The 200,000-nt window shown below is 57.8% G+C and carries 162 protein-coding genes, 7 tRNA genes, 1 rRNA gene, 1 other RNA gene and 3 pseudogenes (2 of these 174 cut by a window edge); 40 read left to right on the top strand and 134 right to left on the bottom strand.

Annotated features, from left to right (window positions below):
- The 5 genes from ACFSKT_RS31855 to ACFSKT_RS31835 all read left to right on the top strand — a co-directional run.
- A protein-coding gene (locus tag ACFSKT_RS31855) for an MFS transporter (RefSeq protein WP_377717162.1) crosses the window boundary here: on the top strand, window positions 1-1,096 show its 3' portion. The gene continues 95 nt to the left of window position 1, outside the view; 1,096 of the gene's 1,191 nt are visible here — the last part of the coding sequence; its start codon lies beyond the left edge, outside the window; it ends in the stop codon at window positions 1,094-1,096.
- Between the two features lie 171 nt (window positions 1,097-1,267).
- Window positions 1,268-1,579 (top strand): hypothetical protein, encoded by a 312-nt coding sequence (locus ACFSKT_RS31850; protein WP_377717161.1) that lies wholly within the window; start codon window positions 1,268-1,270, stop codon window positions 1,577-1,579.
- On the top strand, window positions 1,572-2,069 hold the full coding sequence (locus tag ACFSKT_RS31845; protein ID WP_377717160.1) for a hypothetical protein: 498 nt from the start codon (window positions 1,572-1,574) through the stop codon (window positions 2,067-2,069). The genes ACFSKT_RS31850 and ACFSKT_RS31845 overlap by 8 nt, the downstream gene beginning before the upstream one ends.
- Window positions 2,070-2,343: 274 nt before the next feature.
- Window positions 2,344-2,880 (top strand): TetR/AcrR family transcriptional regulator, encoded by a 537-nt coding sequence (locus tag ACFSKT_RS31840; RefSeq protein WP_377717159.1) that lies wholly within the window; start codon window positions 2,344-2,346, stop codon window positions 2,878-2,880.
- A 108-nt stretch (window positions 2,881-2,988) separates the two neighbouring features.
- Entirely contained in the window at window positions 2,989-4,410 is a 1,422-nt protein-coding gene (locus ACFSKT_RS31835; RefSeq protein WP_377717158.1) for an MFS transporter, read from the top strand.
- Between the two features lie 146 nt (window positions 4,411-4,556).
- Here ACFSKT_RS31835 and ACFSKT_RS31830 read toward each other — a convergent pair whose 3' ends face one another.
- From ACFSKT_RS31830 to ACFSKT_RS31790, 9 genes are all read right to left on the bottom strand, one after another.
- Window positions 4,557-5,537: an ABC transporter ATP-binding protein gene (locus ACFSKT_RS31830; RefSeq protein WP_377717156.1), complete on the bottom strand. Its 981-nt coding sequence runs from the start codon at window positions 5,535-5,537 to the stop codon at window positions 4,557-4,559.
- Window positions 5,538-5,540: 3 nt separating this feature from the next.
- Window positions 5,541-6,530, bottom strand: a complete 990-nt coding sequence (locus ACFSKT_RS31825; RefSeq protein ID WP_377717155.1) for an ABC transporter ATP-binding protein — start codon at window positions 6,528-6,530, stop codon at window positions 5,541-5,543.
- Window positions 6,527-7,459: an ABC transporter permease gene (locus tag ACFSKT_RS31820; RefSeq protein WP_377717154.1), complete on the bottom strand. Its 933-nt coding sequence runs from the start codon at window positions 7,457-7,459 to the stop codon at window positions 6,527-6,529. Before ACFSKT_RS31820 ends, ACFSKT_RS31825 begins: the two co-directional genes overlap by 4 nt.
- Window positions 7,456-8,427, bottom strand: coding sequence for an ABC transporter permease (locus tag ACFSKT_RS31815; RefSeq protein ID WP_377717153.1), 972 nt, complete (start codon window positions 8,425-8,427; stop codon window positions 7,456-7,458). Before ACFSKT_RS31815 ends, ACFSKT_RS31820 begins: the two co-directional genes overlap by 4 nt.
- An 88-nt stretch (window positions 8,428-8,515) precedes the next feature.
- Window positions 8,516-10,273 carry a peptide-binding protein gene (locus ACFSKT_RS31810; protein WP_377717152.1) on the bottom strand — a complete coding sequence of 586 codons (1,758 nt, stop codon included), beginning with the start codon at window positions 10,271-10,273 and terminating at the stop codon, window positions 8,516-8,518.
- 590 nt (window positions 10,274-10,863) lie between these two features.
- The gene (locus ACFSKT_RS31805; RefSeq protein WP_377717150.1) at window positions 10,864-16,269 is read right to left on the bottom strand and encodes a diguanylate cyclase; all 5,406 of its coding nucleotides are present in this window, start codon (window positions 16,267-16,269) and stop codon (window positions 10,864-10,866) included.
- A gap of 379 nt (window positions 16,270-16,648) precedes the next feature.
- Complete coding sequence (locus ACFSKT_RS31800) at window positions 16,649-16,867, bottom strand: cold-shock protein (RefSeq protein WP_377717149.1); 219 nt, start codon at window positions 16,865-16,867, stop codon at window positions 16,649-16,651.
- Window positions 16,868-17,022: 155 nt separating this feature from the next.
- Window positions 17,023-17,226: a cold-shock protein gene (locus ACFSKT_RS31795; protein ID WP_377490316.1), complete on the bottom strand. Its 204-nt coding sequence runs from the start codon at window positions 17,224-17,226 to the stop codon at window positions 17,023-17,025.
- Between the two features lie 237 nt (window positions 17,227-17,463).
- Window positions 17,464-18,474 carry an HD-GYP domain-containing protein gene (locus tag ACFSKT_RS31790; RefSeq protein ID WP_377717148.1) on the bottom strand — a complete coding sequence of 337 codons (1,011 nt, stop codon included), beginning with the start codon at window positions 18,472-18,474 and terminating at the stop codon, window positions 17,464-17,466.
- Window positions 18,475-18,886: 412 nt separating this feature from the next.
- On the opposite strand from ACFSKT_RS31790, the gene ACFSKT_RS31785 reads away from it, so the two are divergent.
- A complete protein-coding gene (locus ACFSKT_RS31785) occupies window positions 18,887-19,504 on the top strand; it encodes a chromate transporter (protein ID WP_377717147.1) in 618 nt (205 codons plus the stop codon).
- Window positions 19,501-20,046: a chromate transporter gene (locus tag ACFSKT_RS31780; protein WP_377717145.1), complete on the top strand. Its 546-nt coding sequence runs from the start codon at window positions 19,501-19,503 to the stop codon at window positions 20,044-20,046. Before ACFSKT_RS31785 ends, ACFSKT_RS31780 begins: the two co-directional genes overlap by 4 nt.
- An 85-nt stretch (window positions 20,047-20,131) precedes the next feature.
- On the opposite strand, the gene ACFSKT_RS31775 is transcribed toward ACFSKT_RS31780, so the two are convergent.
- Window positions 20,132-20,374, bottom strand: coding sequence for a DUF6953 family protein (locus ACFSKT_RS31775; protein WP_377717144.1), 243 nt, complete (start codon window positions 20,372-20,374; stop codon window positions 20,132-20,134).
- A 92-nt stretch (window positions 20,375-20,466) separates the two neighbouring features.
- Window positions 20,467-21,396, bottom strand: coding sequence for a S8 family peptidase (locus ACFSKT_RS31770; RefSeq protein ID WP_377717173.1), 930 nt, complete (start codon window positions 21,394-21,396; stop codon window positions 20,467-20,469).
- A gap of 194 nt (window positions 21,397-21,590) precedes the next feature.
- Between ACFSKT_RS31770 and ACFSKT_RS31765 the strand changes: the two genes are divergently transcribed.
- From ACFSKT_RS31765 to ACFSKT_RS31745, 5 genes are all read left to right on the top strand, one after another.
- The gene (locus ACFSKT_RS31765; RefSeq protein ID WP_377717143.1) at window positions 21,591-22,676 is read left to right on the top strand and encodes a LysM peptidoglycan-binding domain-containing protein; all 1,086 of its coding nucleotides are present in this window, start codon (window positions 21,591-21,593) and stop codon (window positions 22,674-22,676) included.
- A 249-nt stretch (window positions 22,677-22,925) separates the two neighbouring features.
- On the top strand, window positions 22,926-24,284 hold the full coding sequence (locus tag ACFSKT_RS31760; RefSeq protein WP_377717141.1) for an ABC transporter substrate-binding protein: 1,359 nt from the start codon (window positions 22,926-22,928) through the stop codon (window positions 24,282-24,284).
- A gap of 173 nt (window positions 24,285-24,457) precedes the next feature.
- Entirely contained in the window at window positions 24,458-25,261 is an 804-nt protein-coding gene (locus ACFSKT_RS31755; RefSeq protein ID WP_377717140.1) for a carbohydrate ABC transporter permease, read from the top strand.
- A 22-nt stretch (window positions 25,262-25,283) separates the two neighbouring features.
- Window positions 25,284-26,159 carry a carbohydrate ABC transporter permease gene (locus ACFSKT_RS31750; protein WP_377717139.1) on the top strand — a complete coding sequence of 292 codons (876 nt, stop codon included), beginning with the start codon at window positions 25,284-25,286 and terminating at the stop codon, window positions 26,157-26,159.
- Between the two features lie 234 nt (window positions 26,160-26,393).
- The gene (locus ACFSKT_RS31745) at window positions 26,394-26,690 is read left to right on the top strand and encodes a hypothetical protein (protein ID WP_377717137.1); all 297 of its coding nucleotides are present in this window, start codon (window positions 26,394-26,396) and stop codon (window positions 26,688-26,690) included.
- Between the two features lie 115 nt (window positions 26,691-26,805).
- On the opposite strand, the gene ACFSKT_RS31740 is transcribed toward ACFSKT_RS31745, so the two are convergent.
- From ACFSKT_RS31740 to ACFSKT_RS31700, 9 genes are all read right to left on the bottom strand, one after another.
- Window positions 26,806-28,341 (bottom strand): solute symporter family protein, encoded by a 1,536-nt coding sequence (locus tag ACFSKT_RS31740; RefSeq protein ID WP_377717136.1) that lies wholly within the window; start codon window positions 28,339-28,341, stop codon window positions 26,806-26,808.
- On the bottom strand, window positions 28,338-28,688 hold the full coding sequence (locus tag ACFSKT_RS31735) for a DUF485 domain-containing protein (protein ID WP_377717135.1): 351 nt from the start codon (window positions 28,686-28,688) through the stop codon (window positions 28,338-28,340). The genes ACFSKT_RS31740 and ACFSKT_RS31735 overlap by 4 nt, the downstream gene beginning before the upstream one ends.
- 182 nt (window positions 28,689-28,870) lie before the next feature.
- Window positions 28,871-29,659, bottom strand: coding sequence for a LytR/AlgR family response regulator transcription factor (locus ACFSKT_RS31730; RefSeq protein ID WP_377717134.1), 789 nt, complete (start codon window positions 29,657-29,659; stop codon window positions 28,871-28,873).
- Complete coding sequence (locus ACFSKT_RS31725) at window positions 29,616-31,406, bottom strand: LytS/YhcK type 5TM receptor domain-containing protein (RefSeq protein ID WP_377717132.1); 1,791 nt, start codon at window positions 31,404-31,406, stop codon at window positions 29,616-29,618. The genes ACFSKT_RS31730 and ACFSKT_RS31725 overlap by 44 nt, the downstream gene beginning before the upstream one ends.
- A gap of 386 nt (window positions 31,407-31,792) precedes the next feature.
- On the bottom strand, window positions 31,793-32,140 hold the full coding sequence (locus ACFSKT_RS31720; protein ID WP_377717131.1) for an MmcQ/YjbR family DNA-binding protein: 348 nt from the start codon (window positions 32,138-32,140) through the stop codon (window positions 31,793-31,795).
- A 186-nt stretch (window positions 32,141-32,326) separates the two neighbouring features.
- Window positions 32,327-33,469 (bottom strand): zinc-dependent alcohol dehydrogenase, encoded by a 1,143-nt coding sequence (locus ACFSKT_RS31715; protein WP_377717130.1) that lies wholly within the window; start codon window positions 33,467-33,469, stop codon window positions 32,327-32,329.
- A 75-nt stretch (window positions 33,470-33,544) separates the two neighbouring features.
- Window positions 33,545-33,820, bottom strand: coding sequence for a GNAT family N-acetyltransferase (locus ACFSKT_RS31710; protein WP_377717129.1), 276 nt, complete (start codon window positions 33,818-33,820; stop codon window positions 33,545-33,547).
- Between the two features lie 76 nt (window positions 33,821-33,896).
- The gene (locus ACFSKT_RS31705; protein WP_377717128.1) at window positions 33,897-35,411 is read right to left on the bottom strand and encodes an ATP-binding protein; all 1,515 of its coding nucleotides are present in this window, start codon (window positions 35,409-35,411) and stop codon (window positions 33,897-33,899) included.
- Between the two features lie 103 nt (window positions 35,412-35,514).
- Window positions 35,515-36,615: a polysaccharide deacetylase family protein gene (locus tag ACFSKT_RS31700; protein WP_377717126.1), complete on the bottom strand. Its 1,101-nt coding sequence runs from the start codon at window positions 36,613-36,615 to the stop codon at window positions 35,515-35,517.
- A gap of 118 nt (window positions 36,616-36,733) precedes the next feature.
- On the opposite strand from ACFSKT_RS31700, the gene ACFSKT_RS31695 reads away from it, so the two are divergent.
- Window positions 36,734-36,895: an ATP-binding protein gene (locus ACFSKT_RS31695; protein ID WP_377717125.1), complete on the top strand. Its 162-nt coding sequence runs from the start codon at window positions 36,734-36,736 to the stop codon at window positions 36,893-36,895.
- 159 nt (window positions 36,896-37,054) lie between these two features.
- Here the strand turns inward: ACFSKT_RS31695 and ACFSKT_RS31690 are convergent, their stop codons facing one another.
- The gene (locus ACFSKT_RS31690) at window positions 37,055-37,252 is read right to left on the bottom strand and encodes a uracil-DNA glycosylase (protein ID WP_377717123.1); all 198 of its coding nucleotides are present in this window, start codon (window positions 37,250-37,252) and stop codon (window positions 37,055-37,057) included.
- A gap of 181 nt (window positions 37,253-37,433) precedes the next feature.
- Here ACFSKT_RS31690 and ACFSKT_RS31685 point away from each other — a divergent pair, with 181 nt between their 5' ends.
- Entirely contained in the window at window positions 37,434-37,865 is a 432-nt protein-coding gene (locus ACFSKT_RS31685) for a carboxymuconolactone decarboxylase family protein (protein ID WP_377717122.1), read from the top strand.
- Window positions 37,866-38,067: 202 nt separating this feature from the next.
- On the opposite strand, the gene ACFSKT_RS31680 is transcribed toward ACFSKT_RS31685, so the two are convergent.
- The gene (locus tag ACFSKT_RS31680) at window positions 38,068-39,657 is read right to left on the bottom strand and encodes an ATP-binding protein (protein ID WP_377717121.1); all 1,590 of its coding nucleotides are present in this window, start codon (window positions 39,655-39,657) and stop codon (window positions 38,068-38,070) included.
- Between the two features lie 173 nt (window positions 39,658-39,830).
- Window positions 39,831-40,286 carry an SRPBCC family protein gene (locus tag ACFSKT_RS31675; protein WP_377717119.1) on the bottom strand — a complete coding sequence of 152 codons (456 nt, stop codon included), beginning with the start codon at window positions 40,284-40,286 and terminating at the stop codon, window positions 39,831-39,833.
- A 122-nt stretch (window positions 40,287-40,408) separates the two neighbouring features.
- On the opposite strand from ACFSKT_RS31675, the gene ACFSKT_RS31670 reads away from it, so the two are divergent.
- The 5 genes from ACFSKT_RS31670 (at window position 40,409) to ACFSKT_RS31650 (ending at window position 44,848) form a co-directional block, all read left to right on the top strand.
- The gene (locus tag ACFSKT_RS31670) at window positions 40,409-41,215 is read left to right on the top strand and encodes a DUF6597 domain-containing transcriptional factor (protein ID WP_377717118.1); all 807 of its coding nucleotides are present in this window, start codon (window positions 40,409-40,411) and stop codon (window positions 41,213-41,215) included.
- A gap of 109 nt (window positions 41,216-41,324) precedes the next feature.
- Window positions 41,325-42,884: an MDR family MFS transporter gene (locus ACFSKT_RS31665; protein WP_377717117.1), complete on the top strand. Its 1,560-nt coding sequence runs from the start codon at window positions 41,325-41,327 to the stop codon at window positions 42,882-42,884.
- Window positions 42,885-42,889: 5 nt separating this feature from the next.
- Entirely contained in the window at window positions 42,890-43,495 is a 606-nt protein-coding gene (locus tag ACFSKT_RS31660; RefSeq protein ID WP_377717116.1) for a PadR family transcriptional regulator, read from the top strand.
- A 132-nt stretch (window positions 43,496-43,627) separates the two neighbouring features.
- Window positions 43,628-44,038: a VOC family protein gene (locus ACFSKT_RS31655; RefSeq protein ID WP_377717115.1), complete on the top strand. Its 411-nt coding sequence runs from the start codon at window positions 43,628-43,630 to the stop codon at window positions 44,036-44,038.
- Window positions 44,039-44,227: 189 nt separating this feature from the next.
- The gene (locus tag ACFSKT_RS31650; RefSeq protein ID WP_377717113.1) at window positions 44,228-44,848 is read left to right on the top strand and encodes a CBO0543 family protein; all 621 of its coding nucleotides are present in this window, start codon (window positions 44,228-44,230) and stop codon (window positions 44,846-44,848) included.
- A 271-nt stretch (window positions 44,849-45,119) separates the two neighbouring features.
- On the opposite strand, the gene ACFSKT_RS31645 is transcribed toward ACFSKT_RS31650, so the two are convergent.
- A complete protein-coding gene (locus ACFSKT_RS31645) occupies window positions 45,120-46,199 on the bottom strand; it encodes a GGDEF domain-containing protein (protein ID WP_377717112.1) in 1,080 nt (359 codons plus the stop codon).
- Window positions 46,200-46,478: 279 nt separating this feature from the next.
- The gene (locus ACFSKT_RS31640) at window positions 46,479-46,853 is read right to left on the bottom strand and encodes a GNAT family N-acetyltransferase (RefSeq protein WP_377717110.1); all 375 of its coding nucleotides are present in this window, start codon (window positions 46,851-46,853) and stop codon (window positions 46,479-46,481) included.
- A 513-nt stretch (window positions 46,854-47,366) separates the two neighbouring features.
- Here ACFSKT_RS31640 and ACFSKT_RS31635 point away from each other — a divergent pair.
- From ACFSKT_RS31635 to ACFSKT_RS31620, 4 genes and pseudogenes are all read left to right on the top strand, one after another.
- Complete coding sequence (locus tag ACFSKT_RS31635) at window positions 47,367-49,001, top strand: SWIM zinc finger family protein (RefSeq protein WP_377717109.1); 1,635 nt, start codon at window positions 47,367-47,369, stop codon at window positions 48,999-49,001.
- Entirely contained in the window at window positions 48,998-51,955 is a 2,958-nt protein-coding gene (locus ACFSKT_RS31630; protein ID WP_377717108.1) for a DEAD/DEAH box helicase, read from the top strand. Before ACFSKT_RS31635 ends, ACFSKT_RS31630 begins: the two co-directional genes overlap by 4 nt.
- A 72-nt stretch (window positions 51,956-52,027) precedes the next feature.
- Window positions 52,028-52,135 (top strand): annotated as a pseudogene (locus ACFSKT_RS31625) (pentapeptide repeat-containing protein); the annotation flags it as partial.
- A 98-nt stretch (window positions 52,136-52,233) separates the two neighbouring features.
- A pseudogene (locus ACFSKT_RS31620) lies at window positions 52,234-52,347 on the top strand (pentapeptide repeat-containing protein); the annotation flags it as partial.
- 116 nt (window positions 52,348-52,463) lie between these two features.
- Here ACFSKT_RS31620 and ACFSKT_RS31615 read toward each other — a convergent pair.
- The 7 genes from ACFSKT_RS31615 to ACFSKT_RS31585 all read right to left on the bottom strand — a co-directional run bounded on the left by ACFSKT_RS31615 (window position 52,464) and on the right by ACFSKT_RS31585 (window position 61,213).
- On the bottom strand, window positions 52,464-53,339 hold the full coding sequence (locus tag ACFSKT_RS31615; RefSeq protein ID WP_377717107.1) for a carbohydrate ABC transporter permease: 876 nt from the start codon (window positions 53,337-53,339) through the stop codon (window positions 52,464-52,466).
- Between the two features lie 2 nt (window positions 53,340-53,341).
- Entirely contained in the window at window positions 53,342-54,220 is an 879-nt protein-coding gene (locus ACFSKT_RS31610) for a carbohydrate ABC transporter permease (RefSeq protein WP_377717171.1), read from the bottom strand.
- A gap of 18 nt (window positions 54,221-54,238) precedes the next feature.
- Window positions 54,239-55,606, bottom strand: coding sequence for an extracellular solute-binding protein (locus tag ACFSKT_RS31605; RefSeq protein ID WP_377717105.1), 1,368 nt, complete (start codon window positions 55,604-55,606; stop codon window positions 54,239-54,241).
- Between the two features lie 94 nt (window positions 55,607-55,700).
- Window positions 55,701-57,248 (bottom strand): response regulator, encoded by a 1,548-nt coding sequence (locus tag ACFSKT_RS31600; protein WP_377717104.1) that lies wholly within the window; start codon window positions 57,246-57,248, stop codon window positions 55,701-55,703.
- 160 nt (window positions 57,249-57,408) lie between these two features.
- A complete protein-coding gene (locus ACFSKT_RS31595; RefSeq protein WP_377717102.1) occupies window positions 57,409-59,235 on the bottom strand; it encodes a cache domain-containing sensor histidine kinase in 1,827 nt (608 codons plus the stop codon).
- A 368-nt stretch (window positions 59,236-59,603) separates the two neighbouring features.
- Window positions 59,604-60,257, bottom strand: coding sequence for a peptide-methionine (S)-S-oxide reductase MsrA (locus ACFSKT_RS31590; protein WP_377717101.1), 654 nt, complete (start codon window positions 60,255-60,257; stop codon window positions 59,604-59,606).
- A gap of 638 nt (window positions 60,258-60,895) precedes the next feature.
- Window positions 60,896-61,213, bottom strand: a complete 318-nt coding sequence (locus tag ACFSKT_RS31585; protein ID WP_377717100.1) for a thioredoxin family protein — start codon at window positions 61,211-61,213, stop codon at window positions 60,896-60,898.
- 223 nt (window positions 61,214-61,436) lie between these two features.
- On the opposite strand from ACFSKT_RS31585, the gene ACFSKT_RS31580 reads away from it, so the two are divergent.
- Both ACFSKT_RS31580 and udk read left to right on the top strand, forming a co-directional pair.
- Entirely contained in the window at window positions 61,437-61,838 is a 402-nt protein-coding gene (locus ACFSKT_RS31580; protein WP_377717099.1) for a hypothetical protein, read from the top strand.
- 150 nt (window positions 61,839-61,988) lie between these two features.
- Complete coding sequence (gene udk / locus ACFSKT_RS31575) at window positions 61,989-62,609, top strand: uridine kinase (RefSeq protein WP_377717097.1); 621 nt, start codon at window positions 61,989-61,991, stop codon at window positions 62,607-62,609.
- Between the two features lie 117 nt (window positions 62,610-62,726).
- On the opposite strand, the pseudogene ACFSKT_RS31570 reads toward udk, so the two are convergent.
- The 9 genes and pseudogenes from ACFSKT_RS31570 to ACFSKT_RS31530 all read right to left on the bottom strand — a co-directional run.
- Window positions 62,727-63,485: pseudogene (locus ACFSKT_RS31570) on the bottom strand (DegT/DnrJ/EryC1/StrS family aminotransferase); the annotation flags it as partial.
- A 133-nt stretch (window positions 63,486-63,618) separates the two neighbouring features.
- Complete coding sequence (locus ACFSKT_RS31565) at window positions 63,619-63,960, bottom strand: helix-turn-helix domain-containing protein (protein WP_377717096.1); 342 nt, start codon at window positions 63,958-63,960, stop codon at window positions 63,619-63,621.
- Between the two features lie 200 nt (window positions 63,961-64,160).
- Window positions 64,161-69,512, bottom strand: coding sequence for a M4 family metallopeptidase (locus tag ACFSKT_RS31560; protein ID WP_377717095.1), 5,352 nt, complete (start codon window positions 69,510-69,512; stop codon window positions 64,161-64,163).
- 166 nt (window positions 69,513-69,678) lie between these two features.
- Window positions 69,679-70,566, bottom strand: a complete 888-nt coding sequence (locus tag ACFSKT_RS31555; RefSeq protein WP_377717093.1) for a helix-turn-helix domain-containing protein — start codon at window positions 70,564-70,566, stop codon at window positions 69,679-69,681.
- Between the two features lie 236 nt (window positions 70,567-70,802).
- Window positions 70,803-72,242 carry a TIGR02679 domain-containing protein gene (locus ACFSKT_RS31550; protein ID WP_377717092.1) on the bottom strand — a complete coding sequence of 480 codons (1,440 nt, stop codon included), beginning with the start codon at window positions 72,240-72,242 and terminating at the stop codon, window positions 70,803-70,805.
- A gap of 5 nt (window positions 72,243-72,247) precedes the next feature.
- Window positions 72,248-76,459, bottom strand: coding sequence for a TIGR02680 family protein (locus ACFSKT_RS31545; RefSeq protein ID WP_377717090.1), 4,212 nt, complete (start codon window positions 76,457-76,459; stop codon window positions 72,248-72,250).
- Complete coding sequence (locus tag ACFSKT_RS31540; protein ID WP_377717089.1) at window positions 76,456-77,700, bottom strand: TIGR02678 family protein; 1,245 nt, start codon at window positions 77,698-77,700, stop codon at window positions 76,456-76,458. The genes ACFSKT_RS31545 and ACFSKT_RS31540 overlap by 4 nt, the downstream gene beginning before the upstream one ends.
- Entirely contained in the window at window positions 77,693-79,198 is a 1,506-nt protein-coding gene (locus ACFSKT_RS31535; RefSeq protein WP_377717088.1) for a TIGR02677 family protein, read from the bottom strand. Before ACFSKT_RS31535 ends, ACFSKT_RS31540 begins: the two co-directional genes overlap by 8 nt.
- Before the next feature lie 97 nt (window positions 79,199-79,295).
- A complete protein-coding gene (locus ACFSKT_RS31530; RefSeq protein WP_377717086.1) occupies window positions 79,296-79,904 on the bottom strand; it encodes a hypothetical protein in 609 nt (202 codons plus the stop codon).
- 201 nt (window positions 79,905-80,105) lie between these two features.
- On the opposite strand from ACFSKT_RS31530, the gene ACFSKT_RS31525 reads away from it, so the two are divergent.
- A complete protein-coding gene (locus ACFSKT_RS31525) occupies window positions 80,106-80,987 on the top strand; it encodes a hypothetical protein (protein ID WP_377717085.1) in 882 nt (293 codons plus the stop codon).
- Between the two features lie 102 nt (window positions 80,988-81,089).
- Here ACFSKT_RS31525 and ACFSKT_RS31520 read toward each other — a convergent pair whose 3' ends face one another.
- From ACFSKT_RS31520 to dapD, 4 genes are all read right to left on the bottom strand, one after another.
- A complete protein-coding gene (locus ACFSKT_RS31520) occupies window positions 81,090-83,480 on the bottom strand; it encodes a polyprenyl synthetase family protein (RefSeq protein WP_377717083.1) in 2,391 nt (796 codons plus the stop codon).
- Between the two features lie 615 nt (window positions 83,481-84,095).
- Complete coding sequence (locus ACFSKT_RS31515) at window positions 84,096-85,253, bottom strand: aminotransferase class I/II-fold pyridoxal phosphate-dependent enzyme (protein ID WP_377717082.1); 1,158 nt, start codon at window positions 85,251-85,253, stop codon at window positions 84,096-84,098.
- A gap of 74 nt (window positions 85,254-85,327) precedes the next feature.
- The gene (locus ACFSKT_RS31510; protein WP_377717081.1) at window positions 85,328-86,455 is read right to left on the bottom strand and encodes an N-acetyldiaminopimelate deacetylase; all 1,128 of its coding nucleotides are present in this window, start codon (window positions 86,453-86,455) and stop codon (window positions 85,328-85,330) included.
- Between the two features lie 19 nt (window positions 86,456-86,474).
- A complete protein-coding gene (dapD, locus tag ACFSKT_RS31505; protein WP_377717079.1) occupies window positions 86,475-87,161 on the bottom strand; it encodes a 2,3,4,5-tetrahydropyridine-2,6-dicarboxylate N-acetyltransferase in 687 nt (228 codons plus the stop codon).
- Window positions 87,162-87,561: 400 nt separating this feature from the next.
- On the opposite strand from dapD, the gene ACFSKT_RS31500 reads away from it, so the two are divergent.
- Both ACFSKT_RS31500 and ACFSKT_RS31495 read left to right on the top strand, forming a co-directional pair.
- A complete protein-coding gene (locus ACFSKT_RS31500) occupies window positions 87,562-88,290 on the top strand; it encodes a glycosyltransferase (protein WP_377717078.1) in 729 nt (242 codons plus the stop codon).
- Between the two features lie 25 nt (window positions 88,291-88,315).
- A complete protein-coding gene (locus ACFSKT_RS31495) occupies window positions 88,316-89,521 on the top strand; it encodes a glycosyltransferase family 2 protein (protein ID WP_377717076.1) in 1,206 nt (401 codons plus the stop codon).
- 61 nt (window positions 89,522-89,582) lie between these two features.
- Here ACFSKT_RS31495 and ACFSKT_RS31490 read toward each other — a convergent pair whose 3' ends face one another.
- From ACFSKT_RS31490 to ACFSKT_RS31360, 27 genes are all read right to left on the bottom strand, one after another.
- Window positions 89,583-90,242 carry a response regulator gene (locus tag ACFSKT_RS31490; protein WP_377717075.1) on the bottom strand — a complete coding sequence of 220 codons (660 nt, stop codon included), beginning with the start codon at window positions 90,240-90,242 and terminating at the stop codon, window positions 89,583-89,585.
- Entirely contained in the window at window positions 90,220-92,607 is a 2,388-nt protein-coding gene (locus ACFSKT_RS31485) for a sensor histidine kinase (protein WP_377717074.1), read from the bottom strand. Before ACFSKT_RS31485 ends, ACFSKT_RS31490 begins: the two co-directional genes overlap by 23 nt.
- A 30-nt stretch (window positions 92,608-92,637) precedes the next feature.
- The gene (gene comX / locus ACFSKT_RS31480) at window positions 92,638-92,811 is read right to left on the bottom strand and encodes a competence pheromone ComX (RefSeq protein WP_377717072.1); all 174 of its coding nucleotides are present in this window, start codon (window positions 92,809-92,811) and stop codon (window positions 92,638-92,640) included.
- Between the two features lie 291 nt (window positions 92,812-93,102).
- Window positions 93,103-94,020, bottom strand: a complete 918-nt coding sequence (locus tag ACFSKT_RS31475; protein WP_377717071.1) for a polyprenyl synthetase family protein — start codon at window positions 94,018-94,020, stop codon at window positions 93,103-93,105.
- Window positions 94,021-94,194: 174 nt separating this feature from the next.
- Window positions 94,195-94,608 carry a GntR family transcriptional regulator gene (locus ACFSKT_RS31470; RefSeq protein WP_377717070.1) on the bottom strand — a complete coding sequence of 138 codons (414 nt, stop codon included), beginning with the start codon at window positions 94,606-94,608 and terminating at the stop codon, window positions 94,195-94,197.
- 19 nt (window positions 94,609-94,627) lie between these two features.
- The gene (locus tag ACFSKT_RS31465; RefSeq protein WP_377717068.1) at window positions 94,628-94,816 is read right to left on the bottom strand and encodes a DUF4177 domain-containing protein; all 189 of its coding nucleotides are present in this window, start codon (window positions 94,814-94,816) and stop codon (window positions 94,628-94,630) included.
- Between the two features lie 3 nt (window positions 94,817-94,819).
- Window positions 94,820-95,554, bottom strand: a complete 735-nt coding sequence (locus ACFSKT_RS31460; protein ID WP_377717067.1) for a nitroreductase family protein — start codon at window positions 95,552-95,554, stop codon at window positions 94,820-94,822.
- Window positions 95,555-95,593: 39 nt separating this feature from the next.
- Window positions 95,594-96,946: a YcaO-like family protein gene (locus ACFSKT_RS31455; RefSeq protein WP_377717066.1), complete on the bottom strand. Its 1,353-nt coding sequence runs from the start codon at window positions 96,944-96,946 to the stop codon at window positions 95,594-95,596.
- Window positions 96,943-97,530 (bottom strand): TOMM precursor leader peptide-binding protein, encoded by a 588-nt coding sequence (locus ACFSKT_RS31450; protein WP_377717065.1) that lies wholly within the window; start codon window positions 97,528-97,530, stop codon window positions 96,943-96,945. Before ACFSKT_RS31450 ends, ACFSKT_RS31455 begins: the two co-directional genes overlap by 4 nt.
- Window positions 97,527-98,351, bottom strand: coding sequence for a daptide-type RiPP biosynthesis methyltransferase (gene mpaM / locus ACFSKT_RS31445; RefSeq protein ID WP_377717063.1), 825 nt, complete (start codon window positions 98,349-98,351; stop codon window positions 97,527-97,529). The genes ACFSKT_RS31450 and mpaM overlap by 4 nt, the downstream gene beginning before the upstream one ends.
- A gap of 96 nt (window positions 98,352-98,447) precedes the next feature.
- Window positions 98,448-99,284, bottom strand: a complete 837-nt coding sequence (locus ACFSKT_RS31440) for an SDR family NAD(P)-dependent oxidoreductase (RefSeq protein ID WP_377717062.1) — start codon at window positions 99,282-99,284, stop codon at window positions 98,448-98,450.
- A 14-nt stretch (window positions 99,285-99,298) separates the two neighbouring features.
- Window positions 99,299-100,534, bottom strand: coding sequence for an ABC transporter permease (locus ACFSKT_RS31435; RefSeq protein WP_377717061.1), 1,236 nt, complete (start codon window positions 100,532-100,534; stop codon window positions 99,299-99,301).
- Window positions 100,531-101,427 carry an ABC transporter ATP-binding protein gene (locus ACFSKT_RS31430; protein ID WP_377717170.1) on the bottom strand — a complete coding sequence of 299 codons (897 nt, stop codon included), beginning with the start codon at window positions 101,425-101,427 and terminating at the stop codon, window positions 100,531-100,533. The genes ACFSKT_RS31435 and ACFSKT_RS31430 overlap by 4 nt, the downstream gene beginning before the upstream one ends.
- A gap of 37 nt (window positions 101,428-101,464) precedes the next feature.
- The gene (gene mpaP / locus ACFSKT_RS31425; protein ID WP_377717060.1) at window positions 101,465-102,646 is read right to left on the bottom strand and encodes a daptide biosynthesis intramembrane metalloprotease; all 1,182 of its coding nucleotides are present in this window, start codon (window positions 102,644-102,646) and stop codon (window positions 101,465-101,467) included.
- A gap of 201 nt (window positions 102,647-102,847) precedes the next feature.
- A complete protein-coding gene (locus ACFSKT_RS31420; RefSeq protein WP_377717059.1) occupies window positions 102,848-102,985 on the bottom strand; it encodes a daptide-type RiPP in 138 nt (45 codons plus the stop codon).
- Window positions 102,986-103,041: 56 nt separating this feature from the next.
- Window positions 103,042-103,170, bottom strand: a complete 129-nt coding sequence (locus ACFSKT_RS31415; RefSeq protein ID WP_377717057.1) for a daptide-type RiPP — start codon at window positions 103,168-103,170, stop codon at window positions 103,042-103,044.
- A gap of 51 nt (window positions 103,171-103,221) precedes the next feature.
- On the bottom strand, window positions 103,222-103,359 hold the full coding sequence (locus ACFSKT_RS31410) for a daptide-type RiPP (RefSeq protein ID WP_377717058.1): 138 nt from the start codon (window positions 103,357-103,359) through the stop codon (window positions 103,222-103,224).
- Between the two features lie 56 nt (window positions 103,360-103,415).
- Entirely contained in the window at window positions 103,416-103,544 is a 129-nt protein-coding gene (locus tag ACFSKT_RS31405) for a daptide-type RiPP (RefSeq protein ID WP_377717057.1), read from the bottom strand.
- Between the two features lie 51 nt (window positions 103,545-103,595).
- Window positions 103,596-103,733: a daptide-type RiPP gene (locus ACFSKT_RS31400; RefSeq protein ID WP_377717058.1), complete on the bottom strand. Its 138-nt coding sequence runs from the start codon at window positions 103,731-103,733 to the stop codon at window positions 103,596-103,598.
- Window positions 103,734-103,843: 110 nt separating this feature from the next.
- Window positions 103,844-103,972 (bottom strand): daptide-type RiPP, encoded by a 129-nt coding sequence (locus ACFSKT_RS31395; RefSeq protein WP_377717057.1) that lies wholly within the window; start codon window positions 103,970-103,972, stop codon window positions 103,844-103,846.
- 77 nt (window positions 103,973-104,049) lie between these two features.
- A complete protein-coding gene (locus ACFSKT_RS31390) occupies window positions 104,050-104,166 on the bottom strand; it encodes a daptide-type RiPP (protein WP_377717056.1) in 117 nt (38 codons plus the stop codon).
- Window positions 104,167-104,691: 525 nt separating this feature from the next.
- Window positions 104,692-104,808 (bottom strand): daptide-type RiPP, encoded by a 117-nt coding sequence (locus ACFSKT_RS31385; RefSeq protein ID WP_377717055.1) that lies wholly within the window; start codon window positions 104,806-104,808, stop codon window positions 104,692-104,694.
- Between the two features lie 181 nt (window positions 104,809-104,989).
- Window positions 104,990-105,106: a daptide-type RiPP gene (locus ACFSKT_RS31380; RefSeq protein WP_377717055.1), complete on the bottom strand. Its 117-nt coding sequence runs from the start codon at window positions 105,104-105,106 to the stop codon at window positions 104,990-104,992.
- A 306-nt stretch (window positions 105,107-105,412) separates the two neighbouring features.
- Window positions 105,413-106,738 carry a daptide-type RiPP biosynthesis aminotransferase gene (gene mpaD, locus ACFSKT_RS31375; protein ID WP_377717054.1) on the bottom strand — a complete coding sequence of 442 codons (1,326 nt, stop codon included), beginning with the start codon at window positions 106,736-106,738 and terminating at the stop codon, window positions 105,413-105,415.
- Between the two features lie 17 nt (window positions 106,739-106,755).
- Complete coding sequence (locus ACFSKT_RS31370; protein WP_377717053.1) at window positions 106,756-109,284, bottom strand: hypothetical protein; 2,529 nt, start codon at window positions 109,282-109,284, stop codon at window positions 106,756-106,758.
- Between the two features lie 527 nt (window positions 109,285-109,811).
- Complete coding sequence (locus ACFSKT_RS31365) at window positions 109,812-110,420, bottom strand: NAD(P)H oxidoreductase (protein WP_377717052.1); 609 nt, start codon at window positions 110,418-110,420, stop codon at window positions 109,812-109,814.
- Between the two features lie 56 nt (window positions 110,421-110,476).
- Window positions 110,477-111,466, bottom strand: coding sequence for a Rossmann-fold NAD(P)-binding domain-containing protein (locus ACFSKT_RS31360; protein WP_377717050.1), 990 nt, complete (start codon window positions 111,464-111,466; stop codon window positions 110,477-110,479).
- 172 nt (window positions 111,467-111,638) lie between these two features.
- Here ACFSKT_RS31360 and ACFSKT_RS31355 point away from each other — a divergent pair, with 172 nt between their 5' ends.
- Window positions 111,639-111,977 carry a winged helix-turn-helix transcriptional regulator gene (locus ACFSKT_RS31355; protein ID WP_377717049.1) on the top strand — a complete coding sequence of 113 codons (339 nt, stop codon included), beginning with the start codon at window positions 111,639-111,641 and terminating at the stop codon, window positions 111,975-111,977.
- Between the two features lie 136 nt (window positions 111,978-112,113).
- Here ACFSKT_RS31355 and ACFSKT_RS31350 read toward each other — a convergent pair whose 3' ends face one another.
- The 6 genes from ACFSKT_RS31350 to ACFSKT_RS31325 form a co-directional block, all read right to left on the bottom strand.
- Window positions 112,114-112,632: a hypothetical protein gene (locus ACFSKT_RS31350; RefSeq protein WP_377717048.1), complete on the bottom strand. Its 519-nt coding sequence runs from the start codon at window positions 112,630-112,632 to the stop codon at window positions 112,114-112,116.
- A 6-nt stretch (window positions 112,633-112,638) separates the two neighbouring features.
- On the bottom strand, window positions 112,639-113,100 hold the full coding sequence (locus tag ACFSKT_RS31345) for a hypothetical protein (RefSeq protein ID WP_377717047.1): 462 nt from the start codon (window positions 113,098-113,100) through the stop codon (window positions 112,639-112,641).
- A gap of 169 nt (window positions 113,101-113,269) precedes the next feature.
- A complete protein-coding gene (locus ACFSKT_RS31340) occupies window positions 113,270-113,815 on the bottom strand; it encodes a phosphatase PAP2 family protein (RefSeq protein WP_377717046.1) in 546 nt (181 codons plus the stop codon).
- A 195-nt stretch (window positions 113,816-114,010) separates the two neighbouring features.
- Complete coding sequence (locus tag ACFSKT_RS31335) at window positions 114,011-114,253, bottom strand: cold-shock protein (RefSeq protein WP_377717045.1); 243 nt, start codon at window positions 114,251-114,253, stop codon at window positions 114,011-114,013.
- 108 nt (window positions 114,254-114,361) lie between these two features.
- Window positions 114,362-114,562: a cold-shock protein CspD gene (gene cspD, locus ACFSKT_RS31330; RefSeq protein WP_377717044.1), complete on the bottom strand. Its 201-nt coding sequence runs from the start codon at window positions 114,560-114,562 to the stop codon at window positions 114,362-114,364.
- 260 nt (window positions 114,563-114,822) lie between these two features.
- Window positions 114,823-115,056 (bottom strand): DNA-binding protein, encoded by a 234-nt coding sequence (locus ACFSKT_RS31325; RefSeq protein ID WP_377717043.1) that lies wholly within the window; start codon window positions 115,054-115,056, stop codon window positions 114,823-114,825.
- A 235-nt stretch (window positions 115,057-115,291) separates the two neighbouring features.
- Here ACFSKT_RS31325 and ACFSKT_RS31320 point away from each other — a divergent pair, with 235 nt between their 5' ends.
- The 4 genes from ACFSKT_RS31320 to ACFSKT_RS31305 all read left to right on the top strand — a co-directional run bounded on the left by ACFSKT_RS31320 (window position 115,292) and on the right by ACFSKT_RS31305 (window position 119,077).
- The gene (locus ACFSKT_RS31320) at window positions 115,292-117,016 is read left to right on the top strand and encodes a HAMP domain-containing methyl-accepting chemotaxis protein (protein ID WP_377717042.1); all 1,725 of its coding nucleotides are present in this window, start codon (window positions 115,292-115,294) and stop codon (window positions 117,014-117,016) included.
- Between the two features lie 52 nt (window positions 117,017-117,068).
- On the top strand, window positions 117,069-118,199 hold the full coding sequence (locus tag ACFSKT_RS31315) for a SpoIIE family protein phosphatase (RefSeq protein WP_377717041.1): 1,131 nt from the start codon (window positions 117,069-117,071) through the stop codon (window positions 118,197-118,199).
- A 115-nt stretch (window positions 118,200-118,314) separates the two neighbouring features.
- On the top strand, window positions 118,315-118,764 hold the full coding sequence (locus tag ACFSKT_RS31310; protein ID WP_377717040.1) for an ATP-binding protein: 450 nt from the start codon (window positions 118,315-118,317) through the stop codon (window positions 118,762-118,764).
- Window positions 118,765-118,780: 16 nt separating this feature from the next.
- Entirely contained in the window at window positions 118,781-119,077 is a 297-nt protein-coding gene (locus ACFSKT_RS31305) for an STAS domain-containing protein (RefSeq protein ID WP_377717169.1), read from the top strand.
- A 53-nt stretch (window positions 119,078-119,130) separates the two neighbouring features.
- On the opposite strand, the gene ACFSKT_RS31300 is transcribed toward ACFSKT_RS31305, so the two are convergent.
- The 7 genes from ACFSKT_RS31300 to ACFSKT_RS31270 form a co-directional block, all read right to left on the bottom strand.
- The gene (locus ACFSKT_RS31300; RefSeq protein ID WP_377717039.1) at window positions 119,131-120,741 is read right to left on the bottom strand and encodes a response regulator transcription factor; all 1,611 of its coding nucleotides are present in this window, start codon (window positions 120,739-120,741) and stop codon (window positions 119,131-119,133) included.
- A 25-nt stretch (window positions 120,742-120,766) separates the two neighbouring features.
- Window positions 120,767-122,479, bottom strand: coding sequence for a sensor histidine kinase (locus ACFSKT_RS31295; protein ID WP_377717038.1), 1,713 nt, complete (start codon window positions 122,477-122,479; stop codon window positions 120,767-120,769).
- Window positions 122,480-122,504: 25 nt separating this feature from the next.
- The gene (locus tag ACFSKT_RS31290; RefSeq protein ID WP_377717036.1) at window positions 122,505-124,034 is read right to left on the bottom strand and encodes an ABC transporter substrate-binding protein; all 1,530 of its coding nucleotides are present in this window, start codon (window positions 124,032-124,034) and stop codon (window positions 122,505-122,507) included.
- Window positions 124,035-124,308: 274 nt separating this feature from the next.
- A complete protein-coding gene (locus ACFSKT_RS31285) occupies window positions 124,309-130,692 on the bottom strand; it encodes an S-layer homology domain-containing protein (RefSeq protein ID WP_377717034.1) in 6,384 nt (2,127 codons plus the stop codon).
- 129 nt (window positions 130,693-130,821) lie between these two features.
- Window positions 130,822-131,652, bottom strand: a complete 831-nt coding sequence (locus ACFSKT_RS31280; RefSeq protein WP_377717032.1) for a carbohydrate ABC transporter permease — start codon at window positions 131,650-131,652, stop codon at window positions 130,822-130,824.
- A 15-nt stretch (window positions 131,653-131,667) separates the two neighbouring features.
- Entirely contained in the window at window positions 131,668-132,546 is an 879-nt protein-coding gene (locus ACFSKT_RS31275) for a carbohydrate ABC transporter permease (RefSeq protein WP_377717030.1), read from the bottom strand.
- Window positions 132,547-132,986: 440 nt separating this feature from the next.
- A complete protein-coding gene (locus ACFSKT_RS31270) occupies window positions 132,987-134,300 on the bottom strand; it encodes an ABC transporter substrate-binding protein (protein ID WP_377717029.1) in 1,314 nt (437 codons plus the stop codon).
- Between the two features lie 240 nt (window positions 134,301-134,540).
- Here ACFSKT_RS31270 and ACFSKT_RS31265 point away from each other — a divergent pair, with 240 nt between their 5' ends.
- Complete coding sequence (locus ACFSKT_RS31265) at window positions 134,541-136,079, top strand: glycoside hydrolase family 31 protein (RefSeq protein WP_377717027.1); 1,539 nt, start codon at window positions 134,541-134,543, stop codon at window positions 136,077-136,079.
- 24 nt (window positions 136,080-136,103) lie between these two features.
- The gene (locus ACFSKT_RS31260) at window positions 136,104-137,417 is read left to right on the top strand and encodes a Gfo/Idh/MocA family protein (RefSeq protein ID WP_377717025.1); all 1,314 of its coding nucleotides are present in this window, start codon (window positions 136,104-136,106) and stop codon (window positions 137,415-137,417) included.
- Window positions 137,418-137,462: 45 nt separating this feature from the next.
- On the opposite strand, the gene ACFSKT_RS31255 is transcribed toward ACFSKT_RS31260, so the two are convergent.
- The 5 genes from ACFSKT_RS31255 to ACFSKT_RS31235 all read right to left on the bottom strand — a co-directional run bounded on the left by ACFSKT_RS31255 (window position 137,463) and on the right by ACFSKT_RS31235 (window position 146,955).
- Complete coding sequence (locus ACFSKT_RS31255) at window positions 137,463-140,036, bottom strand: DUF4832 domain-containing protein (RefSeq protein ID WP_377717023.1); 2,574 nt, start codon at window positions 140,034-140,036, stop codon at window positions 137,463-137,465.
- A gap of 370 nt (window positions 140,037-140,406) precedes the next feature.
- Window positions 140,407-141,453, bottom strand: coding sequence for a LacI family DNA-binding transcriptional regulator (locus tag ACFSKT_RS31250; protein WP_377717021.1), 1,047 nt, complete (start codon window positions 141,451-141,453; stop codon window positions 140,407-140,409).
- A gap of 295 nt (window positions 141,454-141,748) precedes the next feature.
- Entirely contained in the window at window positions 141,749-143,941 is a 2,193-nt protein-coding gene (locus ACFSKT_RS31245; protein WP_377717019.1) for a DNA topoisomerase III, read from the bottom strand.
- Between the two features lie 165 nt (window positions 143,942-144,106).
- Entirely contained in the window at window positions 144,107-146,176 is a 2,070-nt protein-coding gene (locus ACFSKT_RS31240; protein ID WP_377717167.1) for a pectate lyase family protein, read from the bottom strand.
- A gap of 362 nt (window positions 146,177-146,538) precedes the next feature.
- The gene (locus ACFSKT_RS31235) at window positions 146,539-146,955 is read right to left on the bottom strand and encodes an HNH endonuclease (protein WP_377717018.1); all 417 of its coding nucleotides are present in this window, start codon (window positions 146,953-146,955) and stop codon (window positions 146,539-146,541) included.
- 177 nt (window positions 146,956-147,132) lie between these two features.
- Between ACFSKT_RS31235 and ACFSKT_RS31230 the strand changes: the two genes are divergently transcribed.
- A complete protein-coding gene (locus tag ACFSKT_RS31230) occupies window positions 147,133-147,537 on the top strand; it encodes a CHRD domain-containing protein (protein ID WP_377717016.1) in 405 nt (134 codons plus the stop codon).
- A gap of 149 nt (window positions 147,538-147,686) precedes the next feature.
- Here the strand turns inward: ACFSKT_RS31230 and galU are convergent, their stop codons facing one another.
- Complete coding sequence (gene galU, locus ACFSKT_RS31225; protein WP_377717014.1) at window positions 147,687-148,649, bottom strand: UTP--glucose-1-phosphate uridylyltransferase GalU; 963 nt, start codon at window positions 148,647-148,649, stop codon at window positions 147,687-147,689.
- Window positions 148,650-148,807: 158 nt separating this feature from the next.
- Here galU and ACFSKT_RS31220 point away from each other — a divergent pair, with 158 nt between their 5' ends.
- Window positions 148,808-156,982, top strand: coding sequence for a glycoside hydrolase family 94 protein (locus ACFSKT_RS31220; RefSeq protein WP_377717012.1), 8,175 nt, complete (start codon window positions 148,808-148,810; stop codon window positions 156,980-156,982).
- A gap of 236 nt (window positions 156,983-157,218) precedes the next feature.
- On the opposite strand, the gene ssrA is transcribed toward ACFSKT_RS31220, so the two are convergent.
- From ssrA to ACFSKT_RS31160, 12 genes are all read right to left on the bottom strand, one after another.
- Window positions 157,219-157,582: a transfer-messenger RNA gene (gene ssrA / locus ACFSKT_RS31215) on the bottom strand.
- 228 nt (window positions 157,583-157,810) lie between these two features.
- Window positions 157,811-158,293, bottom strand: coding sequence for an SsrA-binding protein SmpB (gene smpB / locus ACFSKT_RS31210; RefSeq protein WP_377717010.1), 483 nt, complete (start codon window positions 158,291-158,293; stop codon window positions 157,811-157,813).
- Window positions 158,294-158,447: 154 nt separating this feature from the next.
- A complete protein-coding gene (gene rnr, locus ACFSKT_RS31205) occupies window positions 158,448-161,558 on the bottom strand; it encodes a ribonuclease R (RefSeq protein ID WP_377717009.1) in 3,111 nt (1,036 codons plus the stop codon).
- Window positions 161,559-161,827: 269 nt separating this feature from the next.
- Window positions 161,828-163,039: an extracellular solute-binding protein gene (locus ACFSKT_RS31200; protein WP_377717007.1), complete on the bottom strand. Its 1,212-nt coding sequence runs from the start codon at window positions 163,037-163,039 to the stop codon at window positions 161,828-161,830.
- A 286-nt stretch (window positions 163,040-163,325) separates the two neighbouring features.
- Window positions 163,326-163,559, bottom strand: a complete 234-nt coding sequence (gene secG, locus ACFSKT_RS31195) for a preprotein translocase subunit SecG (protein ID WP_377717005.1) — start codon at window positions 163,557-163,559, stop codon at window positions 163,326-163,328.
- Between the two features lie 137 nt (window positions 163,560-163,696).
- Entirely contained in the window at window positions 163,697-164,431 is a 735-nt protein-coding gene (locus ACFSKT_RS31190) for a sugar phosphate isomerase/epimerase family protein (protein WP_377717004.1), read from the bottom strand.
- A 205-nt stretch (window positions 164,432-164,636) separates the two neighbouring features.
- Entirely contained in the window at window positions 164,637-165,929 is a 1,293-nt protein-coding gene (eno, locus tag ACFSKT_RS31185) for a phosphopyruvate hydratase (RefSeq protein WP_377717003.1), read from the bottom strand.
- A 95-nt stretch (window positions 165,930-166,024) separates the two neighbouring features.
- Window positions 166,025-167,563 (bottom strand): 2,3-bisphosphoglycerate-independent phosphoglycerate mutase, encoded by a 1,539-nt coding sequence (gene gpmI / locus ACFSKT_RS31180; RefSeq protein ID WP_377717002.1) that lies wholly within the window; start codon window positions 167,561-167,563, stop codon window positions 166,025-166,027.
- A gap of 1 nt (window position 167,564) precedes the next feature.
- On the bottom strand, window positions 167,565-168,317 hold the full coding sequence (gene tpiA, locus ACFSKT_RS31175) for a triose-phosphate isomerase (protein WP_377717000.1): 753 nt from the start codon (window positions 168,315-168,317) through the stop codon (window positions 167,565-167,567).
- A gap of 58 nt (window positions 168,318-168,375) precedes the next feature.
- A complete protein-coding gene (locus ACFSKT_RS31170) occupies window positions 168,376-169,557 on the bottom strand; it encodes a phosphoglycerate kinase (RefSeq protein ID WP_377716998.1) in 1,182 nt (393 codons plus the stop codon).
- A gap of 196 nt (window positions 169,558-169,753) precedes the next feature.
- Window positions 169,754-170,758 (bottom strand): type I glyceraldehyde-3-phosphate dehydrogenase, encoded by a 1,005-nt coding sequence (gap, locus tag ACFSKT_RS31165; protein ID WP_377716997.1) that lies wholly within the window; start codon window positions 170,756-170,758, stop codon window positions 169,754-169,756.
- 94 nt (window positions 170,759-170,852) lie between these two features.
- Window positions 170,853-171,890 carry a sugar-binding transcriptional regulator gene (locus tag ACFSKT_RS31160; protein ID WP_377716996.1) on the bottom strand — a complete coding sequence of 346 codons (1,038 nt, stop codon included), beginning with the start codon at window positions 171,888-171,890 and terminating at the stop codon, window positions 170,853-170,855.
- 241 nt (window positions 171,891-172,131) lie between these two features.
- Here ACFSKT_RS31160 and ACFSKT_RS31155 point away from each other — a divergent pair.
- From ACFSKT_RS31155 to sda, 3 genes are all read left to right on the top strand, one after another.
- Window positions 172,132-172,206, top strand: a tRNA-Arg gene (locus ACFSKT_RS31155).
- Between the two features lie 194 nt (window positions 172,207-172,400).
- Entirely contained in the window at window positions 172,401-172,982 is a 582-nt protein-coding gene (clpP, locus tag ACFSKT_RS31150; RefSeq protein WP_377716995.1) for an ATP-dependent Clp endopeptidase proteolytic subunit ClpP, read from the top strand.
- Window positions 172,983-173,193: 211 nt separating this feature from the next.
- Window positions 173,194-173,499, top strand: a complete 306-nt coding sequence (gene sda / locus ACFSKT_RS31145) for a sporulation histidine kinase inhibitor Sda (RefSeq protein ID WP_377716994.1) — start codon at window positions 173,194-173,196, stop codon at window positions 173,497-173,499.
- Window positions 173,500-173,579: 80 nt separating this feature from the next.
- Here the strand turns inward: sda and ACFSKT_RS31140 are convergent, their stop codons facing one another.
- The 31 genes from ACFSKT_RS31140 to ACFSKT_RS30990 all read right to left on the bottom strand — a co-directional run.
- Complete coding sequence (locus ACFSKT_RS31140) at window positions 173,580-174,389, bottom strand: SIMPL domain-containing protein (RefSeq protein WP_377716992.1); 810 nt, start codon at window positions 174,387-174,389, stop codon at window positions 173,580-173,582.
- 231 nt (window positions 174,390-174,620) lie between these two features.
- Window positions 174,621-174,890, bottom strand: a complete 270-nt coding sequence (locus ACFSKT_RS31135) for an HPr family phosphocarrier protein (protein WP_090583454.1) — start codon at window positions 174,888-174,890, stop codon at window positions 174,621-174,623.
- Between the two features lie 106 nt (window positions 174,891-174,996).
- Window positions 174,997-175,926 carry a DNA-binding protein WhiA gene (whiA, locus tag ACFSKT_RS31130; protein ID WP_377716991.1) on the bottom strand — a complete coding sequence of 310 codons (930 nt, stop codon included), beginning with the start codon at window positions 175,924-175,926 and terminating at the stop codon, window positions 174,997-174,999.
- A gap of 7 nt (window positions 175,927-175,933) precedes the next feature.
- A complete protein-coding gene (locus ACFSKT_RS31125) occupies window positions 175,934-176,926 on the bottom strand; it encodes a gluconeogenesis factor YvcK family protein (RefSeq protein ID WP_377716989.1) in 993 nt (330 codons plus the stop codon).
- A 10-nt stretch (window positions 176,927-176,936) separates the two neighbouring features.
- Window positions 176,937-177,824, bottom strand: a complete 888-nt coding sequence (rapZ, locus tag ACFSKT_RS31120) for an RNase adapter RapZ (protein WP_377716988.1) — start codon at window positions 177,822-177,824, stop codon at window positions 176,937-176,939.
- A 117-nt stretch (window positions 177,825-177,941) separates the two neighbouring features.
- Window positions 177,942-178,892, bottom strand: coding sequence for an ROK family glucokinase (locus tag ACFSKT_RS31115; RefSeq protein ID WP_377716986.1), 951 nt, complete (start codon window positions 178,890-178,892; stop codon window positions 177,942-177,944).
- Between the two features lie 185 nt (window positions 178,893-179,077).
- Window positions 179,078-180,025 carry a thioredoxin-disulfide reductase gene (gene trxB, locus ACFSKT_RS31110; RefSeq protein ID WP_377716984.1) on the bottom strand — a complete coding sequence of 316 codons (948 nt, stop codon included), beginning with the start codon at window positions 180,023-180,025 and terminating at the stop codon, window positions 179,078-179,080.
- Between the two features lie 98 nt (window positions 180,026-180,123).
- Window positions 180,124-181,872, bottom strand: a complete 1,749-nt coding sequence (locus ACFSKT_RS31105; protein WP_377716982.1) for a tetratricopeptide repeat protein — start codon at window positions 181,870-181,872, stop codon at window positions 180,124-180,126.
- A 245-nt stretch (window positions 181,873-182,117) separates the two neighbouring features.
- Window positions 182,118-183,068 carry a ribose-phosphate diphosphokinase gene (locus ACFSKT_RS31100; RefSeq protein ID WP_148933208.1) on the bottom strand — a complete coding sequence of 317 codons (951 nt, stop codon included), beginning with the start codon at window positions 183,066-183,068 and terminating at the stop codon, window positions 182,118-182,120.
- 86 nt (window positions 183,069-183,154) lie between these two features.
- On the bottom strand, window positions 183,155-183,961 hold the full coding sequence (gene hisJ / locus ACFSKT_RS31095) for a histidinol-phosphatase HisJ (RefSeq protein ID WP_377717166.1): 807 nt from the start codon (window positions 183,959-183,961) through the stop codon (window positions 183,155-183,157).
- A gap of 123 nt (window positions 183,962-184,084) precedes the next feature.
- Complete coding sequence (gene hisIE / locus ACFSKT_RS31090; protein WP_377716980.1) at window positions 184,085-184,783, bottom strand: bifunctional phosphoribosyl-AMP cyclohydrolase/phosphoribosyl-ATP diphosphatase HisIE; 699 nt, start codon at window positions 184,781-184,783, stop codon at window positions 184,085-184,087.
- The gene (hisF, locus tag ACFSKT_RS31085) at window positions 184,780-185,538 is read right to left on the bottom strand and encodes an imidazole glycerol phosphate synthase subunit HisF (RefSeq protein ID WP_377716978.1); all 759 of its coding nucleotides are present in this window, start codon (window positions 185,536-185,538) and stop codon (window positions 184,780-184,782) included. Before hisF ends, hisIE begins: the two co-directional genes overlap by 4 nt.
- A gap of 62 nt (window positions 185,539-185,600) precedes the next feature.
- Window positions 185,601-186,230 carry an imidazole glycerol phosphate synthase subunit HisH gene (hisH, locus tag ACFSKT_RS31080; protein ID WP_377716976.1) on the bottom strand — a complete coding sequence of 210 codons (630 nt, stop codon included), beginning with the start codon at window positions 186,228-186,230 and terminating at the stop codon, window positions 185,601-185,603.
- A gap of 1 nt (window position 186,231) precedes the next feature.
- Window positions 186,232-186,831, bottom strand: coding sequence for an imidazoleglycerol-phosphate dehydratase HisB (gene hisB, locus ACFSKT_RS31075; protein ID WP_148933213.1), 600 nt, complete (start codon window positions 186,829-186,831; stop codon window positions 186,232-186,234).
- 25 nt (window positions 186,832-186,856) lie between these two features.
- The gene (gene hisD / locus ACFSKT_RS31070; protein WP_377716973.1) at window positions 186,857-188,146 is read right to left on the bottom strand and encodes a histidinol dehydrogenase; all 1,290 of its coding nucleotides are present in this window, start codon (window positions 188,144-188,146) and stop codon (window positions 186,857-186,859) included.
- A 210-nt stretch (window positions 188,147-188,356) separates the two neighbouring features.
- Window positions 188,357-189,016 (bottom strand): ATP phosphoribosyltransferase, encoded by a 660-nt coding sequence (gene hisG / locus ACFSKT_RS31065; protein WP_377716971.1) that lies wholly within the window; start codon window positions 189,014-189,016, stop codon window positions 188,357-188,359.
- Window positions 189,013-190,221 (bottom strand): ATP phosphoribosyltransferase regulatory subunit, encoded by a 1,209-nt coding sequence (locus tag ACFSKT_RS31060; protein WP_377716969.1) that lies wholly within the window; start codon window positions 190,219-190,221, stop codon window positions 189,013-189,015. Before ACFSKT_RS31060 ends, hisG begins: the two co-directional genes overlap by 4 nt.
- 213 nt (window positions 190,222-190,434) lie before the next feature.
- The gene (locus ACFSKT_RS31055; protein ID WP_377716967.1) at window positions 190,435-191,679 is read right to left on the bottom strand and encodes an acyltransferase; all 1,245 of its coding nucleotides are present in this window, start codon (window positions 191,677-191,679) and stop codon (window positions 190,435-190,437) included.
- A 151-nt stretch (window positions 191,680-191,830) separates the two neighbouring features.
- Window positions 191,831-192,322 (bottom strand): acyltransferase, encoded by a 492-nt coding sequence (locus tag ACFSKT_RS31050; RefSeq protein WP_377716965.1) that lies wholly within the window; start codon window positions 192,320-192,322, stop codon window positions 191,831-191,833.
- On the bottom strand, window positions 192,315-192,986 hold the full coding sequence (ppaX, locus tag ACFSKT_RS31045) for a pyrophosphatase PpaX (protein ID WP_377716963.1): 672 nt from the start codon (window positions 192,984-192,986) through the stop codon (window positions 192,315-192,317). Before ppaX ends, ACFSKT_RS31050 begins: the two co-directional genes overlap by 8 nt.
- A 4-nt stretch (window positions 192,987-192,990) precedes the next feature.
- On the bottom strand, window positions 192,991-193,998 hold the full coding sequence (gene lgt / locus ACFSKT_RS31040; protein ID WP_377716961.1) for a prolipoprotein diacylglyceryl transferase: 1,008 nt from the start codon (window positions 193,996-193,998) through the stop codon (window positions 192,991-192,993).
- A gap of 18 nt (window positions 193,999-194,016) precedes the next feature.
- On the bottom strand, window positions 194,017-194,955 hold the full coding sequence (hprK, locus tag ACFSKT_RS31035; RefSeq protein ID WP_148933221.1) for an HPr(Ser) kinase/phosphatase: 939 nt from the start codon (window positions 194,953-194,955) through the stop codon (window positions 194,017-194,019).
- A 395-nt stretch (window positions 194,956-195,350) separates the two neighbouring features.
- Window positions 195,351-196,472 (bottom strand): ABC transporter ATP-binding protein, encoded by a 1,122-nt coding sequence (locus tag ACFSKT_RS31030; protein ID WP_377716959.1) that lies wholly within the window; start codon window positions 196,470-196,472, stop codon window positions 195,351-195,353.
- 91 nt (window positions 196,473-196,563) lie between these two features.
- A complete protein-coding gene (locus ACFSKT_RS31025) occupies window positions 196,564-197,706 on the bottom strand; it encodes a PucR family transcriptional regulator (protein WP_377716957.1) in 1,143 nt (380 codons plus the stop codon).
- Window positions 197,707-197,854: 148 nt separating this feature from the next.
- A tRNA-Lys gene (locus tag ACFSKT_RS31020) sits at window positions 197,855-197,930 on the bottom strand.
- A gap of 16 nt (window positions 197,931-197,946) precedes the next feature.
- Window positions 197,947-198,032, bottom strand: a tRNA-Tyr gene (locus ACFSKT_RS31015).
- A gap of 25 nt (window positions 198,033-198,057) precedes the next feature.
- A tRNA-Phe gene (locus ACFSKT_RS31010) sits at window positions 198,058-198,133 on the bottom strand.
- A 24-nt stretch (window positions 198,134-198,157) separates the two neighbouring features.
- Window positions 198,158-198,234: transfer RNA gene (locus ACFSKT_RS31005), tRNA-Asp, on the bottom strand.
- Window positions 198,235-198,244: 10 nt separating this feature from the next.
- Window positions 198,245-198,320: transfer RNA gene (locus ACFSKT_RS31000), tRNA-Val, on the bottom strand.
- A 6-nt stretch (window positions 198,321-198,326) separates the two neighbouring features.
- A tRNA-Met gene (locus ACFSKT_RS30995) sits at window positions 198,327-198,403 on the bottom strand.
- A gap of 195 nt (window positions 198,404-198,598) precedes the next feature.
- Window positions 198,599-200,000, bottom strand: a 23S ribosomal RNA gene (locus tag ACFSKT_RS30990) (it continues 1,528 nt past the right edge of the window).

Genomic DNA, 200,000 nt, shown 5'->3' with positions numbered 1-200,000 from the left:
TACCGACATAGGCGTATCGGTCAGCGCCGCAGGGCAGTTGATCACCGTATTCTCGCTCGCCTATGCGTTTGGCACGCCGGTCTTGATGGCCGTCACGGCTAAGGTCGAACGCCGAAAGCTGCTGCTCTACGCGCTGGCGGTATTCGTCATCGGCAATGCGATGGCCGTCATGCTGCCCGGATTCGGGTTCCTCGTCGCTTCACGCGTCATCCTGGCCGCCAGCACCGGCGTCTTCGTCGTCACGGCGCTGACCGTCGCGGCTAAACTCGCCCCGCCCGACCGTCAAGGGAGCGCCATCGCTACGCTGGTCATGGGCTTTAGCACCTCGCTCATCATCGGTGTCCCCGTGGGCAGGCTTATTGCCGCCAGCTATGATTGGCGTATGATTTTCGGCGGCATCGGTCTTCTCGGCTTGCTCGCGATCCTCGCCATTGCGAACGCCATTCCGAAGACGGAGGGCGATACCCCGATCCCGCTTCGGGATCAACTGAAGTTGCTCAAGCAGCCCCGAATCGTGGTCGCGCTCTCGATCACGTTCTTCTGGATTGCCGGATACGCGATCGCCTACACGTATATCTCGCCATTCCTGCTCGATGTGACGGGCATGAGCGAAAATTGGGTGAGCGCCGGCCTGTTCGCTTTCGGCATCGCCAGCCTCATCGGTTCGAAGCTCGGCGGCTGGAGCACCGACCGTCTGGGCGTCCCGCCTACGCTGATCGGCGGCATGCTGCTGCACGCGATCATCCTTGTCGCCCTCTCGCTCGCGGCTCATTCGCCGGCGCTCGTATTTCCGCTTCTTATGCTATGGTCGTTCTCGGCATGGTCTTCGGGTCCGACGCAGCAATACTATCTTCTGACGCTTGCTCCAGAGGCTTCGGGCATCATGCTTAGTCTGAACACCTCGGTGCTTCAGCTCGCCATGGCGGCAGGCGCGGGCATCGGCGGAATCGTCACGCAGGATGCTTCCCTGCTGTCCGTGACCTGGATCGGAGCCGCCTTGGTCACGATCGCCGCCGGGACGGCCGCTCTATCGCTCGGCTACGCCCGCAGTCGTAAAGTCGCCGCTGCCGACAAGCTTCGTAGAAATAGCGCTTGATATCATTTTGGCGATGAAAAAGCGACTCACAAGCAACGCGAATACGCGAAGCTTGTGAGTTTTTTCGTTGGATGACGCGGAATTGTCCAAGAAACTCGCTTCCCTCAGCTTGCGGCAGGTATACTCAGGTGTATGACAGTAAAACAGGTAAAGTCATAAGGAGGCTCGCCCTTGATTGAATCCTACGAACCAGCACTGACCGAGATGCTCCGCAATTGGCAGTCGATGTCCGCGGCGGGCGAAGCGGAAGCCGAGGAAACGGCGGAACGATTCGAAGCGTCCTTTTACCGATTTATTGCAGCCTTCCGGGAATGGATCGAAGAACTGCCTTGGCGGCCGGGGACGATTGACGAGCTCCTGGAACTGCCTGCCGTCCAATCGTTGACGGAGCGCCTCCCCGTCCCGCTTCTGCTGAATTTCGAGACGGAAGCCGAGCTAATCGTGGAGCGCCGAATCCGCGAGGAAGAGGAGAAATATGATTAACGCCATCGAACTAAAGAATGCGATGACCCCGTATGCCGAGGATGAGTTGGCCGATGTGGAGTCGCTCGAGCGTTTTCTGCGATCGTTACTTGTCCTATTACAGCAGCTCCGCGACAGCCATCCTTCGTTCGACGATCTCGCAACCTGCGTTCGCCGCTGCCTGGGAACGGAGCCTGCCTCTTATGAATCCCAATGGGAGCTCGTCAAACCTCCAACTAAAGAAGACGCGCGCGGCGATTACGAAGATGTCGAACGAATCCTGCATTTTCAAATCGCGGATTTGCGTAAAATGGAGCTGGCCGAGCGGCGTCACCGCGAGCATTTTCTCGGCACCACTTCCCGCATGGCGCATCTATGGAATAACCTTGATCCCGCTTCCTATATCGAAGGGGCCGCAGCAGGTCTGGCCGCCGAATATGGGGACGAACCGAATTGCGGATGGGCCGGCGTAGCCCGCTTCCTTGAGCTGGGCAGAGTTTACGAAGCATAGGCCGGTATGCACGACCGAGAGTTCGGGCGCCATTGAAAGCCATCATCTTCTGCATGCCGTGCCACGAGAAGATTCCGATCGACGGTCGACAAACATCATCGCGCTATCTGGAAGTCGTGCGCGGGGCGAACACCGGTCTCATGCGCCTCGTGCGGCGAAATACTCGCCCATGGGAAAGCTGCGCATGAAGCAACTGGATATTTTTGTTGACAACGTCGAAGCCGCGTTTTATATTTTATTTATTAGTCAATAAATAATTGGAAGGACCGCACCCATGACATCCAAGGAAGAAGTTTCGCAGAACCGAAAACAACAGATCCTGGAGGCCGCCGCCGCGCTGTTCGCCGAATTGGGTTACTACAAAACAACCACGGCGGAAGTCGCCCGCCGCGTCGGGGTCACGCAGCCCTATGTCTTTCACTTCTTCAAAACGAAAGAAGAGCTGTATTTGGCCGTGCTGGATCAGGCTTCGCGCCGCGTTCTTGAAACGTTCTCCACGGCCGAAGCCCCGCCGGAACAGCTGGAGGAGGCTATGGGCAAAGCGTTCGCCCGCCTGCTGGAGAGCCATCGCAACGAAATTTTGCTCGTCATGACGTCCTTCGCGGCGCCTGAACCGACGATCCGGGATTACACCAGAGGGGGCTTCGATGCGGTATACGAACGCCTTAAAGCCCGTTTCGAGGAGGCCGGTCTGCCGGAGCCCAGCCGGAAGGCAAGCGAATTCATCGGGCAAGGCATGGTTATCGCGCTGGCCGAAACGCTGCAGCTGCCGAAGCTGCTCTTCTATCACGAAGATGGAACGCACTGTTAGATCGCTGGATTCCCGACACAAAGGCAATGAATCAGTCTCACGACTGTGATTGCCTTTTTTCTCGGACATTCACTTATTTATCAATAAATAAAGAGGAGTGATGCAGCAATGTTTACGGGTGCAAGAATTCGCCTACTGGCCGTGACATGCGCAGCCTTGTTCATGGCCATGTTGGATAATTTGGTGCTGGGCGTCGCGCTGCCTTCCATTCAACAGTCATTCGAGGCCAGCCTAAGCGATCTGCAATGGTTCATGAACGCCTATACGCTGGCGTTCGCCGTGCTTCTAATTCCCTTCAGCATGGTTGGCGAACGTTTCGGCCGGAAGAAGATGTTTCTGATCGGCGTCGTGCTCTTCACGCTCGGATCCGCCCTCTCCGGGCTTAGCGAAAACGCTACTTCGCTCATCCTCTCCCGAGCGCTCCAAGGGATCGGCGGCGCCGCGATCGTGCCGCTTAGCTTAACGCTCGTGAACGCCGCCTTCCCCCAGAATATGCGGGCCGCCGCGCTCGGCATCTGGTCCGGCATCTCCGGACTTGGGCTATCCGTCGGACCGCTCGTCGGCGGCTTGATCGTGGAGGGCGCTCCTTGGCAGCTCATCTTCTGGATCAATGTGCCGGTCGGCGTGCTTGCCTTCACGCTCGGGATATTCTGGCTGCGAGAATCGAAAGGCGAACGCAAGCCGGTCGACGTGCCGGGCATTCTACTCCTCGGAGCCGGGCTATTCGGCATCATATTCGGTCTCGAGAAAGGCAACGAAGAAGGCTGGGCCTCCGCGCTGGTCGTCGGCTCCATCGCTGGCGGACTGCTGCTTCTCATTCTTTTCTATGTTTCGCAGCGCAATAAACCCCATCCCTTCGTCCGCTTCAGCTTGTTCCGCAGCCACCGCTATGCCGCGTACATCTTCACCGGTTTCTGGATGAACGCGGGGATCTTCGGCGCGATCTTCCTGCTGACGCTGTTCCTCCAGCAAGGGCAGCAGTATTCCGCGCTCGAAGCCGGCGTCCGCACGATGGCTTGGACCGGCTGCACGATGCTGACCGCCCCGCTCGCCGGCTTCGCGGTTGGCCGATTCGGCACCCGTACGCTGCTTGCCACGGGATTGGTTCTGCAAGGACTTGCGCTTGGCGGCTTCAGCGCGCTGATTCTAACCTTCGGCGTCGATTTCCCGTTCGGCTACCAAGCGCCGTTCATGATGCTCGGCGGAATTGGCATGGGCCTGAGCTTCACGCCGCTCGCCCACGGCGTGCTCTCCTCCGTGCCGGAAACCTCATCGGGCGAAGCCAGCGGCGTCAGCAATGCGACCCGCGAGCTGGGCGGCGTCTTCGGCATCGCGATCGGCGGCCTGATCTTCCAAAGCGGCGGCGCGATCCGCTCCGCCTCCGATTTCGGCGACCATATCGTGCCCGCCCTCCTAACGAGCGCCGGCATGATCGCCCTTGGCTTGATCAGCGTGCTGCTGTTCGCCCGAGCGCGTGCCACGATGACGACGAGCGTCGCGCCGGCGCAGCCTGCGGGGGAAGCTTCCTGAATAGGCGCGAACGAGCGGGAACTTTGGCCGAATCGGCTTAACTCCGCGCGGATCGCCGCATCGGGGATGCGGCGTCGCAATAGACTTCAACACGAACAGGCTGGCGGAGATAGCTCCGCCAGCCTGTTTCTTCATCGCCAACCCGATTAAATTAAAGGAAAATGGCAAGCCACTTGCCGGTCGCCTTCGACCGTGCGGAGCAGCGGCTCCTCCGAGCGGCAGCGGTCCTGCACGTACGGGCATCGCGTATGGAAGCGGCAGCCCGACGGCGGATTCGCCGGCGATGGCACGTCGCCTTCCAGGATAATTCGCTCCTTTTTGACGCCCGGCGTCGGAATTGCGGATAGCAGTACCTTCGTGTACGGATGCAGCGGCTTGGCGAACAGGTCGTCCGTCGGCGAGACCTCGACCATTTTGCCCAAGTACATGACGCCGACCCGCGTGGAGATATGGCGGACGACGTTCAAGCCGTGCGCGATGAAGAGGTACGTCAATCCGAGCTCCTTCTGCAGCTTCATCATCAGATTCAGCACCTGCGACTGCACGGAGACGTCCAGCGCGGATACCGCCTCGTCGGCGACGATGAACTTCGGTTCGAGCGCGAGCGCCCGGGCGATGCCGATCCGCTGCCGCTGGCCGCCGGAGAATTCATGCGGATACCGGTTGCGCCGGCTGGCGTCGAGACCAACGAGCTCCATCAGCTGCACGACGCGCGCGTCGATCTCGGCCGAGCTCATCCGCCGGTGCAGCTTGAGCGGCTCGCCGATCAGATCGCTGACGAGAAAGCGCGGATTGAGCGAACCCATCGGGTCTTGGAAGATGATTTGCATCTCCTGACGCAGCCGCTGCATCTCCCTCGCGTTCGTCGCGTGGATGTTCTGTCCTTGAAAAAGCACCTCGCCGTCCGTCGCGCTCTTCAGGTTCAGCATGACCCGGCCGAGCGTCGACTTGCCGCACCCCGACTCGCCGACAAGCCCGAACGTCTCACCCTCGCGGATGCCGAATGAGATGTCGTCCACCGCTTTGACGTTGCCCACGACCCGGCTGAGCAAGCCGCTGCGGATCGGGAAGTATTTCTTCACGTGGCGCGCTTCCACCAAATACGTATCTGTCGCTGTCGCGCTCATCGGTCAGGCCCCCTCTTTCGGAAGTTCTTCCAGCCAGCACGCTGCGCGCTGCCCGTTCTTACCCGGGATGAGCGGCGGCTCTTCCCGGAGGCAGCGATCCATGACATGCGGGCAGCGGGGATTGAATCTGCAGCCGGTCGGCAGGTCGTTGATGCTCGGGATGCTGCCTTTGATCGTATACAGTTCGCCGCCCCGCTCGCCGTCCAGACCCGGGATCGAACGGAGCAAGCCCACGGTATACGGATGGCTCGGGTTATTGAAGACCTGGTCGACCGTACCTTCCTCAACGATCGCCCCCGCGTACATGACCGCGATGCGGTCGGCGATCTCCGCCGCTACGCCCATGTCGTGCGTAATGAGCAATATCGACGTCTTCAGTTCGCGCTTCAGCTTCGCCAGCAGATCGAGGATTTGCGCCTGTACCGTCACGTCGAGCGCGGTCGTCGGCTCGTCGGCGATGATGAGCTCCGGATCGCAGGCGAGCGCCATCGCGATGACGACGCGCTGGCACATGCCGCCCGACATCTCGTGCGGATATTGGTGTGCGCGCATCTCCGGACTCGGGATGCCGACCAGCCGCAGCATGTCGACGGCTTTCGCCCATGCCTGCCTGTCGCTCAGCCCCTTATGGGTGCGCAGACTTTCCGCGATCTGCTCGCCTACCTTGAACACCGGATTCAATGCGGACATCGGGTCTTGAAAAATCATGGACATTTTGCTGCCGCGGATGCGCATCATATCCTGCTGCTTCTTGCTTGCGAGGTTGTCGCCCTTGAACAGCACTTCGCCGCTCTCGATAAACCCGCCCGCGTAATCGATCAGCCGCATGATCGCCAGCGACGTGACGCTCTTCCCGCTGCCGGACTCCCCGACGATGCAGAGCGTCTGTCCCTGGGCAAGCGACAAGGACACGCGGTCGGTCGCCTTCACGAACCCGTTCTCGGTCTCAAAGCCGGCCGTCAGGTTGCGGACTTCCAGTAGGTTTTGGGTCATTTGCCGAGCCTCCTCCGGGGTTTGACGGTCTTCTTGCGCGGATCGAGCGCATCCCGCAAGCCGTCGCCGATAAAGTTGACGGACAGGACGACGATCAAAATGCACATGCCGGGATAGACCGCCTGAAGCGGATCGACCAGCATGAACTCCTGCGCATTCGAGAGCATGAGTCCCCAGCTCGTATCCGGCATCTGCACGCCGAGTCCCAGATAGGACAAGGCCGATTCGCTCAGGATCGCGCCCCCGACCATGAGCGTCGCGTTGACGATGATCGGCGCGGTCGCGTTGCGCAGCAGATGGCGGATAATGATGCCCCCATTCGAGACGCCGATCGCCCGCGCCGCCTCCACGTACTGCATCTCGCGCAGCTGCAGGAACGTGCCGCGCACGAGACGGGCGACGCCCATCCAGCCGGTAAGGGCGAGAATGAGGATCATATAATAGAACTCGGCCTTGAAAATCGCGAGCACGAGAATGTTCAGAAACAGCAGCGGGATCGCGTTCATCACGTCGACGAAACGCATGAAGACGGTGTCGATCCATCCGCCGAAATAACCGGACACGGCGCCGATGACCGTGCCGATGATAACCGTGCCGATCGCGACGCTGAAGCCGACGAGCAGCGAGATCCGGCCGCTGTACAGCAATCGGGACAAAATGTCGCGTCCTAGTTCGTCCGTGCCGAGCCAATACCCCTCGCTGCCGGCGGGCAGGTTGGGCAGCATCATATCGCCTCTCGCCGGGTCATGCGGCGCAATCAAAGGCGCCAGAAGCGAGATGACGACGAAAAACAGCAAAATGACCAAGCCCGTCATCGCGAACGGATTGCGGGAAAACTTCTTCCAGCCCGTCGCCCAAAGCCCGGGGGGCCGCTTGGAAGGCGCAGCCGGGCGGTTCGGGGCGGTAACCGGTGCAGCGGTCTCGCTCATGCGCCGACGCCTCCTTTCCGTCCGAGCTTCACCCTCGGGTCGACGATCGCATACAGCAGATCCGCGATCAGGTTACCGATGATGACGAATACCGCGATAATGAGCGTAATGGCCATCAGCACGGAATACTCGCGCTGCGTCGCCATTTGAAGGAACAGCCGTCCCATGCCCGGCCAGTTGAAGACGCTCTCGGTCAGCGCCGCGCCGGCGACGAGGATCGGCAGGTCCAGACCGAGAATCGTGATAATCGGAATGAGCGCATTGCGGAGCGCATGGCGGAATACAACCTTCCGTTCGCCGAGACCTTTGGCCCGAGCGGTACGGATATAATCCTGGTCCAGCACCTCAAGCATGCTGGAGCGCGAATATTTGACGTAGCCGGCCAAAAAGCCGAGCGTCAGCACCGTGACCGGAAGAACCAAGTGCAGCAGCAGATCGCCGAGGTCGCCTTCCTTGCCCATCGAATACATATCCGAGAGCGGCAGCAGGTCCCATTTCAGCGCGAACAGTTCCTGCAAGATGATCCCGAACCAGAAGGTCGGCATCGCGAATCCGATGTATGCGATAAAAGAGGCCAATTGATCCGAGAAGCCGTATTCCCGCGTACTGTTGTAAATCCCCCATGGGATCGCAATGACAAGCGCCAGAAACCAAGCCGAACCCATCAAAATCATCGTGTTGCCGAGCGTCGGCCACACCAATTCGCCCACCGGCAGGTTATTTTTGAACGTATAGCCGAAATCGCCCTGCGCCAAATCGCCAAGCCAGCGGAAATATTGCACCGGCAGCGGATCGTTCAGCCCCAGATTCTCGGCCTGCTGCTCCATCACTTCGGGCGACAGGTTGGGGCTTAAGTAAATTTGTTTCGGTCCGCCGGGTGCCGCATGAATAAGAAGGAATGTCACTACCGTGATGAGCAGCAGGACAAGAACCGACTGGAGCGTACGGCGAATCAGATACTCGGTCATAATGCTTTCCCCCTTGTCAAATACAAAGGGGAAGGGCCTACTGGACCTTCCCCCCGGTCAAATCATGCTGATGGAAATATGGCTTGCGTTATGGCGCGACCCACCATTTGTTCACGTGGAAGAAGTATCCGTAGCCAAGCGTCGACTCCGGCTTATCTTCCTCGGCGTATTTGATCTTTTTGTTCTGCGCTTCAGGCAGACCGTATTGGTACAGGAAGACGTACGGCAGGTCCGTGGAGATTTCTTTGCCGACTTCGCCGTAAATTTCCTTACGCTTGTTCTGGTCGGCCGTCAACGTGCCGTCGATCCACAGCTGATCGATCTTCTCGTTCTTGTACCAGCCCGTGTTCTGTCCCGTCGGCGGGAAGTACTTGGACGAGAAGATGCTCTCGTTGCTGGCCGGATCCGGATTGGAGAGCGACCAGGACAGGAGAATCGCTTCGTATTTGCCCGGCGTGACGTTCTGGTCGATCCAGGCCGCGAAGTCGATGCCTTTCGGCTTCACTTCGATACCGACATCCGCCAGGTTCTGCTGAATAACGGCCGCCACTTGCTCACGCCGGCTGTTGCCCGCGTTGTACTGCAGTTCGAAGGAGAAGCGCTGGCCATCCTTCTCGAGGATGCCGTCTTTGCCCGCAACCCAGCCGTCTTCGGCCAAGAGCGCTTTCGCCTTCTCGACGTCGTACGCATACGCCGTCGCCTTGTCGCCCGGATCCGACCACGAGCCCGGCAGGAATGGCGCGTTCAGCGGCGTGCCCGTGCCTTTGAGGATGTTGTCGACCATGCCTTGGCGGTTCAGCGCGGTGGCGATCGCTTGACGGGTCTTCATACCTTTGAACGGCGATACTTTGCCCGGGAAATTGTCGTCCTTGAAGTTGAAGCCCAAGTATTCATACTGCGGCCCCGGCGCGAGAATGACGTTGATGTTCTCATTCGCCTTCACGGTATCCAGCAGCGGCAGCGGAATCGCGGAGGTCATATCCACATCGCCTTTGATGAGCGCTTGGACTTCCGTATTCTGATCCGCGTAAATTTTGTACGTAATCTTCTGAATGTGCGGCTTCGGCCCCCAATAGTTCGGGTTCGCTTCCATCGTCAGGTACTGGCCGTTCTTCCATTCCGTCCAGTTCCAAGGACCGCTCGTGACCGTCTTCGCCGGATCAGAGCCGTACGGATGCTTCGCCAGTTCCTTGACCGGCACGTCTTTCAGCACGTGCGCCGGCACGATCGAGGTCGTCAGCGAGTACAGGAACGGCGAGTACACCTGTTTCAGCTTGATCGTGACCGTCTGCGCGTCCACCTTCGTGATCGATTCGATCTTGTCGAAGTTGCTGATCGCCGGGGAAGCGGCTTCCGGATTGCGGATCGTATCGAACGTGTAGACGATATCGTCGGCCGTCAGCGGCTGGCCGTCGCCCCACTTCGCTTCCGGCTTCAGCTTGATCGTATAAGTGAGTCCGTCTTCGCTTACCTGCGGCAGCTCCGCGGCGAGCGACCATTCCTCGGCGACCACGTTGCCCGCGCGATCCAGATCGAGCAGTCTGGCGTTGACCAAGTAGTCGATATCGCCGGATGCCGTGTCGCCTACATAGATCGGATTGATGGATACGATATCGGAGAAGGAGCTTACGACGAGCTCGCCGCCGTCCACGGGCGTATTCGCATCAGGGGTTGCCGGTTCTTCGGCCGGCGCATTGTTCGCCGGCGCGTTCGCCGCCTTGTTGTTGCCTGCATTATCGGCCGGCGCGTTGTTGCCGCCCCCGTTGTTGCCGCTGCAGCCAGCCAATACAGAACCCGCAAGCGCCATAATCGAGAGGCAAAGCATCAATTTGTTCGGTTTTTTCATGAGTCCACTCCTTCTGTTATCTGACTAATTTGAATAGAATGAAAACTTTGTCGATAATTGTCCGCAACGACAGGTGTTAGATGCTTACCTCATGTCTGTGTTATGTAAGTATATCTAACACATTAAACCCCTTGCACCTCCGAGATTCATTATATTTATGAATAATACAATAAAAATTATAATTAGTAAGTGAATATTTTACAATATCCCCAATAAAAAATGTTATTTTTAAACGACAACGTTAATTATATTAACGTTTTACCGTTTAACTTTTCAGTAAAATCCGAACATTCCAAATGGTTTGCGAAGGAAGAATATACTTTTATCTCAAAATATGATTCAAGCCCTTCTCTTTATGCAAGTTGTCCTCGAAAAATCCGAAACATCCATTCAGCCCTTTTGAATGCGTTTACATCATTGAAAATAGAGGTTTCCGGTGTATTCGAGAGGTCAGCGGATATCTTTACCCAATCACTGCCTCCTTGAACCTTGCCTATTCATTCTCAGCCGAACCAAACAAAAAGACGCTCTCCCAAGAGAGCGTCTTCGCCGCAATTTCGTTCGCCGTCATCGGCCGCGTCAGGTATTGGTCACGCTTGGCGGTTATCGCCGCCGAGGACTGCCGCGAACAATTCTGCTAGTTTGTGTAAGTAATTAAAATCATTGTAACCGTATTCCTTCTTGCCGATCGGCGACGAAAGCTGAACAACGCCTTTCACCCGGCCGCGTCGGATTAACGGGACAAGCATAACAGAATGCCAAACCGGCTCTCCGAACCTCAGGTCTTCGGAGTGATCCCAATCGATCAAGTACGCGCCGGACTTGGCCTGAATGACTTGCTCCACCAGTTGGGCATTAAAGGAAGGCCGCCCCGCCCAACCGTCCTCGTACCGCTTTCGGGCATATATGCGTCCTTCCACCGGTCTCTCTTCGGAGCGCACCTCTTCCGTCGCCAGGACGAATCCTTCCGCCGCCTCCAAAATCTCCATGACGCGTCCGAGCATCAGGTAGAGCGTCTCTTCCTCGCTCTTGCCCTCGTTCAACAGCTGGAGCAGCTCGACGAGCACCAGCACGTTGCGCTGATCCTGTACGAGACTGCCCGCCACGATCCCCGCCAGCTTGTCGATGCGCTTGGCGGTCTTTCCCATGGCGGCCTCCCACACGCTGACCCGGTTGCGGCCGGTCTCCTTGGCATGATACAACGCCTGGTCCGCCCGTTCCTTGAGCTCCTCCCACTGCCCGCCTTGCCCGGGGCATGCCGCCACGCCCAGGCTCACGGTCAGCGGCGTCGATTGCCCGAGCAGCTTGGCATCCTCCACGCGGCTGCGAAGACGCTCCGCCATGGCTTGCGCTTGTTCGTGATCGGCGTCCGGCAGCAGGAAAATAAACTCTTCCCCACCGTAACGGCAGCATAGGTCGCCATCCCGCAGCCCTTCCCGGAATAAGCGTCCGACCTCGCGCAAAATTTCGTCTCCCCGTTTATGTCCATAGCTATCGTTCACGTTCTTGAAGCGGTCGATATCCGAAAACATCACCGCGTATTTCCCGCTCCGCCGCAGGCTGGCGGCGATGATCTCGCCATGAATGGTTTCGAAATATTTGCGGGTCAACGCCCCCGTAAGCTTGTCGATAGCCGACAGGATTTGCAGCCGGTAATTATCGATGGACAACAACCCGGTCTGAGCCAGCCAGCCGCACCGCTCCATAGTGGTCTCGTCAAAACGGTGCAATGGCGTCCTCGCCTCTAGATATAAATACCCGGCCGGCTCCTCCTCACGTCCCGCGTCTCGTCGGGGCAGCGCGGGATGCTCTCCCGCCGAAGAAGCACCGGCGTAGATCGGCAGGCACATGACGGCCCGCGCGCCGGGCGGAAGCCGTACTTCCGCGCAGCCGCGCGTTTCGCCCAGCAGCTCGGAGACATAAAATCCGCCATGGTTCGATTTGGCAAAGCCGAGCACGTAATCCTGTACGCCCGGCTCCGGTGACGTGCCGACGACTTGGTATCGCCGCTCCTCTTCGCCCGGAATTACAAAGCAGAAGCGGTCCGCCCGCGTCAGTTTGCCGGCCGTCTCGGCGAGCAGCTGTAAGTTGCGTTCATACTGGCCGGTCTGACCGGCCAGCGCGGCGCCGATCCAAGCGGCATCCCGCTCGCTTTGCACCGCCTCGCCCTCTCCGATAATGTTCTTCAGCTCGTCCGCCAACTCCCGAAAGCCACCCTCACCGAAGCTCGCGTCGCCCTTCGCGCCTCGTGCTTCGCCCACGTTCACTTCATCCGACGCTCGGCAGGCCAATTGCCGAATCCCCTCCGGCAGCCGGTCGCGGCCGCCCGACTGCAGATATGACGCCTTGAACGGCTCGGGCACCCGCTGCGACAGCGCATACAGCGCATCCAACGCCAGCAGGTAGCTGTCGCGCGCCTGTTCGATCTCGCCCCTGTCCGCAAAAATAACGCCGAGCGCCGTGTGGGCTTTCCACACGAGATATTCGGCATACCCGGCTTCGCTGCGCGCAAGCGCTTCGCGGAGCTTCGCGAGGCCGATGTCCCCGCCTTCGTCGCAGCCTTCCAGCCACAGCAGCTCCACCGCCAGCCGCTCCGAATCGGCGCGAGATGCAAGCGCCGCGCTCTCCGCAAGCAGCGGCCGCGCTTCCGCGCCCGCCCCTTCAAGCAGCAGCAGCTTGGCGCACTCGTGCAGCAGCTGGCGGAAGGTGCGGACATGCTTCGTCCGGCGAACCTCCTCCAGCACCTCCCGCAGTTCATCGTGGTCCACCTGTTTGGCCAGCTGAAATCCGGCGAGCAAGCACGTACCTTTGCAATGCGTCCGCTCCGCATCGTGGTAGTCTTGGCTGTGCCGGATGCCCTCCTCCGCATGCCAGAGCGCCTTCTCGAACATCCCCATCCGATAATAGAAGAAAGCCGCCCGTTGATGGTATTCCGGCATGACCCAATACGAATCAGGCCCTTGCTCCTTCAGCAGCTCTTCCGCTTGCAGCAAATACTTGTACGCCTTCTGATAATCGCTCAGCTGCGTATATAAATGGATCCCGCTTATCGCCAGTCCCAGTATGCGCAGCGTGAAATCGTATTCGATCGCAAGCGACTCCGCCCGCTTGAAGTAGTCGAGCGCCTCTGCGTATTGATCGACCGTCACGCTGATCTCCAATAGGTTGCAGTAATGGGTGACCGCATGCGGAGAACCGGATTTCAACGCCGCCCACAAGGCCTGCTCGAAATAATTGCGGCCCGCCTCCAGGTTGTCGTAATGGAGCACCTGGATCACGCCCAGGCTCGTCAGCGTATTCGACATGTCTTCCATCCGTCCGGCCCGCCGGCTTAGCTCCATGCTGATCCGGAACGCGTCCTCCGCCTCGAGATGCTTGGCTAAGGTGAGCAAATAAATACCCTTGGCCTTGTACAGCTTGGCCATCTGATCCGGATAGTCGGCCTCGTCCTCCGGGGTCAGCACCGCCTCTACCTGGGCCAGCTGCTCCCCGTACTGCTTGTAATCCGCGATCCGGCTGAACGATGCGGTCGCTTCAAGTAAGCCCTTCTTATAGCCCATCGCCCGCGACTGCTCGATCGCCCCGTTCAGCATCGCTTCCGCTTGCAGCCGCTCGTTCTTGCGGATATGGAGCTCCGCGAGCTGACACTTCACGTCGACTTCCAGCGCATGGTCGGCTAGTTCCCCCGCCTGAGTCAGCGCGGCCTCGAATAAGGCCAACGCCTGCTCGTGATTGCCTTGCCCCGAGTAGACCTCGCCCATGAGCACGTGCACGCGAAGCCGCGCCTGGGAATCGCCAAGCTCGTCCGACAGCCAGAGCGCCGTCCGTAAGTATTGCAGCGCCTGTTCCCGCATCGAGTAGTTCATGAAGCGATGAACAGCCTTCAGGATTAGCGCAAGCGCCCCGGCATGCTCTCCGAGCTGGATCAAATGATGAATGCGTTCAAGCTGGATCGCGTTGCTGACTTGATAGCATTCGCGTCCCAGTTCGTCGGCCAGACGGCGGTGGAGCTCTGCGCGCCGATCCGCTCCAATCCGGTTATAGATCGCGATCTTGACGATATTGGACTGGAAGCCGCAGCCGCCGAATTCCCCTTCGTGCATCTCCAGCAGCTGCTCGCTCATGAGTTCCTCCAGCGCCTCGGCGGTGCCCGAATGCATCGTCAACCGCTCTAATGCCGCGGCCGGCAATTCCCCCTGACAAACCGCCATCAGCTCGAGCACCTTATACGCGGCGCCGCTGAGCGAATCCAGCTGCTTGGCGATCGCATCCTCGATGCTGACCGGGAGCGGCAGCACGGCGTAATCCCCGCGCGCATCGAACTCGGTCGACCATCTGCCGCGCTCGCTGACGTACAGCTTCTTCTCCATCCTAAGGGCAAGCAAAATGTGGGTGATAAATCCCGGGTTGCCCTGGCTCTCTTCATGAATCCGCTTGGAGAACTGAGTCGGTACCCGGTTCATACCGAGCAGCGACTTGACCATCTGACCGGTCTGCGCTTCCGTGAACCGGCCGAGCGGGTAATCCTCGGTCCAGCCCAACTCCCGCCATCGTCTCAGGAAAGGCCTGACCGCTTCTTCCGTCTCGTGCTCGTTGTAGGCCAACACCAGACAGAGCGGCAAATCCGCCAACTCTCTGAAGATGTAATCCAGCCACTCCAACGCGCCCGCGTCCAGCCGGTGCGCATCGTCGACGAGGAAGAGCACCGGCTTGCCTCCAAGCACGTCCCGAACAAATTGCGCGAGCCGGATGCGCAGCCGCAGGCGTTCCTTGTCTTCCGACAGCGCCGCGGTGGGCTGAATGTCGCGCAGCCGAGGTTCGTCCGCCGCCAGCTTGACGAGCTCGGGGCCGTATTGTTCCAGTTGACCGGCCGAGGCCCGCGCGATCAGCTTCTTGACGATCGGAATGAGGGCCGAGAAGGGGACCGCGCCTTGAGGAGCGGATTTGCCCGCGTAGACGCCGATCCGTCCGAACACGGCCCGAACGGCCAGCTCGTCCAGCATCCGGCTCTTCCCGATTCCCGTCTCCCCCGTCACCAGCGCGATCCGCTTCGTCGATTCCGCGCGCCACGCGCGATCGAACTGGCGAAACAACCGTTGCTCCGCATCGGACCGGCCGATAATCGGGAAATCGGCCACCATCCGCTCGGTAAACTCCGTTCGTACCAGCGGATACGCCGTCCCCATAATGTCGTTCACGGCATGGACGATCTCATAGAGGTGCTCGTAGCGTTCTTCCGGATCGTCCTGGGTCAGCTTCTCCACGATTCGCAGCAATTCGCCCAGCTGCCGATCCGCTCCCGCGCCACCTTCCGCACAGGCACGCTGCGCCCTCTCGAGCGGGCGCGCGATCTTCGCGCCCTCTTCGTCGCCGCCGAGCAGCTTGAAGAGCAGCACCCCCAGCGCGAATTGGTCACTCTTGGCGGTCTCTTCCCGATTCGCGTACCATTCCGGCGACTTGTACGGGGTGCCCACGCCCCATTTGGGATGCAGCAGACGTTCGTGCGCCGCCGATATGACGAGACGCCGAAATTTGATGCCGGCTTCCGGCCCCTCCCCCTGCACGAGGATGTGCTCGCCGTTCACGTGCCGGTGAACCAAGCCCCGGTCATGCAAGTACGTTACGGCATGACAAACCTGAACGAACCAGTCGATGATACGGCTCCGGTCGCAATGACGCGCCGCCTCGAGCAGCGGCACGCCGCTCACGTATTCATAGGCGCAGTAAAGCGTCGGCTCCGCCGACTGACCGCCGTCTATTGTCTCGACCAGCCCGAACTGATAAACTTCCGGGATCGCGGGGTACGACAGCGAGCGAAGCGTCACCATCTCCTCATACAGCATCGTCCCCGTCTCTTCCCCGGAATCGGACCGCGGCATGACGCGCAGATAGACGACACGCCCGGCCTGCAACAAATCCCGTGCCGTATACAGCGTCCCGGATGGATCTCCCTTCACCTGCTGGACAATCTCATATTGGTCATTTATTCGATGCATCCGGACTCACCTCATTCGTCGTGCCGCTCTCTTCCTTCATCGCAAGGTGAAACGCCTGTCGCCGTCATTGGCGGCGCAGCAAGTTTCATTCCGGAGAAATACAAGCTGATTTATAGGCATGAAACCTATGCATGGTTGGATTTCAATGAAAAACGCCCCGCGCGGTGAGCGGGGTGCGAAAGGTTCGACCGTAAGTTACTGCCATTATATCACTTCACGCGCTGCACGAAAAATGAAACCGCTCTCCGCTCCCATCCAATTAAAGGGAACTAAACCGCAAATCAACAACAAAAAAGAGCTCAACCGATTTATTCGCCCAGGTTGAGCCCCCACTTGGAAGCGTTGATTCTATTATGTACGTGCAGCTTATGGGGTAGTCCTAAATGGTGGTCGATTTTTTCCCGGGGCTCGTGTTGACGAGAACCGGAAGACTTTTTACGGCGCTAATCATGGCCGATTGGCACTGCGGACAGCATGGCTGTTCTGCGAACGCGAAGTCGTCCCGCATCCAGCCGTTGCAATCGTCATTCGAACACGTCCACACCGCCGTATCCTGCACCGGCACTTCTTCAACAGGTCTTTTCCGCGAATAATACATCGTCGAACCCCTCCTTGGACAAATCTGGGCAAAGCCAGCCAGCTGGCTAATCCTCTCTAAACAGGGCCAATCTTCCTTCAAAAGCCGAAAAAGAAACTGCCCTCAACTTAAGTTAAGGGCAGTGTTCGGTTGTTGTGCGTGCAAGAATCGAATTCTTACAGTTTTACAACGTTTTCAGCTTGTGGACCACGGTTGCCTTGTACCACGTTGAACTCAACGCGTTGGCCTTCGTCGAGGGTTTTGAAGCCTTCGCCTTGGATCGCGCTGAAGTGAACGAATACATCGTTGCCGCCTTCAACTTCGATGAAGCCGAAACCTTTCTCTGCGTTAAACCATTTTACTGTACCTTGTTGGGACATTGTTCATTACCTCCGCTTGTTAAATGTATACATGACCTTCTATTTTTTGGAGAAAAATAAAATTCACATATTGGACAAGGTTATTATGTGACACAAAATAATAACCCTCTACAATATGTGAATCAGGTCAAAATTTCGATTACGTTTATCGTAGCACATTCATAGTCATTTAGCAATTCTTTTGGCCTTTTCGGCGACAAGAATTTCGCTGACGACTCGTGTCCGAACGTACCGCGATTACACCCATTCCCTGATCGTTATGTGTTGCTCCCGGCTGAGATCCACGATCTTGCCTTGCCGGTTCACAAGAGGTTTTAAAGGAGCGCTTGAACTGACATAAATAATATTACCCGGAACCCCATCATTTAATACAACCGATTTTCCAATATTCAATTCCATGATTTGCTTAATGAATACGTAGAGGATATGCGAGTGGAATGTCCCCAGCTTCCCCTCCCACATGAGGGATAGCACCTCGTAGAATGGCATCGCGCTTTTGTACACCCGGTTGGAGGTCATTGCATGGAACACGTCGGCCACCGCGACAATTTTACTGAAAAAGTGGATTTGATCCGCCTGCAGACCGTTCGGATAGCCCGTCCCGTCCTCCCGCTCGTGATGCTGCAGCGCCACCAGCGCGGTCCGTTCGTCAAATCCGCTGGCAAGCAGCAGCTCGTAACCTTGGCGGGTGTGACGTTTCATCAGGTCGAACTCCGCCTCCGTCAAGCGCCCAGGTTTGAGCAGCACCTCGCTCGGGATGCCGGATTTGCCGATATCGTGGACGGACGCGGCCATCGTCAGCCGAACCAACTCCTGTCCGCGGACGCCCAGCCACCTGCCTATAATAGAGGATATGATCCCTACGGCGAAAGTATGCTTGTACGTATACTCATCCTTGTCTTGCAGCAAATGAAGCAGATCGATGAGCCGGGTGTACCTGGAAGCCAGGCTCAGCACCTTCGGCAAAATACGGTCTTTCACGTAATCGACGACGGGCAGCTTTCCTCCGGTCGCCGCGGATTGGAACACATGACGAATGTCGGTTAGGGCCTCCTTAATAGAAGCCTCCTCTTCATAACTGAACGCCGTGACGTCTTGGCTGCGCAAGATCACCCGGTTCGCTTGCAGCAAACGGACATGGCGGCGTTCCAGCCGCGTGCCGGCGGAGAGTATATGCGCCCCGCTCGCCGCGAACACGTCGGCGCGCAAGCGATAGCCGATGTAAGGCTCAAGATCTCGGTCATCCATGACGCATTTCCCCTCCTAGCAAATAAGTGTGGTCCATTCTCTGCTTATGATCACACATACGTCCGAATTAAATTAAACATCTCCACGGAAGGCTTCGACAGCTTATCGCTCTCCGTCTCCGGCCTCACGATTTTTCTTCTACTGCAGTTGCCGAAAGTCAGACTTATTATGAACCAACCCGGGCCAGCCGCTACCGGTAATCCCTGCGCGACCTGGCATGGCTTGCATGTCCGTGTCTCTTCGTGCACGATGCACAGCTGGATGCTCCGGTTTGGTGAAAATGGCGCAAGGTGAACGGAAACAGCATTGATATCCCGGCGCGCGGCCATGTATAGTATTCCATTATGAGATGGGGAAGCTCCGGCCCGGTCCCGCAGGCGGCCGGTAACTTTCCCGAAAGGGGACGGCTTGGATGGAACAGAGGCAAGAGCGCGACTATGCCCGGCTGTCCTGGGCGATGTTCAAGACGGGCGTGCTCGGCTACGGGGGCGGACCGTCCGTCATCCCGCTCATCCGGTACGAGGTCGTCACTCGCTACCGGTGGCTGGGCGACGATGAATTCGCGGAAATCCTTGCGCTGGCGAACGCACTTCCGGGGCCGATCGCGACGAAGATGGCCGCGTATCTCGGCTATCGCCGCAAAGGAACATTAGGCGCCGTGGTCTCGGTGCTTGCGCATATCATGCCTTCGGCGATCGCCATGATCGCCCTACTGTCGGCCGTCGAATTATTGAGCGGCTCCGCGGTCGTGCAGGGGATGATCGCGGCGGTCATCCCCGTCATCTCGGTTATGCTCGGGGTCATGGCCTACGAATTCGCGGAGCGGGCGGTCAAAGGACTCGGCAAGCCGCTCGGCTTCTCGTTCTTCCTGATCGCCTTCGTGCTGCTGCAGGTGGTTGACGTGCAGGATGCGATCGTTATCGCACTCTTCCTCGCTTACGGCGCCTTTCACTTCAAGGGCCTTGCCTGGTGGAAGAAGCGTCGGGCGGCGCGGACGCAAGCACGCGAAACGGACGGTGACGCCTCATGATGGAATGGCTGCGCATCGTGATCGGCTTCTTCGTCGCCAACGTCCTCGGCTACGGGGGCGGTCCGGCTTCGATTCCGCTGATGTATCATGAGATCGTCGACCGTTACCACTGGACGACGGATAAGGAGTTCTCGAATATCCTGGCGCTCGGCAACGCGCTACCCGGCCCGATCGCAACCAAGATCGCGGCGTTCGTCGGCTATGACCAGATCGGGATCGTCGGCATGGCGCTCGCGCTTGCCGCGACGGTCGTCCCTTCGGCCGTGGCGCTCATCATCCTGCTGAACCTGCTGCAGAAGCATCGTCAATCGCCCGTCGTCAAAGGCATGACGCTGCTCGTCCAGCCGGTCGTGGCGATCATGATGGTGCTGCTGACGTGGCAGATGGGCCGCACGTCGATCGAATCGGCCGGTCTCTGGCAATCGCTCGGCATTGCGGCCGTTGCGTATTGGGCGATGGAGCGGAAGAAGATCCACCCGGCGATCGTCATCTGCCTCGCGTTCGTGTACGGGGCTATCGTGTTGTCCGGGGTGCTGTTCTAGCGTTAGACGAAAAAAGCCGCTTCTCCATGCGAGAAGCGGCTTTTTTCGTCGTTGTGATTCCCTATGCGTTCCGTTGACGGGATTCTTATGTCCAAGCCCAAAAGAAACCGTCCCGGTCCCAGGCGATTCGTCCCCGGTGCAGCTTGCGGAACGCCATCTTCACTTCCTTCGCGAGCGAGGCGTTGCCGCTCTCGTTCACGAAGACGAATTGCGCCCCGAACTTCTCCTTCACCTGCGCGATCGCGTCGCTCTGGGCCAGCGTTCCATGGAAACGGATCGTCTCCACCATCCAGGCCGCCACATCCTGCGCGGTCGATGTCTCCGGCATTTCGCATCCCCTCCTGCCGCTTATGTCATGGCGCGTATTTGTTATTATAGCACCTTCGCGCAAGAGAAACCGTCTCGATCGAGAGCACCTCGTTAGGGCGCGACCAAATTCAAATCCCCGCTGCCCTGCGCCTGCGGCGGCGCGCCGATGCTGACCGTGTGGCCGATCAGCAGCTCGAAGAGCGCCGGTTCGCCGATCTCCGCGCCGCTCTGCGCCTCATGCCGCTGAATTAACAACGCCGCCGCGGCCGAGACATGCGGCGTCGCCATGCTCGTGCCGGACATGTACGCGTACTGCGCTCTCGGATACGCGGAGAGAATCATCACGCCCGGCGCGATGAGATCGATCTGGCCGTTCGTGTTCGAGAATGCGGCCACGGCGCCTGCGCTCATATCATAGGCGCCTACCTCGACGACTTCCGGATACGCGCCCGGGTAAGCGATCTCGGACGTCGCAGCATTCCCGTCGCCGTCGTTGCCCGACGCGCAGACGACCAGCACGCCGCAATTATTCACCGCGTTGATGATCGCCGCCTGCAGCGCGGGATCGTTGTACGGGCCCCCAAGCGACATCGAGATGACGCGCACCCGTTCCCCGTTCGGACCGCGCCAGCCGACAGCGCTGTTGATCGCGTTGACCAGGTGGGCCGACTCCCCGTCCCCTGCCCCGTTCAGCACTTTGATCACGAGCAGCTTCGCCTGCGGCGCGGCGCCGGCGACGCCCCTGCCGTTCAAGAGCGCCGCGATCGTGCCGCACACGTGCGTGCCGTGCCCATTCAGATCCGTCAGGTCATTCGGTCCGCCCTCCAGCGTATAGTTCCAGCCTGCGATTACTTGTCCGGCCAGATCGGGGTGCGCAATATCGCAGCCCGTATCCAGCACGGCGATCACGACCCCCGCGCCTTGATACCCCTGCGTCCAAATTTCCGGGGCATGGATATGGAAGACCCCCGGCGGGATCTCGCTCGCCGCGACCGCTTCCGTCGACACGACCGATGCCAAATCGAACGGAATCAAGCTCATTTTCACCGTCATCGCCTCCTAGTAAACTCGCATATCGCAATATATGGAAGTTGTTAGAACGGCGTTTGGGCCTTTGATGGCTATCCGCGAGAGACGCTCGGCGTCCCCCCCTTCGAGCGACTTCATTCGACTGCCGGATAATCGGCCGCCTACTTTGGCAGATTAAGACGAAAGACCTGCCAAGAGGTGACACTATGAAGAAAACGGCTTCCGCCTTATGCATCGCGGCCGTCCTCTGCGGTGCCTGCGCTTCGGTCGCCTCCGCTTCCTCGCCGACCGTCAGCCTGCGCAACGTATTCCGGACGATGGACGCGAGCGTCAACTGGAACGCGTCAACCAAACAGATCGAAGTGAACCGGGAGGGCGTCCATCTCGTCTTCCGCTCCGGCTCGAGCATTGCCTATAAGAACGGCGTCCCCGTCAGGATGGATACGCCGATCCGGACAGACCCCAAGACGAATCTGGCGATGATCTCGGTGTACGCCATCTACCCGCTGGCCAGAGACTATCATGCCGAACGTCATTACATCGTACAAGCCGGCGACACGCTGTCGGGAATCGCCAAAAAATACGGGGTCACCGTCGCAAATCTGAAGGCGTGGAGCGGTCTATCCAGCGATCTAATCGTGCCGGGCGAGCATATCTTCACGATGGATCCGAACTACGTCGTGCAGGCCGGCGACACGCTGTATAGCATCGCCGCCAAGTACGAAACGACCGTCGCCGCCATCAAACAAGCGAACAAGCTAACGAGCAATCTGCTCGCGCTCGGCCAACTGCTCTACATTCCGCCCGAGCAATCCGTCCCGCAGCCGGCGCTGTTCGCCGACGGGCAGTTCCCGCTGCTAGACGACACGTACACGCCGTTCGGCAATACTTACGGCGACGCGCGAAGCTTCTCGCTGAACCAGAGCGCCCGCGTCCACGAGGGCAACGATATCGAAGCGCCGGAATCGACGCCGATCTTCTCGGCCTACGACGGCAAGGTCGTACGCAAAGGGTGGAGCACGCTCGGCGGCTGGCGGCTGTCGATTCAAACGCCCGACAAAAAGCACGTGTTCTACTATGCGCATCTTTCGGCCTACGCCGCCGGCATTACGAACGGCAGCATCGTCAAGAAATCGCAGCTGATCGGCTACGTCGGTTCGACCGGCTACGGCCCCGCCGGCACGCGCGGCAAATTCGTTCCCCATCTCCACTTCGGCTTCTACGATTCCGCGACGGCAAGCTGGAAAGCGATGAATCCCTACACGTACCTGAAATGGTGGGAGAAGCATTAATCTCGGATAAGTCCCTAGTGAGCGGAGGATTTCGCACCTCGAATGAGGCAAAAGACCCCCTCTCCCATAGGGACTTCTCCCCCTTAACATCGAATTATCCCCCCGCCTGGTATTTGCTAGATTTTTATCCCTTCCGTTAGAGATTTTTCCCCCTTATCAGGGATATGGGAGTTCCATACAATTGGGGTGTACAGCAAGCTTCACCACGAATAGTAGTCGCTACACTATTATCTAAGGGGGATTTGCAACGTGTCTAAAAGATCTAGAATGTTACTCGCCGTCTCCATGGCCAGCATGATGCTGCTGTCCGCTTGCGGCGGCAGCAATGGCAATTCCGGCAATGCTGAAAGCGGTACCAACGCACCGGCGAACAACGCGCCTGCGAACAACGCAGAGAAAGAAGCCGAAAAGCCGGCCGAAGCCGAGCCAGTCTCGCTCCGCGTCTTCTCGACGTTCGGCGGCACGGACGCCGCTCGCGAATCGTTCCAAGCCCTCATCGACGAATTTACGGCGAAATACCCGAACGTTACGGTTAACAACGACACGATGTCCGCGAACGACGACAGCTTCCGGACGAAAGTCAACACGGACATGAACAGCGGCAACGAGCCGGATTTGCTCTTCTACTTCGTCGGCAAAGACGCCGAAGGCTTCGTGAACGCCGGCAAAGTCGTGCCGCTCGACGAACTGCTCGAAGCGGACGCGACTTGGAAGAACGGCTACCTGCCGACGGCGCTTGAAGCGGTCCGCCAGCCGGACGGCAAAATCTACGCCGCTCCGCTGACCGGCTTCTACGAAGGCCTGTTCGTCAACAAGAAGATTTTCGCCGACAACGGCCTCGAGCTTCCGACCGACTGGACGAAGCTGACGACGGCGGTGAAGACGCTCTCGGCGAAAGGCATCATCCCGCTCTCCGGTCCGTTCGATCAATCTCACTACCTGATCGAGCACGCGATTCTGTCCGGCGCAGGCGCAGAAGGACAGAAGTCCGGTCTGGCCGGCGGCGTCAACCCAGATTGGGAGACGGGCCTTGGCGCGCTGAAAGAACTGTATGACCTGGGCGCGTTCCCGAAAGACGCGGCTACGATCGACCTCGGCATGGCGGCGAACTACTATTCCCAAGGTCTCGCGGCTATGATCATCGAAGGCTCGTGGGCACTTGGCGGCTTCGAAGAAAGCGTGCGCAACGAGACGACGGTTCTTCCGTTCCCGACGGTTCCAGGCGGTAAAGGCACGGGCAAAGACATCGTCGGCGGCTTCGGCACGGGCTTCTACCTGTCGAAGAAAACGTTCGACGACGCGAAGAAGAAAGATATGGCCATCGCGCTGATGAAACATCTGACGTCCCCGGATGCGATCAAGAAAGTCTCCGAGGCGAACGGCGGTACGCCGGCAGCCGACGTCCAACCGGAAGGCCTTGGCCAAGCGACGCTCGACGGCTTCAAAATGGCGGCCGAAGCGACGTCCATCAACGCGCCGGTCGACAGCCAAATCGATCCAGAGACGTTCACGACGATCCGCGCCGGCATCCAGCCGATCGTGAAAGGCGAGAAAACGCCGAAAGCGGCGCTGGAAGAAGCGCAAAAGATCGAAGCCTCCAAGCAATAATCGAATCGCATCAGGCAGCACGCAGCACCAATAGGTAAGCATTCCGCCGCCCCTCTGGCTCCATGGGCGGCGGAGTCGTTTCTAAGCACGCATGCCAAACTAATACCGAAGGTGATGGAATGAAGGGCGATCGCAAATATATCTTTATGTTTTTGCTTCCGGCGGCACTGTTGATGTCCGCTTTCGTGTACTACCCGTTCTTAAAAAGCCTTTACCTCAGCTTCTTCCGGACCAACGGCTTCTTCGACAAGAAGTTCGTCGGCTTTGAGAACTACACGCGGCTGTTTACCGACAGCCAGCTCGGCGCCGCGACGCTCCATACGCTCGAAATTATGCTCTACGTTATCATTTTTCAAGTCGGCATCGCGCTCGTCCTGGCCGTCATGGTCGACAACATCAGCAAGGGCAAAGGGTTCTTCCGCACCGTCTTCTTCTTCCCGATCGTCATCTCCGGCGCGGCGATCTCCCTGCTGTTCGTCCTGATCTACAACTACCAGTTCGGCCTGCTGAACGGCTTCCTCGCGAAGCTCGGCATCGAGAAAATTCTATGGATGAGCGAGACCGGTTCCCTCAAGGCCATCGCCGTCCCGACCGTCTGGCACTACGTCGGCTTCTACTTCGTCCTGTTCCTGACGGCCATGTCCAAAATCCCGTCCGACTTCTACGAAGCGGCCAAGCTCGAAGGCATTACCGGCTTCAAGAAAACGATTCATATTACGATTCCGCTCATCCTGAGCGATATTAAAGTCGTCCTGATCCTGGCCATTACAGGGACGCTCAAAGTATTCGATTTCATCTGGATTTTGGCGCGCGGCCAGAACGGCACCGAAGTACTCGGCACGTATATGTACAAGAAAGCGATGGTCGACCTGAACTTTGGCTATGGCTCCACGATCGCGGTCTACATCGTCGTCTTCGGCGTTGTGCTCTCCTTGATCACCAACCGGCTGCTGAAAAAGGAAGATATCACATACTAAGCTCTTATAGGGGTGTAAGGTCATGCAGCAAACTCATGCAGGGACGCTAAAGCACGAACAACCGGCCGCCAGAAGATCCATTTCCTTTGGCTCCATATTCACCTACGCATGCTTGATTCTCTGGTCACTGACGACGATATACCCGCTTTTCTGGATCGTGAACAACTCGTTTAAACTGTCCAGGGACGTTATGAATAACTCCTTCGCCATCGCATTCAAGCCGGTGTGGGACAATTACACGAACGCGTTCGACCGGATCGACATCGGCAAGAGCTACGTGAACAGCTTGATCATGTCCTTCAGCGTCGTGACGCTCGTGCTCGTACTGGGCGGCTTGGCCGCCTATATCATGGCCCGCTTCCACTTCCGCGGCAAGACGATCGTGCAGTCCATTCTCGTGGCCACGCTGCTCATTCCGGCCTTCGCGACGGTCGTGCCGGTCTACGAGCTGCTGATCAAATGGAAGCTGGTCAACACGTATTGGGGACTCATCCTCCCGCAGACGGCCGGTAACCTGACGTTCGCGATTCTCGTTATCGCGGCCTACATGGCGACGATCCCGAAGGATCTCGAGGAAGCGGCCTTCATCGACGGCTGCAACCGGTTCTCGATGTTCACCAAGGTATTCCTCCCGATTTCCAGACCTGTCTTCGCGTCGGCCAGCATCTTCGTCTTCCTGTGGTCGTACAACGATTTGTTCTCCGCCTTGATCTTCGTCAACAAAGAGAACGTGCGGCCGATCGTCGCCCTGCTGAACGAGATCAGCTCGCAGTACGGCACCGACTTCGGTCTGATGGCTTCCGCCGTCTCGCTGACGGTCATTCCGGTCCTGATCGTGTACCTGTTCATTCAACGCTTCATCGAGAAAGGCATGACGGAAGGCGCAATTAAAGGCTAAGACGACACCGTGTTCATTCACCGCGCAGGCCGCGAAGAGCAGCCTGCGGCCTGCATCGCAATTGTGCACGAGGGCAGCCCCACAGGTCGAGAGACCGGCGGGGCTGCCCTTTTAATAGGGGACGGTCGGGGGGAGGCGCGGCGTTGGCCATTCACCAATAGGCCCTCCTGGGCATTAACTAGCAATAAGCCTATGTTGGACGGCGTTAGCCCCGTCCCTAAGGAGGCGGCATGCATGAGCAGACGAAAGCCGACGACGCGCCAGGTCGACGCGTCCGCCGTTGCCGCCGCGCCCGCCTCAACGCCCGTGGGCACGCCTAGCGCGTCAGCGAAGCTCGCCTTGATCGCGGGGGCAATCTCGACATTCGCCGATGCGCTCGGGACGCTTGCGGCCGCGCTTGCCATCGAGGAGGAGGCGGCCGCCGAGGCGGAAGAGCGGCTCGCCGCGCGGGAGCAAGAGGAGAAGCTGGCCCGCATGCAGCGGCAAATCGACGAGTTGACGCAAGCGGTGGAACGATTGGCGAAGAAATGAACGACCCGATATGGCTCGCGGCGCGGGTTCGTTAGGCGCATCGGACGTGACAAGGCCGCCGGTTGACCGGCGGCCTTGTCTGTAGTTAAGCGCGTAAATGGCTGCGTGTTCGATCTTAATTCAAATCGCGAATGCCCGTATGGGCAGTCACGACGATCTGTTCGAAACGCTTGTCGTCCCGCTTGGAGGAGAAGAACGTGCCGACGATCGCCCCGAGGAAGCCGAGCGGAATCGAGATGATGCCCGGGTTGGTCAGCGTGATCCATGGCGTCCCGACGAATATCGCCTTGCCCTCGACCGGGTTCCATACGTTCGGACTGACGGCCACCAACACGAGCGCGCTAAGGAGTCCGACGAGCATGCCCGTGACCGCGCCCGCGGTGTTGAATCGCTTCCAGAAGACGGTGAAGACGATGACCGGCAGGTTCGCGCTCGCCGCGACGGCGAACGCCAGCGCGACGAGGAACGCGACATTCAGCTTCTGCGCGAACAGCGCCAGCAGGATGGAGATGACCGCCACGCCGACGGAAGCCAGCTTGGCCGCGCGGACCTGCTCCTTCTCCTTGGCCTGGCCTTTGCGCAGAATGTGGCTGTAGAAGTCATGGGCGAAAGCCGAGGCGGCCGAGAGGACGAGCCCCGCGACGACGGCTAGAATCGTGGCGAAGGCCACCGCCGAGATGAAGGCAAAAAGGAATTCTCCGCCTAGCGCCTTGGCGAGCAGCGGCGCCGCCATGTTGCCCGCCGCATTCGCCTCGATAATCGCCGCTTCGCCGACGAAGGCGGCCGCGCCGAAGCCGAGGAAGAGCGTCAGCACGTAGAAGATGCCGATGACCCACGTCGCCACGACGACCGATTTGCGCGCGGTCGGCGCGTCTTTGACGGTGAAGAAGCGAATGAGAATATGCGGCAAGCCCGCCGTGCCGAGCACGAGCGCCAAGTTGAGCGAGAGCGTATCCAGCCCATTGGCAAACTTATTGCCCGGGTTCAGGAAATTCTCCTTCAGCGACGTGGCCGTGCTCATCTCGTGGAACATATGCCCGATGTTGAAATCGAACTTGGCGAAGACGATGAGCGAGATGATGAGCGTGCCCGCGATGAGCAGCACGCACTTGATGATCTGCACCCAGCTCGTCGCGGTCATGCCCCCGAAGACGACATAGACGGTCATCAGGACGCCGACGATGAGCACCGACGTCGTGTAGTCCAAGCTCGGGATGAGCAGCGAGATCAAGGCGCCCGCGCCGACGAGCTGGGCGATCATGTAGAAGATCGAGATGACGATCGAGTTGAGCGCGGCCACGCCGCGGATCTTCTTGTTATCGAAACGGGCGGCGATCATGTCCGCCATCGTATACTTGCCCAAGTTGCGCAGCGGTTCGGCAACCAGGTAGAGGACGACCAGGTAGGCGACGAGGAAGCCGAGGCTGTAGAAGAATCCGTCGAAGCCGAACAGCGCGATCATCCCGGCGATGCCGAGGAACGAGGCGGCGGACATGTAGTCGCCCGCGATGGCCAGCCCGTTCTGCCAGCCGGTCAGCTCGCCGCCGGCCGTGTAGAATTCGCTGGCGGTCTTCGTCTTCTTGGATGCGTAATAGGTAATGACCAGCGTGCCGAGCACGATAACGAGGAAGAGCAGGAAGGCCGTGCTCATCGGCTGCCACGTCCTTTCTCCTGACCTTGCGACCGCAGCTTGATCTGCTCGCACAGCGCGTCGAATTCGGCGGATTTGCGGGAATATAGGAAGCAGAGCGCCCAGGTCATGATGAACTGCGCGAAGGCGAACACCCATGCCCAGGAGATCGAGCCGACCGCCTTATTGTTCAGCACGTCGGAGTAGGAGGTCAGAAGCGGAAGCGTGAAATAGAAGGCCAGAAAAAACAGCGTGAGCGGGATGATAAATCGTTTCTTCTTGGCCATCAGCTCGCGAAACAGCTCCGAGCGGACGACCTCGCCGTAGGTTGGACGGTTGTTATTCAAGCTTTGATCCCTCCGATACATATAGTGCGCGCTACCTCGCCTGACCACATATAATGTAAGCGCTTTACCATATTATACAGCGGTCCTCCGCGCCTGAATCATTCCCGGTGCGAAACGTCGGATTCGGCGTCTCACCGACCGAAATCACGTCCTGAACGGGCGTATATGCGGTCATGGCCGCCGGACGGAGCGGAGCGGCACGGTCACTCTTCGCCCGATAGCCGCCGGATCATCTCCTTCGCCGCCACGCGGGACACCGGGATGCACGTCCGCCCCGGTCCCTTGAGCAGCGCGTTGTAGGCGCCGTTGAACCACGGCTCGATCGCTTCGATGCCGTCGAGGTTGATCAGATAGCTGCGATGCGGGCGGAAAAACCCCGCGCCCAGCCGCTCTTCCAGCTCCTGCAGCGTCTGCTTGGTCACGAACGTCCGGCCGTCGGCGAGATGAAGGCGGGTGCTCTTCTCCTCCTTCACCGCATACAGGCACTGCCTCGCTTCTATGACGACCATTCGGCTGCCGTCTTCGATCAGCAGCTTATCGCGCTTGGGCGGCGTGAAGGAAGCGACGGGCTTGGTCATGCCGGCGCCAGACGCCGCTGCTTGGCGCTCCGCGCGGCGCAGCGCCGCCCGGCTGCGAATGCGCGCCAGCGTCTGGCCCAGCCGCTCCTCCCCGTATGGCTTCAACAGATAGTCGACGGCACCTAGACGGAACGCTTCGATCGCGTGCCGGTCGTACGCGGTCGTGAAGACGAGCAGCGGCATCTCCGTGTCGGCGTCGGCGGCAAGCCGCTGCGCCGCCTGGATGCCATCCATCTCCGGCATCTCGATATCCATGAAGACGACGTCGGGCTTGTGCTTGGCCGCGAGCGCAAGCGCCGCCGTGCCGCTTGCCGCCGCCTCGAGCAGCTCGATATCCGGTTCTTTGGCAAGCATATACGCCAGCTCTTCCCTAGCCAGCCGTTCGTCTTCCGCGATGAGAATCGTCAGTTTCATCTGCCCGGTATCCTCCTTTATCGTCCGGCAGCGTAAAGCTTACCCGCGTTCCGCCGCCCGGGACATCCTCGAATCGGAGCGCCGCGTCCGCGCCGAGCAGCGCCTTAAGCCGCTGGTTCACGTTGTGGACGCCAAGCCCCGTGCTGCCGCTGCCGCTGATCGGGATCTCGCCCAGCAGGCGCAGCAGATCGGGCGGAATTCCGCTTCCGTTATCCTCGACGGTCGCCCGTACCCGATCGCCCGCCCGCTTCAGCTCGACGCGGACGACGCCGCCGCTGCCCTTGCTGCGCAGGCCGTGCTGAACGCCGTTCTCTACGAGCGGCTGCAGCGTCGAAGGCGGAACCATCACCTGCTCCAGCCCCGGCTCGACCGAGCACTCCACGACCAGACGGTCGTCGAAACGGGCGCGGATAATCGTCAGGTAAGCGTTCAAATGCTCCATCTCCCGGTAGAGCGGAATAAGCGGATATTGCGTCATCGTCAAGCTGCTGCGCATGAACTGCGCCAGCTGCACCGTCAATTGCCTGGCGTTCTCCGGGTCGATCCGGATTAGCGTCACGATCGAGTTGAGCGTGTTGAACAGAAAGTGGGGGTGAATCTGCGCCTGCATCGCGCGCAGCTCCGCATCGCGCCCCATCTTCTCCAGCTTCTCCGCCTGCATCATCGTAAGTTGGCTCGCGATGAGCCGACTGAAGCCGCTCGCGAATTCGAGCTCGATCTTGCGAATCTGCTTCGGGCTGCGAAAGTAAAGCGCAAGCACGCCGGACGGCTGTCCGGGACCGCCGAGCGGTACGAAGACGGCCGCGCCCAGATCGTTGAACATCCGCGGCTGCTGCCCCTTGCGCGCCAGCGTCCGGATCCGGTTCGTCCGCAGCGCGTCTTGGACAGACGCCTCGGCCATGAAGGCTTCCGAATCCGGCCGCCCCGGGCCCCGATAAGCCAACAGCCGATCCCGGTCCGTCACCCCGACCGCGTCGGCCTCCAGCTCGCGCATCAGCGCAGCCGCCGTCGCCCGCGCCGCCGACTCGTTCATCCCTTCCTTCAGATGCGGCAGCACCCGCTCCGCGATGGCGAACGCGCGCTGCATCTGCAGCGCCCCGGCCCGCTCCTCCTCGCGGAAGGCCGCCCGCACGAGCGCCACGAACAGGCACACCCCCACGCTGCTGGCCAGCACCATCGGGATGCCTACTTTGTTCACCAGCACGATCGATACGGGCGAGGAGGTCGTAAAGACGAGCACGAGCCCGGTCTGGAGAATCGGCGCGAACACCCCGATGAACAGCGCCTTCGGCGGCGCGATAATCCGTTCCTCATGGAAGAAGCGCGCGATCAGCCCGGCCAGCAGGCCGAGCAGCGGCATCGAGACGCCGAGCGACTCGCCGGCGATTCCGCCCATGTACATCGCGTGAAGACCCGTGATAGCGCCCGCTCCCGCCCCGATGAACGCGCCGCCAAGCAATCCCCCGAGCACGACGCCGATCAGCGCGGAGTGGGCCATCATCTCTTCGGGGCCGAGCGGCGCGGCCAGGAAGGAGGCCTTCGCCGTATCCGGGCCGACGACGACGCCCGCATAGGTGCCGGCAATGCCGAGCAATCCGAACAGAACGGCGAGCAGCCCTCCGTTCCACCCTCTCGCCGGACGATCCAGCACGCGCCGAACGAACGGAATATGCGTTAAGCCGAACATGAGCACGAGCAGCATGCCCATCCGCTCGAATAGAAGCAGCGTCAGCTGTTCGATGACCATTCCCCCTTCCTGACCGCGGCGGATGATTGCCTTTGCGTCCCGCAAACCGACGAATCCTTTGCGATTCACCTAATATGTAAGCGCATTATTTCCCTTATCTGCAAGCATACCCGCTTCTCGCCGTCGCGGCAATCGGTCGCTCGGGCGAATAGAGCGCCTCCGAACCAGACAACGCAAAGAAACCAGCCGGGATGTTCGATCGAACGTCCCGGCCGGCGGCAGCTTACCGTCGACAAAACTTGGCGCCGCGGCGTAACCGCTCGGATTCGCCTCCTGTCTCGCCTCCTGTCAGCCATCTCAGCTATAGCACGTGCACACCATCAGAATATTGCCATCCGGATTTTTGAAGGAGAATTCGGCCATGTCCGGGTGCACGATTGGCTTCCTCATGCATTCGCACCTCCACAAAAATAAGCTTTAACCGTCTTCTTCGGCGCCACCAAGCCCCAAGCGGCTTCGATCAAATTCCGAACCTGCTCGTCCTCCGCCGTCTTGAGCTGAATATGCATGTAGCTCAGATGCGCGAATCCTTCCGGCACGCCGTAAGTCTGAGGTTCCGCGCTCGCGAGCAGCGCCCGCTCCTCCTTCGTCGTCTTGACGGTTAACGTGCGCCCGTCCGCCTGGATGATGACGAAAATCTTCCCGTTCACGCGGAACGACGGCTTGCCCCCATGATCCGCTTCCTCCGCCCCAGGCAAGGCCAGCGCGATCGTCCGCGCTTCGGCGTGGTTCATCCCGATCGTCCCCCTCCATTGCTCGGCATTATTATGCTAGTATTCGCCCCAATAACTTCCATTTCCTCCCTTGTACCCATTGCGGCAATCTTCGGTTAACGCAGAAAAGCCAGCTTCTCGCGTACGGGAAGTTGGCTTATCGCGTTCACTCGCTTATAAGGCTTGTCGGCTGATCCGTTTCGCCGGCTACGGCTTGAGCACGATTTTGATCGCATTGTCCACTTTGTTGTTGAAGATACGGTAGGCATGCGCGGCGTCGTCTAACGGCATTCGATGGGTAATGATGTCGGTCGGGTCGAACTTCCCGTCCTTAATCATGCCGTACAGCTCCGGCATGTAATGGATAACCGGCGCTTGTCCCATCCGGAGCGTGATGTTCCGGCTGAACAAGTCGCCGAACGGGAACGCGTTGTAGTTGGTCCCGTACACGCCCGTCACTTGAATGGTGCCCGCCTTGCGCACCAGCTTGGCCGCCATGCGGAACGCGCCAAGCCCGCCGCCTTGCAGCTTAAGCAGCGTCTCCACCTTCTCCAGCACCGTCTTCTCCGCGTCGAGTCCGACCGCGTCGATCACGACATCCGCCCCGCCCCCGGTCTCCTCCTGGAGATGGCCGAGCAGGTCGTCCTCCGTTTTGAAATTGTAGGTCTCGACCCGGTTCGTGCGGCGCGCATGCTCCAGCCGGTAATCGACGTGATCGATCGCGATGACCCGCTTCGCGCCCTTGAGCCAGGCGAACTTCTGGGCCAGCAGGCCGACCGGCCCGCAGCCGAGGATAATGACGGTATCGCCGGGCTTCACGCCGGCAGACTCGACGCTCCAGTATGCCGTCGGGACGATGTCCGAGAGAAACAACAGCTTCTCATCCTCCATCTCCGCGTCCTCCGGCACCTTGAACGGCACGAAATTCCCGTAAGGCACCCGCATATATTCGGCCTGTCCGCCCGGGTACCCGCCGTACGTCTCCGAATATCCGAAGAAGCCGCCCGACTGACCGTGCAGGAATTCGTTGGAATTATCACACTGACTCTCCAGCTGATGCTGGCAGAACCAGCAGGTCCCGCAGGCGACGTTGAATGGGATGATCACCCGATCGCCCTTCTTCACCCGCGTCACGTCCGGGCCGACGGCCTCCACGATGCCCATGGGCTCGTGGCCGATGACGAAATCGTCCGGCATATTCGGAATTTCCCCATTGTAAATATGCAAATCCGACCCGCAGATCGTCGTCGTCGTAATTCGCACGAGAACATCGTCCGCCTTCTGCAGCGTCGGATCCTCCACCTCTTTCACTTTCACCTGCTTCATGCCTTGATACGTTAAGGCTTTCATCGGCTGATCCCCCTCTGGCGCATATTCTTCCAGAGTTTCCCCCATTCAGGGAGGGATATGCGGCGCCCTGACGCTTCAGCGCTTCCAGACGTCGCCGAATTCCCCATGCCGGCGGAACAACGCGTGCGCGAACGAACAAGCCGGCACGATCCGCTTGCCGGACGCCCGCGCATGGTCCACGACCTGCCGAACGAGCTCGTCGCCGAGTTTCTGGCCGCGCATCGACGGATCCACGTAAGTGTGGTCGATAATCAGCGTGTCCGGCCCGTCTTCAGCGAAGGTGACTTCGCCCAGCGCCGTCCCATTTTCCCGGATGATGAAGCCGTTGCCTTCTTTTATCGTCTCCCGCATGAGCATCCTCCTTTGGTTGTTCGATCCAACTCGCTAGTTAGTATGCATCCCGGCTGATAATGCGATGCCGGCCGAGTCATAACGTCTGCACCGCCGGCAAATCGATCATGGCGGTCGTCCCCGCGCCAATCCGGCTGTCGATGATCAGGCTGCCGCCGTAGCTGTCGAGAATTTGCTTGCAGACGACGAGACCCAGTCCCGTCCCGGTGCTCTTCATCGTGAAGAACGGCACGAACAGCTTGCGCAGCGTCTCCGCCGACATGCCCTTGCCGGTGTCTGCGATCCGAATGCGGATCCGACCGCCCTCTTCCGCCGCCTCGATCGAGATTTCCCCGCCGCCCTCCAACGCTTCCAGCGCGTTCTTGCTCAGGTTGAGCAGCACCTGCTTGAAGTGGTCCGGGGAAATCGAGACGCGCAGCGGATAGGCCGGCAGGTCGGCCGTTACGCGGGTATGCTGCAGCTGCGCTTCCGACTCGAACAACGGCAAGACCTCTTTCATCACGTCCTGCACGACGATCGTCTCCTTCCGAAGGCCTGCCGGCTTGCCGATCAAGAGCAGCTCGCTGACGATGTCGTTGATCCGTTTCACTTCCGTCTGGATGAGCGCGAAATAATACTGGTCCCGTTCGTCGGTATACTTCTGGCTGAGCAGCGAGATGAAGCCTTTGATACCGGTCAGCGGATTGCGGATTTCATGCGCCGTCCCCGCGGCGATCGTGCCGATCAGCTTCAGCTTATCCGCTTCGATTTGCGCGAGCTCGCGGTCCAGCCTCCTCTTGGCGAGAACCGCCTTGACCAGGAAAAAGATGCAGTTGAGAATCACCAGCACGGCGGCCGCGTAAATCAGATACGGCTTCCAAACGGCGTTCGCGTAATCCAGCGCCAGCGTCGCCTCGACCTGCCACGGCACCGCTTCGAGAAGAATCGAGGAAGACACCGTGTGACCGCCCGCCGCCAACTCCTCCGTTTGCAGCAGCACATGGCCGGACCGATCATACATCCGCACGTTCTCGTTCCGCACCAGATGCTGAAGGCCTTTCTGCATCTCGCCGATTTGAAGACTGCCGATAATGACGTGCCGAATATCTCCCGAGGGGGAGGGGATCGGCGTTGCGATCGAGACGTAATACTGCCCCGTCCCTTGGCCGAAATGCGGTTCCGACACTTGCCGCTTGCGCGTCAGCAGCGCCAGCTTGAATTCCGCGCGTCCCGACACGTTGCCTTTGATATCGGACGGATTGGACGAGCTGACGATATCGCCTTTCGCGTCGGCGATATAGAAGCCGGAGAATCGCGGGTCCACCTGATGGGTGGCGACGAGCATCCGCTCCGTCAGTTCGCTGTTCGCCAGTTCCCCGCTCAAGTAGATCGATAAGCTCTCCATGCGGCCGATCGTCTCGCTGAAGAAGCTCTCCACGTAGAGCGCATGCACGCCCGACAGCTGCCTGGCCGTATCACCCAATTCATCGTAGGCGCTGTTCGTCTTCACGTGCAGAAACCCCCAGCTGAACAGACCGATCGGCACGAGCACGATCAAAAAATAAAGAAGACCGGTATGACGGGGTGATAGTTGCTTGACGGCTATAGTCAATTTTGACAATTGCTCCTTATGCTAGGTTAAAAGGCATAGCGCCCCACTTGTATCATAGCAGTTGGCCCGGACTGCTACAACAACGCGCTTGCCTCCTCCCGGATCAAGCCGCCGCGACGAAGATTCGCTCGCCTACGAGCCGGAAGGCCAGCGAACCGCCCCCCGTGTGCAAAGCGCCGTACACCCGCACATGCTTGTCTTCTCCCGGCACCAGCCGCAGCGTCTCCCCGCCTACGCGCACGACCGCTTCTTTGCGGAGCGCGTCCCAGGCGACCGTGCCTTTATCCCGCAGCCAGTCGCGGAGCGGCCGCCAAGCGCCGCTGCGCTGGCCGACCAGCTGCTCCGCGCGCGCCAGCGCGGCCTCCGTCCATGTCCGCTGCCACTTGTCCGGGCCAATTCGGAACGTGACGAGCTTCGCCTCGCCATCCAGAACGGCGAACCGGTACCCTTTCGCCTTGTAATAGGCGATAATGGCGGGCAGCGCCTTCACGCTCTCGCCGTGGCCCGTCCCATCGTGAAGCAGCACCGTGACTTCGCGCGAGAGCTTGCCAGCTTTGACCGTCTTGACGATCTCGGACGCGGGCACGTTCCTGCGCTTCGAATCGCCCGAGTCAACGTTCCAATCGGCAATCCGGTAGCCCGCCTGCTCCAACAGCTCGAAATAATGCGCGTCGAAATTACCGTACGTGCCTCCCGGCGCCCGCAGCAGCGACACCGGCTTGCCGGCGATCCGCTCCAGAATCGCGTCCGTCTGCCGCGCCTGCCGCCAGAACCCCTCGAAATCGCGATACAACGCGTCGTAACGATGGTTATAGGTGTGATTGCCCAAGGCATGTCCTTCTCGGACGATCCGCTTCACGGTCTGCTCGCGTCGCTCCGCCTCCTGCCCGAGCACAAAGAACGTCGCTTTCACCCGCTCCTTGGCCAGAATGTCCAGCACCTGCGGCGTCCACTTGCTCGGACCGTCGTCGAAGGTCAAATAAACGACCGGCTGCGCTGCTTCCGCCTTGCCGGATGCTAGCGCGGAAGCCGACGCGCGTGCCGCAGGCTCCTCCGTATGCGGCCGCGCCGCGCCAGCTGCCCGTTCGCTCGTCCCGCTGCTCCATGCCGTCCCGCTATTCTTATGGGTAATCGGCAGCAGCGCGCCGATCGCAATCAGCAGTGCCGCCGCCGCGGTCATCATCATTCGTCTCCGTAGCTTCATCGTCTACCATCCTCTCGACTCTAGCTTCTATAGGCTTGCTAGAGTATATGGAGGTCATGGGAAAAGTAGGACAGAATCCAGTACAGTCTTCATCGAAATGTCATGAGCGCAGACCGGCGTGCGGACGGTCGGCGTCACGCAAGAAACCGGCACCACCGTCACGTTCCAGCCCGATCCGCAGCTGTTTCGCACCGGCATCGATGCTGGCGCACTGCAGGCCTATGCCGATGCGGCGACGGCGCTCTATCCGGGACTTTCAGTCACGGTGGATATCGTTTGATTTCATGCACCTGTGGATAGTCAAAGCTGTGGATATTATAGCGTAGATCGGGATAGGTTACGCAGGGACGGGCATTTCACCCTGTGGAGAATGTGTATAACATTGTGGATAACTGTGGATAAGCAGGGGATAATCTTCACGCGGGCGATAACGCCCGCGTTATTTTTTGGGGGCTTGCGGCGGCGGCTTCGGCTCGAAATTCATGCAGGCTTTCCCGGAGGAAGACAGCACGGTCTGGCTCGGCAGCGCGCGCGTCTTGAAGCCGAACGCCCGGCAGCCCCGTGGGAAGGCCGGATCCCAGGTCACGTAATAATGGCGGCACTTCATGCAGTCGATTCTCGGCGGCGTCGCGTTCATGATCGATCCCTCTCGTCTTAGATAGTTCTATTGTATATCGGCGGCGATCCCGGTACCCAACAGACCCCTTCGCGAAAAAAAATCATGCATTGCGTCACAATCGCGTCTCCCTCTTCCGTCTTGTGGATAGAGCCGCAACCATGCGGACCCGCCAAGGACGATCACAAGGAGGAAGATTGCAATGACGAAACGACATGCGCTTCACCCGGCCAACTACGGCCAAATGAAGGACTTTCACAACCGGATCGAAGCCGAGACCAGCCTGGACAAAACGCTGATCGAGCTGATTAAACTCCGCGCTTCCCAGCTCAACGGCTGCGCCTTCTGCCTGGATATGCACGCGAAGGACGCGCGCGCTAATGGCGAGACCGAGCAGCGTCTGTACACGCTGTCCGCTTGGCGCGAGACGCCCTTCTTCTCGCCGCGCGAGCAGGCGGCGCTGGCGCTGACGGAAGCCGTGACGCGGATCGGGGATCGCCACGTGCCGGAGGAGGTATACGCGGAGGCGGCGCGCCATTTCGAGCCGGCGGAGCTTAGCGACGTGCTCATGGCGATCATCGCGATTAACGCCTGGAACCGGATCGCGATTACGACGGGCATGATGCCGCGCTAAGGCTGGCAGGGATCGGCGATGGCCGCATCCGCCGCGTTATGAACATGTGGATAACTGCTGCGGCCGGACTTATCCGCAGGCGGCAAAAGACTCCGTCCTCGCTTTCATGGCGAGAACGGAGTCTTTCTTGTCTAGCGGGAGGCAACCGCCTCGTTTAAAGATGAACCGCCTTTGCGCTGGCAGCGAGCCGTGTCCGTCCCTTTCACGAGTCCCCTTCCCGGACGATTGGAAGGTAAACATCCACGACCGTGCCTTCGCCGACCTCGCTCCGGATTGCCAGACGGCCTTCGTGGGCGGCGATAATCTTGCGCACGATCATGAGCCCCAGTCCGTTGCCTTCGGGCTTCGTCGTATGGAACGGCTTCCCGATGTCCTTCAGCACGTCTTCGCTCATGCCGTGTCCGTTATCCGCGAAGCGGACGCGCTGATACCCTTCCGCTACGTCCAGTCGGATGGCGATCTGCCCGCCGAACGGCAGCGCGTCCATCGCGTTGCGCAGAATGTTAAGGAACACCTGCTTGATCTGGTTGCGGTCGCACAGGATCGACGCGGATTCGGACGACTCCAAGCTGACGGCAATGCCGTTCATGCTCGCCTGGATATCGAATATCCGCAAAATCTCGCTTAGGATCAGACGGCACTCTTCTTCCCTGAACTTCGCCGCCTGCGGCTTGCCCAGGATCATGAATTCGCTGACGATCAAATTCATCCGCTCGAGCTCCGACATGATGAGGTCGTAATGCGGCTGCTTCTCCCCGCGATTCCCGTATTGCAGGAGTCCCTTCACCGTGGTCAGCGGATTGCGCACCTCATGGGCGATGCCGACGGCCAGCTGTCCCGCGAAGACGAGCTTCTCCGTGTTGCGCAGCACTTCCTCCGTCTTCTTCAGCTCGGTAATGTCCCGCAGGCTGCCCACGACCCGGTCCAGCCGGCGGCCGCCCTCGTAGATCGGCACGACGTCCAGCATGTACGCGCGCGTCTCCACCGGCGTCTGCAGCGTCATCTCCTTGCCGACGCACGATTCCCCGGTGCGGATGACGTCCGCGAAATAACCGCCCAGCTCCGGCACCTCAAGCACGCTCGCGCCCAGCGGCGCCTTCACGCCGGCCTCGTCGAGCAAGGCCGCCATATGCGAGTTGCGGTCGACGATCCGGCCTTCGGGATCGGTAATCAGCAGCCCGTAATACTGCGTATCGAGCAGCACTTGGTTCAAAATCCGCAGCTGCATGTTCTGCCGGCGCAGCCGAAGCTCGCGTTCGATGGAATCCGCGACCGTGGAGAGCATGGCCAGCATATGCCGATGCGCTTCCTCCAGGCTGGTCATGACCGTCAGCACGGCCAGCAGCCGCCCGCCTTCCTCCTCGAGCACGGGCACCGAATAACAAGCCATCGCATGCAGCACCTCGTGAAAATGCTCCTTGCCCTTCATCTCCACGGGCCGCCGGGTTTGGGCGCAAACAAGCGCCGTGCTCGGCCCGTTGTCTTCCGTAAACCGACACCCCTCCCCGACGCCGAGCGTGCGCAGCATGCTCAAAATCGTCGGATCGCCCATGACGCGGAGCGTGTAACCTTGCTCGTCCTGCATCGCCACCATCATCGGATGGCCCGCGACCGAGGCCAGAAATTTATGAATAAATTCGGCGACCACGTCGATCACTTCTTGATACGCCGCTTTCTTCGCCGTTAGTTGCTCCCCTTGCAAGCGTTCCGGGAATTCCGGAACCCGGCTCGGATCGCTGCCGCTGCGCAGCTGCCGGTCAAACATGCGTTGAATGACGATTTCAGGCGTCATGGCAAATCGCAAACCTCCAATCCATCGGGAAAACGCGTCTCCCTCCCTAATTGAAGTTCGCCTCTGTAGTCCTAATTTCCTGCCCTGCCACATGACGCGGGGGATACCAATAATAAACAAGCCCGGACGCCAGGTCCGGGCTTCGATCGCGGCGCTTGCGGACAGCGCCGGTACTACCAGCCGAAATCGAGCGTCTTCCCCGTCTCGGCCCATGTTTTCAAATTGCTCAATATCATCCACCAGTGCGATTGCGCGTTCGCCAGCGAAGGATGCTCCTCCGGCGACCATTGATCGTTGACGAGCGTCAGCTTCGTACAGCCGCCCACCGTCTCCAGCGTGAAGGTCACGCGGGACTGCAGCTCTTCATGGTTCGGGTAATAGGACGGTCCCGGGTGTTCGAGGTAACTCAATTCCTCGTTCGGCTTGAACGACAGCAGCTTGCCGTATACATGTACCGTCCGATCCCCGTCGTTGCCGGGTCCGACGTATTGGAACGAAGCGCCTTCCTCGAAAGCCGACTCCAGCACGCAGCCGAAAAAGATGCTCTTCGTGCCCTCGGGCGACACAAGCGCCCCCCATACGTTCTCCTTCGGCGCGCCAATATAAAATTCGTACTTCAATACGGTCATTCTGCATCCTCCTAATCTTGTCGAAATAGAGCTTGCCCGCCTTGGCGGGTCTTGCTAGGATGAGCATAACCGCATGCGGGATGACAAGTATTGTAAAAACGCGACACGAAGGAGGCTGCTGCATGTCACAGGCTTGGCCTGAACGCCCGACGCTGGGCGTCATTCACCACAAGCAAAGCCAGCAGAAATTCTCGCTGACCCGGCACGCCCCCTCGGAGGATATCGGCTTCTTCGTGAAGCACTACTGGATTATACGCTGGAATCTGGGCGATTCGCCGCCTCACGAACAGAGCGTCATTCCGAACCCGTGCGTAAACTTGGCGCTCGAGCGCGGGCAATCCGGGATTTTCGCTCCGTCCACGTCCAAAACTTCCCATCTTATTCAAGGCCAAGGCAGCGTCTTCGGCATCAAATTCAAGCCCGGCGGATTCTATCCATTCCTCGGGCTGCCGATCTCCCGGATGCGCGGAGAACCGCTGAACGTCGAGCAGGTGCTTGGCGCGGACGCAGCCGCCCTCGAAGCCGACATCCTGCCGCTCTCGGACGATACGGAGATGGCGCGCCGCGTCGAGCGGCTGCTGCGCCCGAATCTTCCCGCGCGCGACGACACGGTGGCGTTCATCAATGACATTATCGACGGCATCGCGGCCGATCGCGAGCTGACGCGCGTGGAGCAGGTAAGCGAACGAGCCGGCGTGAGCGTCCGCAAATTGCAGCGGCTGTTCGACCAATACGTCGGCGTCGGGCCGAAATGGGTCATCCAGCTGTACCGGCTGCAGAACGCGGCCGAAATTTTGGACCATGAACCGCATCAAGATTGGGCGCTGCTCGCGCAGGAGCTGGGGTATTACGACCAGTCGCATTTCATTCGCGACTTCAAATCCATCCTCGGCGTGACGCCGGAGGAATATGTAAAAGGGGGAGGCTGAAGCCTTTCCTTTTTTTGATTGAATAGCACTCAAATTTGAGTATACTACTTGAAGTAGACTATTCAAATTGGAGTAGTCATGAGGGAATGACAAGAAAGGTGGCTTCTCCTTGAACACGACTCAAAAGCAAGGCACGGGTCTCGCCGTCGCCGGCTTGATGCTCGGCCTCTTCATGGCCGCGCTCGACCAAACGATCATCTCGACGGCCATGACTCAAATTATTGCCAAACTCGGCGGATTCGATAAGTTCGTCTGGGTGTACTCCGCCTACATGATCGCGATGGTCGTCTGCTCGCCGATCTTCGGCAAGCTCTCCGACATGTACGGCCGCAAGCGCTTCTTCCTCGGCGGCCTGCTCGTCTTCACGCTCGGCTCCATCCTATGCGGGACGGCGCAGAACATGGAGCAGCTGATCCTCTATCGCGGCATACAAGGCATCGGCGGCGGGGCCGTCACCCCGATCGTCTTCGCGATCATCTTCGACATGTTCCCGCCCGAGCGGCGAGGCAAAATGATGGGCTTGTTCGGCGCCGTGTTCGGCATCTCGAACGTGTTCGGTCCGATCATGGGCGGCGCGATTACCGATCAATTCAGCTGGCGCTGGGTGTTCTACATCAACGTGCCGATTGCGCTGCTCTCGTTCATCTTCATCCTTCGCGCGTATCACGAATCGGGCAACCATAAGAAGCAGATCATCGACTGGACGGGCGCGGTCGTGCTGGCCGCCGCCGTGCTCTGTCTCATGTTCGGCCTCGAGCTGGGCGGCAGCGAAGGCTGGGCATGGAGCTCGTGGAATACGATCGGCTTGTTCGTCGCCTCCCTCGTCCTGACGGCGCTGTTCCTCCGCGTTGAGCAGACGGCCAAGGACCCGATCATCGCCTTCAAGCTATTCAAGGACCGCGTCTTCACCAGCAGCATGATCATCTCGCTCGTGTACGGCGCGGCCATGATCGGCGTGGCGACGTACATGCCGGTGTTCATCCAAGGCGTCTTCCACAAGACCGCGACCGAGACGAGCACCGTGCTCACTCCGATGCTGCTCGGGGTCGTGCTCAGCAGTCAGGTCGGCGGCCGCATCGCCGGCAAATTCCGCTACCGCTCGATCATGCTCGTCTCGGCGGCCGTGCTGTTCACCGGGCTGGTGCTGCTCGGCTACGTGATGGACGCCTCGACGAGCCGCGGCCTGATTACGCTGTACATGGTCGTCGTCGGTCTCGGCATCGGGGTCTCCTTCTCGCTGCTCTCCATCTCGACGATCAGCTCCGTGCCGCCGCAGTACAAAGGCTCCGCCTCCTCGCTCATCACGTTCTTCCGGACGATCGGCTCGGCGCTCGGCGTCACGGTCTTCGGCGCGATGCAGAAGCACGTCTTCCAGGGCGGCCTGGCCGAGGTGGATGGCCTCGATCCTCAGGCGGCCGAAGGCATCAAGGGCGGGCAGGCGCTGCTCGATCCGGCGATGCAGGCGCGCATGGGCCTCTCCGGCGACGTTGTGGAGGCGCTGCTCGGCAAGCTGGCGGATTCGATCCTGTATCTGTTCCAATGGTCCGTCCTGCTGCCGATCGTCGCGGTCGTCTTCGCCATCCTGATGGGCCGTGCCGGCCTTGAAGGCGTGAAGCCGAAAGGCGCGGAAGAACGCGCGAAAACGGCGGCGGCCGGCGAAGGACGGTAAGCCCGATGTCCATGAAGCTGCTGATCCTCGGCTTGCTGATGGAGGGCGATCTGCATCCGTACGAAATTCGCAAAATCATCAAAGCCCGCAGCTGGGACGAACACTTCAAGCTGCGGGACGGCTCCCTGTATTACGCGGTCGACGCGCTGCGCGCCGGAGGGCTGATCGAGCCTGCCGAGATCGTCCCCGCGCCGGGCGAGGGACGGCCGGACAAGGTGATTTACCGCATCACGGAAAGCGGCCAAGACGCCTTCTTCCAGCTGCTCTACGCGCAGTTCGATCAGGAATCCGGCGTGCCGCACCCGTTCTTTTTCGCGCTGCCGTTCGTCCGCTACGCGGACCCCCTACGCGTCGAAGCGCTGATTCGCAAGCAGGCGGACGCAAGCGGGCGGCGGATCGATCGCTTGCGGTCTGTGCTTGAGTTGAAGGAACCTTATTTGCCGGGCGGTCCGGCGCTGATGATCCGGGGCATGCTCCAATTCATCGAAGCGGAGCGCCGCTGGCTCGGCGATCTGCTGGACGCCGCTCGCTCCGGCGAGCTGTTCACCGGGCCGAAATGGTCGTACGAGGAAATCGAAGCGTACTTGAGCCGTCATACGACGGAAATGTGATTGAGGCGTGGAACACGCTTGGGCACGGCGACACGGGCGCGGGGCAACACCGCAATTCAGAAGAAACGCGCCTCCACCACGCATGCTACGATAACGTCAGAGTTTGAACTTACGCGAGAGGATGATTCACACATGGCAACGTTAACCCCGTATATTTTCTCCGAGGACGCTAAAGCGCAGGCCGGCTTCTACACCGAAGCGCTGGGCGGCGAAATTCTCTCCCTTATGACGTTCGCGCAGCTGCCCGATGCAGACGAAGCGACGAAGGACAAGGTGCTGCATATGGCGTTCGTGGCCGGCGGCGTGCAGTTCTTCATGTCGGATTCGCCGTTCAACGCGGTCACGCGCGGAAGCGGCATGCACTTAAGTCTCGAGTTCCCTTCCGACGCCGAAGCGCACGACGCCTTCGACAAGCTGTCTGCCGGCGGCCGCGTCGTCGATCCGCTAAAGCAGCAGTTCTGGGGATCGCTGTTCGGCGTGCTGGAGGACAAATTCGGCGTGCTGTGGCAGGTGACGACGCCTGCGCCGTCGGCGCAGGGCTAGTCCGGTTCGCGCGTTGCTCCGAGCGGGGCGCGGGCAGGCGTCAGCCACCCTCCCCTCTTCTCACAGGCCTTGGCTTTCTTCCCGAAAGCCAGGGCTTTTCCGTCTTGGCCGCCGGATTTGCACCGCTCCCGCTTGGATAAAAGGACCAATCGAGGCGCAAAGTAAGTAAAAACTAAAGGGAATGGTACGATGAATTTCGAAGAGGGATTGAAAAAGGTCGACGAGGCCAATCAACAGATCGTGGAGGCCAACGGCATGGTGATGGACGTTATTTCGACCACCTTCATCTATTCGTGGAAGTGGTGGTTCTGCGCAGCCCTGATCGTCGTGCCTTGGGTGACATGGTTTTTCATTCGGGAGCGGAAGAGCACCGGCCGTCTGCTTTGCGCCGGTTTGTTCATTATGATTTTTTCCGCCGTCCTGGACACGATCGGCATCGAGAACGGCTTATGGGCGTACCCCGTGAAAGTGATCCCTTCCCCGACGCTCAGCTTCTCGTTCCGGCTTTCCGTCTTGCCCGTCTTAGGCATGGTGTTCATTCAATATAAGCCTCGCATCCATCCGTTCCTCAAAGCCGTCGTTTACGCCGGATTCGCCGCGTTTGTCGGACTGCCCTTGCTCGCGACGATCGATCTGTACAAAAAAATTAACTGGCAATACAGTTACTCCTTCGGCATCCTATTGGGGATGTATCTAACCGCGCATTCGCTGTACAATTTAAATAGCTACGACAAGGTCCAACCTAAGGCAAAGAAAAAGACATCGAGTGTCAATTTCGATTATTTTCGCCGCAAGCAAAGGGCGCGCTAACCGGCGTTCCCGACGGCGAACAGGCTCTCGCCGTCTTCAGAGGGGCACGCAGCCGGAGGGTATCGTATCGTATCGGCATGATTGTCCCCGCAGTAGAACGCCTTATTTCAGCTGCGCCAAACAGCCCTCAACCTCGCCGGTCTGGCGAATGGTTGAGGGCTGTTTTTTAGACTTGCCTCATGGCAGCGTAGCGCCCACGCAGTTCGAGCTGTACGGATCGGCATAATCCGCGCCGTTCTTATTATCCGGTTACGCTCCGCACGACGTACGGTTACGAGAACCGCACGATCCGGTTCTTGCCCGTCCGCTTGGCCTCGTAGAGCGCCCGGTCGCCGCCCTCAAACAGCCCGTGCTTGTTCAAGCCCTGGGCATAGGCTTGAACGCCGATGCTCACCGTGACGCGCAGCCCGGGCGCTTCCTCGAATGTCAGCTCCTCGATCGCCTGCCGGATCGACTCGACGAACGCCGCATCCGCCTCCGGCGTCGGCCGGCCATACAACAGCGTGAACTCCTCCCCGCCGTAGCGGAATGCCATATCTTCCGGACCCAGTAGTCCGCGCAGCGTGTCGGCCACCGCCTTGATGACGATATCGCCGACCTTGTGCCCGTAGCGATCGTTGATGCTTTTGAAATTATCGATGTCCAGCACGGCCAGCTGGAATTCGCCCGGCGCCTCCCCGGCGGCCGTCAGCCGCTTCTCCGCTTCCTCGTAGAACGCGCGGTGATTAAATAAGCCGCTCAGCCCGTCCATGCGAAGCATGCGCTCGATCTGCTCCTTCTCTTGCGTCAGCGCCTGGTTCAGCGTGGAAGCGATATGCCACCGCCGGGCCAGCTCCGCGCCGCGTTGGAGCAGGCCGGCCAAAATCGCGGTGCCGGCTCCGAAGATGAACAGCAGCGCGATCGCCTCGGCGGGCGACTGTTCCGCCTGCAGCGGCGGGTACGCCGCCATCAGCGCCGCATACGTCCCCACGCCGGTCGCGGAAGCCGCGAGCAGCACCTTTTGCCGGAGAAAAAAGACCGACACCAGCAGCGGAAGGAGCAGCACCGCGACCATCAGCTCGACCTCGTGATTGGCCACGATCATGATCGCGGCCAGCCCGTTAGACGCGCCGATCAGAATCGACGTCAACCACTCCCGCTTATACCGGCACAGCAGCTCGGCAATCGCGACAACCCCGATTATCCCGGCCAACGGACCCGCGATAATACGAGCGAAGAATTCACTCTTCGCCTCATCGGTAAAGAGGAGTGCCAAGCCCGAAGCGGCTGCATAGAACACCGCGCAAAGCCAAAAGGAATATAAAATGATCCGGACCCACTTGTCCGGAAGCACTATCGGATCGTCCCGCAACGCTGTCCCCCCTAGATGTTGGGCATGCTCTCCCCCTAGTATACCACCACGATCCGCACCATAGCGAACGCCTGCGAGCGAATGCTAAGCTGCCTAATTGCACCAAAAAAAGCCCTCAACCTTGCCGGATTGGCGAAGGGTTGAAGGCTCTCGTGCGCTCGAGCAATCGTTCGGGATGGACAGAACCGAACCAAAAAGCGCCGGCTCCGAGGGAAGGGCCCGATCGCGGTCGCGCGCCGGACAACCGTCCGAGGGAGCGGCTGGCCGCAGCCGTCCCCGTTACGGCCGCGTCGCCCCGATGCTGTGCGAGCTGTACGGATCGGCATAGTCCCCCGCGGCCTTGTTGTCCCAGACGTCGGCGTAGGCCGCGTCTTGCTTGAACTGCTCCAGCGCGTACGAGCAGGATGGTATAATCCGTCTTCCCCGCTCCCTCGCCTCGTCCACGACCAGGTCGAGCAGCTGCTTCGCCAGCCCCTGCCCGCGGTATTCGGCTTGCACGTACGTGCGGTCGATGACCCACGTATCCACGTCGATCATCCGAAAATGAATCTCGCCGATCGTCCCGCCGACACCGGTCAAAATGTAGCTGTTGCCCTGCTTCTCGGCGATAATTTCCTCTTGCGGCTTGTCCAGCCGATCGTCATTTTCCCGCATGGTCTTGCACCTCCATGAAGAGCGTATTCGTCGCATGCTCTTCATTACCCCGTGGGCGGGAAGTGAACCCGCGCGCTCCGTTGGGGGGATCCAAGGGCTTCGCCCTCTTGACACCCGTTTCAGTAACCTCCTCCCCCTACCCCCTCCGCCGAGGGGGATCCAAGGGCTCCGCCCTCTGGACACCCGTTTCAGTAACCTCCTCCCCCTACCCCCTCCGCCGAGGGGGATCCAAGGGCTCCGCCCTCTGGACACCCGTTCGTGCGTCACGTCAGTTCAGTGGTCGGCGTTTGTTTTCGTGCGAGGCACGCTTTTGTCCTTGCGGACAAAGCTAACGCTTGCTTTGTTGTGCGAGGCACGCTTTGTTTGCTGATTCGTGGTTGTTTCTCGTGCGAGTCTTGTGCTTAATCTGACGGACAAAGCTAACGATTGACTTGTTCCCTATGGCCCCCGAACTGCTATAATAGAACCAATGTTCGTAAAATCGCGATGCGAAAACAGGAGATTCTCTCGATTATGAATCCGACTTCTACGATAGACGATGCGCAGTGGCAGGCGCTGATCCGGCAGGTGGCCGATCAGTTCGACGACCTGACGATCAAGCGCGGGTTTCAAGATTATAAGCAAGATCGCGTCCAAGAGCTGACGCTTCCGCGCGCGGGCGTGGTAGAAGCGCTCGTGGCGGGCAACGAGCTTACGCGCTGCCGCGTGCGGATCAAGCTGGATAACGTCACGGAGAGCGAATGCGCTTGTCCGGCCGGAGGCGGCTGCAAGCACGTCGTGGCCGTGCTGCTCGCGTATGCCAACCTGCAGGGACGGCTCGTCCATCAGCTGGTCAACGCCAAGTCGGCCGCGGCCATGGAAGCCGCCCGCGTGAAGGCCGAGGCGGCCGCCGCGGGCAAAGCGTCCCGTTCGGCGCAGCTCCGCGAGCGCGCGGCGGGCTTGGCGGAGCTGCCGATCGCGGCGTGGCGCGAGCTGTTCGCCGCCTGCATCGCGCCGCTTGCAGAGCAGGTGCGCAACGCGCAGTATGCCAGCGGCGCGCTGGCCGCAATCTACGAGACGCTGCCGCCGCTCACGCCCGTCATGGAGCGTGTCGCCGGCCTGCATGCGGAGCTATTCGTGCTGGAGCAGGTGACGAAGCCTGCCCAGCCGACGGGCGGCACGTGGTCCGGGGGCGGGCTTTTCCTTGGCTTCCATACGCATGCCGCGGCGGCCGAGCTGCAGGAAGCCGCCCTGACACGGCTGGCCGAAGGCCTTCCGTCGCTCTCTCCGGCGGAACGCGGCTATCTGCGCGATACGCTGGTCTATTTGCGGGAAGGCATGCTCACCGAGCCGCAGGCCTACCCGTATATTACGGAGCTGTATGTCGCCTACTGGCGCTACTGGATGCGGCCTTTATTCGAGGAAGCCGAGACACTGACCGGCGAGTTGGCGGCGTTGGATGCCGCCGAAGCACGGCTCGGCGCGGCAGTTACGCGCATCCATGCCTTGCAGGCGCGCGGCTGGATGCGGTTCTGGCTGGGCGAAGATGCCGAAGCGATCGATCTGCTGCGGTCTGCCGCCGCCAAGACGCGGGTGAAGCCGGATAGCCTGTTCGTCTACCTGGACGAGCTGCGCGAGCAAGGGCAGCCCGAACGTCAATTGGACTGGCTGTGCGCCGTCGGTCCGCTGTTGATCGGCAATCGGCAGGATAGTCTCGACCGATATGGACGCTACTGGGACGACATGCTTCAGCTGGCTCCGGAGGCGGAGTCCCGCATGTGGGAGACGTTGGAGGATATGCTGCCGTTCGCGGGTTCCCTCTACGAGAACAAGCTGATCGAACGCGGACGCTGGCGTCAGTGGATGGACGTGCAGCTGAGCGCCGGCGTGGAGCCGCTCGATCTGCGGGTTAGCGAGCTGGCCCCGATTGAGAAGCACGAGCCGCAGCTGCTGCTGCCCTTTTATCATCAAGCGGTCGAGCGCCACGTGCTGGAGAAGAACCGCCACGGCTACAAGGCGGCAGTGAAGCTATTGAAGCGGCTGGCAAAGTTATACAAGAAACTCAAGCAGGACGAGCGGTGGGAATGGTTCATCGAAGCCTTCGCCGAGCGTCACGGCCGTCTCCGAGCGCTGCAAGAGGAATTGAGGAAAGGAAAGCTGATCCCATGAGTCGACATAAGGATAGCGTCACGGTGAACGCCAGCCTCACCGCTTACGGCGACGCGCTGCTGTACGGCACATTGTCCAGCTATAGCGCCGCGCCGGGCTTGCTGCTCAAGCACCGGCTCTTCGCCTGGCACGAGCCCTCCTTCTACGGCACGGAGCTGGAAATCCGGCAAGCCCAGGGGGTCGAGCTGGTCGTGCTGCCGGCCGAGCAGGTGATTCCGTATTTCGCCGAAGGGCGGCTGCTTGCGCACGTGGAATGGACCTGGGAGGCGGAGGCGGACCGGCTGATGAAGCTTGCTCCCGCGCTGGGGCGATTCATCGAGGAGCGAAGCTTCGTGCCCGATCTGGACGTCTTCCGGACAGGCAAGCTCCAATGGACGTGGGAGCACGCCTCGCTGGATGAAGAGGCGGCGCGTCTGCTGACAGAGACCCATGATCCATCGTGGACGAACGCGCTGAAAGCCGCCTTCTCCGCCGCCGTCTTCAGCCGTTACTACGGCACCGAGGAAGCGGCTGCCGACCTGAGGCGCGAGTATCCCCTGCTCTTCACGGGCGATCGCGGCTCCCTCGCCGGTCTCGAGGCGGAGGATTGGCTCGTGGCGATCGGCTGGAAGGCCGATAACGCGCCGTTCCGGCCGCTGCTGCAGCTGCTGGAGCCGGACGAGGAAGAGATGGATTGGCGGCTGCGGCTGATCGTCCAGGACAAGCAGGATCCGGCCGCGATCTACCCGGTCCGGCTCAGTCAGCGCGGCTACGCGGCCGGGGATTGGCCCGCCGCGTGGGACGCGCGCGTGCAGGAGCGCGCCGAAGGCTGGCTGTCGCATCTGCTTGCCAGCCTCTCGCCGCAGCTGCTGGCGGGCGGCCCCTTGGATGTCCTCGGGCAGCCGCTGACGGACCAATCCGCATGGCGCTTCCTGACCGAGGACAGCCGCCGACTGCTCGAAGCCGGCTGGCAGGTGCTCCTGCCGGCCTGGTGGGAAGCCGCGCGCAAGCGCAAGCCGAAGCTGCGCGCCAAGGTGACCGAGGAGGCTGGCGCCGGAGGCGCGGGCGGCAAGAGCGGCTCGCTGTTCGGCCTGAACTCGCTCGTCGACTTCAACTGGCGGATCGCGATCGGCGATACCGACTTATCCGAAGCGGAATTCCACGAGCTGGTCGCCCGCGGCGAACGCATCGTGAAATTCCGCGGCCAATGGATTACGCTCGATCCGCAGCTGTTGGAGCATATCCGCAGCGCAATGGCGCGGGTGAATCGCTCCAAAGGGCTGACGTTCCAGGAAGTGCTCCAAATGCAGTTAACCGGCGGCTGGCGCCGGGCCGCCAAAGGCGCGGAGGGCGAAGAGAAGGACGAGGCGGAGGACAAGCTGCAGCTGGAGGTCGAGCTCAACAGCCATCTCACCCGGCTCATGGCCCAGCTCACGAGCCAGTCCGACTGGCCGCCGCTGCCGATTCCCGCCGGCTTGCAGGCGAATCTACGCGCCTATCAGCAGGAAGGCTTCGCGTGGCTCGCGTTCCTCCGCGGCTTCGGGCTCGGCGCTTGTCTCGCCGACGACATGGGTCTAGGCAAGACGGTGCAGCTCATCACCTACCTGCTCCATATTAAGGAGTCCGCCGATCCGAGCGAGGAGCACATGCCGTCGCTCGTCATTTGTCCGACCTCGGTCCTCGGCAACTGGCAGAAGGAAATCAGCCGCTTCGCCCCCGCCCTGCGCGCCAAGCTGCACTACGGCAGCAAGCGAACGAGCGGCGAAGCGTTCGAGGCCAGTCTTAGGGACACAGACGTGTTGTTAACCTCATTCGCGACCGCGGCGCTCGACCAGGAGCTGCTCCAGTCGTATATGTGGACGACGATCGTGCTCGACGAAGCGCAGAACATCAAGAACGCCGGCACCCGCCAATCGGCGGCGGTCCGCAGCTTCCGCGCGAAGCACCGGGTCGCGATGACGGGCACCCCGATCGAGAACCGGCTGTCCGAGTTGTGGTCGATCTACGACTTCATGAATCCCGGCTTCCTCGGCAGCCCGAAAGCGTTCCAGGAGCAGTACGCGCAGGCGATCGAGAAGGAGCGCGACGAGCAGCGCACGGCCGATCTGCAGAAGCTGGTCAAGCCGTTCATGCTCCGGCGCAAGAAGAAAGACCCGAATATTATGCTCGACCTGCCCGATAAGAACGAGATGAAGACCTATATTAATCTAACGCCCGAGCAGAGCGCGCTCTACGATCAGTCCGTCACGGATCTGCTGGAGCGCGTACGGCAGCTCGAGGGCATGGAACGCAAGGGCGCGATTCTCGCGGCGCTCACGCAGCTCAAGCAGTTGTGCGACCATCCGGTCCTAATGACGAAGGAAGAGCTGCCGGAGAATCTCGGCGGCACCGACTCGGAAGCCCGCGAGACGCTCATCGGTCGCTCCTCCAAGCTCGAACGGCTGGTCGCGATGGTCAAGGAACTGCGGGCCGAGGGCGAGCGGTGCTTGATTTTCACCCAATACATCGGCATGGGCAACATGCTCCAGCGCGTGCTGTACGAGGAGCTCGGCGAGCCGATTCTCTATCTTCACGGGGGCACGTCGAAGGCGGCGCGCGACAGCATGGTCGAGCAGTTTCAGTCCCGCACGCTGCCGGCGGACGAGCAGCCGAACGTCTTTATTCTGTCGATCAAGGCGGGCGGCGTCGGGCTGAATCTGACGGCGGCGAACCACGTGTTCCATTTCGACCGGTGGTGGAATCCGGCCGTCGAGAATCAGGCGACCGACCGCGCCTACCGGATGGGGCAGACGAAGGACGTGCAAGTGCACAAGTTCATCGCGCTCGGCACGCTGGAGGAGCGGATCGACGAGATGCTTGAGAGCAAGCAGCAGCTGAGCGACAACGTCATTACGAGCTCCGAGGGCTGGATTACGGAGCTGTCGACGGACGCGCTGAAGGATCTGTTCACGCTGCGGCGGAATTGGGGCGGATAGGCGTGAGCCGGATATTCTAGGCGAGAAGCGCCGCCGCGGCAATGGGCGTGCGGCGCGGCGCGGCTTCGCTCGGTGCAGCTTCGCTCGGCGCGGCTTCGCTTGGCGCGGCTTCGCTCGGCGCAGCTTCGCTCGGCGCGGCTTCGCTCGGTGCGGCTTCGCTCGGCGCGGCTTCGCTTGGCGCGGCTTCGCTCGGTGCGGCTTCGCTTGGCGCGGCTTCGCTTGGTGCGGCTTCGCTTGGTGCGGCTTCGCTTGGCGCGGCCCGCTCGGCGCGGCTTCGCTCGGTGCAGCTTCGCTCGGCGCGGCTTCGCTTGGCGCGGCTTCGCTCGGCGCGGCTTCGCTTGGCGCGGCTTCGCTCGGCGCAGCTTCGCTCGGCGCGGCTTCGCATGGAATGACAAAAACCTCAGATTCCCGTTCGGGATCTGAGGTTCTTTTTGTGCCCAGCCGAGCCTGCACCGCATATTACCTGACAGCTTCAGCGGGTTACGTTCCGCGAACTTCCGCCGGTCTCTTACCCTTTCACCGAGCCCGCGACCATGCCCTTCATAATATGCTCCTGCATGAGCAGATAGATGACAATGGTTGGGATGACAGCGATCGCCATCGCGCCCATGGTCAGGGCGTAGTCCGTGCCGAAGCCGTCGGAGAAGAGCGAGAGGCTGAGCGGCAGCGTCTTGAGGGACTGGGTGTTGATGAAGACGAGCGCGAACGAGAAGTCGTTCCAAAACCGCAGGAACCCGAGAATCGCGATCGTGGCGACGATCGGCTTGCACAGCGGCAGAATGAGACTGCCGAAGATGCGCCACCAGCCGCTGCCGTCGATCATCGCCGCCTCCTCGATCTCCCGCGGGATCGACGCCATGTACGCCATCGCCAGGAAGATCGCAATGGGCAGCTCGAACGCCGTATACGGCAGAATGAGCGCGCCGTACGTATCGAGCAAATGCAGCTTTCTCATCATGATGAACAACGGCACGAGCGTGCTGTGGATCGGGATGAGCAGGCCGGCGAGGAACAGCGCGACGATCGCCTTCTTGAAGCGAAAATCGAACCGCGAGAGCGCGTAGGCCGCCAGCACGCCCAGCACGATCGTCAGCAGCACGGCCGAGACCGTGACCAGCGCCGAGTTGAACATCGCCCGCCCCATATTGCCGAGCTCCCACGCCCGAACGAGGTTCTCCTTCATCCACGCCGCAGGCAGCCCGTAGGGCCGGTTGAAGAAATCTTGATTCGTCTTGAACGCGCTGATGAACAGCCAGTACAGCGGATACAGCGTCAGCACGGCGTAGACGATCAGCAGCAGCTTGACCAAGCCGCCGCCGGCGCGCAGCGCCAGCTTGACGGCCGGCAGCTTCGCCGATCCCGTCGTAGTCGCATTGGTCTCCACGCCTATCCCTCCTTCTTCCGGCCGGTCAGCGCGTACTGGAGCCCGATGAGCAGGGCGCTGATGACGATGATCATGGTCGAGACCGCGGAGCCGTAGCCGTAGCGGTACACGTCGAACGTGTTGTTATACATGTAGGTGGCGAGCAGCTCCGTTGATTGCGCCGGGCCGCCGCCGGTCATGACGATGACGTGGTCGAACGCCTTCAGGCTGCCGGAGATGCACAGCACGAGCGAGACGACGACGGTTCCCCAGATCATCGGCAGCGTGACCGAGATCAGCTTCCGCCAGCCGACGGCGCCGTCGATCTTGGCGGCGTCGTCGATTTCGGACGAAATATTTTGCAGGGCGGCGATGAAAATGATCAGGTACGGGCCGACGTTGCTCCAGTTGATCGGCACCGACACGGCGAGCATGTTCACCTTCGGATCGGACAGCCACGCCCGCGTCCACGATTCCAGCCCGAGCCATTCCAGCACGGCATTCGCCAGACCGAACTGCGGGTGGTAGATATAGCCCCAGATGAGGCCGACGACGACGGTGGAGAGCACCATCGGCATGAACACCGCCGAGCGGATGAACCGCGAGAACAACGTGTTCCGCAGGAGCAGCAGCGCCAGGAGCAGCGCCACCGGGATTTGGCCGACGATGGAGGACGCGACGAGAATCAGGTTGTTCTTAAGCGCGCGCCAAAAGATTTTATCCTGCAAAATCTCCTCATAATTGCCAAGTCCGATAAACTTGGCGCTGCCGAGGCCTTTCCAGTCGAACAGCCCGTAGTACGCCGACCAGAAGATCGGGACGATGACGAACACCAGGAAGAGGAGCAGCGCCGGGAGCAGCGCGAGCGCGATGAACCCCCGGCTTCGTACTGCGGGTGCCATACCCATACTACCGCCTCCTTACGGGGTGACCGATCGGGCCTGCGCGTCCTGCACCTTCTGCGCGACATCCTCCGGCTTGCCGCCCATCATCAGCTCCTGCAGGCCGTTGTTGAGCGCTTCCGCGCTTTCGGCGGAGAGGATGGCGTCGTACACCGGCGTGATACCCGTTTTCTTCACGAGATTGAATGCCTTGTAGTACAGGGACGTAACTTTCGATTGGTCGATCTCGGTGTCGTACATGACCATGGAGTTGCTCTCGGCGATCGCCTTCTGCGCCTCCGGCCCGCTCAGCGTGTAGATCAGCTTCAGCGCCGCTTCCTTCGCCGCGCCCGTCGTCCGGCTGCTCAGCGCAAGACCGCCGCCCGCGCCGCCGGTAATCGTGTTCGCGTCGCCCTTGCCGCCCGGAATCGCCGGCAGCACCGTCACGTCGATCGGCTTCATCTGCTCCTCGCTGGCCGCGGCCGCCAGATTCGTCAGCGTCCACGCGCCGCTCACCATCATCGCCGCGTTGCCTTGGATGAAATATTGTTCTGCCTGCGTATTGTCAATGCTGTTGGCGCCCTCTTGGAACGCTTTGTTGTCGACGAGCTGCTTGAAGTAGCCGAGCGCTTCCACGAACGGAGCGTCCGTGAACTTCGCGTCTTTCTGCGCCGCGGCGTTCTTGAACCATTCCGTGCCGGTCACCCGGTCGGCCAGCGAGCCGATGATCGTCGACTGCGCCACCCAAGGCGCTTTGTTGCCGAGGGCGATCGGCGTCACGCCGTTGTCGTTGAAGGTCTTGATCGCGGCGAGCATCTCGTCCCACGTCGTCGGCACCTTCACGCCATGTTTCTCGAACAAGGAGGTATTGTAATAAAGGATCGAGGTCGCGGACATGCCAAGCGGCGCGGTATAGATCTGGTTCGGCTCGAACGTGTACGGGTCGAAAGCGCCTGGCAGGAACTTGCCCTTCCACTCCGGATTGGCGTCGATCAGCTCGGTGATCGGCTGCAGCAGGCCCGCCTTATACAGCTCGGTCGAATGGCTGCCAGCGTAGACGAAGGAGAGATCCGGCATTTCGTTCGCCGCTGCGACCGTCGCGAGGCGCTGACGGTAACCGTCGGGCGGGATCGCCTGCGCGTCCAGCTCCACGTCCGGATTATCCTGCTTGAACTGATCAATGAAGCTGCGAACCGTCTTGGCGCGAAGATCATCCCCGGCGAAGTTGTGCCACAGCGTCAGCTTGACCTTCTCCTGCTTGGCGCCGTTGCCGCCGTTCCCGGACGCTTCCGGCGCGGGCGCGTTGCCATTGGCCCCGCCACCCTCGTTGTTGCCGCTGCAGGCGGCCAGCATCATCGACGCGAGCGCGAGCGTGACGCCCACGCGGCTTGCTTGCGATTTCTTCATCGTCAATCCCCCTTGTGTCTTTGGATGCTTTCAGTATAGAAGAGGACCGCGGCGGCCAGTAGGGGAGAGAATTCAGATGAAGGAGGGACGATCTTCAGCAATTGCTTCGGTATTCGGAGGGGGTCTGCCCCGTGAATTTCTTGAACAAGCGGTTAAAATATTTGGTATCCTCGTAGCCGATCCGGCTTGCGACCTCGCTCACCTTCGCCGGCGTCTCCGCCAGCAGCAGCATCGCGCGGCGCAGCTTCGCCTGCGTGACGAACTCGAGGTAGTTCTGTCCCGTCTCGCGCTTGAACATCTCGCTGAAATAATTCGGATTCATGTGCACATGCCTCGCCACCTGTTGGAGCGACAGGCTCTGGTCGAGATGATCGTGAATGTAGGCGATCGCCTGGCGCACGGGATTCGTCCCCGCGACCAAGTCGCGATATTGCGCCATGACGCGCTCCAGCTGTCGCAGCAGCGTCGATTCGGGATGCGATTCCAGCATGCCCGGGTCCACGGACGCGCCGGCCGACTGCGGCCGAGCTTGCCCGATGGAAGCCGACGCCCGCTCGAGCCAGCGGCTAGCCGCCACGAGCAGCGAATGCAGATACGCTTGGGCCGTGGCGGGCGTCGCCTGCGGATCCTGCCGGATCGCGCGCAGGCGCTCCGCGACGTAAGCTCGCAGCCCCTCGGCATCGCCGGCGCGGAGGACGGCCGAGAGCGCGGCTTCCTCCTCGTCCATGCAGACGCCGCGCATGCCGGCGCGTCCCGCGACGTCGCCGTAGCGCACGATCGCGACATCCGGCAGGAGCCAACGGTAACGCGCGGCTTCCGCGGCGGTATCGAACGCTTCCTTCAGCGCGGACGGCTGCGCGACCGGCAGCCCGCAGGCGACGAACGCGCGGCCGTCGCTCAGCCCGCAGATGCGATGAATCGCCGTCTCGACCGCAGCGATCGCGTCCCCGCGCGGGGCAAGCTTGACGACGAGCCGCAAGCCATCGCGCCAAGGCAGCCATGCGCAGGCCAGCTCCCGCTCCAGACGCTCGCCAAGTTGGCCGATCGAACGCGCCTCACCCGCCGCCTCGTCGCCCGCCAGTTCAATCAGCCATACTTGGAGCCGTTCGCCCGCCTCTTCCAGCTTCAGCTTCGGAAAGAAGTCCCCTAGGTCGCCAACATCGGCCGACACGGCGGAAGCTTGCCCTGCGCCGCCTTCGAGCAGCTTCGCCAGCCGGCTGCGCCGAACCGTCTCCTCCTGCGCTTGATTCAACCGCTCGGCTTCCCTCCGCTTCGCCAGACGTTCGCCCGCCTTGCGCGCGGCGGCCAAAATTTCGTCCGGCCGGCTCGTCTTCAGCAAATAATCGCTGACGCCCTCCCGCATCGCCTGCTGCGCATACGCGAATTCGTCGAAGCCGGAGATGACGATGATCTCCGTCTCGGGATAGGCGGCTTTCACTTCGCGCGCCATCTCGATGCCGCTCTTGCCGGTCATCCGGATATCGGTCAAAATGATGTCCGGCTGCTCGACCGGGATGCGCAGCAGCGCCTCCTCCGCGGAGGCGGCCGGCGCCAGCGGCGCGAAGCCGTTCTCCTCCCAGCGGATGACCGTGCTCAGTCCGGTACGGATAATGACCTCGTCGTCGACGATCAATACTTTCACGCGAATAGCCCCCTTTTGGCGAAAATCACTTCGTACATAAAGCGAACGATCCTCATCCATGCTTTGCCGCTGACCGCCGATCAAACCGCTCCTAGCGCGCATGCGTCTATGCGTGCTCGACGCCAATTCGCACAAGTGCCCTGATCGGAGCGTTGTCTGGCTACCTGCCGCGCTCGTCCTGCTCTGCTTCCGTCGCCACGGACTGGCGCGGCTGTTGCCCCATCGCTGCGTCGGGCAGGCGCGGAAGCGTGAATTGCACGCGCGTCCCGGCCCCCTTGCGGCTGTCGATCGACAGCCCCGCTTCTTTGCCGTAGTGAAGCAGCAACCGGTTGTGCACGTTGCGCAAGCCATAGCTGCCCTGCTTGGTCCGCTCCTGCTCCTCCAGCGGGATGCCGGACAGCTGGGCGCGCAGCTCGCCCATGCGCTCCTCGTCCATGCCGACGCCGTCATCCTCGACCCGGAAGCAGAACCCGCGCGGGTCCTCGGAGACCGTAATCCGGATGAGACCGGGTCCATCCTTCGGCAGCAGCCCGTGCAGCATCGCGTTCTCGACGAGCGGCTGCAGCAGCAGCTTCAGCATCGTCTGCTCGCCGATCCCGTCGGCTTGCCGCAGCTGAAAATCGAATTTCTCCGGGTAGCGGATCGATTGAATGCGCACGTAATTCTGCACATGCATCAGCTCCTGCTGGATGGAACAGTATTCCTGTCCTTTGTTCAGGCTGAAGCGTAGAAAATCGCTGAGCGATCCGACCATGTCGGCGATTTTGCCATCTTGATTCATGAGCGCCAGCCAGTGGATCGACGAGAGCGTGTTGTATAGAAAATGCGGGTTGATCTGCACCTGCAGCGCGTGCATATCCGCCTCTTTCTTGAGCGATTCGCTGCGCTTGACCTCCTCGGTCAGCTTGATGATGCGCGAGCTGAGCTTGTTGTAGCTGATGACGAGCTGGCCGACTTCGTCGACCGAGGTGACCGGGAGCGCGGGCAGCGGCTCGTCGGGACTCGCGTTCTTCAGGAAGCGGGTCAGCACGGACAACGGCTTCGTAATCCGCTGGATGAGAAAGACGACGAAAATGATGACGAACACCATGGCGATCGTCACCGCGACGGCCGTCAGCGTCAAGAAATATTCGTTCTGCTTGCGGTATTCCTTCGCCGGGATGATGCCGACCAGCTTCCAATTCACGCCGGCAAGCCGCTTGTACAGCACCGTCATCTTCTCCGCGCCCAGGCCGTAGTCGAGATAGCCGCTGCTCCCGTCCAAGGCGGGAAGTCCGGGGTAATGCTCGGTGATCGGGACGCTCGTCTCCCACTCGTCCGGGCCGGCGATCAGCTTGTTCTGCTCGTCGAGGAGCAGCACGAAGCCGCTGTTCTCCATGAGCGCGGAGCGGACTTGGTTCGCTATGACCGTCTGGTCGAGGTTAATCTGCTGCTTGCCGATCGGCTTGTATTTGTCGGTGCTGCGAATCGGGCGCGCAAGCGTGATGACTTTGCGCATGCCGTCGGTCGTCCATTGGCGATGCACGTTGGACCACCATTTGGGATGCTGCTTGTAATAGTCGGGCAGGATCGTCGTGATGTCGGCGAATTCGGAACGCACGACCGGCCGCTGCGAGATCGGACGCTTGGCGTCGAGCGGCTCGATGATGATGTTGGCGACGTACGGCTTCGAGAACGCCAGATTGGTGAGGAAGCTGATGATCGAGGTTTGCAGCACATAGTTGCCGTCCGGCGATTTCAAGTATTGCTGGACCCCGCTGTGCCCGATGAGGAACAGCGACATGTTCTCCGCATCCTTGACCATCGTGTCCAAATACGCCTCCAGCTGGCGGAGCGTGTTCATGCCCGCGCTCTTCGCCTTCTCCTCGGTCAGCCCTTCCGCGATGTGATAGGAGAACCAGCCGAGGGAAAGCAGCGGCACGAGCGTGGCCATGATAATGAGAAGCGACAATTTATGCTTGAGCGAGCGGCCGAGCCAATTTTCCACGGGATCACCTTCACTTGGTCTGCAGCATTAGCGTCAGATATATGTTATATATTTCTCTGATCAGCAAAATAATTGTTATGTTTTTTAACATAGCATACTTCGCTCGGGGGAGAAACGACTATTTCGGGAAGCGCTTACAAAAATTCACCGTTGATTTTATCACAGTTTAGTCGAAGAGGATACTGGCGTGCTCGTTGAGGGGGATACTATCGCGCGTTGCGAAGAGTCGGCTTAACGCTTCCAATATTCGTCTCGTGCTCGCCCGTTTGCCTTGCATGCGAAACTCGCCTCTCGCATGCTGGTCCGGAGCGCAATTCCCCTCGCGCGGCTATTATAGCCTTGTCCGGTCATTGCGCCCCGGCATCCCGTTACCATTTTATCGACTTGACCAACGCCATGAGCCGCCGCGCTTCTTCCGATTCCCGTCCGTCCGCCAGCTCTTCGAGGATGCGTTCCCGGTTCGTAAACCCTTTGGCCAGCCCGTTCAACCGAGCGGCCAGCGTACTGCCGGTCAGCGCCTCGCCGGGGAAGATCGCCGACAGCTTGGCCCGCGCGTCCGGATGCCGCTTGAGGTAATATTTCTGATGATTCGCCTCCGCCGGATGGAAGCCGCCGAAAGGCACTATTTCGGTGTCCGGCTCCGGCAGTCCGCCGGCGCGCCGCTCGGCAAGCACGTTCTCGATCGCCGCCTGCTGCTCCGCGTCCCTGTAGAATAACAGCGACTGGTACTGCCGGCCCTTGTACCCGTTGATGTTCGCCGGATTATGGTTCGCCCAGAATAGCGCCGCCAACTCGCCGAACGAGACGACGCCAGGGTCGAATTCCACCTCGACCGTCTCCGTATGATCCCCCATCCGCCGATAGGTCGGCGACTCCGTCTTTCCGCCCGCGTACCCGACGCGTGTGCGGATGACGCCTGGCCGCGAACCGAACAACGCATCCGGCGACCAGAAGCAGCCCATGCCGAAGGTTATGACTTCGCCCGGCTCCCGGTAATTGTATGCGTCCCGCTCCATCGTCATCTTGATTGCCCCCTTGTCCTCAATCCTGTCAGGTTAAGAAGGGCTCCGCCCCTTTGACCCCACTTTTTGTTGCTCCCTCCTCCCACCTCCTCCGCCGAGGAGGCTCCAAAGGGCTCTGCCCAAGCGTATGCTTCCGAAGTGCGTTTTCCTTAGAAAACGCTCAGGACTCCCTATTTCGTGCTTTCACATTTGTTCGCGGTTGGCGGTGGCGTCCGTGTTGGCATGCTTTTGTCCTGACGGACAAAGCTTCAGTAGGTGTTGAAGTAAGTCCTATGACACAAACCTGTCAACTATAGGCCACAGGTGGCTTGGACGGTTTCCCTTAACCTGACAGCATTGCTTCCCCCTCCCCTGAGGGGAACATAGGACTTCGCCCAGCTCATGCTTCCGAAGAAAAGTTTTCCGCTGGAAAACTTCAGGACTCCCTTTTTCGTGCAGCCACCATTGTTCGCGGTCGGCGGGTTGCTTCAAGCTGGCACGCTTTTGTCCTCGCGGACAAAGCTTCCGTGGGTTTTGAAGGCACTCCTAAGACATAAGCCTGTCAACTATAAGCCACTGTTGGCTTTAGCGGACGTTTTTCCTTAACCTAACAAAATTGCCCTTGTCCCTTGTCCCCTCGATCCCCGCCAGTGTTCTTCTTACGGCAGTTCCCGCAGCAGGCGGAACACGTAATCCACCGAACGCATCGCGTATTCCTTCCGGACTAGCTTGCCCCGATGCACGAGCGCCAAGCAGGGCACGCTCTCGATCCGCCAACGCTCCCGCAGGGTCGGCGCGAAGTTCAAGTTGATCCGGTACAGCGTGGCGGACACGCCCGCCGCATCGGCGACCTCGAGCATGCGCTCCGCCACTTTGCACGTGCCGCACAAGGGCGTCGTGAACAGCACCGCGTCCCAACCATGCCCGATGCGCGAGAGCCGCAGCCATTCTTCCTCTTCGATTGCTTGGACCGCCACTTTCCTTTTTCCTTCCCCTTTCGCTTCCCATCCCCCGAACCCGCCCTCGCCCGAGAAACGCTCGTACCGGGATGGCCGAGATGAGCCTAATCTACTCTATGATCCTGCAACAAAAAGAATCGTTGTTAATAGAATAGCGTAATGAGCGGCCGAAGACGACCCGGCATGCCGCGCGATCTTCGCAAATGCCGCTCCACATATAGAGAAGGCGGTGTTCGTTAGGATGGGATTACCACTGGATGAGAATGCTTATATGCAAGGCTTGTACATGCTGAAGTACACCTCGCGCGCGACCGGCGCGGAAGCGGAGAATGTGCAGACCATCTGCTTGACGCAGCTTCTGGTAGCGCCGCTGCTCGATCGACTTTTCGCCGAGGAGGAATGGGCTCGCGTAACGCACGAGGAGGGCGGCAGCCGGGTTACGATCCTGAAGCACGGGTATCGGCTGACTTACCGCGCGGAGCTGCCCGGCTTCGTCTCGATCACGGGGTTACGCCTGAACGGGTGGCGGCGCGGGTGGCCGGTCGCCGTCTATCGAGGTCCCTTGTACGAGAACGACGTGCTCGAAGCAGTGCGCCGCGCGCTTACGGACTGGTACCGGCAAGCCGGCGGCATGGACCTGTAACCGTGCGCATTCGGCCGTGAGACGCCGTTCTTCCTGACTGCATAAAGATGCCAGTTCCCCCTCGCCTCCCCTTAGATGAAAAATACCCCGTACTATGCTACAATACTGGAATTGCATCCGCAATCCACGAGGGAGGATTATTGAATCGCCATGCTTATCATCGGTATCGCCGGCGGGACCGGCTCCGGCAAAACGACGGTTGCCCGCTCCGTCATCGACCGTCTGGGGTCGAGCAAAGTCACGTTTATTTCCCAGGACAACTACTATAAAGATCACCCGCATCTCACGTTCGCCGAACGCGAGGCGCTTAATTACGATCATCCGCTCGTCTTCGATAACGAGCTGCTTACCGCCCATCTCGCGCAGCTGAAAGACGGACATGCCGCGCAAGCGCCGGTCTACGACTTCTCGGCCCACGCCCGCCATCAAGACCGCACCGTGGAGCTGAAGCCGAATCCGATCGTCATTCTCGAGGGCCTTCACGTCCTCTCCGACGAGAAGCTGCGGGCCATGCTCGACATCAAAGTGTTCGTCGATACCGATCCCGACGTGCGCATCCTGCGACGGGTGCTCCGGGATATCGAAGAGCGCGGCAGAACGATCCAATCGATCCACGACCAGTACTTGAAGACGGTCAAGCCCATGCACGAAGCGTTCATCGAGCCGTCGAAAAAATACGCCGACCTGATTATTCCCGAAGGCGGGCATAACGAAGTCGGCATCCAGCTCCTGTCGATCCTGACGGAGCGGTATTTGACCGGACAGCGGTAAGATTCTGCAAGGGATACAACGCCAAAAAAGCCGGGAACCGCACGATGCGGTTCCCGGCTTTTCGTATTGCTGCTCTCGTCCCTGCACGGCTTTAGCCGTTGCAGCTCGCATTGTCTGTTATACCGCCTGCGCCGCGCCCGCATACATCGATCGGATGACCGCCGCCACCCGCTCCTGGTCCGCCTCGGTCATCGCCGAGCCGGACGGCAGGCACAGCCCGTCCGCGAACAACTCCTCGCAGAAACTGCGTCCGGCCGCGTGCGGGTAATAGCGCGCCCCTTCGAACACCGGCTGCCGATGGAGCGGCTTCCAGACCGGACGAGCCTCGATGTTCGCGGCCGCCAGCGCGGCCAGCACGTCGCCGGTCGTGATGCCGCCCGACTCGGCCGAATCGAGCCGGACGACCGTCAGCCAGCGGTTCGACCGCGAATGTGGCAGCTCCGGCATGAACGAGATGCCCGGCAGCCCGCCCAGCAGCCGGACATAGCCGTCGAATACGGCGCGGCGTGCGGCCACCCGCTCCTCCAACACGGCGAGCTGCGCCCGGCCGACGCCGGCGAGCAGATTGCTCATCCGGTAATTGTAGCCCGTCTGGCTGTGCTGGTAATACAGCGCGGCATCGCGCGCCTGCGTCGCCAGGAACCGGGCTTGCTCCAGGTACCGCTCGTCATGGCCGACCAGCATGCCGCCGCCGGAGGTCGTGATGATCTTGTTGCCGTTGAACGAGTAGATGCCGAACGTGCCGAACGTGCCGCTCGCCCGTCCCCGATAGGTCGACCCAAGCGACTCGGCTGCATCCTCGACAACCGGAACGCCATACTGCTCGCACAACGGCATGATCCGTTCCATCTGTGCGCTCTGCCCGTACAGATTCATTCGCGGATCGCGTTGTCGCCTAACGTGACAAGGCAGCCGTCGGCTCGAGACCGCTCAGTTCCAGGCCGCCGAGTTGTCGTGAATCGTCACGTGGAAGAGGAACGGATCCTGTTGCACATAATTCTCCATACCTCTAGATATTTTTAGAATCCTGGTCTTTCTTCCAACGTTGAAATTCAAGGAACTCCTTAAACTGACGCTTGCTGACACCAGACGACATGGCTTCGTGCACTAATGCTGCCCATTCCGGGTCGAGCTCCTGCTCCTTCGACTCGTCGAACAGCAAGGCATTCTTCGTCACGTCGAGCGTCGAGGCGATCTTCTCTACAAACTGTATCGAAGGATTATTCTGTATCCCTCGTTCCACGTTGCTTAAGTACGATTTTGCGACTTCGGCGCTCTCCGCAAGCTCGGTTAGCGAAAGTCCCTTACGCAGGCGAATTTTCTTGATGCGTGCTCCGATCGTTTCCGTCATCCCGAATCGTCCTTCTCTATGCATTCTTGTTCCCTACATTATAACAAAGAATTATTGTAAGAAACAAAAATAGATTTCACCCTACACTGTCCTAGTGCGGCTTGCTATCTGGCGCGCGCGTGGGGCCGGTCTTGCGCCAACGCCAAAGAGGGACAGCTCGCACTGTCCCTCCTTTGGTAAGTATTGAGAACCGATGGACGCTAGATGAACGCCAGCTTCTGAAGCATGCGCTTCAGCGCCGAGGCCGTCTGCGCCCGGCTAACCGGCGCCGTCGGGTCGAATTGGGTTGCGGAGATGCCTTGCATGATGCCGCCTGCGACCAAATGCGCCACGTCCTCTTGCGCCCATGCCGCGATCGATTTGGCATCCGCGAATCCGGACAAGGCGGACTTGATTGAAGCTTGATCGCCGAGCAGCTGCTCCTGTCCCGCATATTGGACGGCTCTCGTGAGCATGGCCGCCATTTCTTGGCGGGTGATTTGTCCAGCTGGCCGGAAACGTCCGTCCGCGCCGCCCGTCACCAGCCCGGCGTCTGCCGCCGCGTTCACCGCGCCTGCATACCAGGCCGTGTCCGCCACATCGCTGAAGCGGCTTCCCTTCGCGGATGCCTGCAGCCCCAGCGAACGGACTAGCGTCGACGCGAACTCCGCGCGGGTAATCGCCCGATTCGGATCGAATGAGCCCGTGCCCGACCCCTGTATCACTTTCTTCGATGCCAGCGCTTCGATATCCGCCTTCGCCCAATGCAGCTTCACGTCCGCGAATGTTTTGGCGCCCTGCACCACCGTATAAATGCTGTTATGCGGCGATTTGACGTCCAACAGCTGCTTGCCGCCCTCCGTGCGAACGGACGACGGAACGAACGAGAATTGCTTCGTGTTCGGGTCGTAAATCAAGGCCGAGACGCGGGTCATGTCGGCCGTGCCCGGCAGCAGGAAGGATCGCGTGACATACACGCCATTGAAGTCGGCGACTTCCTTCGAGACGCCGCCCGACGCAACGTGAATGCTGAAGTTTAGCGACGCCGTCACCGGCTGGAAGCCTTCGCCGGTCAACTGGCTTTGGACCTGCTGGTCGAGCTTCGAGTCTAGCTTCTCGATCGTCAGCGTCGTTGTCGAACCGCTCGTTGCCGCGCTGCTGCCGAGCGCTAATTTCAGCGACTGTTCGCTGAACAGTTTAACCGGTACCCGGTAGACCGCCGACTCCGTCTGCACCGCGAGGATGCCGTTCGGCGACGCCTGCTGCGCGGCTATCAGCGTCGAGGTCGCCACCTGTACGTTGACGCCGTCCTTGATCGCGGCCACGGGCAGCACGACGGTCGGATTGCCGGACGCCCGGCCATCCTTCTGCGCCTGCTCGAAGCCGGCTTGCGCCGAACGGATGGCGGCCAACAGCTTGTCCTCATCCGGGGATACGCTTGTTTCGGTTCTTCCTTGCGCATCCGTCGTTTCCTTGCTCGTCAGGTCTACGCTGTCGAGCTGGATGCTTGACGAGCCCGTCGTCGTGTCGCCGCCTGTAGTCGGCGGCACGATTGGCGGTGCCACGACCGGCGGAATGACCGGTGGCGGTACTACGACCGGCGGAACGCCGCCTCCGCCGCCACCTCCGCCGCCTCCAGTGGAAGGAGGCGTCACCGGGCAGGCATTGAGCTGCACGCTCGCGCTCGCGACCGCTGCGCTATCGCCGCCTTGGGCAGCTGCCCGTAGACTCCGGACTGTCGCCTTCGAAGACGCCTCGCCTTGATTCGGAACCGTTATTTTCGCGATCGTTGTCCCGTTCGCTTCCGAATAACCGACGAACAGCTCGTTCTCCTCGTCGCCGGCGAGAACGACGTTGGCCTCCATTTGGAGCGCAAGCTCCTGCCGCAAGGCCAGCGTCGCATAGTCGTATTGTCTCAACGTGCGGCCGTCGACCGTGTAGAAATAGTCGCCGCTTGGGAATGCCGCTTCATCGAACGGCTCGATTTTCCGGTCGAAAACCATATCGCCTGCCTTGTCCGCGGTCGTCCTGAATATCGTGCCCGATCCGTTGAGCAGGTACCGGCCATCCGGCGTAAGCCGAATAACGGTCGAGAGCGGATAATCGCCGTGGTAAGGCGAGTCGTATCCGCCCGGGTACAGAGGCTCGAGAAATTTGCCGGTCGCATCGATCGTATACGCCTTAACGTCTCTCGGCGAGCTGTCGGTATCTACGGCATAGATACGACTAAGATCCGAACTGAACTGCAAATAAGAGGCTTGCGAAATCATGGACGACTGAATTTTGGCATGCGTCTTCAACGAATAGGACGACAGGTTCGTCCATTGCCCCGATCCGGAAGAAACATACACATAATCATTGGCATCCACGACGATGTCATAGGGATCGTTATCGATCTCGAACAGATCCTTCTGCGCCAGCGTTCGCGCATCCAATACGGCGATGTAGCCGTTCTGCTCATCTTTCCACCAATAGGAACTATGCGGCGCGGTGATCATGGCGACGTGAAGATTCCCGTTCGCATAATACAAGCGTTCCGGCTCATACGGGAGCTCTACCGTTTTCGTTGCCCCGGTATCCAGGTTAGCCAACGCCACCGTTAAGCGGTCGTCTAAGATGCCGTACAGAATCGGCTCGGTCGGATGCATGACGGTTTGTTTCGGCTGGCCCTCTACGTGGAACCAGTCTCGTCCTGCGATCGGGATCGCCGAACCCGACCGGTTCATGACGGTAACGCCGCTCATCGCCGGTAGCTCATTACCGCTCATATCTTTTACGGGAGCAATCGTGCTTCGAGGCGCATACGTAATCTTCACGTCGTCTTTTGTCTTTACGGCTTGCTCGAGCGTGAAGATAATTTTACGGCCAACCCGATTCATCTCCTTGATTGGAAGCGACTTGCCGTTCACGGTAACTTGAAACAAATGCACGATGGCACCATACGCATTCACGTATTCATTGAACGTCAGCGCGAGCTGATCGCCATCTACTCTCGCCGTGCTCAGAACAGGCGCCATTGTATCGTCGGTCAGGAAATAGCTCGTCGTCCAATCCGGGCGCACGTCGTAGCCGTTCGCGGATTTGACGTTGGATACGGAAACCTGGTACGCATTCTGCGAGGCGAGCGCCGACGTCGTCAAATAGACGATGCGGGAATTGGAACAATCGATCTCGACCTTAACGATTTGCGGATCCGCGAGTTCTCCCCGTAGTGACATCAGGCCGTAGTTGGCCAGGTTGCCTAAGCTCGACAGACTCATCGGCTTATCGAACAGGAGGCCGACGGACGTATCGTCTACCGCGGCGGAAGCGACCAGCTTGGGACTCGCCGAGTCCTTGACGACCGTGACGGTCCACTGCTGCTTCGTCCCGTCCTGCGCCGTTACCGTGTAGGTTACCGGTTGACTGAAGTCGCGCGTCTCGCCGCTGGCCGGCGTCACCGTCGCCCCCGGCGAAAGGCCAATCTCCGGCGCAAGCCCGCTTACCGCGTCGCCGGCTTCTACGTACACTTTGACCGTGCGGCGAACCGGATCAATAATCGATGTCCCGGTTTGAATGTCCGTCTGGAACGAAATGATATCCGCCTCCGATTGCGGAGCCGCCAGCGTCCCCTGCACGGTCCACGCTTGCGATTGTCCGCCCGACGACGTGACCGTGTACGTCACCGGCTTCGAGAAATCCTGCGCTTGGTCGGCCCCAGGCGTCACTGTGGCGCCTGGCGATACGTGCACGACCGGCATTAGCGACGTCAGGTTCGTGCCGAATTCCGCTTCGAACGTTACGGTATGCGCCAGCTTATTGATCGCCGGGAAGCCGATCATCCCCGCCGCGCTGAACGACACGATATCGTTCTCGGCACTCGTATAGCCGAGCCCCACGCCCGCCCAGCCGTTCTGAACGGCCAGCACCACCGCATTCCTCGCCCCCTCGTCAAGCGGCAGGTCTCCCGCCGCCAAGACGAACCCGTCTCTGGCTTCCGCAAAGCCGGAAGTCGGGGTCAAATACGACGTGAGCGCGCCGTACACAATCTGCCCGAGCAAGCTGCGGCCTTGCCCTTCCAAGCTCGGAATCGCGTCGATCTCCGTCGCGATCAAATAAGCCGCATGGTTCGGAATGCCGCTATTGATATGTACGCCGCCGTTATCGTGCTCCTCATCCTCCGGCAGGACGACATACTCGCTCATGGTCGAAGGCTGCGGCTCAAGCCCTTTCGAAGGATCGCTCATGTCGCGCAGCACGCCGTGTCCTTCTTTTATGCTCAAATCCTCGCCGATCATCCAGTCTTCGGCATCGTAAACCGCCGCCATAATATCGGAGATCGATTCGTTCAGCGCGCCGGATTGTCCGACGTACTCCAAATTCGCCGTAAACTCGGTCACGCCATGAGTAAGCTCGTGAGCAATGACGTCCTTGCCGCAGGTTAGGCATTCGAACAGCGAATTGCCGTCGCCGTACACGATCTGGCTGCCATCCCAATAAGCGTTGTCGATCGGTCCCGCATTGACGATGGAGACGATCGAGGAACCGCGGCCATCCAGGCTTTCGCGGCCGAACCGCTCTTTATAGAAGTCATACACTTCGGATGCATAATAATGCGCATCGATGGCCTCCGGATCGTTGAACGACGGGGAATCGCTGGCTACGGGGAAGAACGGATACTCCCAATCGTAGGTGGCGATCACGCCGTCGTCGCTGGCCGGCCGATACATGGATTTCGTCTTATCCAGCAGATAATATTGCTCGGCATTCGATTCCTTGGTGATCTGGAGCGCTCGCTGCTCGCCGAAGTATCCTTGTCCGGTCCCTTGCGTGGCGCCGTTCGCGCCGACCGCCTTCGCCAGATAGCTGAACTTCTTCAGCACTTCGCCCGTCGTCGCGTCGACGAAGCCGGTCCAGCGCCCGATCGTCGGCTGCGCGTATTCCAACTGAACCCGATAGGCCAGCACGTATGAATCGCGCCACGGATAGACAATCAGCTCCGCCTTCGGCTGCCCGATCTCGCGCGGACCGATCCGTCCGCCGAGCGTGATCGCCGAGCCGATCGCCTCCTCCACGCTGGCTTGGAGCGCCGCTCCCGCCTGCTGCCCGTCCAGTACCGGATTCGTGTCGAGCACAAGCCCGTTCAGTGCGGGCTGCGTATCGTTCGTAATCGCGTAGAGTCTCCGGTCCGTCCCCGTATGGGCCCGCATGTACATCCCATAAACCGGGACCCCTTCGTAGTACTGCTGCAGCAAATAGTGCTGCTTGCCTTGCGCGTCCCCGTCCACCTTCACAACCTCGAGCTCATCCCGAGGCGCATCGAAGCCGAACACATTCGGATTCGACTCCATGTAAGCGAACAGCTCCACCTCCGAGCGGATCGCGCCCGACAGCTTGCCCTGCAGCAACCGCGGCGGCGCCTCTTCTCCCGTCGCGATGCCTGCCGGCGGTTGAACCGCGGCTATCGGCGATGCGCCTTGCAGCGTCTCTCCCCCGCCGACTGCGAACGCTGTCGCCGGCGTCAATGCCCCCGACACCAGCAGGGACAATGCTGCCGCCACGGCGCCAACTTGCCTCAAACGAAATGCTTTCACCGTTATCCTCCTTATTCAACGACCATCCACCCAGTTTCTTCTAGCTCTTCTACTATAATATAAATCGATAGTTTCATATAGGGCGAAAATGGGTATATAAGCCCACCCACAGAAGCCTTAACAAAAAAACCACATCCCGCATGGATGTGGCCTTCCTTCTGCCTTGTTAACCCTCGAAATCCAAATTCACTGGCTCGGCCGGGACGTCCCCCTCCGCGCTCTGGCCGGTCGTCGGCGTCCGCTCGTCGACTTCGTCGATCCGGAAGTTATCGACCCACAGCTTCCCCTCGCCGCAGAGCAGCGCCCCGAACGCGATCGCGTGGCTCGCTTCCGATACATCCAGCACGACGGCGTACTGATTCCAGTCACACGTGCCGCGGACGGGACGGTCCTGCATATTATCGAACTGCAGCATGTCGCCGTTCTTTCGGTCGACCCGCATCCAAAGGCCCGCCCAGCCTTGAATGCCCTCCGCCTTCACGAAGGCGGTCAACCGCACCCGCTTGCCCGCATACCGGTCCGCGCCGAACATTTGCATCAGCGTGGCGAACCCTTCCGCTCTCCGCTTCACCGACTGGATGCGCGCCGAGGCGCTCCCCAGATGCGCTTCTCGTTTGTCCAGCGCAACCTCGTAATCATCCACGCGATTGCCCGTTACGGTCCAGCCCTGCGGCACTTCCGTCCGTTTCATCCCCATCGTCCCCTTCGTCACGAGTGATTGCGCATATGCGCGGTACTGCCCCGGCGTCAGGCCGTGCGCCTTCTTGAACGCCCGCGTGAACGCCTCCTGCGATTGAAAATGGTACTCCAGCGCGACATCCAAAATGCCCTTCCGGGTATGCGCCAATTCCGCCGCCGCTCGAGCAAGCCGCCGGTCGCGAATGTAGTTCGCCGCCGTTCGACCGATCGCAGCCAGGAACAAGCGGTCGAAATGGCGCTTGGAGAATCGGCCTTCCCGCGCCAAATCGTCCGGCCGCAGCAGCTGCGTCAGATGCCGCTCGATATAGCTGAGCGTGTGATTCACGGTGCCGCGGTGCGTCTCCTCGTTGGCCATCGCCATCCCCCCTTGCTTCTAAATTACCATGCGAAGCTTTGCGCGTTTTGATCGTTTTGGCCATGTTTGGCGCTCCTCCCTTTGCTGTTCGCGCGTATGAACATAGTAAGGCGTCGTAGGGCTATCGGGATTTCGATCTCTGCTCTAAAAAAGCCAAACGACCACCCCCTTGGTTAAACAAGGACATGATCGCTTCGCCTTTTCTCATCATTGGGACAACCTGCTCACCGACAAGTTTAAGCTTCACCCGAACTCGGAGAAGGACAACTTCCCGCGCAGCATAACACGGTATGGTCGTCTAGCAATTCCGCCAACCATAACTCCTGATGCAGTTTGATCCCGACATCCACCATTGTAAGGGACAAGCCCGGCGCCCATTCGTAGTCAACGGTCCGCATCCGTTCGCGTTCGGCAACCGTTAGAGGCACCCCTCTTCCCGCAAAACGGCGGTAAAGTATCTCATCCATCCTCCACATGGTCAATTTCTCCCCATAACGCTTCCGCAAACCTTGCGCAATGCTTAAACCAGCAGGGTCCAGATCTCCCGCGTAATAGCATCTTGATGCCGTTTCGGTGCCATGATTCAGCCATACATCCAATAATCGAAGAACCGCCGTTGTCGGCTGGCCGCTTCCACAAACCACAATTTGAGGGCAGGTGCACGCAATAGTGGCGCTGCGTTCGTTATGAGCATCGACCAGCTCGGCAAACACGGAAGGATTCTCGACCATAAAGATAGCAGCCGACGGCAGTCCCTTCAGCCCTTCCTCCGCCAGACGCTCCACTTGCCGCAGCGTCAGCACGCGTTCCTCGTTGCACCCAAACAACGCAGGTGAATAAAGCATGACTTGAGAGGACAGGTCATCATCGATGATCCCTCCTCTACGATAGCCTTCTCGAATGATCATGGCATTCGAATGTTGCACTGGATGAGCGTCGTCCGACGAACCCGATTCCTCCTCCTCAGGTAGCATCCCGTGCGGGTTCCAGCCTGCTGCGACCGTCAAGCCCCACCAGAATACTCGGCCCGCTACCTGCTTCCAATCCAAGGCGTGCGCATCTCCCACAACCTCCGCGGCCAGCACAGGTAACCGCATTGGCTTCTTGTCCGCTTGCCGATGAAGCAGCTTCAGCGCCGCAAGACATTGGCGAAGACATTCTGTCGCCTCCTCGCGCGATATTGCGAACTGCCGCCGCAGCGTGCGGGAACCCGGCGAAGCTTCATCGCGCAAACCTTCTGCCCAGCGCATCAGACCGTCCTTCTCTGGCTGACCGTCACCCAGCTCTATCAGCGCACGATCAATCATCGATAACCAGGCTTCCTCCGATTGCAGCTGCTGTTCCTTACGGGTAAGCACTTTGCCGCCGTTCAAAACGGCGAGCAGTTCGGCTACCGTCAGCTTGAATCGGCGCTCCAGCAGCAGCTTCTCGAATTTGGCAATGGAGTAGCGTTCAGGCTCCTTGGGATTCGATTGACTATAAGTACCGTAGAAGTCGTCCAGCGCCTGCCGCTCTTCATCGTTTACGCGCGGAAGCGTAATGTATCCTCGGGCCCCCACAGTCGAGGATGCATACCGTCGCCGCAATTCGCTCATAAACCGCTCTAGTCCCGGTCGTGCAAAATAGGCCCGAACCGCCTCTTCATCGCGCTCTTTTTTGTTCTGCTCCTCGGGCATATCAGTCACTCCCAATACTCGCCGGCATTCTCGTCCGCAGCCTCATCCGGCCTCTCTCCGTACGCAAACTCTTCGGCCGCTTCTTCTCCGGACTCAGCCAGCGGCTCCAGCCGCCTGCCGTCCCACCTATAGCGAAACACCGTCACATAATTCGCATCCTTGGGTCTGTAAATTTCGCAGATAGCAAGCTTCGGAACCGTATCGTAGCAGCCCCACAGCACTTGAGATGTCATCATGTAATCAAAATCCATCTCCGTCAGCAGGCCGAATAGATCCCGGATATTCTCATCATCTACGCCGGCGAAGGCCTCATCCAGCGAAATGATTTTCGGCGCGTCCGCGTTGGCGTCCGCATAGCGCGAGTAGGTTGCGGCGAACAGCGGGATATACATTGACATCGCTTTCTCCCCGCCGCTCAAGACGTTGAAGCGGGCATCCGTCAGCTCGCGATACTGCGTCTCCTCGCCCTTCATAAAACGCAGCGAGAATTGGAACCAGGAGCGGTAATCCAGCATCTCGTAGATATGCTTGCGCAGCGCCTCGCGCTCTTCCGCCGCGCCTTGCTTTGCCCATTGGACACGGGAACGAAAGTGTCCCACAAGCCGTTCGACCTCGTCATCGTGCAGCAGATGCGCATCCCGGCGCAGCAGCTCGATCAGCTCGTCGCTGTTCAATTCGGCTTCGGACTGCGCCGACTTGGGCAGCCACTTCAGTTGCAGCTTCAGCCCGCTTGACGTATTACGCTCGGCCATCAGCTTGTTCATCGTCTTCAGCCACCGCTCAGCCCGCTGAATCCGCTGACGAATGGACTTGCCGACGCTGCGCAAAATAATCTCCTCGAATAATTCCCGATCCTTTTCGCTCAGCAGGCTCTCCTGCTCAGCCCGCAGGTCAGCCATCTCCGCGAGCAACGCCGCCGGCTTCTGCGGCCGCGTCCTGTCGCGCAGCGACAGCAAGGTAATGCGGCCGGACTCGCTAATCTCCACTTCAAGCACATATTCGCCCAAGAGATGCTTCGCCGCATTGAAATGATCCTGCAGCACCCCGCTCAGCCGCTCCTTGTTCAAGCGGGACATAGCCGCTTCCAGCTGATTGACGATCACTCGACAGGTCGCGGCCATCTCCTTCTCCGAGTGGTCCGGAAGCACGGCGCCTGCCAATTCCGGCACCAGTTGAAGCGCCCATTCCGTCTGGAAATGTTGCCGTCTCCGATGCAAGCGCTCGGCCGCTTGCTGCATCCGTTCCTCCAAACCGGACTTGCGGTCATGCAGCACGGCAATACGTGAGGCCATGGCTGAATGACGAGCCGCTAGCTCGTCCTTGTCCTTCGCCAGTTGCTGCTTGTGCGCCTTCAATCGGCTAATTCGGCCGTGCAGGTCGCTTATCCCCAGCTCATCCATCAGCTTCCGCAGATGCTCGACCTTGACGCGAAGCGCATACTGCCTGTCGAGAAGCTCATCCCGCAATTCCTCCTCCGTCTCCGCCCGCTCGGCCTGCTCTTGGGCTTCTGCCTCGAAGCGGCGGGCTTCCGCCTCCTTGCTCCGATACTCTCGCCAGTCCGATTGCAGCTGCGAGATGGCAGCTGCATACTGGGCAATGGCTTGCCATGCCGCCTGCAGATCGCGGTTGGTCTTCAGACGCGACCATCCGCCAGTCATGGTAATGAAGGCTTGCTTGAGCTCTGCCCACTGCTGCTGCTTGGTACGCAGCTGATTCGCCAGCCTGTTCTCCTGCTCCAACAGGACATGGAACCGGGTTGTCGCCTCATACTGGGTACGCCACGCGACCTGCAATCCATGATAGGCCTCGCCGCGCAGAGGGAAGGCTGCCACCTCCGCAGCGATGGCGGCAAGGGCTGTATCGCACGCGTGAATCTCCAGCTTCAGCCCCGCTATGCGATCTTCGCTGCGCGCGATCACCTCGGCAAGTCGCGCAATCTCACTCTGCTTGTACTTCTTCCGGGCTTCCTGACCGATATACTGCGCCTGGTGAGCCGAACCGTCCACCTTGCCGGCGAGCGCGCCGAACTGAAAGTAATCGCGGCCGACGATGATCGCCGCTCCGCTCGGTCCAGCGTACGTATCCAGTGTCTCTCCCCAAGCAAATGAACGCAGCGCGGCTTCAATTTGCTCGGCCGTCAGACCGCACTCCGCCGAAGGCAGCGGCTTGAGCACATCCGCCAGCGTGTACCCCCACTCGATCGGGTGCGGCACAATCCAGGTGTCCTCGTTCTGCCCGCCTGCGTCTCCAATTTGACCGTCCGGCCGGAGCCAAGCATCCAGCAGTCCGCTTGCGAGCAGCGCCCGCTCCAGACTGGCACGCTGCTCGACTCCGATATGGGAATGGAAGTCGCACACCTCATATAATGGCGCGCCTTGTCCTGACATGTAGGCACGGCGGGTCCGCGCGCGCGATTCGCTCCGCCCAGGCTCCGGCTCCCGCGACTGCTCCCACGCCCGCTTCTCCGCTGCCAGCAGCTCCAGTTCGGTCTGCTGCTGCTTGACCTGCTGTTCCAGCCCCGCCTTTCGTCCCAGTATGTCTCGCTGCTGACGATCCGCCTCGCTGCGTACCGGATCCAGCACGGCGTCCACCGATTGCCGTTCATATGATAGCGCCTGGCTCGCGGCAAATAGCTGTCGGGCCGCGTCTTCGTCTAGCTCAAGCTGACGCAGCGACTGCTTCCAGATCAGCAGGCCTTCTTTCCAGGCAGAGAGAGCTCGCTCCGCCTTGTCCTCAGCCAGTTCCTTCGCATGCTCGGCCTGATCCCGTTCCGCCCGCATGTCACCAAGCTGCCGGTCATATTCGGCAACCAGCTGACCGGCTTCCCGCTCCTGCTCCGCCAACTGGATCGCTTCGCCGATCCGGTCGCGGTGCGTCTCCACGTCTCGCCGCCATGCCGCGACGAAATCCATCTCCTCCGGCGGCTCGGGCACCCAATACCGGGCATATACGCCATGGTGCTCGAATTCCATGTCCCCGGCCATGGCATCCAGCTCATCGAGCCCCTCCTGCTGCATGTCCAGCTGCTCCGCCTGGAGCTTCCTGGCTTTGCTGCCGGCAAGCTCCGCTTCTTCCCTCGCCCGTTTCGCCGCTGCCAGCCGCCCCTGCGCTTGCGTCGCGTACTGCTCTGTTTCTTTCAGATGCTGCTCTGCCTGCTCCAGTTCATGCTGCTTCTCCATCGCCTCGCTACGGCCTAGCAACTCCAGCTCGGTCTCCGTCTGCACCGTCTGCTCCTGACAGGCCGCCTGTGCGACCTCCACGTCCACCTGCTCCCGCAGCGCATGATCAAGCTCCTTCTCGAGTCCGTTAAACTGTCGTTGCACGTCCTCCTTCGCGGTCTGCTCGGCTAGCATCCGCTCGCCGCTCTGATAGAGGAGATAGCGGTTATACTGCTCATAGCTGCGATTAATCTTCTCCAGCTCCGACTGATGCAGTTTCAGCTCCTCCAACCGGTCTGCGAGCTGATCCATATCCTCCATGACTTCCGACAGCGGTCGCAGCTCCTCCTCATGGAGAGGCGGCAGGGCGCGAACCAGGATATCGTAGATGGCCGTCGGTTTGACGTCCTTCGACAGCTTGGGACTTCTCAACTGAATAAGCAGGTTGAGCAGATCCACATACGCCTCTTTATCGTGAAAACCGAATAACGCCTTGTTGACCAGATCGCGATAGCCGCGCTGCTCCTGCACCACTTGACCCCCGCTGCCAATCTGCTGCTCCAGCCCTTTGCGGTCAAGCGGATACTTGCCCTGACCCTCCAGCTCCAGCATGCGGTCATGGAGCCAGAAGTCCCGATTGATGCGGCGGCCATCCTCCAGCAAGAAGCCCCAGAAGCCAATCTGCGCCACGCCGCGCCGCGCCCGCAGGCCGATGCCGATCGTCTTGTAAATTTTGTGGGCCGGATGATAGAACTCCAGCCATAGATAGCCGGTCCGGTCCGTATGCTCCTCCTTGTCCCCAAGCAGGTAGTACTCGATCTTACGGTCCCGGGAGCCGAACGGATCGAGCCGGTTCGGATGCTTGTCCCCGTCCAATACAAGTGGGATAAAACTCTGCATCGTGACTGACTTGCCGGCGCCGTTCGTGCCACGCAGCACGAGCCTTCCGTCTTGCAACGCGAACTCTTCTTCCTCGTAAAACCAGAAATTCAAAATGCCCGCCCGGCTCATCTGCCAGCGCTCGCCAGACTGCCGGGGCGGATGTCCATATGTCATCATGCGCCATCCTCTCCTTCATCCCAAGAATATTCCGCGATCCATCGGGAGACGACGGCCGATATTTCGAAGCGTTCGCCGACTTGTTCTACGTTTACCCATTGTCCAAGCTTCCACTCCGCCATATGCGAAGCCAGTTCCTCCGCCAGCTCGGGCAGCTTCATATCCCGGTGACCTTTGCTCCAATAGTCCTGATATCTTTCCTTCAGACGGTACAGCAGCGATTCCAGATCGGATCGCGTCAGTTCGACCGTGCCGTGCTCCGTCACATACCAATCATGGTTCCCTTGCTGCCGGCGCAGCTCGCCAGCCAGAAGCAGCGCCAGATCGGATACGCCGGCCGGCGTCGGGAACAAGCTGCCTTCGCCGCTAAGCTCCGGATGGAAGAAGTACAACCCTTCCCGGTAACGGCTCCCCTCCATGCCGAACATAAACTGCATTTGGTCTATCAGCGTGCGTCGCTGCGTCTGCACATAATAGAGTTCCTCTGAGGACCATTCCCGGTCCGGCACGGCGGGCTCGAGCAGCAGCCGGCGATAGATGCGATGTCGGCGCTTACGCAGCTCGCCGTCCACCGTGTCCGGATAGATCGTTTGTTCGTTAAAGTCGTCGATATGCTCGTACGCGCGCAGTTCTTTGGGGAAGTGGCGAAGCACATATCTGGCGTTCGGGGAGCACTCGTACAACACATTCCGATGCTGGCTGTCATGCGCCCAGTCCGTCTCTTCCCCGTCAATATGGCGAAGTACGCCGAGCTGCCTCAGCTTCTTCAAGGCGCGCACCATGGAGAGACGATGCTGATAATTCTCCCAATCCAGCGCTAGGCCGCTGGCTACCAGCTGTTCGCTTACTTGCTCCACGATGTCCGTCAGCACGAATTGATCGAGCTCCGTCTTGGATTCCAAGAACCAAAGCGCATAGGTGAATAAGGCGTAGTCACGCGTCTCGCGAAATTCCTGGAAGCCCATCCACGGCGCTGCCCCGACCGGCGTCTTGTCCAGCTTGGCCATCGTTCGCGTCAGGATGAGCGAGAAGCCCGTGAACTCCGAGAACCAATCGCGCAGCTCCGTATACTGGTCGCGGATCGCATAGAATAGATCAGGATCTTCCTCCTTGGCAATCCAATGCCTATTCAGCAGCGCATGCGCGCACTCGCGCCGACGCATATTCCATTGTTCGGCATCCGCCCTGCGGTTGGCCCGCATCCGCCGTAGTGCGTAAGACGTTGTACCGCCTCTAGCCATGCAACGTAACCCCTTCCGTCACCTGGATGGTGTAATTCAGCATGGTCAGATCGCCATCCTCGCTGCGCAGCACCGCCGCTTCCTCGTCGTCAGGCAGACTTACCGTGATCTGATAGCCGTCGGGCGTCACGAAAGACCGCGCACGCGTCGCCGTGCAGCGGCCGATCCACTGGAGCAGCCTCATGCGCTCCTTCGGCTTCAGGATCGGCAAGTGCGCAATGCGCGTCTCGCCCATTCCCTTCATCAGCTCCACGAAAGCCTTCTCTTCCTCCAATTGCGCTTTCATCTGCTCGCGGTACGCTTCCCGCTTGGCCGTATGAGTGCGCATCGGTTCCGCCGACGTCCGGTTGGAGCGTTTGCGGCTTCTCGTTCGGATCAGGCGTACATTCGGCGGCACCTGCCAGGCGGAGACGTCGGCGCTCTCCGTGTCCCGCTCGTCATGCCCCTGCAGATGCCGGCTCGGGAACAGGCCGAACGCATAAGCGGCCAACCGGTGAGCATCGTTCAACGTTTCCATCTGAGCGAAGCGTCGTCCGAGCGTCTCCAGATCATTCCGCCTGCTCATGCCGCCCCGGCGGCGCTCTTGCAGTCGCACCGCGCTGCGCACGATTTTGGCGATGGTGTCCTTCGTCGCCTTCTCCAACAGCGTCAGCTCGCTGGGCTCCTGCTCGTCGCCAATGAACCATCGTTTCAGGTTATTCCAGCCCTGCCGATATTCAAGCCACAGCTCCTCCGCCGATTTACCCTGCTCCAGCCGCGGCTTCGTCTGTTCGTCCGCAAGCACTTTCTCCAGATAGACGTCCCGCAGACCGTCTCCAACACGCAGCAACTGCCCTTCGATCCGATACGCGCTTCGTTGAAGCCCCTTTACGAAATGCTGCAAATAGTTGGTCAGACTATCCTTCAAGGCGAGAAAACCTTCCGTCGCCATCATTTCCTCCGCTTGAATTGAATGAATGCTGGCTATGAAGTCCGCTGCATTCTCATGCATCGTCTTGAAGGCTTCGTATAGTTTCTCCCAATTGAGCAGCGCTTTCCCCGGCTCGAACAGCATGGCGTTCTCCCGAATTTCGTGGATGCAAGCCGCAATCGTATCGAAGTACGTCGTCTCCAGCGAGCCGCCGTAGCCTTTGACCTTCTCCAGCGTCTCCAGCATGCGTTCAATCTCGATCGCGTACGGCGTCAGCAGATACTGGCTTTTCTTGCGCATATATTCTTCCAACGACAGGGCTCTCCCGCCGTCATGGCGGGAAGCTAGATTGCCCCATCCCTTCAAGCTCTCCAAATCCGAGAGGCAGAGCTCGAGCGTGTAGTTATCCAGTACGCCCCAGGCCAAAACTCCGTTGTAAATCTCCTCCGGCCGCAGCCAGTATTTCAACCGCTGATACTCGACATATATAAACCGCATGATTGCCCTATATCGAGCTACGTTTTGTGCTGTTAAATAGCTTAATTCCGGTACCGCCCTCAATCCTGCAGGCGAAATGGTGACATCCACGCTCTACTCCTCCTTTATTCCTCTATTTTATCAGATTCAATAGGTACGACGAGGAATAAAAGCTGGAATGATGTCGACTTGCACCTCTATCCGGCAGCTATAGATCCCACGATCTTCTGCCTTTGCGGCGAACCGCGTGCTCTACAATAGTCCTTGCAGTAATGACTACCTGCTCCTTCGGCGCCAAAAACGATTTCGGGTAGGAAAGTTCCGCCGTAGTGCCTTTCATGAGATCCCAGTAAGTAATAAATTCCGCTTGCGGCATTGGGTGCTGCAGTTCGTACGATTCAATCAGCGTCTTGAAGATCGGAAGCCACTTAGCCACGTCGTCGAGCCTCCCATACTCGAAGAATATCAGCCTGTTTTCATTCGGAACAGCGCAGTAGGTAAATGGGATGTATAACTCTCTCTTACCTACAATTTGCTTGGACATTGTTACTCGATTCTCCATCCAATGGAGATCATCGAATAGTCTCCTGCCGTAATGATGCTCCGCAAGCTCATAAAATCTCCGCAGGAAACCTTTGGTTAGAGAAAGCGCGAATTCACGTTTTTCATACTGTTTGTCTCCGTGAAAATTATGCGACCGGAATATATTCTCTAGCTGCTTGCCCGTTTCAATAATCGCTCGTGCGAAGTGGACTTTACCTTGGCTAGCTCCTCCATAGTAGGAACGATAAAAATGGAATAACGACGGACATTTCATATGAGTAACGCCTCCCTGTGCAAATAGTCGGTTTTCTTGGATATTAGCGTAAAGGAACCCATTTTGTTTATGCAATCCCCTTGGAGATTGACAGCGCGTATAATCACAGTTAATGATTGATTTAATAGTGGTCGAACAGTAAAATAGGCCTCATAAGCAAAACCCATTATTTTACTTATTAGCAACAAAGGAGCGGTGCAAATGGTAAAATCGGACTTCCGTCGAGAGATTGACGCTATTCAGCAATCCATTGTGGATGAAGCGTCTCTTCTGCTTGAGCTCGACTATGAAGAAATACGGCGAGAGCGTTTTGCCGCCAAAGGTACCTTTTGTCCTCATTGCAGGCATGAAACCGGTAAACTCGTTGTTGATTACGTCTATTACGGTCATGTGTATCGCACCAAATGGCAACGCTATCGTTGCCGGCAATGCAATCGTATTTTTAGCGATTTGACGCAAACTTTTTTTCATCGAAGCCGAAATGTTCAAAAATGGCCGCTATTCATTCAATATTTAATGGTTGACAGGCTATCTCTCAAGCAGATCGCGGTAGAACTCAAACTTCATTACAATACCATCTGTGCATGGAACAAAAAGTTGATGGCATTTATCGAACGCTTCCTGCCCAATGGACAATTGCAACCGTACGAGGAACCTTCTTACGATACAACTACTATTCAAGTCAACAACTCCAATAAAGGTCTCCCCCCAAAGAATTGCATTACGCTTACACGAGATACAAATACATCAAAAGGCACGTCTATTCAGGTGGTCATAGCCGTAAATCGCGAGAATCCCTCCCAATTCAGGTTCAAAATTGAAAATGTTGCGTCATTAGAGATAAATCCCCTATGTACAGCACAATCATCGTTAATTAAAAAGACAACGGACTGCATCCAGTCATTTCTAGCTAAGAAACGAGGAATTAACAGTCGCAATTTATTCATGCATCTAACTTATTTTCGGATGTTGAAACTGATTGAAGCGTTAAATCCTTTCATTCTACCTAAGGAACTATTCGCTCTTTGCTTGGATCAGGAAAATTTATTAAGTTCGAAAAGGCTATTAAAAAGATTAATCTAGTTTTTGGCTTTCAATCATTTACTGTGATAATTAGACCGTGCCTAAAAAAATAAAAAGACCCAAATCCATTGTTTGGATTTAGGTCTTCATCATACAATCACACTACCGGTCCCGGTTGATCATATACTCCAGCACCTGCTTCAAGAACCCCGCCGGGCGCTCCCGCCTGCGAAGCGCCTCCAATGCGAGACAATAATGGTCCCACATCGCCTTCTTCGCGCCTTCCCGCCCGAGAATGCTCACGAACGTCGCCGTGTTGTTCCCCGCGTCTTGGCCGACCGGCTTGCCGAGCAGCGCCGCATCGCCGTCGACGTCGAGCAGGTCGTCCTTGATCTGGAAGGCAATGCCGGCATGGTACGCGAAGATTTTGAGCATCTCGATCTCCCGGTCGCTAGCTCGGGCAATAATCGCGGGCATGACGAGCGCAGCCTCGAACGCTAGACCGGTCTTGTAGAAGCACTGCGTGTTGAGCTGCTCCAGCGTGAGCGCCTCGCCCTTCGTCCGCAGGTCCATCGCCTGGCCCATGCAGAGCTCCTCGGCCTTCTGGGCCGAATACTTGATCATCGCCAGCACGCTCTTCGGGTCGAAGCCCTGAAGCGAAGCCTGCTCCTGCGTCGCCCGTTGAATGAGCAGCAATCCCGTCAGCTCCGCCGTGGCGCTGTCATGCACCTGATGCAGCGTGGATCGTCCCCGGCGCGTCGGCGCATTGTCTTGAGAGGGGAGATCGTCGAAAATGAGCGACGCCGTGTGCATATACTCCAGCGAACGCAGCAGCGGCACCAGCGCGTCCGCAGACAATCCGTATTCCTGCACGCCCATCACCCAGGTCAGAATCGGGCGAAGCCGCTTGCCGGATCCGTCCAGACTATAGTTGGCCGCGTCGATGAGCAGCTCGCCCGATGGCGGCATGCCGCCCCGGCCGGCAAGTCGAAGGCTGTCGTTAATCTGCGCACGCGCCGTCCGCACCGTCTGCGCGAATTGCTCCCGCGTGTCGCGCTCGTTCTTCAAATTGGCGACGACCTGGTCCCGCAGCAGCTTGTCGAAGAAATCGACGTCGTCCGCTCGGTCCACCATCCGCTGCACGAGCCGGTTGAATACCGGATGGCCAGAGGCGAAAATGCCCATAATCTCGTTATATTTGGCGATCCCGACGCGCGCCTTGCACCGTTTCAAGCCGTTGATGGCCCGGTTCAGGATGACCTCGCGCGCCTTCGCATCCGAGCGGTACACGTCATGGAGAAGATGGGCAATCACCGTCCAATACAGCTCGAACGGGTTGATCAGATCGGGGCGCCGGTCGCGATACGTCAAATAATACGTGTAGGGCGTAACCGCACCGTCCTTCAAGTCGTCGAACATATCCGCGAAATCGTCCGCGAGCTGGTTGTAGATCCCGTAGTAGAAGGTGCGGCTTTCGAAGCCCTCGTCCGCAGGCGCGTCGATGACCGAACGGGCGACCAACCGGGAAGACGCCGACTTCAAGATAACCGGAATGTACAGCTCTTCGTTGGAGTACGCGGCATGGGACAGCACCTTATTCCGGTCGATCTCCTGCGAATGAAAGAACACGTAAGCCTGCTCGAGAAAATGGCGGCGCGCGGCCGGACGCTGGTACCGCTCCATGCACGCGAACGCTTCGCGAAGCTCCGCATGGACGTACGCCACCATCGCCTTGTTGTTCCCTTCCCATGCGCCCAGATCCGGCACCGTCCCGGTAACGAGAGCGGACGTAATCATGCGGGAGAAGGTCTGCTTTTCCTGCGCGCTCAGCACGTTCGCGTCGAGCAGGTCGTCAATGAACGGATAGGTGAGGCCGTACGAATAGCCCAGGCGAATCGCCGCCTCCAGCTTGCGCGCGCGTTCCGAGGGCGAGCAGTCGTCCGGCATCTCCTCCAGCGCATGCAGCACGACGCCCAGAATGATTTTCATCAGCTTACGCTGCGCATGCTCCGCGTTCAACCCTTCCGGCAGGTTCGCGGACACGCTCTTCAGCTTCTCGAACATCCAGATGACGGCCGTCTCCACGCCTTCCTTCTGGCCCCAGCGGTAGATCTCTTCGGTGCTGAATAGATCCGTCTGCTCCCCTTGACCGGCTGACGTCTCGGGAAACAGCCGCTCCCGCAATTTCGCGGCCAGCTTCTCAATGCGGGCCTTCGTGTCCGGCAGATCGATGGCTCTGCCCAGATCCCGCATGTAGATATACGACACGCTGCGGTCCAAATAGTCGTCGAGCTTGCCGGTATGCTTGAGCCACTGCAAATGGCGCTCGTAGCCGCCGGCGCCGGCGTCCGACTTGCCGCCGGTAAGCATCGAGAGCCAAGAACGGCGAAGGTGGTTCTTCTTCCACAGCCGGATGTCTTCCGACAGGACCGGCGCGTACGCCTTGACGCTGGCCTTCTGCTCCAGCACGGCGAAGTAGCGGGCAGCCTGCTGTTCCGCTTGCCGGTAACAGACGTCGGCGTCCACGATGTATTCCTCGGTTCTCGCATTCATGAGATTAGTCCCTCAGCTTCTTTTGATGTTTTCGCGACTTATGTTTTACAGAGGATGAGGTTACGCCACCAGGCTGCCAAGGCGGACGCTCCCCTAGGGCAGCCTTATCGGATTCGATTGATAGGTATAGATACGGGCAATCCATTGCCCGGTTACGGTTTTATCGGCACAGCGGGGAGGGGAAGAGACCGCTTCAAGAAGAAGCGCGCGGATTGCCGCTCGCGCCGGAGGAACCGCACGCAAGCCCGCGCGAAAAAATAGAAATCGCGTTGCTTGGTTACCCTGCCTTATCATCCTATTCGTGTCCGCGTCGCGATAGACGCGCCTTGTCCATGCAGGATGGCAGCCAGCTAGTGGCTTGGGAGCAGCCCGCCCGAAGCGCGCCTTCATCCGCCCAATTACCAAGCATGCCTTATTCGACATGAAGTTCCTTTAATCCTGCATACGAGCTTGGCCGAACTATGGAAATGTTAGGCCGCCTCTTCCGATTCGCGGCCCATCCGCGCCCGACACAAAAAACCGTCCTCCACCAAATGCCCAAGCATCTGGAGAGAACGGTTTGATTATCGCGACTTGACCGTATTCAAGCGGCTCTCGTATTACAAAATGGATCCACTACAAGGTGCGAATAAACGTCTCGATTTTGTCCATGGCGGTCTCCAGCTTCTCCATCGTGGTCGAATACGAGATCCGAATATACCCTTCCCCGTAGGTGGAGAACGCGGAGCCTGGCACGGCGGCTACCTGCTGCTCGTGGAGCAGCTTGGCGCAAAAATCCATCGCGTTATTCGCATAACTGCCGATGTACGGGAAGATGTAGAATGCCCCGCCCGGCAGCTTCGCGGTCAGTCCCATCTCGTTCAGGCGCCGATGGACGAAATTCCGTCGGAGCTGGTACGCTTCGCGCATATGGCGAGCGTCGTCTTTGCCGGTCGTGACGGCGGACAACGCCGCGTATTGGCTAATCGAGCTTGCACAGCTCACGTTATATTGGTGCACCTTCAACATTTCGCGCATGAGCTCCCGGGCTCCGAAAATGAAACCGATCCGGTAACCGGTCATCGAATGGGATTTGGACAGGCCGTTAATGACGACCGTCTTCTCCCGCATTCCCGGCCGATTGGCGATCGACTCGTGACGGATGCCATCATAGATCAGCTCGCTGTAGATCTCGTCGGAGATGACGTACAGCTCCTGATCCTTCAGCACATCGGCGAGCGCATCCACCTCGTCCTTGGACAGGACCGTGCCCGTCGGATTCGACGGGTAGGAGAGGATGAAGCACTTCGTCTTCGGCGTGATATGGGTGCGCAGCTGCTCGGGCGTCACCTTGAAATCCGTTGCGGTCGTATCCACCAGAACCGGCACCGCCCCGCACAGTTGAATGATTTCCAAATAAGCCGGATAGGTCGGCGACGGCACGATGACCTCGTCCCCGGCCTCCAGCAGCGTCGTCAACGCGACGAACAGCGCCTGGCTCGCCCCTGCGGTGACGATCACTTCGTCCTGCGGGCTGTAGGTCAACTCATACTTGTCCGCGACGAACGCGCTTGCCCCTTGGCGCAGCGCCATGATGCCCTGATTCTCCGTATACGACGTGCGGTTGTTCGCCACCGCCTCCGCCACGGCTTCGCCGATATGCTTGGCCGGCGGGATATCGGGCTGTCCCAGCGTCAACGAGATGACGTCGCTGTATTGGGAGGCCATGTTCGCGAGTTTCCGAATGCCGGACATCTCGATGCGCGTCACGCGCTCATTAATATGAAGTGCCATCCAGAACCCTTCCTTTGCCGCTTGCTTTGTATATGAAGCCTGATGCTTGTATGCGTAGTTAGTGCCTGCCGGTATTAACGCCCCAGCATGCTTAAATATTGCACCAGCGTGTCGATGGCGACCGGAATCGCCCCTTCGTCCGGGTTCAGCTTCGCATGGTGCAGGCCGTGCTCCGAATCCACGCCGAGCCAGAACATGAAGCCCGGGATGCGCTGGAGCAAATAGCCGAAGTCTTCGCCGGTCATGGACGCCTCGCATTCGATCAGTTGAATGCCCGGCTGCTCTTTCGCCCAGTCCATGAAGCCTCTCGTGACCTCGGGATTATTATAGACTTGCATGTAGTTGGCGCCGTAGTCGATCGCGCTCGTGCAATTGAAGCTCACCTCGAGCCCTTGGAGCAGCGATTCGATGCGCCCTTTGATGAGGGTCATCGTCTCGGCGTCCAGCGTGCGGATCGTACCTTCCAACCGTACGCGGTCCGCGATGACGTTCTGTTTGAACCCGCCGTCGATCTTGCCGATCGTCAGCACCGCCGGCTTGATCGGATTGACGTTGCGGGAAATGATCGACTGCAGCTGCAGCATAAAGTGGCTCATCGCCACCAGCGTATCGTTCGATAAGTGCGGGAATGCGGCATGGCCGCTCTTGCCCATGATGTCGATGAACAGCTCGCTCGTATTGGCGAACAGGGTGCCTTCTTTGATCGCGATCTGTCCGACCTTATAATCCGGCGCAATATGTAAAGCGAAGATATAGTCGAGCTTGTACTCGTCCAGCTCGCCGCTCTCCAGGAGCGGGAGCGCCCCGCCGGGGCCCTCCTCTGCCGGCTGGAAAATGAAGACGAGGTTGTCGTTCATCCGGTTGCGCGCGAAATGCGTCAGCACGCCGAGACCGATCGCCATATGAAAATCGTGCCCGCACGCGTGCATCATGCCTTCGTGCGTCGACTTGAACGCAAGCCCCGTCTCCTCCGGGATTGGCAAACCATCGATATCCGCGCGATACCCGATCGTTTTGGCCGGATTGAGACCCGGGATTCGGACGATAATGCCGGTCTTCCACAGCTTCACCGACAAGTCCTCGGCGCCGAGCGACCGGATATAGTCGAGCAGGTACGCCTGCGTCTTGAATTCCTGATAGCCTGCTTCCGGAATCAGATGCAGGTCTCGGCGAATATCGATAAAGGTTTGATGGTTAGCCAACCGCGGTTCCCCCTAATGCTTACAGATTGCGGAGATCTTTGACGATTTCCGTTTTGCTCTTCGTTTTCTCTTCGACTTCCTTGATGATGCGCGCCGGCATGCCGCCTACGACTACGCCTGGAGGTACGTCTTCCGTCACGACGGCGCCTGCTGCGACGACGGAACCTTTGCCCACGCGGATGCCTTCGAGGATGACCGCGTTCGCGCCCACGAGCACGTTATCTTCGATAATAACCGGCGTTGCCGAAGGCGGCTCGATGACGCCAGCCACAACCGCGCCTGCGCCGATATGGCACTGCTTGCCGATCTGTGCGCGTCCGCCGACGACCGCGTTCATGTCGATCATCGTGCCTTCGCCGATGTGCGCGCCGATGTTGATCGTGGCGCCCATCATGATGATCGCGTTATCTTCGAGCGTGACGCGGTCGCGAATGACGGAGCCCGGCTCGATGCGGACTTTCTGACCGAGGAAGTTCAAGAGCGGCACTGTCGAGTTCGTTCTGTCGTACTCGAGCTCGTAGTATTCGACCGTGCTTTGGTTGATGATCTCTTGCACCGCGCTCCATTGGCCGATGACGATCGCGTTCTCTTCGAACTTGAATACTTTCACGTCCGGATCGTTCACGGTTACGGCGCCTTTAATGTAGGCTTTGACCGTCGTTTTCTTCGGGCTATTCTTGATGATATCGATTAAATCTTGGCTCATCGTTCATGCTCCTTCACATCGGATATTCGTTGTCCATTCTCTGTCATTCTACCAATCCCGAAAATCGGAATTCCATTCATTTTCCCGATAATTGTTTGCACATATCGCCTATGGCGATACGCCAATGTGTCGACTTCCCGCGCCATTCTGGCTGAATTGACGGAATTTGGGCGCGAAGGGCGCTTATATTATTTCCCAGCGGAGATAGGAATATGATTGGAATGCGTCCTATAATCCCCTCGGCACCAATCGAGATGCCTTCGAGTCATTCGCATCAACAAATGGGATGCTCCCCGGTTTGGTGGCGGGCATCTCCCTATCACCCTCCCATCCCTATTTTCATAGACTAGTAGCAACGGATTAGACAGCTTCCCACCACCCATAGCGAGGAGGATACGCCTTGACCACTCCCCTTGTCTCCATCATCATCCCGTTCTACTGCGACCCTTATGTCCCGATCGCCATTCAGAGCGCCCTGGATCAGACCTACCCAAACAAAGAAATCGTCATCGTCAGCGACGGCTCCTACCAGTACAATGAGCTGCTCATTCCCTACTTAGCCAACAACCCGAACGTGTATCTGTTCGAAAAGCCGAACGGCGGGACCGCCAGCGCGCTCAATGCGGGCATTCGGGTGGCGTCGGGCGAGTACGTGGCTTGGCTCAGCTCGGACGACTTGTTCTATCCGCATAAGCTCGAGCGGCAGATCGCCGACATGATCGCCATGCGGAAGCTCATTTCGTACAGCGACTACGACGCCATCGATGGCAACGGCATGCTGACGCACCATCGCGTCACGCCCAAATATCCGGATGAGCTCTCCTTTTACCGCGCCTTCGCCCAATACTGTCCGATTAACGGCTGCACGGTCGTGGCCAACCGGCAGATGATGCTCGAATCGGGCTTGTTCGACGAGACGCTGCCGTACACCCATGATTACGACCTGTGGTTCCGCATCGCCGCAAGCGGAATCAAGTTCCATTATGTCGACGAGCCGTTAATCCAATACCGGATTCACGGCGGGATGGGTTCCATGCGGCATCACGAGGCCATCCAACACGAAGCGGAATTCACCCGGCAGCGAAGATGGCCGCAATTGGCAGGCTATATCCGACAGCTCGGCGGATAATCCCATGACGATGGAGGTGTGCGACATGCCTATCGATGTCAGCATCGTGATGCCGACGCATAATCGGTATCCGCTAAATCGGCTCACGCTATATTCGCTTGAGGCGCAGACGTACGACCATGCCCGGTTCGAAGTCATTCTGGTCGATGATGCGTCCACGGACGCCACGCCTTTGATGGTCCAGCAAGAGGCATTTTCTTTCGAGCTGCGTTATTTTCGCATGCCGGCCAACATCGGCCGTCCGCAGGCGCGGAACTTCGGCGTCCAGATGGCGCGCGGGGAATTTGTCCTGTTTCTGGATGCCGAGGTATTGGTGGAACCGGACTTTATCGCGTCCCACATGAACCTGCACCGCGCGCAAAGCCGGTTGATCGTCGGCGGGCTGTATGCCATCCAGAAGGCATACACCCGGATGGATCCCCGCTTCTCGCCCGATCAGCAGCAAGAGGCGATGGCCCTGCTCACCTGCCACCCCGATCTCCACCACAGATGGCTCATGACCAAACATCTGCCGGATCCGCCTCCGCTGTTCGATCGGAAGGGCATCCTGGAAGGACAATTCAAACGGATGTCTGCCGGCTTGGCGCCGTACACGCGGTTTATGAAGGAACAAATCATCGACCGTTACGGCGACCGGTTTCAGGGCTTTCATCTGCCGTGGATCAGCTCGGGAACAGGCAGTCTTTCCATGGCGCATGAAGCCTTTCGGGTTCATGGGCTATTCGAAGAGTACCCGGGCTGGGGCGCCGACGATATTGAAATGGGCTACCGCCTCTTTATCAACGGGTATCAGTTCGCGCATCTGAGTCATTCCCCGACTTACCATCAGGAGCATCCGAGGGAAGCTTCGACGACGGAGGAGGGCAAGCATAATTTTTACCTATTCCAACAGAAGCATCCGAACATTAGCATGCTGGGAATTTTGCTCGGCTATATGCCGCGCGGGCTCTCCTATTACGAGATCAATCTCGTGCTGAACGATGCGTATGCCATCGGCGCGCACGAACATCCGCACCGCTTCCTGCATTTGACCGGCACCTTCCGCTCGATGCTGGCCGCCATCGGCCGCCTGCACCGGTACGGCCTGCCGATGACGAACTTGATCGCGCAGTGCGGATTTCCCGTTCCGAGTCCGGAGAGCCACTTGTTCTATGCAGAGAAGCAGGCGCTGGAGCAGTCGGGGAAGTACCCGAATTTGAATTATGCGCTGAATCTGATGTTGTCGTTGTAAGGAAGAAGACCCGGCCATCCCATGGCCGGGTCTCTCGCGTCCCTATCCCTTGCGCAATTCCTCACATAAACTCGCTCGACGAAATCAACCCGAGCCGCTTGGCCTCCACGATCGCCTCCGACCGGGAGCGCACGCCCAGCTTCTCGAAGATTCGCGTCAGGTTGTACTCGACCGTCCGCTGGCTCATGAGCAGCTTGCTCGCGATATCCTTGTTGCTGCTGCCGCTGGCCACCTCTTGCAGGATCTCCTGCTCGCGCTCGTTGATCGACACTTCCTCCAGCGCCTTCTCTTCACGGTCCTGTGAGAGCCGGATGTCCCGGCGCCGCAGCTGCCGCAGCAGCTGCACCGGGATGACCGCTTCGTCCCGAAGCGCGCAGCGGATCGCGTTATGCAGCTGCTCGCGGGAGACGGTCTTGCTGATGAAGCCGCAGACGCCGGACTCGATAAGCAGATTGAAATTCGGGCTGATCTCATAGCCCGTATAGATGAGGATCCGATGATCCGGATTGGCGCTGATCATGCGTTTGGTCAGCTCCAAACCGCTAATGACCGGCATATTCAAGTCGAACAGCATGACGTCGAAGCTCTCCGTCTTCACCAGCTCCAGCGCATCCATCGCCGAAGGAAGGACGGTGACGCGCATGTCCGGGTCTTGTTCAATCATGTTCTTGGTGCCTTCCCCGACGGAAGGGTGGTCGTCAACCAGCAAGATTCGAATCATCCAACATCCCACTTTCTCTATCCATGATGGCCGATTCCATCGGCAGCGTAATATTCACTTCCAGCCCGCCGCCCACCTCGGAGCGGAACGTGATCGTCCCCGCCAAGCTGCGAACCCGCTCCTTAATCCCCGACAGCCCCATATGCTGGTAGGAATCGTTCAGCTTCTCCACGTTCAACCCGACGCCGTCATCCTTGTAGCGCAAATGCAGATCGCCCCGCTGCTCCAGTTCGATGCGAATGCGGGAGGCTTTGGCATGCTTGCCGGCATTGCCGAGCAGCTCCTGCACGATCCGGAATATCGTCAGCGTCTGCTCGTCGGTCAGCTCCGCCGCCAGCGGCTTCTCCTCGAAGTCGATGGCGTAGTTGTTGCGGATCTGCGCCTGCTCGAACAGACTGCGGAGCGCCTCGGCGATGCCCATCTCCTTCAGCAGCGGCGGCCGAAGCTCATTGCACGTCTCCCGGATTTGATGAATGACGTCCAGCAGCCCCTCGCGGATATCGGACAACTCGCGGCTCAGATCGGCGGACATGTCGTGATCGAGCATGACGGCCTCCAGCTTGCGGTACCAGATCAGCTGATCCTGCAGGGCAGAGTCGTGCAGATCCGATGCCAGCTTGCGCCGCTCGTTCTCGGACAGCCGGAAGATCAGGCGCAGCACCCAGGTCGGCGTCCCCTGCTGCTTGCGGATTTCCGATTCAAGATCCCCGATCAGATTCTCGATCAGGTACAAATTCTCGTAGACGATGGCGCTGTAGTTGGCCAACGTCTTCAGCCAGCCCAATTCATCCGGGTTAAATTGGGTTCGGTTGTATTTCTCCCCGATCCACAGCACCTGGTAGGTCGACCGGCGATGGCCGATGACGACGCACAAGCCGCGGGTGACGTCGATGGCCGCCCCGACCGTCAACCGGCGGGGTGAGGCCAGCAGCTCCGAAGCCAGGGACGCCGCGAAGTCGTCCTCGCGCGGATGGCCTTGCGCCGAAACCGCCTCGCCGCCTCGATCGGCGTGCACTTCGAAGAACGCGAGCTCCTGCACCGGCAGGATGGATCGGACCTCCTGTTCCAGCACCCGCTCCAGATCGGCTCGCTTCATGACGCGCGAGATGCGCGAGGAGAACCGGTCCAGACTGCCCTGGAAATTATATAAATCTCTATTGAATTTCGGACGAAGGCGCTGATCCATATATTCCTTGCCGAACAGAAAGATCGTAATCAGAAGGTACACGACCAGAAACATCTGCACCCATTTCACCCATGAGTAGTTGTGCTGATTCATAATCAGGACGGCCAGGCCGGTAATCAGCAGCGTCGGGAAGAAGGCAATCATGGTATAGTACAGCATGCGGCTGAGCAGGAAATCGATGTCGAAGAGCCGCTTGGTCGTGAACATATACAAGTAGACGGCAGGCAGGCCAATCAGACAGACGGCCGCCACATCGGCCGGGACGATTACAAGACCGAACATGTCTGGGATCGCGAATAGCAGCAGAAACGGCAAGAAACCGACCACGTGGCCGATCAGCGTAAATTTGAATAAGGATTTCAAATGATCGTGCCGGTGACGAATATACTTCTCGATCAATTTATAGAAGATATAGATGTTGCCCAAAATAAAGGTCAGCAGAAGAATGGATGCAGGTACAGACTCCCAACTTTCGTTCAACACGATGACGAACTCAAGCATCTGCAGCGTCAGATTGGCAACAACAAGACCAAGTCCGACCCGCACGATCCAGTCCGGCATAAAACGCTCCTGAATGAGCTGCTTCAAATACGTGTTGAGAAAGAGAAGAAACGAGAGCGGGACGGTCGGGAACGACACGGTAAGCACCATTCGGCCGATCGGATCCAATCGGGTGGAAGAAAACGCGCTGAAATAAGCCAGACCAATCGACATGAAGAACATGATCAGATACCCGGCCGCCCTGTCCGGTCCTTTCCGAAGGTGCACGAACACCGAGAACGCCGAGAACAAGAGCATGGCGGAGAGCGGTATGATCAGATGCAGAACAAGCTCGCGCGTCGGAAGCTCATCCTCCACAGCCAGGGTGATTGCTTCCTGTCCACCGTCCGGGAGGGGGCGCATCAAGCGAATTTCTTCCGCCTGCTCTATCCGGTTGTAATGCCGTACGAAGAACGACTCGCCCGGCGGTTGGCCGTCGATCGAGACGACCGTATCCCCGACCTGTACATGGTCGCCCCCCCAGAACCCCTTGTCGGCCTCTGTCACGCGGTATTGTTGATCGGGAAGCTGCTGAAGGCCTACCCCGATCACCCGGTTATTCGCGATGTTCAGGACCAGGTAGACCGTCAGCAGCAGAATAGTCAGCGTAAACAAGGATGCCTTGAACTTACTTATCAAAATGCTTCGCCCTCCACATTGTTCATCCTCTTACTTCCATGCAATCAAGCTTGCAAATCCTTCCTTCCCGTCCCCCTTCAACACGTCGACGAGCGCCCGATGTTCGGTATCGCTAAGCCCTGCCAACTGCAGCTGGCCAGTCTGAATACGCAGCAACGACCCTGGATCTTTCACCATAGCTTGAATCATTTCCTTCAACATCATTGCGTCCCCCCGATTCGTGTTTAAGAGGCGTTCCTCTTAATTCCACTATAGCAAGACACCTATTTACTGGAAACGAAAACCAGTCCCGTATTTCCCGCAAACGTGATTGCGGGGGGGGCGTTGCGTGGTATTGCGGAAAGTTGCGGCGGGCCGCGGCGACAGCATCGGCCGGGCGAACCCGGTCTTAGCGGCCGATGACCGACCGAGGATCCTAGAGCAAAGAACGCTTGGCTTTTCCCCTTGCCCTGACGAAAGCTCAAGACGGCCCCGTCCGCTTGCTCATGTGCCCGCCTACTCCGCGAAAGCCAGCATTTGCTCCTTCCAGCCAGACTCCAGGTTCAGCTTACCGACAAGCTCGAGATACCGGTAATAATGCGTCCGCATGCGCACGGAAGTGTAGAGCAGCGTCCCCGTCTTCTCCAGCACGCGCTCCCATTCTTCACGGCGGTGAAGGATCTCCTCGACGGGCAGCCGGCCTTCGAAATAGTGCGCGACCCACTGATCCTCCTCGGCCAGCGATTGCAGCAAGTACAGCGTAGGCAGCGTCCGCTTCCGGTTCAGGAAATCGTTCTTGCGGTCCCAGCACAGCAGGTCGCGGATATCGTTCTTGATTTGCGCCGCGATGCCGAGCTCCTCCGCATAATGGCGTACCTGCTCCACCCATTCGCCGGTAGCGAGCAGCGTGCCGATCATGCAGGCCGACACGAGCAGCGCGGCCGACTTCTGGGCGATCATCGCGACATACTCCTCTTCGCTGGCCACCGCGTTCAGCAGATCGGTCGTTTGCCCGTGAATGGCGGTCAGCACCTGCCGATTCAACACCTGCACGGCCTGCTGGACACGCTCCAGCGGGAAGCCGCTCGTCAGCAGCAGCTTCTGGGACACGGTCAAGAAGCCCAGGGCGATATTAAGCGCGATCTCGGGGGCGAACCGGCTCCAAGGAACCTCCTGGTTATCCCGGTCCTGCAGGTCGTCAATGATGTCGAGGCTGAGAATCATCAGCTCCACGGCCGCGGCCGCGCGGTAAATTCGGTCGTCCTCTCCGGCGAACATGCGATAGTGAAGCACTGTCATTTTGCCGAACAGCAGCGACTCCCCCAGCTTCGCCTCGACGCAGGCCTGCGCATGCTCGCGCAGCTGCGGCATGACAAAATACGTGCTCAGGCAGCTTCTAAGCTCGCTCTCTATAGGCTGCACTAGACTTTCCATTCGTCAACCTCCCCAATGGAATGATACGCGTCATCGGTGCGCTCGAATGCCGGCCTGCGTATATATTCTCTTGTGTAAACTTATTCCATATGGATATCCTGTTTCCTCCTAAAACTGGCAGATGGACGCAAGAAAAAAGCCCCTCCCGATCTTGATCGCAGGAAGGACTTCCGCTTACGCGCCGCATTCCGAGGCGAGTAACTCGCGCAGCATGCCGCTCATCTCTTCAATGGTCAATTGATAACGCAACCCCTCTCGGATCGCCTCGCGGAATGCGCGCCGCACCTGCTCGCTCGCCCACTCCCGCGCCTTGGCCTCCTGCAAATCGCAGACGAAGGTGCCGATGCCCGGCCGGACCGTCAGCAGCCCTTCCCGCTCCAGGTCGACGTACACGCGGCGCACCGTAATCAGACTGCACGCCAGCTGGGCCGTCAGCTCCCGCAAGGAAGGCAGCGGCGTGCCGGGGGCCAGTCGCCCGCTCAGGATGAGGCCGCGCAGCTGCTCGCGAATCTGGGCGTAGATCGGCTGCTCTGACACCTTTGACACCGTAAGCGGCAGCGGCTCCGGCGCCGCCGCCGTCTTCCCCATTCCGCCGCCTCGCATCCGCTTAGACGGCGCGCTCGAAGATCAGCTCGAAGTAGGTGACGGTGCCGAAGCCGTGCGTGCCGGGGGCGAAGATCTGGAACAGCTTCCAGCCCTCTCTGGCATGCGCGTGCACGATGTCGTGGTAGTTCTCCTCCGGTTTGCTTTGCAGGATCCCCTTCAGTTCGACTTTGACGAATTTATACTCGTACATGGTCTATTCCTCCTCGCGAATAATTAGACAAGACAGCACGACATCGTAGAATCCGTCCAGGCCAAGCAGCTCGTTGACCGGCTCGTCATAGAAGCCAAGCGTAGGCTGCAGGGCGACTTCGGTGCCGGCCGTGCCCGCGGCAAGCCGCTCCGTCAGCCGGCCGCCCTCCAGCAAGCTCAGCCGGTAGCCGCGTTCGCCGAACAGCTTGAGCGAGCGGTTAATATTCGCCGTCACGAAGACCGCTCCCCGGGCCGCCTGCGCGGCATAATCCGGATCGAACAAGGCCGTGACCTGCCGGTCCTCCACCGCCTTGACCCGCTCGAGGATCGACTCGAACGGATTGCAGTAGAACAGCTCGAATCGGCCCGTGTCGGTACTGCGAGAGACGATGTACATCTCCGGCGCATCCAGCCTCGCGCCGCCCGCCTCCCGGAATCGGTCAAAATCCAGGAAGGGCAGCGCCTCCCGCTGCAGGCGCTCCAAGCGCTCCAGCATCGAGGCGGCCAGCGGATGGTCCATCAGCGACGCGGAAGACGCGTGCCTTGCCGCCGCGAAGTAGCGCTTGGCCGGCGTGGCCTCCGCGTTCATCTGCGCGAACAGCCGATTGAGCATCTTCATGCGCGTGCGGGTCAGCACGTCCAGCTGCGGATAATGATTGGAGTTGGCGTGGTAGGTCAGCGCCAGCCGCTCCTCCTCGACCTCGCGGTCGGACCGCCAATCGACGAATTTCATCTGCATGCGTAAATCACATCCTCGTAAGTAGTGGGGAGTAAGGGATCAAGGGAACGGATGCGGGCTAATATTCAGCGACTGCGGCTCGAGGGGATGGCTGCGCCAGCCAAGCTCGACCGGCGTATCGTAGATCCGTCTGCTCGTCACCAGCCGTTCGCCCTCGCTGCGCGGCAGCTGAATAGTGCCCGGCACGATCATCTTGACGACATGCAGGCCGAGCTCGCGCGCATCGTCGGTCGTCAGATCCACGCACAGCGCCGCAAGGCCCCGGCTCTTCAGCCGATCGACGAGATACGCCAACTGCTCGGATTCGGCTGCCGGCACGGCGCACTCGCCGCCGCCGAGCGGACGAACCTGGTCGGACGCTATCGCGAACATCAGCTCCTCGCTGGCGAACGGCTGCTCATAGTACGGGAGCCGGAGCCCATAGTCGGTCACCTGATGCGGCAGCAGCGACGGGATCGCCTTCGCGTAAATTTGGCTTTTGTTGCCGATGAACAGCTGGGAAATTTCCATCAGCGTCTTGCGCACCGCGTCCTCGAGCGTCAGCCGGGCGGAGCCGCCGACAGACACTTTGCCGTCGCTCGTCCGGAGCAGGCCGAAGGCGGACGGAATGCCGGTGTCGCCGGTCGTATCGACGATATCGAGCGCGAAGCGCGATTCGTCCAGCAGCGCGCGGAACGGCTCCGCGACGGGATGATCGCGAATGTCGATCCGAGGCAGCGACACCGAGTTGTACCACATCATCATGAACGCGTCGCGCTCGATGATCTCCAGCAGCCCGCCGATCATCGCCTGCTCGGGCGTCGAGCCTGCCGCCGAGCCGGTCATCAGCCCGAAGCAGATCGCTTCTTCATCCGCCGACAACGGCTGGTACGAATCCCAGGCGATCGCGCACGGCACCCACTTGGCTCGGCCCGTGGTCAAGCATCGGCTTTGGACCCAACGGATCCGGGAGCGCTCGGTGAACGGCCGGTACGGGAACTGCCACCGGCTATGCTGCTCGGCCGTGAACAGCGGCAATTCGTCCGGATGCAGCGCGTCCTCGCCAAGCTCTTCCCAGGACGCCAGCCGCGTCCGGTCCGGGACGACGTAAGCCGCGCAATAGCGCTCCACCGCTTCGGCGACCGCCGATAGATTGGCCTCCGCAAGCGTCATGCCCATGCCGCTGGCGAAGAAGTCGATGAGCCCGTGCTGCCCCTCGCCGAAGCGCTTCGGGTTGGCCGGCGCGGCCAAGCTCAAGAACAGCTCCGGGTCGCCCGGCTCCGGGCTGACGCTCATCAGACCGCGGACCATCCCGCCATGCGGGCTGATCGCCTTGGCCAACGAATCCGGCAGCGTCGAAGTAAGCCCCCTGCCTGCCGCGCCGCTCGTGCGGCGTACCAATGCGCGGCTCATAGGTCGTGCACCAGCTCGGCCTCGCGCCACGGCTGCGCGGCCAGATGAGCCTGATGGCGAACGCCGCAAGAGGGGCAGGTCGGCAGCTTATAGACCGGATTGACGTCGCCCTGCAGATGGAACGCATCGAATTCGATTACGTGTCCGAGCGACAATGGCGAGAAGTTATTCGTGTGGCGGGACACCCATTTGATCGTCTCCGTCGCCGCGATAGCGCTAATGAGCGACCAGGAGACCGCGAACCGGTTCGCCTTGGGCAGCAGCGGCTGCACCCCGTTGGACCCGCTGCGCAGCTCCATGCAGGCGAAGCAGGCCGTTACCTTCGGAATGATCAGCGGGCCGATCCGGCCGACCGTATGGGAGAATTGCACCGGCAGCCAGGTGATGCCCTTCTTCAGCGCGTATGCATTGAACGCGCTTCCCTGCTTCTCCGCCTGAAGGACGAGCACGAGATCCGACTGTTCGTCGATCTCCTCCGGCGCGGCGGCGAGTCTCACCTCGATGTCCACTCCCCGCAACGCTTCCTCGATCGGTCCGGCCTCGCCGCTCAAGCCGTCGCTTAAGATCGTCACGAATGCGCTCATGCCACCACGCCTTTCTCCAGAATGAGGCAGCGCACGTTGCCTTCTCCTTCCAGATTGTAGGTGTGCGTCTCGGCCACGCGCAGCGGCGAAGCCTCAATGACTGCGAGAATCTCCTCTTCCGGGAAGAACTTCTTGAAGGTCGAGCCGAAGAAGCGCTTCGTCTCGCCCTGCTGGATCACTTCCGCGTAGAAGTTCATGACCGCGCTCTGCGCCGCCAGGTTCTCCTCTTCGCCCATCAGCACGAACTGCTTGTGATCCGGCCCCAGATTCAGCGTAATGCCGTTGACGCGTCCGCCGCGCACCGCCTCGTTGTGCCGCTCGTTCGAGAGGACGTAATCGAATACGAAACGCCCGCCTTCCTCGAGATGCTCGTGCACGGTCCGCAGCATCCGCTCCAAGTCCGCGCGTTCGCGGAGCAGGCTGATGCTCGTCGCCGACAGAATAATGAGCGGGAATTTCTCGTCGAGCTCGAATTGGGTCATGTCGCCCTGCATCGTCTCGATCCGGCTGCGCAGGCGCGGAGGGAGCTGCTCCTGCTTCCTGCGGCACAGCTTCAGCATATCTTCGGACAGATCCAGCCCCACCGTATGGAAGCCGCGATTGGCCAAATGCATCAGAATCCGGCCGGACCCGCATGCCAGCTCCAATACCTTGCCGCCTTCGGCCTTCAGCTTCGCCTGCTCCAGGAGGAGCGGAATATCGTAATCGGTGCGGCCGGCCACCGCTTCGTAGAACTCGGAATAATACCCTTCGTACAGATCAAAATCGTGGCTGTTCGGCATATTCAAATCGCGCAAATCCTTGAACATTCCAAAATACATCCTCTTCATCCTCCTCTTGGCGGGTAGACGCCCTGTAAATCGTAATAATGAAATATGTAGTCCGTTGATGAGTAGCCGTCCTGCGCTTGCCCGCCGCTAGATGACCGTCCAGCCGCCGTCGACCACCAGATTGTGTCCGGTAATCATGCCCGCCGAATCCGTCGCCAGGAAGAGCACCGACTTGGCAATATCCTCCGGCACCGCGAATTTGCGCAGCGGAATCCGCGGCAGATTGGCGCGCTGGAACTGATGGTCGTTAATGAACTGCTCGTTCGCATCGGTAATGACGAACGTCGGCGAGATGGCGTTGACCCGGATGCCGTATTTGGCCCACTCGATCGCCAGCGCCCGGCTCAGGTGGATGAGACCCGCCTTGCTGGCGCAATAGGGCGCCCGGTTCTCGTTGCCGACGACCCCGTGCTGGGACGCGATCATGATGATCGAGCCCCGCTTCTTGCGCACCATCGTCTTGGCCACCTCGCGGGTCAAGAAGAAGGTGCCCTTGAGATTAATGTCGACGACGAAATCCCAATCCTCCTGCGTCAAATTAAGCGCCGGCGACAGCAGGTTCACGCCCGCGTTGTTAATCAGATAATCCATGCTCGCAATCGCCTCGACCGACCGGACGCATTGCTCGATCTGCTCGAGATCCCGCAGGTCGAGCGGCACGCACAGCGCGTCGATGCCATGCTCGCTCTTCAGCCGTTCGGCTACGCCTTCGGCCAGCCCCATCTGCGCCGGGAGTTCGGTCAGCACGAGCGACGCCCCCGCTCTGGCAAAGTAACTTGCGATCTCCGCGCCGATGCCGCGGCCCGCGCCGGTGACCATGGCCCACTGCCCGAGCAGCTTGCCGGCCTCCTCCGCGCTTTCCCCTCTAGAAGCGGGGCCGGCATGGCTGCCGGCCTCCCGTTCTCTCCGAATATCAATGGCCATTGACGTCTCTCCCCTTATAGCGATCTCATCGCTTTGTACACCAGTTTCGGGCTAGGCTTCTGTCCGTACAGCAGCACGCCGACTTGATAAATTTTGGCCGACAGCAGGCAGGCGCCGATCGTCGAGATGAACAGGATGCCCGTCGGGACGAGAATGTCCATCCAGGACGGGTCGGCCATGCCGATCCGGGCGAACATGACGAACGGCGTCACGAACGGAATGTACGAGCCTACGATGGCAAGCGTGCCTTCCGGATTCATCATCGTCGTGATGGCGACCATCAGACCGGCCATCATCATGAGCGATACCGGCAGCGTCACTTGGTTGATCTCCTCGCTGCGGCTGACGAGCGAGCCCGCCGCCGCGAACAGCGCCGCGTAGAAGAAGTAGCCGAGGACGAAGAACAGCACGAGCAGGGCGACCGTTTTGCCGTCCAGGATGGAGAAGTCCACCTGCATGCCGAACAATTCCAGCGTGGCGCCCGATCCGGTCGACATGAGCAGCAGGTAACCGGCGCCGAGGATGATGACGAATTGCAGCAGGCCGGCGAGTCCGACGCCGAATACTTTACCGAAGAGCAGCTGCTCCGGTTTGACCTTGGTGATCAGAATTTCTTTGACGCGGGAGCCCTTCTCCACCGATACCGATACCGCGACGTTGCCGCCGAACAAGTAGATCAGCAGGTACAGCATGAAGGTAATCAGGTAGATCGGCAGATACGTCGTCGTCACGGATTTGGCGCCCGCTTGAAGCTCGCTTACTTCCAGCTGGACCGCCGCCGTGAGCCGATCCAACTGCTCCGGCTTCAGCGTCAGCTTGCCCATCTCGGACATCGTGTACTGGTTCTGCACGAAGTTGTTCAGCTCCGCCGCGTACGGCGCATCATCCATCTTGTTGACGATCAGCGTCACGACCGGCTGGCCGGCCGGCTCGTCGATCCGCACGATGCCGAGCAGCTCCTCTTCTTCCGCCAAGCGCTTCCGCGCGGCATCGAGCTCCGCTTCGCCGATCATCGTCCAATCGTAGGACGGGGAGACGAGCGTCTTGAAGCCTTCCGCCTTCACGTCGATCGCGGTCGTGTTGAGCACCGCGATCTCGCCGTCCACGCTCTCCTCGCTGCTGCTCAGGAACCGCGGCAGCAGAATGAGCAGCGACAGAATGAGAATCATAATGACCGTCGTATTCTTGAACGCCTTGGAGCGAAGACGCTCCATGAAGGAATAGGCGAATACTAAACCGAGCTGTCTCATGATACTTCCCCTACCTTTTCGATGAAGATTTCGTGGAGCGAAGGCTCCTTGATCTCGTACTTCAGCAGCCGGACGCCTTGGCCCGTCATGCGCAGCAGCAGCTCGTTGGCCTCGTCTTCGTCTTTCACTTTGACCTGCCACTCATGGGCATTGGCCTCCACGCTCTGCATGCCGGCAGCCGCCAGATGCGGATGCAAATCCTGTTCGCTGCGCAGCACCAGATTGCAGCGTCCGTAGGAGCGCTTAATATCGAGCAGGCTGCCGGAGACCATCATGCGGCCGCGCTTGAGGATGCAGATCTGCTCGCAGAACTGTTCGACCTGGCCCATCTGGTGACTGGAGAAAATCATCGTCTTGCCCTTGGCCAGCTGCTCCTTCACGACGGAGGCCAGCATATCGGCGTTCACCGGATCCAGGCCGCTGAACGGTTCATCCAGAATGACGAGCTCCGGATCATGGATCAACGCGGAAATAATCTGCACCTTCTGCTGGTTGCCCTTGGACAGCTGCTCGACCCGCTTGTGCTCATGCTCGGCGATGCCGAGGCGGTCCAGCCAGCCTTTCATGGATTTGACGGCCGCCTGGCGGCTCATTCCTTCGAGCCGGGCGAAGTAGACCAGCTGCTCGCTTACCTTCTCCTTGGGATACAAGCCGCGCTCCTCCGGCAGGTACCCGATCGTCGGGCGATTCGTCCCGATCGGCTTGCCGTTCCAATGAATGTCCCCGGCGTCGTAGTCGATCAGGCCGAGAATCGAGCGAATCGTCGTCGTCTTGCCGGCGCCGTTGCCGCCGAGCAGGCCGAACGCCTTGCCCGTCGAGGCCGCCAGCGATATGCCGTGCAGCACGCGGGCCTCCCCGTACTGCTTGATCAATTGTTTGACTTCCAATCCCATCATCGTTCCCACCTATCCGTAGAATGTGCTTGATCGCTCAAGCCGGTTGACGCATCGTCGACATGAATTTCTTCAAATGGTAGAGGAGCAAGGCCGCAATGCCGGCCGTAATGAGCAGGCTCGCCGCGCCTATCCAATCGTAGAGCCGCAGCTGGACGTTATACAGTCCCCATACCCAGAAGCAGGGCGTGAAGAGAATGGCCGCGATGCCGTATGCCAGCAAAATGCCCCGTTCGCGTCTGGACGCCGGTCCGGCGGCATGCGGCGCGTTTGCGCCCGGCTTCCCCCGGAAGCCCAGCAGCTGGAAGAACGCCCGGAACGCCTTGGTCCGCATATTGGCGATGCCCAGACCGTGACTCAGCATCCAGTACCCGTCGAGCTTGACGAGCGGGAGCATGTTGACGAAGCTCAAGCCAAGATTGGCGATGCCGTAGTAGATCAACAGCGGCGCATCGATGCCGAAGCCTTGCAGCGCGTAGTAGGTCAGCATGCCGATGGCCGACATCACCCATTGACTGAAGATGCCCGCGAACAGCACGGCCAGCTTGTGCCGCTTGCGCTTGAACCGATACGTATCGCTCACGTCGCAGAACATTGCCAGGTTGAAGTAGAAGAGCATCGCGCCCATTTGCTGCACGCGCCCGCCGTAATATTTGCATACCATGCCGTGCGCCAGTTCATGAACGGCCGTCGTCAGGAGCAGCATTCCGTAAATCGCGGCATAGCTCCACAAGCCTAATCCGCTCGTTTGCACGACGGCCGGGAGGTCCGCATCCCGGACCAGCAGCCCCACGGCCGCCAGGATCAGCAGCGCGTAACCGGCGAGGGACGCCGGATGTAGCAGCATTCGAATGAGCGGGAGCATCCGATTTAGCCACCGGTCCGGGTTGACCGTCAGAAACTTGATCGTCGTCAAGTCGCCGCTCTTCCAGTTGAACCGCCACCCGCCGCTTCGCGCCGCCTGCTCCTCCGCGCCGGGATCGCTGCTTAGAAAGCCCCACTCCTTGAACTTATCCGTCAAGTAGCGCTGCTCTTCGCCGGACAATTCGCCGCCGTAAGCACGGCCCTCGTCTCCCTGGTCACCCATGGCTGCGGTCAAGAATTGGAGAAACTCCGCTTCCCGCCGGCCCATTTTCACATGTTTGTTGTTGAATTTATGTTGAACTAAGAAACAGTTATTTTCGATCTCATGGATTTCAATATGACTGGCAAGCGCCATCGCTTCCCCACCTCGAACGTTGAAATTTGTTGGCGGAGCTTGTTCTCCCCCGCTTGCGGCCAAGCGCCGCAGGCAGGGGGAGAGTTCTCCAAAGCCCTTCGGGTCATCATGCGATTGCAATCCTTGCGGTTGTGTCCGCAATTCGTTTCATCGGTCCAAGCGGTTGGTTCATTGGTCATTCCTCCTGCCGAAAGCTCAGGTTTACGTGAAGGCGACGATTGCGGTGACGGATGCGACGGCGGCCAGGCCCCAGCCTACGCCTTCCACGAAATCTCTTCCGCTGCCCGGCGCGGTGACGTCCTCCAGCAGCTCCATATGCAGGTTCAATTGGTTGTTCATCGATTGTTCCTCCTCGAAATTAAGGTTGATTTTACGGGATCGATAATGGCGGTTGCCTAAGTGAGTGCGACGAGGATGCCTACCCCGATGGCTACGCCTACGCCGAAGCCCGCAATAGTGGCTGCGTCGCCGGGTGCCGTGATGGTTTCCATTTCCTCGAGTTGAAGCGCCAAACGTTGGTTCATGGGAATCGTCTCCTTTGATTTGAAATGGCGGTTGCGTACAGCTGGTCGGTCTTACGTGAACGCGATGATGGCGGTAGCGGCTGCCACGGCGCCGAGGCCCCATGTTACGCCTTCCACGAAATCTCTTGCGTCGCCCGGTGCGGTTACGTCCTCCAGGAGCTCCATGTGCAGGTTCATTTGGTTGTTCATTGATAATTCCTCCTCGAAATTAGGTTTGGTCTTACGGGATCGATAATGGCCGTTTCCTAAGTGAGAGCGACGAGGATGCCTACCCCGATGGCTACGCCCACGCCGAAGCCTGCGATAGTCGCCGCGTCGCCAGGTGCCGTGATGGTTTCCATTTCCTCGAGTTGAAGCGCCAAACGTTGGTTCATAGGGATCGTCTCCTTTAAATTGAAATGGTGGTTGCGTACAGCCGGTCGGTCTTACGTGAATGCGATGATGGCGGTTGCGGCTGCCACGGCGCCGAGGCCCCACGTTACGCCTTCCACGAAATCTCTTGCGTCGCCCGGTGCGGTTACGTCCTCCAGAAGCTCCATGTGCAGGTTCATTTGGTTGTTCATTGATTGTTCCTCCTCGAAATTAGGTTTGGGTGGTATGTAGGGCATTGCCCTTTAGTTGAAGCCGGCTGGCTGGTTCAGATGATCTTACAAGAATGGATAATGGCGAGCTCCTACGTCAGGGCGACGAGGATGCCTACCCCGATGGCTACGCCCACGCCGAAGCCTGCGATAGTCGCCGCGTCGCCAGGTGCCGTGATGGTTTCCATTTCCTCGAGTTGAAGCGCCAAACGTTGGTTCATATGAATCGTCTCCTTTGAATTTGGATTTAAGATGAATAATGGCTTCCTATACCGGTCCCGGGCAAGCCGGCTGCAAACTAAGTGAGCGCTACGCCGATGCCGACGCCGACGGCCACGCCGATCGCGATGTCCGCCCAACCCGGTGCCGCGACGGCTTCCATTTCCTCGAGCTGCAGAGACAGGTTCTTTTGCATATTTGTCACCTCCTTCATCAACATGCTCTGGTGCGATCCGGCATTAGATTGGCAGCACGATCGGCGTAATAACCGGCGGGAGGAGCGGAATGAACGGAATGATCGGTCCAACGATTGGCCACAGTCTCATGGATTTCACCCCCTTTATCGAAGATTGGATAGCTTCACGCTGTATGCGTGCCCGTTCACGTTTCGGTATCGATGCGAGTCTGATCTAGGTCAGGGCTACGCCGATGCCGACGCCGACGGCCACGCCGATCGCGACATCCATCCAGCCTGGGGCCGCGACGGCTTCCATTTCCTCGAGCTGCAGAGACAGGTTCTGTTGCATGTGTATCACCTCCTTGAAGCGAAATTATCGTTCGGGTGCTGGGAGCAGCTGCCTCGACCTTAGACGAAAGGCAGGATAATGATCGGGCAAACCACGATCGGGACGATCGGTCCAATGACATGCAACCACATCGCTTTCACCTTCCTTTGCGGAGAAATGGTATATTCATTCACGCTAGCGTCGAACTTCCTCAACTAGGTCAGCGCGACGCCGATGCCGACGCCAACGGCTACGCCGATTGCGATATCCATCCAGCCTGGAGCCGCGACGGCTTCCATTTCCTCGAGCTGCAGAGACAGGTTCTGTTGCATGTGTGTCACCTCCTTGAAGAAAAGTCGGAAATTGCCGCAATTAGAATTGACCTATGATAATCGGCACGATGATCGGGACGATCGGTCCAATAGCCCACCAGCTCATGCTTTCACCACCTTCTCTTGAGCGTTAGAAGCACCTTCCGGCCGAGCCGCGGCTTCCTCCGAGCTTCCATTCCATCTACGTCAACGCGACGCCGATGCCAACGCCAACGGCTACGCCGATTGCGATATCCATCCAGCCTGGAGCCGCGACGGCTTCCATTTCCTCGAGCTGCAGAGACAGGTTCTGTTGCATGCGTGTCACCTCCTTGAAGAGAAGTCGAGTCAAACGACCCGCTCTTCGCCGTCATGATCGCCCACAACTCGCGGACGGTAGTCACTTCCGTATAATCGGCGCTGCGGTCTCTCCCCACCCCGCGGGCGGGCTTGCCGGAATTTCCTCTACCTTGCCGGAGAGGTCATGCTTCACTTTCATCACCACCCGCCCAAGCCGGATTGACGAACGTGTATGATCAACTGGATGAACCAAGATGTCTGCCGCGCTTATTTTCACGATCATGCCGGATAGGAGCGTCCTCTCTCTGCCCCGCTGCCGGCGCCATCACCTCCCTTCAAGTACTTTCGTAATAATGTGAACCATCTTCGCCATCTCCGCTTCAGTGATGATGAAGGGCGGGAAGAGATGGAAGCCCGTGGTCAGCCCCGGCGTATGGAACGGATACACCAGCAGTCCGCGCTGTTTCAGCTTCGCGACGATGGCCGAAAGCCGCTCCGCGGGCAGCAGCGAGCCCGCAGCCTTATTCGACGTCAGCGCGACGCCGAGCATAAGTCCTCTGCCGCGCACTTCCAAGAACAGCGGGCTGTTGGCCAGCGCCGACGCCAAGTCTTGCCGCAGCAGCGCGCCTTTGCGTTCGATCGCATCGAGCATGCCTGGCGCTTGGATGGCGTCCAGCGTGGCGATGCCGGCGGCGCAGGCGATCGGGTTGCCGTTCTGGGTGGACAGATGCTCGATATGCGAGCCCGCCCGGGCGAACGCCTGGTAAATCTCCTCGCTGAAGATCGTCGCCCCCAGCGGCAGGTATCCGCTGTTGATCCCTTTGGACAGGCACAGAATATCCGGTACGACGCCGCTGTGCTCGAAGGCGAACATGCGGCCTGTGCGTCCGACGCCGGTGGCGACTTCGTCGAAGGCGAGCAGTACGTCATGCTTGATGCACAGCGCCTTCACCTGGCGGAGGTAGTCGTCCGGCAGCGGGATGATGCCGCCCGAACCGATAATCGGCTCCAGGAGGATGCCCGCCAGCGTCCCGCCCTCCTGCTCGAACAGCTGCTCCAGCTCCCGCATCCGCTCAGCCAAGCCTTCGGCCGAAATCTGCCCCGGCGTGCCCTCCCCGCATACCGGCACGGGGTGGAAGACGAAGCCCGGTACTTTGGGGCCGTAGCTCTCGGAGATTTCGCGGTCGATCCCGCTTGCGCTCATCGAGCCGTAGTAGGTGCCATGGTACGATTTATCCAAGACGACGATCCGGTTCTTGGCCGGCTGATGGCGAAGGTTGAAAAATTTGCGCATCAGCTTGATGGCCAGCTCCACCGATTCGGAGCCCGTGCAGGTGTAAGCGACCTTGGTCAGCGACTCGGGCGTGACGTGCAGCAGCCGCTCGGCAAACGCCAGCGTGGTCGGGTTCGCCGCATCCACCGGGTTGACGTAGGGCACGCGGTCGAGCTGCTCCATCACGGCCTGCCGGATGCCGGGATGCCGGTAACCGAGCGAGACGTTCCACAGCCCGCTAATGCCGTCCATATACGTTTTGCCGTTCGTATCCTGCACATAGATGCCCTCTCCGGCCGCGATGGCCGTCAGATCCTCCCCGAGCCGCACGTCCTTCAACGGATGCACGATCGGATAACTTGCCGTTTGCGTTAACATAGGGCAATCCCTTCCTTTCACGAAGCCCTTGCGGGCAATTGCAGGCAGCCTTCCTTGGCGAACAGCTCCATCGCTTGCGATAGGGTAGCGGCGGCTTGGTCGGCGTCGGCCTGATAGCGATCCATGAGCACGCGGATGATCTCCGTCTCGTCCGCCCCCGCGATCACCCCTTCGAGGATGAGCGCCAGCGGCTCGTTCAGCTTCAATATTTTTTGCGTGGCGGCTTGGAAGACGATCGGCACCTCCTTGTGGAAGAACAGGAAGACCGTCTCGGCTGCCGCCGTTCTCGCTCCCGCCCCCGTTTGCGCCGATCGCGGATACAAGTGCGTGCAGGTCGGCAAGGAGATGCGCACGTCCTTCACGTCCATTCCGCTGAGCGCCTGCGCATACTTGCGCAAGCCTTTGAACAGCTGCACCATCTGCATGTACCGGTGAAGCATCGCGTGCTTCCGGCGGATGTCGCAGTACTGCTGGCGGTTCATATAGTCCGGCAGGAAGGTGCATTTGGAGCACGTATCCTTGATCGGGCACGTTCCGCATCCCCGCAGCAGCTGCTCTTCGTCCGACATGACCGCCGCCTGCGTCAGCAAGCTGTCCAGCGAGTCGTGCATATCGCCGATCGCGGCGCAGCCGCGGCAGCTCGATAGCTGCCCTCCGCCGTCCACGAACAAGCGCGGCAGCTGTTTCGCTTTGCATTGATAGGCGCCCGACCAGCGGCAGCTGTCGACCAGATAGGACTGGACCTCGTAGCCGTGCCGGAAGATCCCTTCGCGGCTGAAGGCGTCGACATCGCGGAGAAAGGCGGCAAGGTCCTCTTCCGACCGGATATCGAGCAGCTGGAATTGCACGTCTTCGGCGTTCGGATCAAGCTCGGCCGCTTGACCGTAGCTCATGTGCCGCAGGTCGATCGGCTCCAGATGGAGAAAATCGTTCATTTGCAGCCGCGTGCGATGCTCATCGATCCGCGTAACCTGGTGAGCGTTGGAAAGGTAGTAGTCCGATCGGTCGGCCGCGTCGGCCAGCCGGTTGAATACCGGATTCGCCTGCTTCCAGACGCCGTCTTGGTCGTAGTAGATCGCATCCGGCTGGCATTCCGCTGTGGAGGTATCGACGTTAATTGTATAGTTAAAATCCCCGTTTACTTGGATATTTTCGAAGATCATGGCGCTGTTGACGCCCGTGTAGTCGCCCAGACGATGAATGTCTCGTTCGTCCCACTCGCCGTCCGTATACCCGATATGCTTCACCCCGCCGCCTACGACCTGGTGGGGATAGTTGCCTGTCATGTAGGCCAGATAGCCGTTCATGAGCGCGGCCTCCGGCGCTTTGCGGTAATGATCGCGCAGCACATCGCGTATGGCTTCCGGCAGCTGGATCATGAACGGCCGATCGCTTGCGCCGCCAAGCTGTGCTTGTTCCATCGGCTCCGCGTCAAGCTCCGTCCGGATGGCCGCGGCTTCGATCAGCCCTTCCCCGATCCAGATCCGCAGCAGCTCTGCCGTCCGCTCGCTCCCCGCCGCGCCCTGCGACGTCCCGGCGGTTAGGGTGACGCTGTACGCGATTCGCTCGTCGGCCGCCTTCAGCCGCTTCATCGCCTGCGTAGCCGACTCGAGCCGCCGCGCATCGATTTCGCTCGCGATCGGAACCAGAAGCTCGAAGGCGCTGACGCCCGCTTCGGCTAGCCGCCGCGCATAGTCCGGCTCCCACTGCCCAAGCGGCACCGCCGCCCGGTAAGCCGCCCGATGCTTGCAGGCTTGCATCGCGTCCGCCGCCGCTTCGACCTGCTCCGTATCGGTCAGGAGCTCGAAGCCCTCCATCGTCAGCAGCGGATGCACCTGCTTCGACGCGTGCGCCGCCAGCTCGATATCCCGCTTCAGCCGCTCCGCCGAATGGGTTCGAATGCCGCCCGCCGCTTGCCGGGGATCGCCCTGGCTGTCCGCGCATCTGACGCTCAGCACCGGCAGCTGTCTGCTGGTAGCGGCCTCCTCCCATGCGCTTGGCATGTCGTCCAGCGCTGCGCCAGGCGCCGCATCCGCAGGGGCTTCGCCGAATTCGACGCCTTCCTCGTCTGCGCTGCCGTGCAGACCGCTCTCGCGGCAAGCGAGGCCCTCCACGTCCGGCCACTGCTCGAAGTCCGTGTTCAACAGCGTATGAAGCGTCGCTTCCGGTTCCCATTTGACGCAGCCGTCCGCTTCCGTGATCCGCAGCACCGCCTCGCTCAGCTTGGCGGCGACCCCGCCGAACCATACGATCCGAGTCCGGTCGTCCAGCTGCTTGAGAATCGCCGTCAGCCGCTTGCACAGCCGATAGCTGGCCGGCGTGACGTAGAAGGCGATCAGCTCGTTGCCGAGCGAGATCAAGTCCTCCGCCGTATCATAGATGCTCGACAGGTTCGCTTCGATATATTGCGTGACCGGCGTCCCATGCTTCTTGAACAGCGCCCGCACATACCGGCAATCCAGATTGTCGCTGGCCGCGAACAACCGCGCCCCTTGCTGCTCGAAGTGCACGAGCGTGACGCCGTTGCCAAATGATAGTCCGAACATCTTCCCTCTCCCCTTCCCCGTGGTTCGATTTGCCTTCCCTATTGAAGCGGCCGCCTGCGTTTATGTCTGCTCGCTGCCCGTTCGCGCTTCGCGCCGCGTTCGTTTGCTTCTCGTTCGTTCCCCGCTTGCTTCTCGTTCATTTCTCGTTGCCGTGTTCCTCTTGAATTCATAATAAGCGATATTTTCCAGTTTTACACCGAAAACGACCCTGCGCTTTCCCACAAACAAATTGCGGAGTACCGCCACCCAAACACCGCAACCATGCGGGTTTACGGGATTTCGCGGCCATTGCGGGGACCGCAAGCGGACCGCATGGGCGTCCGTTGCGGGTAATGCGGAGTTTCCAGCTGAAGATGCGGGGTAGATCGGCGCAGCCAGCTGTGCGCGATGAACGCGAGCTGCATGCAAAAAGCCACAACCTTAAGGTTGTGGCTGATAAGCGTTCACTGCGCTTCTTCATGCTCGTTCGCAGCCAGGCGTTACTTGCTGCGGGCTTTGATCATATACCGCCTCTAACCCCAGCTGCCTCATTCATCCTGCTCGGCAGGAGTAACCTCCCCATTCCATTGCGCAAACTGCAAGCCCAGCTCATACGCCCGCTTCAACAGTGCCTCGATCTTGTTCGGATCAGCATCCAGGGTATCATACAAAATCTCCAGCTTGGAATTCGCGATACCCGCGTAATTCGCCATGCCCACGTTAAGCTGATTCGCAAGCATCTGGTCGTAGTTCCTTTTCTGGAAATGTTCGAGTGAAGCGGCTGCAAGGCCGAGCCACAATACCCGCTCGTGATGGAGCTTGCCGGAGCCATAAGCATACCCATTGTTCCATACGCGATCGATATACCCTTTCAACATCGCCGGCAAGTTGTACCACCAGATCGGGAAAATATAGGCCAGCGCGTCGTGCTGCTTCATGCGCGCGATCTCCGCCTCCACTTCAGCCGAATACGTCTTGGGGGTACCGGACCAATCCGGCTCGTCGGCTTCCCGCAGGACAGGGTCGAATCCGCTTCGATGCAAATCGAGCACCTCGGCTTCGTGTCCGGCGGCTTGAAGACCTTGGACGAACCGTTCCGCAACCGCAAACGTTAACGAGTTCGTTCTCGGATGGCTGACTACAATCAGGACCTTCATCTTCTTCTCCCTGCTTTCTTCTTGGTTTTGCGTGAGCCTCACGCTGACGCTAATGCTCAGGACAGGTCAAACATCCGCACGCCGAACTGCTCAAATCGCGCGATCGCCGCGTCGACCGGCACCAGCGTGTCCGGAGAATGGATGCCGCCCGCCGCGGCCGGGTGGCCGTCCCAACCGAGAATACGCTCGATCGCGACCAATACGCCGAGAGCCGTCAGGTGCGCTTGGCCCCGCGGATCGGAGACGACCGTGTGCCGCTTGGCGGGCTGGCCCGTGTGCAGCACGCCTTCGATTTCGATATAGAGATCTTGGGATGCCTGGCCTCCGGCACGAGTTCCGATGGATTCGCCCGCGATGAAATCGAACCGCACATTGGGCGCTCCCGTGGCAGCCGCTAAGTCCGGCACATCGAGCAGCCCCATCGGGAGGCCCTCCAACGCACTTCCGTCGGCCAGCGCGACCGTTCTCGGATGTCGGCTCGCTTCGACCCAAGCCCATTGGCCGCCATTCCGAATGAGCGCCCGGCCGATGAAGCTCTCCGCATCGCCAACCGTCATCGGCCCCATCTGTTCGCGGTCATCATACAGTCCGGCCAATGCGATCGCATCGATCTGCTTGAAGGCTTCCGCGGTCTTCAGCGCCACGAGCGTCATCACCCCGGATTGGGAATGACCGAGCGGGACGATCGCGCGCTTGGGCGGCGCCTTCGCGGCGGCGAAGAATAACGGAGCCAGCTCGTCGGCAAGCTTGGTTATGCCGATGTGGGCAATGCCTTGCCGCAGGGCAAGCTCGATCAAGCGGTCGGCCGGATCCTGCAAGGCGGAGACGATCAGGTCGATGGCTCCCCATTCGTCGAAGCGATCGATATTCTCCACGTCCAAGTAAGCGGTCCGGGCGTTCCCGAGCTGCCGCGCAAGCGCGGCGCCTCGCTCCGGATGTCGTCCTGCCAGGACGATCTCCGCCTCTTGATTCATTGCGCGAACATGCCGGGCGATCGCGCTGCCGACAATGCCATATCCGCCGGCGATGAGCAGTCGTTGCGTCATTCGTCGTCCCCCCATGAATGCAAGATGCGTCTGGTATAGGATAATTATGTTCCATATAATGACACTAGGGAAGAAGGCACTTTATTGTGCGATAAGCACCGAATGGTGACATAGGCACCGAATGGTGCCTGGGTTTGGGCTGCGATTTTCGACGTCGACAGGAGGAGAGTTCATGGAGGCAAGACCGAAGAACGCCTACAATATTCCGGCAGAAGCTACGCTTGACGTCCTTGGCGGAAAGTGGAAGACGCTCATCCTCTGCCATCTGTACTACGGACCGAAACGAACGAATGAGCTGAAGAAAGCGATGCCCGGCATTACGCAAAAAATGCTGACCCAGCAGCTTCGGGAAATGGAAGACGATGGCCTCATTTTAAGAACGGTCTACAATGAAGTACCGCCGAAGGTCGTCTATGAAATGACCGACATCGGGGAGTCGCTGAAAGGCATCTTGGATCAGCTGTGCGAGTGGGGAGAGAAATATCTGCAGGGGCAATTTCATCGAACCTAGTCGGAGTCTGGCGAACATCGCGCCATCCGCCATGAAGATGGAGAACAAGAACAAACCCGGCCGTATACGGTCGGGTTTGTCGTGGTTGGGCGGCAGCTTGCCCGTTCGGCGGTCACGGTGCTGCCCCGCCCCCGCCTCACCTCGGAGCAGCGCCGCGGCCGCGTGATCGCGTAACGGGATGGGCCTTCAGATAGAGATAGAACCATCCTGTAATGGACTGCATCACCAAGAAGACGATGATATTGTAGACAAGCGTATAGCCATGCTGATAGTGCGTCATACGCATCTGCTCGGAGACCCATTGAACGGCCACGCTTAACAGCGTCCAGCCCATAATGTACGCCATTAACGTGGTTCGCCGGATCTTCAACGCCTCATAAAAGTAAATAAAGAAGTACCCGAAGGGAGCGAACATGAAATAGACCAGCAGATCGGTCAATTCATACTGGTTGGAGTCGTTCACCCGATAGAAATCCAATAATCCCCCGCCAATCGTAAAGTCGAATAGCGTGGACCCGGCGAATCCCCACACCAGGCCGAGGATCATCAGACTCGTCGGGATGATTTTGGGCAGCAGCCACACCGCGATGTACACCGCCGCCAACATCGACAGCACATACCACTCATTCCGGTCGAAATGTTCCCACAGCATCATCGCCCTTCACCTCGCATAGACAACTTTTCGATACAGCCTCAGCAGCGTATAGATCACGACCTGCATGAGGATAATTTGAATGCCATCGTAGATCAGGCTCCACTTCTCGTAACGGAGAATGCCAAAGTAGAGGAGCAGCCCTTTCAAGGCAAGGGCGACCCCGAATGCGGAGCCGATCGCGATCAGCAGCCGCGGGAGCCTTCTCGCCTTAAAAACCGCATTCATCAGAATCACGTAGATGAGCGGAACCAAGATGGTGCGATAGATCATAAAGGTGACGTACGGCAGGGCGTCTCTCGAGATTTCGATGTAGCGAAGCTCCTCGGCCACGATCCAGGTAAAGTTAATCCCGATGATGAGTTGGGTCAAACAGACAAACGCATTTTCGCGTATCGTAAGGCTCTTATCCATCGCGTAAATAACAAATATCGCGATCCAAGCAGCAGCGAAGATAGCTACGAATCCCACGAGCCGATGCCTCCAAGAAAACAGGTTGTTATCAGTCTCTCCAGCTACGATCGATCTAAACACCTGTATTGCAGCCGGCGGCCCGTACCGGAGTCTCGCGATTCCTTCAACGCCAAAACCCCAGTCCGCATGCGAACCGGGTTCTCGTGCATAGGTGTCAGTATCCGCCCTAACCTCTCTTCTTGAATCGTCTTAGCAGGTCTACGGCGCTGCCGTATACGGCGTATTTGTTCAATAAGAAGTAGAGCGCGACGGAGAGACCGATCCCGAGCGACAGGCCTGCCAGAACGTCGGTCGGGTAATGCTTGCCCGTCCATATGCGCGAGAACGAGACGATCGCCGCGAATCCGAGGTACGGGAGTCCGATTTTTCGGGAGAACAAGCAGAACATCATCGCAATGGCAAAGGCCGCCGCGGCGTGATCGCTTGGGAAGGAATTGCTTTCAATATGAGGCAGCAGCAAATTCACGTCATGGGCCACGAAAGGGCGGTCTCTGTAGTAAAAATGAGCGATCCCCCGACTGCACAGGACGGTCACACCAACGCCAATCACCCCATAGAACGCCATCTTGCGATGAACCGCGAACATGAGGACCAGACTAAAAAAGAAAAAATAATCGCCCAGATCGGCCGCGTGGACGAGTACCTTCCCGATAACGCTTTCATTATTCGCGCCGTCATTAATCCATTTGAAGAGTCGATAGTCCCAGTCCAACGTATTCCCCCTTGCGTGCCCGACATGTCGGTTGGTAACGACGGACAAGCGGAAATCGATACGCTTACGCCCCTAGTGTATGGCGCCGTCCCCCGAAAAAGAACGGGTTGCAAGCCAGGCAGTTCGACCCGTATCCGCAAGCGAGCGCAAAAAATCCACACCCCCGCGCGGGTGTGGATGTTCATGCTCAAGGCGTTACTCCGCCGCTTTGGCTTTTTGCTGATTCCTTCTGAACTGCTTCACTTGCGTATCCGACGACATCAGAATAGGCAGGCTTCGCTCGCTGCTCACCATAGTCGATTTACATTGCGAGCATACGGGAACTTCTTTGAACGAGAAATTGTCTCGCATCCAGCCCTTGCAGCCTTCATTCGTACAGGACCAGATCATCGTCAATTCTTCCGGCAAATTTTCCAGCGGTTTATTCCACGCACACATTGGACCTTCCCCCTTTAAAATGAATCAAATCTGGCGAGAACCTATACATGCTTGTATTGAAATAAAATCCCCAAACCATAAAGTTCGGGGATTCATTCAGAAAGAGATTTACAGTTTTACGACGTTCTCCGCTTGCTGGCCGCGGTTACCTTGAACAATGTTGAACTCGACGCGTTGGCCTTCATCCAACGATTTGAAGCCGTCGCCGGCAATCGCGCTGAAATGCACGAATACGTCGTCGCCGCCTTCAACCTCGATAAAACCAAAGCCTTTTTCCGCGTTAAACCATTTTACAGTTCCTGTTTGCATAGAAACACCTCCATAATTTACATGACCTTCTTATTCGGTTACAAATAAAAAATTCACATATTGCACAAGGTTAAAGAACGCAATCAAAACGTTAACCCTCTGCGATATGTGAATCCAGGTCAAAATTCCAATAAACTAATCTTAACACATCTACGCCTCAATAGCAATTCATGCAGCCTCAGTATGGGCTGGTTGTTACTTCCAGCCCATACCCGGCCCTGTGCGGCCGGGTGTCTTCGAGACTCACATCGGCTGCTGTGCTATTCGATCCCCTTCTTCACGATGTCGTCGATTTCGCTCTTTCGGAGCAGGTAGCGATGGACGCTTCTCATGATCGGGACTTTGGTTAGATGATGTTTATCCACGAATACTTTCATTTGGTCTTTGGACAAACCAAGAAGTACGCCCGCCTCGGTAACCGTTAAGACTTCTTCCATGCTCGTTGCGTTAAACGTCCTTTTTACTTTCTGATTCCAGTCTTCAAAACGGTGCATATACGCTTCCTCTCTCGTTCCTGATCGATCGGATTCCTTTATTATAGCATGGTTTCCCTGTCGGTTCTTGAACTGCTGCGGCGTCATCCCATATAACTCGGTACACAGCCCGCCTCATAGTGTTCCTCCGCTGAAAAGGAAAACTCCCACATTTTCGTAATCATCGTTTACCACGAGGATACCGACATCTCTAGTACGGACGAAAAAAATGGATCGGCCAAAAGGAGACTGTGGAATGAAACTTTCCGTAGGGACCAAGCTGTATTTAGGATTCGGATTTCTCTTACTCGTATTGCTTATCTACGTGATTAACAGCATGAACCGAATGGATGATATGGCAAATAAGCAGCAGGACATTGTGAATATCTCGATGCCTAGCTTGGATCGAGCCAATGACATTCATTCTTATTTCGAACAAATCATCGTGCTCGACTATAATTTTTTGATTGAAGATTCGCCTAGCGATAAAGAAAAGATTGTTGAAGAACTGAACCATGCTTTCGGACAACTTGAGCAAAATATGAATGATTATGAGAAGAACATCATTTCGGAGGAGTCACGCCAAAATTTTGGCGAGTTTAAAACCACACTGGATGCATTTAAGAACAATCGCACTTCGTTAATCAAGTATAGCCCCAACGTTTCTTTACAAAACGGTGCCGGTGAATATGCAGCTCAAATCTCCCAAATCATGAACGAAAATGAAGCTCTTGCCCATAAAATCGAGGGAATTCTAGCGAAATTAGTAGCAGAAGAACGAACAAGCATTCAAAAAATGGCCGAAGATGGTCGTGCCTACTACCAATCTGTTAAGAAAGAGACCACGATTAAGTTTATTATCGTTTTGGTAATTAGTCTGCTGGTCGCGATCTACATTGTCCGCGGAATCAACAGACCGCTTCGTGCGATTTCAGAACGTGTCCGACATGTAGCGGCAGGCAATTTAGTTGTGGAGCCCATACATGTGAAAAGTAAGGATGAAATAGCCGAACTCGCGTCTGCGTTTAATGCAATGACGGACAACCTGCGTACAGTGGTGTCTGAAATCCGGAAAACCGCCATCGAATTGGCTGCCAATTCGAATGAAACCTCTGCTTCTAGCCAAGAGACAGCAGAGGCTGTTGAACATGTTACCATCCAGATGCAAGGCGTGGCTGAAGAGACCCATAAAGGTAATGAACTTGTCATCGAATCGGCCCAAGTGATGCTGCAGTTGTCTTCCTTAATTCAAATCTCGAAGTCAAAAGCAAACTCAGCGGCTAAAAATTCCTATCTCACACGAGAAATTGCACTGGCAGGCAGAGAACGAGTGTCTGAAACGATTAATAGTATTCGTAACATTCAACTGAAAACCGCTGAAATCAAGCCGGGCATGGAAACCTTGTATCATTTTTCGAAAGAGATCAGCCAAATTTCCCATACGATCAAGCTAATTTCGGAGCAAACGAATATGCTTGCGTTGAATGCAGCAATTGAAGCGGCAAGGGCTGGCGAGAATGGTCGCGGATTCCTGGTTGTCGCGGGTGAAGTAAGAAAGTTAGCCGAGCAAACCGCCAATGAAGCGAACGGTGTTGGCGGGCTGGTGTCGAAAATATTAACCAGCATTGAAACGGTGATGACGTCCATTGAAGAAAGCCATATCGAAATCGAAAAAGGCGTTGCTACGGTACAACTTTCGGATGCCTCGCTTGAACATATTCTGAGCGCGATTGAGCGAACGGTAAGCGACAATAAAGGGATCGAGAACGTCACCGAAGACGAAGTGGCGAGTTCCGATAAAATTGTGGCGATCATCGAAAGTTTTGGTATTGCGATGGACAGTATCGCAAGCAAAACGGAACTGATTGCCGCGTCCTCCGAAGAAATGCTAGCCGCAATGGAGACTATCTCCAGTACGAGCATGGATACGCTGACCGTCGCGGAGTCCTTGGAAGCCCAGGTCAAAAAATTCAATGTATAACGTATTCAACGTATAGCGTATGGATTGAGCGCTATATAGAATGGAGAATCAGATGGAGACCTTACAAGAAGAGCCGAAGTCTGCATTGGAGGAATATCTAGAAATTTTAGATTCCGTTTCAGAAGCGATTATTCATATTGATTGGGACGGAACGATTAAATTTCTGAATAAAGCGTGGGAGGTTCATACCGGTTACTCGATTAAAGAGTGCATCGGGATCCCTTTTATTCACTTTATTCATCCTGCGGATCATGCGGAAATTCTCAAGTCACTGTATACGTTACACGCGTCCACTGAACATCAAACTAACTTTGAAATTCGTTTTTTAGATAAAGATTTCAAGCTTCGTTGGGCCAAACTTACTTTGTGTAAAAAAGTGTATAGTAACGGGGCGCTTTCAGGTTTTATCGCGACGATGCTCGATCGGACCGAGCAAAAAATGATTGAGATGGAAAAAACGAACGATCTCTATATGGCTCGCAGAGTCCAGCTCAGCATTCTGCCCCCTCCTCATGAGGATGAGCGGATGTCCATAATCGCGTATCACAAACCATCTGAAATCCTATCCGGCGATATGTACTGCTGGTTTAAGATGGATGAACATACGTATGGGATTATGCTGATTGATGTGATGGGACACGGTGTGTCATCCTCATTGATTTGTATGTCGGTGGGAGCGGCTATGCGAGATTTGGTTGCGCGGCAATTGAACGTCGTCGATACGATGCAAGAATTGAACAGACATATGGTCGAATTTTATCACACGAGCGATGATGACGCGATCAATCATTATTTTACAGCCATTTATGCATTGGTTAACACGGAGAATCAAACGGTCGAGTATGTGAATGCAGGTCATAATCCTGGATTTTGGATGGACGAAACCGGTTTGCGATTGCTTGATTCCACGACTTGTCCGATTGGTCTTTTTACGGACATCCCGATTGAAAAGAAAAGTTTCTCCTATGAAGGTCATGCCATTATGGGGCTGTGCACAGATGGTTTCTACGACGCGATGGCGGAAGATTGCGAAGAGGCTGAAGAACAGATGCTCGCTTATTTGCAGCGCCCCGGTATGAATCGCAATGGGAAGGTCATTAAACAGACCGTTGCGAACTTAATCGACAACTGCAAAGACAATCGTGACGATATAACCGTCGTGATCGTTGAGCTTCCCGACTAAAAAAGGAGCCTTATACCGATCTGCGTTTCCACTAGCCAACACATTTTATTTCCTGGAAAAAAATCAAAATGATCAGACTTCATGTTTTGATTTTGAAATGGAAAGGATTATTGAGATGCCCGCACAAGAACTGCATCATTCGACTTTTAACAATACCGATGACTTAACGTGTGTGCGTGAATCACTGAGTAAGCTGGCACGCGATCTATTCGATGATCTTGGTGGGCTTGTTGAAATTGCGCTGAGTGAAGCACTGCAGAACGCTGTTAATTACGGAGACAGGAACACGATTGTAACGGTTAGAGCAGCATTAGTCAATCATCGTCGATTAGTGGTACGAATCAAGAGTATTGGACCAGGCTTCGATGCGGAGGCGTATTTACAGAAGGCTAATCGGTTTGAATGGGTAGAGGAAGAATTCAAGGAATCTGGCAGAGGCCTCATGATCATTTGCAGTGTTTTTGATCGTGTGCGATTCAACAAAAAAGGGACGGATTTTCTCCTGATCAAAGCAATACCGAATGCTAAAAAAATAGTTCATACCGCGGTCAAAAATTCGGAGTAGAGAGGTGTAGATCGTGATGGAAATGAGTTTACAAGGAGATCAACTGACCATTCACCTACAAGGGAAAATTTATGTGGAACAAGCGACCACACTGCGCGAAGCTGTATTTGAACACTTAAATGGTCCCTGTAATTCGGTTATCATCGATTTTAAACATGTCGATTTCATCGATAGTTCAGGATTGGGCGTAGTCGTTGCGATTCATAAACGTCTCGTTAGTAAACATGGACGATTAACGAATAAAAATATTCATGGCAGTGTAAAAAAACTGTTCGAAATGACCCGTCTTGATAAGGTGCTCAACATTGAATAGAGACGAGAAATACAGCAAACCACAACCGCAGGCGGTTGTGGTTTTTGGTTTCGCTAGCGGTTCTTGAACTCCTGCGGCGTCATCCCATAGTGGGATTTGAACAGCTTAATAAAATACTGCGGCTTCTGATAGCCGACCTCGTGCGCGACTTGAATGATCTTCCAGTCCGTGTCCTTCAACAATTCCACCGCGCGCTCCATCCGCAGGCGAAGCACGTAGTTCGAGAAATTCTCGCCGGTCTCCTGTTTGAATAAGTTGGACACGTAGACGGGATGGAGATGAACATGATCGGCGACCGCCTGCAGCGTAATGTCTTTGACGTTCTTTTGGATATAGCGGCGAATCCGCTCCATCAAGTCGGATCGGATATTATTCGAGCGGCTGTCGCTGTACGCCTTGATTTGGACGAAGCTTGCGAACGCCCATTCCTTCAGCGGATCGATGCTCCAGCTGGCGTCCAGCTTCAGCATTTTCTCGATATCGCGTCCGAACACCTCGAAGATCCGCTTGCCTTTCTTGTGCAAATAGTAGGAGTACGCCTGCAGCAGGGTCACGCAGATCTCGATCCCGTATTCGCGGGCCCCGCCGCCCGTCCGCTCCAGCTCCTCGAAGATGCGGGCCAGCTTGTTCTCGAATGCCGTCCACTGCTCGATGTCGATCAGCTCCATGAACGTCTGGGAACGATACAGCTCCGCGAGCGGCTGGATGTCCGGCGCTTCTTTCTGCTGCGTCACGTGGAAGAAGCTCTCCGTCTGGTAGCCGATATAGTCGGTATAGACCGATAGCGCGGAGCGGTACATGGACTGGACATCCCTTGGGAAACCGCCCCAATTGCTCAAGACGATGGACACCTTCGATTTGAGATACAATTTGATTTGATGCTGGGAGCGCCGGGCCAGGTCTTCGATGGCCTCGGAGCCGCCGCCGTCCAAGGCCGCCGCCGGTTTGGGCTGCGCCACGAAAATCAAATAATCATGCGAATCCTTGCAAGCCATGACATTGAACTTCTCCGAGAATACTTCTTCGACGATGTTGAACATCGCGTATTCGATCAGCGAGAGACTATAGAGGTCCGTACTCGAAAAGTCCTCCTCCACGCGCATGCACAAGAGGAGCGCGTCCCGCTCCGTATCGAACGGAAGCCCATAGTGCTGCAGCGTCTCCCTCAAATCGGCCAGGGGGTAGTTTTTGCCGGACAGCAGCTCCGACAAGAACAGTTCTCTCAGTTTGGGCAAGCTCTCCCGGAACCGATAAGCGAATTTCTGCTGATTCAGCAGCTCGTTGCCTTCTTCCGTAATCCGGTCGATGATGTGGCGAAGGGTCTGCTCCAGCTCCTCGTTCGCCACCGGCTTCAGCAAATAATCGCATACTTGCTGCTGGAGCGCCTCCTTCGCGTATTGGAACTCGTCATAGCCGGTTATAATCACCGCCTTCGTGTTCTTCCACTTCTCGTTGATGCGGGCGATCAACTCGAGCCCGGTCATGCCGTTCATCTGGATATCCGTCACCACGATATCGACGGAGCGGTACTGGAGCAGCTCCAGCGCTTCCTCGCCGGAGTACGCCTTATACACCTGGGTGATCCCCATCTCCGCCCACGGCAGACTGATCGCCAGACTGTCGACCAAATGCGTGTGATCGTCCACGATCAGAACTTCGTACATCCTTCCCCCTCCTTACCGCCTTCGGTCAAGATGCGCTGTCCTTGCCGCTCCAGCATAACTCGACGCACAGCCCGCCCAATTTCGATTTGCTCAGCTTCAGGCCGGATTCCCCGCCGTACAGGAGACGCAGCCGTTGGTGCACGTTTTTCAGCCCGGATTCGATCTCCTCGTTGCTGGAGTAGATTTTCTTGCCGATCGCTTCGATCGCCGCATAATCAATCCCGCTGCCCGTATCCTCGACCGCGACATGGTTCATCCCGCCCGTTCGCCAACATCGGATCGTAATCATGCCATAGTCCGATTGCTGGCCGAACGAATGGAGAATGACGTTCTCGACCAGCGGCTGGACGATTAACCGGGGCACCTCAAAGTCTTCCATCTGCGGCTCGATCTCGATCCGGAATTCGAAATCGTCGCGCAGCATGCAGTGGATGTCCAGGTAGAAATGAATCAAGTCGAGCTCCTCTTTCAGCCGCACCGTCTTGCTCCCGGTCTTCGTCGTGTAGCGATAGTACTTGCTTAAGTTCATCGTCATCGAGATGGCGGCCTTGTTCTCCTTCAGCTCGATCATGCTCTTGATATACGCCAGCGTGTTGTACAGAAAATGCGGGTTGATCTGCGATTGCAGCTGCTTCAGCGTCGCATCCTTCGACCGGAGCTGTTCTTTGTACACGTCCTCGATCAGCTCTTCGATCTTGGACGCCATGGCGTTGAAGCGTTCGTACAGGAACCGGTACTCCCCTTTGGGCTTGTCCGTCATCCGGATGGAATAGATGCCCTTCTCGATCAAATTCATGTTCTGAATCAGTTTGCGGAACGGAATCTGGATATTGCGATACATCACGAAGGCCAGATATGCCCCCATGAACAGCAGCATGCCGCTGATCACGTAAAACATCGTCTGGTTCCGGCTGATCGGCGCCATGATCTGGCTGATCGGCACGTAATCGACCAAATACCAGCCGAGCGACTCCAGCTTTTGATAATGCACCTGGAAGCGCGTCTTGTCGGACGCGAGCATCATATGGCCGCTCTCCGCCGACGGGTCGATCTCGCCCAGCCGGGGGAGAAGCTCGTCGATCCGCTCCCCGTCCACCGAGTAATTATAGATCGGGTCCGCGCCCGGATGGTACAGGAACGGGTCGCCCGAGCCGTTCGCCTTGAATTCGGACAGGGCGCTGCGCAGGGCCGCCACGCCGAACTTCAGCACGACCCGCATATGCGCCTCGCCCGATTCCGCGGAGTTCTCCGGATACGACAAGATACCCATGAAATAATGCTCGGCGGGGTCGGCATAATACTGCCAGAAGGTATCTTCGTCCGGCAGCTTCGCCGGCAGCGCATTCAGACTGGAACTGCTCTTGATGACGATTCCGGTGCGCGGATAGAGCACCGCGATGACCGCCTTCCAATCGCCGTAGCCGGCCAGCCGGTTGATCTCTTCGGAGACGGTCCGGTTGATGCGGTATTTATCCAGGACGTCGTCGAGCAGATCGGGATAGGCCAAATTTCGGACGTCCGTGCTTTCGTACAGCATTTTCTTATACGTATCCAACCGGAAAAACAGCTGATCCAATTGGTCGGCGAACGTCTCCATCTGATACCGCTTCACCTTGATGATCTCGTCCGTCAACACCTCCGTGCTCGTGCGATTCGACATCGCGAACAGGAGCAGAATCGGGAATAGCAGGATCAGCAGCGTGGCGAGCAGTTTGGTGTAGATGCTGAATCGGCTCATGATCGATCGTCCTCTCCAATACGAATCAGCCTCTTAGATGTTGGCGCTTGAAGGCCGAGAACTGCTTCTTCAGCTCGGCGAACACGACGTCATACCCCGCCTTCTTGAGCGCCTGGATCGCATCGTCGTAATACGCTTCATACCCGGCCAAGCCAAAATTGATCGGCTCGAATTTCTCCTTGTACACCGCCATCACCTGCGCCATCTCGTTCTTCACGGCCGCCTCGTTGAAATGGAACCCGAACAGCTTGGAGATGCGCGAGTTGTCGTCGTTGGTCAGCATGTCGCGGATCACGTCGTCCTCTACGCCGGCCGGCGCGATGAAGTAGTCCTTATTGCGCCACATCCATTCGTACATGAGCGGGTCAGGGGTCAGCTGCTTGATCTTGCCGCCTTCCAGCTCGTAATCCTTCCCCTCGACCCCATAGATCATAAAATCGTAATTGGCTTGGCTGCTCAAAATCCAATTCATGAACATCATCGCGCGCTCGGGATGTTTGGAGGCGGCCGTAATCATAAAGGCTTCGTTGCTCGGCGTCGTAATGAACTTCGGCTTCTCCTTGGCCAGGTAATACTCGCGGAGATTGGCATTCGGGTCGGCGCTCCGCGCCGTCTGCAAATTCTCCATCGCCCTGGATACCGCGCCGACGCGGAACAGCAGCTTGCCCGCATTCTCCTGATCGATCTTCGCCGCCGGATTGCCGACGAGGTTCTTGTCGATAATCCCTTTCTCCACCCAGGACTCGCGCAATTGCGCCACCTTCCGGTATAGATCGGACTCCACGTAACTCAGCATCTCCCCGGAATCTTCGTCGACCATAAACAACATGCGCTCATCCAGGGACGAGTAGTTGCGATCCGTCAATTCGCGCCATAGCATTTCATGCCCGCGGTCGGTTTCCAAATAGCCGTAGTAACTCGGATCGATGGCGTGCATCCTGTCGTAAAACAGCTCCAAATCGGCGATGGACGCAATCTTCGACATGCCCGCCTTCTCCAGCAAATCCTGACGCACGAGGACCGAAGAGAATTTGCCGGCGGACGTGAACGCCTGCGACGGGATGGCCCAGAGCTTGCCGTCGATCCGGTTCTGCTCGAAGTTCTCGTCGGGAATATGTTGGACAAGATCCGGCCCGTATTGGCCCAGCAGCGCGTCCAACGGTTGAATATAACCTTTCGTATGGTAGACGGAGACGAAGGGCGCGCCGTACCAGAACAGGTCGTAATCTTCGCCGGTGGATAAGGCGAGCTCCAGCTTCTGCTGGTAATTGGACCACGGAATATAGGTCAACTCAAGCTTGATATGCAACTCGTTCTTCAGTCGATCGTTGAGTTCGTTCTCGACGAAATCACCCATGCGGGCCGATCGATCGCCAGGCATGATCATACGCAAGGTGACCAAGGATGCCGATGCTTCATCCGCTTCCCGATCCGCCGTATCGACAACTTGAACCCCCGGCGAGCTCGATAGCTCGGGGGTTAGATAAGGGTTGTATACGATGTAGAGAAGCGATACGACAAGCACTGCGATTATACCGATGACAGCCGATTTCATCCTCTAGCGCGTCCTCCTTCGCCATGGCGTCTCTATGCTAGTCTACCTGAATTCTACGGGTGTGAATACGGTTACATTTACAGTCGGGGATTGGGAATGCAGCATTCAGCAAGGCTGATTGGTTTGCGTTCACAATCTGGAGATTGGGAATGCAGCATTCAGCAAGGCTGATTGGTTTGCGTTCACAATCTGGAGATTGGGAATGCAGCATTCAGCATCATAGAAGAAGAGCACATGAATATTAGCATCATGTGCTCCTTACTCCATGCCTAGATTAGTTCATAAACTCGATGAACTGCAAGAACCGTTTGATCATGACGGCGGCTTCGGCTCGGGTGGCATAGGCGCCGGGATCGAGCGTCGTCTCCGATTTCCCTTCCATGATGCGAGCGGCGAGCATCTCCGCCATCGCAGGTTCGGCCCATGCGCTCACGGAATGGTGATCCGTATACTTGGCGGGGAGGACCTCGTTGCCTTCGATGGAGCGGTTCACCTCATTCAGCGCTCGGGCTACCATGACCGCCATCTGTTCGCGCGTGATTCGTTCATGGGGGTTAAAGGCGCCGTCCGCGGATCCTTCCACGATCCCCGCGTGCGCTGCCACCGCAACGGCAGCCGCGAACCAGTCGCCTTGGGCAACGTCGCTAAAGGTAGTCGCGACTGTATCCGGCGAATGCCAGCCAAGGGCACGAACGAGCAGGGCCGTGAATTCCGCGCGGGTAATCGGTTTGCCCGGCGCAAAGCCGTTCAGCGTCACTCCGTTAACGACCTGCTTGGCGGCCAGCAGTTCGATATCCGAACGCGCCCAATGGCCCTGGAGATCGGCGAACGCCTTCTTGCCCGAGACGACCGCATACATGCTGTTCCCGTTCCGCTTCATGACGACTTCCGTATGGTCGCCGATCGTTCGAACGATTGCCGGCACGAAATGGAATGCCGCCTTCGCCGGGTCGAAGAGGAGCGCGGTCGTGGTCGCCGGATCCGTTGTTCCCGGCAGCACGATCGTTCTTTCGACATAGGCGCCGCCGAAGCTGGCAATTTCGATCGTTTGTCCTTTCGCTTGAGCGAATAGGTGGTAGTCCAGCGCAGGGGCAAGCAAGGTCAGCCCCTCTTTGCCCGCTTGTTCCGCCAATTGATCCGCCAGTTTGCCCGCGACTTTGTTCACAATGATGCTCAGCGTCGTCTCATCCGCGCTCGCGCCGAGCTTCGCCGTGACAGCGGTCAAGCCTAACGCGCCGACGGGAACGTTGTAGCTGCCGAAATCCGTCTGCACGACGATGGACGCACCCGGCAATTCAGCCGCCTCCGCCAGCGCGGAGGCAGGAATATTGACTTTCACGCTGCCGCCGTCGTTGTCCAACTCGATAATCACCGCATGCGATTGCCCGTTCGCTGCGTGGTTGCGAAGCGCGCGGAACGCATCCTGAAGCTTCTTCCCATCGAGGGTTGCCGCTATTTCGGGTACGCCCTGCTCGTTCGCCGCCCGAACGACCTTGACCGCATCCTGCCCGAGCTTGATTCCGTCGGCCGATACTTCAGGCGCCGGTACCGCAGGCGGTACGGAGCCGCCTCCGGAGGATGGGGTCGGATCGGATGCCACCGTCACCTGGAATTGCTTCACCAGATTGCCGTCGGCAGACTTCGCCGTAATGACGGTGCGGCCGTCACCGACCGCCGTGACCAAGCCCGCAGCCGATACATAGGCCATCTTAAGGTCGGCGGAAGACCATACAACCCGCGTATTGCCCGCTTCTGCCGGAGATACCGTGACGTCGATCTGCTTGCTTGCGCCCGGAGTCAATCGGATGTCGCCCGGCGTATTCGCCGTTAAGCCCGTCACGCTCACCGGAGCCTCGGCGGCGCTGTTGGCTACCTCCACGCTGCCCAGGTTCAACCACCCGTCCGACTGCTGCTCCGCATTGGCGAAGCGGAACTTCTTGGCGTCCGCATTGATATGCTCGAGCGGATTCACGACGCGCATCAGAATGCGATAGCTGCCATTACTCAAGGCTGGATTGGCCGTCGATTCGAACAGCTTGTTCTGATCGAAGCCGTTCGTATTGGGAAGAATGCCGTTCAGACTCCAATCCGGATGCCAGATGCGGATGATGTCATCGCCCGATTGGGCGGCCAACTCGATCTTCCAATCGTCATAGAACGGCGCGACGCCTCGGTTCTCGAGTTCGACGCCAACCCTCAGAGTTCCATCGGATGCGTCCAGGTAAGCGGCAGGCACATGATAGTCATACCCCATGCTGCGCGAGCCTTCCGTCGCTCTCGCGAGCGGCACGGCAGCAAGCGGCGTCTGGAAGATGCCCTGCGCAATGAGCCATGAGGCGTGCGTCAAGTCGAGACTCGTGTAATAATCCTCGCCCTGCGCGCCCTCGATCGGCGTCTGCGGTTCATTGTATCTTGGCGGATCGTTGTTCCACATTTTCACTTGAATTTCCGGTCTCATCTCGCCGCCCATGCTGTTGTTCTTCCAGAAGTCGGCGACGCCCGCGTCGTTGACTCTCCCCCAGAAATGCCAGCCTTGGCCGCCCAGGCTTGGCGGGAGCGTCTGGAACGCGAACGAGTCGTCATGATAGCCGACATCGAAGTTCTTGGTCTTCAGGTCGCCGCTGTCCTTCGGATAGCGCAAGACGAGCTGCGTTTCATTAAAGGCGTTGTCCATTGCGGTTAGGACCCGCTTCAGGTTGGCGTCGGTCGGCATCAGGTTCGGCGACTTCAGATTTCCGTCGTATGGATACGTATGCCACTCGCCCCAGAAGCCGATCAATCCGATCATGAGAGCGCCGACCCGGGGATCGCCGTCATAACGCTCGCCGAGCGCGCCGATGAAATTGTCCAGCGCGTTCAACAGGCGCTCGTCATTATAGTCGGGCGCCAAACTCGTGGCATTCTTGCCGTTATCGAATTCCGTATAATTGTACGTCTTCAGCCCTTGATCGAGCAGGAATTGCGGAATGCCCGAAGGTTTGTTCGGATAGTCCAGATACACCCGGAATACGGCCTGATTGCCTCTGGCCGCCACCGCCGCCAGCCTCTTGTCCAGCTCCGTCCAATTAAAATCATCCAGATTGTTCATCAGCTGGCGAAGCGGCAAGTAGAAGAACTCCATGCTGTACGGCAGCTGCGTCGGCCGGTCTCTCCAATCGTCGCCGCTCTTGAAATACGCTTCCTCCGAAGCATCGTAGAACGGCAGGAAACCTTTGAGCGGATTATCCACCGGCGCGGGCTGATATACCAAGGCATGCGTACCCGACGCGGTCGCCCAAGCCGGCGGGCTCGGGTGGTCGGTAGGCGGAGTCGTCGTTCCCCCGCCGGAACCGCTCGCGCGGCCCGCTAACGCATACAGCCCGATTTGGTCGAGGCTGAGGACGTTGTCGGCTTGATTGCGCGGGCCGAAGCCGAATTGGATCTGCAGCACCTTGCTGGCGTCGAATACCGCATCGCACCCATCGCACCCCTGCCATGTGGACTGAGCGAAGGCGCTCCACGGAATTCGGACCATGCCCTTGTAGCCCGCCGCGATCGACAGGGAGCCGCCGCCGAGCGCGGTTGTTCTCCAGCCCTCGGTTCCATGATAGGACTGCACGGTCCCGCCTGCTTTCAGCGAGAACTCGCCCTTCGGCGCATCCGTGACAAGCGACAGGTTCAAGTCCATCGCCTTGCCGCTTGGCGACGAATGGTTGACCCAGAAGGTGAGCCCGTCGAAGCCCGACCAATTCGAGTCCGGCCCGGTGAACGCCGCGCGCTTGATATTGGCCCAATCGGATGCAGGCTTACCCGGAGGCGGAGACACCGACAGCTTCATCGCCTGACGGCCGTCCGAATAATGGACGTCATCGAGCGTGCGAAGCGCGGAAGGTTCTCCAGACTCCCAGTCCACGCGCCAGACGGTCTGCAGCGCGGCATCGTCCGCGTACGATTCGAAATCCTCCAGCGATCGGTCCGCCCGATAGAGCCGGATATCGTCGATCGTGATGACGTTATGCGCATAACCGGCCGGCGGGTACCCGAACTGCAGCCCGGTTACTTCCTTCGGATCCAGCGCGGTTGTACATTCGGCCTGAACGCCGCCGCACTGCCAAGCGGATTGCGTGAATTGATCCCATGCGATTCGGACGACGCCTTGGAAGCCGGCTGGCACGCGCAGCGAGCTTCCGTTGAATGCCGCGGCGCGCCACGTTCCATCCGCCGCGAGCGTGAACGCCGAACCGCCTTCTCGGAGCCCGAACTCGCCCTTGGCCGCCGGCGTCAGGAGCGCGACATTTAAGCTCACATCCTTATTATCGGTCGTCTTGTTGTTCACCCAGAAGCTTAACCCGTCGAAGGGCGACCAATCTTTCTTGTCCGCAGGGATGGCATGCAGGATATTCGACCACTCCGAATTCGCGTTCGCGACCGTCAGCTTCAAGCCTTTGCTCCCGCTCGCTTGGCCTAGCGCCCTTGTCACGGAGCCCGGTTGGTCCGACCATGCTTCCGTCCATGCTTGCGCCAGCGTAGCGTCATCGGCATAGGATTCGAAATCCTCGATGAGCCCCGGCACTGCCGAACCTGGACCAGGATCGGGATCCGAGCCAGAACCCGAATCGGGTTCATACCTGTCCGTAAAATAGATTTCGTCGATATAGATCGTACCCGTCATATCCCACGAAGCTTGCGCGATCGCGATGCTCCAGATGGTCTGCGATAGGTCTACGCCCTGAGCGGGCAAGTCGATTACCAAATCTTTGTAACTTGTCGTGATCGTATCGCCGCTGAATTGTCCGATCGTTCTCGTGACGCCGCCGATCGTGACGCTTACCTTATTCTCTTCGCCGCCGGCGGCTCCTTTCACCCGAATGACCAGTTTCCCCGTATCCGAGACATTCCGGCCTACATTCGTTTCTAGTCGCGACATATTCTTAACCTGCAGTGCCAGTGCGCCGTCTTCCGCCACGCCTGCGCCGCTGCCATTGGCGAACCCGCTGGAACCGGTCCATTGACCGAGATCGTTCTGCGTGCTGCCGGACCATGCCGGCGTCCCGTCGTAATTATCCACGAGCAGCCGCTTCGGCAGCGGCGGCGGCGAAGTCGGAGGTGTAGAGCAAGGCGCTTCGCACTCTCCGATCAGCACCGGACCCAGATTGAGCCAGCCGTCCTTGTCTTGATCCGCATTCGCGAATCCGACCTTCTTCGCCTTGGTGCTCATCGCCTCTAGCGGGTTGACCACCTTCATGACCAAATAGTAGTACCCGTCATTCAAGCCCGGAGCGGCAATCGACGCATCGAAATAATAAGGTTCGCCGAAGGGGACGTACTCCGGATCGCCGGGCACGTTCCATTCCGGATATGTTCGGATTTGCAAAGGCATCACCTTCGTTATATCCCATGTCGTATCCCATTGCTTCACAAGCTTGCCTGCCGCGTTCTTCACGCCCAGCTCGACCTGCCACGGGTACGCGAATGGCGCGACGCCATTGTTCTGAATGGTGACGCCAACCTTGAGCGGGTCGCCTTGCGCGATATCGTTATAATAGGCGCTCTTCACCTGCAAATCGTAGCCCATCTTGCGGACGCCCGCCGCGACGGCAGCATCGTCGGCCTTATAGCCGCTAATCCCGCCATGGTTGATCATCCAGGTCGCATGCGTCAGTTCGATATCGTCCAGCGCATCGTCCACATTCGCGCCGCCGCTGAAGAAGCTGCTCTGAATTTCCGGCCGCACTTCCCCGCCGACTGTCTCCGTGATCCATTTGTTCTCCGAGCCCGCTTCCAACATGCGAGTCAGGAACGAATAGTAGGCGCCGCCCATGCTCTCCGGCTGCGTGACGCTCTGCGGCGGGCTGCCTTCCTTGTATCCGAAGGAATCATCGTGGTAGCCGAAATTGTGTGACGATGCGCCGGGCAAGCCGGGATAGCGGACCTCGAGCTTGGTGCGGTCGAAGGCGGTATCGTAGGCGGAGAAAATCGCTCCGATCGTCTCGGCGCTCGGCATGTAGTTCGGCAGCCCATCCGCGGCATCCTCGTCATAGGGGTACGTATGCCACTCCCCCCACAAGCCGACGAGGCCCATATGAATGAATCCAATGCGCGGATCCCCGTCGTACTTGGCGCCGAAGGCTTTAATGAAGTTGGTCAACGCGGCAACCATGAACGGATCGTCATAATCGGGTTCGTCCTGGTCGAAGGTGTCGTTATGACGCATTTCAACGCCGCTTTGGTGAATAAAGTCGGGGATGGCGTCTTCTTTGCCCGGATACTCCAGATAGACCCGAATCGCCGCCTGATTCCCTCGCGCCGCGATGGCATTCAGCGCCGGCTCTAGCCCGGTATCGAAGGTAAAGGAATCGGGGCCGTTCATCACCGCTTTGAGCGGAATGTAATGCCATTCCAGGCTGTGGGGGAAGGAATTGTCCGTCTCCCACGGATAGAACGGCGCGAACCCTTTCAACGGATTGTCCAGCGGACTTGGGGCATAGACCAAATCGTGCTTGCTTAGCGCGTTATCCACCGCGGGGCTGGGATAGGGGTTGGTCGGCACGCGCGTCGGTTCCGAGTCCGCATGGACGGGGCTTGCCGCATTCCCGACGAACGTGCTCAATAGCAAGCATGCGATGAGCAGTACTTGAATGATGGTCTTCCTGTTATCGCGTACGGATAAGGGATTCATCGACATCCTCCTCTTCTAAATTTATAAGCGTTATCATTAACAACCGACCCTCCTTGTCTGTCGTCCGTCATCCGGCCGGCAGCAGACGAATCCGGACTTCTGAAAGTCCGGATACCTGCAGCGAGATCGTTAACCTTTATGCGCGCTGAAGGCGATGCCTTCGATAAACTGCTTCTGGAAAATAAAGAAGAGGATGATCATCGGCACGACCGCCATGAAGGCCCCGGCCATTAAGACCGGATAATCCGTCCCGAACATGGACACGAGGGTCGCGATGCCGGAAGACAGCGTCATTTTCTCGGGGGAGCTGTTAATAATAAGCGGCCATTGCAGCTCGTTCCAAGCCCACTGCAATTGAATGATGACGATGGCGACCAGCGCCGATTTCACCAGAGGCAGCATGATGTGCCAATAGATTTGGAACGGATTACAGCCGTCCAGCACGGCCGCCTCTTCCAATTCCTTGGAGATGGTCAAGAAGAACTGCCGCAGCAGGAACGTGGCGAACGGGCTAATCAGCGAAGTGATCCACAGCGCGGTCACGCTGTTGACCAACCCCAAGTCGCTCATCATCATATATTGCGGCGTATAGAACACCGGGTTTGGCACCATCATGACCGAGAGGATCAGAACGAAGAGAAGCGAGCTTCCCGGAAATTTGATTCGAGCAAAAGCGTAGGCCGCCATCGAGCTGAAAATAACCGGAAACACCGTCTTCATGAACGCCGTAAACACCGTATTCATGTAATAATGCGGAAACGCCGATTGCTTGATCGCCTCGATATAGCCTCTTAGGCTGGGCGCGCTGGGCAGATACCGGATCGGAATTTGCGTCGCTTCCGTCGTGGTCTTCAGCGACGTCAGCACCATCCAGACGAATGGAACGAGCATCGCAATGGCGCTGATAATAAGAATGCTATGAACGACGATGTTGACCTTCCTCGCCGACGAGATGTGCATGTCTGCTCCCCCTTCCTAGTCGTAGACGACCCATTTTTTCTGGAACGCGAATTGAATCCCGGTCAGGATCAGGTTAATGACGAGCAGAACGTTGATAATCGCGGCTCCATAGTTGGGATTGAAATAAACGAAGCTGTTCTGATAGTAGGCATACACGAGCGAGCGTACCGCCGGCAGCGCGACGTTCGTCTTCCCGATAATGAGATAGATGGAGTCGAAAATCTGCGTGGCGCCGATCAGCAGGATAATGCTCGTGAAGAACAGCGTCGGCGTCAGCATCGGGATCGTAATGTAACGGAACTTGTTGAACCGCTTGGCGCCGTCGATGTCCGCAGCCTCGTAAAGCGACTTCGGTATGCCTTGCAAGCCGGCGAGAATGAGCAGCATATTCATGCCGATCGCTCCCCACACGCCGACGATCACGAGCACGAACATCGCGTAATGCGGATTGGACAGCCACGCCATGCGGGTGCCAAGAATATGGTTGATAAGACCGAAATCCTGCGCGAACAGCACCACCCACACCATCGCGGCGGCGGCCGGCATCGTCACTTGCGGCAGGAAGAAGATGACGCGGTACACGGACAAGCCTTTGATCTTCGTGTTCAGCAGCACGGCGAAGATCGTGGAGAGTACCAGCGTGACCGGCACGAACAGCGCGACATAGTAGAGCGTGTTGCGCAGGTTCTGCCAGAACTCCTCGTCGCGGAATAATTTCGCGTAGTTATCAAATCCGACCCAACGATTGACGAGCCCGAAATTCTCCGACTGCTGGAATCCGAGCAGAATCGATTGGACAACCGGCCAACCCCAGAACACCAAGGTGCCGATGAGCGTCGGCGCGATCATGAAATAGGCCCATGCATATCTGCTTCTGGCATGCAATCTAACCACTCCCTATCATTCGAAGACGTCCCCGGTCGCCCGAGAACGTCCCCGATTCGCTATATGATGGACAAAGAGCTTCACCCTTCAGGATCCCCGATTCTCGCTCCCCCTTCCCCCTCCGCCGAGGGGAACCAGAAGGTTAAGCATGTGCTTCCGAAGTCGTTTTTCTCCGAAAAACGTTCACCTCTGGACTCTGCTAATTAGCATGACTCGATTCGCGGCCGTCCTTGATGTGTCCTTTCGCGATGAGCCCGCGTTGTCCTAAGGGACAAAGCTTTTGTTCGAGCTTCGTTCGAGACGGTACGCCTTGGGGTTTGAACCTGTCACTTCGCACACTTGGCGAGACTTCGTACCGACCCTCGCTTTCGTCCGCTCTCGCGGACACGCTTTACGTTTTCAACTACAACATGAATGGTTGCATAATTTCCCGGACAAGGACGAAACGCTTATTTCGTTTCCTCGATCGCCTGATTCATCATCTCGGCGACCTTCTTCGCGGCTTCCTCGACCGGCATGGCGCCGCCCCACGCTTGGGACATGATTTCGGGCTCCTTCGCGAACCAGACCGGGTACGCCAGCGTGCCGCTCGGATATGGAATCGCGTCGGCGACCTGCTCCGTGAAGATGTTCAATTTCAGATGCGGTCTCGACTTCAGCCACGCGTCCTGCGTGCCGTTGAACGCCGGGATCGCCGCGCCCATCTCCGCCGTGATTTCCGACGCCCGCTTCGAGCCGAGGAACTTGAGGAATTCCCACGCCTCCGTCTTGTTCTTGCCGGCCGCGGACATGACGTTGCCCAAGCCGTTGATGATATTGCCGCGCTTCGACTTGCCGACGGGCAGCTTCGCCCAATCCCACTTGCCTTTAATCACTTCGCTGCTGTCGATGTCGCTGATCCGCCAGGAGCCGTCGAAGATCATCGCCAACCGGCCGGACTTGAACATCTCGGTCGCTTCCGTATCCGTCATTTGCTGATGGGTCGGCGACGCGCCGTCCTGAATCATTTGGTAGCGGGCTTGCAGCGCTCCGATCGTCGCCGGCTCGTCATACCCCGACTTGCTCAGATCGTCGGATAGGATGTGCCCGCCGTTGGCGAGAATATCGTTCCAATAGCCGGTTTGCGTATCGAGCTTCGCCCCGAAGCCATAGATGCCTTTGTCCGGCTGGCTCAATTGTTTGGCTGTCTCGGCCAGCTTCGCGTACGTCCACGTATCGTCCGGATACGGAATGCCCGCTTGATCGAACAATTCCTTGTTATACGCCAAGCCGATCGTGTCGAAGTCCTTCGGCACGCCGTAGTTCTCGCCGTCCAGCGTATAGATGGAGGCCAGGTCCGCCGCGTAATTATTCAGATCGATTTCGCCCGCTTGCACCTTGCTCGTGATCGGCTCCAGAAATTTGCCGCTCGCGTACTTGATGAATTGACCGCCATGCATCCAGAAGACGTCGGGCAGCGTGCCGGATGGCGCGGCCGCGGACATTTTGGTCCAATAATCCCCCCAAGGGATGACTTCGACCTTGACCTTGATGTTCGGATGCTCTGCCGTAAACTCCTTGGCGATCGCTTCCATGGCCGGCTGCTGAATTTTATCCCAGATGGAATAGGTCAGCGTCACGTTCTTTTGGGAGCCGCTCGCATCTCCCCCGGCATTGCTGCCCGGCTTATTGTCCGGCGCGTTGTTGACGTTGTTGCTGCAGGCAGCCGTGACCAAGGCGAGCGCCGTGACCATCAGCAGCGAAAACTTGTTTCTTTTCCCCATTCTGACTTCCCCCTACTAAAGTGATTTAGGCAAAAATTTGCGTAAATCGCATTGCGAATCATCTTGCTTGGTTACATTTTTATTGTAGTAGAACTGTACACCCGCTTGAAATGCCTCATTTTTAAGGTGGGATGCCTAATAATTAAGATAAAAAAGGTTTGCATTCACCCCCCATTTTCTCCATACTATGAGTAAATAATTGCGCAAATTATTTCATAACAACGATTAGGAGTGTCTGAGATGACGATCACTGCATTGTCGAGAAAGCCCGGCGAGTACTGGTGGGGCGGCGTTATTAACGAAGGGCATGCGATGCCGTTCGGCGACCGACCGCATTCGCGCGATTTGCGCGTCACGGACGATAATCAAGCCTCGCCTTTATTGCTCTCGAATTTAGGGAGGTATGTATGGTCCGAGGAACCGTTCGCCTTCTCGGTCGAGGACGGCACCCTTACGGTCGATCACGCGCAAGCGCTCGTGATTGAAGAAGGACACGGCTCCCTTCAAGGCGCTTACCGGCATGCCTGCCAAACTTATTTTCCGCCTTCCGGCGTGACGCCCGACAAGCTCGCCTTCACGGCGCCGCAGTACTGCACGTGGGTGGAGATGTTCTATGAACCGACGCAGGAGAAGCTCCTTCACTATGCGCGATCGATTATCGACAACGGCTTCCCTCCGGGCGTATTGATCATCGACGACAATTGGATGCAAGACTACGGCACGTGGGACTTCGACAAGCATCGTTTTCCCGATCCGGCGGGGATGATCGCGTCGCTGCACGAATCAGGGTTCAAAATCATGCTGTGGGTGTGCCCGTACGTAAGTCCCGACAGCCTCACTTTCCGGCAATTGCGTGACTTAGGCGTGCTGATGAAGCATGCCGATGGCACGCCGGTGCTGCGGAGATGGTGGAATGGATACAGCGCGGTCGTCGATTATACGAGCGAGGCCGGGGCCGCGTGGTTCAAGCAGCAGTTGGACCGGCTCGTGGCCGATTACGCGGTGGACGGGTTCAAGCTCGATGCCGGCGAGCCGATTCTCCCCGATCTGCTGAACGATGTGACGCAATCCGTCGCGTGGCCGAACCCCGTCCGCCCCATGGAAGATTGCGAAGCCTATGCTCGCCTCGGAATCGGATACCCGCTTAGCGAACTGCGCATGTGCTGGAAGCTCGGCGGGCAGGCGCTCATCCAGCGGCAGCGCGACAAGACGCACTCCTGGGAAGCGGCGACCGGCCTTGGGGGACTCATTCCCAATGCGATCGCGCAAGGTTTGATGGGCTATGCCTACAATTGTCCGGATATGGTCGGCGGCGGGATGGACGGGGATATTAATTCGCCTCATTTCCGTTTCGATGCCGAGCTGTTCGTCCGTTTCGTCCAATGCTCGGCGTTATTCCCGGCGATGCAATTCTCCATGGCGCCATGGCGCGTGCTGAGCGGCGACGAATTGTCCTGGTGCATGGACGCCTTACGCATCCGCACGGCGCTCGGTCCCCTGCTCGCCGAACTGGCGGATCAAGCTGCCGAGGAAGGACTCCCCATTCTGCGCAGTCTGGAGTTCGTGTATCCGCAGCAAGGCTTCCATGCCGTGACGGATCAATTCATGCTCGGCGATGCCATTCTGGTGGCGCCCGTCCTGGTCAAGGGACAGACGGCTCGCCGGATTCAATTCCCGGAAGGCCGATGGCTGGGGGATGACGGCAGCGTCGTCGAAGGCCCGCTCCGCGCCGAAGTGAGCGCGCCGCTATCGCGGCTGCCGTGGTATCGCAAAATCTAATCGCTTCTGTTAGGAGAGGATGCTATGAGGAAGATCAAGTTAGCCGTCATCGGAGCAGGGGCGAGGGGTTTCTTATCCTACATGCCGTATGTCCTGCGTTCCCCGCACGAGGCCGAGGTGGTCGCGGTTGCCGAGCCGCACGAAGAGCGAAGAACGCGATTCGCGGAGGCGTTCAACCTGACTTCGGCGCAGCTGTATGCCACTTGGGAAGAGCTGCTGAGCCGGCCCAAGCTTTGCGATGCGGTTCTCATTTGCACGCAGGATCAGATGCATTTCGAGCCTACGGCGGCCGCGCTCCGCAGAGGGTATCACGTCCTGCTGGAGAAGCCGATGTCCCACAGTCCGGCGGAATGCGTGGAGATGGAACGAATCGCGCGGGAGGAAGATCGCCTGCTCTCGATCTGCCACGTCTCGCGTTACACCCCGTTCTGGCAAACCGTCAAGCAGCTCGTGCAAGACGGCAGGATCGGGCAAGTCATGTCCATTCAACACAACGAGAACGTCGGCTACCTGCATTACGCGCACAGCTTCGTGAGAGGGAATTGGCGGAACGACGCGCTCGCTAGCCCCATGATCTTGGCAAAGTCATGTCACGATATGGACCTGATCCGCTGGATCGTCGACGCCGATTGCGCGAAGGTGAGCTCCTTCGGTTCTTTGGGCCACTTCCGGCTCGACCAGGCGCCCGCCGGCTCGACCGACCGCTGCACGGACGGCTGCAAGGCGGAATCGACGTGTCCCTATTCGGCGCCGCGCTTCTATATGCAGGACCTGGAAGCCAATCGGTTCGCGGCGCTCATCGCCGATCCGCCGACCGAAGCGAATCGCATGAAGGCCATCCTGGAAGGTCCGTATGGCAAATGCGTGTACCGGACGGACAATAACGTGGTGGATCACCAGACGGTCAATATGGAATTCGAAAATGGCGTGACGGTCATGTTCAGCATGTGCGGGTTTACGCGCGATATGAATCGCATCGTCCAGATTATGGGGACCCAAGGAGAGATTCGCGGCAATTTGCTAAGCGGACGCATCGAGCTGTTCGAATTCGCCTCCGGGACGCAGACCGTCATTCCGGTTCCGGCCGGCGAAGGCGGTCATCAAGGCGGCGACGACGGGATCATGCGGCAGTTTCTGTCCGACCTTCGGCATGAACGCTACCGGGATACGCTGACGTCCGCGGCCGCCTCGCTGGAGAGCCATCTCATGGCCTTCGCCGCCGAGGAATCCAGACGCAGCGGAGGGACCGTCATCGACATGAAGCGTTATCGGCAGTCGCTTGCCGCGGCTTCGTGGGACGATGCGGGTGAGCAGACGCATGGATCCCAATCGGGATAAGAAAGACCGGCTCGCGTAATTCGCGGGCCGGTCTTGTTTTGGCGTTTATTCGAAGCGAATCTCGTCGATCCAGACGGTGCTTGCGCCCCCGTGCCAAAATGTCATCGTCAGCTGTCCGGGACTTGCGCGGTCCACGCCGCTCGCAGCCAAATCGATCGCGATATTTTTGTAGCCGGTCGTGACCGTATCCCCGCTGAACGCCGCCAGCGTCCGGGTGACGCCGCCGATCGTGAGCTGCACGTGATTTTGCTCGCCGCCGTTCAAGCCCTTGATGCGTATGACCATCTTCGAATAATTGCCGATGTTCTGGGTGATATCCGTGCCCAACCATCCGTCGTTGTTATACTGCAGCTTCAACGCGCCGGACTCGATGACGCCCGCCTGATTGACGAATCCGTTGGCGCCCGACCATTTGCCCAGATCGTTGCTGCCCGGCCAGCCCGGCGAACCATCGAAGTTATCCAGCAGCAGACTGTTCGTCCCGGTCTCTCCGCCGCCGCCGCCGTTAATCTGAATGCGGTCCAGATCGGACGCCCATCCCGTCGGATTGGAGAATTGGATGGTGTTGCTGCCTGCATTCAGCTGTACCTGCGCCTGAACGGTGCCGACCGTCGTCCAGCTTCCTGTGCTCGGCAGGTTGAGCGTCGCGGGCGATCCTCCATTTACGCGAATTTGTGCGGAACGGGCCTCCGCGCCGAGGTAGGACACCGTCATCGTATACGTCCCGGCCGTCTGCACGCTTACGCCATTGAACTGCAGCGTGCCATCGTTATTCCCGATATAGCCGACCTTCGAGCCTCCCGAGCAGGTGGCGCATGCGGCCACGACCGCCGCCCCGGTCCGCGTATTGCCCGCGGCTTCCGCTTCATAGGCCGTTCCGGTACCGCCGCCGCCGGAAGCATTCGTCGTCGCGCTGACGGAGCCGCTGGCGCCGGAGACGTTGCCCGCCGCGTCCTTCGCCCGGACGGTATAGCTGTAGGCCGTGCCCGGACTTAAGCCCGTGTCCGTAAAGGCCGTCGAGCTCGCGGAGCCTACCGCTATTCCGCCGCGATAAATATCATAACCGGTTACGCCGACGTTGTCGGTGGAAGCCGTCCAGGTCAGACTCACGCTATTCGACGTCTTCCCGCTTACCGCCAGGTTGCCCGGCACGCTCGGCGCTTGCGTATCCGCGCTTCCTCCCCCGCTGTAGCCGCCATTATACGGCGTTTGGGTCAGGCTGTACGACAGCGTATTGTCCGGCTTCAGCTGATCGAACGGGCCGAGGTTTTGATTCGCGGGATCCATCCCGATCCCCACTTTGCCGAGCGGCGTCCGTCCGCCCGTATAGTAGTTGGCATTGGCGAATCTGGCGCTCGGCTTGTAGCCGTAAGGGTCCAGAATCGATAGCGCCAGCGTGTAGGTGCCCGCAGGCATGTTGGACGGAATGGCGAACGCGCCCGAAACCTGCTGCACGGCAGGCGCTTGATTATATTGGCGCGTCGAGCTGTTCCAACCGTCGCCCGGCATCCACGTCCGAATGTCCGCGTTGGTGAAGATGCCCTTCCAAGCGACCGTGCGATCGCTATTCAGCAGGCTCGCTTCGACGGGCCAGTTGTAGTAGAACGGCGCCGAGCCTTTGTTCACGACCTGGAAGGAGACGTTCATCGTCCCGCCCGGCTGCACGCTGCCGGAGAAGGTCGCCTGATTAAGGACGAACCGGTACCCGAATTCCTTCTGCATCAGCGCGGCGCCTTGCGAGACCGCGGCATTGCCGGCATCGTACAGATCCACCCAACCGAGGCTGGTCGTATGCGTCTTCTTGATCCAATCGATGACATAGTCGCGATGGACCGGATCGCTTAGCGTGTCATTCGGCGAATCGCCGGGCTGAATATGCTTCTGCCCCCAATCGTAGGCAATCTCGCCGCCGTTGATTTGCGTGCGCCACACGTTGCGGGCTACGATGCCCTCCCCGCCCGCCAGATCGTCGATCAGGGCGAAGGAATCCCACAGGAAGCCGAAGTTGAAGTTCTGGAACGTATCGGGATATCGCACCTGCACCTTCTTGTTCTGGAACGCCTGCGAAGCGGCATTGCCAAGCGCCGTCTGAAAGCTGAGCGGAATCCGGTCGGTGCCGTCAGCCAATTTATCCGGCCATATATGATGCTCGCCCCAATTCCCCCACAAGCCCAGCTCGACATACGCGACGCGGGGATCGTTATCCCATGCCTGACCGAGCTTCTGGATGAAAGCCGTCAGCCGGTTCTTGAGCGCATCCGACGTCCACTGCGTCGTCACGTCGCCATGGGGTACGCCTGCCGGCCAATACTCGCCCCCGTTCGGATAGACGATGAACACGCGCGGAATGACCTTTTTATTCTGATTCTCGATACCCGCCCACGCCGTGTTGCTCCAATCCTTGATCTTCTGCACGGAGTCCGTCGCTGCATTCTCCAGGTCGGTGTATTTGATATAGTGCTTGAACACCGTCCCGTATTCATGATTCGAGAATCCCGCGTCGTTCATGAACCGGGTCGGCCGAAATCCCTTGAACGGGTTCTTGAAGGCTTCCTGCGTCTCCGTCAAGTTCACGGTGATGGGACCGACCGCCGCGGATGCCGTGTCGAGATGGGACATCGCCAGCGAACCTCCGGATAGCAAGACAAATGACAGTAACGCAGTAAACGCTTTCAAAAACGGCCTTGAAAACTTACGTTGCATTAATCATCCCTCCTATATGATTTGCGGTTCGCGCAAATTTATTGCGCAAACTTTTGCGCTCTTAGTATAGTTCACCGATGGGCGCGGCGTCAATGAAATAATTGGGCCCCTTATTTGGCGCGAAACCGCGCAAAAAAAGAACCTCTGCTTCCACCACGTGGGTGAAAGTAGAGGTTCTTCGGTTCTTCCGCTACCATGCGGGACATGCTCGATGAACGCGAATGATTCGCGTATCCCTTCCGTGCAGCCCCGGCTGAATGACGTCCGCCGCGTTCCCGCTCGCCCGTTACGTCCTATTGGCCACGCTTGCGCAAGACTCGCGTTCGATCAGTTCGGTCTTCAAGCTGATCTGGACTTCCGAAATGTTCTTGTTCGCGATCAATTCGACGAGCACTTTGACGATGAGCGAGCTGATATCGTAGCGGAACCGGCGGACGGTCGTGAGCGGCGGCACCATGAACTCCGATAGCTTGACGTCGTCGAAGCCCACCAGGGACACGTCCCCTGGAATACGGATGTTCATCTCGGCCAATCCCTTCACGGCCCCGAACGCGATGATGTCGTTGAACGTGAAAATCGCGGTGATCGCCGGATCCTGCCGCATCAATTGCTTCACGGCCTCATAACCATGCGAGGGATCGAAGGCGCCCATGGCGACCGCGCTGTCCAGCCAGGGCAGCTTAAGATCGCGAAAGGCGTCTTTGCACCCGTCCAGCCGGTTCACGTTCACCAGATGGTTTTTAGGCCCCGCGATAATGCCGATCTTCCGGTGCCCCAATCCATGCAGGTACCGAATGACCTCGTACGCGCCTTTGCGGTTATCATAGTCGATATAGTTGTGGCCGCTCTTATACGTTCGCCCGTTCGTCAGCAAGTACGGAATGCCGAGCCGCTCCAGCTCTTCCAGCAGCTTGTCGTTGACCAGCGGGTCGAAGACGAGCGCCGCATCGACTTTCTCTTCGGTCACATACTTATAGGCCGGGGACTGCCCCTCCGGACTATGCTTCACGATATGAATGTGATGCCCGTAGGCTTCGAATTCTTCCTTCAAGTGATTCAAGTCGGCCGACGTCGACGGGTCATTATCGAAGAAGTCGTGATGGCCCGGGACGATGACCGCGATCTGATAGGGGATGCCGGCCAGCTTGGAGGGAGTAACGCCCGGCGTCAAATGCTCGTTGGCAATCTCCAGCACCTTCCTGCGGGTCTCCTCGCTGAAATTGCCCTGATTGTTGATAATCCGGGACACCGTGCTGATCGAGACGTTTGCTTTTTTTGCAATTTCTTTGAGCTTCATATGCGCTCCCTCCCTTCCCCGCGAAAATTTTTGCACAACAAGAAAATTATAGCGTTGAGTGATGGATGCCGTCAAACGTCAATGACCAAGCCGAACAAGCCTAGAATCGCTCGCTTATCACCTTTCGAGCCAATCCTCGCCCGCCATGTTATTCGGTGTTCGGACCCAGATAGGTGAATCGCATGCCGTAGGGGATTCTGCACCTGAACTTTTACCAATCAAAAAGCCAGCCTTATTCGGCTGGCTCGATCTTTGGCAGGTTCCGTGCCCTGGCCATTTCCCTCAGAACCCCCTGGAGTCCGTGCAACTCCTTGCGCAACCAACGCGCCGGTCACTCCTTCTCGTTCTTGCCCTCCAGCGCGGCCTTCAGGGCGTCGGCCAGCCCGCCGGTTAGCGTCACCTTATCGCTGTACTGCTCGACCAGCCGCTTCTGCTGATGCTTGTTAACCCGCCCGCCGCCGGCTTTGTCCCCTAGCATCTCGATGACATTGCACGGACGGCACTGCGCGTACTTGCCCGCTTTGCCGGTGTGGATCTCCATCTTCTTCCGACATTGCGGACACCGCTTGTTCGACAGCGCCGGCTCGGCCGCGCGGCGGTAACCGCATTCGCGATCTTGACATACGAGCGTCTTGCCTCGCTTGCCGTTGATCTCCATCATTCGTTTGCCGCATTCCGGGCAGTGTGCATGAGACAGGTTGTGCGGCTTATATTCCTTCGCATCCTGCTTCACCTCGTTCACCCACGCCGCAGCCTGCTGGCGGATGCCGGCCATGAACTTCTTCGCATCGCCCTGTCCTTTCGCAATGCGCTCCAGCTCCCGCTCCCACTCTGCGGTCAGCTCCGGGCTGCGAAGCTCCTTCGCGGCCAGCTCGATGAGCTGCTTGCCTTTGCCGGTCGGCACCAGACGGTTGCCCTGACGATCGATTGTCTGCGAGGACAGCAGCTTCTCGATAATGTCCGCGCGCGTGGCCGGGGTGCCCAGCCCGTATTTCTCCATCTTGGAGAGCAAGCCCGCTTCCGTATACCGAGCCGGGGGCTGCGTCTTTCCTTCGCGCAACCGGCTTTGCTTCAGCGTTAGCGACTGCCCCGAAGCGAGCGCCGGTAGAAGCTGTCCGCCGCTAGACTCGCGCGCAGCCCCTTTGCTTCCATCCGCCGCCTCATCGCCGCTGCCATCGTCCTCCCCATCCGACCAATCGGCCTCCTGTACGCCTCCGTACGCTTCCTTCCAGCCGGCTTCCTTCAGGACGTTCCCTTTGGCGTGGAAGCGGTCTTCGCCGATCCGGATGACCACGCTGGTCTCGTCATATCGGCATGGCGGGCTGAACATCGCCAGGAACCGCCGGACGATCAATTCGTGCAGCTTCCGCTCTTCCGGGCTGAGCGCGGACAGATTCACATATTGCTCCGTCGGAATAATCGCGTGATGATCGCTCACCTTGATATCGTCGACGATGCGCTTCGTGACCACAAGCGGCGTCCGAAGCAGCTTCCGCGCCAAGGCCGCATAAGGCAAGGCCGCAATGCTCTCCATTCGCCCCTTCAGCGTCGGCACCATGTCGGAGGAGAGATAACGCGAGTCCGTCCGCGGATACGTCACCAGCTTATGCTGCTCATACAGCCGCTGCAGCACGTTCGACGTCTGCTTCGCCGAGAAGCCGAGGCGCTTGTTCGCATCCCGCTGCAGCTCGGTCAGATCGTACGCCTGCGGATGAGGCTCGCTCCGTTCTACCGTCCGCAGCCGTTCGACGACCGCCGGCTTCCCTTTCGTGCGGGCCACGACGGCTTCCGCCTCTGCCTGCGACCACAACCTTCCGTCGTGCCCTTCTTCGCTGCGCCAAGCGGCATGGAAGCCTTCGCCGGCGAACTCCGCGGACACCGTCCAGAAGGGCTTCGGCACGAAGCTGCTAATCTCGCGCTCGCGCTCCATCAGCATCCCGAGCGTCGGCGTCTGCACCCGGCCTGCAGACAATTGCGCATTGTACTTGCTGGTCAACGCCCGGGTGACATTCAGGCCAACCAGCCAATCGGCTTCCGCCCGGCATACCGCGGAAGCGTACAGCCGATCATATTCGCGCCCCGGCTTCAGCGACGCGAAGCCGTCTTGGATCGCCTTATCCGTCTGCGACGAAATCCAGAGCCGCTTGAACGGCTTCTTCCAATGCGCCAGTTCCATAATCCAGCGGGCGACCAGCTCCCCCTCCCGTCCGGCGTCCGTGGCGATGATCAGCTCGCCGATATCGGGCCGCTTGCATAATTGGAGGACGGCCTTGAACTGGCCCGAAGTCTCCTTCAGCGGCTTAAGCGTCATCCGGTCCGGCATGATCGGCAGATCCTCGAGGTTCCAGGTTCTGTACTTCGGGTCGTAATCCTCCGGCTCGGCGAGACCGACGAGGTGGCCGAGCGCCCACGTGACCACATAAGACGGACCTTCGATGTAGCTTTTGTTTTTATTCGTACAGCCGAGCACGCGCGCGATTTCCCGCGCCACGCTGGGCTTTTCCGCCAATACGAGCGATTTCATCTGCTCTTTCCTCCTGCGCATGTCATACTTCCATTATCGAATATTCGCGGGAAGCCTGTCAAAAAAGCCCCATCCTTGCGCCGTATGGCGGAAACGAACCTGTCGCCACGCAGAAAGACCACCCGTGAAGGCGGCCTTTCCAATCCCGCCATGGGGAATTTGCATTTAGTAGGCGAGCTGCATGTAATAAAGATTGGCTATGGAATCCTTCGTAATCGTATGCGCGCCCGCAGCAAGAGACACACGCACAATGCCGTTCGTCATGGAATAACTGGTGCCGTCTATTTTAACTTTGGTGCCGTCCGGCGAGTTGAACACCAAGGTTAACGTCGATGCCGCGTTCGTCGTGAATGTAATGCTGGTCGAGCTCTCGAGCTTCAAACATTGCGTGAGCGTTAACCCGTTGTACGCGACGGTGCCTTTGGAAGTCGACAGCGCGCCTTGAATCTTGAAGAAGTCGCTTGCCGTACCGTTCAAGGTGAAGTTATGCACATATTGTTGTCCGGTACCCGGATCCGGCGTAGGCGTCGGATCCGTAGGGTCCGTCGGGTCCGTCGGGTTCGTCGGATCAGTCGGGGTAGTTGGATTCGAATTGCCGCCGACAGCTACCAATTTCGTCGCATAACTTTTAATTTTGGCCATCAGCGGCTCGTTGATGGCGTACGAGGCATCATCTGCTGCGTCATCGAATGTCCATTGAAAGTCCCCGTTATGCATGCGGCCGGCTTCGGCTGTCACAATCGCTTCCACGGAACCGACCGGATCAATATCGGCTGCGTTCACGCCGGTATCGACGCTCGTATCGAAGTTGTTATACGCCGTGCCGCCGACCAGCGCTTTATACGAGCTAGGGACGGTTTCCGTTCTCGAAGACGCCAGGTAGGCATCGAAGGAAGCCGCATTGGCCGGAGCCGTTCCGGCATTGGAGTTGGCATAGATCAAACTTTGCGCATCCGCAATGCTATTGTTGAACGCTTTGATCATCCCGCCATTTTCACCCGAGAACGTGCCTTCTCCCAAAGCATCGGTGCCTTGCAACGAACTCAGCATCGGCTGTTTGGCATGTCGGAAAGAATTGGATTCGACGAAAGCCGAAGCGCCCATGGTTACGCCAACGCCATACTTGGAGATGCCGTCATAGAAGTTATTATAAATATGGGCGGATGCCACTCGGATGCGCGGATGACGCGAATCCGAATGATCGAACCAGTTATGGTGGAAGGTCACATAAAATTGGGCCGACTCGCTCAAGCCTACCAATGAGGCTTTGCCCGAATCCCAGTAGTGGTTATACGAGATCGTGCTATAGGTCGATCCATTCTTCATATCCGTGGATCCGTCGCCTTTCGCCTGGTCCGCATCCCCGCCTGCCGTTCCGTAGAAAATATCGTTATGGTGCAGCCATACGTTTACGTTGCCGGAATCCAAGGAGATGCCGTCGTCCGGGAAGAGCATCACGCCCAGATTGCGTACTTCCACATTGCCGACATACCGAAGCAGCAGCCCCCAGCCATAAGCGTAAGCATCGTCTCCGATGCCTTCGAGCGTGATATTCATTTCGGCATAATTGCCTTTGCCTTTGACTTGAAGGTATCCGCTGCTGTTCAATTGTCCGCTCAGATCAGCAGCCGTCACTTTGCCAATGAATCGAATGGCAAGCGGAGTCGTATCGTACCCCTTCTGTCGCAAATTCAAAATTTGGCCAAGGCCCACGGCGGTTTGCCGCTCGCCGGAGCTGCTCACTTTCACGTCGAGCGTCACCGTTTTGGCCGTTTTAGAGGTGATGTAGACCACTTGAGCGCCGCTCTTGAGCGTTCCATTATCATTGTAGGCACCTGAACCGGTTCCGTAGGTCGACGCCGCCGAAAAAGCGAATCCGGACCGGTCATGAGCCGCTACGGTGATGGCCCCGGTAACCGCGCTGGCCGTGGTGCCGCCCGACAGCTTGGCCTCGACTTTCAGCACATAATTCCCCGCCGCAAGCCCAACCGCATCCGCCCTCCAATAAGCAGGGTATTGGCGAATCAGCTCGTTATCGATTTGGCGATACTGGGTATCCGCCGCGCTGGCCGGCTTCACATAGACATTGTACCCTTCCGCATTGCTGACCGGCGCCCATTCCGCATAGGCCGTTTCATTCCAGCCTCCACTCTCCGTGATCGTAACGCCGGCAGCATGGGCTACGCCCGCACGGCCCACTCCGCCAACCATTAAGGTGACGACAAGCGACATCATGAGTAACAGATGCATGAGGTTGACTGCTTTTTTCTTCAATTGGATCCCTCCTAAAATGTGGTTGACTCATTAAGCTGAAATCGCTTACAAAAAATCGCGCCTGTTCCCTCCTTTATCGTGACATGGACTTGCCGGCGAAACACCCTAAGCTTACCAGCCCCGTAACCGTTCCCGAAACAATCATTACTTCATCATTGTCGGCGGATTCCCGCCCTTCTCGGCGTATCTGAGTTCATGATTATGGCTGGAATCCCTCCTGCGAACGCGCAGACATATCCTGCGTAGCCTAGCCAAACCTAACAAACCCCGACCGGATGGCGGTCGGGGTGATGATGGTCATGTTGGATATTGCATTAATAAGCTCAACTGAGCCGGTTCAGTTGATGGTGAACGTTAGCTTTCACAATGCGATACATTAACCTCACCCTACGCGGCGCGAAACGCACCTTTTCTCTCCAATACGCGAAGGCCGGACGGTCCCCCCGCTTCGTGTTGCATTCCATGCAAGCCGCGAGCAAGTTATAGGGGCGATCCGATCCGCCTTTGCTTGAGGGGATAATGTGATCGACCGTCGTCCCGGAACGACCGCACCACAAACAGGTGTAGCGATCCCGTTTCAGCGCAGCTTTACGATACTCGCGATATAAGAAGGGGTTGTATAGTAATTGGATCGTCTGCTCGTCTATCCATACGGCGCGCGCTCGATTCACTTCTCTCCATGCCCGGTCAAGCACGCAAGGGGTTAGTCGCTGGCCATCTATATTAAGAACGTTGATCATCCTTCATCCCCTCCCAAGCTAGCGTTAGTTCATAGCTACCGTCAAATTCGCGGCTATGCCTAGAGACTCCGAATCTATTTTCATCAAAATCTATCAAAATCTATCTATCCTAAGACAGATGAACAGGCCATCTGCTCCCATCCCGAATAAAGTACAGCATAAACATGATATGGGGTGATGGATATCAGAACGTTTAAGGCTTTCCTTAAAGGAAGAAAAGAAGTGCCTCCTGTACGCACAATTGCTGCAGGAGAGGCTGTTTTTAAGCTTAGCCGTAGTCGGAATAGGTTGTTTTTTAGCGTAGCCATTCGAGATATTAACCGCGTAACCCAAGCCCATATTCATCTTGGACGAAGAGGTGAAAACGGTCCTGTCGTCGCCTTTCTGTTCGGGCCCTCGAAATTTGGCATTTCCGTCACCCGAGGCGTTATTCGAGGCGCTCTGACGCGCCATGATTTGGTCGGCCCGCTAAGCGGAAAGACGATCCTTGATCTAGTCGACGAAATTAAAAGCGGCAACGCCTATGTTAATGTACACACCGTACAAAATCCAGATGGAGAAATTCGCGGCCAGATCTTATAATACCACCATGAATCGTTTAGGATAACGAGCTTTGCTCTCTAATTCTTTCCACACCAAAACCCGACCTCATGCGGTCGGGTTGTTGATTGTGGAGGCGAAGCGTGGCTGTGCAAAACCACCATTCGCCGACATGTATCGTACACAAGTACTTAATGTATTGTAATATCCCCATTCTCTGGTTCCAAATTACTCCACAATTCTTTGCGATTAGTGAAAGCTACTGGGAGATCAGGCATGAGTATAGTTTCTCTGCCTAAAGTCTTATCCAAATAGGATAATAATTGCTCTCTTATTTCTGATCGCTGCAGTCCAATTTCTATGCTTGCTTTGATGTAGCCTAATTTATCGCCGATATCAAATCGCTTTCCTTCTAATCGCAATGCATGAAGAGGCTCAGCTTGGCACATAGCGCGCAATGCGTCGGTGAGCTGTATCTCGTTACCAGTCCCTTTGCCAATTGTCTTAAGTATCGAGAAAATGCTTGGTTTCAAAATATATCGTCCCATAATTGCAATATTGGAAGGCGCTTCATTCAACGGCGGTTTTTCGATTAAATTATTAACCTCATAAACCTTCCCATCTTGAAGGCCAGGAGCGATAATTCCATACTTATTCACCTGTGACGGATGTACCGTTTGTACCCCTACTACAGAAGTTTGAAATTCTTCATACACCTCAATCAACTGCTTTAAACCCGGTTTTTCTGCCATCATAATATCATCACCCAGCAGTACAGCAAACGGCTCATCGCCGATAAAATGTTGAGCGCATAACACCGCATGTCCTAAACCAAGCGGATCTTTTTGGCGAATATAATGGATGGATGCCATATTTGAAATTTCCTGAAGCTCATGAACAACATCAAATTTCCCTTTTTGCAGCAGCGTCTGTTCCAATTCAAAGGAACGGTCAAAATGATCCTCAATGGAGCGTTTATTCCGCCCCGTGACGATTATGATACTTTCAATTCCCGATGCCACGGCTTCTTCTACAATATATTGGATAGCTGGTTTGTCGACGATCGGCAGCATCTCTTTCGGCTGAGACTTGGTCGCAGGTAAAAATCTCGTTCCTAAACCCGCTGCAGGAATGACTGCTTTTCTAATTTTCATAAGTTCAACCCCTTCTTATCCATTTCCAATGCTGATAGCATATCTTCATTTTCATTTTTTAATCTGTTTCCATGCGAGTTGATCAAATGCATAAAGTTACCTCAAGCAGGAAAAGGTAAGGAAGTCTTTTTACCTTATTCGTGTCTGGGGGGCTTGGAATGAACTGCAATGAGAATAAGTTAAAAGAAATCGCACATAAGCTTGCGCTTGAGCACAACCCGCATAGGAGGCGCTACTCACCGAAAGCTTTCTTAAGCAGTATACGTACAGAAATTGAGGAGCTTCAAAACTTCATCGCGGAACTTCATGAAAATAAAAGCACGTATATACATCCTGCCGAGGAATGGCTTCTAGATCATTCGGAGTTTCTAGCGTCCGTCATATTGGAAATCCGTGAAGAAGTCCCGCTTACCTCAATGGATTATTTGGTCATCGTTGACAACGAGCGAAATACTCGGCTTCGAATCTCATCTGTCTGCGAAACGTACCTGATGACCACAGACGGATTTCTGGATGAGGAGCTGTTCTCAAGCTTTCTTAGCTTCTACCAAGAGGTTTCAGTGCTCACAATATCGGAAGCATGGTCTCTCAAACTTTTTTTAAAAGTAGAGCTCATTCGACGACTTGCTTCTATAATTAAGCCATTACAAGAACGGAACACAATTTCCAGACTCGTAGATCGAATGCTGTCCAGCATTCAAATTGCAGAGCTTACGCCTGAGCGATTAAAAACAGCTTTAGAAGAACATAAAGTGGAATTGCCTTTATCTGGAGCGATGATTGTCCATCTCGTCAGGCACTTAAGAGAACACGCGGAAACCTCAGCACATATCGGAGAATGGCTAGTATGTAAGCTAGAAAACAAACCTGAAAGTTTGGACTCCATCCTCTCCTACGAGTATCTGCTTCAATCCGAGTATCAAGTCAGTACTGGAAATGCGATTGGCAGTTTACGCAACCTGTCTCGTTGGGTATGGAGCGAGTTCTTTGAGCAAATCAGCGTAGTCGAGCAAACCTTACAGCAAGAAAAGGCCGGAGATTACCAAAAGCTAGATGCAGCTAGCCGTCATCAACTTCGATACCAGGTTGAGAAGCTGGCACGCCGAATGCAGGTTCCCGAATACTTAGTTGCTTCCGAAGCGGCTCGATTAGCCGATAAACATTTTGACACGTTCGAACAAGAAAACCATCAGCCGCCCAAAGATATATTTGTGGCTTATTATTTAATGGAAGCAAAAGGATTGCGCTTGCTGCATCAAGCGTTAAAGCTTTGCGGAAAGACAGGCGCCCTGCCTGAAGCCTGGGTAAAACATCGCGCAGCCAGCGTATATATGCAATCACTGTCGATTGCTTTCATCACGGCTTCTGCAGCCTTTTCCTTATGGATTGGCTGGACTGCTGCAATCTCACCGCTTGGCTGGGTGTTCGTCTTCCTTCTGCTTGCCTTTCCAGCAAGCGAATTTGGGATTACCGCAGTCCACTGGCTGATCGAGTATGTGAAACAGCCCTCTAAATTGTTAAGATATGATTTCTCTAAGGGTATACCTGAAGAGGCTTCAACAATCGTTGTAATTCCTGTCATCTGGTCTCAAATCCAACATGTCCAAGGTACAACAGAGCGATTGGAGCAGCACTATTTAGCAAATAGGGACCCCCATCTGCATTTCGCCATTTTAAGTGACTTCAAGGATTGTGAAGCAGAACACTCCAATGAGGACGAAGCTATCTTGAATTTGGCGAAAGCTGAGATTGAACGACTGAATCGAACTTATTCACGAAGCACTTTCCACTTGTTCCATCGTCACAGAAAGTGGAACCCTGCCGAACAAACTTGGATGGGATGGGAAAGAAAACGAGGCAAGCTGGTAGAGTTTGTAAAGCTGCTTAAGGGCAGTAAAAATACAAGCTATACCACCATGATTGGTAATTCCGCCGTTCTTACAAAAATACGGTACGTCATTACATTGGATGCGGACACACGTCTTCCGCTCGAAAGCGCGTTTCGAATGGTCGGAGCCATGCACCTTCCCTTTAACCGACCAAGGTTAAATGACACCAAAACAAGAGTTATTGATGGCTACGGCGTTCTTCAGCCGCGTATTGGAATGGCTTATGAATCTGCGCAGAAATCTAAGCTTACTTCTTTGTGGGCGGTCGATGCTGGACTTGATCCTTACTCTTTCGCGATTTCGGATCCTTATCAGGATGTGTTGGGAGAAGGAATATTTACCGGCAAGGGGATTTTCGATATTGAAGCTTTCGATCAAGTTTTAGGGAATCGAATTGCCGAGAATCGAGTGCTCAGCCATGACCTCCTGGAAGGTAGTTTTTTGCGGGCTGGATCTCTTACCGATATCGAGCTTATCGATGATCATCCGCCTACTTTCTTAGCGCATCAGAAACGGCAGCATCGTTGGACCCGCGGGGATTGGCAGCTGCTCCCCTGGTTGATGTCCAAAACTCCAAATGTGGATGGTGTAGTTGTCCCAACCGACTTATCCAACGTGGCCCGCTGGCAAATTATCGACAACCTTCGCCGAAGCTTGCTTCAGCCCGCATTAATGGCAATATTGCTGCTCGCCGTACCGTTACTGCCCGGTTCGCCTTTAAGTTGGTTTGGAATCGTACTGGTTACAATGCTCCTTCCGCTGCTTCGTCAATTAGTAACCTTAAATACTTTAATGAACCGTCCCAAAAATTTGCTCTTCACGATCGGTCATGTGTGGATTGCATTCATCACCCTCCCCTTTCAAAGTGTGATGTTGCTGGATGCCATCATTAGAACGCTGTATCGATTGACCATTTCGAAACGAGGACTTCTTGAATGGGTAAGTCAGGCAGAAGTAGAACAGCTAAGCGCCAAGAAGGGTTCGCCTGCACTGTACGGACAATTGTATGGCTATCTCTTGATTGCTTGGATGGCGGCCTGCACATTGTTGAGCGAGAATATCGCAGTTCAAACACTTTTGCTCAGTTCTGTTCTTTTGTGGTGCTTTGCGCCATGGATCATTCGCTGGCTCGACCAATCACCAATACGAACTGAAGAAACGTTCTCTCCGCAAGAAACGGAGGAGTTACATAAACTTTCACACGACATCTGGTCCTTCTATGAGGACTACGTGACAGAACAAGACAACTGGCTGCCGCCGGACAATGTTCAGTTTCAGCCGAAGAAGGGGATCGCGCATCGAACCTCTCCTACCAATATAGGGATGTATTTAACCTGCGTGTTGGCAGCCAGAGATTTTGGGTTTATCGATACGTACGGACTTTTCGAACGCATCGAGCGAACCGTAAGTACCCTTGAACGAATGGAAAAATGGGAGGGCCACATATACAATTGGTATGATACCGAAACGCTTGCCCCTCTTTTACCTGTATATGTGTCCACGGTCGATTCCGGGAATTTCGTCGCTTGTTTGATGACGGTAAAAGAAGGCTTGCTGGAGTGGCTGCATTCCGATTCGAATCCGCCATCTGTTCGATGGACTCAAAGTGAAGTTAACGTCGCCTTTGCAGAGGAGTTAGGCGCAGTATCAGACTCAGACTTGCTAATACAAGGACGCCAGCTGGCCGATCGGATCCAAGCTTTAGTTCAAGCCACCAACTTCCGCCCGCTTTTTGACCTGAAAACGAATCTCTTCTCTCTTGGTTATCATGTCAACCAAAGGGTAAGGGATACCATACTTTATGACTTATTGGCATCTGAAGCGCGGCAGGCCAGCTTTGTCGCGATTGCCTTAGGGCAAGTATCTGTTTCCCATTGGAATGCGCTCGGCAGAACGATGACGAAGGTAGGCAATCGGCCGGTACTGCTCTCTTGGACCGGTACGATGTTCGAGTACTTGATGCCAGCGCTTCTTATGAAGACCTATCGTAAAACAATTTGGGACAGTACCTATGAAGCTGTGGTCGAGCGCCAAATCGAATACGCTAAGCAGCAAAATGTGCCGTTCGGCATATCAGAGTCCGGCTACTATATGTTCGATTATCAAATGAATTATCAATATAGGGCATTCGGCGTTCCTGGCCTCGGATTTAAACGAGGACTTGAACAAGATCTTGTTATTGCTCCATACGCTGCCATTATGGCTTTGCCCTATGCTCGAAAAGCAGGTTTGGACGCCTTACAGCTGCTAAAACAATTTGACGGACGCGGCAAATACGGCTATTACGAAGCCTTGGATTTTACCCAAAAACGAATACCGGCCGGCCGAAAAAACATGGTAGTTCGCAGCTATATGGCCCATCATCAGGGGATGAGTATGTTGACGTTATCCAATCTGCTCCTGCCTCACACGATGCAGCAACGGTTCCACCGCAACAAAGAGGTTCGCGCTGCAGAATTACTTCTGCAGGAACGAATCGAACAGCCTAAGAAATGGATTAAGCATCCTGCGTTGCATCGATCCAACGTACGTACGGAGGAGAAATCGGTACAACAGGCAGATGTGGTGAGAGAGTTTAAGTCCCCGCATACCGTCATACCGGAAACTTTGCTGCTTTCAAACGGGCGTTTTACAACCATGATTACAAACAGCGGAAGCGGATATGCCAGCTGGGAAGGAATCCACATATCTCGCTGGCTGGAGGAGCCGGTCAAGGATTCATGGGGGAGCTATATCTACATACGGGATGTTTCATCCGATCAGATCTGGTCGCCTTCGTATCAGCCCTGCAAAGTAGAGTCGCCGGAGCAGCAAGTCTTGTTCGAACTAAACAAAGCGACTTTCGTACGCAAGGATAACGAGCTGGAAACCTGCATGGAAATATGCGTCGCACCTGACGTCAATGCAGAGGTTCGTCGCATTACACTGACCAATCGGGGAACGCAAACGAAAGTGGTGGAAGTAACCACCTTCATTGAACTTGCGCTTTCAAACCCAATCGCTGACAGTGCCCATCCTGCTTTCAGCAAGCTGTTTATCCGTACAGCTTATGATCAGGAAAGCGGTTGTCTAGTTGCCGGTCGGCGCAAACGGGAAGCGAAAGACAGATCCCTTTGGTCTGCCCATACTTTAGCAGTTGAAGGTCACACATCAGCCCCTATAGAATTTGAAACGGATCGTGCTGCCTTCATTGGTCGAGGCTATCGACTCACAGAGCCGAACCTGATCCGATCCCGGCTTAAAGGCAAAACTGGATCGGTAGCCGATCCTGCATTCGTGATGCGCCGCCGCGTAGAAGTAAAACCGGACGAACAGGTACACCTCTATGCCATTACGTCTGTCGCCGAAACGCGGGATGAAGCTGTGGACATTGTTGCTAAGCTGACCCACGTACAGTCCGTAGATCGAACGTTTAGACTGGCCTGGAATCGGAGCAGAATCGAGCTTCACAACCTTAACCTAGAACCAGCAGAGGCCCATACTTTCCAGCGGCTTGCTTCGCAGGTGCTCTACACGCCGCTATTAAGCGATGAGCGCACAATGAATATCGCGATCAACTCAATTGGACAACCAGGTTTCTGGTCTTACGGAATTTCTGGAGACAGACCTATAATCGTTGCACAAATTGATAACCAAATCCATTTGCCGTTTATCGTGAAGCTATTAACAGGTCATGAATATTTGAGAAGGCTAGGGCTCAATTTTGACCTTGTAATTGTGAACGAATCCGCTGAGGGATATCAGCAAGATCTGCAGGATTCCTTGCAACGTGCGGTGGAGCATAGTGTAGACCGTTTCGGAGCTGGTGCGATCGGTATTCATGTCATTAAAGAAAGCAGCCTAAACGATCAAGCTCGCGTACTCCTTATGGCAGCTGCAAGAGTGGTGCTGCAAGCCAGCGGTCCAAGTATCTCAGGACAGCTGCGGCTTCCAGCTAGAGAAAATGGCAAACGGTGGCCTGAAGCGCTTCAGAAAGTCAACTCAGACCAAGTACAAGCCTATCACTCTTATCACGCCAATTCCCTTGAATCAGCCAATCTCCTGTTCCATAACGAATGGGGCGGATTTACTGCCGACGGGAAACAATACAAGCTTAAGATTAAGGACGGCAAACATTTGCCAGCCCCATGGATTAACGTCCTAGCTAATCCCAACTTTGGAGCTTTGGTTTCTGAGCTCGGTACAGGATACACGTTCTGGAGAAACAGCCGTGAATGCAAGCTGACCCCATGGTCTAACGATACCGTGCTGGATCCTCCGACGGAGATTGGTTTTATACGGGATGAGCATACGGGAGCATGCTGGACGATGACCCCTGCCGGCGGCAATCATGCAAGTCCATATCTGATTACCCATGCCCGCGGCTACTCGATATTCGAGCACGAGCGCGAGGGAATTGGGCATAAGATGACCATCTTTGTGCCTAAAGAGGATCCAATCAAAATCATGCGGCTGCAAATTAAGAACACCTCTTCCGAGCAAAGAAGCCTCTCGGTCACTTATTATGCTGAATGGGTGATTGGTGTGCAGCGTCAAACGAATGCCCCATTCATCGTAAGTGAATGGGATGAATCAGCGAGCATACTGACAGCACAGAACCGTTATCAAGAGTCGTTCCGGGATGCGACGGCCTTTCTCGGAATCTTTACGAAGAATACCGATCATTCCAACGGTTTATCATGGACGACGGACCAACTAGAATTTGTAGGCAGAAACGGAAGCCTGGAGCAACCCGCAGCACTTAACCGTGAACGTCTGTCGTGCCAGACTGAGGTATCTCATGCAAGCTGCGGTGCGATACAATGCAAGCTTACTCTTGAACCGGGTGAGGAAACAGAGGTCCTGATCTTACTCGGCTGTGAATCGTCCAAATCGAAAGCTGCGAGTTTAGCCCAGCAATTCAGCAGTGCATCCTACTGTGATACAGTATGGGATGAGACGATGGCCTTTTGGGAAAATACGTTGGAGCAGATTGTGGTCGATACCCCTTCTGCTGAGACCAACATTCTTCTCAACGGCTGGTTGCTGTATCAATCGCTTGCATGCCGCATTTGGGCCCGTACAGCTTTCTACCAAGCTGGAGGAGCGATCGGATTCCGCGATCAGCTGCAGGATTCTTTGGCGCTGCTCCATACGATGCCGGAGCTTTCTAGGAAACAGCTTCTTATTCATGCCGCGCATCAATATGAGGAAGGCGATGTGCAGCACTGGTGGCATAATGAGACTGAGCGTGGAATTCGAACCACTTTTTCCGATGATCTGCTGTGGCTGCCGTACTGCGCTGCTCGTTATATTGAACATACGGATGATCGTGCAGTTTTTGATGAGCAGGTGCCGTATATTACGAGTGAACTATTGAAGGAACATGAGCATGAGCGATATGAGGCTACCGTTCAGTCCGATCAAATCGGTACCCTCTATGAGCACTGCCAGCGGGCCATCGACAAAGTGCTGCAACGCATTGGGGAACATGGGCTGCCACTCATGGGTGTCGGTGATTGGAATGACGGCATGAACATGGTTGGAGTTAAAGGCCGGGGTGAGAGTGTGTGGCTTGGTTGGTTCCTATGCGAAGTATTGCAGCGGTATGAGACAATTTGCGGGGAGCATGGCGATGTAGAGCGGCAAACACGATACAAAAATGCCCGCGAACAAATCACGCAGGCGATCCATGACCATGCCTGGGATGGTGAGTGGTACCGAAGGGCATTTACGGATGCTGGCGCATGGCTCGGTTCAATTCACAATGAAGAATGCCGAATCGATTCCATTGCTCAGTCATGGTCCGTCATTTCCGGAGCGGCACCAGAAGATCGCAGAGTTCAAGCGATGCGATCCTTTGACCGAGAATTGGTGGATCGGGAGCTGTCCGTCATCAAACTGCTTACTCCGCCGTTTGATCGCACCGAGCCAAGTCCTGGCTATATTCAAGGATATCCACCTGGAATCCGAGAAAACGGCGCGCAATATACGCACGGGGTGATCTGGAGCATCATTGCATGGTGTGTGCTGGATCAAGGCGATAAAGCCTTCGAGCTGTTCCGCATGCTCAACCCTATTACACATACCCGCACAGCGCAAGAGGTTCGACAATATGTAGGCGAGCCTTACGCCATGGCTGCCGATATTTATACGGCGGAGCCTCATCTGGGGCATGCAGGCTGGACATGGTATACGGGCGCTTCGGGCTGGATGTATCAAAGCGGGATTGAATGGATTCTAGGGCTGCGCAAGCGCGGCAGCCGACTCTTCTTGGATCCTTGCATGCCATCAGAATGGCCCAGCTTCAAGGCAATATACCGATACGGAAGCACCGCGTATCATCTCTCGTTCACAAGAGATCAACAAGATCAACCTGTATCAGGCAGCCTTAAAGCTGGACCTGACACGTATATTGATTTGGTAGACGATGGAGAAGATCATTCGATCCAGATCCTCATTTAGAACAATTGTGCTGTAACAGTATTCGACTCGTGATCTGCGAATGCGATATAGACACCGTCCCTTGGGTCCGGTGTCTATATTTGCATAAGTGACTGACATCAAACATGAACTATTATTTTGTCTCGTAAATGAAGGCTATCGCATACAAAAACATGTGGACATAATTCTGAAGGTACCTGTTTCGGCTTTTGAGGAAAAAAGCAAAATCCACAACCTCGTGCGGTTGTGGATTCACATGGTGGAGGCGAGGGGATTTGAACCCCTGTCCGAAGACATCGCCACATAGGCATCTACGGGTGTAGTCACAGTTTTGATGTCACCTAGGCCGTCGCCCCGTAACCGGCTACGATCTAGGTCAGCCTGATTGTCTTCTTCAGCACACCCCAGGCGGAGATGTGACAGCGTATCCCACTAAGAGTGAGCCCCTACATCCGGCACATGGGCGATGCAGGAGAGGAGCTTAGCATACAGTTTCTTAGGCTGCTGCTAAAGTTGTACGTTGGTTGCCATTTAATAGGCTTTAGCGTTGATGAAGCGGACGCGTCCCCACTACCCGCAACCCATGCTCGAACTATCCCCGTCGAATCCATAAACGCCCCCATATCGCATAAACGGCGTCGTCTGAACCATGCGGCTCATGTTCCGTTTAGCAGAGCGCCCGGCGTTCTCACGCGGCGAGCATAAGCTGTTATTACCGTCTTGCCGTTGCAATGCCGTACTGCTTGGCTTGCTTAGTTAGTATAGCACATCATCTACACGATTGTACCCCTGAGTTTCTGGAAGTGCTGCCGTCTGGCTGGCATCGCTGCCATGGCCGTCATTCCCACGTTACCGCGCGACCTTCTGCTTCTCGCGCAGCGCACGCTGGATATCGCGCTGGGCATCCTTCTTCGCGGCGCTCTCACGCTTGTCGTAATTCTTCTTACCTTTACCGAGGCCGATAAGCAGCTTCGCGTAGCCGTTGCGGACGTAAATCTTCAGCGGCACGATCGCGTAGCCTTCCTGCTTCGACTGGCCGAGCAGCTTATGAATCTGCACCTTATGGAGCAGCAGCTTGCGCGCCCGCGTCGGATCGGTCGGGTTGTGGCGGTTGCCTTGCTCGAACGGACTGATGTGCATGTTGTGGATGAACATCTCGCCATTGCGGATCGTCGCGAACGCGTCGTTAATGTTCGCCTTGCCGGCCCGCACCGACTTAATCTCCGTGCCCATGAGCACCATGCCCGCTTCGAACGTCTCCTCGATGAAATAGTCATGGGAAGCCTTCTTGTTCTGAGCCAGCTGCTTGTTCTCATTCGTCTTCTTCGCCACGCCATCCACCTCGCATTCGTTCGCTTCTTGTATCTTACCCTGCCCGTCCCCGCCATAAAACAACGGACTCCCGTGCAGGTGCATCAGGAGTCCATTGTAACAACTTTACAGTTCGAAATCAAGGCGGCCGAGGCGGCCAGATTCCGATACGGCGCTACTTCTTGTTCTTGCGGATAAAAGCCGCCGTCGCGCTGCCGCCGGACTTCTTCCGCTTCTTGCGCGGCTTGCCTGCAGGCGCGCCTTCCGCCGCCGGAACCGTCTCGCCCGTTCCGCCGCCGCCCTCGCGTGCCGCGTTCGGATTGAACACTTCGCTCACGCCGCCGGGTTTCTTGCGCCGCCTTGAACGGTTGCCGCCGCTGGCGCTGCCGCCGCCTTGGGCCGCACCCGCGCTTGCACCGGCGCCGCCGCTCGTATAGCCGCCGCGCGTGCCGCCTTGAACGGTGCCGCCGCTGCGATTACCGCCCGACGCGCCGCCGCTTCTGCCCGCTCCGCCGCGGCCACCGCCGCTGCGGTTGCCGCCCGAACGATTGCCGCCCGAGCGACCGCGGCGGTCGTTGCCGCCTGGTCCGTTGAAGTGCTCGTACTCGCCGTCGTCGATAATGCCGCCGGTGCCCAGAATCGGGAGCCCCCACATGTCGGTCCGCACGCCGCCTTTGCGCTTGCCGCCCGACCGAGCGCCGCCGGATGCCGCGTCGCCGCCGCGGTTGCCGCCCGCACGCTCGCCGCCTTCTTCCGTGACGCCCAGAATTTTATCGAGATTGAAGTCGTCCTCCGGCTTCCACCCTTGACGTTCCGCTCCACCGCCCGGTTGACGACGCCCTGGTGCGACGAACACGCCGCCTTGGGCCGGACGAGCGCCGGCCGCGCCCGCATCGCCGCCACGGCCGCCTTTGCGCTTGCCGCCGCGCACTTGCTCGGCCGCCGCTGGCGCAGGCCGGTTATCTCCGCCCCGTCGTCCGCCGCGCTGACCACGATCGTCGCGACCACTTGCGCTGCGATCATCGCCGCGTTCCTGCCCGCGTCCGCGCCCTTGGCCTTCGCGTCCGCCGCGTTCCCGGCCGCCGCCTTGGCCGCCGCGTCCGCGTCCGGCGCGAAGCGTCTTCTCCAGCTCGCGGTCGATATTACGCGAGCTCGAATCGAGCAGCGCGAAGTCAACCGTATGCTCGTCCATGTTGACGTTCTCCACGCGAATGCGCACTTCGTCGCCAATCCGGAAGATCCGCGAGGTGCGCTCGCCGATGAGCACCATGTGCTGCTCATGGAAGTGATAATAATCGTCGTTCATATCGCTGAGCCGGATAAGTCCCTCGACCGTGTTCTCCAGCTCGATGAAGATGCCGAAGCTCGTTACGCTGCTGATGATGCCGTCGAATTCCTCGCCGATCTTATCGAGCATGAACTCGGCCTTCTTCAGCTTCTCCGTATCCCGCTCTGCCTCGACCGCCACGCGCTCGCGCTCGGACGACTGCTGCGCAATCTCCGGCATCCGCTGCGCCAGCACGTCCATCCGGTCATCCGGCAGCAAGCCGCCGTTCTCGAACACCTCGCGCATGACGCGGTGGATGACCAAGTCCGGATAGCGTCGAATCGGAGACGTGAAGTGGGAGTAGAACTCCGCGGCAAGACCGAAGTGGCCCAGGCTCTGCGCCTCGTAACGCGCCTGCTTCATGGAGCGGAGCATCATCGTCGAGATGACCGTCTGCTCCTTGGCGCCGCGAATCTCCTCCAGCAGCGACTGCAGCGAGCGCGGATGAATCGTATTCCCCTTGCCCTTGATCTGGTAGCCGAAGTTCGCCGCGAACTGCACGAACGTCATCAGCTTCTCGGAATCCGGGTTCTCGTGAATCCGGTACAGGAACGGTACCTTCAGCCAGAAGAAATGCTCCGCGACCGTCTCGTTCGCCGCCAGCATGAATTCCTCAATGATCTGCTCGGCAATCGAACGCTCGCGCTTGATGATGTCGGTCGGCTTGCCTTCCTGATCCACAAGCACCTTCGCTTCAACGAAGTCGAAGTCGATCGCGCCCCGTTTCATCCGCATATTCCGCAGGCGCATCGCCAGCTCTTCCATCAGCTTGAACGTGTCGACCAGCTCAGAATAACGCTCCGTCACTTCCTGATCTTCGTTCTGCAGAATCTTGCGCACGTTCGTATACGTCATGCGTTCCTTCGTCTTAATGACGCTCGTGAACACGTCATGGCGTACCCGCTTCAACGTCTTCGCGTCAAATTCCATCTCGCACGACATCGTCAGACGATCCACCTGCGGATTAAGCGAGCAGATCCCGTTCGATAGGCGGTGCGGCAGCATCGGAATGACGCGGTCGACCAAATACACCGAGCACCCGCGGCGGTAAGCTTCCTGATCCAGCGCGGACTTCTCCGTCACATAATAACCGACGTCCGCAATGTGTACGCCCAGCACGTAGTTGCCGTTCTCCAGCCGCTCCACGTTAACCGCATCGTCGAGGTCTTTCGCATCTTCGCCGTCGATCGTCACGATGACCTTGTTCCGCAGATCGCGGCGTCCCTGGCTGACGATTTCTTCCTCGGTGATCGTGTCCGGCGCCGCTTCCGCTTCGGCCATGACGTCGTCCGGGAAGCTCTCCGGCAGCCCGTGCTTGCGGATGATGGAGAGGATATCGACGCCCGGATCGTCCTTATGTCCGAGAATCTCGATAATCTCGCCTTCCGCGGCCGAACGGCCTTCCGGGTAGGAGACGATGCGCACGACGACCTTCTGCCCGCTCACCGCGCCCTTGAACTCGCCCTTCGGGATGAAAATATCGCGGTTAATCCGCTTATCGTCCGGTACTACGAAGCCGTACGCCTCATGGTTCTCGAACGTGCCGACCACCTGCGTCACGGCGCGTTGGACGATCCTCACGACCTCGCCCTCCATGCGGCCGGCGCCGGTCTTCGCCGTGACGCGCACGAGCACCGTATCGCCGTTCATCGCGCTCTTCAGGTCGTTCGCGTGCAAATAGACGTCCGGATGATCCTTCTCCTCCGGCAGCAGGAATGCGAATCCCTTGGCATGAGCCTGAATACGGCCGCGCAGCAAATTCATCCGCTCCGGCAGCCCGTAGCGGTCGTTCGAGGTACGGAGGATTTTGCCTTCGTCCTCCAGCGTGTTCAACAAGACGAGGAACGATTTGAAACTCTGCGCGTCCTCGCTGCCGAGCCGTTCCGCCAGCTCTTGATATGTCAGCGGCTTGTACGCCGATTCTTGCATGAATTCAAGCAGTTGCTGCTCTGTGATCATAATGCCTCCACTTAGCGGATGATAGATTTACATATAGATTTAGTATACACGAAATCATGCAGCTCCATCCGCTTCACCAAAAATATTTACCATGGCGCAAAAGCCAGGTTTGTGCTATGCACTCACTCCTCCTTCACACCAACGATCGCCCTTATAAACAAAATTTCCGAAACCCGCGATTCCCATTCAAAAATGCCGATACGCGCCTGCAAAAAAAGCAAGAGCGTCCCTGCGGCATTCGCTGCCGCCGGACATGCTCTTGCTTTCGTTCACTCGCTCTTCGCAGCCGTTGCTTGCAGGTCACCGCCGCCGTCCCTCATCGTCTCTGCGTTGTCGTCCCCGCCTGCGAACGCCATCCGGACGGAAATCGCTTCTTCGCCCGCCGTCTCGGCCCGTCGGGGCGCCTCCGAGGGCGCCCAGGCGCTGGCGATCGCGCCCTTCGCCGCGGCATTCGAATTCCTCTGACGCAGCTGATCGATGGCTGTCTGGAGCTGCGGGTACTTCGCCATCATAGCCTGTACGCTTGGCTTATCGTACGCCTTCGCCGTAATGGGGAAGCAACCGGTCTGGATATACCACTCTGCCTGCGTCTTCGGTTCGACGAGATACTTGATGAACGCCCAGGCTGCCTGTTGTTCGGCTTCCGGCTTGTGATTCATCACCCACAGACTCGCCCCGTCGAGCGCGCCGACGCCTTCCTTCTCATCCCCAGACTGCGGCACGAACGCCGCGCCGACCTCGAATTTGCCGCCTACGCCGTCGACGATCCCCCGCAGCGAAGCGGAGGAGTCCAGCGTCATCGCCGCTTGGCCGTTAATGAACGCCGACCTCGCCTCTTCCGCCTCACGGCCAAGGCCCGGCGGCGCCACCGCATTCAATCCCGCATCCATGAACAGCGTCTTATTGTAGTAGAGAATCGGACCCGATGTATAGAAAGGCATCCCGTACTGCGTGCCATCGAGGATATAGGAATGACGGATATTCGGTTCGAGCGCGGACACGTCGTACCCTTCGGCGTCCATGAACCGCTGCACCGGGGTAACCATCCCCAAGTCAATCATGAACTCCGAGCCGATATCGCACGCCTGCATCAGCGAAGGACGGGATTCGCTACCCGTTAACGCCTTAAGGGTGCTCAGGCTCTCGTCGCAGGTACCCTGGTAGATCGCTTCGACCCGAATGGCCGGATGCCACGCGTTGAAATTCGCCACCAGCTGCTTCGCGGCTTTGCCGAGCTCCCCGTCCAGCGAATGCCACCATACGACCTTGACCGGCTCGATCATCGCCTCGGGTGCATCCGCGCTCGTCGGATACACTTCTGCTGTTTGCATGGCATCCGTCGTGGCTTTGTCGACGTTGACGACACCTTCGCCGCCGCTGCCGTAACTGCCGTAGCTATCGTAGCTTCCGCAGGCCGTCGTCAGCAGCGACAGCGCCATCAGGGCGCCTGCCCAATGGACCTTTCGAAGGCGTATCGTCATGGTCTCCGATCTCCTTTTTACGAATCTCGTTTGCTCCGCCATACATCGGGGATCTCTTGTTACCGCCATGCCCACCGTTGTAGCTAGTGTAACGTTCGACTGTTCGGGACGTGTCATCCCTATACTAAGAAATTGTGTGGAGCGGGAGATGTCTTCGTATACCGTTCATATTGGCCGGGCGTAAAAGCTCCCTGACAATAAAGGCCATAAAAAAGAGACCTCCGCCGAGGTCTCTTCGCGCCAAGCAATAAAAAAAGCGGAAGCTTCCGCTCCGCCTGGGTACGACTTATTTCACGAGATACGCAACGATCAGCGCGCAGATGAAAAATCCTACGGCCACGCCAATTGTTAACCGCTGAAGGAATAGATCCAAGCCGCGTGCTTTATTCTTTCCGAACAGATGCTCTGCACCGCCGGAGATGGCACCCGAAAGACCCGCGCTCTTGCCTTTCTGCAGAAGTACGACCGCGATCAAGGCCAGCGAGAAAATAATCAGCAACACTTTGAAGAATATATCCACAGTTCCACCTCCAACGCCAAAGCATCAGCATTTTGCCGTAGCTCTCATCTCTGGACAAGAGCCTATAGACAGCAGATTTATTGTATCATAGCGTGCATCCGACTTCAACTCGTCAGCAGGAAACTTTCGCTAATAATTTACAACATCCCGTTCATCCGGAAAAATTCGAGCGCCGCCTTGGCGCTTTCGAGCGACGACGCCTTCTCGAACTCCTCCTGCTCGACGAACAAGTACTCGATCCCGGCCTGCTCCGCGATCGGCAGCACGCTCTTCAGGTCTACGATTCCCTGCCCGATGACGACGTCCTTGCGCCCCTTGCCGAAATCCTTAAAATGCGCGAGCGGCACGCGTCCCGCGTAACGCTTCACGTAGTCCGACACCTTATACCCCGCCAAGTGCATCCAGCCCAGATCGAATTCGGCCACCAAATATTCCGCCGGCACCGCAGCGAGCAGATGATCGAGAATCGGCTTATCGTCCACCAGCTTGAAATCAAAATCGTGATTATGGTAGCCCAATTTAAGGCCCGCCTGAGCCGCTTGTTTGCCCGCTTGCTCCAGCATGTCGGCCAAGTGCTTTACGTCGTCCGCTGTCGGCGTCTCAGGCAGAGGAGCCCAAGGCACGACAATATAAGAAACGCCCAGCATCTGCGCCGTCTTGATCTGCTTCGCCAGATCGGCCGCCATATTGGCGGGCTCGCCGAAATTCAGGCCGACATGCGCGGAAGGCGCCTGCAGCTGCAATTCGTCGAGCAAAGCCTTGATCTCGGCGGCCGGCGTATTGTAGTACCCCGCGAATTCGATCGCCTGATACCCCATTTCCGCGACCTTGCGGATCGTGCCCAGAAAATCCTTCTCCGTCTGATCACGCACGGTATACAACTGCAGCCCTATCGCCGGTTTTGCGATACGATTCCCCCCGCTTTCCTGCGCCCTAATTCGGATCGGCGCCGCTTTCGATCATTTTGCCCTCCCGTATCCTCGCTCAACCATGGCACGTAATCAGAACGGACCGGCATCTGCCAGCAAATAAAAACGCGGCGGCTATCCATTAGGATAACCGCCGCGCGGCGCTCGATTACTTGAAGTTTTTCAGGTTGTAGAACGCGCTTTTGCCTGCGTATTGCGCCGTGGAGCCGAGTTGGTCCTCGATGCGGAGCAATTGGTTGTATTTCGCTACGCGGTCCGTACGGGACGGAGCGCCGGTTTTGATTTGACCAGCGTTCGTCGCAACGGCGATGTCTGCGATCGTGCTGTCTTCGGATTCGCCGGAACGGTGGGAGATAACGGCCGTGTAGCCTGCGCGCTTCGCCATTTCGATCGCGTCGAATGTTTCCGTGAGGGAACCGATTTGGTTGACTTTAACGAGGATCGAGTTGCCGATGCCTTTCTCGATACCCGTGGACAGACGCTCGGTGTTCGTTACGAACAGGTCGTCGCCGACGAGTTGAACTTTGCCGCCCAGTTTCTCGGTCAGCAGCTTCCAACCTTCCCAGTCGTCTTCGGAGCAGCCGTCTTCGATCGTGATGATCGGGTATTTGTCGACCCACGAAGCAAGGAGGTCTACGAACTCAGCCGGCGTGAAGGATTTGCCTTCGCCTTCGAGGTGGTATTTGCCGTCTTTGAAGAACTCTGTGGAAGCCACGTCCATGCCGAGGAATACGTCAACGCCCGGCTTGTAGCCTGCGCGCTCGATCGCGGAGATGATCGTCGTGATCGCTTCTTCGTTGGAGCCCAGGTTCGGTGCGAAGCCGCCTTCGTCGCCAACTGCCGTGTTCAGGCCTTTGTCTTTCAGAACCGATTTCAGGTTGTGGAAGATCTCGGCGCCGATACGGAGCGCTTCGCTGAACGATGCTGCGCCAACCGGCAGAACCATGAACTCTTGCACGTCGATGTTGTTGTCGGCATGCTCGCCGCCGTTAACGATGTTCATCATCGGAACCGGCAGAACTTTGGCGTTGAATCCGCCGAGGTACGTGTACAGCGGTACGTTCAGTGCATCAGCTGCCGCGTGCGCGACTGCCATGGAGACAGCCAGGATCGCGTTTGCGCCCAGTTTGCCTTTGTTCGGCGTGCCGTCGATTTCGATCATTTTACGGTCGATCAGCACTTGGTCAAGCGCGTCCAAACCGATGATTTCTGGCGCGATGATGGAGTTGACGTTGTCAACGGCTTTCAGTACGCCTTTGCCCAAGTAACGGCCTTTGTCGCCGTCGCGAAGCTCTACCGCTTCGTACGCGCCCGTGGATGCGCCGGATGGCACGATCGCACGGCCTTTGCCGCCGGATTCCAGGGATACTTCTACTTCTACCGTCGGGTTACCGCGGGAGTCAAGCACTTCGCGTGCATATACGTCAGTAATGATAGACATGGTTGGGAAACACTCCTTCAATGGTTTATTGTCAAATTCCAATCTATAGTAAACCAAATCCCGCCGCCGGACAAGCGCCCGGCGCCGATCTTCATTTACTCTTTAATAAGCGGGTTGCCCGTCATCTCTTCCGGCTTGGCAAGGCCAAGCAGGCTGAGAATCGTCGGCGCGATGTCCGCCAGAATGCCGTCTTCGCGCAGCGTTGCACCCTGCTTCGTTACGATGAACGGAACCGGGTTCGTCGTATGCGCCGTGAACGGACGTCCGTTCTCGTCAATAACCATATCCGCGTTGCCATGGTCCGCCGTGATCAGCGCCACGCCGCCTTTGGCCAGCACCGCTTCGACGACTTTGCCCAGGCACTCGTCCGTCGCTTCGACCGCCTTGATCGTCGGTTCCAGCATGCCGGAGTGACCAACCATGTCGGGGTTCGCGAAGTTCAGGATGATCGCGTCATGCTTGTCGGCTTCGATCTCGGCTACGGCCGCAGCCGCGACTTCATAAGCGCTCATCTCCGGCTGCAGGTCGTAGGTCGCGACCTTCGGCGAGTTGATGAGGATGCGTGTCTCGCCCGGAAGCTCGACGTCGCGGCCGCCGCTGAAGAAGAACGTCACGTGCGGGTATTTCTCCGTCTCGGCAATACGCAGCTGCTTCTTGCCGTTCTGGACCAATACTTCGCCCAGCGTGTTATCGAGATTCTTCGGCTTGTAGGCCACGTAGCCGCCTACGCTCTCCGCGAACAGCGTCAGACAGACGAAGTACAGTTCGCTCGGTGCGCTCGCGCCGCGGTCGAAACCGCGGAAGTCGCTGTTCGTGAACACTTGCGACAGCTGGATCGCGCGATCCGGACGGAAGTTGAAGAACACGACGGCGTCGCCGGTCTCCACAAGCGCAACCGGTTTGTCGTCGGCGTCTACGATCACGGTCGGCATGACGAATTCGTCGAATACCGATTTCTCGTACGATTCGACGACCGCTTTGATCGGATCCGTGTATTGCGGGCCTTCGCCGTATACCATGGCGCGGTACGACTTCTCGGTACGCTCCCAGCGCTTGTCGCGGTCCATCGCGTAGTAGCGGCCTTGCACGGTCGCGATTCGACCAACGCCGATCTCTTCGATCTTCGCTTGGAGCTGCTCCAGATAACCTTTGGCGCTATCCGGCGCCACGTCGCGGCCGTCGAGGAACGCATGGATGTACACCTCATGCAGATCGCTCTTCTTCGCCAGTTCCAGCAGCGCGAACAGATGCGCGATATGACTGTGCACGCCGCCGTCGGACAGCAGGCCGTACAGGTGAAGTTTCTTGCCGTTCTTCTTCGCGTGATCCACCGCGCCCTGCAGCGTTTCGTTATCGTAGAACTCGCCTTCGCGAATCGATTTGCTGATACGGGTCAGATCCTGATACACGATGCGTCCTGCGCCGATGTTCAAGTGGCCCACTTCGGAGTTGCCCATTTGACCTTCCGGCAAACCTACCGCTTCGCCGCTAGCGGTCAGCGTCGTATGCGGATACGTGTTCCAATAACGGTCGTAGTTCGGCTTGTTCGCCTGCGCGACCGCGTTGCCTGTTACGTCATTCCGAAGGCCGAAACCGTCGAGAATGATAAGCGCAACCGGTTTAGGTGCCGTCATCTTACTTCGCCCCCTCGACCAGCTGGATGTAGGAGGCCGCTTCCAAGCTTGCGCCGCCTACGAGTGCGCCGTCGATGTTTGGTTGAGCCATGTACTCCGCAATGTTGTTCGGCTTTACGCTGCCGCCGTATTGGATGCGTACTGCCGCTGCTGTTGCTGCATCGTACAGACCTTCAACGACGCCGCGGATGTAAGCAATAACGTCTTCTGCATCTGCGGAAGTCGAAGATTTGCCCGTGCCGATCGCCCAGATGGGCTCGTACGCGATGACCACGTCAGCCGCTTGCGCAGCGGACAGACCTTGGAACGCCGCTTCGGTTTGCACTTTGCAGACGTCCTTCGTTTGGCCGGCTTCGCGCTCTTCCAGCTTCTCGCCTACGCAGACGATCGGGAGCAGCGCGTGCTTGAATGCCGCGTGGACCTTTTTGTTTACGATTTCGTCGGTCTCGCCGAAGTAAGCGCGGCGCTCCGAGTGGCCGATGATGACGTATTTCACGCCGAGGTCTTTCAGCATAACGCCGCTGATTTCGCCCGTGAACGCGCCGTTATCTTCGAAGTGAAGATTTTGCGCGCCGATTGCGATGCTCGTTCCTTTTGCCGCTTCCACAAGAGCCGGCAGCGTCGTGTAAGGCGCGCAGATGACGGCTTCTACACCGTCAACCGCAGCGACGCCTTTCACGTCCGCAAAGAACGAGGTCGCCTCGGACACGGTTTTGAACATTTTCCAGTTACCCGCAATAATCGGTTTACGCATGTTCGAATTCGCTCCTTAACCTATCTCGTACTCGCTTGTTTCCAACCTGTTCGAAAACTTATTTATCGTTAAGCGCTACAACGCCCGGGAGTGCTTTGCCTTCCATAAACTCCAGCGAAGCGCCGCCGCCCGTGGAGATGAAGTCCATTTTGTCAGCCAGATGGAACTTCTCTGCAGCCGCCGCCGAGTCGCCGCCGCCGATAACCGTGTAACCGGACGTCTCCGCGCATGCGCGCGCGACCGCTTGCGTGCCGTGGGAGAATGGCTCGATCTCGAATACGCCCATCGGTCCGTTCCATACGACCAATTTGGAGTTCTTGATCACGTCCGCATAGATTTCACGCGTCTTCGGACCGATGTCGATCCCTTCCCATTCAGCCGGAATGCCGTTCACGTCAACGATTTGGGTGTTGGCGTTCTTGCTGAAGTCATCGGCTACGACGATATCAACCGGGATGAGGAAGTTTTTGCCGAGCTTTTTGGCTTTCTCGATAAACTCGAGCGCCAGATCCAGCTTGCTGTTGTCGACGAGGGATTTGCCGATTTCGTGGCCTTGCGCCTTGAAGAAGGTGTACGACAGACCGCCGCCGATGATGATGTTGTCCGCGATCTCGATCATTTTGTTGATCACGTCGATTTTGTCTTTGACCTTCGAGCCGCCCACGATCGCCGTGAACGGACGCTCCGGATTGTTCAACGCTTTGCCGAGCACGTCCAGCTCGCGTTCCATCAGCAGACCGGATACGGCCGGCAGATGATGCGCGATGCCTTCCGTCGAAGCATGCGCGCGGTGAGCGGCGCCGAACGCGTCATTGACGAACAGGTCCGCCAGCTCCGCGAACTGTTTGGCCAGCTCGGCGTCATTCTTCTCTTCGCCCGGGTAGAAACGAACGTTCTCGAGCAACAGCACGTCGCCCGCGTTCAATGCCGCGATTTGCGCTTTTACTTCTTCGCCTACCGCTTCGTTTGCTTTCGCAACCGGCTTGCCAAGCAGCTCGGACAGACGGGCTGCTTGCGCCGTAAGGCGAAGCTCTTCTACGACTTGACCTTGCGGACGACCCATATGGCTCGCCAGGATAACCTTCGCGCCTTGCTCGATCAAGTAGTTGATCGTCGGCAGCGTTTCGCGGATCCGTTTGTCATCCGTAATTACGCCGTTCTCTACAGGCACGTTGAAGTCCACACGCACAAAAACGCGTTTGCCGCTCAATTCGACGTCGCGTACACTCTTCTTGTTCATTGCGTTTCCCTCCCGGTATGTTGACTCCTATCCCATGACGGTTTCAGAGTCCGCTATCTATATCCACGCTCCACTGCTATCCAATGGCTGTCCCTCTAACCGGGGACATGCTCGTTATGGTCTAGATTAAGTAGGACAAACTGTAGCGAAGGAGCTGCGGTAAGCAGCTCCTTCGTCTCTATTCAAAAGTCGAATATTACAGACCTTTGGATGCGATATATGCAGCCAGGTCAACAACGCGGTTGGAGTAGCCCCACTCGTTGTCATACCAGGAAACGACTTTAACCATGTTGCCTTCAACAACCATCGTCGACAGCGCGTCGATCGTGGAGGAAGCTGGGTCGCCGTTGTAGTCGCTCGATACAAGCGGCTCTTCGGAGAAGTTAAGGATGCCTTTCAGCGGGCCTTCAGCAGCTGCTTTCAGTGCCGCGTTTACTTCGTCAACCGTTACATTGGATTTCACTTCGACAACCAGGTCTGTAACGGAAACGTTAGGCGTAGGAACACGCATAGCCATACCGTTCAGCTTGCCTTTCAGCTCTGGCAGTACCAAGGATACTGCTTTAGCAGCGCCTGTGGAGGAAGGAATGATGTTCTCGGCAGCTGCACGAGCGCGACGCAGGTCTTTATGCGGAAGGTCGAGAACGGATTGGTCGTTTGTGTACGAGTGAACCGTTGTCATCATACCTTTAACGATACCGAATTTGTCGTTCAGAACTTTAGCGAATGGAGCCAGACAGTTCGTTGTGCAAGATGCGTTGGAGATAACGGTGTGGGAAGCCGCATCGTATTTCTCTTCGTTAACGCCCATTACGATCGTAATGTCTTCGTTTGTAGCCGGTGCGGAAATAATAACTTTCTTCGCGCCGCCTTTCAGGTGAAGCTCGGCTTTTTCTTTCGCCGTGAAGATACCCGTCGATTCAACGACGATCTCGGCGCCAACGCTTGCCCAAGGGAGGTTCTCTGGGTTGCGCTCAGCGAATACTTTGATTTCTTTGCCGTTCACGATCAGTGCGCCTTCTTTAGCTTCTACAGTGCCTTCGAATGTGCCTTGAGTCGTGTCATATTTGAGCAGGTGTGCCAATGTTTTCGTGTCTGTCAGGTCGTTGACTGCGACGATCTCTACGTTCGGGTTGCTGAAAGATGCGCGGAACACGTTGCGGCCGATACGGCCAAATCCGTTAATACCTACTTTTACCATGTTAGTTCTGCCTCCTAAAGGTAATTTTCAATATATCTCAAGACCTCGTGCCAGCGTTGCCTTGCGGCCCGCCCGCGTCGGTCAAGATCACTTATTATTCGCTTTCCCTGTCAAGCAGTGCGGCGATTTCTAGCGCCGCCGCCTCGTCGGTGACGAGCACGTCGTCATGACCGAACTGCATAATGGCGGCGATTGCCTCGCCTTTGCTGCTGCCGCCCGCGATCGCGATGACCACTTCGGTTGCCATGATATCTTCGAGCCGCAGTCCAATAGTAGGCATACGGTGAACGACGGTACCCGTTCGGTCGAAATAATACCCGAACGCTTCCGCGTGCGCCCCTTCCGATCGCAAGGCCTCGATGAACGTCGTGCTCAGCCGTCGCCTGCGTGCCATAACCATAGCGTCCCCGATGCCGTGTACGACAATACGGGCGCTTCGGATGACATCGACGATCTCGCGCACGTTCGGCTCCTGCATGAGCGTCGTGTACGCTTCTTCGCCCAGATGGTCCGGAACATGAAGGAGCCGGTACTGCGCTCCTGTTCGCTTGGCCATCGTGGAAGCCAGCGTATTAGCCTGATAATCCATGCTCTCGCCGAGTCCGCCACGGGCGGGCACGAACCAATTGCCTTTCAGCGGTGTCTGCGTCGTCAGCTGATTAGCCACTTGCGCGAGCGTCGATCCGCCGGTAATGGCGACGACGTCGTCCTTCTCCATGTACTTGCGCAGTACAACGCAGCCGGCTAAGCCTAGCTCGCGTTTCGTATGCCGCGATGTTTCGGAATCGCCTGGCACGATTACGACCTGCTTCAATCCGTATCGGGTACGGATGCGTTCCTCGAGATCGGACAAGCCGAACATTTGCTGATAGAGCGGCTCCATCTCGTCCAGAAGTTTCTTACCCTCTTCCGTAATGCGCATACCGCCTGCCTCGATCTGAAGCAGTCCTTGCGATTTCAGAAAATCGGTCTCGGCCCGCAGCACGCGCTCCGTCATCTCGAGCGAGGCCGCCAGCGTGCGGCGCCCGATCATATCGGACAACATCACCTGGCGCAGGATGAGATAACGCTTCTTCATCACAACGAGCAGATCCGGCAGGAGCTTCTGTTGTATTTCGATGAGAGACTGCATGGTGCTCACATCCACTCCATTATTGCCGAATTGGGGCTTGATAATATCAGGGACGCGATCCGTCCCGCATGTTCATTTTAAGTCCCACCATTATTGTACTCCAAACGTTGGAATGGAGCAAGTTTGGTTTTCTAAATGAAACCGGTTACCGCGCCCATTTGCAATAAATTTTCTTTTCGCGACGACTTGCATTTTCGAATTGTATAGGTTACAATGAATCTCGCTATCGCTTATTGAATACGCGCCCGTGGTCCAATGGATATGACGTAGGCCTCCGGAGCCTGAGATCGAGGTTCGATCCCTCGCGGGCGCGCCACTTACTTTTTTCTACATAATGATCGACACGACAACCGGCTGCCGCCGGTTTTTTTGTTTTTTATGTTTGACCTTTTTTGACTTTTGGGGAGCAATCCGGTATGATGGGCTTACGCTTACTTAGCCTGCCCCGGATCCGGTTTTAAACCCGTCTTCCGAGGTAACACTTGATAACCATTAAGGAGGGACTTGGACATGAATTTCGTACCTATGGTCATTGAGCAAAGCAACCGCGGGGAACGCGCCTACGACATCTACTCCCGTCTGTTGAAGGACCGCATCATCTTCCTCGGCACCCCGGTGAACGACGTCGTCGCCAACTCCATCATCGCGCAATTGCTGTTTCTGGCGGCGGATGATCCCGAGAAAGATATTTCGCTTTACATCAACAGCCCTGGCGGTTCTGTCTCCGCAGGTCTCGCCATATTCGATACGATGCAGTTCATCAAGCCGGACGTCTCCACGATCTGCGTCGGACTGGCCGCTTCCATGGGTGCCTTCCTGCTGGCCGCCGGTGCTAAAGGCAAGCGTTTTGCCCTGCCGAACAGCGAAGTGATGATTCACCAGCCGCTTGGCGGCGCGCAAGGCCAGGCAAGCGATATCGAGATTCGCGCCAAACACATTCTCAAGACGCGCGACACGCTCAACCGGATCTTGTCCGAACGGACGGGACAGCCGCTCGAGAAAATCGAACGCGACACGGACCGCGACTATTTCATGAGCGCGGAAGAAGCCTTCAAGTATGGCCTTGTCGATAAAGTCATCGAGAAAGTTTAACGCCCCACAAAGACCCGTCAGCCTGCCTGCCGGGTCTTTGTTTATCTCCAGCCATCCCCATTACCACACAACTCCTCCTCTGTCAACAAAAACTCAATGGTCTGAATTCATGACCACTCTGCGCCGCTTTCATGATACGATGTACTAAATCATTCCAATTACACCTTAGGTTAGGGCACATAAAATCTTATTTTATGGAGTTGCTTTCGTTATGAATCGATCTCAATCTATCGCGAGTGTTCGTTCCTTTCTTCGTCATGAGAGTGAAGAGCCTGCGTTTTATGAAACTTATCCCTCCGCGTTCGGCGCCTCCTTCATCCGGGAATCGGACGATACGCCTTCCGAGCCCAATATTTATCTGCCTATGCAGGACAAATCCATGCTGCTTCGTCCGCTCAGCGATACGCATTTGCTGGAGGTCTATCACGAAGCCAAGGCGATGCGACTGTCGAACGAATTCATCGCGCTCATCGAACATGCGCTTGAACAACGCGGCATCTCGCTTACCGACAATTGAACGACCGCTAACGCCCCTCTACGCGAGGCGGCTCGCGCGCAACATAAAAAGGCAGCTGCTCTTAAGCAGCTGCCTTTTTATTATTGCATTTCGTACGAAACCGTCACGCTCGTCGAGACCGTTACTTCGCCCGTCTGAACCGAACTTCCACCCGCCGAATCGGCTGCGGACTCCGCGATGATTTTGTCCGTCCGGAAGATCGGCACGCTCGCAACATCGCCTTGCGTAATGTTGACTACCTGCTTCACCGCGCGTCCGCCCGCTTTGGCGAGCACGTCGGCTTTACGCTTCGCTTGCGCCATCGCCTTCTCCATCGCTTGCAGCTCATATTGCTCTTGGTTCTCCACATCGAACCGGACGCCGTCGACGCGATTGGCGCCAGCGGTCGATAGGTTATCGATCAGCGCGCCGATGCCGTCTAGGTTACGGCTCGTAATTTCGATGCTGTGCGTAGCCGTGTAGCCGATGATTTTGCTCGTGCCGTCCTTCTCGTTGTACTGGTATTGCGGTTGGACGTAGAAGCCGGTCGTCTTCACGTCTTTCTTGTCGAGCTTGTACGTCGTGAAAAGCAGCTTCTCGATCGCTGCAAACTGGGTCGCGTTCTTCGCCTGCGCTTCTTTCGCCGTCGCGGCTTTCGTCTCGACCCCGGCGTTAATGTACGCCACATCCGGCGCGACCTTGATCTCGCCTTTACCTGCTACCGTAATCAATCCCCGCTCTACGCTCACCGTCTCCGCCGCCTTTACGAACGGGGCTGGTCCGCCCGCCCCGATGATGGTTCCGAACCCGATCGCCACCGCGAGCGCTGGCACCAGCAGCAGCATCGGCCGTTTTCTCCCTTTGTTCATCTTCTGCTGTTCCGTTTGTCCGTCATGCGTGAATCGTGTCATCGCACCCCAACACCCTTCTTCTTGGTTTGTGACTACTAGACGCGGCCGCTGTCCGAATTGTTGCACGTCACCAACAGCATTTCCTTTCCGAGGCGAATTCAGTAATTCTCCCGGGCGCGCCCCCCAGTCCGCTTACTTCGCTTCGTTCGTGCCGACTCCGGCGCCAGACCTGGCTTCATCGAACGCCTGAAACTAAAAAAAGCCCCCATCCGGGAGCTCTTTCGCGATCCATTATTGGTTCTCCAGTTCTTCCTTGCTCACCAGGTTCACTAAAGCGGTTACAGCTTGATCGGCGTCCGATCCTTCCGCGCTGATTGTCACCTCGGTACCGGAGCTGATGGCCAGGCTCATAATACCCATAATCGATTTCGCGTTCACTTTCTTATCGTCCTTCTCTACGAAGACTTCGGACGAGAACTTATTCGCTTCCTGAACGAAAAGCGCGGCCGGTCTTGCGTGGAGACCTGTTTTCAGACGAACGACAACCGGGTGCCTTGTCATCAAAACCTTACCCCCTATACGAAATTCAATCGTGCGATTCACGAGTGCAAAACGTCATTTTAATCACCATTATATCACTTTTATTGCACGAGCACTAGCCTTGCGGTTACCCATTCCGTAACTTTTCCGCGATCTCGTCAATCTTGCGCAGCCGATGGTTAACGCCCGACTTGCTGACCTTGCCTTTGAGCATCTCTCCGACTTCTTTCAAGTTCATATCGGGATGCAGCAGACGGACCTCGGCGACTTCCCGCAGCTTATCCGGGAGGCTATCGAGGCCGACTTGCTTTTGGAGCAGCTTTATATTATCGATCTGACGCACGGCGGCGCCGATCGTCTTATTCAAGTTCGCCGTCTCGCAGTTGACGATGCGGTTGACGGAATTGCGCATGTCGCGCATGATACGGACGTCCTCGAACTTAAAGAGCGCTTGGTGCGCGCCGATAATGTTCAAGAGCTCGATAATTTTCTCGCCCTCTTTCATGTAGAAGATAAAGCCCTTCTTCCGCTCGATGCATCTGGCGTTCAGGTCGAACTTGTTGGCCAGCTCCACGAGCGCTTGACAGTGTTCTTCATACATGCAGGCGATCTCCAGGTGGTAGGAAGATCCCTCCGGGTTGTTGACCGATCCGCCGGCGAGGAACGCGCCGCGCAGGTACGATCGTTTGCAGCACGATTTGCGAAGCATCTCCTTGTCAATGCCTTGGTTGAACATGAAGCCTTCGGAGACGATGCGCAGCTCGCTCAGAATCTCTTGTACGTTGACCGGGATGCGGACAATGTAGACGTTGTTTTTCTTCAGCCGCATCTTCTTGCGCACGAGCAGTTCGGTATGGACCGCAAATTGTTTCTTGATCAGCGAATAAATTCGCCTTGCGATCGCGGCGTTTTCCGTCGAGATGTCGAGAATGACTTTGCGACTGGATAGTTGAACGGAGCCGTTCATTCGAATGAGCGCGGACAGTTCCGCCTTTTCGCAGCACGGATCGGCCTCAATCATCGTCAATTCTTTCTTGGTTTGCGCTGCAAAAGACATCGCTTTCTCACCTCTTTCGATTCATCCAATCTTCGACAAGCTGATAAATATGGTGGCTCAGCCGCGCCGCGTCATGCCGCAGATACGTCCGGAACAAGACAAGTCGGTCGGCAATGACCTTGTACCCGCGGCTCTGCACTTCCTCCAGATCCAAATGCACGGCCTTCGCGCCTTTCTCGGCGTAACGCTCCTGCACCTGCGGCGGAATTTCGCCGTTGTTCACGATGACGTAATCGAACAGATGATGCCCGATATGCGCATGCACCGCGTCCAAATGATCGCCAACCGAATAGTCGTCGGTCTCGCCCGGCTGGGTCATCACGTTGCAGACGAACATCTTGACCGCCGCGGATTCGACGATTGCCTCGGCCAGCTTGGGCACGAGCAGATTCGGAATAATGCTCGTATATAGGCTGCCCGGTCCGATGAGGATCGCATCCGCTTCCCGGATCGCCTCGACCGCTTCCGTAAGCGGCTCGACATCGGGCGGCTCAATGAACGCCCGCTTGATCGCCTGCCCCGCTTTCGGAATGTTCGATTCCCCCGTCACGATGGAGCCGTCCTCCATCTCGGCGTGCAGCACGATCGCCTGCCCCGCTGCCGGAAGCACTCGTCCCCGAACGGCCAGTACGCGGCTTAGTTCGCGAATGCCGGTCACGAAATCCCCGGAGATCTCCGTCATTGCGGCCAGCATCAGGTTGCCCAAGCTGTGTCCGGCAAGTCCCGCTCCCGTGTTGAATCGATACTGCAGCATCTGGGCAAGCAAAGGCTCGACGTCCGCCAAAGCAATGAGGACGTTGCGAATGTCCCCGGGCGGCGGCATTTGCAGCTCGCTGCGCAGGATACCGGAGCTGCCGCCGTCGTCCGCCACCGTTACGATGGCGGTGATATCGAGCGGCTTCTCCTTCAGGCCCCTCAGCATAACGGAGAGCCCCGTACCGCCGCCGATGACGACAATACGGGGAAGTCGTTCTTCTGGTGTCGTGCGTTTCTGCTTCATCCGTTCACCTCTAGTGCCGATCTCGTTCCGCATCGCGGTGGCTGACCCGGATCGTCTCGGTATCGCTTGCGCCGAGCATGCGGCCCAAATATTCGGCAATCGCTACCGAGCGATGTTTGCCGCCCGTGCAGCCGATTCCGATAACAACCTGGCTTTTGCCTTCTTTGCGGTATTGCGGAATAAGGAATTGCAGCATATCCAGCAGCTTCGTCAGGAATGTCTGCGTCTCCGGCCACTTCATGACGTAGTCGTAGACCTCCGGGTCCTGCCCCGTATTCGGTCGCAGCTGTTCGACATAATGCGGGTTGGGCAGAAAACGAACATCGTAGATCAAGTCCGCATCGATCGGAATGCCGTATTTGAATCCGAACGAAGTGACATTGACCGAGATCGAGCTTTGATCCACGTTCGTGAACCGCGACATGATGCGATCCTTCAGCTGCAGCGGCTTCAGATTGCTCGTATCGATGACCTGCGTCGCCCAGCCCTTCAGATCCTCCAGCAAGCGGCGTTCATGCTGAATGCCTTCCAGCGGGAGTCCTTCAGGCGCGAGCGGATGGCGCCGGCGGCTTTCCTTGTAGCGCTGCACGAGCACGCCGTCCGTTGCATCAAGGAACAGAATCTCATAGCCGATCGTGTAGTGGTCTTTCAAATAATTCAGCGATTCCGATAACGCCGTGAAGAACTCCCGCCCGCGCAGGTCGATGACGAGCGCGACTTTGCCGATTTTGCCGTTCGACTGCTCGATCAGCTCGGCGAATTTCGGGATCAGCACCGGGGGTAAATTATCGACGCAGAAAAAACCGAGATCCTCAAGGCTCTGCACCGCAATCGTTTTGCCCGCGCCTGACATCCCTGTGATAATGACCAGTTTCGCCATCGCCGTTCCCGTTTCCATCGCCGTTTCCTCCTGCCCTATTCGGAAAATACCGCCGTCCGGCGCCGACGCGCCGAACCGCTACTTCTTATATCAAAGCATGCGCTGCTTGTTGTCCGTCTATGAAGCGCTTATCAATTACGAACGAATAATGAGTCCTGCCGCGCCGACGACGCCCGCGTTGTTGCCGAGTACGGCTGGCACGATCTCCACGCCTTCCGCCACAATATCCGGGGTTGCCTTTTTGAACGCCTCGCGGATCTGCTCGAACAAGAATTCGCCCGACTTAGACACGCCGCCGCCGACAATGAAACGCTGCGGGTTGAGCACGACCGCGACCTGCGCCATCGATTTGCCCAAGTAGTAAGCCGCACGTGTCACGATACGGGCCGCTACTTCGTCGCCAGCCTTCGCCGCGTCGACGACATCCTTCGCCATAATATGAGGCACGAACGACAGGGACGTCCGGTCGCCGCGCTCTACCGCGTCTTTCGCCATGCGGATGATGCCCGTCGCGGAAGAGACGGTCTCCAAGCAGCCCATTTTGCCGCAGCCGCATTGGATCGCTTCCAGGTCCGGCACGATCGACATATGGCCGAGCTCGCCCGCCATGCCCGCGAAGCCCTCCACGATTTTGCCGCCGATAATGATGCCGCCGCCTACGCCCGTACCAAGCGTGTAGCAAACACAGTGATCGACGCCGCGACCCGCGCCGGCCCAAGCTTCGCCTAGCGCCGCCACGTTGGCGTCATTGTTGACGAGTACTTTTTTGCCCAGCTTCTCTTCGAGAATCGCCTTCAGCGGCACGTTGCGGAAGCCGAGGTTCGGGGAAAATTTAATGATGCCGTTCGGAATATCGAGAAAACCGGCGGTACCGACGCCGACGCCCTCCACTTGTTCCCAGCTGTACGGAGATTGCTCGACGATGAGCCGCGCGTACGAAGCGATATTGCTGCACGCCACTTCCGTGCCTTTATCGGCTTCCGTCGGTCCCTCGTACGTATGTAGCAGTGCGCCGTTCAAATCGCAAATCCCTACTTTGACGGAAGTGCCGCCGATATCTACGCCAACAACAATTTTCTCAGACATTAATAAAGCCACCTCTACAATAATGGTTGGGTTGCTGCTGTTCCCACTATAAGTGACGCCCAAGGAGGCGGTCAAGACTCTCTAGCGGGAGCGGCGCGTTGACGCGAAACGACGCTGCCCGGCTCCACCCGAGCAGCGTCCCTTCTCCTGGCTTCCGGCATTGCGGCCGCCTAAACCTTGCGCAATTACAACGATTGGCTCCAATCGTGAACCGCATGTCCTTCGAGGAATTTCTCGGCATCCAGCGCAGCCATGCAGCCGCTGCTAGCCGCGGTAATCGCCTGGCGGTACTTGTTATCCTGCACGTCGCCGCAGGCGAAGATGCCCGGGATACTCGTCTCGCTCGTGCCCGGCTTCGTGATCAGATAGCCGGTCTCGTCGACCTCCAGTTGTCCGCCGAGGAACTTCGTATTCGGCGTATGGCCGATCGCTACGAAGATGCCGTTCGTCTCCAGCACTTCCTCTGCGCCGCTCTCGTTGTTGCGAACCTTAAGACCCGTGACGCCCATCGGACCGGCCACGACTTCAAGCGGCGTCCGGTTAAGCGCCCAGCTGATCTTGCTATTCTCTCGGGCACGATCCTGCATGATCTTCGAGGCGCGCATTTCTTCGCGGCGGTGTACGAGGACGACTTCCGACGCGAAGCGCGTCAGGAAGTTCGCTTCCTCCATCGCCGAATCGCCGCCGCCTACGACGATAATCTTCTTCCCGCGGAAGAAGAAGCCGTCGCATGTCGCGCAGGTGCTGACGCCGCGGCCGACATTCTCGCGCTCGTTCGGAATGCCGAGGTACTTCGCCGATGCCCCCGTCGAGATGATGAGCGCCTCCGCCTGCAATTCGCCTTGCCCCTCCACCTGAAGAGTGAACGGACGCTTCGACGTATCGACCGAGTTGACCCAGCCGGTGCGGAATTCCGCGCCGAAGCGCTCCGCTTGCTTGCGCATGTTCGCCATCAGGTCCGGCCCCATGATCCCTTCCGGGAACCCCGGGAAGTTCTCCACTTCGGTCGTCGTCGTCAACTGGCCGCCCGGTTCGGGACCTTCGATGACCAGCGGGTTCATGTTCGCCCGAGCCAAGTAGATCGCCGCCGTCAGTCCGGCTGGTCCAGTGCCGATAATAATCGCTTTGTACATTCGAGAATGCCTCCTTTGCAATCCAACCTGCGCCCGCCATGGCCAAGGGACGCTCTGAGCCCGCCCGCCGCTCTGCGACGGTCAAGCATATGCCTTCCTTAAGCGTCGCCTTTTGCGTCCAAGGCAGGGAAGATCATTTTCATTTTTTCCTTAATCCCGCAAATTTCATCAATTCGTTTGGCGCATTTGCTCACCGTCGCGATCGAGGTCCCGTACCGCTCCGATACTTCATGGTACGAAATCGTCCGCCGGTGCATCTTCGCCGTCAAATATTCGAGCGCGGCCGCCCATCCTTCAACCTTACCCAGCTTCGGCGCATCCGGATACACGCGGGAGAGAAAATCGATCCACAGCGTCAGCAGATCATGCTGCTGCACGAGATCGTAGTGCTTGTTCATCCGGCCGAGCGCGGCTTCGAGCACTTCCTGCCACTTCGGATCCCACTCCGGCAGACGCGAAGGCATGCGGCTGTGCTCGATCGTCGTCGCTTTGCCTTCCAGATGAACCTCGAGCGCCTCATGCACGCCGATCGTGCGAAGGACGAACACCGCGATGCGTTTCAAGTAATCGTCTTCCTGCTCTTCTTGAATAAACGCGCGCAGCGCGTCTTTCACTTCGTTGTCCGCGATCATGCCGAGCGCTTGAATGACCTGCAGCTTCGTGCCGCGGTCACCGTGACGCAGCGCCCAGAAGAAGGAGGAACGCACCAGCGGGTCGCGTTTCATATGATCGGGCAGCGTCTCGCTCGATTTCTCCCAAAGCTTGAACTGCTCTTCGAACGGCAGATGGTAGTGGTAGCTCGCGGTCCCGGCTTCCCCGCCTGCGCGTACGTGCGTCAATTGCTCCAAATAATAGCCCGGCACGTTCGATTTCGGATCCATCTTGGCCGCTTGCCGCCAGAACCGTTCGGCTTCGTCCAGCCGCCCGATATTCCAAGCCGCCACCGCCGTGTAATGGTACAAGCAAGCATCGTCGCGCAGCGCGCCGTCCTTCATCAGCCGAAGGAAATGCCGATACGCCTGTCCGTGCTCGCCGAGAATCCCCATCGTCGTCGCCAGCTTGAACACATGCTCTTGGTGGAAAGGCACCGTCTTGCACAGCAGCTCGACGAGCGGCCGAAGCGCGTCTGCATCGCTAGCATGCTGGTGGAAAATGGCGAGATTGCACAGCGCGTGCAGATTGCCGGGTTCCTGCACGAGCACTTCCCGGATCGTCGTCATCGCCTTATCGAACAGGCCCATGTAGTAATACGCCAGCGCCAGGTTGTTGCGGGCCGCGAGGAACTCGCCGTTCTTCTCGACAATCGTCTCCAAAAGACGAACGGCCTCGGCAAACTTCCCTTCCTCGAGCATCGCGCGGGCTTGATCATGTTCGAAATAACCTTCGCGCGCCCGCACCGACGAGATCTTCATCGGCCGCTCCAGCTCGTAGTGCAGCAGCTCCATCATCTCTTCCGCCTCATCGAGGAACTGGCCTTCGGCGTCTTCCTCAAGATAGCGGATGAGCGCATCTTCGGCTGCTTCGTACTGCTCCATGTTGGCGAAATTATTCGCCATATAGAAATGGCACTCCGTCATCGCCGGATCAAGCTCTTCGACGATGCTGCGGAGCACGTTGTTGGATTCCTCGTAATTGCCCATCTCGGACAAGATCCCGGCCATGTTGCAGTGATTGACCGGATTGTCCGGCTCGTATTCCACTGCGCGGCGAAAATACTTCAGTGCCTTGTCATAATGATATCGATCCAGCGAGCGCACCGCCCGTTCGAAAAAGAAAGTGGCGTCCCAGTGAATCGGTATGATGTTCGTCTTATGACTTGGCGCGGCCGCACGCTTCTTCTCTTTCATTCGCAAGGCACCTCCCCGGTTCATCCTTAAAGTTGCTACGATTATACCATAGCGAAGCCTATCCATACACGCAAAGAATATGGACGAATCGCGGACGCACCCAAAACAAGGCGGCAGCCCGCGCCCGCCCCCGGTTCGAACGCGCCTCGCGCGCGGTCTTTGGTGGGAGGGCTGTGCGGGAATTCTGCCGCCTTTGCCTGTTGGTTCGTCCGCGATTCGATTATCGTGCTGCTGGCGGGATCGGCTTAGATGCCCGCGTTTTTGAACAATGTGCTGATCGAACCGCCTTCGATGATGATCCGGACCGTCTCTGCCAGAATCGGCGCCACGGAGAGCACCTTGAACCGGTCGGAACGGTTATCCGGAAGCGCGATCGAGTCGGTTACGACGACTTCTTTAATATTCGGGTGGTCCAATCGCTGCAGGGCAGGGCCGGAGAAGAGCGGATGCGTCGCACATACGTAAACGTCATGCGCCCCGCGTTCCTTCAGTCCTTCTACGACGTTGACAATGGTCGTGCCCGTATCGATCAGGTCCTCGATGATGATCGGCGTCTGGCCTTCGACGTCGCCGATGACGTGCGTGATGACCGATTCATTATGAGCCGGACGCTTCTTGATCATGATAGCGAACGGTGCGTCAAGATAGTTGGCGAGTTTCTCGGCCGTGGAAGCGCGTCCCGCGTCCGGAGAAACCACGATCGGATTCGGAATGTCTTTCGATTTCAAATAGTCGCTGATCAAATCCAGGCCGGTCAGATGATCGACCGGAATGTTGAAGAACCCTTGGATTGCCGGCGCGTGCAGATCGATCGTCACGACGCGCGTGGCGCCGACCGTGCTAAGTACATCTGCCAGCATTTTCGCCGAAATCGGCTCGCGCGGCGCGGCTTTCCGCTCCTGGCGTGCGTACCCGTAGTACGGCACGACAATGTTCACCGTGCGCGCGGAAGCGCGTTTCGCGGCATCAATCATGACGAGCAGTTCGACGAAATGATCGTTGATCGGATGCGAGAACGACTGCACCAGGAAGACGTCGCAGTTACGGATCGTCTCCTCGTAGTGGACGTAAATCTCGCCGCTTTTGAAACGGGACACTTTAATTTTGCCAAGCGGCAGGCCGAGTTCGGCGCTGATCTGCTCGGCAAGCTTCGGGTTCGAGGAACCCGAAAAAATACGCACCTTGTCGCTAAACATGATACCCTCCTGAGCGATTAGACCACTAAATTTGCATAACGAAGCTTGTTTCGACAACTTCCATTATACATAACTTTAAAAATAATTCAAAAATCAATCATGGCGCGTTTGCGGCCTTCGAACGTAGCCAGCTGCGTGAAACCGACTTCTTTCAAGAGCTCGCGCGCTTCCTCTAAATATTGCCCAAGCCGTTCTGGCTGATGCGCATCGGAACCAATCGTGAGCGGAATTCCCAATTCGAGCGCCTTCGACAGCATTCTGCGGCTCGGGAACATCTCCGCAACGGGCATGCGAAGTCCGGACGCGTTGAGCTCGATCGCAAGCCCGTTCGCGCGGACAGCCTCCAGCGCTGCGTCCTCCAGCGGCGTCACGTCGCCCTCTGGCTTGAAGCCGAACCGTTTGATGACGTCGATATGGCCGATATAATCATAGAACCCGGTTGCGCATGCTTTTCGCACGGCGTCGTAGTATTGCGCGTACACCGCCATCCGGTCGCGTCCTTCCCATTCATGCGTCTGTCGGAAGTCGGAGATATCCCAAGTGCCTAGAAAATGCACGGACCCGATGACGTAATCCCAAGGGTAGGCGCGGATAATCCGTTCAATCTGCTCCTCGCAGCCTTCGATGTAATCGCCCTCCAGACCGACGCGAACGTCGATTTGTCCTTTATACTTAGCCTTCAGATTGAAGGCTTCCTCCACGTAACGAGGCAGCTCCTCCATCGGCATGGCCATTTCCGGGTAATACGTCGCCGGGTCGACGTGCAGCAGCGGCATATGATCGGATAGGCCGAGCTGATCCAGCCCGATCTCGATACCGCGCTTGACGTACTCCTCCAGCGTGCCGACCGCGTGCCCGCAGCGGACGTGGTGCGTATGGTAATCGATGTTCATGTTCGTCGTGGCGCTCCTTTCGCTTCTATTGCCGCCGTGCAGCCGCCGTGCAGCCGCCGTGCAGCTGCCGTGCAGCACGAAACCGAGCTTCCGCATCCTGCGGGCTCGGCTTCGGTGTTCGTCCTATTCGCTAAGCTGATAAGCCGATTTCGGTTTGTTGTAGCGGCGTCCGAGCTCGTACATGAGATCGTCCAATGGCAGTCCGCGCTCGCGCAGCAGCACCATCAGATGGAAGAGCAGATCGCTCGCTTCGTAACGAAGCTCGGTGTTGTCGTTGTTCTTGGCCGCGATGATGACTTCGCCGGCTTCCTCGCCTATTTTCTTGAGGATCTTGTCGACGCCTTTATCGAACAGGTACGTCGTGTACGCGCCCTCCGGACGTTCCGCGTGGCGGGATGCGATGACGCTCTCCAGCTGGCTCAGCATCGCGAACCGATCCGCCGAACCTTCCGCCGCTTGCCCTTCCGCGTCTTGCCGCGCGAAACCGGGGACTTCGTTAAAGAAACAGCTGTACTTGCCGGTATGGCAAGCAGGCCCCTGCTGCTCGACGCGCACCAACACCGTATCGCCGTCGCAATCGTAATGCATGGAGACAATGCACTGCGTATGGCCGCTCGTCGCGCCTTTATGCCACAGCTCGCCGCGGGAACGGCTCCAGAACCAGGTCGAGCCGGTCTCGAGCGATTTGCCGAGCGATTCGCGATTCATGTAGGCGAGCATGAGCACTTCTTTGCTGCTGTAATCTTGCACGATCGTCGGCACGAGGCCGTTTTCGTCCCATTTGATCCGTTCCGCCAGCGCGGCGCTTTCGTTGTGGCTCATCGCACCTCGACTCCTTTGCTGCGCAGGTCGTTCTTCACGTCTGCGATCGTCAATTCTTTGTAGTGGAAAATGGTCGCCGCAAGTCCGGCATCCGCCCGTCCCGCTTCGAACACGTCGGCAAAATGCTCCGCGCGCCCCGCGCCGCCCGACGCGATGACGGGAATGCCGACCAGATCGGACACCGCCCGCGTCAGCTTCACGTCGAAGCCGTCCTTCGTGCCGTCCGCGTCCATGCTCGTGAGCAGGATCTCGCCCGCGCCGAGCTGCTCGACCCGCTTCACCCATTCGAGCGCCCGGATGCCGGTCGTCTTGCGTCCGCCGTGGGTGTACACTTCCCATTCGCCCCACTCGGGGTTGAACTTCGCGTCCACCGCCACGACGATGCATTGCGAACCGAATTTGCGCGCGCCGTCCTGTACGAGCTGAGGGTTCACGACGGCCGCCGTGTTAATGCCAATCTTGTCCGCGCCGGCGCGAAGCAGCCGCTTCATGTCGTCGACATGGGCGATGCCCCCGCCCACGGTGAACGGGATCGTAATCTCGCCCGCCGTTTTGCGCACGACCTCGATCATCGTCGCCCGTCCTTCGTGGGAAGCGGAAATATCGAGGAAGACGAGCTCGTCCGCGCCCTCTTTATCATAGATCGCCGCAAGCTCCACCGGGTCGCCCGCATCGCGCAAGTTCACGAAATTCACGCCTTTGACGACGCGCCCGTCCTTCACGTCCAGACAGGGAATAATCCGTTTGGCCAGCATAACGCCGCCTCCTCTTCCATCCAATCATTTGCACGGGAGTCCCGCTCCCGCCCGCGCCAATCTTATTCGGCCGCGCGCTGTGCCGGTTTCGCGCCCGTTAAGGTCAAGAAATTCCGCAGCAGCTGCATGCCGAGCTCGCCGCTTTTCTCCGGGTGAAACTGCATGCCGTACACGTTGCCGCTGCCGACGATGGCCGTAACCGGCTGATAGTAGTCGGTCGTCGCCAGAAGATCCTCCTGCCGGGCAGGTTTCACGTGGTAAGAATGCACGAAGTAGACATGACCCTCGGACAACCCCGAGAGCAGCTGGCATTCTTGGCCGAAGCTCAGCTTGTTCCAGCCCATGTGCGGCACCTTGTAATCCCCTTGGAACCGCACCACCTTGCCCGGCAGCAGCGCCAGGCCGTCGTTCAGTCCGTGCTCTTCGCTCTGTTCGAACAGCAGCTGCATCCCTAAGCAGATGCCGAGCAGCGGCTTCCCTGAGGCCGCATACCGCTTAGCGACGACGTCCATCCCCGTCTCGCGCAGGTTCTCCATCGCGTCGCCGAACGCGCCAACACCCGGCAGAATCGCGCCCTCCGCGCTCATGATCACCGCCTCGTCATCGGTCACGACAGCTTCGAAGCCGAGCCGCTCGACCGCCTTGCTGACGCTGTGCAAGTTGCCCATGCCGTAATCGATGATGGCGATCATCCTACAGCACCCCTTTCGTCGAAGGCACTCCTTGCACGCGCGGATCGATGCTCGTCGCTTCGTCCAAGGCGCGTCCGAGCGCCTTGAACACCGCTTCGATCATGTGGTGGGTATTCTGGCCGTAATGTACGATCACGTGCAGCGTCATTCGCGCTTCCAGCGCCAGCTTCCACAGGAACTCGTGCACGAGTTCGACTTGGAAAGAACCGACCTGTTGGGACGGATACTGCGCCCGGTATTCGAAATGCGGGCGGTTCGACAAGTCGATCACGACCTGCGCCAGCGCCTCATCCATCGGCACGAACACGGATGCATACCGCTTGATGCCGCGTTTGTCACCCAGCGCCTGCTGGATCGTTTGACCAAGGCAAATGCCGATGTCCTCGACCGTGTGGTGATCGTCGATGTCCACGTCGCCGCGTCCGTCCACCGTCAGGTCGAATTGGCCGTGCTTCGTGAACAGATCGAGCATATGGTTCAGAAACGGAACATCCGTCTCGATCTTCGCCGTGCCGCTGCCGTCAATCGCGAAGGCCAGCTTAATATCCGTCTCGTTCGTCTTGCGCGCCACTTCGGCCGCGCGAATCGCGTTCTCCGCCATCTTAAGTCCCCCTGCTTTCCTTCAATTACTGTTCGCCTTCCCGTTCCAGCCGAATGCCGATCGCGCGCGCGTGCGCTTCCAGCCCTTCGTGGCGGGCAAGCGTCATGATTTTCTCGCCGTTCTTGAGCAGTGCGTCCTTGCTATAGTAAACCAAGCTCGATTTCTTCAAGAAATCATCCACGTTCACCGGCGACGAGAATCGTGCCGTGCCGTTCGTCGGAAGAATATGGTTCGGACCCGCGAAGTAGTCGCCCACCGGCTCGGAGCTGTACGGCCCGAGGAAAATCGCGCCTGCGTTCTCGATGCGTCCTAGCAGTCCCATCGGCTCAGCCACCATGACTTCCAAATGCTCGGGCGCCATCCGATTGACCGCCGCGAGCGCCTCGTCCATCGTGTCCGCCAGCAGGATCGCGCCATTTGCTTCGATCGACTGGCGCGCGATGTCCGCCTTCGGCAGCGTCGCGAGCTGCCGCTCTACCTCCGCCGCCACCGCTTCGCCCAGCTGAGCCGAGGTCGTTACCAGGATGGCGGACGCCATCTCGTCGTGCTCGGCTTGCGAGAGCAGATCGGCAGCCACGTAGGCCGCGTCGGCCGTATCGTCCGCGAGGACGACGATTTCGCTAGGGCCCGCGATGCTGTCAATGTCCACCGCGCCGAAGACGGCCCGTTTCGCCAGCGCGACGTAAATGTTGCCCGGCCCGCAAATTTTATCGACCGGCGCGATCGTGTCCGTGCCGTAAGCCAGCGCGGCGACCGCCTGCGCGCCGCCGACGCGGTACAGCTCCTTCACGCCGGCTTCCGCGGCCGCGACGAGGATGTAGGGATCGATACCGGCTTTGCCGCCCGTGGCCGGAGGCGTGACCATGACGATCTCCGGCACGCCCGCCACTTGCGCCGGGATAACGTTCATGAGCACCGAAGACGGGTATGCCGCCTTGCCGCCGGGTACGTACACGCCGACGCGCTTGAGCGGTCGCAATATTTGTCCCAGCATCGTGCCATCCGGCTGAACATCAACCCATGACTGCCGCAGCTGCTTCTCATGGAAGGCGCGGATATTGGCCGCCGCCTCGCGAATCGCCTCCAGGAAAGGCGCCTCTACCTTGTCATAGGCCTGCTCGATTTCTTCCGCCGTCACTCTAAGCTCCGACGCCTGAAGCCGAATTCCATCGAACTTCTCCGTGTACGCCAGCAGGGCCGCGTCGCCTTCCGTTCGTACGCTTTCCACGATCTGGCGAACCGCCTCGTTCTGTTCCGGCGTCCCGTATTCGACTTCGCGGGTCAACCCGAACTGTTCTGCGCGCAGCACTCGCATGCGCATCTCCCCTTCCAGCTCCCTTGCGTGCTAGGAGTATAGTGAAAGGCAGGAATCCTCCTGCCCAAGAATCTATCATCTCGTTATTCCATTATAGCCTAAGATGCGGCAGCCGACTGCCGCTAATGCCGCTTCTTCTCGTATACCGTCTGCGTTTGAACGCCGTCAATCACATGGATGCGACCGTTCGGGCAGCGAATGCAGAGCGGACTATACGCCTGCCGTACTGCCGATTGCCGCTTGCAGCCGGTCGCACAAGCCCTGGATCGACTCGTTCTTCATCCGGTAGCTGACGCGGTTGGCGATAAGGCGGCTCGTAATGCCGAAGATCTGCTCCATCTCCACCAAGCCGTTCTCCCGCAGCGTCTGGCCCGTTTCCACCATATCGACGATGCGGTCGGCTAGCCCGATCAACGGCGCAAGCTCGATCGATCCGTTCAGCTTAATGACTTCGACCTGCTGGCCTTGTTCCCGGAAATATTGCGAGGCAACATTCGGATACTTCGTCGCGACGCGCGGATGAATCGTCGGCTTCCAGTTCGGAAGACCGATCACCGACATGCGGCATTTGGCAATGCCCAAATCCAACAGTTCGTAGACGTCCTTGTTCTCTTCCATGAGTACGTCTTTGCCAACAATGCCGATGTCCGCGACGCCGTACTCGACGAAGGTCGGCACGTCCACGGGCTTGACCATGATAAAGGACATGCCCGCTTCCGGCACTTCGATAACGAGCTTGCGCGTCTCTTCCAAGTCCGGAATAGACAGCCCCGCTTCTCGGAACAGCTTAATAACTTGCTTATAGATACGGCCCTTCGGCATGGCGACCATGAGAAGATCGCCGCCGGTCTGGTTATTCGACTGGCTCATCGCGCCACGCCTCCTCCGACATAAGACTTGAACACGTTGAATACCGCGCACTGCAGCGCATATCGATCAAGCGAAGCGTGCAGATCCGCAGCCCGCTCCGCCGTCATTCTCTCCGTGACGACGATCGCTCCCTGCTCGCGGAGGCGCAGCGCTTCCGAGATCGCCTCGTCCCGGCCTCCGGCGTCGTATCCGATGAGTACCCGATCGACCTCCGCTTCCCCCCGATCGCCGATGAGCTCGAGAATACGCGTCGTCTTCAGCGCGAACCCGGTAGCCGGCGCCGAACGGCCGAATTGCGTCAGCAGGTTGTCGTAGCGCCCGCCGCTCACGACAGGAAAGCCGAGATCCGCCGCATAGCCTTCGAACGTCATGCCCGTGTAATAGGAGAAATCGCCGATCATGGTCAGATCAATCAGCACATAATCGCTGACGCCATACGCCTTGAGCGCATCCCACATCTCGCACAGATGGGAGATGGACGCCTGGGCTGTCGTATTCGCGCTGACGCCCCGCGCCTGATCGCAGATCTCCTGCCCGCCGCGGAGGCGAAGGATGCCTTCAAGCACGCGCTGGACAGGCTCCGCAAGCTGCAGCGACTTGACCTTCTCCCGATAGCCGACGTAATCGCGGCCGAGAAGACAGGCTTTCAGCTCCTCTTGCTCCTCTAACCGCCCCTGCAGCGTCTCTTCGAACAACCCATTCAAGAACCCGACATGGCCAATCGCGATTTTGAACCGGTCGACGCCGGCCGCACGAAGCGATGCGATCGCCAGCGCCACGACTTCGGCGTCCGCCTCCGGCGAAGGATCGCCGACCAACTCTACGCCGGTCTGATAGAATTCCGCCTCGCGTCCGGACTCTTCTTCGATCGAACGGAAGACGTTCGCATGGTAGGACAAACGCAGCGGGAATGCTGCGTCCTTCAGCAGCGATGCTACGACGCGCGCGATCGGCGCCGTCATATCCGAACGCAGCACCAATGTCGTACCGCGTTTATTCAACAGCTTGAACAGCTTCTCGTCGGACGTCGAGCTTGCGACCCCGACCGTATCGTAATATTCCATCGTAGGCGTCATAATTTGCTCATAGCCCCATGAAGCCATGCAGGCAAGGGCTTGATGTTCGATCTGGCGCAGGCGCGCGACCGCATGCGGCAAATAATCTTTCACGCCGATCGGCTTCTCGAACACTTTCGGTTTCGCCATCTCTCTATCACCATCACTTTAGTGAGTTAATGTGCTACCATGTTACCATGCTGCCAAAATAAAGGATTAGTCGCTATCGTACCATGCCTCACATCATTCGTCAAGATTACCCAGCCGCGTCCTTGTTGACTTTCATCTTGCCCGAGCTCCGACTTGTCCGGGGTCTTCCGTTCTCCTCGCTTCCCGCGCAAAAATAAAAAGCGAACCGGGGCTTCAAGCCCTGTTCGCTTCTGGTTTGGATGCCTCGATTCTGCTGCGGCTCCGTTCAGCCTGAACCGGCTTCGCTTGGATCGACGCCGGCGACGGATAATGCCTGCCGATGAATCTCACCGGTACCTTGCCCAACACGACCGACGCTCCGGGTATGAACCGATACGCCAGTAAGAGCAGCACGACGGATCCGATTAAGGCGAAAATGAACCCGCCCGCGATCCACGCGTGGTAAATGCCCGTTAACGGAATGCCCGGGGACAGCTTGCGGTAGAGCAGCAGCATACCCGGATGGATCAAATAAATTCCGAACGATAAAGTCCCGATCAGATCAAGCGCCTGATATACCCGACCGCTCCGTCCCTTTCCGATCCATGCGTAGATCCCCTGTAAGAGAACCAATATGCTCGTAAAGGTAAACACGTTGTAGCCGGCCTCATACCATAACGGATGCATCGCCTTGTTGTTAATTCGCGTGATATGCCACACCGCGATGTAGGTCAGCGCAGATGCCGCCCATATCGTCCAAAGCAGCACTGCCCCGACCCGAAACCCCTTCTTCTGCCATCCCTTCCGTAGTTCCACCCAGGCTTTGAAACGCGGGTAATACATCCCCGCGAACGCCCCGAGCATAAAAGGCGCGAAATACGTAAACGCGAACGTCCCTTTGTTCGGCAGATGCAGCTCGATCCGGTGAAGTGCGAAGAAGAACCATTGCGTCGCGAATCCGACCGCAATCAGCCCCAGACCAATCCGCGGCCACCTCCGCGCCATGTAATAGAAGAGCGGGAACATGACGTACAGCTGAATCGCGACCAAAATATAATACAAATGCGGGTAAGCCGTCCCGTCGCGCAAGTTCTCCCCGAACTTGCCTGCATACTGCCCCAGCAGGGCGAGGTCGAGCGTGAAGCCCGAAGCGATGCCGTACTTCGCCAACTGGTATAGCACCGAGAACACCACGTAGGGAATAATCAGCTGCGGCAGTTTACGAAGATAAAAATCGCCCCAGTCCCCTGCACGCATCCGCCTTCCGGGCCCGTAGTGGTAGAACAGCGTGAACCCCGTCAGGAAGACAAAAGCCGGCACGCAGAATAAGGCTAACGTATTGATGACGTTATAAACCACGAACGAATCGTGCTTGACGAGCTTGAGGGTTGACGCGGATGTGGCATGAACGGCGAGCACGCCGAGAATGGCGATCGCGCGCAGCACGTTCAGCTCGTTCACGTTCTCGTTTTTGGACATCGGGTTTCCTCCCAACTCTGAGGCCGCGCGCCTGAAGGCTGCGGTACAGCTGGTCCAACCGGGGAATAATCGTGCTGTCCCTAATTTGTCCCTGCTGCATCTCCTTTATGTCCTTTACCCGAAACGCGCCACCTTTCACCAGACCGCCGCACTACTTCTCGCCCATTTTGCGAATGACCTGAATGGGATTACCCCCAACGAAATCGCCCGGCGCTACGTCTTTATACACGACGGATCCAGCCGATACGACGGCCCCGTCCCCGATCGTCACCCCCGGGAGGATCGTCGTATTCGCGCCAATCATGACCCCAGAGCCGATATGCACGTCGCCAAGCCGGTACTCCCCGATTAAATACTCATGCGTCAAAATCGTCGTATTGTACCCGATAATCGTATTGTCGCCAACGCGGATGCGTTCGGGGAAGAAGACGTCGACCATGACCATGAGTGCGAACGCCGTATGCTGCCCGACCTTCATTCCGAGCACGTGCCGGTAAATCCAGTTTTTCACGGGCAACGAAGGGCAGTACCGGGAAATTTGGATGAAGATAAAGTTCCGTACCGCCTTCACCCGGCTTACCGTCCGATACATCTGCCATAGCGCGTTCGGCCCTTGTACCGGATAACGCTCGACGTTACGCAATCGGTTCTCTCTCCATTCCGAGCAGCTCGTATAAATCGCGCATATCGTGAATAATATGCTTCGCGCCGTTCTCCCGCAGAATAGTCTCGCCCTTCAGCGACCACGCCACGCCGACCGGTATGCAGCCAGCCGCTTCCGCCGCAATCATATCGACCGTGCTGTCGCCGACCATGATGGTCGTCGCCGGGTCGGCGCCAAGCGCAGCGATCGCTTTGAGAATCGGCTCCGGATGCGGCTTTGCCTGCTCCACATCGTCGATCGTGACGATAGCCCCGGGCGTCACGTAATCGTAAATCCCGGTGAAGCGCAGTCCTTTTTCCGTCGTTAACCGGATCTTTGTCGTCACGATCCCCTGCTGCAAGCCTTGCTGCTGCAAGCGTGCCATGACCTCCGCCACGTACGGGAACGGCTTCACGAACTCGTCGTGTTGGCGGAGGTTGAACTCGCGGTATCGGGAGATCAGATGCGACACTTCCTCCAAGTTGGAGAACAGCTGCATTTGATTAATCAGCGGCTGTCCCATGCTCGGGATGATCTGATCGCGTCCGAAGTCTACGGGAACAACATCCTGCAGCGCATGCAGGAACGATTGGATGATTAACTCGTTCGTATCGAGGATCGTGCCATCCAAATCATAAAGTACGGTTCGTATTGCGGATGTCATGCGTTTATTGCTCCTTTGTGCGCGTATCGGCGTTGCCTGTGCCCGTAGCTTGCGCGGAAGTGCTTCCCGCATCTCCGGCGCTGCCGGCCGGAAGGCCGGTTTTGTAGTTAATGATCGGGTCAAGATAACGTTCCTTCGCCATGCCGTTCTGACGGCGTACGACGATGAGGATAATGGCGGCTACGATCAACAGCACAGAGATGAGCTGCGAAATGCGCACGTTGCCATAGGCCGCATCCAGGTAGCCTGGCTCGAAGACGATGTTCATCGGCGACCACAGTCCGTTCATGAGCGATGCCAGCCAGCTGGCCCCTTCGAATGCCAGACTATCCGTACGCAGCCCTTCCACGAAGAAGCGGCCGATCGAGTACCAAATGAAATAAGAAAGCACTAATTCGCCCGCGCGAAGGAACGATTGACGGCGGAGCACCAGCAGCAGAATAAGTCCCGCGAGGTTCCATAGCGATTCGTATAGGAACGTCGGGTGATGGAACACGCCGTTGATGTTCATTTGATTGACGATCCAATCCGGCAGATGCAGCGTACTGCGAAGGAAGCTCTCCCCCACCTCTCCGCCATACGCCTCCTGGTTGATGAAATTGCCCCACCGGCCGATCATTTGACCCGCGATCAGCGAAGGCGCGCAAATATCTGCGATTCGCCAGAAGCTATAGCCTTTAATCCGGAAATAAATATATCCGCATAGGAAGGCCCCGATTAACGCGCCGTAGATCGCGATCCCGCCGTTCCACACCGCGAAAATCTGCAGCGGATCGTCTTTATATTCGTCCAGCTTGAACGCTACATAATACAACCGAGCGCCGATGATGGCCGATGGCACGCCGAAGAGCAGCAGATCCATGAAGAAATCCGCCGACAGTCCGAACCGTTTGCCCTCCTGGACGGCCAGCAGCAGCCCCACTAACGCCGCAGTGCCCAAAATAATGCCGTACCAGTGCACGTCGATCGGCCCTAACGAGAAGGCGATCGGATTTAATTGAAGAGTCAACATGCGTCCCTAGCTCCTTTATCAATCGAAATCGTCCGTATCGTCTGCGATCGTTTCCGTCAGTTTGTTCGTAAATTGAAGGGCGGCATTGTAGCCCATACGTTTCAGACGGAAATTCATCGCGGCCACCTCGATAATAACCGCCAAGTTTCGGCCGGGGCGCACCGGGACCGTGACGATCGGCACGTCCGTATCGATAATGCGCGTCGTTTCTTCATCCAAGCCTAGCCGGTCGTATTGCTTGTCTGCCTGCCAGTTCTCGAGCCGAATGACGACGCTAATCCGTTTGTTGTTGCGAACCGCGCCCGCACCGAACAGCGTCATAACGTTGATGATGCCTAAGCCCCGGATTTCCAAGAGGTGCCGGATCAACTCGGGAGCGGTACCGTGCAGCTGTCCATCCGACGTCTGACGAATTTCCACCGCATCGTCGGCGACGAGCCTGTGGCTGCGTTTCACGAGCTCCAGCGCCGTTTCGCTCTTACCGATGCCGCTGCCGCCAGTAATCAGCATCCCTACCCCGTATACATCGACGAGTACGCCATGTATCGTTGCCGATGGGGCCAGCTTGCGTTCCAGGAAGTTCGTAATGCGGCTGGAAATAATCGTGGTCGCCACGTTGCTGCGCAGTACGGGAATCTGTTTCTTGTTGGACTCCGTCACCAGTTCGACCGGCACTTCCAAACCGCGCGTGACGATGAAGCATGGCGTCTCGTCATGACACAGCCGCTCGATTCGATCCGTCCGTTCGTCGCTGCTGAGCGTCTCCATGAACGCCAGTTCCGTCTTCCCTAGAATTTGTACCCGTTCACTCGGAAAATAGTGAAAATAACCGGCCATCTCCAAACCCGGACGATACAAATCGTCTACCGTAATGCTACGGCGTAACCCGTCTTCTCCGCTCACAATTTCAAGCTGAAACTGCTGGACAAGATCGGACACTTTCACCTTCTTCGCCATTGGTCGGCCTCCTCGCGCAAGTAGCTGCTGCATCCTGCCCACAGTGTATGTATCGTTTACCAATGTCTTCATCGTAACGAAAAAAAGCGCCGAAAGCAACGTTTCCATTCGCCTCCGGCACCGAGCTTGAGACCTGTCAAACCGCTTCGGACTCCGCTCATTCTGAAGTTTTCTTCCGATTGCTTTTACATCTCCATTAATGTCTCCGGATCTGCAGTATTATTCCCCCTCACTTCATATTTGGCTTACCCCTAACGATTCTTCTTGGCTCTTAAGACCGCCTAAGACCTCGCCTAAAGCACCGCCTATTAGCTGTCCGGGAGGCATACTTGCCCCAAAATACAAACAGCCACCCTCCGTAGAGGGTGGCTGTCAAGCGCCATAAGCCGATCGGCTTAGTTTTCGAATACGTTCAGTTCCGTTGCTTTGTCGAAGACGTGAACCTTGTTCATGTCGAGCGCAAGTTTAACCGTCGTGCCTTCTTTCACGCCCGAACGACCGTCAACGCGAGCGATAACCGTGTCTGTACCGAGACCGTTCAGGTACAGGTACATTTCGTGACCGAGGTTCTCGGAAACTTCTACGTGAGCGGATACATGCGTGTTCGGCGAAGCTTCCAGGAATACTGGCTCTTCATGGATATCTTCTGGACGAACACCCACAATGATTTCTTTGCCGATGTAGCCTTTCTCGCGAAGCAGTTGTGCTTTGCCTTCTGGAACAACAACGTCAACGCCGTTCGATTTGAAACGAGTAGCGCCGCCTTGCTCCGTCAGCGTACCAGTGATGAAGTTCATTGTAGGCGATCCGATGAAGCCTGCAACGAAAATGTTAACCGGGTGGTTGTACAGCTCTTCCGGGGAAGCAGCTTGTTGGATGATACCGTCTTTCATAACGACGATACGGTCACCCATCGTCATGGCTTCGATCTGGTCATGCGTTACGTAGATAACGGTCGTTTCCAGACGTTTAGCCAGTTTGGAGATTTCCGCGCGCATTTGACCGCGAAGTTTCGCGTCCAAGTTGGAGAGCGGTTCGTCCATCAAGAATACTTGCGGCTCACGGACGATCGCACGGCCGAGGGCGACACGTTGGCGCTGACCACCGGAAAGCGCTTTAGGCTTACGGTCAAGCAGGTGTTCGATATCGAGAATTTTAGCGGCTTCACGAACGCGTTTGTCGATTTCCGCTTTTTTGAATTTACGAAGTTTAAGGCCGAATGCCATGTTTTGGTACACGTTCATGTGCGGGTACAGGGCGTAGGATTGGAATACCATCGCGATGTCACGGTCTTTCGGCGCTACGTCGTTAACGAGACGATCGCCAATGAACAATTTACCTTCGGAAATCTCCTCAAGACCTGCGATCATGCGCAGCGTAGTCGATTTACCACAGCCGGACGGACCGACAAGAACGAGGAATTCCTTGTCCTTGATATCAAGGTTAACGTCTTTAACCGAAGCGTTGTCCGAACCAGCATATTTTTTGTAAATATGTTCTAAGCGTACACCTGCCATTTGTATTTCCCCCTAACAGATAGTTGTTCTTCACTACAACTATCTTATCTCACAGGGTCATATGTGACTATGCACAAACTTTACAAAAATACTAAACCCTTTTCGTCACTTTATACAATAGCAGCACGATCTTCACCAAAACCGCGTCTCGGAACTGTCTTACGTCGAGTTCGGTCTCTTGCTTCAGCTTATCGAGGCGGTATAGCAGGGTATTTCGATGGATATATAGCTTCTTCGCCGTCTCGCTTACGTTGCAATCAAGCGCGAAAAACGTTTCCAGCGTGGATAAAATCTCCGGCTCCAAAAACACGTCCGTCCGTTTGAGCGCCTGTTCCACAAAGCGCTGCCGCTGCAATTCCGGGATCGCGCTGAGCAGCCATTCCAGTTGAAGCAGCCATGGCAAGTGGATATTCGATCCCACATGAAACGTGCGTCCCAAATGAACGGTTTCTCTTAGCTGCGACGCCGCCGCTACGATGTCCTTAGCCGGCTGTATGGGCTGAAGAACGGCCAAGTGGCACTCGCCCAGCCATTCGCTTGCGAGCATATCATGCAAGCCGGAAGCGATGGAAGCCAGACTATCCTCCACCGATTCCTCGTCTTCATCCGGTCGATCTTCATTCTGGGCTTCCCGAATAAGCGAGACAGGACCAAGGATCAGCCACTCCTGTTCTTTCAACGGTATGAGAAGGATATCTTCGGATAAAAAGCTTCGCAGGAGCTTCTCGAGATCACCATAGCTGGCTTGTCCGGGTTCAAGCTGGTCCGCGACGAGCAGGAACGGAATCATGGTGCTGTAGAGACGGATTCGGCTGATGAGCCGGTCCGGAACCGTCAATGGCTGATTGCCGTTCTCCAACTGATTGGCGATCCAACTGCCTAACTCTCTCACAATCCGCTCGCCTTCCGGCAAGCCCGAGAACACGTTCTGTTCGGGAGCCTTTACATGCTGGAGCGACCACGCCAACAAGCGAACCTCCGTATCGCTTATCGCGCCTTCGCTTATTTCTAAGGCAAGCACCTGTTCATTAAGAGTGGAGACAACGATATGCATTTCACCCGTAATAAGTCGGATCCAATCGCCTCGTGTGACCGTGTTGAATTGTTGCACGTATTTATTGTTAGAGTCCGTAATCGAGACCAATTCTGTCCAAGCGGTAATCGCCGTTTGGAATTGACGTACCGGCCTTAAAAGGATTTGTTCCAGCTGCCCGATCCAGTTCGCTTCGCTCATCCTCTACCTCTATTCACGAGTATGGTACTCTTTGTTTTTAGGACATTGTACCATACATTGACATGCAATTCAGGTTGTTACGGGAATGGACACATCTGCGAACAAACAAAAAACCTGCGGTCAATGACCACAGGTTGAACATTCGAAATGGTGAGCCATGTAGGACTCGAACCTACGACACCCTGATTAAAAGTCAGGTGCTCTACCAACTGAGCTAATGGCTCTCATCATGTTAGGAAATGGTGGAGGATGATGGATTCGAACCACCGAACTCGTCAGAGAACAGATTTACAGTCTGCTGCGTTTGGCCACTTCGCTAATCCTCCATGCATAACACGAGAGAAAAAGAAATGGTGGCTCGGGACGGAATCGAACCGCCGACACGAGGATTTTCAGTCCTCTGCTCTACCAACTGAGCTACCGAGCCACATCAAGTATTCAATTATATAAATGGCGGAGCCGACGGGATTCGAACCCGCGGTCTCCTGCGTGACAGGCAGGCATGTTAGGCCTCTACACCACGGCTCCGCAATATATATGGTGGAGGTTGACGGGATCGAACCGCCGACCCTCTGCTTGTAAGGCAGATGCTCTCCCAGCTGAGCTAAACCTCCATAGTATGGTAGCGGCGGAGGGACTCGAACCCCCGACCCTCCGGGTATGAACCGAATGCTCTAGCCAGCTGAGCTACGCCGCCACAAAATCCCTTGCTTGTCCTGTATACCGTCAGGGAATTCGATATACATCAGGTGAATAGCGTCGCCAAACGCTATTGTAAGTTCAAAAGCTTCACTGAGCTTGTCAGTTCGCTTTATCCGTTACACCCTGAAAACTGGATACGAAACTCAACACTTTAGCTGTGTTTGTCTAAGCTCTTGCGAACTTAAACCTTTAGGATAAGCCCTCGACCGATTAGTATTCGTCAGCTGCACGCATTGCTGCGCTTCCACCTCGAACCTATCAACCTGGTCGTCTTCCAGGGGTCTTACTAATTGGGAAATCTCATCTTGAGGGGGGCTTCACGCTTAGATGCTTTCAGCGCTTATCCCGTCCGTACTTGGCTACCCAGCGGTGCTCCTGGCGGAACAACTGGTACACCAGCGGTACGTCCATCCCGGTCCTCTCGTACTAAGGACAGCTCCTCTCAAATTTCCTACGCCCACGACAGATAGGGACCGAACTGTCTCACGACGTTCTGAACCCAGCTCGCGTACCGCTTTAATGGGCGAACAGCCCAACCCTTGGGACCTACTTCAGCCCCAGGATGCGATGAGCCGACATCGAGGTGCCAAACCTCCCCGTCGATGTGGACTCTTGGGGGAGATAAGCCTGTTATCCCCAGGGTAGCTTTTATCCGTTGAGCGATGGCCCTTCCATTCGGTACCACCGGATCACTAAGCCCGACTTTCGTCCCTGCTCGACTTGTGGGTCTCGCAGTCAAGCTCCCTTATGCCTTTGCACGCTTCGAATGATTTCCAACCATTCTGAGGGAACCTTTGGGCGCCTCCGTTACATTTTAGGAGGCGACCGCCCCAGTCAAACTGCCCGCCTGACACGGTCCCCCCACCCGATTCAGGGTGGCGGGTTAGAACTCCGATACGATCAGGGTGGTATCCCAACGGCGCCTCCACCCAAGCTGGCGCTCAGGCTTCTCAGGCTCCCACCTATCCTGTACAGATCGTACCAAAGTCCAATATCAAGCTGCAGTAAAGCTCCATGGGGTCTTTCCGTCTTGTCGCGGGTAACCTGCATCTTCACAGGTATTAAAATTTCACCGGATCTCTCGTTGAGACAGCGCCCAAGTCGTTACGCCATTCGTGCGGGTCAGAATTTACCTGACAAGGAATTTCGCTACCTTAGGACCGTTATAGTTACGGCCGCCGTTTACTGGGGCTTCGGTTCATAGCTTCGGGTTGCCCCTAACCACTCCCCTTAACCTTCCAGCACCGGGCAGGCGTCAGCCCGTATACTTCGCCTTACGGCTTCGCACAGACCTGTGTTTTTGCTAAACAGTCGCTTGGGCCTTTTCACTGCGGCCCCCTCGGGCTATTCACCCTACCGAGGCACCCCTTCTCCCGAAGTTACGGGGTCATTTTGCCGAGTTCCTTAACGAGAGTTCTTCCGCGCGCCTTAGCATGCTCTGCTCGCCTACCTGTGTCGGTTTGCGGTACGGGCACCTTGACCTGGCTAGAAGCTTTTCTTGGCAGCGGGAACACATAACCTTCGGTACTGTAATTTTCCCTCCCCATCACAGCCCAGCCTTAACGATGTGCGGATTTGCCTACACATCAGCC

Origin of the sequence: Paenibacillus xanthanilyticus, assembly GCF_042682185.1 — a bacterium.
Taxonomy (GTDB): Bacteria; Bacillota; Bacilli; order Paenibacillales; family Paenibacillaceae; genus Paenibacillus_Z; species Paenibacillus_Z xanthanilyticus.
This window is presented reverse-complemented; position numbering and strand designations above follow the sequence as displayed.

What these genes read in the sequence shown, in the direction of transcription:
- ACFSKT_RS31845 (WP_377717160.1), top strand. Translation starts at nt 1,572, where the DNA reads ATGATTAACGCCATCGAACTAAAGAATGCGATGACCCCGTATGCCGAG.
- ACFSKT_RS31840 (WP_377717159.1), top strand. Translation starts at nt 2,344, where the DNA reads ATGACATCCAAGGAAGAAGTTTCGCAGAACCGAAAACAACAGATCCTG.
- ACFSKT_RS31835 (WP_377717158.1), top strand. Translation starts at nt 2,989, where the DNA reads ATGTTTACGGGTGCAAGAATTCGCCTACTGGCCGTGACATGCGCAGCC.
- ACFSKT_RS31830 (WP_377717156.1), bottom strand. Translation starts at nt 5,537, where the DNA reads ATGAGCGCGACAGCGACAGATACGTATTTGGTGGAAGCGCGCCACGTG.
- ACFSKT_RS31825 (WP_377717155.1), bottom strand. Translation starts at nt 6,530, where the DNA reads ATGACCCAAAACCTACTGGAAGTCCGCAACCTGACGGCCGGCTTTGAG.
- ACFSKT_RS31820 (WP_377717154.1), bottom strand. Translation starts at nt 7,459, where the DNA reads ATGAGCGAGACCGCTGCACCGGTTACCGCCCCGAACCGCCCGGCTGCG.
- ACFSKT_RS31815 (WP_377717153.1), bottom strand. Translation starts at nt 8,427, where the DNA reads ATGACCGAGTATCTGATTCGCCGTACGCTCCAGTCGGTTCTTGTCCTG.
- ACFSKT_RS31810 (WP_377717152.1), bottom strand. Translation starts at nt 10,273, where the DNA reads ATGAAAAAACCGAACAAATTGATGCTTTGCCTCTCGATTATGGCGCTT.
- ACFSKT_RS31805 (WP_377717150.1), bottom strand. Translation starts at nt 16,269, where the DNA reads ATGCATCGAATAAATGACCAATATGAGATTGTCCAGCAGGTGAAGGGA.
- ACFSKT_RS31800 (WP_377717149.1), bottom strand. Translation starts at nt 16,867, where the DNA reads ATGTATTATTCGCGGAAAAGACCTGTTGAAGAAGTGCCGGTGCAGGAT.
- ACFSKT_RS31795 (WP_377490316.1), bottom strand. Translation starts at nt 17,226, where the DNA reads ATGTCCCAACAAGGTACAGTAAAATGGTTTAACGCAGAGAAAGGTTTC.
- ACFSKT_RS31790 (WP_377717148.1), bottom strand. Translation starts at nt 18,474, where the DNA reads ATGGATGACCGAGATCTTGAGCCTTACATCGGCTATCGCTTGCGCGCC.
- ACFSKT_RS31785 (WP_377717147.1), top strand. Translation starts at nt 18,887, where the DNA reads ATGGAACAGAGGCAAGAGCGCGACTATGCCCGGCTGTCCTGGGCGATG.
- ACFSKT_RS31780 (WP_377717145.1), top strand. Translation starts at nt 19,501, where the DNA reads ATGATGGAATGGCTGCGCATCGTGATCGGCTTCTTCGTCGCCAACGTC.
- ACFSKT_RS31775 (WP_377717144.1), bottom strand. Translation starts at nt 20,374, where the DNA reads ATGCCGGAGACATCGACCGCGCAGGATGTGGCGGCCTGGATGGTGGAG.
- ACFSKT_RS31770 (WP_377717173.1), bottom strand. Translation starts at nt 21,396, where the DNA reads ATGAGCTTGATTCCGTTCGATTTGGCATCGGTCGTGTCGACGGAAGCG.
- ACFSKT_RS31765 (WP_377717143.1), top strand. Translation starts at nt 21,591, where the DNA reads ATGAAGAAAACGGCTTCCGCCTTATGCATCGCGGCCGTCCTCTGCGGT.
- ACFSKT_RS31755 (WP_377717140.1), top strand. Translation starts at nt 24,458, where the DNA reads ATGTCCGCTTTCGTGTACTACCCGTTCTTAAAAAGCCTTTACCTCAGC.
- ACFSKT_RS31750 (WP_377717139.1), top strand. Translation starts at nt 25,284, where the DNA reads ATGCAGCAAACTCATGCAGGGACGCTAAAGCACGAACAACCGGCCGCC.
- ACFSKT_RS31745 (WP_377717137.1), top strand. Translation starts at nt 26,394, where the DNA reads ATGAGCAGACGAAAGCCGACGACGCGCCAGGTCGACGCGTCCGCCGTT.
- ACFSKT_RS31740 (WP_377717136.1), bottom strand. Translation starts at nt 28,341, where the DNA reads ATGAGCACGGCCTTCCTGCTCTTCCTCGTTATCGTGCTCGGCACGCTG.
- ACFSKT_RS31735 (WP_377717135.1), bottom strand. Translation starts at nt 28,688, where the DNA reads ATGTATCGGAGGGATCAAAGCTTGAATAACAACCGTCCAACCTACGGC.
- ACFSKT_RS31730 (WP_377717134.1), bottom strand. Translation starts at nt 29,659, where the DNA reads ATGAAACTGACGATTCTCATCGCGGAAGACGAACGGCTGGCTAGGGAA.
- ACFSKT_RS31725 (WP_377717132.1), bottom strand. Translation starts at nt 31,406, where the DNA reads ATGGTCATCGAACAGCTGACGCTGCTTCTATTCGAGCGGATGGGCATG.
- ACFSKT_RS31720 (WP_377717131.1), bottom strand. Translation starts at nt 32,140, where the DNA reads ATGAACCACGCCGAAGCGCGGACGATCGCGCTGGCCTTGCCTGGGGCG.
- ACFSKT_RS31715 (WP_377717130.1), bottom strand. Translation starts at nt 33,469, where the DNA reads ATGAAAGCCTTAACGTATCAAGGCATGAAGCAGGTGAAAGTGAAAGAG.
- ACFSKT_RS31710 (WP_377717129.1), bottom strand. Translation starts at nt 33,820, where the DNA reads ATGCGGGAGACGATAAAAGAAGGCAACGGCTTCATCATCCGGGAAAAT.
- ACFSKT_RS31700 (WP_377717126.1), bottom strand. Translation starts at nt 36,615, where the DNA reads ATGAAGCTACGGAGACGAATGATGATGACCGCGGCGGCGGCACTGCTG.
- ACFSKT_RS31690 (WP_377717123.1), bottom strand. Translation starts at nt 37,252, where the DNA reads ATGAACGCGACGCCGCCGAGAATCGACTGCATGAAGTGCCGCCATTAT.
- ACFSKT_RS31685 (WP_377717122.1), top strand. Translation starts at nt 37,434, where the DNA reads ATGACGAAACGACATGCGCTTCACCCGGCCAACTACGGCCAAATGAAG.
- ACFSKT_RS31680 (WP_377717121.1), bottom strand. Translation starts at nt 39,657, where the DNA reads ATGACGCCTGAAATCGTCATTCAACGCATGTTTGACCGGCAGCTGCGC.
- ACFSKT_RS31675 (WP_377717119.1), bottom strand. Translation starts at nt 40,286, where the DNA reads ATGACCGTATTGAAGTACGAATTTTATATTGGCGCGCCGAAGGAGAAC.
- ACFSKT_RS31670 (WP_377717118.1), top strand. Translation starts at nt 40,409, where the DNA reads ATGTCACAGGCTTGGCCTGAACGCCCGACGCTGGGCGTCATTCACCAC.
- ACFSKT_RS31660 (WP_377717116.1), top strand. Translation starts at nt 42,890, where the DNA reads ATGTCCATGAAGCTGCTGATCCTCGGCTTGCTGATGGAGGGCGATCTG.
- ACFSKT_RS31655 (WP_377717115.1), top strand. Translation starts at nt 43,628, where the DNA reads ATGGCAACGTTAACCCCGTATATTTTCTCCGAGGACGCTAAAGCGCAG.
- ACFSKT_RS31650 (WP_377717113.1), top strand. Translation starts at nt 44,228, where the DNA reads ATGAATTTCGAAGAGGGATTGAAAAAGGTCGACGAGGCCAATCAACAG.
- ACFSKT_RS31640 (WP_377717110.1), bottom strand. Translation starts at nt 46,853, where the DNA reads ATGCGGGAAAATGACGATCGGCTGGACAAGCCGCAAGAGGAAATTATC.
- ACFSKT_RS31635 (WP_377717109.1), top strand. Translation starts at nt 47,367, where the DNA reads ATGAATCCGACTTCTACGATAGACGATGCGCAGTGGCAGGCGCTGATC.
- ACFSKT_RS31630 (WP_377717108.1), top strand. Translation starts at nt 48,998, where the DNA reads ATGAGTCGACATAAGGATAGCGTCACGGTGAACGCCAGCCTCACCGCT.
- ACFSKT_RS31610 (WP_377717171.1), bottom strand. Translation starts at nt 54,220, where the DNA reads ATGGCACCCGCAGTACGAAGCCGGGGGTTCATCGCGCTCGCGCTGCTC.
- ACFSKT_RS31605 (WP_377717105.1), bottom strand. Translation starts at nt 55,606, where the DNA reads ATGAAGAAATCGCAAGCAAGCCGCGTGGGCGTCACGCTCGCGCTCGCG.
- ACFSKT_RS31590 (WP_377717101.1), bottom strand. Translation starts at nt 60,257, where the DNA reads ATGACGATGGAGCGGGACGCATACAATTACCGGGAGCCGGGCGAAGTC.
- ACFSKT_RS31580 (WP_377717099.1), top strand. Translation starts at nt 61,437, where the DNA reads ATGGGATTACCACTGGATGAGAATGCTTATATGCAAGGCTTGTACATG.
- udk (WP_377717097.1), top strand. Translation starts at nt 61,989, where the DNA reads ATGCTTATCATCGGTATCGCCGGCGGGACCGGCTCCGGCAAAACGACG.
- ACFSKT_RS31565 (WP_377717096.1), bottom strand. Translation starts at nt 63,960, where the DNA reads ATGACGGAAACGATCGGAGCACGCATCAAGAAAATTCGCCTGCGTAAG.
- ACFSKT_RS31555 (WP_377717093.1), bottom strand. Translation starts at nt 70,566, where the DNA reads ATGGCCAACGAGGAGACGCACCGCGGCACCGTGAATCACACGCTCAGC.
- ACFSKT_RS31550 (WP_377717092.1), bottom strand. Translation starts at nt 72,242, where the DNA reads ATGCCCGAGGAGCAGAACAAAAAAGAGCGCGATGAAGAGGCGGTTCGG.
- ACFSKT_RS31545 (WP_377717090.1), bottom strand. Translation starts at nt 76,459, where the DNA reads ATGATGACATATGGACATCCGCCCCGGCAGTCTGGCGAGCGCTGGCAG.
- ACFSKT_RS31540 (WP_377717089.1), bottom strand. Translation starts at nt 77,700, where the DNA reads ATGGCTAGAGGCGGTACAACGTCTTACGCACTACGGCGGATGCGGGCC.
- ACFSKT_RS31530 (WP_377717086.1), bottom strand. Translation starts at nt 79,904, where the DNA reads ATGAAATGTCCGTCGTTATTCCATTTTTATCGTTCCTACTATGGAGGA.
- ACFSKT_RS31525 (WP_377717085.1), top strand. Translation starts at nt 80,106, where the DNA reads ATGGTAAAATCGGACTTCCGTCGAGAGATTGACGCTATTCAGCAATCC.
- ACFSKT_RS31520 (WP_377717083.1), bottom strand. Translation starts at nt 83,480, where the DNA reads ATGAATGCGAGAACCGAGGAATACATCGTGGACGCCGACGTCTGTTAC.
- ACFSKT_RS31515 (WP_377717082.1), bottom strand. Translation starts at nt 85,253, where the DNA reads ATGGCACTTCATATTAATGAGCGCGTGACGCGCATCGAGATGTCCGGC.
- dapD (WP_377717079.1), bottom strand. Translation starts at nt 87,161, where the DNA reads ATGAGCCAAGATTTAATCGATATCATCAAGAATAGCCCGAAGAAAACG.
- ACFSKT_RS31495 (WP_377717076.1), top strand. Translation starts at nt 88,316, where the DNA reads ATGCCTATCGATGTCAGCATCGTGATGCCGACGCATAATCGGTATCCG.
- ACFSKT_RS31490 (WP_377717075.1), bottom strand. Translation starts at nt 90,242, where the DNA reads ATGATTCGAATCTTGCTGGTTGACGACCACCCTTCCGTCGGGGAAGGC.
- comX (WP_377717072.1), bottom strand. Translation starts at nt 92,811, where the DNA reads ATGATGTTGAAGGAAATGATTCAAGCTATGGTGAAAGATCCAGGGTCG.
- ACFSKT_RS31475 (WP_377717071.1), bottom strand. Translation starts at nt 94,020, where the DNA reads ATGGAAAGTCTAGTGCAGCCTATAGAGAGCGAGCTTAGAAGCTGCCTG.
- ACFSKT_RS31470 (WP_377717070.1), bottom strand. Translation starts at nt 94,608, where the DNA reads ATGGGGAAGACGGCGGCGGCGCCGGAGCCGCTGCCGCTTACGGTGTCA.
- ACFSKT_RS31465 (WP_377717068.1), bottom strand. Translation starts at nt 94,816, where the DNA reads ATGTACGAGTATAAATTCGTCAAAGTCGAACTGAAGGGGATCCTGCAA.
- ACFSKT_RS31460 (WP_377717067.1), bottom strand. Translation starts at nt 95,554, where the DNA reads ATGCAGATGAAATTCGTCGATTGGCGGTCCGACCGCGAGGTCGAGGAG.
- ACFSKT_RS31455 (WP_377717066.1), bottom strand. Translation starts at nt 96,946, where the DNA reads ATGAGCCGCGCATTGGTACGCCGCACGAGCGGCGCGGCAGGCAGGGGG.
- ACFSKT_RS31450 (WP_377717065.1), bottom strand. Translation starts at nt 97,530, where the DNA reads ATGAGCGCATTCGTGACGATCTTAAGCGACGGCTTGAGCGGCGAGGCC.
- mpaM (WP_377717063.1), bottom strand. Translation starts at nt 98,351, where the DNA reads ATGTATTTTGGAATGTTCAAGGATTTGCGCGATTTGAATATGCCGAAC.
- ACFSKT_RS31440 (WP_377717062.1), bottom strand. Translation starts at nt 99,284, where the DNA reads ATGGCCATTGATATTCGGAGAGAACGGGAGGCCGGCAGCCATGCCGGC.
- ACFSKT_RS31435 (WP_377717061.1), bottom strand. Translation starts at nt 100,534, where the DNA reads ATGAGACAGCTCGGTTTAGTATTCGCCTATTCCTTCATGGAGCGTCTT.
- ACFSKT_RS31430 (WP_377717170.1), bottom strand. Translation starts at nt 101,427, where the DNA reads ATGGGATTGGAAGTCAAACAATTGATCAAGCAGTACGGGGAGGCCCGC.
- mpaP (WP_377717060.1), bottom strand. Translation starts at nt 102,646, where the DNA reads ATGGCGCTTGCCAGTCATATTGAAATCCATGAGATCGAAAATAACTGT.
- ACFSKT_RS31420 (WP_377717059.1), bottom strand. Translation starts at nt 102,985, where the DNA reads ATGAACAACCAATTGAACCTGCATATGGAGCTGCTGGAGGACGTCACC.
- ACFSKT_RS31415 (WP_377717057.1), bottom strand. Translation starts at nt 103,170, where the DNA reads ATGAACCAACGTTTGGCGCTTCAACTCGAGGAAATGGAAACCATCACG.
- ACFSKT_RS31410 (WP_377717058.1), bottom strand. Translation starts at nt 103,359, where the DNA reads ATGAACAACCAAATGAACCTGCACATGGAGCTCCTGGAGGACGTAACC.
- ACFSKT_RS31405 (WP_377717057.1), bottom strand. Translation starts at nt 103,544, where the DNA reads ATGAACCAACGTTTGGCGCTTCAACTCGAGGAAATGGAAACCATCACG.
- ACFSKT_RS31400 (WP_377717058.1), bottom strand. Translation starts at nt 103,733, where the DNA reads ATGAACAACCAAATGAACCTGCACATGGAGCTTCTGGAGGACGTAACC.
- ACFSKT_RS31395 (WP_377717057.1), bottom strand. Translation starts at nt 103,972, where the DNA reads ATGAACCAACGTTTGGCGCTTCAACTCGAGGAAATGGAAACCATCACG.
- ACFSKT_RS31390 (WP_377717056.1), bottom strand. Translation starts at nt 104,166, where the DNA reads ATGCAAAAGAACCTGTCTCTGCAGCTCGAGGAAATGGAAGCCGTCGCG.
- ACFSKT_RS31385 (WP_377717055.1), bottom strand. Translation starts at nt 104,808, where the DNA reads ATGCAACAGAACCTGTCTCTGCAGCTCGAGGAAATGGAAGCCGTCGCG.
- ACFSKT_RS31380 (WP_377717055.1), bottom strand. Translation starts at nt 105,106, where the DNA reads ATGCAACAGAACCTGTCTCTGCAGCTCGAGGAAATGGAAGCCGTCGCG.
- mpaD (WP_377717054.1), bottom strand. Translation starts at nt 106,738, where the DNA reads ATGTTAACGCAAACGGCAAGTTATCCGATCGTGCATCCGTTGAAGGAC.
- ACFSKT_RS31370 (WP_377717053.1), bottom strand. Translation starts at nt 109,284, where the DNA reads ATGTTCGGACTATCATTTGGCAACGGCGTCACGCTCGTGCACTTCGAG.
- ACFSKT_RS31365 (WP_377717052.1), bottom strand. Translation starts at nt 110,420, where the DNA reads ATGAAGGTCCTGATTGTAGTCAGCCATCCGAGAACGAACTCGTTAACG.
- ACFSKT_RS31360 (WP_377717050.1), bottom strand. Translation starts at nt 111,466, where the DNA reads ATGACGCAACGACTGCTCATCGCCGGCGGATATGGCATTGTCGGCAGC.
- ACFSKT_RS31355 (WP_377717049.1), top strand. Translation starts at nt 111,639, where the DNA reads ATGGAGGCAAGACCGAAGAACGCCTACAATATTCCGGCAGAAGCTACG.
- ACFSKT_RS31350 (WP_377717048.1), bottom strand. Translation starts at nt 112,632, where the DNA reads ATGATGCTGTGGGAACATTTCGACCGGAATGAGTGGTATGTGCTGTCG.
- ACFSKT_RS31335 (WP_377717045.1), bottom strand. Translation starts at nt 114,253, where the DNA reads ATGTGTGCGTGGAATAAACCGCTGGAAAATTTGCCGGAAGAATTGACG.
- cspD (WP_377717044.1), bottom strand. Translation starts at nt 114,562, where the DNA reads ATGCAAACAGGAACTGTAAAATGGTTTAACGCGGAAAAAGGCTTTGGT.
- ACFSKT_RS31325 (WP_377717043.1), bottom strand. Translation starts at nt 115,056, where the DNA reads ATGCACCGTTTTGAAGACTGGAATCAGAAAGTAAAAAGGACGTTTAAC.
- ACFSKT_RS31320 (WP_377717042.1), top strand. Translation starts at nt 115,292, where the DNA reads ATGAAACTTTCCGTAGGGACCAAGCTGTATTTAGGATTCGGATTTCTC.
- ACFSKT_RS31315 (WP_377717041.1), top strand. Translation starts at nt 117,069, where the DNA reads ATGGAGACCTTACAAGAAGAGCCGAAGTCTGCATTGGAGGAATATCTA.
- ACFSKT_RS31310 (WP_377717040.1), top strand. Translation starts at nt 118,315, where the DNA reads ATGCCCGCACAAGAACTGCATCATTCGACTTTTAACAATACCGATGAC.
- ACFSKT_RS31305 (WP_377717169.1), top strand. Translation starts at nt 118,781, where the DNA reads ATGGAAATGAGTTTACAAGGAGATCAACTGACCATTCACCTACAAGGG.
- ACFSKT_RS31300 (WP_377717039.1), bottom strand. Translation starts at nt 120,741, where the DNA reads ATGTACGAAGTTCTGATCGTGGACGATCACACGCATTTGGTCGACAGT.
- ACFSKT_RS31295 (WP_377717038.1), bottom strand. Translation starts at nt 122,479, where the DNA reads ATGAGCCGATTCAGCATCTACACCAAACTGCTCGCCACGCTGCTGATC.
- ACFSKT_RS31290 (WP_377717036.1), bottom strand. Translation starts at nt 124,034, where the DNA reads ATGAAATCGGCTGTCATCGGTATAATCGCAGTGCTTGTCGTATCGCTT.
- ACFSKT_RS31285 (WP_377717034.1), bottom strand. Translation starts at nt 130,692, where the DNA reads ATGAATCCCTTATCCGTACGCGATAACAGGAAGACCATCATTCAAGTA.
- ACFSKT_RS31280 (WP_377717032.1), bottom strand. Translation starts at nt 131,652, where the DNA reads ATGCACATCTCGTCGGCGAGGAAGGTCAACATCGTCGTTCATAGCATT.
- ACFSKT_RS31270 (WP_377717029.1), bottom strand. Translation starts at nt 134,300, where the DNA reads ATGGGGAAAAGAAACAAGTTTTCGCTGCTGATGGTCACGGCGCTCGCC.
- ACFSKT_RS31265 (WP_377717027.1), top strand. Translation starts at nt 134,541, where the DNA reads ATGACGATCACTGCATTGTCGAGAAAGCCCGGCGAGTACTGGTGGGGC.
- ACFSKT_RS31260 (WP_377717025.1), top strand. Translation starts at nt 136,104, where the DNA reads ATGAGGAAGATCAAGTTAGCCGTCATCGGAGCAGGGGCGAGGGGTTTC.
- ACFSKT_RS31255 (WP_377717023.1), bottom strand. Translation starts at nt 140,036, where the DNA reads ATGTCCCATCTCGACACGGCATCCGCGGCGGTCGGTCCCATCACCGTG.
- ACFSKT_RS31245 (WP_377717019.1), bottom strand. Translation starts at nt 143,941, where the DNA reads ATGAAATCGCTCGTATTGGCGGAAAAGCCCAGCGTGGCGCGGGAAATC.
- ACFSKT_RS31240 (WP_377717167.1), bottom strand. Translation starts at nt 146,176, where the DNA reads ATGATGTCGCTTGTCGTCACCTTAATGGTTGGCGGAGTGGGCCGTGCG.
- ACFSKT_RS31235 (WP_377717018.1), bottom strand. Translation starts at nt 146,955, where the DNA reads ATGATCAACGTTCTTAATATAGATGGCCAGCGACTAACCCCTTGCGTG.
- ACFSKT_RS31230 (WP_377717016.1), top strand. Translation starts at nt 147,133, where the DNA reads ATGGATATCAGAACGTTTAAGGCTTTCCTTAAAGGAAGAAAAGAAGTG.
- galU (WP_377717014.1), bottom strand. Translation starts at nt 148,649, where the DNA reads ATGAAAATTAGAAAAGCAGTCATTCCTGCAGCGGGTTTAGGAACGAGA.
- ACFSKT_RS31220 (WP_377717012.1), top strand. Translation starts at nt 148,808, where the DNA reads ATGAACTGCAATGAGAATAAGTTAAAAGAAATCGCACATAAGCTTGCG.
- rnr (WP_377717009.1), bottom strand. Translation starts at nt 161,558, where the DNA reads ATGATCACAGAGCAGCAACTGCTTGAATTCATGCAAGAATCGGCGTAC.
- ACFSKT_RS31200 (WP_377717007.1), bottom strand. Translation starts at nt 163,039, where the DNA reads ATGACGATACGCCTTCGAAAGGTCCATTGGGCAGGCGCCCTGATGGCG.
- eno (WP_377717003.1), bottom strand. Translation starts at nt 165,929, where the DNA reads ATGTCTATCATTACTGACGTATATGCACGCGAAGTGCTTGACTCCCGC.
- gpmI (WP_377717002.1), bottom strand. Translation starts at nt 167,563, where the DNA reads ATGACGGCACCTAAACCGGTTGCGCTTATCATTCTCGACGGTTTCGGC.
- tpiA (WP_377717000.1), bottom strand. Translation starts at nt 168,317, where the DNA reads ATGCGTAAACCGATTATTGCGGGTAACTGGAAAATGTTCAAAACCGTG.
- ACFSKT_RS31170 (WP_377716998.1), bottom strand. Translation starts at nt 169,557, where the DNA reads ATGAACAAGAAGAGTGTACGCGACGTCGAATTGAGCGGCAAACGCGTT.
- gap (WP_377716997.1), bottom strand. Translation starts at nt 170,758, where the DNA reads ATGGTAAAAGTAGGTATTAACGGATTTGGCCGTATCGGCCGCAACGTG.
- ACFSKT_RS31160 (WP_377716996.1), bottom strand. Translation starts at nt 171,890, where the DNA reads ATGCAGTCTCTCATCGAAATACAACAGAAGCTCCTGCCGGATCTGCTC.
- clpP (WP_377716995.1), top strand. Translation starts at nt 172,401, where the DNA reads ATGAATTTCGTACCTATGGTCATTGAGCAAAGCAACCGCGGGGAACGC.
- sda (WP_377716994.1), top strand. Translation starts at nt 173,194, where the DNA reads ATGAATCGATCTCAATCTATCGCGAGTGTTCGTTCCTTTCTTCGTCAT.
- ACFSKT_RS31140 (WP_377716992.1), bottom strand. Translation starts at nt 174,389, where the DNA reads ATGACACGATTCACGCATGACGGACAAACGGAACAGCAGAAGATGAAC.
- ACFSKT_RS31135 (WP_090583454.1), bottom strand. Translation starts at nt 174,890, where the DNA reads ATGACAAGGCACCCGGTTGTCGTTCGTCTGAAAACAGGTCTCCACGCA.
- whiA (WP_377716991.1), bottom strand. Translation starts at nt 175,926, where the DNA reads ATGTCTTTTGCAGCGCAAACCAAGAAAGAATTGACGATGATTGAGGCC.
- ACFSKT_RS31125 (WP_377716989.1), bottom strand. Translation starts at nt 176,926, where the DNA reads ATGAAGCAGAAACGCACGACACCAGAAGAACGACTTCCCCGTATTGTC.
- rapZ (WP_377716988.1), bottom strand. Translation starts at nt 177,824, where the DNA reads ATGGAAACGGGAACGGCGATGGCGAAACTGGTCATTATCACAGGGATG.
- ACFSKT_RS31115 (WP_377716986.1), bottom strand. Translation starts at nt 178,892, where the DNA reads ATGTCTGAGAAAATTGTTGTTGGCGTAGATATCGGCGGCACTTCCGTC.
- trxB (WP_377716984.1), bottom strand. Translation starts at nt 180,025, where the DNA reads ATGTACAAAGCGATTATTATCGGCACTGGACCAGCCGGACTGACGGCG.
- ACFSKT_RS31105 (WP_377716982.1), bottom strand. Translation starts at nt 181,872, where the DNA reads ATGAAAGAGAAGAAGCGTGCGGCCGCGCCAAGTCATAAGACGAACATC.
- ACFSKT_RS31100 (WP_148933208.1), bottom strand. Translation starts at nt 183,068, where the DNA reads ATGTTTAGCGACAAGGTGCGTATTTTTTCGGGTTCCTCGAACCCGAAG.
- hisJ (WP_377717166.1), bottom strand. Translation starts at nt 183,961, where the DNA reads ATGAACATCGATTACCATACGCACCACGTCCGCTGCGGGCACGCGGTC.
- hisIE (WP_377716980.1), bottom strand. Translation starts at nt 184,783, where the DNA reads ATGAGCCACAACGAAAGCGCCGCGCTGGCGGAACGGATCAAATGGGAC.
- hisF (WP_377716978.1), bottom strand. Translation starts at nt 185,538, where the DNA reads ATGCTGGCCAAACGGATTATTCCCTGTCTGGACGTGAAGGACGGGCGC.
- hisH (WP_377716976.1), bottom strand. Translation starts at nt 186,230, where the DNA reads ATGATCGCCATCATCGATTACGGCATGGGCAACTTGCACAGCGTCAGC.
- hisB (WP_148933213.1), bottom strand. Translation starts at nt 186,831, where the DNA reads ATGGCGGAGAACGCGATTCGCGCGGCCGAAGTGGCGCGCAAGACGAAC.
- hisD (WP_377716973.1), bottom strand. Translation starts at nt 188,146, where the DNA reads ATGCGAGTGCTGCGCGCAGAACAGTTCGGGTTGACCCGCGAAGTCGAA.
- hisG (WP_377716971.1), bottom strand. Translation starts at nt 189,016, where the DNA reads ATGAGCCAGTCGAATAACCAGACCGGCGGCGATCTTCTCATGGTCGCC.
- ACFSKT_RS31060 (WP_377716969.1), bottom strand. Translation starts at nt 190,221, where the DNA reads ATGGCGAAACCGAAAGTGTTCGAGAAGCCGATCGGCGTGAAAGATTAT.
- ACFSKT_RS31055 (WP_377716967.1), bottom strand. Translation starts at nt 191,679, where the DNA reads ATGTCCAAAAACGAGAACGTGAACGAGCTGAACGTGCTGCGCGCGATC.
- ppaX (WP_377716963.1), bottom strand. Translation starts at nt 192,986, where the DNA reads ATGACATCCGCAATACGAACCGTACTTTATGATTTGGATGGCACGATC.
- lgt (WP_377716961.1), bottom strand. Translation starts at nt 193,998, where the DNA reads ATGTTGACTCTTCAATTAAATCCGATCGCCTTCTCGTTAGGGCCGATC.
- hprK (WP_148933221.1), bottom strand. Translation starts at nt 194,955, where the DNA reads ATGGCGAAGAAGGTGAAAGTGTCCGATCTTGTCCAGCAGTTTCAGCTT.
- ACFSKT_RS31030 (WP_377716959.1), bottom strand. Translation starts at nt 196,472, where the DNA reads ATGGCAGGTGTACGCTTAGAACATATTTACAAAAAATATGCTGGTTCG.
- ACFSKT_RS31025 (WP_377716957.1), bottom strand. Translation starts at nt 197,706, where the DNA reads ATGAGCGAAGCGAACTGGATCGGGCAGCTGGAACAAATCCTTTTAAGG.